The organism is Phaeobacter italicus (assembly GCF_019801785.1).
GTDB lineage: Bacteria > Pseudomonadota > Alphaproteobacteria > Rhodobacterales > Rhodobacteraceae > Phaeobacter > Phaeobacter italicus.
Map to the genome: position 1 here is coordinate 1 of NZ_JAHVIJ010000004.1, position 225,051 is coordinate 225,051.

General features: G+C 61.0%; 220 protein-coding genes, 4 tRNA genes, 1 other RNA gene and 1 riboswitch (1 of these 226 only partly in view). Of the genes, 98 read left to right on the plus strand and 127 right to left on the minus strand.

Translation table 11 applies throughout. The features are described from left to right. The first annotated feature begins 862 nt into the window (after positions 1-862). Positions 863-1,489, plus strand: a complete 627-nt coding sequence (locus KUV39_RS10175) for a heme oxygenase-like domain-containing protein (RefSeq protein WP_222459712.1) — start codon at positions 863-865, stop codon at positions 1,487-1,489. A 24-nt stretch (positions 1,490-1,513) separates the two neighbouring features. Then, the gene (locus KUV39_RS10180) at positions 1,514-4,090 is read left to right on the plus strand and encodes an HWE histidine kinase domain-containing protein (RefSeq protein WP_222459713.1); all 2,577 of its coding nucleotides are present in this window, start codon (positions 1,514-1,516) and stop codon (positions 4,088-4,090) included. A gap of 93 nt (positions 4,091-4,183) precedes the next feature. Here the strand turns inward: KUV39_RS10180 and KUV39_RS10185 are convergent, their stop codons facing one another. The 5 genes from KUV39_RS10185 to KUV39_RS10205 all read right to left on the minus strand — a co-directional run bounded on the left by KUV39_RS10185 (position 4,184) and on the right by KUV39_RS10205 (position 12,100). Continuing rightward, positions 4,184-7,399 (minus strand): 2Fe-2S iron-sulfur cluster-binding protein, encoded by a 3,216-nt coding sequence (locus tag KUV39_RS10185; RefSeq protein ID WP_222459714.1) that lies wholly within the window; start codon positions 7,397-7,399, stop codon positions 4,184-4,186. A 123-nt stretch (positions 7,400-7,522) separates the two neighbouring features. Continuing rightward, positions 7,523-8,302: a class II glutamine amidotransferase gene (locus tag KUV39_RS10190; RefSeq protein ID WP_222459715.1), complete on the minus strand. Its 780-nt coding sequence runs from the start codon at positions 8,300-8,302 to the stop codon at positions 7,523-7,525. Continuing rightward, the gene (locus tag KUV39_RS10195; RefSeq protein ID WP_222459716.1) at positions 8,302-9,771 is read right to left on the minus strand and encodes an aminotransferase class V-fold PLP-dependent enzyme; all 1,470 of its coding nucleotides are present in this window, start codon (positions 9,769-9,771) and stop codon (positions 8,302-8,304) included. Before KUV39_RS10195 ends, KUV39_RS10190 begins: the two co-directional genes overlap by 1 nt. Positions 9,772-9,965: 194 nt before the next feature. Continuing rightward, positions 9,966-11,297 (minus strand): aspartate aminotransferase family protein, encoded by a 1,332-nt coding sequence (locus KUV39_RS10200; RefSeq protein WP_222459717.1) that lies wholly within the window; start codon positions 11,295-11,297, stop codon positions 9,966-9,968. Further along, positions 11,294-12,100 carry a beta-keto acid cleavage family enzyme gene (locus tag KUV39_RS10205; RefSeq protein ID WP_222459718.1) on the minus strand — a complete coding sequence of 269 codons (807 nt, stop codon included), beginning with the start codon at positions 12,098-12,100 and terminating at the stop codon, positions 11,294-11,296. The genes KUV39_RS10200 and KUV39_RS10205 overlap by 4 nt, the downstream gene beginning before the upstream one ends. A 322-nt stretch (positions 12,101-12,422) precedes the next feature. Here KUV39_RS10205 and KUV39_RS10210 point away from each other — a divergent pair, with 322 nt between their 5' ends. Further along, positions 12,423-13,820: an aminotransferase family protein gene (locus tag KUV39_RS10210; protein ID WP_008562833.1), complete on the plus strand. Its 1,398-nt coding sequence runs from the start codon at positions 12,423-12,425 to the stop codon at positions 13,818-13,820. 141 nt (positions 13,821-13,961) lie between these two features. Beyond that, complete coding sequence (locus KUV39_RS10215; RefSeq protein ID WP_222459719.1) at positions 13,962-14,543, plus strand: GNAT family N-acetyltransferase; 582 nt, start codon at positions 13,962-13,964, stop codon at positions 14,541-14,543. Positions 14,544-14,663: 120 nt separating this feature from the next. Here the strand turns inward: KUV39_RS10215 and KUV39_RS10220 are convergent, their stop codons facing one another. Together KUV39_RS10220 and KUV39_RS10225 are read right to left on the minus strand one after the other, a co-directional pair. Then, complete coding sequence (locus KUV39_RS10220; protein ID WP_222459720.1) at positions 14,664-15,692, minus strand: permease; 1,029 nt, start codon at positions 15,690-15,692, stop codon at positions 14,664-14,666. Next, positions 15,685-16,002: an ArsR/SmtB family transcription factor gene (locus KUV39_RS10225; RefSeq protein ID WP_222459721.1), complete on the minus strand. Its 318-nt coding sequence runs from the start codon at positions 16,000-16,002 to the stop codon at positions 15,685-15,687. The genes KUV39_RS10220 and KUV39_RS10225 overlap by 8 nt, the downstream gene beginning before the upstream one ends. A gap of 135 nt (positions 16,003-16,137) precedes the next feature. Between KUV39_RS10225 and pdxR the strand changes: the two genes are divergently transcribed. From pdxR to KUV39_RS10245, 4 genes are all read left to right on the plus strand, one after another. Beyond that, positions 16,138-17,616 (plus strand): MocR-like pyridoxine biosynthesis transcription factor PdxR, encoded by a 1,479-nt coding sequence (gene pdxR, locus KUV39_RS10230; RefSeq protein ID WP_222459722.1) that lies wholly within the window; start codon positions 16,138-16,140, stop codon positions 17,614-17,616. 235 nt (positions 17,617-17,851) lie between these two features. Further along, positions 17,852-19,627 carry a sulfoacetaldehyde acetyltransferase gene (gene xsc / locus KUV39_RS10235; RefSeq protein WP_046211900.1) on the plus strand — a complete coding sequence of 592 codons (1,776 nt, stop codon included), beginning with the start codon at positions 17,852-17,854 and terminating at the stop codon, positions 19,625-19,627. A gap of 5 nt (positions 19,628-19,632) precedes the next feature. Next, entirely contained in the window at positions 19,633-20,379 is a 747-nt protein-coding gene (locus KUV39_RS10240) for a TSUP family transporter (protein ID WP_222459723.1), read from the plus strand. Continuing rightward, the gene (locus KUV39_RS10245) at positions 20,376-21,536 is read left to right on the plus strand and encodes an acetate/propionate family kinase (RefSeq protein WP_222459724.1); all 1,161 of its coding nucleotides are present in this window, start codon (positions 20,376-20,378) and stop codon (positions 21,534-21,536) included. Before KUV39_RS10240 ends, KUV39_RS10245 begins: the two co-directional genes overlap by 4 nt. Positions 21,537-21,573: 37 nt before the next feature. Here the strand turns inward: KUV39_RS10245 and KUV39_RS10250 are convergent, their stop codons facing one another. Continuing rightward, the gene (locus KUV39_RS10250) at positions 21,574-22,425 is read right to left on the minus strand and encodes a phosphate acyltransferase (RefSeq protein ID WP_222459725.1); all 852 of its coding nucleotides are present in this window, start codon (positions 22,423-22,425) and stop codon (positions 21,574-21,576) included. A 32-nt stretch (positions 22,426-22,457) separates the two neighbouring features. Between KUV39_RS10250 and KUV39_RS10255 the strand changes: the two genes are divergently transcribed. The 6 genes from KUV39_RS10255 to KUV39_RS10280 all read left to right on the plus strand — a co-directional run bounded on the left by KUV39_RS10255 (position 22,458) and on the right by KUV39_RS10280 (position 29,692). Next, complete coding sequence (locus tag KUV39_RS10255) at positions 22,458-23,591, plus strand: citrate synthase (protein ID WP_222459726.1); 1,134 nt, start codon at positions 22,458-22,460, stop codon at positions 23,589-23,591. Positions 23,592-23,682: 91 nt separating this feature from the next. After that, the gene (locus KUV39_RS10260; RefSeq protein WP_222459727.1) at positions 23,683-26,523 is read left to right on the plus strand and encodes a molybdopterin oxidoreductase family protein; all 2,841 of its coding nucleotides are present in this window, start codon (positions 23,683-23,685) and stop codon (positions 26,521-26,523) included. Continuing rightward, positions 26,520-27,296, plus strand: a complete 777-nt coding sequence (locus tag KUV39_RS10265) for a 4Fe-4S dicluster domain-containing protein (protein ID WP_037302680.1) — start codon at positions 26,520-26,522, stop codon at positions 27,294-27,296. Before KUV39_RS10260 ends, KUV39_RS10265 begins: the two co-directional genes overlap by 4 nt. Next, on the plus strand, positions 27,296-28,183 hold the full coding sequence (locus KUV39_RS10270) for a dimethyl sulfoxide reductase anchor subunit family protein (protein WP_222459728.1): 888 nt from the start codon (positions 27,296-27,298) through the stop codon (positions 28,181-28,183). The genes KUV39_RS10265 and KUV39_RS10270 overlap by 1 nt, the downstream gene beginning before the upstream one ends. A gap of 148 nt (positions 28,184-28,331) precedes the next feature. After that, positions 28,332-28,802, plus strand: coding sequence for a carboxymuconolactone decarboxylase family protein (locus tag KUV39_RS10275; protein WP_046211929.1), 471 nt, complete (start codon positions 28,332-28,334; stop codon positions 28,800-28,802). Next, positions 28,799-29,692: a sigma-70 family RNA polymerase sigma factor gene (locus tag KUV39_RS10280; protein WP_222459729.1), complete on the plus strand. Its 894-nt coding sequence runs from the start codon at positions 28,799-28,801 to the stop codon at positions 29,690-29,692. The genes KUV39_RS10275 and KUV39_RS10280 overlap by 4 nt, the downstream gene beginning before the upstream one ends. Positions 29,693-30,094: 402 nt before the next feature. On the opposite strand, the gene dapA is transcribed toward KUV39_RS10280, so the two are convergent. After that, positions 30,095-30,967: a 4-hydroxy-tetrahydrodipicolinate synthase gene (gene dapA, locus KUV39_RS10285; RefSeq protein ID WP_046211893.1), complete on the minus strand. Its 873-nt coding sequence runs from the start codon at positions 30,965-30,967 to the stop codon at positions 30,095-30,097. 140 nt (positions 30,968-31,107) lie between these two features. On the opposite strand from dapA, the gene KUV39_RS10290 reads away from it, so the two are divergent. Further along, a complete protein-coding gene (locus KUV39_RS10290) occupies positions 31,108-33,075 on the plus strand; it encodes a lytic transglycosylase domain-containing protein (RefSeq protein ID WP_222459730.1) in 1,968 nt (655 codons plus the stop codon). Here the strand turns inward: KUV39_RS10290 and KUV39_RS10295 are convergent. Both KUV39_RS10295 and mnmC2 read right to left on the minus strand, forming a co-directional pair. Continuing rightward, positions 33,040-33,957 (minus strand): DMT family transporter, encoded by a 918-nt coding sequence (locus KUV39_RS10295; RefSeq protein ID WP_050673284.1) that lies wholly within the window; start codon positions 33,955-33,957, stop codon positions 33,040-33,042. The genes KUV39_RS10290 and KUV39_RS10295 overlap by 36 nt on opposite strands. Continuing rightward, a complete protein-coding gene (gene mnmC2 / locus KUV39_RS10300) occupies positions 33,954-34,652 on the minus strand; it encodes a tRNA (5-methylaminomethyl-2-thiouridine)(34)-methyltransferase MnmC2 (protein WP_222459731.1) in 699 nt (232 codons plus the stop codon). The genes KUV39_RS10295 and mnmC2 overlap by 4 nt, the downstream gene beginning before the upstream one ends. Before the next feature lie 58 nt (positions 34,653-34,710). Between mnmC2 and KUV39_RS10305 the strand changes: the two genes are divergently transcribed. Next, entirely contained in the window at positions 34,711-35,778 is a 1,068-nt protein-coding gene (locus tag KUV39_RS10305; protein ID WP_222459732.1) for an NAD(P)/FAD-dependent oxidoreductase, read from the plus strand. 23 nt (positions 35,779-35,801) lie between these two features. Continuing rightward, the gene (locus KUV39_RS10310; protein ID WP_222459733.1) at positions 35,802-36,218 is read left to right on the plus strand and encodes a VOC family protein; all 417 of its coding nucleotides are present in this window, start codon (positions 35,802-35,804) and stop codon (positions 36,216-36,218) included. 72 nt (positions 36,219-36,290) lie between these two features. Here KUV39_RS10310 and KUV39_RS10315 read toward each other — a convergent pair whose 3' ends face one another. The 3 genes from KUV39_RS10315 to KUV39_RS10325 form a co-directional block, all read right to left on the minus strand. After that, positions 36,291-36,833 carry an NADPH-dependent FMN reductase gene (locus tag KUV39_RS10315; RefSeq protein ID WP_008562509.1) on the minus strand — a complete coding sequence of 181 codons (543 nt, stop codon included), beginning with the start codon at positions 36,831-36,833 and terminating at the stop codon, positions 36,291-36,293. A gap of 224 nt (positions 36,834-37,057) precedes the next feature. Next, a complete protein-coding gene (locus tag KUV39_RS10320; protein ID WP_037302678.1) occupies positions 37,058-37,714 on the minus strand; it encodes a YiaD family glycine zipper/OmpA-like lipoprotein in 657 nt (218 codons plus the stop codon). Positions 37,715-37,884: 170 nt separating this feature from the next. Next, positions 37,885-38,748 carry a methylated-DNA--[protein]-cysteine S-methyltransferase gene (locus tag KUV39_RS10325; protein ID WP_222459734.1) on the minus strand — a complete coding sequence of 288 codons (864 nt, stop codon included), beginning with the start codon at positions 38,746-38,748 and terminating at the stop codon, positions 37,885-37,887. Positions 38,749-38,955: 207 nt separating this feature from the next. On the opposite strand from KUV39_RS10325, the gene nth reads away from it, so the two are divergent. Further along, positions 38,956-39,600, plus strand: a complete 645-nt coding sequence (nth, locus tag KUV39_RS10330; RefSeq protein ID WP_008561607.1) for an endonuclease III — start codon at positions 38,956-38,958, stop codon at positions 39,598-39,600. After that, complete coding sequence (locus KUV39_RS10335; protein ID WP_008561943.1) at positions 39,597-40,586, plus strand: adenosine kinase; 990 nt, start codon at positions 39,597-39,599, stop codon at positions 40,584-40,586. Before nth ends, KUV39_RS10335 begins: the two co-directional genes overlap by 4 nt. Before the next feature lie 67 nt (positions 40,587-40,653). Here KUV39_RS10335 and KUV39_RS10340 read toward each other — a convergent pair whose 3' ends face one another. The 3 genes from KUV39_RS10340 to KUV39_RS10350 form a co-directional block, all read right to left on the minus strand. Then, a complete protein-coding gene (locus KUV39_RS10340; protein WP_222459735.1) occupies positions 40,654-41,991 on the minus strand; it encodes a serine hydrolase domain-containing protein in 1,338 nt (445 codons plus the stop codon). Further along, the gene (locus KUV39_RS10345; protein ID WP_244998332.1) at positions 41,972-43,354 is read right to left on the minus strand and encodes an alginate export family protein; all 1,383 of its coding nucleotides are present in this window, start codon (positions 43,352-43,354) and stop codon (positions 41,972-41,974) included. The genes KUV39_RS10340 and KUV39_RS10345 overlap by 20 nt, the downstream gene beginning before the upstream one ends. Before the next feature lie 190 nt (positions 43,355-43,544). Then, on the minus strand, positions 43,545-44,033 hold the full coding sequence (locus KUV39_RS10350; RefSeq protein ID WP_008561245.1) for a MarR family winged helix-turn-helix transcriptional regulator: 489 nt from the start codon (positions 44,031-44,033) through the stop codon (positions 43,545-43,547). 81 nt (positions 44,034-44,114) lie between these two features. On the opposite strand from KUV39_RS10350, the gene KUV39_RS10355 reads away from it, so the two are divergent. After that, the gene (locus tag KUV39_RS10355; protein ID WP_222459736.1) at positions 44,115-44,984 is read left to right on the plus strand and encodes an EamA family transporter; all 870 of its coding nucleotides are present in this window, start codon (positions 44,115-44,117) and stop codon (positions 44,982-44,984) included. Positions 44,985-45,077: 93 nt separating this feature from the next. On the opposite strand, the gene KUV39_RS10360 is transcribed toward KUV39_RS10355, so the two are convergent. Together KUV39_RS10360 and KUV39_RS10365 are read right to left on the minus strand one after the other, a co-directional pair. After that, the gene (locus KUV39_RS10360; RefSeq protein WP_008560195.1) at positions 45,078-45,593 is read right to left on the minus strand and encodes a hypothetical protein; all 516 of its coding nucleotides are present in this window, start codon (positions 45,591-45,593) and stop codon (positions 45,078-45,080) included. A gap of 39 nt (positions 45,594-45,632) precedes the next feature. After that, on the minus strand, positions 45,633-46,115 hold the full coding sequence (locus tag KUV39_RS10365) for an RNA pyrophosphohydrolase (RefSeq protein ID WP_008560404.1): 483 nt from the start codon (positions 46,113-46,115) through the stop codon (positions 45,633-45,635). Between the two features lie 132 nt (positions 46,116-46,247). Between KUV39_RS10365 and KUV39_RS10370 the strand changes: the two genes are divergently transcribed. From KUV39_RS10370 to KUV39_RS10380, 3 genes are all read left to right on the plus strand, one after another. Continuing rightward, complete coding sequence (locus KUV39_RS10370; protein WP_222459737.1) at positions 46,248-48,275, plus strand: NADPH-dependent 2,4-dienoyl-CoA reductase; 2,028 nt, start codon at positions 46,248-46,250, stop codon at positions 48,273-48,275. Positions 48,276-48,836: 561 nt separating this feature from the next. After that, positions 48,837-49,385: a hypothetical protein gene (locus KUV39_RS10375; RefSeq protein WP_222459738.1), complete on the plus strand. Its 549-nt coding sequence runs from the start codon at positions 48,837-48,839 to the stop codon at positions 49,383-49,385. 614 nt (positions 49,386-49,999) lie between these two features. Beyond that, entirely contained in the window at positions 50,000-51,289 is a 1,290-nt protein-coding gene (locus tag KUV39_RS10380; RefSeq protein WP_222459739.1) for an MFS transporter, read from the plus strand. 5 nt (positions 51,290-51,294) lie between these two features. Here the strand turns inward: KUV39_RS10380 and KUV39_RS10385 are convergent, their stop codons facing one another. From KUV39_RS10385 to KUV39_RS10400, 4 genes are all read right to left on the minus strand, one after another. Further along, positions 51,295-51,519, minus strand: a complete 225-nt coding sequence (locus KUV39_RS10385) for a hypothetical protein (RefSeq protein WP_050674443.1) — start codon at positions 51,517-51,519, stop codon at positions 51,295-51,297. Positions 51,520-51,746: 227 nt separating this feature from the next. Beyond that, positions 51,747-52,103, minus strand: coding sequence for an antibiotic biosynthesis monooxygenase family protein (locus KUV39_RS10390; RefSeq protein ID WP_209034908.1), 357 nt, complete (start codon positions 52,101-52,103; stop codon positions 51,747-51,749). A 73-nt stretch (positions 52,104-52,176) separates the two neighbouring features. After that, entirely contained in the window at positions 52,177-52,485 is a 309-nt protein-coding gene (locus KUV39_RS10395; protein WP_046211880.1) for an NIPSNAP family protein, read from the minus strand. Between the two features lie 95 nt (positions 52,486-52,580). Further along, on the minus strand, positions 52,581-53,057 hold the full coding sequence (locus KUV39_RS10400) for a DUF4399 domain-containing protein (protein ID WP_244998333.1): 477 nt from the start codon (positions 53,055-53,057) through the stop codon (positions 52,581-52,583). A 109-nt stretch (positions 53,058-53,166) separates the two neighbouring features. Here KUV39_RS10400 and KUV39_RS10405 point away from each other — a divergent pair, with 109 nt between their 5' ends. From KUV39_RS10405 to KUV39_RS10415, 3 genes are all read left to right on the plus strand, one after another. Next, positions 53,167-54,147 (plus strand): AEC family transporter, encoded by a 981-nt coding sequence (locus KUV39_RS10405; protein ID WP_336512816.1) that lies wholly within the window; start codon positions 53,167-53,169, stop codon positions 54,145-54,147. 156 nt (positions 54,148-54,303) lie between these two features. Beyond that, on the plus strand, positions 54,304-55,209 hold the full coding sequence (locus KUV39_RS10410; RefSeq protein ID WP_008560556.1) for a LysR family transcriptional regulator: 906 nt from the start codon (positions 54,304-54,306) through the stop codon (positions 55,207-55,209). Positions 55,210-55,438: 229 nt separating this feature from the next. After that, the gene (locus KUV39_RS10415; protein ID WP_046211879.1) at positions 55,439-56,566 is read left to right on the plus strand and encodes a Hint domain-containing protein; all 1,128 of its coding nucleotides are present in this window, start codon (positions 55,439-55,441) and stop codon (positions 56,564-56,566) included. On the opposite strand, the gene KUV39_RS10420 is transcribed toward KUV39_RS10415, so the two are convergent. Genes KUV39_RS10420 through KUV39_RS10435 form a run of 4 tightly spaced genes read right to left on the minus strand, consistent with a single transcriptional unit; the run spans position 56,563 to position 59,639 of the window. Next, entirely contained in the window at positions 56,563-57,558 is a 996-nt protein-coding gene (locus KUV39_RS10420; RefSeq protein ID WP_222459740.1) for an OmpA family protein, read from the minus strand. The two genes, KUV39_RS10415 and KUV39_RS10420, sit on opposite strands and share 4 nt — an antisense overlap. A 21-nt stretch (positions 57,559-57,579) precedes the next feature. Further along, positions 57,580-58,158: a peroxidase-related enzyme gene (locus KUV39_RS10425; RefSeq protein WP_222459741.1), complete on the minus strand. Its 579-nt coding sequence runs from the start codon at positions 58,156-58,158 to the stop codon at positions 57,580-57,582. 3 nt (positions 58,159-58,161) lie between these two features. Continuing rightward, on the minus strand, positions 58,162-58,920 hold the full coding sequence (locus KUV39_RS10430) for a GNAT family N-acetyltransferase (protein WP_336512817.1): 759 nt from the start codon (positions 58,918-58,920) through the stop codon (positions 58,162-58,164). Then, entirely contained in the window at positions 58,917-59,639 is a 723-nt protein-coding gene (locus KUV39_RS10435; protein WP_046211878.1) for a competence/damage-inducible protein A, read from the minus strand. The genes KUV39_RS10430 and KUV39_RS10435 overlap by 4 nt, the downstream gene beginning before the upstream one ends. A 51-nt stretch (positions 59,640-59,690) precedes the next feature. Here KUV39_RS10435 and sfsA point away from each other — a divergent pair, with 51 nt between their 5' ends. Then, entirely contained in the window at positions 59,691-60,392 is a 702-nt protein-coding gene (gene sfsA, locus KUV39_RS10440; RefSeq protein ID WP_222459742.1) for a DNA/RNA nuclease SfsA, read from the plus strand. 5 nt (positions 60,393-60,397) lie between these two features. On the opposite strand, the gene KUV39_RS10445 is transcribed toward sfsA, so the two are convergent. Continuing rightward, entirely contained in the window at positions 60,398-61,309 is a 912-nt protein-coding gene (locus tag KUV39_RS10445; protein WP_046211921.1) for a mechanosensitive ion channel family protein, read from the minus strand. A 156-nt stretch (positions 61,310-61,465) separates the two neighbouring features. Between KUV39_RS10445 and map the strand changes: the two genes are divergently transcribed. Then, positions 61,466-62,275, plus strand: coding sequence for a type I methionyl aminopeptidase (map, locus tag KUV39_RS10450; protein ID WP_008559721.1), 810 nt, complete (start codon positions 61,466-61,468; stop codon positions 62,273-62,275). 110 nt (positions 62,276-62,385) lie between these two features. Here map and KUV39_RS10455 read toward each other — a convergent pair whose 3' ends face one another. The 4 genes from KUV39_RS10455 to KUV39_RS10470 form a co-directional block, all read right to left on the minus strand. Beyond that, positions 62,386-62,709: a YgdI/YgdR family lipoprotein gene (locus KUV39_RS10455; protein WP_008562945.1), complete on the minus strand. Its 324-nt coding sequence runs from the start codon at positions 62,707-62,709 to the stop codon at positions 62,386-62,388. Between the two features lie 189 nt (positions 62,710-62,898). Beyond that, positions 62,899-63,561: an HAD family hydrolase gene (locus KUV39_RS10460; RefSeq protein WP_222459743.1), complete on the minus strand. Its 663-nt coding sequence runs from the start codon at positions 63,559-63,561 to the stop codon at positions 62,899-62,901. Between the two features lie 24 nt (positions 63,562-63,585). Further along, a complete protein-coding gene (rsmD, locus tag KUV39_RS10465) occupies positions 63,586-64,140 on the minus strand; it encodes a 16S rRNA (guanine(966)-N(2))-methyltransferase RsmD (protein WP_222459744.1) in 555 nt (184 codons plus the stop codon). Beyond that, positions 64,137-65,348 (minus strand): NAD(P)/FAD-dependent oxidoreductase, encoded by a 1,212-nt coding sequence (locus KUV39_RS10470; protein ID WP_222459745.1) that lies wholly within the window; start codon positions 65,346-65,348, stop codon positions 64,137-64,139. The genes rsmD and KUV39_RS10470 overlap by 4 nt, the downstream gene beginning before the upstream one ends. 125 nt (positions 65,349-65,473) lie before the next feature. On the opposite strand from KUV39_RS10470, the gene KUV39_RS10475 reads away from it, so the two are divergent. Then, positions 65,474-65,962, plus strand: coding sequence for a peroxiredoxin (locus tag KUV39_RS10475; RefSeq protein ID WP_046211920.1), 489 nt, complete (start codon positions 65,474-65,476; stop codon positions 65,960-65,962). Positions 65,963-66,071: 109 nt separating this feature from the next. Here the strand turns inward: KUV39_RS10475 and KUV39_RS10480 are convergent, their stop codons facing one another. From KUV39_RS10480 to KUV39_RS10505, 6 genes are all read right to left on the minus strand, one after another. Beyond that, positions 66,072-66,365: a 4a-hydroxytetrahydrobiopterin dehydratase gene (locus tag KUV39_RS10480; protein WP_008561695.1), complete on the minus strand. Its 294-nt coding sequence runs from the start codon at positions 66,363-66,365 to the stop codon at positions 66,072-66,074. Next, positions 66,362-67,549: a GNAT family N-acetyltransferase gene (locus KUV39_RS10485; RefSeq protein ID WP_222459746.1), complete on the minus strand. Its 1,188-nt coding sequence runs from the start codon at positions 67,547-67,549 to the stop codon at positions 66,362-66,364. The genes KUV39_RS10480 and KUV39_RS10485 overlap by 4 nt, the downstream gene beginning before the upstream one ends. 46 nt (positions 67,550-67,595) lie before the next feature. Beyond that, positions 67,596-68,369 (minus strand): glycerophosphodiester phosphodiesterase family protein, encoded by a 774-nt coding sequence (locus tag KUV39_RS10490; protein WP_046211873.1) that lies wholly within the window; start codon positions 68,367-68,369, stop codon positions 67,596-67,598. Next, complete coding sequence (locus KUV39_RS10495; RefSeq protein WP_008562435.1) at positions 68,366-68,824, minus strand: RidA family protein; 459 nt, start codon at positions 68,822-68,824, stop codon at positions 68,366-68,368. Before KUV39_RS10495 ends, KUV39_RS10490 begins: the two co-directional genes overlap by 4 nt. Positions 68,825-68,947: 123 nt before the next feature. Beyond that, entirely contained in the window at positions 68,948-70,252 is a 1,305-nt protein-coding gene (locus KUV39_RS10500; protein WP_222459747.1) for an HlyD family type I secretion periplasmic adaptor subunit, read from the minus strand. Beyond that, positions 70,249-71,982 carry a type I secretion system permease/ATPase gene (locus KUV39_RS10505; protein WP_168578462.1) on the minus strand — a complete coding sequence of 578 codons (1,734 nt, stop codon included), beginning with the start codon at positions 71,980-71,982 and terminating at the stop codon, positions 70,249-70,251. The genes KUV39_RS10500 and KUV39_RS10505 overlap by 4 nt, the downstream gene beginning before the upstream one ends. Positions 71,983-72,164: 182 nt before the next feature. On the opposite strand from KUV39_RS10505, the gene KUV39_RS10510 reads away from it, so the two are divergent. Together KUV39_RS10510 and KUV39_RS10515 are read left to right on the plus strand one after the other, a co-directional pair. Continuing rightward, a complete protein-coding gene (locus KUV39_RS10510) occupies positions 72,165-72,944 on the plus strand; it encodes an MlaA family lipoprotein (RefSeq protein ID WP_037302672.1) in 780 nt (259 codons plus the stop codon). After that, entirely contained in the window at positions 72,934-73,542 is a 609-nt protein-coding gene (locus KUV39_RS10515; protein WP_008558830.1) for an MlaC/ttg2D family ABC transporter substrate-binding protein, read from the plus strand. Before KUV39_RS10510 ends, KUV39_RS10515 begins: the two co-directional genes overlap by 11 nt. Before the next feature lie 102 nt (positions 73,543-73,644). Here the strand turns inward: KUV39_RS10515 and KUV39_RS10520 are convergent, their stop codons facing one another. Further along, positions 73,645-75,891 (minus strand): transglycosylase domain-containing protein, encoded by a 2,247-nt coding sequence (locus tag KUV39_RS10520; protein WP_222459748.1) that lies wholly within the window; start codon positions 75,889-75,891, stop codon positions 73,645-73,647. A gap of 258 nt (positions 75,892-76,149) precedes the next feature. Between KUV39_RS10520 and KUV39_RS10525 the strand changes: the two genes are divergently transcribed. Both KUV39_RS10525 and KUV39_RS10530 read left to right on the plus strand, forming a co-directional pair. Continuing rightward, on the plus strand, positions 76,150-76,488 hold the full coding sequence (locus KUV39_RS10525; RefSeq protein ID WP_008558947.1) for a P-II family nitrogen regulator: 339 nt from the start codon (positions 76,150-76,152) through the stop codon (positions 76,486-76,488). Positions 76,489-76,514: 26 nt separating this feature from the next. Further along, complete coding sequence (locus KUV39_RS10530; protein ID WP_222459749.1) at positions 76,515-77,846, plus strand: ammonium transporter; 1,332 nt, start codon at positions 76,515-76,517, stop codon at positions 77,844-77,846. A 168-nt stretch (positions 77,847-78,014) separates the two neighbouring features. Here KUV39_RS10530 and KUV39_RS10535 read toward each other — a convergent pair whose 3' ends face one another. The 6 genes from KUV39_RS10535 to KUV39_RS10560 form a co-directional block, all read right to left on the minus strand. Continuing rightward, entirely contained in the window at positions 78,015-79,199 is a 1,185-nt protein-coding gene (locus tag KUV39_RS10535) for an amino acid aminotransferase (protein ID WP_222459750.1), read from the minus strand. Next, complete coding sequence (gene sseA / locus KUV39_RS10540) at positions 79,199-80,050, minus strand: 3-mercaptopyruvate sulfurtransferase (protein WP_046211867.1); 852 nt, start codon at positions 80,048-80,050, stop codon at positions 79,199-79,201. Before sseA ends, KUV39_RS10535 begins: the two co-directional genes overlap by 1 nt. A 202-nt stretch (positions 80,051-80,252) precedes the next feature. Continuing rightward, entirely contained in the window at positions 80,253-80,780 is a 528-nt protein-coding gene (locus tag KUV39_RS10545; protein ID WP_222459751.1) for a hypothetical protein, read from the minus strand. 247 nt (positions 80,781-81,027) lie between these two features. Continuing rightward, positions 81,028-81,504, minus strand: a complete 477-nt coding sequence (gene smpB / locus KUV39_RS10550; RefSeq protein ID WP_008560278.1) for an SsrA-binding protein SmpB — start codon at positions 81,502-81,504, stop codon at positions 81,028-81,030. A 140-nt stretch (positions 81,505-81,644) separates the two neighbouring features. Beyond that, positions 81,645-82,511, minus strand: coding sequence for a DMT family transporter (locus KUV39_RS10555; RefSeq protein ID WP_050674429.1), 867 nt, complete (start codon positions 82,509-82,511; stop codon positions 81,645-81,647). Between the two features lie 217 nt (positions 82,512-82,728). After that, the gene (locus KUV39_RS10560; protein WP_008559755.1) at positions 82,729-83,289 is read right to left on the minus strand and encodes a helix-turn-helix domain-containing protein; all 561 of its coding nucleotides are present in this window, start codon (positions 83,287-83,289) and stop codon (positions 82,729-82,731) included. 149 nt (positions 83,290-83,438) lie between these two features. Here KUV39_RS10560 and KUV39_RS10565 point away from each other — a divergent pair, with 149 nt between their 5' ends. From KUV39_RS10565 to KUV39_RS10575, 3 genes are all read left to right on the plus strand, one after another. After that, positions 83,439-84,644 carry a benzoate/H(+) symporter BenE family transporter gene (locus KUV39_RS10565; protein WP_222459752.1) on the plus strand — a complete coding sequence of 402 codons (1,206 nt, stop codon included), beginning with the start codon at positions 83,439-83,441 and terminating at the stop codon, positions 84,642-84,644. A gap of 141 nt (positions 84,645-84,785) precedes the next feature. After that, positions 84,786-86,630 carry a dihydroxy-acid dehydratase gene (gene ilvD / locus KUV39_RS10570; RefSeq protein WP_008559887.1) on the plus strand — a complete coding sequence of 615 codons (1,845 nt, stop codon included), beginning with the start codon at positions 84,786-84,788 and terminating at the stop codon, positions 86,628-86,630. Positions 86,631-86,702: 72 nt separating this feature from the next. Then, positions 86,703-87,236: an AAA family ATPase gene (locus KUV39_RS10575; RefSeq protein ID WP_222459753.1), complete on the plus strand. Its 534-nt coding sequence runs from the start codon at positions 86,703-86,705 to the stop codon at positions 87,234-87,236. A 148-nt stretch (positions 87,237-87,384) separates the two neighbouring features. Here the strand turns inward: KUV39_RS10575 and KUV39_RS10580 are convergent, their stop codons facing one another. Then, entirely contained in the window at positions 87,385-88,203 is an 819-nt protein-coding gene (locus KUV39_RS10580; protein WP_050674453.1) for a sulfotransferase family protein, read from the minus strand. A gap of 133 nt (positions 88,204-88,336) precedes the next feature. On the opposite strand from KUV39_RS10580, the gene KUV39_RS10585 reads away from it, so the two are divergent. Further along, positions 88,337-89,914, plus strand: coding sequence for a DUF5928 domain-containing protein (locus KUV39_RS10585; RefSeq protein ID WP_222459754.1), 1,578 nt, complete (start codon positions 88,337-88,339; stop codon positions 89,912-89,914). Positions 89,915-90,016: 102 nt separating this feature from the next. On the opposite strand, the gene KUV39_RS10590 is transcribed toward KUV39_RS10585, so the two are convergent. The 6 genes from KUV39_RS10590 to KUV39_RS10615 form a co-directional block, all read right to left on the minus strand. Then, the gene (locus KUV39_RS10590; RefSeq protein ID WP_008561354.1) at positions 90,017-90,661 is read right to left on the minus strand and encodes a DUF1523 family protein; all 645 of its coding nucleotides are present in this window, start codon (positions 90,659-90,661) and stop codon (positions 90,017-90,019) included. Positions 90,662-90,670: 9 nt separating this feature from the next. Next, on the minus strand, positions 90,671-90,937 hold the full coding sequence (locus KUV39_RS10595) for a hypothetical protein (RefSeq protein WP_222459755.1): 267 nt from the start codon (positions 90,935-90,937) through the stop codon (positions 90,671-90,673). A 193-nt stretch (positions 90,938-91,130) separates the two neighbouring features. Beyond that, a complete protein-coding gene (locus tag KUV39_RS10600) occupies positions 91,131-91,757 on the minus strand; it encodes a class I SAM-dependent methyltransferase (RefSeq protein ID WP_008559890.1) in 627 nt (208 codons plus the stop codon). 16 nt (positions 91,758-91,773) lie between these two features. Next, positions 91,774-92,526: a CDP-alcohol phosphatidyltransferase family protein gene (locus KUV39_RS10605; RefSeq protein WP_037303066.1), complete on the minus strand. Its 753-nt coding sequence runs from the start codon at positions 92,524-92,526 to the stop codon at positions 91,774-91,776. Between the two features lie 262 nt (positions 92,527-92,788). After that, the gene (locus tag KUV39_RS10610) at positions 92,789-93,997 is read right to left on the minus strand and encodes an aminopeptidase P family protein (RefSeq protein ID WP_046211861.1); all 1,209 of its coding nucleotides are present in this window, start codon (positions 93,995-93,997) and stop codon (positions 92,789-92,791) included. Positions 93,998-94,231: 234 nt separating this feature from the next. Beyond that, positions 94,232-95,017: an alpha/beta hydrolase gene (locus tag KUV39_RS10615; protein ID WP_222459756.1), complete on the minus strand. Its 786-nt coding sequence runs from the start codon at positions 95,015-95,017 to the stop codon at positions 94,232-94,234. Positions 95,018-95,241: 224 nt separating this feature from the next. Here KUV39_RS10615 and KUV39_RS10620 point away from each other — a divergent pair, with 224 nt between their 5' ends. Then, entirely contained in the window at positions 95,242-96,717 is a 1,476-nt protein-coding gene (locus KUV39_RS10620; RefSeq protein ID WP_008562705.1) for an NAD-dependent succinate-semialdehyde dehydrogenase, read from the plus strand. 132 nt (positions 96,718-96,849) lie between these two features. Beyond that, entirely contained in the window at positions 96,850-99,039 is a 2,190-nt protein-coding gene (locus KUV39_RS10625; RefSeq protein ID WP_222459757.1) for an esterase-like activity of phytase family protein, read from the plus strand. Positions 99,040-99,151: 112 nt separating this feature from the next. Here KUV39_RS10625 and KUV39_RS10630 read toward each other — a convergent pair whose 3' ends face one another. From KUV39_RS10630 to KUV39_RS10650, 5 genes are all read right to left on the minus strand, one after another. Then, positions 99,152-99,610 (minus strand): Hsp20 family protein, encoded by a 459-nt coding sequence (locus KUV39_RS10630; protein WP_222459758.1) that lies wholly within the window; start codon positions 99,608-99,610, stop codon positions 99,152-99,154. 154 nt (positions 99,611-99,764) lie between these two features. Continuing rightward, positions 99,765-100,628, minus strand: a complete 864-nt coding sequence (locus tag KUV39_RS10635) for a trypsin-like serine peptidase (RefSeq protein WP_244998334.1) — start codon at positions 100,626-100,628, stop codon at positions 99,765-99,767. A gap of 159 nt (positions 100,629-100,787) precedes the next feature. After that, the gene (gene glcF / locus KUV39_RS10640) at positions 100,788-102,116 is read right to left on the minus strand and encodes a glycolate oxidase subunit GlcF (RefSeq protein ID WP_222459759.1); all 1,329 of its coding nucleotides are present in this window, start codon (positions 102,114-102,116) and stop codon (positions 100,788-100,790) included. Between the two features lie 4 nt (positions 102,117-102,120). Next, complete coding sequence (locus tag KUV39_RS10645; protein ID WP_222459760.1) at positions 102,121-103,221, minus strand: FAD-binding protein; 1,101 nt, start codon at positions 103,219-103,221, stop codon at positions 102,121-102,123. An 85-nt stretch (positions 103,222-103,306) separates the two neighbouring features. Further along, positions 103,307-104,755, minus strand: a complete 1,449-nt coding sequence (locus KUV39_RS10650; RefSeq protein ID WP_046211855.1) for an FAD-linked oxidase C-terminal domain-containing protein — start codon at positions 104,753-104,755, stop codon at positions 103,307-103,309. 79 nt (positions 104,756-104,834) lie between these two features. Between KUV39_RS10650 and KUV39_RS10655 the strand changes: the two genes are divergently transcribed. Together KUV39_RS10655 and KUV39_RS10660 are read left to right on the plus strand one after the other, a co-directional pair. Further along, positions 104,835-105,560 (plus strand): DUF599 domain-containing protein, encoded by a 726-nt coding sequence (locus tag KUV39_RS10655; RefSeq protein WP_046211854.1) that lies wholly within the window; start codon positions 104,835-104,837, stop codon positions 105,558-105,560. A gap of 59 nt (positions 105,561-105,619) precedes the next feature. Then, complete coding sequence (locus tag KUV39_RS10660) at positions 105,620-105,991, plus strand: hypothetical protein (RefSeq protein WP_222459761.1); 372 nt, start codon at positions 105,620-105,622, stop codon at positions 105,989-105,991. 21 nt (positions 105,992-106,012) lie between these two features. Here KUV39_RS10660 and rlmH read toward each other — a convergent pair whose 3' ends face one another. From rlmH to KUV39_RS10675, 3 genes are all read right to left on the minus strand, one after another. Beyond that, a complete protein-coding gene (gene rlmH / locus KUV39_RS10665; RefSeq protein WP_037302670.1) occupies positions 106,013-106,483 on the minus strand; it encodes a 23S rRNA (pseudouridine(1915)-N(3))-methyltransferase RlmH in 471 nt (156 codons plus the stop codon). A 122-nt stretch (positions 106,484-106,605) separates the two neighbouring features. After that, positions 106,606-106,974 carry a ribosome silencing factor gene (gene rsfS / locus KUV39_RS10670; RefSeq protein ID WP_008562485.1) on the minus strand — a complete coding sequence of 123 codons (369 nt, stop codon included), beginning with the start codon at positions 106,972-106,974 and terminating at the stop codon, positions 106,606-106,608. A 198-nt stretch (positions 106,975-107,172) separates the two neighbouring features. Continuing rightward, positions 107,173-108,564 carry a mechanosensitive ion channel family protein gene (locus KUV39_RS10675; RefSeq protein WP_209034884.1) on the minus strand — a complete coding sequence of 464 codons (1,392 nt, stop codon included), beginning with the start codon at positions 108,562-108,564 and terminating at the stop codon, positions 107,173-107,175. A gap of 138 nt (positions 108,565-108,702) precedes the next feature. Here KUV39_RS10675 and KUV39_RS10680 point away from each other — a divergent pair, with 138 nt between their 5' ends. The 8 genes from KUV39_RS10680 (at position 108,703) to KUV39_RS10715 (ending at position 115,715) form a co-directional block, all read left to right on the plus strand. Then, positions 108,703-108,816: a hypothetical protein gene (locus KUV39_RS10680; protein WP_008560989.1), complete on the plus strand. Its 114-nt coding sequence runs from the start codon at positions 108,703-108,705 to the stop codon at positions 108,814-108,816. Between the two features lie 55 nt (positions 108,817-108,871). Beyond that, complete coding sequence (gene leuC / locus KUV39_RS10685; RefSeq protein WP_008560856.1) at positions 108,872-110,275, plus strand: 3-isopropylmalate dehydratase large subunit; 1,404 nt, start codon at positions 108,872-108,874, stop codon at positions 110,273-110,275. Between the two features lie 12 nt (positions 110,276-110,287). After that, the gene (gene leuD / locus KUV39_RS10690; protein ID WP_222459762.1) at positions 110,288-110,893 is read left to right on the plus strand and encodes a 3-isopropylmalate dehydratase small subunit; all 606 of its coding nucleotides are present in this window, start codon (positions 110,288-110,290) and stop codon (positions 110,891-110,893) included. Between the two features lie 425 nt (positions 110,894-111,318). Then, positions 111,319-112,152, plus strand: coding sequence for a hypothetical protein (locus KUV39_RS10695; RefSeq protein WP_222459763.1), 834 nt, complete (start codon positions 111,319-111,321; stop codon positions 112,150-112,152). Further along, entirely contained in the window at positions 112,149-113,234 is a 1,086-nt protein-coding gene (locus KUV39_RS10700; protein ID WP_222459764.1) for an endonuclease/exonuclease/phosphatase family protein, read from the plus strand. The genes KUV39_RS10695 and KUV39_RS10700 overlap by 4 nt, the downstream gene beginning before the upstream one ends. Positions 113,235-113,364: 130 nt before the next feature. Further along, positions 113,365-114,468, plus strand: a complete 1,104-nt coding sequence (leuB, locus tag KUV39_RS10705; protein WP_008559825.1) for a 3-isopropylmalate dehydrogenase — start codon at positions 113,365-113,367, stop codon at positions 114,466-114,468. 170 nt (positions 114,469-114,638) lie between these two features. After that, complete coding sequence (locus tag KUV39_RS10710) at positions 114,639-115,595, plus strand: DMT family transporter (RefSeq protein WP_046211850.1); 957 nt, start codon at positions 114,639-114,641, stop codon at positions 115,593-115,595. 43 nt (positions 115,596-115,638) lie between these two features. Continuing rightward, positions 115,639-115,715 (plus strand) — tRNA-Pro (locus KUV39_RS10715). 125 nt (positions 115,716-115,840) lie between these two features. Here the strand turns inward: KUV39_RS10715 and hisG are convergent. From hisG to hisS, 3 genes are read right to left on the minus strand one after another with little or no spacing between them, the layout of a single operon-like run. Then, on the minus strand, positions 115,841-116,536 hold the full coding sequence (hisG, locus tag KUV39_RS10720) for an ATP phosphoribosyltransferase (protein WP_050674414.1): 696 nt from the start codon (positions 116,534-116,536) through the stop codon (positions 115,841-115,843). After that, positions 116,533-117,621, minus strand: a complete 1,089-nt coding sequence (locus tag KUV39_RS10725) for an ATP phosphoribosyltransferase regulatory subunit (RefSeq protein WP_046211848.1) — start codon at positions 117,619-117,621, stop codon at positions 116,533-116,535. The genes hisG and KUV39_RS10725 overlap by 4 nt, the downstream gene beginning before the upstream one ends. A 4-nt stretch (positions 117,622-117,625) precedes the next feature. After that, positions 117,626-119,113, minus strand: coding sequence for a histidine--tRNA ligase (gene hisS / locus KUV39_RS10730; RefSeq protein ID WP_008559928.1), 1,488 nt, complete (start codon positions 119,111-119,113; stop codon positions 117,626-117,628). A gap of 205 nt (positions 119,114-119,318) precedes the next feature. Between hisS and KUV39_RS10735 the strand changes: the two genes are divergently transcribed. Both KUV39_RS10735 and KUV39_RS10740 read left to right on the plus strand, forming a co-directional pair. After that, positions 119,319-119,513 carry a SlyX family protein gene (locus KUV39_RS10735; protein ID WP_008562355.1) on the plus strand — a complete coding sequence of 65 codons (195 nt, stop codon included), beginning with the start codon at positions 119,319-119,321 and terminating at the stop codon, positions 119,511-119,513. 107 nt (positions 119,514-119,620) lie between these two features. Continuing rightward, positions 119,621-120,727: a CaiB/BaiF CoA transferase family protein gene (locus KUV39_RS10740; protein ID WP_222459765.1), complete on the plus strand. Its 1,107-nt coding sequence runs from the start codon at positions 119,621-119,623 to the stop codon at positions 120,725-120,727. Here the strand turns inward: KUV39_RS10740 and KUV39_RS10745 are convergent. After that, a complete protein-coding gene (locus KUV39_RS10745; protein ID WP_037302667.1) occupies positions 120,717-120,890 on the minus strand; it encodes a hypothetical protein in 174 nt (57 codons plus the stop codon). The genes KUV39_RS10740 and KUV39_RS10745 overlap by 11 nt on opposite strands. A gap of 78 nt (positions 120,891-120,968) precedes the next feature. Beyond that, positions 120,969-122,003, minus strand: a complete 1,035-nt coding sequence (gene hemE, locus KUV39_RS10750; RefSeq protein WP_222459766.1) for a uroporphyrinogen decarboxylase — start codon at positions 122,001-122,003, stop codon at positions 120,969-120,971. A gap of 110 nt (positions 122,004-122,113) precedes the next feature. Here hemE and hemC point away from each other — a divergent pair, with 110 nt between their 5' ends. After that, positions 122,114-123,076: a hydroxymethylbilane synthase gene (gene hemC, locus KUV39_RS10755; protein WP_222459767.1), complete on the plus strand. Its 963-nt coding sequence runs from the start codon at positions 122,114-122,116 to the stop codon at positions 123,074-123,076. An 8-nt stretch (positions 123,077-123,084) separates the two neighbouring features. Here the strand turns inward: hemC and KUV39_RS10760 are convergent, their stop codons facing one another. The 5 genes from KUV39_RS10760 to clpS all read right to left on the minus strand — a co-directional run bounded on the left by KUV39_RS10760 (position 123,085) and on the right by clpS (position 127,239). Continuing rightward, complete coding sequence (locus KUV39_RS10760; RefSeq protein ID WP_222459768.1) at positions 123,085-123,933, minus strand: glycoside hydrolase family 25 protein; 849 nt, start codon at positions 123,931-123,933, stop codon at positions 123,085-123,087. 132 nt (positions 123,934-124,065) lie between these two features. Beyond that, positions 124,066-124,959 carry an oxygen-dependent coproporphyrinogen oxidase gene (hemF, locus tag KUV39_RS10765; protein WP_046211844.1) on the minus strand — a complete coding sequence of 298 codons (894 nt, stop codon included), beginning with the start codon at positions 124,957-124,959 and terminating at the stop codon, positions 124,066-124,068. A 28-nt stretch (positions 124,960-124,987) separates the two neighbouring features. Further along, the gene (locus KUV39_RS10770) at positions 124,988-125,791 is read right to left on the minus strand and encodes an SDR family NAD(P)-dependent oxidoreductase (protein WP_008560396.1); all 804 of its coding nucleotides are present in this window, start codon (positions 125,789-125,791) and stop codon (positions 124,988-124,990) included. Positions 125,792-125,890: 99 nt separating this feature from the next. Next, positions 125,891-126,883, minus strand: a complete 993-nt coding sequence (locus KUV39_RS10775; RefSeq protein ID WP_222459769.1) for a class I SAM-dependent methyltransferase — start codon at positions 126,881-126,883, stop codon at positions 125,891-125,893. A 14-nt stretch (positions 126,884-126,897) separates the two neighbouring features. Next, positions 126,898-127,239: an ATP-dependent Clp protease adapter ClpS gene (clpS, locus tag KUV39_RS10780; RefSeq protein ID WP_037302665.1), complete on the minus strand. Its 342-nt coding sequence runs from the start codon at positions 127,237-127,239 to the stop codon at positions 126,898-126,900. Between the two features lie 88 nt (positions 127,240-127,327). On the opposite strand from clpS, the gene KUV39_RS10785 reads away from it, so the two are divergent. The 3 genes from KUV39_RS10785 (at position 127,328) to KUV39_RS10795 (ending at position 130,351) form a co-directional block, all read left to right on the plus strand. Next, on the plus strand, positions 127,328-128,041 hold the full coding sequence (locus tag KUV39_RS10785; protein ID WP_222459770.1) for an HAD family hydrolase: 714 nt from the start codon (positions 127,328-127,330) through the stop codon (positions 128,039-128,041). Between the two features lie 70 nt (positions 128,042-128,111). Continuing rightward, positions 128,112-128,438, plus strand: a complete 327-nt coding sequence (locus tag KUV39_RS10790) for a hypothetical protein (protein ID WP_222459771.1) — start codon at positions 128,112-128,114, stop codon at positions 128,436-128,438. A 296-nt stretch (positions 128,439-128,734) separates the two neighbouring features. After that, positions 128,735-130,351, plus strand: a complete 1,617-nt coding sequence (locus KUV39_RS10795) for a D-alanyl-D-alanine carboxypeptidase family protein (RefSeq protein ID WP_222459772.1) — start codon at positions 128,735-128,737, stop codon at positions 130,349-130,351. A 77-nt stretch (positions 130,352-130,428) separates the two neighbouring features. Here KUV39_RS10795 and ccoS read toward each other — a convergent pair whose 3' ends face one another. The 8 genes from ccoS to ccoN form a co-directional block, all read right to left on the minus strand. Then, a complete protein-coding gene (gene ccoS / locus KUV39_RS10800) occupies positions 130,429-130,587 on the minus strand; it encodes a cbb3-type cytochrome oxidase assembly protein CcoS (RefSeq protein WP_008561556.1) in 159 nt (52 codons plus the stop codon). Positions 130,588-130,620: 33 nt separating this feature from the next. Then, entirely contained in the window at positions 130,621-132,801 is a 2,181-nt protein-coding gene (locus KUV39_RS10805) for a heavy metal translocating P-type ATPase (protein ID WP_222459773.1), read from the minus strand. Positions 132,802-132,807: 6 nt separating this feature from the next. Then, entirely contained in the window at positions 132,808-133,278 is a 471-nt protein-coding gene (locus KUV39_RS10810) for a FixH family protein (protein WP_046211839.1), read from the minus strand. Next, positions 133,275-134,714, minus strand: coding sequence for a cytochrome c oxidase accessory protein CcoG (ccoG, locus tag KUV39_RS10815; RefSeq protein ID WP_222459774.1), 1,440 nt, complete (start codon positions 134,712-134,714; stop codon positions 133,275-133,277). The genes KUV39_RS10810 and ccoG overlap by 4 nt, the downstream gene beginning before the upstream one ends. 630 nt (positions 134,715-135,344) lie before the next feature. After that, the gene (gene ccoP, locus KUV39_RS10820) at positions 135,345-136,214 is read right to left on the minus strand and encodes a cytochrome-c oxidase, cbb3-type subunit III (protein ID WP_008560667.1); all 870 of its coding nucleotides are present in this window, start codon (positions 136,212-136,214) and stop codon (positions 135,345-135,347) included. Beyond that, the gene (locus tag KUV39_RS10825; protein WP_008559541.1) at positions 136,211-136,408 is read right to left on the minus strand and encodes a CcoQ/FixQ family Cbb3-type cytochrome c oxidase assembly chaperone; all 198 of its coding nucleotides are present in this window, start codon (positions 136,406-136,408) and stop codon (positions 136,211-136,213) included. Before KUV39_RS10825 ends, ccoP begins: the two co-directional genes overlap by 4 nt. A 12-nt stretch (positions 136,409-136,420) precedes the next feature. Further along, complete coding sequence (gene ccoO / locus KUV39_RS10830) at positions 136,421-137,149, minus strand: cytochrome-c oxidase, cbb3-type subunit II (protein WP_008559251.1); 729 nt, start codon at positions 137,147-137,149, stop codon at positions 136,421-136,423. 13 nt (positions 137,150-137,162) lie between these two features. Continuing rightward, positions 137,163-138,773 carry a cytochrome-c oxidase, cbb3-type subunit I gene (gene ccoN / locus KUV39_RS10835; RefSeq protein WP_008560560.1) on the minus strand — a complete coding sequence of 537 codons (1,611 nt, stop codon included), beginning with the start codon at positions 138,771-138,773 and terminating at the stop codon, positions 137,163-137,165. A gap of 204 nt (positions 138,774-138,977) precedes the next feature. Here ccoN and KUV39_RS10840 point away from each other — a divergent pair, with 204 nt between their 5' ends. Continuing rightward, complete coding sequence (locus KUV39_RS10840; RefSeq protein ID WP_008562472.1) at positions 138,978-139,817, plus strand: universal stress protein; 840 nt, start codon at positions 138,978-138,980, stop codon at positions 139,815-139,817. A 61-nt stretch (positions 139,818-139,878) separates the two neighbouring features. Here KUV39_RS10840 and fnrL read toward each other — a convergent pair whose 3' ends face one another. Then, positions 139,879-140,619: a transcriptional regulator FnrL gene (gene fnrL, locus KUV39_RS10845; RefSeq protein WP_008559190.1), complete on the minus strand. Its 741-nt coding sequence runs from the start codon at positions 140,617-140,619 to the stop codon at positions 139,879-139,881. Positions 140,620-140,680: 61 nt separating this feature from the next. Between fnrL and hemN the strand changes: the two genes are divergently transcribed. Beyond that, positions 140,681-142,018 carry an oxygen-independent coproporphyrinogen III oxidase gene (gene hemN / locus KUV39_RS10850; RefSeq protein WP_222459775.1) on the plus strand — a complete coding sequence of 446 codons (1,338 nt, stop codon included), beginning with the start codon at positions 140,681-140,683 and terminating at the stop codon, positions 142,016-142,018. 2 nt (positions 142,019-142,020) lie between these two features. Here hemN and KUV39_RS10855 read toward each other — a convergent pair whose 3' ends face one another. The 5 genes from KUV39_RS10855 to KUV39_RS10875 all read right to left on the minus strand — a co-directional run bounded on the left by KUV39_RS10855 (position 142,021) and on the right by KUV39_RS10875 (position 148,457). Then, positions 142,021-143,613 carry an ABC transporter ATP-binding protein gene (locus tag KUV39_RS10855; RefSeq protein ID WP_222459776.1) on the minus strand — a complete coding sequence of 531 codons (1,593 nt, stop codon included), beginning with the start codon at positions 143,611-143,613 and terminating at the stop codon, positions 142,021-142,023. Further along, entirely contained in the window at positions 143,610-144,716 is a 1,107-nt protein-coding gene (locus tag KUV39_RS10860; RefSeq protein ID WP_008561744.1) for an ABC transporter permease, read from the minus strand. The genes KUV39_RS10855 and KUV39_RS10860 overlap by 4 nt, the downstream gene beginning before the upstream one ends. A gap of 3 nt (positions 144,717-144,719) precedes the next feature. Beyond that, a complete protein-coding gene (locus KUV39_RS10865; RefSeq protein WP_008560946.1) occupies positions 144,720-145,805 on the minus strand; it encodes a microcin C ABC transporter permease YejB in 1,086 nt (361 codons plus the stop codon). A 9-nt stretch (positions 145,806-145,814) separates the two neighbouring features. Beyond that, on the minus strand, positions 145,815-147,737 hold the full coding sequence (locus tag KUV39_RS10870) for an extracellular solute-binding protein (protein ID WP_222459777.1): 1,923 nt from the start codon (positions 147,735-147,737) through the stop codon (positions 145,815-145,817). Positions 147,738-147,953: 216 nt separating this feature from the next. Further along, the gene (locus KUV39_RS10875; protein WP_008562572.1) at positions 147,954-148,457 is read right to left on the minus strand and encodes a c-type cytochrome; all 504 of its coding nucleotides are present in this window, start codon (positions 148,455-148,457) and stop codon (positions 147,954-147,956) included. 119 nt (positions 148,458-148,576) lie between these two features. On the opposite strand from KUV39_RS10875, the gene KUV39_RS10880 reads away from it, so the two are divergent. Continuing rightward, complete coding sequence (locus tag KUV39_RS10880; protein ID WP_037302661.1) at positions 148,577-149,410, plus strand: prephenate dehydratase; 834 nt, start codon at positions 148,577-148,579, stop codon at positions 149,408-149,410. Positions 149,411-149,502: 92 nt separating this feature from the next. On the opposite strand, the gene KUV39_RS10885 is transcribed toward KUV39_RS10880, so the two are convergent. Beyond that, on the minus strand, positions 149,503-149,970 hold the full coding sequence (locus KUV39_RS10885; protein ID WP_008562905.1) for an SRPBCC family protein: 468 nt from the start codon (positions 149,968-149,970) through the stop codon (positions 149,503-149,505). Positions 149,971-150,027: 57 nt separating this feature from the next. After that, positions 150,028-151,005: an NAD(+) diphosphatase gene (nudC, locus tag KUV39_RS10890; RefSeq protein ID WP_222459778.1), complete on the minus strand. Its 978-nt coding sequence runs from the start codon at positions 151,003-151,005 to the stop codon at positions 150,028-150,030. A 326-nt stretch (positions 151,006-151,331) separates the two neighbouring features. On the opposite strand from nudC, the gene KUV39_RS10895 reads away from it, so the two are divergent. From KUV39_RS10895 to KUV39_RS10905, 3 genes are all read left to right on the plus strand, one after another. Then, complete coding sequence (locus tag KUV39_RS10895; protein WP_222459779.1) at positions 151,332-153,194, plus strand: 5'-nucleotidase C-terminal domain-containing protein; 1,863 nt, start codon at positions 151,332-151,334, stop codon at positions 153,192-153,194. 71 nt (positions 153,195-153,265) lie between these two features. Continuing rightward, positions 153,266-153,364: signal recognition particle sRNA small type (gene ffs, locus KUV39_RS10900), an RNA gene on the plus strand. 159 nt (positions 153,365-153,523) lie between these two features. After that, a riboswitch (cobalamin riboswitch) is annotated at positions 153,524-153,753 on the plus strand. An 89-nt stretch (positions 153,754-153,842) separates the two neighbouring features. Continuing rightward, positions 153,843-154,268 carry a hypothetical protein gene (locus KUV39_RS10905; protein ID WP_222459780.1) on the plus strand — a complete coding sequence of 142 codons (426 nt, stop codon included), beginning with the start codon at positions 153,843-153,845 and terminating at the stop codon, positions 154,266-154,268. 31 nt (positions 154,269-154,299) lie between these two features. On the opposite strand, the gene KUV39_RS10910 is transcribed toward KUV39_RS10905, so the two are convergent. Then, a complete protein-coding gene (locus KUV39_RS10910) occupies positions 154,300-154,860 on the minus strand; it encodes a protein-tyrosine phosphatase family protein (protein WP_222459781.1) in 561 nt (186 codons plus the stop codon). A 221-nt stretch (positions 154,861-155,081) separates the two neighbouring features. On the opposite strand from KUV39_RS10910, the gene KUV39_RS10915 reads away from it, so the two are divergent. The 4 genes from KUV39_RS10915 to recR all read left to right on the plus strand — a co-directional run bounded on the left by KUV39_RS10915 (position 155,082) and on the right by recR (position 158,392). Beyond that, positions 155,082-156,905, plus strand: a complete 1,824-nt coding sequence (locus KUV39_RS10915; RefSeq protein ID WP_050686990.1) for a DNA polymerase III subunit gamma/tau — start codon at positions 155,082-155,084, stop codon at positions 156,903-156,905. Further along, positions 156,881-157,279 carry a hypothetical protein gene (locus KUV39_RS10920; RefSeq protein WP_222459782.1) on the plus strand — a complete coding sequence of 133 codons (399 nt, stop codon included), beginning with the start codon at positions 156,881-156,883 and terminating at the stop codon, positions 157,277-157,279. The genes KUV39_RS10915 and KUV39_RS10920 overlap by 25 nt, the downstream gene beginning before the upstream one ends. A 10-nt stretch (positions 157,280-157,289) precedes the next feature. Continuing rightward, on the plus strand, positions 157,290-157,634 hold the full coding sequence (locus KUV39_RS10925) for a YbaB/EbfC family nucleoid-associated protein (protein WP_008560119.1): 345 nt from the start codon (positions 157,290-157,292) through the stop codon (positions 157,632-157,634). Positions 157,635-157,792: 158 nt separating this feature from the next. Further along, positions 157,793-158,392 (plus strand): recombination mediator RecR, encoded by a 600-nt coding sequence (gene recR, locus KUV39_RS10930; RefSeq protein WP_008561330.1) that lies wholly within the window; start codon positions 157,793-157,795, stop codon positions 158,390-158,392. Positions 158,393-158,481: 89 nt separating this feature from the next. Here recR and KUV39_RS10935 read toward each other — a convergent pair. After that, a tRNA-Met gene (locus KUV39_RS10935) sits at positions 158,482-158,558 on the minus strand. Positions 158,559-158,792: 234 nt separating this feature from the next. Continuing rightward, a complete protein-coding gene (locus KUV39_RS10940; RefSeq protein WP_008559735.1) occupies positions 158,793-159,563 on the minus strand; it encodes a DUF1013 domain-containing protein in 771 nt (256 codons plus the stop codon). A gap of 142 nt (positions 159,564-159,705) precedes the next feature. Here KUV39_RS10940 and KUV39_RS10945 point away from each other — a divergent pair, with 142 nt between their 5' ends. Together KUV39_RS10945 and KUV39_RS10950 are read left to right on the plus strand one after the other, a co-directional pair. Then, complete coding sequence (locus tag KUV39_RS10945; RefSeq protein ID WP_008561508.1) at positions 159,706-160,365, plus strand: ribonuclease T2 family protein; 660 nt, start codon at positions 159,706-159,708, stop codon at positions 160,363-160,365. A 165-nt stretch (positions 160,366-160,530) separates the two neighbouring features. Further along, positions 160,531-161,388 carry a DUF2189 domain-containing protein gene (locus KUV39_RS10950; RefSeq protein ID WP_046211829.1) on the plus strand — a complete coding sequence of 286 codons (858 nt, stop codon included), beginning with the start codon at positions 160,531-160,533 and terminating at the stop codon, positions 161,386-161,388. Between the two features lie 27 nt (positions 161,389-161,415). Here KUV39_RS10950 and KUV39_RS10955 read toward each other — a convergent pair whose 3' ends face one another. Next, positions 161,416-162,408, minus strand: coding sequence for an NAD(P)H-quinone oxidoreductase (locus KUV39_RS10955; protein WP_046211828.1), 993 nt, complete (start codon positions 162,406-162,408; stop codon positions 161,416-161,418). Between the two features lie 121 nt (positions 162,409-162,529). Continuing rightward, entirely contained in the window at positions 162,530-163,237 is a 708-nt protein-coding gene (locus tag KUV39_RS10960) for a COQ9 family protein (RefSeq protein WP_222459783.1), read from the minus strand. 162 nt (positions 163,238-163,399) lie between these two features. Here KUV39_RS10960 and rpsU point away from each other — a divergent pair, with 162 nt between their 5' ends. After that, entirely contained in the window at positions 163,400-163,606 is a 207-nt protein-coding gene (gene rpsU, locus KUV39_RS10965; protein WP_005614280.1) for a 30S ribosomal protein S21, read from the plus strand. 488 nt (positions 163,607-164,094) lie between these two features. Here the strand turns inward: rpsU and ppk2 are convergent, their stop codons facing one another. From ppk2 to KUV39_RS10980, 3 genes are all read right to left on the minus strand, one after another. Beyond that, positions 164,095-165,012 (minus strand): polyphosphate kinase 2, encoded by a 918-nt coding sequence (ppk2, locus tag KUV39_RS10970; protein WP_008560785.1) that lies wholly within the window; start codon positions 165,010-165,012, stop codon positions 164,095-164,097. Positions 165,013-165,288: 276 nt separating this feature from the next. Then, positions 165,289-166,884: a GMC family oxidoreductase gene (locus tag KUV39_RS10975; protein WP_222459784.1), complete on the minus strand. Its 1,596-nt coding sequence runs from the start codon at positions 166,882-166,884 to the stop codon at positions 165,289-165,291. A 118-nt stretch (positions 166,885-167,002) separates the two neighbouring features. Next, positions 167,003-167,461: an Lrp/AsnC family transcriptional regulator gene (locus KUV39_RS10980; protein ID WP_008563173.1), complete on the minus strand. Its 459-nt coding sequence runs from the start codon at positions 167,459-167,461 to the stop codon at positions 167,003-167,005. Between the two features lie 139 nt (positions 167,462-167,600). Between KUV39_RS10980 and ald the strand changes: the two genes are divergently transcribed. From ald to KUV39_RS11000, 4 genes are all read left to right on the plus strand, one after another. Then, positions 167,601-168,716, plus strand: a complete 1,116-nt coding sequence (gene ald, locus KUV39_RS10985) for an alanine dehydrogenase (RefSeq protein ID WP_008562844.1) — start codon at positions 167,601-167,603, stop codon at positions 168,714-168,716. Between the two features lie 146 nt (positions 168,717-168,862). Continuing rightward, positions 168,863-169,441: a TetR/AcrR family transcriptional regulator gene (locus tag KUV39_RS10990; protein WP_222459785.1), complete on the plus strand. Its 579-nt coding sequence runs from the start codon at positions 168,863-168,865 to the stop codon at positions 169,439-169,441. 104 nt (positions 169,442-169,545) lie between these two features. Then, on the plus strand, positions 169,546-170,577 hold the full coding sequence (locus KUV39_RS10995; protein ID WP_222459786.1) for an NADP-dependent oxidoreductase: 1,032 nt from the start codon (positions 169,546-169,548) through the stop codon (positions 170,575-170,577). Between the two features lie 25 nt (positions 170,578-170,602). Then, the gene (locus KUV39_RS11000) at positions 170,603-171,277 is read left to right on the plus strand and encodes a type 1 glutamine amidotransferase domain-containing protein (RefSeq protein ID WP_222459787.1); all 675 of its coding nucleotides are present in this window, start codon (positions 170,603-170,605) and stop codon (positions 171,275-171,277) included. 81 nt (positions 171,278-171,358) lie between these two features. Here the strand turns inward: KUV39_RS11000 and KUV39_RS11005 are convergent, their stop codons facing one another. The 4 genes from KUV39_RS11005 to KUV39_RS11020 form a co-directional block, all read right to left on the minus strand. Beyond that, on the minus strand, positions 171,359-172,219 hold the full coding sequence (locus KUV39_RS11005) for a D-amino-acid transaminase (RefSeq protein ID WP_008559628.1): 861 nt from the start codon (positions 172,217-172,219) through the stop codon (positions 171,359-171,361). 98 nt (positions 172,220-172,317) lie between these two features. Then, positions 172,318-173,283, minus strand: coding sequence for an N-acetyl-D-Glu racemase DgcA (dgcA, locus tag KUV39_RS11010; protein ID WP_222459788.1), 966 nt, complete (start codon positions 173,281-173,283; stop codon positions 172,318-172,320). 156 nt (positions 173,284-173,439) lie between these two features. Further along, positions 173,440-174,441: an N-acetyltransferase DgcN gene (dgcN, locus tag KUV39_RS11015; protein WP_046211821.1), complete on the minus strand. Its 1,002-nt coding sequence runs from the start codon at positions 174,439-174,441 to the stop codon at positions 173,440-173,442. Between the two features lie 113 nt (positions 174,442-174,554). After that, the gene (locus KUV39_RS11020; protein WP_008561876.1) at positions 174,555-175,823 is read right to left on the minus strand and encodes an MFS transporter; all 1,269 of its coding nucleotides are present in this window, start codon (positions 175,821-175,823) and stop codon (positions 174,555-174,557) included. 174 nt (positions 175,824-175,997) lie between these two features. Here KUV39_RS11020 and KUV39_RS11025 point away from each other — a divergent pair, with 174 nt between their 5' ends. Both KUV39_RS11025 and KUV39_RS11030 read left to right on the plus strand, forming a co-directional pair. Beyond that, complete coding sequence (locus KUV39_RS11025; protein WP_050674387.1) at positions 175,998-176,957, plus strand: L-malyl-CoA/beta-methylmalyl-CoA lyase; 960 nt, start codon at positions 175,998-176,000, stop codon at positions 176,955-176,957. 91 nt (positions 176,958-177,048) lie between these two features. Then, a complete protein-coding gene (locus KUV39_RS11030) occupies positions 177,049-177,687 on the plus strand; it encodes a hypothetical protein (RefSeq protein ID WP_222459789.1) in 639 nt (212 codons plus the stop codon). Positions 177,688-177,751: 64 nt separating this feature from the next. Here the strand turns inward: KUV39_RS11030 and KUV39_RS11035 are convergent, their stop codons facing one another. Then, positions 177,752-178,204, minus strand: coding sequence for an Lrp/AsnC family transcriptional regulator (locus KUV39_RS11035; RefSeq protein WP_037302660.1), 453 nt, complete (start codon positions 178,202-178,204; stop codon positions 177,752-177,754). Positions 178,205-178,277: 73 nt separating this feature from the next. On the opposite strand from KUV39_RS11035, the gene KUV39_RS11040 reads away from it, so the two are divergent. Further along, the gene (locus KUV39_RS11040) at positions 178,278-178,874 is read left to right on the plus strand and encodes a LysE family translocator (protein ID WP_222459790.1); all 597 of its coding nucleotides are present in this window, start codon (positions 178,278-178,280) and stop codon (positions 178,872-178,874) included. Here KUV39_RS11040 and KUV39_RS11045 read toward each other — a convergent pair whose 3' ends face one another. After that, positions 178,875-179,708: an AraC family transcriptional regulator gene (locus KUV39_RS11045; protein WP_046211816.1), complete on the minus strand. Its 834-nt coding sequence runs from the start codon at positions 179,706-179,708 to the stop codon at positions 178,875-178,877. A 120-nt stretch (positions 179,709-179,828) separates the two neighbouring features. On the opposite strand from KUV39_RS11045, the gene KUV39_RS11050 reads away from it, so the two are divergent. Beyond that, positions 179,829-180,791, plus strand: a complete 963-nt coding sequence (locus tag KUV39_RS11050) for an acetyl-CoA carboxylase carboxyltransferase subunit alpha (RefSeq protein WP_008560016.1) — start codon at positions 179,829-179,831, stop codon at positions 180,789-180,791. Positions 180,792-180,945: 154 nt separating this feature from the next. Then, positions 180,946-181,884 carry a DUF1206 domain-containing protein gene (locus KUV39_RS11055; protein ID WP_244998335.1) on the plus strand — a complete coding sequence of 313 codons (939 nt, stop codon included), beginning with the start codon at positions 180,946-180,948 and terminating at the stop codon, positions 181,882-181,884. Here the strand turns inward: KUV39_RS11055 and KUV39_RS11060 are convergent. Both KUV39_RS11060 and KUV39_RS11065 read right to left on the minus strand, forming a co-directional pair. After that, positions 181,881-182,537 (minus strand): GntR family transcriptional regulator, encoded by a 657-nt coding sequence (locus KUV39_RS11060; RefSeq protein WP_037303060.1) that lies wholly within the window; start codon positions 182,535-182,537, stop codon positions 181,881-181,883. The genes KUV39_RS11055 and KUV39_RS11060 overlap by 4 nt on opposite strands. 70 nt (positions 182,538-182,607) lie before the next feature. Then, complete coding sequence (locus KUV39_RS11065) at positions 182,608-183,300, minus strand: M48 family metallopeptidase (RefSeq protein WP_222459791.1); 693 nt, start codon at positions 183,298-183,300, stop codon at positions 182,608-182,610. A 100-nt stretch (positions 183,301-183,400) separates the two neighbouring features. Here KUV39_RS11065 and KUV39_RS11070 point away from each other — a divergent pair, with 100 nt between their 5' ends. Then, complete coding sequence (locus tag KUV39_RS11070) at positions 183,401-183,727, plus strand: TIGR02300 family protein (protein WP_046211815.1); 327 nt, start codon at positions 183,401-183,403, stop codon at positions 183,725-183,727. 196 nt (positions 183,728-183,923) lie between these two features. Further along, positions 183,924-183,999: transfer RNA gene (locus tag KUV39_RS11075), tRNA-Ala, on the plus strand. 131 nt (positions 184,000-184,130) lie between these two features. Here the strand turns inward: KUV39_RS11075 and KUV39_RS11080 are convergent. Further along, positions 184,131-184,673 (minus strand): winged helix-turn-helix transcriptional regulator, encoded by a 543-nt coding sequence (locus KUV39_RS11080; RefSeq protein ID WP_222459792.1) that lies wholly within the window; start codon positions 184,671-184,673, stop codon positions 184,131-184,133. Positions 184,674-184,712: 39 nt separating this feature from the next. On the opposite strand from KUV39_RS11080, the gene KUV39_RS11085 reads away from it, so the two are divergent. After that, positions 184,713-185,093 (plus strand): VOC family protein, encoded by a 381-nt coding sequence (locus KUV39_RS11085; RefSeq protein ID WP_222459793.1) that lies wholly within the window; start codon positions 184,713-184,715, stop codon positions 185,091-185,093. A gap of 203 nt (positions 185,094-185,296) precedes the next feature. Here KUV39_RS11085 and KUV39_RS11090 read toward each other — a convergent pair whose 3' ends face one another. The 7 genes from KUV39_RS11090 to KUV39_RS11120 form a co-directional block, all read right to left on the minus strand. After that, positions 185,297-186,085 carry an anti-sigma factor family protein gene (locus tag KUV39_RS11090; RefSeq protein ID WP_222459794.1) on the minus strand — a complete coding sequence of 263 codons (789 nt, stop codon included), beginning with the start codon at positions 186,083-186,085 and terminating at the stop codon, positions 185,297-185,299. After that, the gene (locus KUV39_RS11095; RefSeq protein ID WP_222459795.1) at positions 186,075-186,611 is read right to left on the minus strand and encodes an RNA polymerase sigma factor; all 537 of its coding nucleotides are present in this window, start codon (positions 186,609-186,611) and stop codon (positions 186,075-186,077) included. The genes KUV39_RS11090 and KUV39_RS11095 overlap by 11 nt, the downstream gene beginning before the upstream one ends. A 53-nt stretch (positions 186,612-186,664) precedes the next feature. After that, positions 186,665-187,249, minus strand: coding sequence for a YceI family protein (locus KUV39_RS11100; protein ID WP_008561705.1), 585 nt, complete (start codon positions 187,247-187,249; stop codon positions 186,665-186,667). 199 nt (positions 187,250-187,448) lie between these two features. Further along, entirely contained in the window at positions 187,449-188,582 is a 1,134-nt protein-coding gene (nagA, locus tag KUV39_RS11105) for an N-acetylglucosamine-6-phosphate deacetylase (protein WP_222459796.1), read from the minus strand. Beyond that, positions 188,579-189,607, minus strand: a complete 1,029-nt coding sequence (locus KUV39_RS11110; protein WP_222459797.1) for an SIS domain-containing protein — start codon at positions 189,605-189,607, stop codon at positions 188,579-188,581. The genes nagA and KUV39_RS11110 overlap by 4 nt, the downstream gene beginning before the upstream one ends. A 29-nt stretch (positions 189,608-189,636) precedes the next feature. Next, positions 189,637-190,392, minus strand: coding sequence for a GntR family transcriptional regulator (locus tag KUV39_RS11115; RefSeq protein WP_008560113.1), 756 nt, complete (start codon positions 190,390-190,392; stop codon positions 189,637-189,639). After that, positions 190,389-191,297: a glucosamine kinase nucleotide-binding domain-containing protein gene (locus KUV39_RS11120; protein ID WP_244998336.1), complete on the minus strand. Its 909-nt coding sequence runs from the start codon at positions 191,295-191,297 to the stop codon at positions 190,389-190,391. Before KUV39_RS11120 ends, KUV39_RS11115 begins: the two co-directional genes overlap by 4 nt. Before the next feature lie 150 nt (positions 191,298-191,447). On the opposite strand from KUV39_RS11120, the gene KUV39_RS11125 reads away from it, so the two are divergent. From KUV39_RS11125 to KUV39_RS11150, 6 genes are all read left to right on the plus strand, one after another. Then, complete coding sequence (locus KUV39_RS11125) at positions 191,448-192,356, plus strand: N-acetylmuramic acid 6-phosphate etherase (RefSeq protein WP_222459798.1); 909 nt, start codon at positions 191,448-191,450, stop codon at positions 192,354-192,356. 15 nt (positions 192,357-192,371) lie between these two features. After that, entirely contained in the window at positions 192,372-193,625 is a 1,254-nt protein-coding gene (locus tag KUV39_RS11130) for an ABC transporter substrate-binding protein (protein WP_222459799.1), read from the plus strand. Between the two features lie 62 nt (positions 193,626-193,687). Beyond that, complete coding sequence (locus tag KUV39_RS11135; RefSeq protein WP_008560149.1) at positions 193,688-194,602, plus strand: carbohydrate ABC transporter permease; 915 nt, start codon at positions 193,688-193,690, stop codon at positions 194,600-194,602. A 12-nt stretch (positions 194,603-194,614) separates the two neighbouring features. Next, entirely contained in the window at positions 194,615-195,454 is an 840-nt protein-coding gene (locus KUV39_RS11140) for a carbohydrate ABC transporter permease (protein ID WP_046212200.1), read from the plus strand. A gap of 112 nt (positions 195,455-195,566) precedes the next feature. After that, positions 195,567-196,601, plus strand: a complete 1,035-nt coding sequence (locus tag KUV39_RS11145; RefSeq protein WP_222459800.1) for a Gfo/Idh/MocA family protein — start codon at positions 195,567-195,569, stop codon at positions 196,599-196,601. After that, positions 196,598-197,593 carry an ABC transporter ATP-binding protein gene (locus tag KUV39_RS11150; RefSeq protein WP_050674376.1) on the plus strand — a complete coding sequence of 332 codons (996 nt, stop codon included), beginning with the start codon at positions 196,598-196,600 and terminating at the stop codon, positions 197,591-197,593. The genes KUV39_RS11145 and KUV39_RS11150 overlap by 4 nt, the downstream gene beginning before the upstream one ends. A 327-nt stretch (positions 197,594-197,920) precedes the next feature. On the opposite strand, the gene KUV39_RS11155 is transcribed toward KUV39_RS11150, so the two are convergent. From KUV39_RS11155 to KUV39_RS11175, 5 genes are all read right to left on the minus strand, one after another. After that, positions 197,921-198,415 carry a GNAT family N-acetyltransferase gene (locus tag KUV39_RS11155; RefSeq protein WP_222459801.1) on the minus strand — a complete coding sequence of 165 codons (495 nt, stop codon included), beginning with the start codon at positions 198,413-198,415 and terminating at the stop codon, positions 197,921-197,923. Between the two features lie 239 nt (positions 198,416-198,654). Next, positions 198,655-198,731 (minus strand) — tRNA-Arg (locus KUV39_RS11160). Positions 198,732-198,865: 134 nt separating this feature from the next. Further along, entirely contained in the window at positions 198,866-200,254 is a 1,389-nt protein-coding gene (locus KUV39_RS11165; protein WP_008559593.1) for a sensor histidine kinase, read from the minus strand. 16 nt (positions 200,255-200,270) lie between these two features. Then, positions 200,271-201,692, minus strand: a complete 1,422-nt coding sequence (locus KUV39_RS11170; protein WP_222459802.1) for a dihydrolipoyl dehydrogenase family protein — start codon at positions 201,690-201,692, stop codon at positions 200,271-200,273. 2 nt (positions 201,693-201,694) lie between these two features. Beyond that, positions 201,695-202,495: a TVP38/TMEM64 family protein gene (locus tag KUV39_RS11175; RefSeq protein ID WP_222459803.1), complete on the minus strand. Its 801-nt coding sequence runs from the start codon at positions 202,493-202,495 to the stop codon at positions 201,695-201,697. A 419-nt stretch (positions 202,496-202,914) separates the two neighbouring features. On the opposite strand from KUV39_RS11175, the gene rpmH reads away from it, so the two are divergent. From rpmH to yidD, 3 genes are all read left to right on the plus strand, one after another. Beyond that, positions 202,915-203,049, plus strand: a complete 135-nt coding sequence (gene rpmH / locus KUV39_RS11180; protein WP_008554144.1) for a 50S ribosomal protein L34 — start codon at positions 202,915-202,917, stop codon at positions 203,047-203,049. A 23-nt stretch (positions 203,050-203,072) separates the two neighbouring features. Then, a complete protein-coding gene (rnpA, locus tag KUV39_RS11185; protein ID WP_046212207.1) occupies positions 203,073-203,528 on the plus strand; it encodes a ribonuclease P protein component in 456 nt (151 codons plus the stop codon). Between the two features lie 92 nt (positions 203,529-203,620). Continuing rightward, positions 203,621-204,010 (plus strand): membrane protein insertion efficiency factor YidD, encoded by a 390-nt coding sequence (gene yidD / locus KUV39_RS11190; RefSeq protein ID WP_419555535.1) that lies wholly within the window; start codon positions 203,621-203,623, stop codon positions 204,008-204,010. On the opposite strand, the gene KUV39_RS11195 is transcribed toward yidD, so the two are convergent. Beyond that, positions 204,007-204,558 (minus strand): DUF3833 domain-containing protein, encoded by a 552-nt coding sequence (locus KUV39_RS11195; RefSeq protein WP_037303055.1) that lies wholly within the window; start codon positions 204,556-204,558, stop codon positions 204,007-204,009. The genes yidD and KUV39_RS11195 overlap by 4 nt on opposite strands. A gap of 204 nt (positions 204,559-204,762) precedes the next feature. On the opposite strand from KUV39_RS11195, the gene ttcA reads away from it, so the two are divergent. The 5 genes from ttcA (at position 204,763) to yihA (ending at position 210,831) form a co-directional block, all read left to right on the plus strand. Next, positions 204,763-205,650, plus strand: coding sequence for a tRNA 2-thiocytidine(32) synthetase TtcA (gene ttcA / locus KUV39_RS11200; RefSeq protein ID WP_008560305.1), 888 nt, complete (start codon positions 204,763-204,765; stop codon positions 205,648-205,650). Between the two features lie 66 nt (positions 205,651-205,716). After that, positions 205,717-207,261, plus strand: coding sequence for a putative bifunctional diguanylate cyclase/phosphodiesterase (locus KUV39_RS11205; protein ID WP_008559468.1), 1,545 nt, complete (start codon positions 205,717-205,719; stop codon positions 207,259-207,261). A 341-nt stretch (positions 207,262-207,602) separates the two neighbouring features. After that, entirely contained in the window at positions 207,603-209,417 is a 1,815-nt protein-coding gene (yidC, locus tag KUV39_RS11210) for a membrane protein insertase YidC (RefSeq protein WP_046212209.1), read from the plus strand. Beyond that, positions 209,417-210,181, plus strand: coding sequence for an MOSC domain-containing protein (locus tag KUV39_RS11215; protein WP_222459804.1), 765 nt, complete (start codon positions 209,417-209,419; stop codon positions 210,179-210,181). The genes yidC and KUV39_RS11215 overlap by 1 nt, the downstream gene beginning before the upstream one ends. Further along, positions 210,181-210,831: a ribosome biogenesis GTP-binding protein YihA/YsxC gene (gene yihA, locus KUV39_RS11220; RefSeq protein ID WP_008559961.1), complete on the plus strand. Its 651-nt coding sequence runs from the start codon at positions 210,181-210,183 to the stop codon at positions 210,829-210,831. Before KUV39_RS11215 ends, yihA begins: the two co-directional genes overlap by 1 nt. 126 nt (positions 210,832-210,957) lie before the next feature. On the opposite strand, the gene KUV39_RS11225 is transcribed toward yihA, so the two are convergent. Next, positions 210,958-211,686 carry an SDR family NAD(P)-dependent oxidoreductase gene (locus KUV39_RS11225; RefSeq protein ID WP_008562619.1) on the minus strand — a complete coding sequence of 243 codons (729 nt, stop codon included), beginning with the start codon at positions 211,684-211,686 and terminating at the stop codon, positions 210,958-210,960. A gap of 243 nt (positions 211,687-211,929) precedes the next feature. Between KUV39_RS11225 and argB the strand changes: the two genes are divergently transcribed. From argB to KUV39_RS11245, 4 genes are all read left to right on the plus strand, one after another. After that, positions 211,930-212,790, plus strand: a complete 861-nt coding sequence (gene argB / locus KUV39_RS11230) for an acetylglutamate kinase (RefSeq protein ID WP_037303054.1) — start codon at positions 211,930-211,932, stop codon at positions 212,788-212,790. Between the two features lie 239 nt (positions 212,791-213,029). Continuing rightward, positions 213,030-213,776, plus strand: coding sequence for a ferredoxin (locus tag KUV39_RS11235; RefSeq protein WP_222459805.1), 747 nt, complete (start codon positions 213,030-213,032; stop codon positions 213,774-213,776). Continuing rightward, entirely contained in the window at positions 213,773-214,270 is a 498-nt protein-coding gene (locus KUV39_RS11240) for a SixA phosphatase family protein (RefSeq protein WP_222459806.1), read from the plus strand. Before KUV39_RS11235 ends, KUV39_RS11240 begins: the two co-directional genes overlap by 4 nt. A gap of 113 nt (positions 214,271-214,383) precedes the next feature. Further along, positions 214,384-214,836: a DUF411 domain-containing protein gene (locus tag KUV39_RS11245; protein ID WP_209034832.1), complete on the plus strand. Its 453-nt coding sequence runs from the start codon at positions 214,384-214,386 to the stop codon at positions 214,834-214,836. A 146-nt stretch (positions 214,837-214,982) separates the two neighbouring features. Here the strand turns inward: KUV39_RS11245 and KUV39_RS11250 are convergent, their stop codons facing one another. The 10 genes from KUV39_RS11250 to KUV39_RS11295 all read right to left on the minus strand — a co-directional run. Next, on the minus strand, positions 214,983-215,774 hold the full coding sequence (locus KUV39_RS11250) for an amino acid ABC transporter ATP-binding protein (RefSeq protein WP_008562928.1): 792 nt from the start codon (positions 215,772-215,774) through the stop codon (positions 214,983-214,985). A gap of 12 nt (positions 215,775-215,786) precedes the next feature. Beyond that, positions 215,787-217,085, minus strand: coding sequence for an amino acid ABC transporter permease (locus KUV39_RS11255; RefSeq protein ID WP_222459807.1), 1,299 nt, complete (start codon positions 217,083-217,085; stop codon positions 215,787-215,789). A gap of 3 nt (positions 217,086-217,088) precedes the next feature. Then, entirely contained in the window at positions 217,089-218,321 is a 1,233-nt protein-coding gene (locus KUV39_RS11260) for an amino acid ABC transporter permease (protein ID WP_008560409.1), read from the minus strand. Positions 218,322-218,462: 141 nt separating this feature from the next. Further along, entirely contained in the window at positions 218,463-219,479 is a 1,017-nt protein-coding gene (locus KUV39_RS11265) for an amino acid ABC transporter substrate-binding protein (protein ID WP_008562771.1), read from the minus strand. A gap of 231 nt (positions 219,480-219,710) precedes the next feature. After that, the gene (locus tag KUV39_RS11270) at positions 219,711-220,418 is read right to left on the minus strand and encodes an ATP12 family chaperone protein (protein WP_046212214.1); all 708 of its coding nucleotides are present in this window, start codon (positions 220,416-220,418) and stop codon (positions 219,711-219,713) included. Positions 220,419-220,440: 22 nt separating this feature from the next. After that, complete coding sequence (locus KUV39_RS11275) at positions 220,441-221,103, minus strand: HAD-IA family hydrolase (protein WP_222459808.1); 663 nt, start codon at positions 221,101-221,103, stop codon at positions 220,441-220,443. An 11-nt stretch (positions 221,104-221,114) separates the two neighbouring features. Further along, entirely contained in the window at positions 221,115-222,161 is a 1,047-nt protein-coding gene (locus tag KUV39_RS11280) for an RluA family pseudouridine synthase (RefSeq protein ID WP_008562196.1), read from the minus strand. Beyond that, positions 222,158-222,538: a fluoride efflux transporter CrcB gene (gene crcB / locus KUV39_RS11285; protein ID WP_222459809.1), complete on the minus strand. Its 381-nt coding sequence runs from the start codon at positions 222,536-222,538 to the stop codon at positions 222,158-222,160. The genes KUV39_RS11280 and crcB overlap by 4 nt, the downstream gene beginning before the upstream one ends. A 135-nt stretch (positions 222,539-222,673) precedes the next feature. Next, positions 222,674-224,008, minus strand: a complete 1,335-nt coding sequence (locus KUV39_RS11290; RefSeq protein WP_222459810.1) for a replication-associated recombination protein A — start codon at positions 224,006-224,008, stop codon at positions 222,674-222,676. A gap of 1 nt (position 224,009) precedes the next feature. Continuing rightward, positions 224,010-225,051: the 3' portion of a trypsin-like peptidase domain-containing protein gene (locus tag KUV39_RS11295; RefSeq protein WP_222459811.1), read on the minus strand. 356 nt of this gene lie beyond the right edge of the window; 1,042 of the gene's 1,398 nt are visible here — the last part of the coding sequence; its start codon lies beyond the right edge, outside the window; it ends in the stop codon at positions 224,010-224,012.

The window sequence follows — 225,051 nt, forward strand, 5'->3', positions numbered from 1 at the left end:
AAAGACCCAGAGACAAAAACCAACCGGTGCACCCTAACTTCCCGGTGCAACCCGCCGATCATTCCCTCAAATATCAACCTCGCTTCACCGCAGTTCCGACCTCAAGGTCCGTCCCGCCGTTCCGTCCGGCACACCGTCAAGCGCCTCAGCGCCGCCGGTGAAGGGGGTTCTAAGTAAAACAACAAACACCCGCAACCCGAAAATGAACAGAAATCAGACTTTTTCCAAAAATTCTGAAAATAGACGCAAAAACAAAGAGTTATACACCCACTTAGATCGTCTCACCCAGGCCTTGATTGGTCTTTGCGAGTTACCCACAGGGCGTGGCTTCAGTCGGTGAGGCACCGCCCTACTATATATAGGGTATATGTGCAGCTTTTCCACTAATCGGCGCGACTCGGGGCGGGCGAGTCGGTCACTGCGTCCAGCATCGACTCGCCACCAAGGGACCGGGATCCCGGGCTGAGCGGCCACGAAGGCTTGGGGGATTTACGCAAAATCACCGCAAAACCGGGTTTGCGGTATAGGTATTGGAAACTATTGTCTTATGAAGTCTGTCATGGGACCGTCATTGCCGTGATGCAGGCTGTGACCCCGATAGACGAGGTTGCCAGATTGCACCTGACCGCGGCGCCACATCAGCTATGACTGACCGGCTTTGACCGAAGGGAGCGGTTTGCCCAAGGGAGGCCAGAGGCGGATCAGTGGGGGATCAGGCGGGCCGAATTTTGATCACGGCAAGGCCCATACACGGCCCTGCCACCAGGACCCGGCCCTGTTTTCTGTTCTGGGCCGGAGCCGTTACATTCATTCCCGCCAGGCAAAACCCGCAGGCGGGCCGCATTCAAGGACATTGGGCGCGATGATCACAAACGGGGAAATTGCCCCCCCTGCCCCCCCAAAGGCCACTGGCGCGCAGACAGCTGGCCTGCGTATGGAGCTGCGGCGGGCAACCCGCGGCGAGCATGATGCAGCAGAGGCCGCCTTTGCCCCGTTTCATGCCGCGCCTGCGCAGCATCTCAGCTGGTTTCTGGGATGTCAGCTGGTGGCGCTGCGCCCGCTTTATGCACTGGCGGGCCGTTCTGGCGCGCAGGCAGAGGCGTTGATTGGCGATCTGTTGAAGGCACTTGAACAGGACTGTGCCGACCGGGGGTGGCACCCGGCGCCGGTCGCGGGCCATGGCGCGCAGACGGGCCGCGACCTGGACGGGCTGGCGATCGACTATCTTGTGCTGGGCTCTCGCCTTGGCACCGAGGTGCTGCGCCGCAGGTTGATGGAAGAGGCAGATGACCCGCTGCCTGCCTATTTCGCCCCTCGCCCGCACAAGGACATGTGGCAGCAAAGCTGCCGTGAACTGGACGCAATCCCCGCAGACAGCCTGCGCGCTAAACGGTTGATTGACGATACGCGGACCGGATTTTCGTTTTTTTACGCCGCAGCGCGCGCCAATCCGATTATGATCGGCACAGATATTCAACCCATTCTTTGACGTGACCAATACGAAGGCCCTGAAATGGCAGCCCAGCACACCCTGACGCAAACAGATTTGACAAATTGCGACCGCGAGCCGATCCACCAGCTGGGTCGGGTGCAATCCTACGGGGCCCTCGTGGCTGTCTCTGATGACTGGCTGGTGCAGCATGCCTCGGACAATCTCAAGGACATCCTGGGGGTGGATGCTGCCAGCGCCATCGGGCGACCGATCAGCGAATTTATCGTGGCCGATGCCTTTACCCGGATCCGCCGCAGCCTGGGGGAACTGTCGGAGCCCGACAGCTCGTTGCGGTTCTTCAAGGTGGTGCTGAAGAACAGGGCACAGTCCTTTGATGTGAGCGTCCATCAAAGCGGCCGACACCTGATTCTGGAGTTTGAGCCCAAGACAAGCGGCAGCCAACGTGATGTCATCTCGGAGGTTTACCCCTATTTCAGCAAGCTGCAGCGCAATGGGGCACTGGCGACACTGGCGCGCGGGGCTGCGCAGGGGCTGCAGGCGATTTCTGGCTTTGACAGTGTGATGGTCTATCAATTTCAGCCAGATCATTCCGGGCAGGTGCTGGCCGAGGCACGGCTGGACGGGCAAAGCAAATATGACGGCATGTTTTTCCCTGCCTCTGATATTCCCGTGCAGGCGCGTGCTCTTTATAAACGCTCGCTGCTGCGACTGATCGCCGATGTCGACGATCCCGGCTCTGCCATCAACCCGCCGTTCAAGGTGGATGGTGCTCCGCTTGACCTGTCGCTGTCGGTCACCCGCTCTGTTTCGCCCATTCATCTGGAGTATCTGCGCAACATGGGGGTCAAGGCCTCTATGTCGGTGTCAATCATGAAGGATGGCGAACTCTGGGGGCTGTTTGCCTGCCACCACCACAGCCCACGCTATATCGACTACGAACGCCGCACCGCGGTAGAGATGTTTGCGCATATCTTCTCGTATGAGCTGTCGCAGTACGAAACCTCTCAGCGTGCGCGGGAGGAAAAGGACATCAACCGCCTGCAGACCCGCCTGATGGCGATGATGGCGGATGGCCAACCGTTTGAAGACAGCCTGTTTTCCGTCTCTCGCGACATTCAGGACGTGATCCCCCATGACGGGCTGGTTCTGTATTCCGACGGGGTATTTCACACCACCGGCACCACCCCCACGCTTGAGGAAACACGCGCCCTTGCGCGGATGCTGGATGGCAATATCGGCAGCACCGTGTTTTCCACCAATCAGCTGGAAACCATTCATCCGCCCGCACAGGATTATGTGGAACGCTGCGCAGGCATTCTCGCCATTCCGATTTCCAAACGACCACGGGACTATCTTGTCCTGTGTCGCCGCAATATCAGCCAGACGGTCAGTTGGGCGGGCGATCCGACCAAACCGATGTCGATCGGGCCCAATGGGGTCAGGCTCACCCCGAGAAAGAGCTTTGAGGTCTGGAAGGAAACTGTCGAATGGCGTTGCTCCCCCTGGAGTGATGTGAACCTCTATGCCGCCAACCTGCTGCGGACCGTTCTGCTTGAGATTTTTCTCAAGGTGACAGAGGCGGCCAATGCCGAAAGAAAACGGGCGCAGGAACAGCAGCAGCTGCTCATTGCCGAGCTCAATCACCGGGTGCGCAACATCCTGAACTTGATGCGGGGTCTCGTCAGCCAGACAAAAGGGTCGGCGCGCACATTGTCGGAATTCACCGACAACTTGGATGGGCGCATCCATTCACTGGCCCGCGCCCACGACCAGCTGACCAGCGAACGCTGGGTTCCTGCCTCTTTGCGCACGCTGATCGAATGCGAGCTGGAGGCCTATGCCGAACAGAGCGACACAAAAATGCACATCACCGGCCCTGATGTGCTGATCACCCCGACCGCCTACACCACGCTGGCGCTGGTTTTGCATGAATTGACCACAAACTCGGTCAAGCATGGCGCGCTCGGCACGGATGCGGGGCGCGTTGAAATCACGCTGAGCGAAGATGACAGCGGCGCGTTGCTCATTGACTGGATCGAACGCGGTGGGCCAGCCGTCATCCCCCCGGAACGGCGGGGCTTTGGCAGCCTGATTGTCGAAAACTCGATCCCACACGAACTGAAGGGCGATGCCGATATCAGCTACAAGACATCCGGGTTTGAGGGGCATTTCCGCATTCCGGCCAGCTATCTTGACTGCTTTGTCTACGCAGATGATGCCCCCGTCACCCCCCAGGAAGAGCCCAAGATCAGCGATGCACCGCGCCTGACCGGCAATGCCCTGATCGTAGAGGACAGCCTGATCATCGCGATGGATCTCTCTGCGATGATGGAAGACATGGGGTTCTTCGAGGTGAAGACTGCCAGCAACGTCAAGAAAGCAATGGCTGAACTCGAGACGGGAGAGTTCGATTTCGCCGTGCTCGACGTCAATCTGGGAAGCGAGCAATCGATCCCGGTCGCCGAGGCGCTGCAAAAACGCGGCGTCCCCTTTGTGCTGACCACCGGCTATGGGGATGCCAAGGATGTGGTCGGCGGCTACCCCCCCTGCCCGATCGTCCAAAAACCGATCTCGGAGGGCACATTGGTCAAGGCCTTGATGGACGCGCAGAACAGACTGGCAAGCAAAGACAGTTAAAGAAAAAAGGCGCGGGTGGAACATGCCCGCGCCTCTCCCGCCATCTTACCTGACACCCCTCAGGGGGCGACAGCCCCACAGCCAAAGCCGGACTTACAGGTCCACCTCGATCACCCCGTCCTTTTCGGCCGCGCGGGATTGGCACAGGATCACCGCCTCTTTGCGCTGCGCCTTGGACAGAACAAAATCGCGGTGCTCCACCTCACCTGACACCAGCCCGCATTTGCACACGCCGCAGATGCCGTCGGAACATTTCACATCAATATGAATGCCGTTCTCTGCCAACACGTCCGTCGCGGTTTTCTCGGCTGGCACATGCAGGCTGCGACCGGACCGCGCGAGCTTCAGGGTAAAGTCGTGGTTCTCATACTCCGGCACCTCCGGCACCGAGAAATACTCCAGATGGCGCGCCTCCTCCGGGAACCCCTGCCGCTCTGCCGCCTCCATCACACCGCTCATGTAGCGGTCCGACCCGCATGTATAGACGTGCCAGCCGTCCTGATAATCCGCCAGCACCTGGTCCAGATCCGCGCGGCTGCCCTCATCGGACACATGAACATGCACATGTTCGGCCCAGGGCATTGCCGCCAGATCATCCAGATACCCCGCATCCTTGCGGGAGGAGACGGAATAATGCAGCTCAAACGGCTGACCCAGAGCATGCAAGCGATGGGCCATGGCAATCATCGGCGTGACGCCAATGCCGCCCCCCATCAGGAAACTGCGGCGCGCGCCCTCCTCCAGCGGGAAATGGTTGATCGGCTTGGAGATAAAGACCCGCCGCCCCTTGGTGAAAATCCGGTGCAGCAGTTTGGAACCGCCTCGCCCCAGATCCTCGCGCAGTACACCGATCTGATATTTCGAGCGATCCGCCGGATCCCCGGACATGGAATACTGGCGCAGGAACTCCGGCGCGACCACAATGTCCAGATGCGCGCCCGCCGTCCATTCGGGCAAGGGGCTGCCATCAAGGCTCCGAAACTCATATTTGGTGACTCCGTCGCTCATCGCCTCGACATGTGACACCTCGACCCGCAAGACCGGGCTGTCGCCGTCATTGGTATAGATGTGATCCCAGTCACCGCTCTCCCCGCGGGCGCGACGGGCCTTGTATTCCTCGGCGGTGACCATTGCCTGATAGGCCTCGATGCCCGCCTCGCGATCCATCGGAAACGGATAGGGCCAGGGATGCGGCGCCAGATGGGCGGGATACACCGCAAGCGTCTGATCCTCATAGCGCAGATCCAGATCCTTTTGCAGCGCGCGCGCATTGACCGGGTGGCGCGTCGGGCGATAGCCGCCGTCGTCTTCCAGCTCCAGATCCCACCACCATTTCTTGGCCGGGTTCATCTCGCCATTGCCGACCATATCGTCCAGCTTGGCCAGTGCAGGCGCCGCCGCAGGCATGTTCATCGCCGCCCAACGGAATGGTTTTTCCTTGAATATCCCCTCCAGGTTCCAGGGGCAGGTCTTCATGCACCGCCCACACATCGCGCCCCCCGGCGTGGTAATGCGATAGGTGGTGCATTTCTGGCTGTCGGATTTCCAGATCTCATAGCCATTGAACATCAGCTTCGGCCCGGCCGTGATCGCCCCCGAAGGGCATTCGCGCGCGCACTTGTTGCAGGCCTCGCAAAACGCCTGCAGGCCAAAATCAATCGGCTTGTCATGGGCCATCGGCATGTCGGTGGTCACAACCCCAGACTTCAATCGCGGCCCAAGGAAGGGGTTCAGGATCACCTCGCCAATCCGGCTCACCTCCCCCAGCCCAGACAACAGCAACAAGGGCGGCTGCAACACCTCGCCGTCCATCACCGTATGGGCCTTGGCCTTGTAGCCAAGGTTGCGGATCTGCCGTGCGATGACACCGCCCAGCAGCGAAAACCGCAGATAGGCCCGCATCGACTGCGCCACCGCAATCCAGTCATCGCCAGAGGTGCCCTCGGTGGTGTCAAAACCCTGATCGACAATCATCGAAATCGCCTGATCATGCTCCGGGTGGATTTCGGCGCCGGTGGCGTCATGGCTGTACCAGGTCCACTCCGGGCAGCGGCTGATTCCGACCGCATCAATCCCCAGCCAATAGCTCGCCGCCTTGATGTTGGCAGCGTTGCGTTCCGCATCCGTCGGGCGTGGCGCCTGCGGGGCCGGCGCGCCATCCTGCAGCAGCACAAACGCCCCCAGCATCCGCCGTTGCGCCATAGAGGGCGCGGCCTTGCGCACATAAAACCCGCCGGTTGCGGCCTGCTGGTTGGTCTTGCCCATGTCACCGAACTGGCTGCGGGCAAACATATCGGCGCGTTTGGGCACCCGCGCCACCCGCGCCTCATCAATATAGGTGGTGGGGTCCGCAACCCGTTTCAGCGTCTCAAACGGGTGCGGCCCATCGCGGAAATCACGGTGAGCAAAGGGGTCGCCATTCAGCGCTGAGCGTTCCGACCCGATCCCCAGCCACCACTTCGGCCCCTTGACCTGCATAACCGGCTGCAAATCCTGCGGCAGCAGCGGCTTGTCCTGCGCCATTTCAAAATCGGTGGTCACAACCGCCACGCCAAACCGCGTCCCCAGATAGGGGTTCACCAGCTTGCCATCCTCAACCGTGGCAAGCCCCGCCGCAACGGTCAGCTGGTTGAGATCAACATCCGCCGACGTCCCGGTATGCGCCTTGGCGTCCCAGCCCAGCAGGCGAATGTAGTTTGCCAGCACCACCGCCGTTTCCGAGGCCCGCAGACAGGCGCGGTGCCGCTCTGCCCCGTCCAGCCAGTCACATCCCGCCTCATCCGGGCGCGGGTCGCGCGGCATCTCGTAGAGAAACACAATCGAATGGGTGTGATCGCCAATGGTGGTCGGCGGTGCCTCCATCGCGTCCCGCAGATCGGCCATGATCATATCGATGCCAGAGGCCAGCGTTTTGGTCTGGCGCGTTTTCAGATCATGGGCCAGCCGGTCGATATCTGGGTTGCGATAGGGCACATCCAGCCGGGCAGAGGCAGGCATCGGCCCGATCCCCACCATCGCCGCATCGCTGAAATAGCCAAAGGCCTTGATGTGATCGGCCCGTTCCTGCGGATCGCTTGGACACGCGGCCTGCGCCTTGTTGACCAGCCCGTCACGGATCGCATCCATCATCGCCTGATATTCACCCATCGCATTGACGATTGAGGCGGGCATATCCGGGCGGCGAAAGTTCAGTGGCTGGAACCGCGGCACCGCGGCAAGATCCGGCATCCCGCCCGGCTGCAATCGCTCCATCGGGAACGGCCCCAGATGCATCGGGCGCGTGCGGGTAGAGAACAGACGAAGAGACATGGCAGGATCCCATTGCAGGAGAAAGCTGCCACAGATGTACCCCAGAAATCGGAGGTTGGAATAGGCTCCAACATCCAATTTCTCAAAAAACAATCTAACTAATTGTTTTTAATACATACAATATTATGCCGCCAGTGCCGTCATAAAGGCAACTTCGCGCACGCACCCCCCCTCGACCACCAAGGCAGAGCCGGGCTGCACCTCGACCCACCGGCTGCTGTCACTGTCCAGAGGTTCGGATGTGACGATCACCCCTTCGTCATAGACCCGATAATACAGGCTCGGCGCGTGGCGATCAGAGGCATAGCGCGCGGCAAACAGGCGCTCTCCGTCGGACCAGCAGGCGCCAAACCGCATATGCGGCGTGGTGCCGTGGGCACGAGACATCGTTTCCACCTGCTGCACAGCCGCCGCCACGGCGCCAATCGGATCCGCATCCATCCCCAGACCCAGCGCAATAAGAAAAATCGCCTCGCTCTCGGTTCCACCCAGGCGACAGTCATAGACATGATCGGGGATCAGCATATCCAGCTGCTTGCGGAACTGCATGTGACCGCCAGCCTGCCCATTGTGCATAAAGCTCCATTTGCCACTGGCAAAGGGATGGCAATTGTTGCGCGACACCGCGGTTCCGGTCGAGGCGCGCACATGGGCCAGAAACAGCCCCGTCTTGGTGTGACGCGACAGCTGGGCCAGGTTCGGATCAGACCAGGCCGGGTGCGTGTCCTTGTACAGACAGGGCTCTGCCCGTTCCGAATACCAGGCCAGACCGAACCCATCGGCATTGATCGGTGTCTTGCAGATCAGCGCATGGCGGCACTGATGAACCAGCGAATGTTCAGGCACAAACACCAGATCCTCAAGATAACGGGGCGCCCCCTGCCAGGCGAGAAGACGGCACATTATGCCACCTTCGGCGCAAAGCGCGCGGTTGCTGTATCCACACTGTAACCTGCACTGTAGCGGCCCGGATCCAGCGCCAGCGCCCGGACGGCCTGGATGATCGCATCGGCCTTTTCATCACTCAGCAACGCGGAAAAATTGAGCCGCGTCCAACCCGGCTTCTCGATCTCCTGCCCCGCCAGAATGGCCGCCCGCATCTGGTCGGACTGCTGCTGGTCAATGCCCAGCAACCGATGGGCATAAGGCCCCGCACAGGCACAGCCACCGCGCGCCTGCACCCCGTAGATGTCCGACAGCATCCGGGTGAACAGCTGCTGATGCACCAGCTCTCCGGTTTGCGGATCACGCAGCTGGAAGGAAAAGATCGGCAAGCGGTCCTGGGCCTCCGGATTGCCAAGGATATGCAGATTGTCCAGATCGGCCCAACCGCGCAACGCCCGCTGGCGCAGCTCTTCCTGCCGGTCGCGCAGGAACGCAGCCCCCATCGCCTCCTTGACCAACAGACACAGCGCCGCGCGGATGTCACCCACCACATTCGGCGTACCGGCTTCTTCGCGCGCGGCCAGATTGTCGGCGTAGTCATGCTGCCAGGGGGACACGAATTTAACGGTGCCACCCCCCGGCAATGTCGGACGCGTGCAGGCAACTGCCGCCTTGCGCAGGATCATGACCCCCGACGCCCCAGGCCCGCCAAGAAATTTATGCGCGGAAAAAACAATGGCGTCCTTTTCCGCATCGGTGCCTGCCCCCATGTCCATCGGCAGATATGGGCCACCGCCGGCATAGTCCCACACCACCCGCGCGCCATACCGGCGCAGAAGGCGGCTGACCGCGTCGGTGTCGGTCACAATCCCGGTCACGTTCGAGGCTGCCGAAAACGCCCCCACAACCAGACGCGCCCCACCCGTCTGCGCCGCCAACAGCGCCTCAAGCGCGGCCATATCGGGGCCGCCATCCCGGGCTTCTGGCACTTCGACCACCTCTGCACCGCTTTCACGCCACGGCAGAATGTTGGAGTGATGCTCGTAAGGGCCAAGGATAACCAATGGGCGCGCGCCCTGTGCAGCGGCCTCGCTCACCCCAAGAAGATGCACCAACCGGTTGAGCCCAGCCGTCGCCCCCGATCCCGTGAACACGGTCGCAAATCGATCATCCGCACCACAGATCTGCGCGATCCGCTGCCGCGCGGCCGTGCGCAGGCGGGTCATGAAACTGCCGCAGTATGACGCTTCGGTATGGCTGTTGGCGTAATAGGGCAGCACCTCGGTCAGGACAAAGTCCTCCACCTGCCGCAGCGCCCGACCCGAGGCGACGTAATCGGCATAAATCATCGCCAAAGGCCCGTTCGGCCCCGGCAGCGGTGCGCCTTCACCGATGACACCAGCGCGCAGACGGTCAAGAAAGTCCGGCCCGGACAGCGACGCGCTGAAACGATCAAGGAGCTCAGAAGGAGAAGAGAAGGTGGTCATTTGATCGGCCCTTATTGCTATTGACCAATAACTACCCCCTCCGGGCCGAGGATTTGTTTTCAAAACCTGAGTGCAAACCACCTATTTTCGAGTGAATGACCACTGATTTCCTGAAAACAAGATCACACGACACAATACAGGCAAATCACCCTCTCATATGATCGGGTGACCTGCCGATTCATTGGGTCAGACCATCACGGGTGATCGGGCAGCACCTGCGCCAGTGCAATTGCCAGTTTGTCGGTGATTTCCCCGATCTGGTCCTCTGTCAGGATGAAGGGGGGCGCCAGCAGGATATGGTCGCCATTGCGCCCGTCGCGCGTTCCCGCCATCGGGTAGCAGATCAGCCCCGCTTCAAAGGCCGCTTTCTTCAGCCTGCCCGCAATGCCAAGCCCGGGATCAAAGGGCATCTTGCTGTCGCGATCCGCCACCAGCTCAATGCCGCGGAACAGACCACGCCCGCGCAGATCGCCCACATGCGGATGCTGACCAAACCGCGCAACCAGGGCCGCGTGCAGTTTGTCGCCCATCTCGGCGCTACGCTGCACCAACCCGCGATCCAGCAGGGCCCGCACCACCGCAAGCGCCGCCGCCGTCGCCACCGGGTGGCCGATATATGTGTGGCCGTGCTGGAAAAACCCGCTGCCACCTTCAATCGCGTCATAGATCTGACGGCTGCACAACATCGCACCAATCGGCTGATAACCAGCCCCAAGCCCCTTGGCGATGCACAGGATATCAGGCGCAACGCCATCCGCCTCGCAGGCAAACAGATGCCCTGTCCGCCCCATGCCGCACATCACCTCATCGAGAATGAGCAACACGCCATATTGGTCACAGATCTCGCGGATGCGTTTGAAATACCCCTCAACCGCCGGCACCGCGCCAGAGGTCGCCCCGACCACAGGCTCCGCCATGAAGGCCATGACCGTCTCAGGCCCAAGCCGCAGGATCTCTGCCTCCAGCTCATTGGCAACGCGCTGACCATAGTCATAGCTGCTCTCGCCGTCGCCCCGGTCAACATATTCATAGCAGGGCGCGATATGCGAAATATCAATCAGCAGCGGCGCAAACTGCTGGCGCCGCCATTCATTGCCGCCCGCTGCAAGGGCGCCAAGCGTGTTGCCATGATAGCTTTGCCGCCGGGCGATCACATGGCGGCGCGCGGTGTCGCCCCGCTCCAGATGGTATTGCCGCGCCAGCTTGATCGCCGCCTCAGTCGCCTCTGACCCGCCAGAGACGAAATAGACCCGATCCAGATCCCCCGGCGCCTGCGAAATCAACAGATCCGCCAGCGCCTCTGCCGGTTCTGACGTCATGAACCCGGTATGGGCAAAGGCCAGCGTGCCGACCTGTGCCTGCACGGCGGCAATCACCTCGGCGTCGGAATGCCCCAGACAGGACACCGCCGCCCCGCCCGAGCCGTCAAAATAGCGTTTGCCATCGGCATCGATCAGATAGCAGCCCTCACCTGCAACCGCAGTGGGCAGATTGGCCTTGGTGTGGCGCGGAAAAACATGGCTCATGACTGGGCTCCTCGATCACCAGAAACAGATATCACACGCGGGCTGTGCCCCGCAGCACGGGCCAATGCGACAAAGCCCGCAACAGAGGCCCCATTGTCAGGATACTCCGATCCGTCCGCAGCCTGGGTATTGTTTTCAAAACCGATCCGCGGCCGCCCCCCGGCCTCAAGCCCCGCCAACAGGCAGGCGTGCTCCTGTCGGCCAAAGGCGCACAGCCCCCAGTCCAGATCCAGATCAGCCGTTTGATCCAGCAACGGGCGCAGCTCTTCCGGCTCGGCCAGACGCGGCGGCGCATATTGACCCAGAACAAAAATTGCCGACCGCATCTGCGCCGGGATATCCCCGCGCCCATAGGCCTGACGCAACTGCGCAATACACTCCGGCCCATAAAGGATGTGCTGCACCTCTGTCCCTGCCTCCGCGCAGATTGCATAGGCCCGCGCGGCCAGTGTCCAGTCCCGCGCCATTTCGCGAACCGACACAGAGGCCGCTGCCGGGCGCAACGCCTCCAGGCACGCCAGTTGATCGCCAACACCAAAGATGCCTGCGCTTTCGGTGGTGATCTGGATCGCCATATCCGGTGCCGCCTCGCCAACCGCTGCCATTGCCTCGCGGTAGCGCCCCGCATCCAGCGAATGCCGCCCCTCTCCATCGCGCACATGCAGGTGGATCGCCTGCGCCCCGGCGGCAAAACACCGCGCCGCGGTTTCTGCCAGGTGTTCGGCCGTGATCGGCACACCTGCATGATCCGCCGGGCTGCGCCGCGCCCCGTTGGGGGCCACCATCAAATCAAACTCTGCCATTGCTCGGGTCCGTGATTGCCCCATGAAAACAGGGGTCCGCTATTCGTCGCCCCCACCCTGCGCCGCCTTTGGGCCCGTCTCAATCACCCAATCGCAGAACAAATGTTTTCTTGCCTCTCGCCGGATCTGTGCCCACCCACAGAAGGATGCCAGCGTTGCCGACCTGGCCCGCCCGCCTGTTCCACCCCGTCTGGCGCTAAACCGCGTATGCAACTGGACCTAGAGCAATCCCCGTATTTAGCGTTTCGTAACCACAGGGCGAGTCTGACCGGCCAAGCCGGCGCCAGATCGCATTTTCAAACATTGAGAGAAAGGACATGTCATGGACGGCACGTTCAACGAAAACGATCTGAGTCGCGTCATCGCCGCCGACAAGGCCAATGTCTGGCACCACCTGATCCAGCACAAACCCTTTGAGGAAAACGACCCCCGCATCATCGTCGAGGGCAAGGGCATGCGGGTCTGGGATCAAAACGGCAAGGAATGGCTTGATGCCGTGTCCGGCGGCGTCTGGACCGTCAACGTGGGTTATGGCCGCGAAGAAATCTGCAAAGCCGTCTACGACCAGCTGATGAAGCTCTGCTATTTCGCCCAGTCCGCAGGCTCCATCCCTGGTGCGCTGTTTGCAGAAAAGCTGATCTCGAAGATGCCGGGCATGAGCCGGGTCTATTACAACAACTCAGGCTCCGAGGCGAACGAGAAGGCCTTCAAGATGGTGCGCCAGATCGCGCACAAGAAATACGGCGGCAAGAAAACCAAGATCCTGTACCGCGACCGCGATTACCACGGCTCCACCCTTGCGGCGATGTCCGCAGGCGGTCAGGAAGAGCGCAACATGCAATACGGCCCCTTCGCGCCCGATTTCGTGAAGGTTCCTCACTGCATGGAATACCGCAAGCACGAACTGGGTCTGGAGCATCTCTCCGGCAAGGAATTCGGCATCGCCGCCGCCAACCTGATCGAAGAGGTCATCCTGCGCGAAGGCCCCGACACCGTTGGCGCGCTCTGCCTTGAGCCGGTGACAGCAGGCGGTGGTGTTATCGAGGCCCCCGAAGGCTATTGGCCGCGCGTGCAGGAGATCTGCAAACAGTACGACATCCTGTTGCACATCGACGAAGTGGTCTGTGGCGTCGGCCGCACCGGCACCTGGTTTGGCTACCAGCACTACGGCATCCAGCCCGATTTCGTGACCATGGCCAAGGGTGTTGCCTCCGGCTATGCAGCGATTGCCTGCCTCGTCACCACCGAGGAGGTCTTCAACATGTTCAAGGATGACGCCAGCGATCCGCTGAACTACTTCCGCGACATCTCCACCTTTGGTGGCTGCACCGCAGGCCCGGCGGCGGCGCTGGTCAACATGCAGATCATCGAGGACGAGAACCTCCTCGACAACTGCATCGCCATGGGAGAGCGGATGAAATCCAACCTCGAGGCGCTGATGGAGAAACATCAGGTCATCGGTGATGTGCGCGGCAAGGGTCTGTTCCTCGGCGCTGAACTGGTTGTCGACCGCGAAACCAAAGAGCCGGTAGACGAGAAACTGGCGCAGGCGGTCGTGGCTGAATGTGGCAACCAGAACGTCATCATCGGCGTGACCAACCGCTCTATTCCGGGCAAGAACAACACCCTGTGCTTCAGCCCCGCGCTGATCGTCACGCCGGAAGACGTGGACAAGATCACCGACGCGGTGGACGTGGCCCTGACCAAGGTGTTTGGCTGATATCTCCCCACCGGGTCTGACAGATCGGACCTGACAGAAAGGGCCATCTGGCCTGATGAAAAAGTCAAAAGGTGGCCCTTATGTACGGGCCACCTTTTTTGCATTTCTGGGTCGAACACCTCCGACCAAGGACACGCAATCATGTGGGCTTCTCCGCTCTCCCTGACCGGTAAAACCGTCTCCCTCGTCCCCCTTTCACAAGACCACGCCAGCGATCTGGCAGAGGCCGCCGCCGACGGCGACCTGCATCAACTGTGGTACACAACCGTCCCCGCCCCGCAGGATGTCAGTGCAGAGATCACCCGCCGCCTCACCCTGCAAGACAGCGGCAGCATGGCCCCCTTTGCCATCCTCGACCGCAGCGGGCGCGCGGTGGGCATGACCACCTACATGAATATCGACGCGCCCAATCGTCGATTGGAAATCGGCTCCACCTGGTATCGCAGATCGGTGCAGCGCAGCGGGATCAACACGGAATGCAAACGGCTGATGCTCACCCATGCGTTTGAGACGCTGGATGCCATCGCGGTAGAGTTCCGCACCCATCGTCTCAACCGCCAAAGCCGCGCCGCCATCGAACGGCTCGGGGCGCAGCTGGACGGGATCCTGCGGGCGCATATGATACTGGCCAACGGCACCCTGCGCGACACTGCGGTCTATTCGATCACCGCCGCGGAATGGCCCACAATCCGCGCCCATCTCCTGCATCTGTCAGACAGGTAACGCCCGCGCCCGTTGGGCCAGGCGCCGCGCATCTGCGCGGCGCCTGGCCCAACGGGCGCGGGGCAATCTCTGATTGCTCTGCTACGGGCGGGAGCCCTGCCCGCACGCGCCGTGCATGTGCTAGATCATCTGAAACAGAACCCCCGACAGGATCGCCCCCGTGACCCCCAGCGCCAGATAGGTGGCAAAGACCTGCGGCTTGACCAGGGACCAGACCGCCGCCATCGCCGGGATCGAACTGACCGCCCCCGCCACCATGAACGCCATTGCAGCGCCCGCGCTCATGCCCTGATCCATCAGCCCTGCCAGCAGCGGCGGCGCGACATAGGAATTGAGGTATGCAGGCATCCCCACCAATGCGGCGATCACGATGGGCAAAATGCCCTCTCCCCCCACAACAGTGGCAATCAGATCCGCCGGAACATAAGACACCAGGAGCGCCTCCAGCACATAGGCCAAGGTCAGCCATTTCACCAGAAACAGGCCGTTGCTGACAAACTCCTGGCGGAACTGACTGCGCCGTGCAGGGTCCTGCCAAAAGGCCCAGACCGGGGCTGTCGCCCTTGGCGTACCACAGCCACAGCAGCCCCTGCGCGGTGCCTGTTTCAGCGGACTGGCAAAGGCCCCGGCTCCGCGCAGCGCCTTGATGGCAAAGCCGCCAAACAGCCCAAGCGCCACTGCCGCCACCGCCTTGCCAATGGCAAAGGGCCAGCCAAGCGCACCAGCCGTAATCAGCAGCGTCGGCGGATCAATGAGTGGAGACGCCAGCCAGAACGCCATCACCGCAGACAAAGGCGCCCCCAGCGCCAAGAGCCCGGCAATAAACGGGATCACCTCGCAGGAACAAAACGGAGCAAGCCCGCCAAAAACCGCCGCCAGAAAGATCATCCGCACTTCGCGCCCCTCAAAGGCGCGCGCCACCATCACCTCGGCCCCCGTCGCCTTCAGATATGACAACAACAGCACCGCAAACAGAATGTAGCGCCCGGTATGCAGCAACGCCGCCCCGGCAAAGCGGATGACCTCCGCCAGATTGGCGGGATCCAGAACCGCCACCGCCAGCAGGATCGCCACGCACAACGCCCATGGTGTTTTGATCCCCCGCAGGACAAACCCAATGGGGCGGGGGGCTTGGGTCAGATCAACCATCGTTTGCCGCCTCCTGCTCTGGCGGCGCATCCGCGCAGCACTCACCCAGGATGAACGCCGCCAGCCGTTTCAATTGGGCGTAATCGGCGGTGTTGTAGGTGCTGCGCCCTTCCCTGCGCTGCACGATCAGCCCCGCGCTCGCCAGGAGTTTCAGGTGATGGGCCAATGTGGAGGGCGCAATCCCCGTGCGGGCCTGAATATCCTGCACCATCAAGCCGCCTTCACCTGCGCGCACCAGACAGCGCAAAACCGCCAGCCGTGCCTCCGACCCCATCGCCGCAAATCCACCCGCCGCATGTTCCCAGTCCATACCGTACCTCTTGGCCCCATCTTGGCCCTAATTGATTCGATAAAACTAGTTATATGGATTTAAATTCATCCCGCAAGAGGTCAAAAACAGGTAAGTCCAGATTGCACCCCATTTATGTCCAGCCTACAGTGGTTCATGGCTATCTCTGTCGACACCTTCTTTCTGAACCCCGATGCGCAAGGCACCCTGCAGGCGCAGATCCAGGAAATGATTGCCGAGGGTATTCTCTCCGGCCGCCTGCGGGTGGGAGAGAAACTGCCTTCCTCGCGCAAACTTGCCGCGCATCTGGGCATCAGCCGCATCACCGTGACGCTCGCCTACACAGAGCTTCTGGCCAATGACTACCTGATCTCCAAGGGCCGGTCTGGGTACTATGTATCTGAAAACGCACCCGTTCCGCCCACCTATGCGCCCTCACAGAAATCTGCCGATACAGTGGATTGGTCATCGGCCATCGTCGGCTGCTATTGCGGGGGCGACACGCCGCGCAAACCGCAGGACTGGCGCGACTACCGCTATCCCTTCATCTACGGTCAGGCCGATGCCTCGCTGTTTGACCACGCCAACTGGCGGCTCTGCGCCCTGCGCGCGCTGGGGCAAAAGGACTTTGCCGCGCTCACCAATGATTACTTCGATCAGGACGATCCGCTTCTGGTGGAATATATCGCCCGCCACACCCTGCCCCGCCGCGGCATCTCTGCCCGGCCAGAGGAGATCCTGATCACCCTTGGGGCGCAGAATGCGCTTTGGCTGGTGGCGCAGCTTCTGCTGGGACCGGGGCGCAAGGCCGCGCTTGAGGATCCGACCTATTACACCCTGCGCGATCAGCTGGTCTATCGCGGCTGCGAAATCGACTGCCTGCCAGTGGATCATGACGGGCTGCCACCCGACACCATCAGCGCGGACACCGATGTCATCTTTACCACCCCCAGCCACCAGAGCCCGACCACAGCCACCATGCCGATGGCACGGCGCAAACAGCTGCTGGACCGAGCCCGCGACATTGATGCGGTGATTGTCGAAGACGACTATGAATTTGAAATGTCCTTCCTCGGCGCGCCATCACCTGCGCTGAAATCGCTCGATGCGGATGGGCGGGTGGTCTATGTGGGCAGCTTTTCCAAATCGCTGTTTCCGGGCCTGCGCCTTGGCTATCTGGTGGGGTCCAAACCCTTCATCCGCCAGGCCCGCGCCCTGCGCGCCAATGTGCTGCGCCACCCCCCCGGCCACGTGCAGCGCACGGTGGCCTATTTCCTGTCTCTTGGGCACTACGACGCCCAGATCCGCCGCATGGCCAAGGTCTTGCACGATCGCCGCTGCGTGATCGAAGACGCGGTAAAGCAGCACGACCTCAGCGTCGCAGGGGTCGGCGTTTACGGCGGCTCCTCTCTGTGGATGCGCGCCGATGACGGCATCGATACCGCCGAGGTGGCTCAGCGGCTCAAGGAAAAGAGCGTCATCATCGAACCCGGCGCGCCTTTCTTTGCACCCGAGCACCGCAAGCAGAATTACTATCGGCTTGGCTACTCTTCGATTCCTGCCAACCGGATCGAACCGGGTCTCGCCCTGCTCGCAGACGCGCTGCGCCCCGCAAAAACCACGATCACCGCCTGAGCCAGCACCCCTTTCGCAGGCCGCCCCTTCGGCGATGGGTCGCCCAGTAGTCGCGCGTGACACCGGCACGAACGCCAGCCCGAACGGGCTGCAGTGCAGCAATTCTTCCCCCCTGAAATACTGGTATTAAGCCGGGCCGGGAACTGGCCCTAACCGCCTTTCGCCCGGCGGAATAAACCGGATGTATCCCGGCCCCCGTGCCGGCCCTTTTGGCGTCTCATCAGGAGAATACGCGATGAAAATGACCACCGAGGAAGCATTTGTAAAAACACTGCAAATGCACGGCATCCAACATGCGTTTGGCATTATCGGCTCGGCCATGATGCCGATTTCCGACATCTTCCCCGATGCGGGCATCACCTTCTGGGACTGCGCCCACGAAGGCTCTGGCGGGATGATGGCGGACGGCTACACCCGCGCCACCGGCAAGATGTCGATGATGATCGCCCAGAACGGCCCCGGCATCACCAACTTCGTGACCGCCGTCAAAACCGCCTACTGGAACCACACCCCGCTCCTGCTGGTCACTCCGCAGGCCGCAAACAAGACCATCGGTCAGGGCGGTTTCCAGGAAATGGAACAGATGCGCATGTTTGCTGACTGTGTGGCCTATCAGGAAGAGGTCCGCGATCCCTCCCGCGTGGCCGAAGTGCTGAACCGTGTGATCATGAACGCCAAACGCGCCTCGGCACCTGCACAGCTGAACATTCCGCGCGATATGTGGACCCAGGTCATCGACATCGAACTGCCCGCCATCGTCGAATTTGAACGTCCCTCCGGTGGCGAAACCGCCGTCAGCGACGCTGCCAAACTGCTGTCCGACGCCAAGAACCCCGTGATCCTGAACGGCGCTGGCGTGGTCCTGTCCAAAGGCGGCATTGCCGCGTCGCAGGAGCTGGCCGAACGTCTGGATGCCCCGGTCTGCGTGGGCTATCAGCACAACGACGCCTTCCCCGGCAACCACCCACTGTTTGCAGGTCCGCTCGGCTACAACGGCTCCAAGGCCGGGATGGAGCTGATCAAGGACGCCGACGTCGTTCTGTGCCTCGGCACCCGCCTGAACCCCTTCTCCACCCTGCCAGGCTATGGCATGGAATATTGGCCCACGGATGCCAAGATCATCCAGGTCGACATCAACCCCGACCGCATCGGCCTGACCAAAAAGGTCTCTGTCGGCATCGTCGGCGACGCGGCCAAGGTTGCGCAGGGCATTCTGGCACAGCTGAGCGACACCGCCGGTGACGCAGGCCGCGAAGAGCGCAAGAACCGCATCGCGGAAACCAAATCCCGCTGGGCCCAGCAGCTGACCGAAATGACCCACGAGGACGACGATCCGGGCACCACCTGGAACCAGCGCGCCCGTGCCGACAAACCCGAATGGATGAGCCCCCGCATGGCATGGCGCGCCATCCAGCAGGCCCTCCCGCGTGAGGCGATCATCTCGTCCGACATCGGCAACAACTGCGCCATCGGCAACGCCTATCCCTCCTTTGACGAGGGGCGCAAATACCTCGCGCCTGGTCTGTTCGGTCCCTGCGGTTATGGCCTGCCCGCCATCATCGGTGCCAAGATCGGCCAGCCCGACACGCCGGTTGTCGGCTTCTCCGGCGACGGCGCCTTTGGCATCGCCGTGACCGAGCTGACAGCCATTGGCCGCGAAGAATGGCCCGCCATCACCCACGTTGTCTTCCGCAACTACCAGTGGGGCGCGGAAAAGCGGAACTCCACCCTGTGGTTTGACGACAATTTCGTCGGCACCGAGCTGGACGAACAGGTGTCCTATGCAGGCATCGCCAAGGCCTGTGGCCTGAACGGCGTCATCGCCCGCACCATGGACGAGCTGACTTCGGCGCTGGCACAGGCCATCGAAGACCAGAAAAACGGCAAAACCACCCTGATCGAAGCAATGATCAACCAGGAGCTGGGCGAGCCGTTCCGCCGTGACGCCATGAAGAAGCCGGTCCGCGTGGCAGGCATCGACAAGGCCGACATGCGCGAGCAGCAGGTCTGACGCTTATGCCCCTGCCTTTTGATCTCTCAATGGGCGCGGGCGCCTTTCTGGCCGCCGCATTGTTTGCGGCGGCCTTTATCCGCGGATATTCGGGCTTTGGCTTTTCCGCGATTTTCATCATTCTCGCCGCTCTCGTCACCAATCCGCTGCCGCTGATCCCCGTGGTCTTTGCCTGCGAGATTGCGATGACCGCCTTTCAGGCGCGCGGCATCCGTCCCCATATCGACTGGCGCAGGTCCTGTGCCCTGCTGGCAGGTGCCGCTGTTGCGACGCTGCCTGCGGTGGCCGTGATGGCCCGCCTCGGCCCGGATCAGGCGCGACTGGTGATTTCCGTGCTGATCCTCGCGCTCAGCCTGCTTTTGCTCAGCGGCTGGAGCCTCACCCGCCCCATCGGCACCGCCGGTCATGTCGCTGTGGGCATTGCCTCCGGGATGGCCAATAGCGCAGGCGTCGGCGGTCTGCCTGCCGCCGCTTTCATGACCGCGCAGCCCATCCCACCTGCAGTGTTCCGCGCCACGATGATCGTGTTTCTGACCGGCATTGACCTGATGGCCCTGCCGGTGATGTCCGCCCATGGGCTGACCGGGCCGGACACGCTTTGGGGTGTGGTCCTTGCCTTTCCGATCCTCGGCGCGGGTGTCTGGGTCGGCTCTCGCGGTTTTGCGCTCGCCGCGCCGCATCTGTTTCGCCGCTATGTCGTCACGCTGATGGCAGGCCTTGCCGCTCTAAATATCGCAAAGGCCGCACTATGAGCCCGACCTCCGCCACCGATATTCTGGTCCTCAACGCAGGGTCCTCTTCGATCAAATTCGCGATCTTCGATGCGGATCTCACCCAGCGCATTGCTGGTCTGGCCGAGGGGATCGGCACGCCGCAATCGCGTTTGCGCATTGCAGACACCAGCAGCGACAGTCAGTTCCCCACCCACGCAGAGGCCCTCGCCGCGATTCTGGCGGCACTGCCTGCACACGGGCTTGATCCGACGCGGCTCGCTGCTGTGGGCCACCGGGTTGTGCACGGTGGGCGCAAACTGACCAAGCCGGTGCGCATCACCCCTGAAATCCGTGGTGAAATCGCCGACTGCACACCGCTTGCGCCGCTCCACAATCCGCACAGTCTCGCGGCGATTGACACGATGGCTGCCACCGCGCCCGACCTGCCGCAATTTGCCAGTTTTGACACGTCGTTTCACGCCACCAACCCCGAGGTCGCCACCCGCTACGCGATCCCCCGCGTCGAAGAAACCAAGGGCATCCGCCGCTACGGGTTTCACGGGCTTTCCTACGCCTCGCTGGTGCGGCGCCTGCCAGAGATTTCCGGCGCCGCCCTGCCCTCGCGCCTGCTGGCCTTCCACCTTGGCAACGGCGCCTCGCTTTGTGCGATCCGCAATGGGCAATCCGTTGCCACCACAATGGGCTATTCGCCCCTGGATGGGCTAACCATGGGCACGCGGTCGGGCGGGATTGACGCCAATGCGGTGCTGCGCCTGGTCGAAGACAACGGGCTGGACCGCACCAAGGCGATCCTGAACAACGAAAGCGGTCTTCTGGGCCTGTCGGGCGGCAAATCCGACATGCGCAACCTGATGCTGGACCCCAGCGCCGACAGCGCCTTTGCCATCGAACATTTCTGCTATTGGAGCCTGCGTCACGCAGGCAGCCTGATTGCCGCGATGGAGGGGCTGGATGCCATCGCCTTCACCGGCGGCATCGGAGAGAACGCCGTGGGTGTGCGCGCCCGTATCCTGCGCGGTCTGGAATGGATCGGCGCGCGGATGGATGTCGATGCCAACCACGCCCGCAAACCGCGCCTGCATGCGGGCAGCTCCAAGGTGGCGATCTGGGTGATTGAGGCCGAGGAAGAGCGCCAGATCGCGATGGACGCCCAGACGCTGATGGGGGCACCATGATCGCCGCCCCCGCCCTCCTGTCATATCACATGGCGGATCAGATCTGCGCCACTGTCAGCACGGTCGCCGCCACGATATCCTCAACCGAGGCGCCACGACTGAGATCGCAGACCGGCTTGGCAAAGCCCTGCAAGAACGGCCCCAGCGCCTGCGCGCCGCCCAATTCCTGGCACAGCTTGTATCCGATGTTGCCTGCATCCAGCGTCGGGAAGATCAGCACATTGGCCTCCACCGGCGCGATGCCTTTCTTCTCGGCAATCACCGGGTTCAGTGCCGCATCTGCCTGCACCGGGCCTGCAAATCCGCTGGCCTCTGCTGCCGCACGCACCAGCGCCACGCTGTCGCCATCGCCGGATGTGCCGGTGGAAAACGACAGCATCGCAACCCGCGCAGCCCCCAAGAGCGCCTCTGCCGACCGCGCAGAAGCCCGTGCAATATCAGCCAGTTGCGCCGCATCCGGCGCCACGTTGACCGCACAATCGGCAAACACCAATTCGCGCTCGTCCGGAAACACCATCAGGAAAAACGACGAAGCCGTGCTGACCCCGGCATCCAGCCCGATGCCGATGCTGGCCGCCTCGATCACCCGGCGCGTGGGCACATCTGCGCCAGCCACCATCGCATCCGCCTCGCCCGCAGACACCATCGCCGCCGCGCGGTACAGGGGTTTGGAGAGCATCCGCTTCGCAATGCCTTCCTTCATGCCGCGCGCCGCCACCAGCACCTCGACATGCGCGTCGGACACCGGCGCCAAAGGCACCGCCTCCACCAGCCTCTCACGGGTCAGCTGGTCCACCGCGGCCGCCACTCTGGGGTCATCCATCTCGGGAAACACCACCCGTGCCTTGCGATCCCGGGCCAGCGCATATGCGTTTTCAAGTACAGTCATTTTGATCTCCCTTGCGGGGAAAGGAGCCAGCAATGAGCGATAACGTCAAGATCAACCGCGGCCTCAAGGGGATCTACTTCGAACGCTCCGGGGTTTCCGACATTGACGGCGCCAAGGGCGAGCTGAGCTATCGGGGCTACTCCATCCATGATCTGGCCACCCATTCCACGTTTGAGGAGGTGTGCTATCTGCTGATCCACGGCGACCTGCCGACTGCGGAGCAGCTGGCAGCATTCGACACCGCCCTGAAAGCCGCGCGCGTATTGCCTGCCCCGGTGCTGGATATCATCCGCGCCACAAAGGATGGCCACCCGATGGACGTGCTGTGCACCGCCGTCTCTGCCCTCGCCGCGCTTGAACCGGACAGCCAGCAGGTGGGCGAAGAGGCCTTCGTCGCCAACGGCATCCGTCTGATCTCGCAGGTGCCGATCATCATCGCGGCCCATGACGCGATCCGAAATGGCCGCGAGGTCGTGGCCCCGGACATGGATCTCAGCCATGCGGGCAACTGGCTGTGGATGCTGAAGGGTGAAAAACCCACACCAGAGGCCACCCGGCTCGCGGATGTCGATTTCATCCTGCACGCGGAACATGGCGCCAATGCCTCCAGCTTTGCCGCGCGCGTCACCATCGGGACCGAAACCAATCTGCACGGCGGCATCGTCACCGCACTCTCCACCCTTGCCGGTCCAGCCCACGGCGGTGCTGCCGAGGACGTGATGAAAATGGTGCATGAGATCGGCACGCCCGACAAAGCCGCCGCCTATGTGAAGGCCAAGCGCGCCGCCAAGGAAGCCGTCACCGGATTTGGCCACCGCGTCTACCGCAAGGAAGACCCGCGCGCCCGCCACATGCGCGAAGGCGTGCGCCAGCTGGGCGAGGAAATGGGCGCACCGGAATGGTATGAAATCCTGCAAGCCGTGGTCGACACAATGCAGCCCTACGCCCGCCACGGCCTGAACGTGAATGTCGATTTCTATTCGGGCGTGATCTACCAATTGCACGGCATCGCGATGGATCTTTACGTACCGATCTTTGCCATCGGCCGGATGCCCGGCTGGATCATCCAATGCATCGAACAGCAGCGCGGCAACATCCTGATCCGCCCGCTGACCCTTTACAACGGGCCCGAACCCCGCGCCTATACTCCGCTAAACGCGCGCTGATCCACGCAATCCGCGCCCCCCACAAACAAACGCCGCCCGGCCCCATGCAGACCAGGCGCATCACCAGACAGGGATATCAGACAGGGACACCATGGCACATACACAGCCCCAGCTAGACACCTCGCCGCCCGTGTCGGAAGAGATCCGCCAGACCACCTGCTACATGTGCGCCTGCCGCTGCGGCATCAACGTCCACATGAAGACCGACGACACCGGCAAGAAACGCGTGGCCTACATCGAAGGGAACCGCGACCACCCGGTGAACAAGGGCGTGCTCTGCGCCAAAGGCTCTGCCGGTATCATGCAGCACAACGCCCCCTCTCGCCTGCGCGCGCCGATGAAACGCGTCGGCCCGCGCGGCTCTGGCAAGTTCGAGGAAATCTCCTGGGACGAGGCGCTGGACATCGCTGCGGGCTGGCTGGAACCGATCCGCAAGGACAACCCCGAGAAACTGGCCTTCTTTACCGGGCGCGACCAATCCCAGAGCTTCACCAGCTTCTGGGCGCAGAACTTTGGCACCTGCAACTATGCAGCCCACGGCGGGTTCTGCTCTGTCAACATGGCCACCGCAGGCATTTACACGATGGGCGGTGCGTTCTGGGAATTCGGCCAGCCCGACTGGGATCATACCAAGCTGTTCATGCTGTTTGGCGTCGCTGAAGACCACGACAGCAACCCCATCAAGATGGGCATCGGCAAGATCAAGGCCCGCGGTGCCCGCGTTATCGGGGTGAACCCGATCCGTTCTGGCTATAACGCCGTGGCTGACGATTGGGTCGGCATCACACCGGGCACCGATGGGCTGTTCATCCTGTCGCTGGTGCATGTGCTGATAAAGGCGGGCAAGATCGACCTTGAGTATCTCAGCCAGTTCACCAACGCGCCGGTGCTGGTCAATCAGGATCCCGACAGCCCCGACTACGGCCTGTTCCTGCGCGACGACCACGGCGCGCCTCTGGTCATCAACCGCAAGACCGGCCAGCTCGCCCCCTTTGACATGCATGGCGTGCGCCCTGACCTCGGCGGCTCTTTCACCATGGGCGACATCACCCATGTGTCGGTGTTCCAACTGATGGCCCAGCGCTATCTCAGCGACGACTACGCCCCCGAAGCCGTGGCCGAGCGCTGCGGCATCCCCGCCAAACGCATCCGCTCCATCGCCGCCGAACTGGCCCGCGTCGCTTTCGACGAAGCCTTTGAAATCGAACGCGAATGGACCGACTTCCGGGGCGAGACCCACAAAACCATGAAGGGCCGCCCGGTCGCCATGCACTCCATGCGTGGGGTCTCGGCCCATGCCAATGGCTTTCAGACCTGCCGCGCGCTGCATGTGTTGCAGATCCTTCTGGGCACGGTCGAGGCGCCGGGCGGCTTCCGCTTCAAACCGCCCTACCCCAAACCTGTCACCGCGCACCCCGCACCACATTGCCGCGTCACCCCGAACAAACCGCTGGACGGCCCGCATCTGGGGTTCGTGCACGGCCCCGAACATCTGGCGCTGAAGACAGACGGCAGCCCCGCCCGCATCGACAAGGCGTTCACCTGGGAAAACCCGATGTCCAGCCACGGGCTGATGCATATGGTGATCTCCAACGCCCATGCCGGTGATCCCTACAAGATCGACACGCTGTTCATGTATATGGCGAATATGTCGTGGAACTCCTCCATGAACACGCGCGGCGTGATGGAGATGCTGACCGATACCGACGAGAACGGCGATTATGTGATCCCCCGGATCATCTATTCCGATGCCTATTCTTCGGAAATGGTGGCCTATGCGGATCTGATCCTGCCCGACACCACCTATCTGGAGCGCCACGACTGTATCTCGCTGCTCGACCGTCCCATCTGTGAAGCCGATGGCGCAGCGGACGCAATCCGCTGGCCGGTTGTCGAACCCGACCGCGACGTGCGCGGGTTCCAGACCGTTCTGGTGCAGCTTGCCAACAAGATGAAACTGCCCGGTTTCACCAACGAAGACGGTACAGCCAAATGGCAGGACTATGCCGACTATATCGTGAACCACGAACGCAAACCCGGCATCGGCCCGCTCGCGGGGTTCCGGGGCGAGGACGGCAGCAAGGTTGGCCGGGGCGAGGTGAACCCCGAACAGCTGAACAAATACATCGAAAACGGCGGCTTCTTCATCGAACACATTCCAGAGGAAGCCCAGTATTTCAAACCCTGGAACATGGCCTATCAGGACTGGGCGGTGAACCTCGGTCTGTATGACAGCCCACAGCCCTATCTGTTCCAGCTTTATGTAGAGCCCTTGCGCAAATTCCAGCTCGCCGCCGAAGGCCACGGCGAACGCCAGCCCCCCGAACATCTGCGCGCCCGTATCAAGGAAACGATGGACCCGCTGCCGATCTGGTATGAAACCGACCAGCACGGCAACGACGGCTACACCGTCAATGCGCTCACCCAGCGGCCGATGGCGATGTATCACTCCTGGGGCACCCAGAACGCCTGGCTGCGCCAGATCCACGGCCGCAACCCGCTTTATGTGCCGACCAAACTGATGCGCGAAAACGGCCTCAGCGATGGCGACTGGGCCAGGGTCTCCTCTCCGCATGGCGAAATCACCGTCCCGGTGATGGAGATGGCCGCGCTCAATGAAAACACCGTCTGGACCTGGAACGCCATCGGCAAGCGCAAGGGCGCCTGGGCGCTCGAGGAAAACGCCCCCGAGGCCACCAAGGGCTTCCTGCTCAATCACCTCATCCACGAACTGCTGCCCCCCAAGGGCGACGGGATGCGATGGGCGAATTCCGACCCGATCACCGGTCAGGCGGCGTGGTTCGACCTCAAGGTCAAGATCGAGAAAGCCGCCGCGCCGGATGACATGCAGGAAAGCCAGCCAGCCGTCCCGGCGCAGGACTCCCCGGTCGGCACCGGCCCGAAAGAACTGAAGTGGAAAGTAGGCAAATGACCGAGCTCCCCAACTCCACCGACCGCAAGATGGGTCTGGTCATTGACCTGGACACCTGCGTGGGCTGCCATGCCTGTGTGATTTCCTGCAAGGGCTGGAACACCGAAAACTATGGCGCGCCGCTCAGCGATCAGAATGCCTATGGCGCCGATCCCTCCGGCACCTTCCTCAACCGCGTGCATTCCTATGAGGTCCAGCCCCCCGAAGGTCACGCCCAACTGGTGCATTTCCCCAAATCCTGCCTGCACTGCGAAGACGCGCCCTGCGTCACCGTCTGCCCCACCGGCGCCAGCTACAAGCGGGTGGAAGACGGCATCGTGCTGGTCAATGAATCCAACTGCATCGGCTGTGGCCTATGTGCCTGGTCCTGCCCCTATGGCGCGCGCGAGCTGGATCTGGCCGAAGGGGTGATGAAGAAATGCACTCTCTGTGTCGACCGGATCTACAACGAAAACCTGCCAGAGGTGGACCGCGTGCCATCCTGTGTGCGCACCTGCCCCGCAGGCGCCCGCCATTTCGGAGATCTGGGCGATCCTGACAGTGATGTCTCCAAACTGGTGGCAGAGCGCGGCGGCATGGACTTGATGCCGGAAATGGGCACCAAACCGGTGAACAAATACCTGCCCCCCCGCCCCAAGGACCAGATCGACGATCAGATCGACATTCTCGCCCCCCTCCTTGCCCCGGTCGCAGAAGAGCCCAAGGGCTTTCTCGGCTGGCTGGACAAGGCGCTCGACAAACTCCCGGGTCACTCTGAAGGGGGATCGAACTGATGCATCCCGCACCCTCTGTTATCATCTTCACCACCCTCTCTGGTCTCGGCTTTGGCCTCTTGACCTTTCTTGGCCTCGGTAAGCCCGAGGTGACGGGCTGGGTGGCCCTTGTGTTCTACGCCATCGCCTTTGGCTTTGCGGTGGGCGGGCTTCTGGCCTCGACCTTTCACCTGGGCCGCCCTGAACGGGCCTGGCGCGCCTTCAGCCAGTGGAAAACCAGCTGGCTCAGCCGCGAAGGCATCTGCGCGGTTGCCGCCCTCGTGGTGATGGGGCTCTTTGCCTTTGGTGCGGTGTTCCTGGACACCCATTGGTGGGCGCTTGGCTGGATCGGCGCGGCGCTGTCGCTGGCGACGGTCTTCACGACCTCGATGATCTACACCCAGCTCAAGACCATTCCGCGCTGGAACATGGCGCTGACGCCGGTGATGTTCCTGTCCTTCAGCCTTGCGGGCGGCTCGCTGCTGGCCGGGGCGGAGGCGTTGGCACCCTGGTTGCTGGCCATCGCTGGCGCCGTACAGCTGGCCTATTGGGCCAAGGGCGATCAGGCCTTTGCCACCTCGGGCACCGATATGGGCACCGCCACCGGCCTTGGCGATCGTGGCACCGTTCGCGCGTTTGAGCCGCCCCACACCGGCTCCAACTACCTGTTGCGCGAATTCGTGCATGTGGTCGGGCGCAAACATGCGCAGAAACTGCGGGTGATCGCCTTTGCCCTTGGGTTTGCTCTGCCCTTGATCTGCCTGATCCTGCCGGTTGAGGGGTTGATGCTCAAACACCTGCTCGCAGGCGTTGCCGTGCTGCTGCATATCGCCGGAGTTGCCACCTCGCGCTGGCTGTTCTTTGCGCAGGCCGAACATGTGGTCGGGTTGTACTACGGCAAACGTTGAGCCATCCCAAAACACCCAACATCAGGGCGCCCCAGTGGCGCCCTTTTTTCTTGCGGGCTGCATCTTTTTTCAAAAAATCCCACCGCCCATGTCACAAACCCATCCGCTGGCTCGTCCTGTTTCTGAACCCATCAGAAAGGACCAAATGATGTCGCAACGCCTTGATTATTTCTCTGTCGCCGGTGATCTGTTCAAACCCATGATGGCGCAGGAAAACCTGTTCAAAAACAGCACATTGGAATACAGCGTGGTGGAACTGGTGAAACTGCGTGCCTCCCAGATCAACGGCTGTGCCTTCTGCATCCACATGCACACCCACGAGATGCGCGCCCATGGCGAAAGCGAGGACCGGATGCATCTGCTGAACGCCTGGCGCGAATCCCCGCTCTACACGCCCCGCGAACGCGCGGCGCTCGCTTGGTGCGAGGCGCTGACACGGGTTGAAACCACCGGCGCACCCGATGCCGATTATGACGCCGTGGCAGAGCTGTTTGACCCGCGCGAGCAGGTTCTGCTCACCCTCTTGGTCAGCGCCATCAACAGCTGGAACCGCATTGCAATCGGCTTTCGTACCGCCCACCCTGTGAGCGAAACCACCACAGGGGCCAACGCCGCGTGACAGCACAGACCAAAGACACAGGAACCGATGCGTTCCTGACAGCGCGGCCGCGATTGTTTGCGGCCGCCTACCGGATGCTGGGCAGCGTAACAGATGCCGAGGACATCCTGCAGGACGCCTATCTGCGCTGGCAATCGGCCCCCAAGGGGGAGATTCTGGATACAACCGGCTATCTCATGCGGATCACCACGCGGCTGTGTCTTGATCAGCTGAAATCGGCCCGTGCCCGGCGCGAGACCTATCCGGGCGAATGGTTGCCGGAACCGGTGCTGACGGACGATGCCACCGACCAGCTGGACCACGATGTCTCGGTTGCGCTTTTGCTGGCGCTGGAAACCCTGTCGCCCCTCGAACGCGCCGCCTTCTTGCTGCACGACATCTTTGACAGCTCCTTTGGCGATGTGGCCTCTGCGCTCAATCGCTCGCCAGAGGCCTGCCGCCAGCTCGCCGCCCGCGCGCGGCGCAAGGTGCAGGCGCTGCGCCCTGACACCCCTGCGCCCCCGGCCCTGGACGACGATCAGGGCCGCACCCTGACAGAGGCGTTTTTCCGCGCCTCCAAAACCGGGGACACCGCCACGCTCACCCGGCTCCTTGCCGATGGGGTGCAGATGGTCTCGGATGGGGGCGGCAAGGCAACCGCCGCGCTCAACCCGATCTTTGGCCAGGCCAAGGTCTTGCGCCTGCTGGAGGGGCTCGCCCGCAAAGGCGGTGCGCAACTGCCGCAGCTCTGGCGGTTTTGCCATCTGAACGGCCTGCCTGCCGTGGTCAGCCGCGAAGAAGGGGGCATCGTTCAGGCGGCGGCTCTGGACATCACAGAGGGGCGGATCACCCGGATCTATGTGGTGCGCAACCCCGACAAAACCCGCCACCTTGCCCACCTTCTCGCTTGATTCCAGACAGTTAAGACAGCAGCGACACCAAAAGCCCTGGGGTGTTGCGCCCCCTGCGCACGCTGGGGTGACGATCTGTCAGGACCGCAATGCTAAGGTACTCGCGATCGCGATCTTTCGCCGGTTTGGCACCCGGCACCCCAAGGAGACGCGCCATAGGTCTGATGACCCGCGGCGCCGTTGCACGACGTTACGCACACAGGGCGCGCTCTTGCGCCCTGACCCTCCTGCCCTTCCCGGGATCACCACCGGGGCGGCGCCGCCTTTTTACGTTCATTAAGTCCGACCGCAGGCATGTGACCCTAAACCGCCGGTTAGAGACAGAAGACAGCCAAAACGAAACAGACCGGAACGCAGCAGCGTCCCGGCCTGACAAAGCATGTCTATGGTGCTGATCTGCGCTTACAGCAGGCCCGCATGTGCCATGGCGGCGTCAATTGCGGCCTTGGTGCTGTCTTCCAGACCCGTGAGCGGCAGGCGCACCTCTTCGCTGCACAGGCCCAGTTTCGACAGGCCGTATTTTGCACCCGCCAGACCCGGCTCGATAAAGATCGCCTCATGCAGCGGCATCAGCTTGTCCTGATACTCCAGCGCCAAGGCGTAATCGCCCGCCAGCGTCGCGGCCTGGAACTCTGCGCACAGCTTGGGCGCAACGTTTGCAGTGACCGAAATACAGCCAACACCACCGTGGGCGTTAAAGCCCAGCGCCGTGGCATCCTCGCCCGACAGCTGGATGAAATCCGCACCGCAAGAGGCGCGCTGCTGCGACACACGCGCGATATCGCCGGTGGCGTCCTTCACACCGATGATGCGCTCCAGCTTGGCCAGTTCCCCCATCGTCGCCGGGGTCATGTCGATGACCGAACGACCGGGGATGTTGTAGATCACGATCGGAATATCGGCACAGTCGTGCAGTTCGCGGAAATGCGCCAGCAGGCCCCGCTGGGTCGGCTTGTTGTAATAGGGCGTCACCACCAGCGCGGCATCGGCGCCAACTTCGGCGGCAAACTGCACAAACCGCTTGCCCTCAACCGTGTTGTTGGACCCCGCACCCGCAATGACCGGCACGCGACCAGCGGCGGTTTTCACCACCTCGGCAATCACGGTTTCATGCTCTTCGTGGGTCAGCGTCGGGCTTTCGCCGGTCGTGCCAACCGGCACCAGCGCGCTGGAGCCCTGATCGATGTGCCACTCGACCAACCGTTTGAGCGTATCCAGATCCAGCTCGCCGTTGGAAAACGGGGTGACGAGGGCTGGCATAGAGCCTTTGAACATGGGCACGCTCCCTTTTGCTGTTCGTGTGGGCGGGCAAGACGCCGCCAAGGTGATGGACATGCCGGGGAATTGAGTTGATACCGGCAGGCCACGGTTTATCGTAGATGGCTGTATGCCCGGAACGTTGGAAAATGCAAGAGATGACACGCATTCTGGCCCTTATTGTCCTCATTTCCGCCACTCTGGGCGGCACCGATGCCAAAGCGGTGGATCTGGGCCGCGCATTGGAGCTGATGCGCGAGGAAAAATGGCGCGAAGCAGGCCGCAGCGCAGGCCAGGAAACCACCATCGCCCGGGATGTGATCGAATGGCACCGCCTGCGCGCCGGCGAAGGATCGGCTGCGGATGTCATGGCCTTTCTGGCGCGTCGTCCCGACTGGCCTGGCCTGCCGCTCCTGAGGCGGCGCAGCGAAGAGGTGATCGCCACCGCAAGCCCCCGCACGATTCTTGCCTTTTACGAGGGCAACCGCCCGCAAACCGCGCTCGGGGCGCTCAGTTATGCACGCGCCCTCAAGGCGGCAAATCGCGACGGAGACGCCCGCGCAGAGCTGGTCATCGCCTGGCGCAGCCTGCCGATGGGCGCGGACACGCAGGCCGATTTTCTGAAAGGCAACGGCGACCTCCTCGCCCCGCATCACGCGGCGCGGCTGAACCGGATGCTGTGGGACGGGCACCACACCAGCACAGCGGGCGTCTTGCCGCTGGTCAGTGACGCACAACGCAAACTGGGAGAAGCGCGTCTGGCGCTGCAAAAGGACGAACAAGGCGTGGACAGCCGGATCGCCGCCGTCCCGGAGGCGCTGCGCGATGATCCGGGGCTGGCCTATGACCGGTTCACCTGGCGCGACCGCAAGCGGCGGCAGGATGATGCGATTGAACTGCTGATGGATCGCAGCACCTCGGCCGAGAAACTGGGCAAGCCGGAAAAATGGCTCCGCCGTCGCCGGGATTTCGCGCGCCAGCTGCTGCGCGACGACAAATACGAACGCGCCTATCAGCTGGCCGCACATCACTTTGCCACGCCGGACATGGGCTATGGCTATGCCGACAGCGAATGGATCGCAGGCTATATCGCCCTGCGCAAGCTGCGCGACCCCGAACTGGCGGTCTATCACTTTGACCGGTTTCTGGCGGCCGTCTCCTCCCCGATCTCCGTTGGGCGGGGCGGCTATTGGCTGGGTCGCGCCCATGCGGCACTTGGCGATGCGGACAAGGCGTATGCCGCCTATGCCCGTGCAGCGGAGTATCAGACCTCCTTTTACGGCCTGCTCGCAGCCGAGGCCCTGGGCCGCCCGTTCGACCCGGATCTGGCAAACCCGCCCGCAGTGCCGGACTGGCGCTCTGCGGCCTTCCTCAACACCTCGGTGGCGCAGGCGGGGCTGTTGGCGCTGCAGGCCGGCGATCTGGCCCTGGCTGAACGGTTCCTCACCCATCTGGTCGAAGGGCTGGACGCCGAGGCCGCCCGCCAGCTGGGGGAGATGGCCGTGGCGATGGATCAACCGCATCTGGCGGTGATGATTGCAAAACGCGCGGCCTCTGACGGGGAAGAGCTGGAAGCGGCCTATTTCCCGCTGCACCCGGTGGCCAAACGCGACCTGCCGATGGCAGAGGAAATGACACTGGCCATCGCCCGCAGGGAAAGCGAATTTGACCCAAGCGTCATCAGCCACGCAGGCGCGCGCGGGCTGATGCAGGTGATGCCGGCAACCGCCGATCTGGTGGCGCGCCGCATCGGCACCAGTGACGATCACTCCACCGGGCGGCTGATTTCCGACTGGCCCTACAACGCGCTTCTTGGCAGCAACTACTTGGCGGGCCTGGCCAAGGAATTCGACGGAAACGTGGTGATGATGGCAGCGGGCTACAACGCCGGCCCCCACCGCCCGATCGCCTGGATGGAACGCTATGGCGATCCCCGCGATGGCGAGCCTGACATCATCGACTGGATCGAACACATCCCCTTCAACGAGACACGCAACTACGTGATGCGCGTCACCGAGAGCCTGCCTGTCTATCGCGCCCGGCTGGGCAAACCCGCCCTGCCCCTGCCGTTTTCAAAAGAGCTCGCGGGCTCAACCCTTCTGGCGTTCGCGCCAAAGGGTGAATAGCCCCGCCGCCACGATAATCGCCGCACCGATGGCGACATTGGTGCGGATCACCTCGCCAAAAACCACCACCCCAAGCGCTGCCGCCCAGATCAGGTGGAAATAGGCAAAAGGCTGCACCGCGCTGGCCTCGGCCATCTCGTAGCATTTGATCAACAGCCAGTGCCCGGTCACGCCAGACACGCACAAAAGCCCCATCCAGCGCCAGTCGCCGGGGCTCATCGGCTCCCAGTACCACATGCCCACAAGGGTCATCGCCACCATGCCCGCGACCCCGGTCCAGAAGAAACTGGTGGCGGTGCTGTCGCGCCGCGCAGCGTAGCGCGTGATCAGACCATAAAGCGCAAACATCAGCGCCGAGATGAACGGGATGATCGCAAGCGGATCAAACACGCCAACACCCGGCTGCAGGATGATCAGCACGCCAATCAGGCCAACGGAAATTGCCGCCCACCGCCGCCAGCCAACCGTCTCGCCCAGAACCGGCCCGCTCAGGGCTGCAACCAAAAGCGGATAGCAGATAAAGACCGCAACGCTTTCGACCAGTCCAAGCACGGTAAAGGCATAGACGGCAACGCAGATTTCAGCGACCAGCAGCACGCCGCGAAAGATCTGCAAGCCCAGCTGATCGGTGCGCGCCGTTGCCCGGATCCCGCCCGGTGCACGGGCCGCAAGCGCGATCACGAACAGCGCAAAGAACCAATAGCGGATCATGATGACCATAAAGGTGTTGTACTGCCCCGCCAGATGCCGCGAGATCCCGTCCTGCAGGGCAAACACGATGGTTGCCGCAATCATCAAAAGCACACCGGCGGTGACGTTGTTCTTCTGGGTGATCCGGGGGGGATGGGGCTCCAGTATCTTGGCGTCGGGGCGCATGGTCATCGCAATCGTGCCTTTGTCATATGCCGCTTGCGCCCGAAACCGGGCGTGCGGGTCACTTCAAATCCGGCGGCCTCCAGCCCGCGGCGGACGAAACCCGCCGCCGTATAGGTTGCCGCACTGCCACCTGCCGCCGTGTGACGGGCGACCTCGCCCAGCAGGTCATCCTGCCACAGCTCCGGGTTCTTGGCCGGGGAAAACCCATCCAGAAACCAGGCATCTGCCTTGCCTGTCCACTCTGGCAGCGACACGCGGGCGTCGCCAGTGATGACATTGACCCGCAGATTGCCCAGGTCGCAAGAGCCCGTCCCGCCCCAGACCGCGAGGAACCGCTCGGCCCAGGGCGCCACCTCGGGAAAGGCCTGAAGCGCGCGGGCCATATCCTGCGTTGCCATCGGAAAGGCCTCGAAACTGGTGAAATACAGCACCGACGGTGCGGCGCAGCCTTCCTGCGCCTGCTCCCATGCGCGCCAGGCGGCCAGCAGGTTCAGTCCGGTGCCAAAGCCCAGCTCTGCAATGTGGAAATCCGCACCCGCCTGTGCCGCATCGGCAAAGCGCGCCGCCAGATCATTGCCGTCCAGAAACACATGCTCTGTCTCGGCTAGCCCGTTCTGGATCGAGAAATAGGGATCATCAAACTGATCGGAAACCGGAATGCTGTCATCCCGCCAGCTGAGCCGTGCCTGCTGGTCTGCCATGCTATAATCCCCTAAGTGATGCGGTGGAACGGCGCGACACTGGCGAAAGGGTGCGAAAATGGCAATGGCAGATATCACCGTCCGGGGCGCCGGGATCTTTGGGCTTTCGATTGCATGGAGCTGCGCACGCCGCGGCGCATCGGTGCAGGTGGTCGACCCCTTTGGGGCGGGCGCGGGCTCTAGCGGCGGGCTGGTCGGCGCGCTGGCGCCGCATGTGCCAGAGAACTGGAACCCCAAAAAACAATACCAGCTGGAAAGCCTGCTGATGGCCGAAGGTTTCTGGGCCGACGTGCAGGAAACCGGCGGCGTCTCTTCCGGGTATGGTCGCACCGGTCGGATCCAGCCCATCAACGACCAGCGTACTCTGGACCTTGCGCGCGCCCGCGAAGCCACGGCGCAGACCTATTGGAAGGGCGAGGCCGAATGGCGCGTCTGTCCGGTCTCTGACATGGGACCGTGGGTGCCGCCCAGCGCCACGGGTTATGTGGTCCACGACACGCTGAGCGCCCGGATGCACCCCCGCCGCGCCTGCGCCGCCCTGGTCGCGGCCCTTGCCGTCATGGGGGTAGAGGTTCAGGCAGAGGCACCTGATGAGGGTCTGGTGGTACACGCCAAGGGCTACGCCGGGCTGCTGGAGCTGAATGAAACACTGGCCGGTCCCGGTGGTCCGGCCGAGGGCAAGACACTGGGCAATGGGGTGAAAGGTCAGGCCGCGCTCCTGCGCTTTGCCGAAAACCCGGAGGTGCCACAGCTTTATGCCGATGGGCTGCACATCATTCCCCATGCCGACGGAACCCTTGCCATCGGCTCCACCAGCGAGCGCGACTTTGACGCGCCGGACACCACAGACAGCCAGCTGGACGAGGTGATCGAGCGCGCCTGCGCGGCGGTGCCGGTTCTGCACGGCGCTGAGGTGATGGAACGCTGGGCCGGTGTGCGCCCCCGCGCCCGCTCGCGCGCGCCGATTCTGGGGGCGTGGCCCGGTCGTGACGGGCATTTCATCGCCAACGGGGGCTTCAAGATCGGCTTTGGCATGGCCCCCAAGGTCGGCGCAACGATGGCGGATCTGCTGCTGGACGGGCAGGATGATATCCCCGAAGGTTTCCGGGTCGAAGATAACTTCTGACTGTCAGACCAGGGGGCTGAGAGATGATCGCCTATATCACCATCGGATCCAACGACCTGCCGCGCGCCAAGGCGTTCTATCAGGCGATCCTGCCCCCGCTTGGCTATGATTTCAGCGAAGGGCGCGAGGGGCTCAGTTTTGTGCTGCCCGTGCCGGAGGGAGAGCCGCCATGCGCGCCAGATGTCTATGTCAAACGCCCCTTTGACGGCGCACCTGCCACTGCGGGCAATGGCATGATGGTGGCATTTCAGGCCCGCACGCAGGCCGAGGTGCGTGACCTGCACGGCGCCGCACTGGCCGCAGGTGGGCAGGATGATGGCGCGCCGGGGTTTCGCGCGGCCTATAGCGCAGGGTTCTACGTGGGATATCTGCGCGATCCGGATGGCAACAAGATTGCTCTGTTTTCCAGCAACCCGGATGAGCCGAGCCGCGACGACTGAGGGCGCGGAGCGCAAAAAACCCGGAGCGCGGCTCAGACGCTCCGGGTTGGATTAACGGGACGGTGCGATGGTTCAGCGCGCGATTTCCGCCTTCAGCTTGTCCATCAGCGCCTGCAGCGTCTCGACATACAGCTCACCCTTCAGGTGGCCGTTGTCGTCAAACTCCTGGTAGGAGGCCGCAAGATGGACCTGCGGGCCTGCCAGCACGCGGGGCTGAAACGGCACCAGGAAACTGCGCAGCAGCATCTGGGCCTTTTCCCCACCAGACCGCCCCGCCGCAGCGGACATGATCGCAACCGGTTTGTCCTGCCAGGGGGCATCGCTGGTTCGGCTGATCCAGTCGAGCGCGTTTTTCAGAACGCCAGAGGGTGCGCCGTTGTATTCCGGGGTCGAAATCAGCACGGCATCGGCGCCTTTGATCAGATCCGCAAGGCGCTGCACGGCGGCGGGGATGCCCGTGGCCTCTTCATCGTCGCCATTATACAGCGGCAGGTTCAGATCGGCATCGATCACCTCTGCGTCGCCGAACAGGCGGGTGGCTTCTGCCAGGAGTTTGCGGTTGGTGGCCTCTGCGCGCAGCGAGCCGGAGATGGTCACAAGGGTCGGGGTCGACATTTTCGGGCCTCATCATTGGGGTGTTGTCTCTGCCCAAGAACCTATTCCAAAGCCCGCCTCAGAAAAGCCCGACCGCCGCGCAGTCACTGTGCAAAATAGAACATCAGGTCGCAATTATCGACATAACTTCGCGAAAATGCACAAAACAACAGTTCGCCAGACATGAAAATGGCCGCGCCCGGTGGGGCACGGCCAGATTGAAACGGTTACTGCAGCAAAGCCGATCAGCCCTGCGGGATCACCACGATTTCGACACGACGGTTGCGGGCCTTGCCTTCGGGTGTGAGGTTGGACGCCACCGGCTGGTCCTCGCCCCGGCCAATGATGGCCAGACGGTTGTAGGGCACGCCACCGGCCTGGATCTGATCCGCAACCGCGTTGGCGCGGCGTTCGGACAGGGCCTGGTTGTAGCTCGCGCTGCCGTCGCTGTCGGTGTGGCCGATGACCTGCACCAGGCTGTTGGGATAGCGCACGAGGCTCGCTGCAACCTTGTTCAGGTCAGAACGGACCGCAGGCGAAATGGCGGAGCTGTCGGTGGCGAATGTCAGGTCATTGGGCAGCGACACGATCAGCCGGTCCCCGGTGTTGACGATGGTGATACCGTCGTTGGAGATCGACTGGCGCAGCTCGCGTTCCTGCGCGTCCAGCTGGTTGCCGATCACGCTGCCTGCTGCGGCACCGACGATGGCCCCGGTTGCGGCACCAAGGCCACGGTCGGAATCATTGGTGAGCGCGCCAACCCCGGCCCCGATGATACCGCCAATGATGGCCCCCTGCTGGGTGTTGCTGCCGTTGGTGCCGATGGTGGCGGGATCAGTACAGGCGGTCAGGCCCAGTGCGGCCGCCAGAATACCGGCGGTGGTGAGTTTCATCTGCATCATCAAACAATCTGCCTTTGTTCTCTCGACCGGGCTTTGCCCGGCCAGTTATCCGACGGAATATTGGTGTGCCCGCAGGATATCACAAGACATGGCCCTGTCCCCTCGGCAATTTCCCGCCAGCGTCACGGCACGGACAGCCCATCACCGGACCACAAAGGATGCCCGACGGATCAGGCCGCGCCGCCCCGCTGCCCGTCATCGCGGGCGGCCTCATAGGCGAGCATGGCGCGCTTGACCGGCAGACCCCAGTGATACCCGCCCAGAGCACCCGATTTGCGCAGCGCCCGGTGGCAGGGGATGAGCCAGCTGACAGGGTTGCGGCCCACGGCCGTTCCCACGGCGCGCACCGCTTTCGGGCTGCCGATGGACTGAGCGATTTCGGAATAGGTACTGACATGGCCTGACGGAATCCGCAGGAGCGCCTCCCAGACCTTGATCTGCAAAGGCGCGCCGATCAGGTGCAGCGCGGTCTCTCCCCGCTGGGCAAAAGCCGCATCGACCATCGGGCGCAGGGCCGTCGGATCCTCGACGTAACCGGCATCGGGCCAGCGGCTGCGCATGTCAGCCATCGCAGGCTCTGCGCCGGTTTCGGCGGCAAAGGCCATACCGCAGATGCCCTTTTCCGTGCCCATCACCAGCGCCAGACCAAAGGGGCTGTCAAACCACCCCCAGGAGATACGCAACCCCGCCCCCTTGCGGGCAAAGTCGCCGGGGCTCATCGCCTCCCAGCGGACAAAGAGATCATGCAGGCGACCAGAGCCGGACAGACCCACCGCATGGGCGGCATCAAGGGTGGTGAAGCGATGCTGCAGGAGAGATTTGGCGTGGCCGAGGCGCAGATATTGTTGGTAGCGTTTGGGCGAAACCCCGACCCATGCAGAAAACAGTCGCTGAAAATGCGCCGCGCTCATCCCCATCGCGTCGGACAGATCCTCAAGGCTGAGATCCGCCCCATCCGCATCAATCAGTTCGATGGCCCGTTTGATGACGCCGTAGTGATAGCTCTGCTCTGTGGTGTCTGTGCTGTTGTGCATCGTGTCTGCCCCATCGGCGCATTCCTGTCCTGAGCCCACCCTACATCCATGACGCGTGACAGCGCGACCCGGATCTTGCGGGAAGTGATCTGCCCCGGTCAAACGCGCGTAGAGACTGTGGCACAAGGGTGTTCCGATTAGGATCAGGGCAACCAGTCCGGCTTTTCTGTTTGCGCCGCGCGCGGCTGCGCGGCATTAAGGAGCGCGATGGCCAAGCAACTCGATTATCATACGCTGCGCGAGATCTTCACGCGCTTTCAGGACGCCGATCCCGAGCCCAAGGGCGAGCTGGAGCACGTCAACGTCTATACCCTTGTGGTGGCGGTGGCGCTGTCTGCGCAGGCTACGGATGCCGGGGTGAACCGGGCCACGCGCGAGCTGTTCAAGATTGCCGACACCCCTCAGAAGATGCTGGACCTCGGCGAAGAGGGGCTGATCGAGCACATCAAGACGATCGGGCTTTATCGCAACAAGGCCAAGAACGTCATCAAGCTGTCGCGCATCCTGGTGGATCAATACGGCGGCGAGGTGCCCAATTCACGCGCGGCCCTGCAATCCCTGCCCGGGGTTGGCCGCAAGACTGCAAATGTGGTGCTGAACATGTGGTGGCGCCAGCCTGCGCAGGCTGTGGACACCCATATCTTTCGCGTGGGCAACCGGTCCGGCATTGCGCCGGGCAAGGATGTCGACGCGGTAGAACGCGCCATCGAAGACAATATTCCGGCGGATTTTCAGCTGCATGCCCACCATTGGCTGATCCTGCACGGACGCTATCATTGCAAAGCGCGCAAGCCGCAGTGCCCTACCTGCATCATCCGCGACCTTTGCCAGTTTGAGGACAAGACCCAATGAAAACCTATCAACTCGTCGGGATCGGCAATGCTGTTGTCGACGTGATCAGCCAGTGCGACGACAACTTTCTTGAGCATATGGGCATCGAGAAGGGCATCATGCAGCTGATCGAGCGTGAGCGCGGCGAGGTGCTTTATGCGGCCATGCAGGAGCGGGTGCAGACCCCCGGTGGCTCTGTCGCCAACACGATTGCCGGCGCAGGGGCGCTGGGGCTGGATGCGGCCTTTATCGGTCGGGTGCATGATGATGCGCTGGGGCGGTTCTATGCCGATGCGATGGCCGATGACGGCGTTGATTTCGTGAACCCGCCGGTTGCGGGAGGTGAGCTGCCGACCTCGCGGTCGATGATCTTTGTCTCGCCAGATGGGGACCGGTCGCTGAACACCTATCTGGGCATTTCCTCGGAACTGTCTTCGCAGGACGTTCCCGACGAGGTCGCAGGCCAAGCGCAGCTGATGTTCCTTGAGGGCTATCTGTTCGACAAGGACAAGGGCAAGACCGCCTTTATGGAGGCTGCGCGCGACTGCCGTCTGGGCGGCGGCAAGGCCGGTATTTCGCTGTCGGATCCGTTCTGCGTGGAACGTCACCGGGCCGATTTCCTCAAGCTGATCGAAAGCGAGCTGGAGTTTGTCTTTGGCAATGAGGACGAGGTGAAATCCCTGTTCGAGACCGACGATCTGGATGCGGCACTGGCCCAGCTGTCGGCGATCTGCCCGCTGGTGATCTGCACCCGTTCGGCGGATGGCGCCACTGTCATCACCAAAGAGGGCCGTGTGGATGTGCCGGTTGAAAAGGTCACACCGCTCGACACCACCGGGGCGGGCGACCAGTTTGCAGCGGGCTTTCTCTTTGGCCTGTCGCAGGGTCGCGATGTGGAGACCTGCGCCAAGATGGGCAACCTCTGCGCCGCAGAAGTCATCAGCCACATCGGCCCGCGTCCCGAGAAGGACATGAAAGAGCAGCTGCAGGCGGCGGGTCTGCTCTGACCCCGCTGCACCCAAGCGATGCGAAAGGCCATCCTTCGGGGTGGCCTTTTTCGTGTTCGCCGTGCGCTCAGTTGTAGGCCATCAGGAATTCGGCAACGGCCTGATAGGCTGGCAGAGATGTCGGGTCGATAAACCCGTTCTGCGCCCGCGGATATGATGCCAGGCGCACCAGAACCATGTCGGCGGTCGGGTCAACATAGATGGTCTGCCCGTGAACGCCGCGCGCGGCATAGGAGCCGTGATCGTTGTGAAACACCCACCATTGGCTGGTATAGCTGCCGTTCGCAATGCTGGGGGAGCCACTGAATTTTGACTGATCCCCTCCGCCTGCGATGGTTTGTGCCACCGCCGCAGGGAACACCCGTTTGCCATTCAGCGCCCCCTCGTTCAGCATCAGCTGCCCCAAGCGGGCGAGATCGCGAAGCCCGGCTGTCACCCCACCCCCGGCGAAGGGCACCCCTTTGCCGTCAACGGTTTGATAGGCGTCCATCTCTGCCCCCATCGGCCGCCACAGCCTCTCGGAGGCAAGCTCTGTCACCGCCTTGCCAGTCACCCTGCTGATCACCCAGCCCAACATATCCGAATTGATGGTCTTGTAGTGAAATGACTCGCCATGCGCCCCCTCCGGGCCGACCTGCTGGAGGTATTCCCAGTACCCGTCGGGACCATCATAATCTGCCGGTTTTGGCAGCGGGCTTGCGGCGCGGGAATAGACCCAGATGTCTGCCTCCGGGTCCGAATAATCCTCGGAATACTGCACCCCGGTTGTCATATCCATCACCTCGCGCACCGTTGCGGTGGCAAATGCGCTTTGGCCGATTTCGGGAATGATGTCCTTAACCGTCAGACTGTCATCCAGCACCCCCTCTGCCACCAGGATCTCAGCCAGCAGGCCCGTGATCGATTTGGTCATCGACATGATCGCATGTTTGCCATCCTCACGCAGACAGCCGAAGTAGCGTTCATAGACGACCTGCCCCTTGTGCATGATCAGCATGCCGTCGGTGTAATTGGCATAAAGCGACTGATCCCAGGTCATGTCTTCAGTCGCATTGGTTGGCCGGAAGGTCAGCGCATCGATCTGGCGGGCGAGATCGGCGAAACGGGCTGGGCTGGGATAGCTTAGCGGGATGGGGGCGCCGGTGCCGCGGCTGATTTCCTCGGTCGGTAGAAATTCCCGCAGGTGGCAGACCGACCAGCGCAGTTTTGGAAAGCTGAAGTAGTTGGCGTCCGGTTGGGTGATCAGCCGCTCATCAGGCGGGGGAAATCCCTGCATCCACCCCATCACGGTCGGATCAGAGTCCTGTGCCGAGAGGACCCCGGTCTCGGCAAGCGCCATCTGTGCGCCAGTTGCCAGCGCAACCACCGCTGCAGCGACGCCGGCCTTAGAAGTTGAAAACCACATTTACGAAACCTCCCGTCCATGTTGATGCGCCTGCGCCTACGACCTCATCAATGCCGTCACCGGGAAAGGAGACGGACAGGCCCGCAGTCAGAAACGTATTTCGATTGAGGATGCGGCTCCACTCCAGGAACAGATCGTCCGCAAGATGGGCGTCTTTCACCCCCGACACCAGATTGCCTGAGGCATCGACACGGGTGGCCTGGCCAAACTGGATCGGACTGTTGAGTTCATTCGCGCGAATATGCGCATAGCGCAGGGTCAGCGTATCCCTTGGGCTGGGCTTGGTGCGCAGCGCGAGGGTCAGCGCCTTGACGTTCGAATTCAGGAAGGTCGAGGCAGATTTGGATCCCGTGGCCCAGGCGCTGGGGCTGCCTTCGTAAAACAGCGGGTCAAAGCGTTCGAGGCGCGGCGTGGTCGGATCATCCCCTGAAAACGTCTGATACCCAATCGTCAGGGAGGGGGACCAGGGAAGGGTTTCGAATGTGTAGCCCGCCGTCACCCGTCCGGCCCAGGCCCTGAGATCAATGTCGGAATTGCGTTGATAGGCCAGATCCGTCGTAAAGGTCCAATTCGACAGCGCACCGCTGTAAGGGTTTGATTTTGCGTAAATGTTCATCGTGTTTGTGCCGTTTCGGGCGGCGGGCAGGATCGAAGGGGGCGCGCCTGCCTTGGGATAGGGCGCACCAGAGGAGAGAACATGCACAAAGGTCGCTCCCACATACCCGCCACCCGCGTAGTCGTGACGCAGATCAAAGCCTGCCAGCTCGTTGCCATTGTCCTTTGAGGGCAGTTCATTGGGATCGAGATAGAACAAGGTGGCGGTTGTGCGATCAGACGACAGCCGCGCAATGAGTGCACGTTCCCAGGCCTTGCGAGGACCGAGCTTCAGGGCCCCCCGTTCAAAGCCGCTGGTCGCACCATTGGAGATCAGCATGCCCGTGCCCAGCTTCAGCTCGCGCGCGCCAACAGAGACGTCATAGGTCAACCCGCCCGGGACATCGCCTCTGAGGCCCAGAAAATACTCTTCTGGTGTGGTTCTGCCGGTGTTGCCCGTGTCAAAGGCATCCCTGCCCCAACTGTAAGAGACCACCGCCGAAACCTTGCCATAGAGGGTCAGACCGGTGTCGAACTGGCGTTCGAAACTCAGCCCCGGTTTGAGGTAGAGTTCCAGCCATTCCGTATCCGCATCGAAGTTGGCGCTGGGGGCGGTCACTGTGGCCAGATCCCAGAACAAGTTCTGTTCGGCCACGGCGTTCAGACCATATTGCAGATGTGTTCGCACCGTGGTGCCGTTGGCGTCATAGAGCACCATCCGATCAGGTTGCTGTGCATGAGAGGGCGCGCCGTGGAGCGCGACGTTCATCAGACCGGCCGCAAGAACCACCCTGACCCCGCGCCAAGAGCTGCCATGCAATCTGCGAACTGTGCACGCGAACATCTGATCTGCCCCCGTTCGTCAGGGCCCGTTTGTTCAGGGCCGCCCGTTCCGGGAGAGGTAAATCACATTTCCGTTACGTCAAGACAGCCCGCATCCGCATCATGCGGGCGCGGGGTCAGTCGTCTGATGCCACCTGCAGCGCCTTGGACAGAAGCGCGTTCAGTGCTGCCTGCTCCTTTTGGGTCAGCCCGGTCAGAAGCTCTGCCTGTGTCTGGACATGGGCGGTGGCCACCTCGTCGATCAGGGCAAGGCCCTTGTCGGTCAGTCCGATCAGAAAGCTGCGGCTGTCGTCGGGGTTGACGCTGCGCGACACCAGCCCTGCTGCTTCGAGCCGGTCGATGCGGTTGGTCATCGTTCCCGAAGACACCATCGTGCTGCGCAAGAGATCACCCGGAGACAGGCGATAGGGCGCGCCCGAACGGCGCAGGGTTGCCAGCACGTCAAACTTGGCCCCGTTCAGGTCATAGCGCGCCCAGGTTTTCTGCATGCCCTGCTGATAGGCCTGCGCCAGTCGCCCCACCCGTCCGATCACCGCCATGGCGGAGACATCAAGGTCCGGGCGTTCCTTTTCCCATTGCTGGGTCACAAAATCTACGTGGTCCATGGGAACTGTTTAGCAGTTGGTATCTTGACGTCAAGAGAATCGCACATATCTTGACGCCAAGATAAATGAAAGGAGCCTGCCATGCAGAGCCGAGATCTGATCCTGACTGCGATCGCGCCAATCGTCTGGGGCAGCAGCTATATCGTCACAACCACGTTCCTGCCGGAACATTCGCCACTGACCGTGGCCCTGCTGCGGGCGCTGCCTGCGGGGCTGTTGTTGCTGGTGCTGGTGCAGCAGTTGCCCCCGCTCGCCTGGGTGCCACGGCTTCTTGTGTTGGGGGCGCTGAATTTCTCGATTTTCTGGGTGCTGTTGTTCACCACCGCCTATCGCCTGCCCGGCGGGGTTGGGGCCACTTTGGGCGCGGTGCAGCCGCTGGTCGTTGTGTTTCTTTCCGCGCTGGTGCTGAAAACGCCGGTGCGCGGCGTGCAGGTGATGGCAGCCGCGCTGAGCGTGGCGGGCGTTGCCCTTTTGGTGCTGACCCCTGCTGCCAAGCTGGACACGCTGGGGGTGGTTGCCGGATTGGCCGGGGCGGTGACCATGGCGGGCGGCGTTGTGCTGAGCCGGAAATGGCAGCCGCCTGTGTCGCTCCTGACCTATACCGCATGGCAGCTGACTGCCGGTGGGCTGCTGTTGCTGCCGGTCACCATCTGGGCCCTGCCGGAGATGCCGCAGTTCAGCGGGCAGAACATCCTGGGGCTGGCCTATATGAGCCTGATTGGCGGCGCCCTGACCTATGTTCTGTGGTTTCGCGGGATTGCCCGGCTGGAGCCTGCCTCGGTTTCGCTTCTTGGGGTGCTGAGCCCGCTGGCGGCCGTGATCCTTGGCTGGGCCTTCATGGGCGAGGTGCTGAGCGCGAAACAGGCTCTGGGGGCGGGACTGGCGTTGTTCAGCCTGTGGCTGGGTCAGGTCAGCTGGCGCTGGCGTCCGCGCAAACTGGCCTCGGCCTGACGGCGCCGCTGCTGCACAAACGACATCAGGCCCGGTGATGCCGGGCCTGATGGGGGAAGGAAACGGTTGCCTGTGCGGTCCGGGCGGCCCGTCTCAGCGGTCGCGCCAGGGGGTGCAGGCGCGGCCAGCGTGGCAGGCCAGAACGTCGCGTGCGGCCTGACCATCTTCGTTGGAAAAGCCAAAGCCGCCGCAGGGGTTTTCCTCCAGCACCAGCTCATCCCCGCGCTGTTCGAGAAAGGCCACGTAGCGCAGGCCATCCTCGGCAGAGGCACACCACGGACCAAGGCAGAGAATTTCCAGCGTCACGGGAAGCTCCACCTCGCGCTGGAAACCGCCCTCTGTCAGCAGTTTGCCACTCAGACTTGCCGGGATGGCGGTGCGCGGCGGCGTGTTGTTGGGGTCATCGCTCGGCGCTTTGGGCAGGGCCGAGGCGTCAAAGCGCAGAATGCCATCGACCACGACATAGCTCTTGTCCGACTTTGACGCCTCAAGATAGCCGTCGGCAGGCCCCCAGGGCACACAGCTGAGCGCAGAGGCGGGCCCCGCCAGTGAGGCTGCGGCAGCAAGAGCGGCGGCCATGAGGGTGGCGGTGCGGGGAAGTGAGAACATGATCCAATCCTTGTCACTGCAGGGCAGATAGATGTCGGATCATAGATGGTCCTGAAATTCCTGCACGACCCGTTCGTAAACCTCGCGCTTGAACGGCACGATCTTGCTGACCAGCTGATCCACGGGCAACCAGCACCAGGTCGAAAATTCCGGATGGTCAGTGTCGATATTGACCTGATCGTCCTGCCCCAGAAAGCGCATGAGATACCATTTCTGTTCCTGCCCGCGATATTTGCCGCCCCAGAAATGCGGCACCACATCCGCAGGCAGGTCATAGGGCAGCCAGCCGTCGCTTTCGGCGATGATTTCGATCAGGTCGGGGGTGACGCCGGTTTCCTCTTCCAGCTCTCGCAGTGCGGCCAGACGTGGGTCTTCGCCCTTGTCGATGCCCCCCTGTGGCATCTGCCAGGCGTCTTTGTGTTTGTCCATGCGCTGGCCGACCCAGACGTCGCCTGCCGCGTTGATCAGCATGACGCCCACATTCGGACGGTATGGCAGGGCGGCGATCTGTTCTGGGGTCATGGGGCTCTCCATCTGTTTGTCGCTCCCTGTGTAGCGCTGCCCCCGCGTCGCGCAAGAGGTTGACGCCGCGTCTGAAGTGACAATCCCATGGCAGACAGGCAATTTTTGCCGACGACGATCAGGGAGAGTGTGATGACTGCGTACCCGAAACTGCTGGCGCCGCTGGATCTTGGCTTTACCACGCTGAAGAACCGCGTGCTGATGGGCTCCATGCATACCGGTCTGGAAGAGACCAAGGACTGGAACAGGGTTGCGGAATTCTACGCAGACCGGGCGCGCGGCGGCGTGGCCTTGATGGTGACGGGCGGCATTGGTCCGAACCTGGAAGGTTCGGTTCTGCCGGGGGCCGCGATGATGACCAGCGACGAGGATGTCGCCAACCACAGCATCGTCACGGAACGCGTGCATGATGCGGGCGGCAAGATCGCCATGCAGATCCTGCATGCGGGGCGCTATGCCTATGGGCCGAAATGCGTGGGGCCAAGCCCGGTCAAATCACCGATCTCCCCCTTCCCGCCCAATGAGCTGGACGAAGAGGGCATCGAAAAGCAGATCGCCGATATCGTGAACGCCGCTGTTCTGGCGCAGAAGGCGGGTTATGACGGTGTCGAGATCATGGGCAGCGAGGGTTATTTCCTCAACCAGTTCCTGGTGAGCCATACCAACAAGCGCGAGGACCGCTGGGGCGGCTCCTATCAGAACCGGATGCGCCTGCCGATCGAGGTGGTGCGCCGCACCCGCGCGGCAGTGGGCACGGATTTCATCATCATCTACCGCCTGTCGATGATCGACCTTGTGCCCAATGGTTCCACCTATGACGAGGTGGTCGAGCTGGCGCAGGAGATCGAAAAGGCCGGTGCCACCATTCTCAACACCGGCATCGGCTGGCATGAGGCGCGCATTCCCACCATTGCCACATCTGTGCCCCGCGCGGCCTTTGCATGGGTGACGAAAAAGCTGATGGGCAAGGTGTCGATCCCGGTGATCACATCGAACCGGATCAACACGCCCGAGGTCGCCGAAGAGGTGCTGGCCGAGGGCTGCGCCGACATGGTGTCGATGGCGCGCCCGATGCTGGCGGATGCGGATTTTGTCGCCAAGGCCGAGGCGGGCAAGGCCGATCAGATCGCGCCGTGCATCGCCTGCAATCAGGCCTGTCTGGATCATACCTTTGGCGGCAAGCTGACATCCTGTCTGGTCAACCCCCGCGCCTGCCATGAGACCGAGCTGGTGCTGACCCCTGCCGAGAGCAGCAAGACCATTGCCATCGTTGGCGCGGGCCCTGCGGGCCTGTCCACGGCGCTGGCGGCGGCGGAGCGCGGCCATAAGGTGACGCTGTTTGATCGCGCAGGCGAGATCGGCGGCCAGCTGAACATGGCCAAACAGGTGCCCGGCAAGGAAGAGTTCTGGGGGCTGGTCGATTGGTATCGCACCATGCTGGCGCAAAGCGACGTGACGCTGGAATTGAACCGCGAGGTATCGGCGGGTGATCTGCAGGGCTTTGACGAGGTGGTGATTGCGACGGGCGTGGTGCCGCGTGATCCGCAGATCCCCGGCCAGGACCGCGCCAATGTGGTGGATTACATCGACGTGCTGCGCCACAAGGCCGAGGTCGGCAAACGGGTGGCGGTGATCGGTGCGGGCGGCATCGGCTTTGACGTGTCGGAGTTCCTGCTGCACGCAGGCGAGAGCGCGACCGAGAACCTGCCGCTGTGGATGAAGGAATGGGGCGTGGCCGACCCGGCAGAGCATCGCTCCGGTCTGGCCCCCGAAGGCCCGCAGCCCGAGGCGCCCGCCCGCGAGGTGACGTTGTTGCAGCGCAAGGCAGAGCGCCACGGCAAGCGGCTTGGCAAGACCACCGGCTGGATCCACCGCGCCACGCTCAAGATGAAGGACGTGAATTTCGTCGGCGGCGTGAACTACGAAAAGATCGACGACGAGGGCCTGCATGTGAGCTTTGGCGAGGCGCGCGAAAACCCGACGGTGATCGCGGCCGACACGGTTGTTCTGTGCGCAGGCCAGCTGTCTGAGCGGACGCTGGCGGACACGCTGGAGGCCCAAGGCACCCCCTGCCACGTGATCGGCGGCGCAGATGTCGCCGCAGAGCTGGACGCAAAACGCGCAATCAACCAGGGCACACGGCTCGCCGCCAGCCTCTGATCACCGCCCCCCTTTCGCAATTGCCCCGTCCCGCCCCCTGCGGGGCGGGGTTTCTTTTTGGCGGGCCACTGTGGGGGCCAATGCGCGGGCCACTGCCCAGATGGGACAACCAGACCGCCCCGAAAGGGGTGGCGTTGTCGAGGTGCGGGGTGTGAGTGGCCAACACGAACATCCGCCGCAGGCGCGGTCAGGGCGCTGATAGCGAAGTTTGGAAAGTCTGGCGGCTTCCAGGACAGCGGACCTTCGCCCCTCGCGCAGCGAAACCGGGCTTCGAGCCCAGTCTGACAGGTACCAATAGGTCTCCCTGTTCGCTATCACCCTTGCCGTTACCGTAGTCTATTGGCTATGTGTCCTGAGCTTAGGACCCAGAGGGTAGTCGACAGGGCCCCTCCGTCAGGCTGAGGAAACCCCCACAATTTCTTTCTTTATAGAACACATATTCGATCGGGGGGGGGGCTGGCCACAATTCGTAGCTTTAAGCAACATTGAAGTCTGGCTCATGAGGTGCGCAAACCAACCCTGAGACGTGAGACCCTGACGCTGACATAGGAGAATGTAGCGGTGCAATCAGTGATGAAATTAGTTTCTGGTAGGTTTTTGGCTTTATTGTCAGTCTCTTGTTTTGTTCTTGCAATAGCAGGCGCCAGGTCTTCCGATGCTATGTCCCCGACATTGATATCTGGAAGCGATAGTGAGCCACTAACTGTGACGATGTACCATCCACCTGTTAGTTTCAAAGACTATCTTAAGAAGCTGGATGAAGAAGGGGCTATCTTTAATTTCTCCGAGAGCTTTGATAACCCAAGACAGTCAGATGTATGGATTTTCTTTTTAAATTCCGCTGAAGATATTCATGACTTGCCTTCGGATGTCGTGGATATTTTTATTGCTGCGGGGGGTGGCGAGAAAAAATACAGATCTATTTTGTTTCAATTTGATACGACTTCGGGGGATGAAAAGTTTGTTTCCTTTAACTTCATTTCTGAGTTTGGTGAGATGGATGAATTTGAAATCTCCTGTCGGGTTGCTGTGCTCGTTTTTCTGCGTACTTCAAAGCAATTTACCGATGATAGGTACACCAAGTTGGTGGCTGATTGTGGGGTTCCGTAAGATCTGTCCGACGTCAGTTTTTTTGAGATCAATTGGCGTTGTTGCACAACTCTGCTTGTTGCTGATTCACAACGAGAATCAGTGCAGTTAAAGCAGCTGCACACCGAAGCCCACTGGAGCCCTTAGCTGCCATCACCGCCTGGCTTGGATGCTGCAGGTGCATTTGGCTGCTTACAGCCCAAAGCAGTCGTCGGGTATTGGCCAGATCGCAACCGCAGCGAACGCCCGCTTCGTCCGCACATCGGTCGCTTGACTGACCTTGCCCCCCGGCCCGAAAACGGCCGTTTGAACTTGTTTCAACCGAGTGGTGCAGGAACATCTGGCTGGTCAGCCCCCGACCTGACCGTCTCTCCGCCGGGCTTCTGGGGCTTGGCGACGGAGGCGTTGGTCACTGTGTGCGGGGTGGAATGCTTTGCTGTTTTGAGGTTTGCGCTGCCCCCTGTGACACCTGCCCCCTGTGACACCTGCCCCCTGTGACACCTGCCCCCTGTGACATCTGCCCGCCCTGCCCTCAGCTGATCTGACCTGCCCCAACCCGCGCCAATTTGCCAGAACCTGCGGTGGACTGTGGCCGGGGCATTGCGTCTTGGTGCGGGACGGGGGATGGTCTGGGCATGGCGCGCGAGACCGAGTTCACCTATGACACAATAACATCCGCGGCGCGGCGGCATATCCGGGTGTTTCAGCTGCACCAGTTTCTTGACCGTTTCGCCATGGGCCTGACCGTTGCGGTTGTTGCCCTGGCGTTGACGGATCGGGGGATGGACCTGTTTCAGATCTCGCTGCTGTTCGGGGTCTATTCGTTCACCACTATGGCGATGGAGCTCCCCTTTGGCGGGCTTGCTGACCGGATCGGGCGCAAGCCGGTTTTCCTTGCGGCGGTTGTGGCCAGCCTGATGTCGCTGGCGCTGTTTCTGTCATCCAGCAATTTTGCCGTTCTGGCGGCGTCGTTTGGCTGTATCGGGTTCGGGCGGGCCTTGCGGTCGGGGACGCTGGATGCGTGGTTTGTCGAAACCTTCCGTGCGGCGGCGCCGCGGGTGGATGTGCAACCGGCACTTGCGATGGCGCAATGGGCCAATGCGATGGGTCTTGCACTTGGTGCCGTTCTGGGCGGGCTGCTGCCCGATCTCATGCGCGCGACGGGGGTCGGGTTCGGGATCAGCATCTATGATGTGTCCTATGCGGCGAGCTTTGCCGTGATGCTGATCGTGCTGGTCTACACCATGCTGGCCATCCACGAAGCGCCACGACCGCTGAGCGTCCGCGCCCTTGGTCAGGGGATCGGATCGCTGCCCTCGGTGATGGCTGAGGCTGGCCTGCTGGCAGTAAGACACCCCAGCCTTTCCATGCTTCTGGCGGCTTTGGCGCTGTTTTTGATGGCGACCAACCCGGTCGAGGTGATCTGGCCCACATATGCCAAGCCGATGCTGGATGCAGGTTTTGCCAACAGCATGATCGGGGGGCTGACGGCGGTTTATTTTTTCTCTGTCGCGTTTGGTGCGTCAATGGCTGCGCGGATCAGCCGCCTGTTCAAACGCCGCCACGCGGTGACCCTTGCGGCGCTGTTCACGGCGCTTGCGGCCGTTCAGCTGGCCCTTGCCCTGCAGGGGGGCATCGTGGGGTTTGTGGTGGTCTTTGTCGTCTTTGCCATCCTGCTGGGCGCGAGCGAGACCCCGGCGAGCAGCATCCTGCACGGCTGTGTGGAAGACCGTCAGCGATCCACCCTGCTGTCGCTGCGATCCCTGATCCAGCAGCTGGGGGCCGCGGTCGGGCTGGTTCTGGCCGGGGCGATTGCCGAGGGGTCTTCCACCACGGTTGCCTGGAGCGTGGGTGCCGTCTGTCTGCTGGTGGCGGCTGTGCTGTGCGTGGTACTGGCAAGGCGTCTGGCTGCCGGGACACGTTGAGCGCGTTACCAGCCGTCCTGCGAACGTGGGGCTGCGGGATCGGCCGCGATGGATCCCCCACAGGTGAGGCAGCTGTCTGCACCGGCCTGCGCCGGTTCGACCAAAATGGTGATCTCGGCCACAGGGGTCACGTGACCCGCCGCTTGCAGGCCCAGCTGATGCAGACCTGTCGGCAGATCGAGGGTGCGGCTGGTGTGCCCGGCGGGCAGCGGTGTCCTGTCCAGCGGCATATGGTTCAGCGTCAGGTGATACGCCCCCGCCTGCGGGATCTGCAGAGTGAGCGTCGCGGGACTCGACAGGATGTCACCATCCTGGGGGCTCAGGATCCTGGGTGGCCCGGCCTGATCGGCAGAGCCTGCGCCCGCAGTCAGGACGAAGACAAGGGAGAGGACAAGAGCGCTGGCAGCTCCTATCCCCTTCCCTCTCCCCCTTGCTATCCCGGTGGGCCGCAAGTGTTTCACGTGGCAACAGGATCATGCACCGCACGGGCATCTGCCGGGGCCTGATCGCGCTGGGTCATGCCGTAGTCGCGCAGCACAGCGGCCACCCGTAGCCGGTAGTCGCTGAACACGCTTTCGCGGCCCTCTGTCTGGCCTGCGCGATGCGCGCTGAGGGAGCGCCAGTTGGCCACGGCCTCCTCGCTTTCCCAGAACGACAGCGACAGGAGTTTGCCCGGTGTTGTCAGGCTCTGAAACCGTTCGACAGAGATGAAACCCTCTACCTCTTCCAACAGCGGCTTCAGACCGGCGGCGATGTCGAGGTAGCGCTCGCGCGCGCCCTCCTTGATTTCGACCTCGAAGATCACGGCAATCATTGATGCCCCCCTTGGTAGCGGTGGATGTGTCGCTGCTGGCAGCAGACTGTGGAAACGCACATGGTCGGTTCTGTCAGCTGTCCGAGACCTTCTTAAGCCATGTGCGATCCTCGCGCAGGATGAATTTGCGCTCCTGCGCAAAGGCATAGTTTTCCTGCCCCAGCGGATCAGCCGCAAGGCGCGCGCGATAGGCTTCGTATGTGGCCAGATCCGCCACATCATAGATACCGTAGGCCAGCGTGGACGAGCCCTCATGCGGGGCGAAATAGCCGATCAGATTGGCGCCACAGCGCGGAATGGCCTGCCCCCAGTTGCGGGCATAGGTGGTGAAGTCGTCCCGCTTGGTCGGGTCGATCTGGTAGCGGATAACACAGGTCAGCATCGGGGGTTCCTTTGTTGATGACTGCCCCGATGACTAGCGGCTCGACCCGGCCAGACGGTTCGCCCTGTGTCGAACTGTGCCGTTATTCCGTGCCGTCACTCAACGCGGATGGTGATGACGTTGGACATGATGGGCCGCGCATGAGGCACATGACCGGCGTCCCCCAGAACCAGCTGGAGCGTGTGTTCGCCCGGTGCCAGTTCCAATGTGGTTTCCGTCTGGCCACCGCCGAAGTGCAGGTGGTTTTCATCCGACGGCAGACCATAGGCCAGCTCATCCGCGCCATCCTCTCCCTCTCCAAGGGGCGGGCGGTCGATCAGCAGGTGGTGGTGGCCGGTGTTTTCCTTTTCCGTGCCAGCCGGTGCCACCCCCATGCCCCGCAGGCCAAAGACCACGGTGACGGGTGAGGACACGATATCGCCGTCCTTGGGTGACACGAAATAGACGCTGGCGCCATCTGGGGACGGCGTTGTGCCGCCGGTGATCCCCGCGGACGGAGACAACGCAGCCGCCGCAATCGCAGCCGCGCGCATGGCCCGCCACATGGGCCGGGCAGAGACGATGGATGTCATAACAGATCCTCCCATTTACAAACAGACAGCCAAGTGTAGCACAGCTGCCCCCGGCCAAGGGCAAAGCATAACAGGTTCACAATTTCCCTTGTCCGCCCCGCAGGATCTGGTGAAGGTCCAAATGGGGCCTGCGGTTCAGCGCAGCCGCCACATAAGGTCGGTGCGGGACATGGTGTTTCTGGTCATTTTGATGGGGCTGACGCCCAGTTTTCTGATGGTGGGCCTTGGCGGGCTGTTGCGTCGGCGGTTGTCTCCCGAGGCCTGGCAGGGACTGGACCGGCTGAATTTTGAAGTGCTGTTTCCGGCGCTGTTGTTCTTTGCCGCCTGTGGCAGGCCGATCACCTTTGGCGATCTGGGCCGCATTGGCCCTGCGGTCTGGGCGGTTCTGTTGCTGGCGCTGGCTCTGGGTGTGGTGGCGCGTGGGTTCGGGCCTAAGAGGTTTATGGATTTTGCAGGCGCGTGGCAGACGGCCTGGCGGTTCAATTCTGCCATCGCCTTTGTTGCGGTGCAGACGGTGGGGCCGGATCTGACCGGGCAGATGGCGGTGGCGATCGGCATGGCGGTGCCTGTTGCCAATGTGCTGGCGGTCACGGCCCTGTCGCGGGGCGGTAGCCTGTCGCTGGGTCAGACCCTTTTGAAAATAGCGCTCAACCCCTTTTTGATTGCCTCTGTCGCAGGGGTCGCCGTGGGGCTGTCGGACTACAAACTGCCCGACCCGATCCTGGCACCTGCAGAGATGCTGGCGCAGGCGGCCATTCCGATTGCCTTGTTGTCGATCGGGGCCACGATGAACTGGGAGGCGCTGGCGCGGCTCAATGCCTTTCATGGCTATCTTTGCCTTGTGCGGTTGGTGCTGGTGCCGCTTGTGGTGTTTCTGGCCTGTGTCAGCCTGCCGGTCGCGGACGATCTGGCGGCGGTGTTGATCCTGTTTGCGGCCCTGCCGACCGCGTCGGCTGCGCATGTTCTGGCGTCTGCCTTCGGCGCGGACCGGGAGCTGGCGGCAACGTTGATTGCCCAGTCCACCCTGCTGAGCGCGCTGAGCCTGCCTGCATGGATCCTGCTGATCAAACTGGTGTTTCAGACAGGTTAACCGTCTGAAAACGGGCACATCCCCTGGCAGGCACCGGTGTTTCCGCTGCGCGAACGATCCCTGTAAAACCCTGCAATTATCCCACAGTTGCCCCCTTCTTGCCCGATTTGGCGATCATCACTGGTGTCCGACACGATAATTCGAGGACGCGAGAACATGGACCGACTGACCGAAATGGAGGCCTTCGCCAATGTGGTGGATCAGGGCGGCTTTACCGATGCGGCCAAGAAAATGGGCATCTCGAAATCCGCGGTGTCCAAACATGTTTCCAGCCTTGAGGCCCGATTGGGCGCGCGGCTGCTGAACCGGACAACCCGGCGCGTGTCACCCACCGAAATTGGACTGGCCTACTACGATCGCGCCCGCCGCGTGTTGAATGACGCGGGCGAAGCGGATGCGCTGGTTACCTCCATGCAGTCGGCGCCTTCGGGATTGCTGCGCATTTCGGTTGCGACGGATTTTGGCGTCAACCACCTGTCGCCTGTCCTGTCGGATTTCCTGCGGGACTACCCGGAAATCACCGTCAACATGGTGTTGAACAACCGCTATGTGGAACTGATCTCTGAAGGCTTTGACATGGCCCTGCGGATCGGTGAGCTGGAAGACAGCTCTCTGCGGGCGCGCAAGCTGACGGAGACCACCAAGCGGATGATCGCCTCTCCTGCCTATCTGGAGAAGTTTGGCCGCCCGCAGAAGATTGACGATCTGAACACCCACAAGCTGCTCCATTACTCGAACCAATCGAGCGGCAGCATGTGGAAGATCACTGCGCCGTCGGGCGAGAAGCGTCAGGTGCGCACCTCTGGCTGGCTGTCGGTGAATGACGGGCAGTCGCTGCTGAATGCCGCGATCTCCGGGCTCGGCATTGCCTATCTGCCCAGCTATCTTTATTCCGATGCGATGGCGGAGGGGCTGGTCGAAGATGTGATGCCATCGCTGCCGCGCGAAACCCAAGGCATCTATGCGGTCTATCCGCCCGGTCGATTTACCCAGCCCAAAGTGCGCGCCTTCATCGATTTCCTGGCCGAGGCCTTTGCCGAAAAGGAAGGCATCAATTGGTAAGGCGCTGACAGGCAGAGCTGTCACACCTGCAGAGATTTGAAACCCGCACGGCGCCCCCTGTGCGGGTTTTGTTTTGTCCGTGCGCGGCCCCCACGTCTGCAATGCCTCAATTCCGCTTTGATCGCGCCATGCTGATTTCGGAATCGCTGGCCACAAGGGACGCAGAGGATGACCAACACCCGCCATTTTACGGCCACCACGTGTTACGGTGCCGAGCCAAAGCATTGCCATGACCACGATCAACATTGCCCGTCAGGACGGCACCCCCAGAGAGACCGCCCATACCGTGCGCGAAGACACCTCGTCGCGCGGGGTGGATCTGGACGGCGCGCAGGTCACGGTTGTCTACACGGATGGCACCAGCGAAACCCTGACCTGGCAGGCGCTGGACCCTTACACCACGGGCGGGGCGACTGGCGAGAACATCGATATGTTCTTCGGTTTCAGCTGGCACGAGCTGAGCGCGACCAAACCGATTGCGTCGCTTGAGATCGATCTCGCCCCGGCAAATTCGGTCTTTGACACCACATTTGCGATGGATGACGATCCGGCCGGGGGATCGACGCCCACATCAAAGAACGGCTTTCCCTTCAAGCTGGCGCCGGAATACGAGGATCTGGCAGGCACGATTACTGCAACCTATTCCGACATCGTGAATTTCGAGGGCAGCGCGGCGGTCGGGGATCTTTACACCACCATGACCATCGACTTTACCGGCCTTGAAGGGGGCGGGTTTGTTGGGGATCTGCAGTGGAATTCCGACATTGATACCCTCACCGGGCCCTACAAGGACAGCACACCTCCGCCCTGTTTTGTGGCCGGGACGCTGATTGCAACGGATCTGGGGCTGTTGCCGGTCGAGACCTTGGAGATCGGCGCGCTTGTGGCGACCCGCGACCACGGGTTGCAGCCGCTGCGCTGGATCGGGCGCAGCCGACGCCGCGCGCTGGGGCGGGACGCGCCGGTTGTCTTTGCCGCAAATGCGTTGGGTCGGCATCAGCGGATTGCGCTGTCGCCCAACCACCGGGTGCTGATCGCCTCGGAGCGGGCAGAGCTGCTGTTTGGCCAATCCGAAGTGCTGGTCAAGGCCAAGGATCTGGTCAATGACGGCACGATCCGGGTGCAGGCGGACGGCGCAGAGATCACCTATGTGCACCTGCTGTTTGACCGCCACGAGATCCTGACCGGCAACGGTCTGGACAGCGAAAGCTATCATCCCGGCCTGCAGACGCGCGCCTCTTTTGATGCGGCAACCGAGGATGAGGTGCTGCGGCTGTTTGGCGATCAGGACGACTATGGCCCGACCGCGCGGATGGTTTTGAAATCACACGAGATTGGGCTTGTGCTGCCCGCCTAGCGCGGGATCAGCACCACTTCGACGCGGCGGTTTGCTTCGCGCCCTGCAGGGGTCTGATTGCTGGTCAGCGGGGCCATGTAGCCCGCACCGGCCACAGCAATCCTTGCGCGGTCGACTGTGCTGTCCTCGAGCAAGCGGCGGCGCACAGCATCGGCGCGGCGTTCCGAGATTGCGATATTCTGATCCAGCGAGCCCACGGTGTCGGTATGCCCCACCAGCAGAATGTCAAATTCCGTGTTGTCCTGCAGAAAGCTGCTGAGGGCCGCGAGGCTGTCGTAGGGTTTTGCGCCCAGTTCAACGGCGCCGGTTTCAAACTCCAGATCCGCCAGAACCGCATGGCCCGATTGGGTCAGGCGTGTGATCAGATCCGCCTCGCCAATCAGCGCAGGCTGTGGCGGCGGACCTTCCACCGTATCGTCGGGGGCGATCACCACCCCGGTGCCGGTTGCGGCGGTGGTTGGTGTTACCTCGATCACCTGCACATAGGTGGCATTTCCAGAGCGCGACACCAAAAGGGTCACGATGCGCCCATCGGGGTGTTCTGCCGACAGGAAACTGTAATTGCTGATATCCACGGCCATATCCGGCGCGGGGATCACTTCGATTGCGAAACGGAAGTCGAAACCGCCGCAGGTTTGGGCCGGGCATTGATAGAGCGGTTCAAACCCCGCCTCGACCAGCTGCGCGCGCAGCGGGGCCAGAACCTGCAGTACGGTGGCATCGCCGGACAGCCGCCAGCTGCGCCGCAGGATACGGCCTTCGACCTCGCGGGTGGGGACACCGATGCCCAGATGACCGCCGGTGCTGCCGTTGACCGGGCCAAGGGGAACCGCATAGGTGCCTAACGCAGTGGGCCGCTCTGCCAGTTGGCGTGCGCCGACCGGCAGCTCTACCCCTTGGGCATGGGCCGGGATGCCCGCAAGGCTGAAGGCTGCGAGCCAAGCCATGGTGCCAAACAGGCGCCATTGGCGAAAAGAGGAGAGCGGCGTCATGAAGTCAGCCCGGCCTTTGGATCAATCGCGGAATTGCGCGTGGTATTCGTCATTGGGAACCATGCCTGTGGCGCTGGCGACGCGGTTGGACATGTTGAAGAACCCCGTGACATTGGCGATGTCCCAGATATCGCGATCGCTAAAGCCGTGGTCGCGCAGGATCTGGCGGTCGGCCTCTTCGATTTCGGCGCTGGCCTTGGTTGCTTTGGCCGCAAAGTCCAGCATGGCCCGCTGGCGCGGTTCGATTGGCGCGACGCGGTAGTTCATCACCAGCATTTCGCCCAGCTTTGGGTCGCCAGACAGCTGGCGCACCGCCGCGCCATGGGCGACAAGGCAGTAAAAGCAGCCGTTGATGGAGGAGACCACCACCGCGATCATCTCGCGCTCCAGCTTGCTCAGCCCGCTGTCGGCCAGCATCAGGTCATTGTACATCGCGGTGAACGCATTGAGCTTGTCGATGTCAAAGGCATTGGCCCGCAGCACGTTGGGCACCATGCCCAGCTTGTCCTGACAGATGTCGAAATACTTCTGCGTTTCAGGCGGCAGCGGATCCACCATCGGCAGGTCAAGCGCGGTTGGGGCATCGGTGTTGCGGGTCATCGGTTACACTCCCTCTGGGTTGTGCCGATAGTGGTAACGCCCCGCCACGGTCATGCCAAGTGAGGCATAAAGACCATTGGCGCTCTCATTGGCCCTGGTGCAAAGAACCGCCAATTCCTGCGCGCCCTGTTCCGCCGCCCAACGCGCAGCACGGCGCATCAGCCAGGCGGCCATCCCCTTGCGCCGCTGATGCGGCAGGATTTCCAGCGCATGCACCATCGCCACCCCGTCGTGGATGGCAAGGAAACCGGTGCCTGCCGGGCTGTCATCCCAGCGCCCCAAGAGCGCCGTTTTGGGCCCCTTGGCCCGCTGCATCACGGCAAAGCGTTCCGGGCCGATGCCACCCTGCGCCCAGATTTCGTGCTGGATCGCCAGTGGCTCCCAGACGCAAAAGGCGGTGACGGGCGGGATGTCGATGTCACAGAGGTGATCGACCGGGCAGGTCCAGAGCACCACGGGATCCTTGACCACATAGCCACGTGCCGCCAGCTGTGCGTCCAGACTGTCTTCGCCGTCGCGGATCATGAAGAGCGGGTCCTGCCCCATCTCTCTCATGGCGGTCTCGGCTGTTGCGATTTCTGCCTCTGTCGCGATGCCGCCCTCGACTGTGGCGGCAGAGACCCGGCTGCCGCCCCCCTGCCCTTCGCGCAGGGTCACGGGGCCGAGGGAAAAACTGCGAAAGCAGGGCCAGGTGCCTTCGGTGACGGCGTAGTATTTCGGGTCGGTCTGCACGTCAGCGCCGTGCGATCCTGCGCCACTCACAGGCCAAGATCCCGCGCCAATTGGGTCATGGCGGCATCCACCCGTGCCCCGTCAGACCCCCGCACCACGACATTCGCGCCAAAGGCGCCATTGTGCTGGAACGGGTAACATCCGATCGACAGATCATCGAATGCCTCGGCAACCGCGGTGAGAATGGGGGCGATGTCGCCTTCGCCCCGCTCGACCCTCAGGGTTTGTGACAGAAGCGGCGCACCGCCTGTCAGCGTCGGCAGCACAGAGGCCACCATGGCCTGAAACACACTGGGCACACCGGCCATCACATGCACGTTGCGCAGCGTAAAGCCCGGCGCGGTCGAGACGGGATTGTCGATCAGCGTGGCCCCATCGGGGATACGCGCCATCCGCAGACGGGCGGCGTTCAGCTCCTGCCCGGATTTGTCGTAATGGGCCTGCAACAAAGCCCGCGCGTCATCACGCACATCCAGATGCACGTCAAAGGCCTTGCTGATGCAATCCGCCGTGATGTCATCATGGGTCGGCCCGATGCCACCGCTGGTAAACACATGGTCGTAACTGTCGGACAAGGATGTCACGGCAGCGATGATCGCGGCCTCATCGTCGCTGACGATGCGCACTTCCTTGAGATCGATACCGTGTTTGGTCAGCTCTCCCGCGAGGAAGTACATATTGGCATCACGGGTGCGCCCGGACAGGATTTCGTCTCCGATCACCAGCATGGCTGCGGTTGGGTTTGCCATTTGCCTTTCCTCCTCTTGATCCAAGTCTAGGGCAGGTATAGGCCCTGTGCCATGCGCTTTCCAACCCCTCTCCTCCGTGCCAGGCTGATCCGCCGCTACAAGCGGTTTCTTGCGGACTGTGAGCTGCCTGACGGGCGCGAAGTGACCGCCCATTGTGCAAACCCCGGCTCCATGATGGGGCTCGCGGAACCGGGCAGCATCGTTTGGCTGGAACCCAACGACGATCCGAAGAAAAAGCTGAAGTACGGCTGGCGTCTGGTCGAGGTTTGCGGCGGCACGCTGGTGGGCGTGGACACATCTGTTCCGAACCGGGCGCTGAAGACCGCGCTGGAGGCGCGTCAGATCGCGCCGCTCGCCGCCTATGAAACGGTGCGGGCAGAGGTGAAATATGCCGAAAAAAGCCGGATTGATTTTTTGCTGAGCCAGCCCGGCCTGCCCGATTGCTATGTGGAGGTCAAAAGCGTCACGCTGTCGCGCACAGCCGGTCTGGCGGAGTTTCCGGACAGTGTGACAGCGCGGGGGGCCAAGCATTTGGGCAATCTTGCGCAGATGTGCCGTGCCGGTCATCGCGCGGTGCTGCTGTATCTGGTGCAGCGGGGCGATTGTGACCGCTTTGCCATCGCGCGCGACATCGATCCGGCCTATGGCGCGGCCTGGGATGAGGCCGCGGCGGCAGGTGTGGAGCGGCTGGTGATTTCGACCTCGATCACATCCGAAGCGGTCGAAATCGCCCAGCCGATTGTCGCGCAGTAGCGGGATCAGGCGGCTGCGTCCGCCTCGCCCTTGGCGGTCTGCTCTGCCGCGTCCCCGTCGGTGGTTGCGTTTTCGTGGATCACGGTGCGGGTCGGGAACGGGATGTCCACGCCTGCCTCGTCCAGCGCCTCTTTGACCTTGCGCTTCATGTCGGCCTGATACTGGAAATACTCTGCCGCATCGACCCAGACACGCACCAGGAAATCAACCGAACTGCTGTTCAGAGTGTTGACCTGAATGAACGGTTCCGGCTCTGCGTGTGAGCGGCTGTCGGACATGATCGTGTCGCGGATCACCTGCTCTGCCGTGGCAAGGTTTGCCCCATAGCCAACCCCGAATGTCCACTCTGCGCGGCGGGTATCGTATTCGGAATAATTGGTGATCGTGTTGCCCCAGACCTCGGAGTTGGGAATGATCACCTTGAGGTTCGACAGGCTGGCAATCACGGTGTTGTTCAGGGTGATATCCTTGACCGTGCCCATTTCGCCGTTCACGTCGATGAAATCCCCCAGTTTGAAGGGGCGGAACAGGATGATCATCACGCCCGCCGCCACGTTGGACAGCGCGCCCTGCATCGCAAGGCCGATTGCCAGACCGGCGGCACCGATTGCGGCGATGATCGAGGTGGTTTGGACGCCGAATGTGTTCAGTACGAAAAGAACCGCAAAGGCGAGCACGACATAGCGCGCCACCGTGCCAAGGAAGTGAAACAGCGTCGTGTCGAGGCTGGCGTGGCTGTCGCCCAGCCGCACGATGCGCCGTTTGACCCAGCTTGCGACGATGAACCCGGCCACGAGGATCACGACAGCCGCGAGAACATTGCCCATCAGCTCTGCCAGAAACTCAAGCGTGATGAGGTCTGACAGCGTCTTGCCGTTGTAGATTTCGGTGTTCATCAGGCTCTGCAATGCTTCCATCCCATATGATCCTTTTCGCTGTTTGGTCCCCGGACGTTGCCAGAAAAACGCCATTCGCGCGCAAAAGTTCCCCCTGCGGTGCGGCGGTGGCTCTGGCCCTTTGGCTGTGAACCCCTTACATAGCTATCCCAAAGACACCCGATGGAGCCCCGCCAGATGAGATCAAAAGACGGCCGCACGACCAAAGACGGCATCCGTATTTATGAGCCCGGCGATTTTGCCGGCATGCACGCTGCCGGTGCGCTGGCTGCGCGGATCCTTGATGATATCGCAGAGCATGTGTTTCCCGGTCAGACCACCGGTGAAATCGATCGTCTCATCACCAAGATGGTGGAAGACGCCGGAGCCACCTCGGCGACGATCGGCTACAAGGGCTATCAGCACGCCAGCTGCATCAGCGTGAACCATGTGGTCTGCCACGGGATTCCGGGTGACAAGAAGCTGAAGGATGGCGATATCCTCAACATCGACGTCACCGTCATCGTTGATGGCTGGTTCGGGGATACCAGCCGGATGTATGTCGCAGGCAAGCTGTCGCGCAAATCCGAACGGCTGATTCAGGTGACGCATGATTCACTGATGAAGGGGATCGAGGCGGTCAAACCCGGCAACACCTTTGGCGACATCGGTCATGCGATCCAATCCTATGTCGAAGCACAGCGCATGAGCGTCGTGCGCGATTTCTGCGGTCATGGTCTGGGTCTGGTGTTCCACGCGCCGCCAAACGTGCTGCACTATGGTCGCCCCGGCACCGGCCCCGTTCTGGAAGAAGGCATGTTCTTTACCATTGAGCCGATGGTGAATCTGGGCCGTCCAGAGACCAAGATTCTGGCCGATGAATGGACTGCCGTGACGCGGGACAAATCCCTGTCGGCCCAGTTTGAACATTCGGTCGGCGTGACCGCGGACGGGGCCGAGATTTTCACCCTGTCACCGGGCGGCAAGTTTCATCCGACCTACGGGTAAGGGGCCATATCCCCACAAAGAAGGGGCGTGCCGATTGGCGCGCCCATTCTTATTTTATGACCTCTGCGGTCCAATCTGTCTGGTGCCGGACGCAGGCCCGGCCCAAGCGATCAGAATTTGCAGCGTTTCTTGTTGGCCAGTGCAACCAGCACTTCGTGGCGCTCGTTTGCGGCGGCCAGCGCTTCGGTGGCATTGGCGTGGTTGCCGATGATCGCAGGCCAGAACAGCAGGGCTGCCGCGACGTTTGCGCCGGAGACGGTTTTGCCTTTCTTGGCTTCTGCGCGGATCTCTTCCAGCTGGACCAGCTGGGTTTCAATCTCGCCGCAGGTCAGTTTGCTGTCACCCACCTGGGTCTTGGTGACCACGTCGGGGGAGACACAGCCGCTCAGGGTCAGCGCAGCGGCGGCTGCGACGATGGTAAGTTTGGTTTTCATGACTGTCCCTAGTCTTTGTTGGTTCGTCTTTTTGTTGTGTCGGACCCATGCGCAAGGGCCTGCGCGGGTCTTGTGCTTGGCATACTACACAATCTGTGATTGACAAATGTTGAATAAAGACGATTGGGATATTTTTCAGTGTTTTCCGCGAGATGAGCCTGCCTACCGTCGTTTCCAACGGCGTTTCCGTCACAATCCGATCAGATAGGGCACCTGCGTCATGGTGGTAATATGTTCGGCGTTGTGTCGCGTCAGGCGCAGACCTTTGCCGTGCGGGTCAAAACCAAGACAGCGCATACCGGCGCGGGCGGCCGCGATGGCGCCATTTTCGCTGTCCTCAATGACCAGACAATCGCGGGCCTGCACGTCGAAATGACAGGCCGCGGCAAGGAACAGATCCGGGTCGGGTTTGCCGGTCTTTAGCGTGTGGGCCGAGAACATCGCATGGGGGTGGAACAGCTCCCACAGGCCGTTCTGACCAAGGGTGATGCGCATCTTGTCCTCGCTGCCATTGGAGGCCACGCAAAAGGCAATGCCGCGCTCTTGCAGGAGGGCCAGAAGATCCGAAACCCCAGGCACCAGTGAGACGCCCTGGCGCAGGCGGGCATAGGTTTCCTCGTAGACCTCTGTCACCCAATCCGCAGGCAGGTCTGCGCCACGCGCGATCGCCTTTTGGCGGACCTCGGCCATGGTGCCCCCCACAAAGAGATCCATGCATTCCGCAAGGGACAGGTGCAGACCGTAGCGCGCAAGGTTATCGGCAAGAACCTGATTGCTGAGCGTTTCACTGTCGACCAGCACACCGTCACAATCAAAAATCACCAGTTTTGGCGTGGGGTATGTGGTCGGCATGGTCCTATCCTTTTTGCTGTCTGCTCAACTCTCGTGCCACAGCAACGTTACATGGGTGTCACCGTATTTGCGGCTGTCGTGCAGGCTAAAGCCATCCGGGGCCTGCATGGGGCTGTTTTCTTCCCAGACCACCAGCGAATCCTGTGCGAGCCAGCCGCCTCTGACGGCCGCCGCCAGGGCCTTTTGACCGAGAGCTTTGCCATAGGGCGGATCCAGAAAGACCACGTCAAACGGCGCGCCATCATTGACCGGCAGGCGGGTGGCATCGCGACGGATGAGCCGCGCGCGATCCTTGATGCGCAAGAGATCGATGTTCTTGGTGATGAGCCCCTGCGAGACGCGGCCATCGTCCACAAATACCGCCTCCGAAGCGCCGCGCGACAGCGCTTCAAGCCCCAACGCACCGGTGCCTGCAAAGAGATCCAGCACCCGCTGCCCGTCGAAATCGACCAGATGGCTCAGCACGTTGAACAGGCTTTCGCGCACGCGGTCGGTGGTGGGGCGCAGATGGGCGCCGGCATCCCCCTTGCCCACACTGGTCAGCGCGCGGCCACGGAACTCTCCCGCGATGATCCTCATGCGCGCAAAAGCGGCTTCAGATCCGCCTCTGGATCAGCAACCACGCCCTTGTCGGCGGTGCGCCCTGCCTCAATCAGACGTTTGGCAACCATATAGGCGCGGGGATCATTCATCGCGTCTACCGCCACCAGCTGATCGCCCGTGTAATACCAGAAGGACGTCGCACCATCGCTGCCCTGACGGGTGACAACATTGTCGTAGCCCGTGTTCAGCCCGGCGATCTGCAGTTTGACGTCGTATTGGTCGGACCAGAACCACGGTTTGGCCACATAGGTTTCTTCAGCGCCGAGCATATTCCGGGCCGCGACCTCTGCCTGATCGATGGCGTTGGGCACGCTTTCGAGCCGGATGCGGCTGCCGCGATACGGGAAGGATGCACAGTCGCCCGCAGCCCAAATCGCCGGGTCCGACGTGCGCCCGTGTTCATCCACCTTGATGCCGTTTTCAATCGTCAGGCCTGCGATCTCGGCCAGGGATGTGGCCGGGGTGATGCCGACGCCGACCACGACGAAATCCACCTCAACCGCGCTGCCATCGCTGAGCACGGCGCGTCTGACGGCGCCGTCTTCGCCCTCCAGCCGTTCAAGGCCGATGCCTTCGCGAATATCGACACCGTGGCCAATGTGCAGCGCGCGGAAATAGTCGGAGGTCTGGGGGGCCGCGACCCGCTGCAGGATGCGGTCGGCCATTTCCACCAGCGTGACAGAAACCCCGCGTTTGGCGCAGACGGCTGCGGCCTCAAGACCGATATAGCCGCCCCCCACGATCAGAGTGCGCGCGCCCTCCCTTACAACCGGGGCCATCGCGTCCACGTCCGCCAGATCGCGCAAGACATAAACGCCCTGCAGATCGCCACCGATCGCGGCGGGCAGGCGACGCGGGCTGGACCCGGTGGTGAGCGCCAGCTGGTCGTAATGCAGCACCTCATCCGCGAGGGTCACGGTCTTGGCCGCCGGGTCAATCGCCTGCACCTCATGACCCAGTTTCAGGGTGATATTGTTGTCCGCATAGAAGCTTTCGGGGCGCAGATAGAGCCGTTCCAGCCCCATTTCGCCCAGCAGATAGGCCTTGGACAGCGGCGGGCGCTGATAGGGAACGACCGGTTCGCTGCCGATGAGGGTGATCTCGCCCTCAAAACCCTGCTTGCGCAACTGCGCCACAAGAGACGCGCCTGCCTGCCCGGCTCCGATTACGACGAAATGGGTCATTGGCGGCCCTCTCTCTTTTTGCTGTCTTGCTTTGTGGTCTGTGGCTGCGCAACCCTCTGGCAAGGTTGCTGCCCGACCCTATATGTGAGGGAATATAAAACACAATCATGGGAGAGGAACAGATCATGATTTCCGTCGGAGAGACCCTGCCAGAGGCGACATTGACCCGCATGGGGGCCGAGGGCCCGGAGCAGGTGAACATGGCTGACCTGACCAAGGGGCGCACAGTTGCGATTTTCGCCGTGCCGGGGGCTTTTACGCCGACCTGTCACTCTGCCCATGTTCCCAGCTTTATCCGCAGCAAGGACGCGCTGGCGGCCAAGGGTGTGGACGAGATCATCTGCATTGCGGCTAACGATCCATTTGTGATGAAAGCCTGGGCCGAGGCAACCGGCGCAGATGCTGCGGGCATCACCATGTTGTCGGATGCGGAATGCGGCTTTACCGATGCGATTGGCATGCGGCTTGATGCGCCTGCCGTGGGTCTGGTCGGTCGATCGCTGCGCTATGCGATGCTGGTCAAGGACGGCGAGGTCGCCATCATGAATGCAGAAGAAAACCCCGGTCAGTGTGAACTGTCCGCTGGTGAGGGCCTGCTGGACGCAATGGGCTGAGCCCTGCTGTCCAGCCCCAGGAACACGAAAAAGGCGCGGCAGGATCCGCGCCTTTCTTATATTTTGGTCGGCCAGAATATCGGCTGGCCGGGGCAGTCTGCGACCGTGCCTAAAGCAGGCTTTCCATCTTGCGGGCGAGTTTGGCGTCCAACGCGCTGAGCCCGCCGACATCATGCGTTGTCAGCACCACCTTGACCTTGTTGTAGGTGTTGGACCATTCGGGATGGTGGTCCCATTTTTCGGCCCAGATCGCCGCGCGGGTCATCCAGCCGAAGGCGTCGACAAAGCTGTCGAATACAAAGGTTTTTTCGATGGCGTCGCGGCCGTCCACCTCTTTCCAGCCCGCGCTGAACAGCGGATCAAGCAAGGGGCCTCGGGTGGCGGCGGATAGGATTTCTGTCATTGTTGTTCCTCCACATGCGCTTTGCGGAACGGACCGTAGTCGGTCAGGATTTCGATCTCTTCCTCGATGGCACTGCGCTCGGCCTCGAGGTAGCGGGCGATGGCATCAGCAAAGCCCGGATCCCCAACCCAGTGCAGGCTGTGGGTCTGGGCAGGCAGATACCCGCGCGCCAGTTTGTGTTCCCCCTGCGCGCCAGCTTCGACCTTTGACAGGCCACGGCTGATCGCCTGATCGATGGCCTGATAGTAACACAATTCGAAGTGCAGGCAGGGGTGGTGTTCGCTACAGCCCCAATAGCGGCCATAAAGCGTGTCGCGGCCTAGGAAATTCAACGCGCCCGCGACGGGCACACCGTCACGTTCAGCCAGAATCAGCACCATGTCGTCAGCCATCGTCTGATGGGCAATGTCGAAAAAGGCCCGCGTCAGGTAGGGAGAGCCCCATTTGCGCGCGCCTGTGTCCTGATAGAAGGTCCAGAAGGCATCCCAGTGCTCGGCGCGCAGATCCGCCCCGTGATAGGCCCGAATTTCCCCGCCGAACCCCTGCGCCTGCGCGCGTTCCTTGCGGATGGTCTTGCGCTTGCGCGATGACAACGCGGCCAGAAAACCATCAAAGCTGTCATAGCCTTCGTTCAACCAGTGGAACTGCTGAGTGATGCGGGCCATCAATCCCATCTCCGCGCCCATTCTGGCCTCGTCCTCTGTGCAGAAGGTCACATGCAGCGAGGAGACATGGTTGTCTGCCGCCAGCTGCACCGCGCCCTGCACCAGTGCCGATTGGCCGATCCCGTCAAAGCCGGGTTTGACAAGAAACCGCCGACCCGTCGCTGGGGTAAACGGTGCGGCAATCTGCAGCTTTGGATAGTAGCGCCCCCCTGCCCGTTCATAGGCGTGGGCCCAGTTGTGGTCGAAGATATATTCGCCCTGGCTGTGGGATTTGGCGTACATCGGCGCGCAGGCAATCAGCTCTCCGTTTTGGCGAGCCGTCAGATATTGTGGCTGCCAGCCGGTTCCGGGCCCAACCGAACCGCTGTCTTCCAGCGCGCTCAGGAAACGATGCGTGGTAAAGGGATCGAGAGGCGCACCACCATCGGCGGCCTCCGGGCAGGCGCAGGCGTCCCAGTCGGCTGCCGCCACCTGCGACAGCGCACCGAGAACCGCGATTTCGATCTGCGCCTGTTCCATTCAATTCCTCCGCGACAGACAGTATCTGGGTCCGCCGCGGAAGGGATCAAGCCGAGATATCAGAAAGATACCGCTCGAAGGTGACATTATGCGCAATTTTGCGCGCCTCTTCTTCCATCGCGGCAGAGGTCACGGTCCAGCACAGGATCGGCACCCCCTTGGCGCGCAGCTCTGCAACGCGAGGGCTGGCGAGATCAGCGACCTCGTGGCTGATAAAGCACGACCCGGACCGGTCAAAATCAGGGATCTCGCGCAGATGGTCACAGACCTCCGGCGTCAGTTCGGGCCAGTGTTTGGCCTGATAGCTGCTGGTGGTGATGCCACGCGGCAGATCCGGGGCCAGACGTGCCAGTTCAACCACCGAATGGGGGTTGAAGGACATCAGCGCCACCTCTCCCGTGTAGCCCTGCAATTGGCGCACGGTATCTGCCTCAAGCGTGCCGATGTCGGGGCCCATGTTGCCGTCTTGGTCCTTGAGCTCGATCAGCAGCGGCACGCGCCCATCCACCAGCTCAAGGATTTCTGCAAAATCCGGGATGCACTCTCCATCGCCCCCTTTCAGGGGAATGGCACGCAGCTGGTCGCGGGTGTAATCCGCCACCAGCCCGGTGCCTTCTGCCAGACGTTTGAGCCCATAGTCGTGGAACACCATCGCGCGGCCATCCGACGACAGCTGCAGGTCCATTTCGATCCCATAGCCTGCCTCGATGGCGGCGCGCATGGCGGCGCGGCTGTTTTCGGGGCGACCGTCCGTCACATCATGCAGCGCGCGATGCGTGATCGGGGTGCGCACAAAGGCGTCTGGCAGTTTCATGGTCATGCGATCTGGAACACGCCGTCGATTTCGACCGCAACACCCAGCGGTAGCGAAGGCGAGCTGACCGCAGAGCGGGCATGACGGCCCGCGTCACCCAGCACTTCGACCATCAGGTCAGACGCGCCGTTCACAACCTGCGGCTGGTCGGTAAAGCTATCGGTGGAGTTCACGAAGGCCCCCAGTTTCACAACCCGCTTCAGCCGGTTCAGATCGCCACCGCATGCGGCCTTGAGCTGAGCCAGAAGCGCGATCGCACATTGGCGGGCAGCTTTCTGACCGGCGGCGACATCCATGTCTGCACCCAGTTTGCCGGTGATCAGCCCGCCTGCATCAGCAGAGATCTGGCCGGAGATGTAGACCATGTCACCTGCGACCACGTAGGGCACATAGTTTGCGGCCGGTGCGGGAGCTGCAGGCAGTTCGATCCCCAGCTCTTTGAGTTTGGCTTCGATATCCATTGTCTTGGTCCTTTGAAACGATTTGGACGAACGCTAACCGGGAAGTGCAAAGGCGGAAAGACGAAATTCGGCCCTTCCGCCTGTGATTTGCGACGATTGACCGCCGCCGGACGGTCCTGCGGCTCAGCTCTCGCGGAAGGCGCGGACGAAGTAGTCCGTCAGCGGCTTTACCAGGTAGGCCAGCGGAGAGCGATCGGCGGTGCGGATGTAGCCCTCGACCGGCATGCCCGGAATGAGGGCCGTGCCTTCCGGCAAGCGGTCGATCTGCCCCGGATCCAGCGCGATTTCCGTCCGATAATAAGAGATCCCCGTATTTGGATCCTCAAAGGCATCTGCAGAAACCTGCTGAACCGCCCCAAAGAGTTCGGGCGTGCTGCGTTGATCCAGCGCCGGAAAGCGCAGGGTGACAGGCTGGCCGACAAAGATCTGATCGACGTCCGTGGGCGCCACCTGCGCGGCAATGACCAGCGGGCGGTCCTGGGGGACGATGTACAACACCGGCTCGGCCGCCCGGATGACAGAGCGAGGGGTATGGACCTGCAGGCCATAGACGACGCCGGACACAGGTGCCGTGATGTCCAGGCGTTCCAGACGATCCAGCAGGGTGCGGCGCGTTTCTGCCAGCTCCAGCTCCTGATAGCGCAGATCGCGCAGACGGCTGATCGCCTCCTCTCTCTGGCGAGTGCCAAGTTTGAGGATTTCGATATCGATCTCCGTGATCCGGCCTTCGGCCTGTGCCTCGCTTGCGACCAGCTCTCCCAATGAGCCCTGCAGATCCGCCTCGCTGCGCTGAAGCGACAGCACGGTGCCCGCCTGAGCAAGCCCGCGATCCAGCAGGGACTGCTGGTTTTCCAGTTGCTCGCGGATCAGCTCCAGCTGGGTGCGGCGCGAGGCCTGTTGGGCCTGGATCCCGGTGATCTGGTTGCTGATCTGGGCGCGGCGCTTTTCCAGCTGTTCGATCTCGCGCGCCACTGAATCACGCCGGGCCAGAAACAACCGTGTCTGCCCCTGCATCAAGTCGCGCACATCGGCACTGGTCCTGGCTGCTGTTTCCAGCTCGGGGTCGAAGGTGATGGTTTCGGCGCGGTCGCGCTCTGCCTCCAGCCGGGCGCGGCGGGCAATCAGCTCAAACAGCTGCCCTTCCGTGATTGCCAATTGCGAGCGCAGCTCCCGCGCATCGAGTTGCAAAAGGATCTGCCCGCTCTCGACGGTGTCCCCCTCATCCACGCGGATGTCCTGCACGATGCCGCCATCAAGGTGCTGCACGACCTGCCTGTTTCGATCCACCTCGATCCGCCCCGAGGCAACGATGGCCCCCGCGATGGAGGTGGCAACAGACCAGGTGCCAAAACCACCGATCAGAACCAGCACGCCAATAAGGCCCACAATCACCGGACGACGTGCGGACCATGTTTGCTGGCTGTTCATCGCACACCTCCTGCGCCGGTGGACTGCTGGATGGTCTGATGGTTGGCGACCATTTCCCGCAACACTTTGTCTTTGGGGCCAAAGGCGGTCTGAACCCCCTGATCGACGACCAGCAGCAGATCGCATTCCTGGATCGCGGCAGGACGGTGCGCCATGATCAGAACAGAGCGTCCTTCGGCCTTCATCTGACGGATCGCGTTGTTGAGCGCCACCGATCCGTCGTTATCGAGATTTGAATTCGGTTCATCCAATATGACGATCACCGGGTCATCATAAAGGGCGCGCGCCAGTGCCACCCGCTGCATCTGTCCACCGGAAAGCCGCCCCCCACCGGCGGTGATGCGAGTGTCATAGCCCTCGGGCAGGCGCACGATCATATCATGTGCCGCGGCCTTTTTGGCGGCCTCCACCACCTTTTGGGCGTCCGGGGCTGTGGACAGGCGGGCGATGTTCTGGGCAATCGTGCCTTCAAACAGTTGGACCCGTTGCGGCAGGTAGCCGATGTTCTGACCCAGCACCTCTGGTGCGTATTGGTCGATGGAGGCCCCATCAAGCCGCACCGTTCCCGCCGCCGGGCGCCATGCCCCGGTCAGGGCGCGTGCCAGCGTGGACTTGCCGGACCCCGAAGGCCCGATGACACCGATCGCCTGCCCCGGCTCTACCCGGAAGCTGACGTTGCGCAGTTGCGGACGGTTGTCACCCGGAGGGATCACCGCCAGCGCCTGCACTTCCAGCTTGGCCTGCGGTTTTGGCAGCGCGGTGCGCTCTTTCTCTTCCGGTACGGTGGTCAGCAGCTCGGCGAGGTTGCGCCAGCCCTTCAGGGCGCGCTGCACCATCGCCCATTGCCCCAGCGCCAGCTCGATCGGCGCAAGGGCCCGCCCCATCAGGATGGAGCCCGCGATCATCGCCCCTGCCGTCACCTGATTTTGCAGCACGAGATATGCGCCAAGACCCAGCATCGCCGATTGCAGAAACAGGCGGAGTGTCTTGGTCAGCGTCGTAAAGCTGCCGCCAATGTCATTGGCGGCCACATTGTCGCCAAGGGCGGCATCGCGCCCCTGCTTCCAACGCTCAAATGCGGCCTGGCGCATGCCCATGGACTGGATCACCTCGGCTTCGGTGCGAATTTCCTCGGACATCAAGTTGGCCCGATGGCCTGAGCGAGCCGCCTCAAGGAGAGGACCGCGCGACAGAATCTGATTGATGATTGCGATGGCGATCAGAACCGCTCCGCCGCCAAGGGCCAACAGCCCCAGCCACGGATGAAACAGGGCAATGCCAAGCAGGAACAATGGCGTCCAAGGCAGATCAAAAGCCGCCCCCAGCACAGGCGAAGCAATCAGACGCTGAACCGACTCCAGATCGCTGAGGCCGGTTTGGGCGACCGGATCGGGTGCCACGGCGGAACGACGGATCATCGCATCAAACACCCGCTGATCCAGACCCGCCTGAAAGCGCGCGCCGATCCGGGCGAGAATACGACCCCGAGCATAGTCCAACACACCCATCAGCCCGTAGAGAAAGACCACCAGAAGTGACAGCGCCAGCAGCGTCTCGACGGAGCGGCTGCCAAGAACGCGATCATAGACCTGCATCATGTAGAGCGGACCGGTCAGCATCAGCATATTCACAAAGAAGCTGAATATGCCAACCGCCCAATAAAGCCCCCGACTGCGGCGGCGATGGGCGCGTAACTCGTCGCTCCCGGCCTTATGAAGTGATTTCATCATGACAGGCCTGCACTTCCTTCTAAAAATGCCCTATGTATCCGCTTAGCGCCAAGGTGTCAGCAGGATCTGTTCCATATCTGTCACAAGTCGGTAAACAAACCGAGTCCCCCACTAGGCAGGGCTCAGAAACTTTATAAGTGGGACCACATCGCACCCACAGTAAAATAATGGACTCCGAGCGAATGACTTTTCCGCTGCGACCCTTTTTGATGATGGCCATGGTAACGATGAGCGCGGCGCTTGCAGGCTGTGCGACGCAGGATTCTGTCTCGCGCGCCTCTGGCGAGGTGTTTGACCCTTACGAAAACAGCAACCGCTCTGTTCACAACTTCAACCGCAATGTTGACCGCTATGCCTTTCGCCCGGCGGCCAAAAGCTATGTTGCGGTTGTCCCCAAGGATATGGTGCGCGCGTTCAACAACTTTGCCGAGAACATTTCGATGCCCGGCCAGGCCGTGAATGCGCTGCTGCAGGGCAACCTCAAGGAAGCCGGGATCGCCATGTCCCGCTTTGCCGTCAACACGGTGTTCGGCATTGGTGGCCTGGGTGATCCGGCTTCTGATTTCAACATGCCGCGCGTGGACACCGATTTTGGTGAAACACTGCATGTCTGGGGCGTCGGCGAAGGTGCCTATGTGGAGTTGCCGTTCTTTGGCCCCTCCACTGCGCGCGATGGTGCGGGCATTCTGGTGGATTTCTTTACCAACCCGATCAGCTACGCTCGGCATAATCCGGCCGACAACATCGGCATCTATGCTGAGGTCGTGCGCCGGCTCGGGGATCGTGGCACATATTCCGACACAATTGACTCGATCCTTTACGAAAGCGCCGACAGCTATGCGCAGGCCCGCCTGATCTATCTGCAGAACCGCCGCTTCGAATTGGGTCAAGACCAGAGCGAACTTGAAGGGGTCTATGGTGATCCCTACTCCGATCCTTATGAGGACATCTATGCCGAGTAATTTTCTGACCCGTCGCACCTTCATCGCAACCGGTCTGGCCGGGCTGGCACTTGCGGCCCTGCCTGCCAAACTGCTCGCCCTGACTGAAGCTGGTGCGCGCACCCTTGTGGGCAGCGTTGTGGGCGACATCAACAAGGTCATCGCCTCCGGCAAGTCCGAAAGCGCGATGATCCGCGACTTTGAAAAGATCTTTGTGCGCTACGCGGATGTGAACATCATGGCCCGCTACGCGCTGGGGGTCGACAGCCGCCGGGCAAGCGCAAGCCAGATGAAGGCCTTTACCCAGGCGTTCCAGGGCTACATCGCGACCAAATACGGCCGCCGCTTCCGCGAATTCATCGGCGGTTCCGTCGAGGTGCAATCCGCGCGCAAGATCAAGGCCGGCTATGAAATCAAGTCGATTGCCAAACTGCAGGGGCAGGCCCCGTTTGAAGTCACCTTTCTGGTGTCCGACAAATCCGGCCGCGACAAGTTCTTCAACATGTTCATCGAAGGCGTGAACCTCTTGCTGACCGAACGCACCGAAATCGGTGCCATTCTGGACCGCAACAAAGGCGACATCGACAGCCTGATTTCAGAATTGAAGCGCCTGAGCTGACGCCCCCGAACCAGGCAGCGGACAACCACAACCAAAAAGGCCCCGGTGATTGCCGGGGCCTTTTTTTCATGCTTGGGTTTGGGATCGGGGCTGGGGCCTGGGTCAGTTCCCGAAGATATCGCGCAGGAGGCTGTCTACCGCGCGGCCCAGCTCTTGCCCGACATTCGGGCGCTGGCGACGCTGGGGTTCGGGTTGGGGCGGTGGTGCGATCGGCTTGGGAGCGGTCATCGGCAGGGGTTTGGGAGTCAGCCCATCATGCACCCGCACCATGACCTCGCGCCAGATATCAGCAGGCAGCCCGCCCCCCGTCACGCCGGACAAGGGCGTGTTGTCGTCATAGCCCATCCAGACACCGGCAACATAGTCGGCGGTGAACCCAACAAACCACGCATCGCGGGCGGCCTGGGTGGTGCCCGTCTTGCCCGCAGCCTGCCAGCCGGGGATCTGGGCTCGTTTGCCACTGCCTTCAGAGACCACTTTCTCCATCATCCAGATCAGTTCTTGGGCGGCCTTGGTCTGGATCACCCGCTCGCCTAGGCCACCGCTGGCCCCCATCAAAGGGGTGCTGTCACCGACCAGTGCCAACTCTGTCACCCCATAAGGTGTCACCGAAGAGCCACCGTTCAGAATACCGGCATAGGCGCCCGTCATGTTGATCAGCGTGCTTTCCGATGCGCCAAGCGCCAGAGCGGGGCCTGCGGCCAGTTCGCTTTTCAGGCCAAAGTCACCTGCCACCTGGCGCACCAGGTCGCGCCCGACTGCCTCTGAAATCTTGACAGCCGGCACATTGAGAGAGTCGCGCAGCGCCCGCGCGAGCGTGACCTCACCATAGAATTTACGGGTATAGTTTTGCGGGCACCATTGGCCGGAACCGGGAATGTCGAGGCAATACTGGGCGTCCAGCACACGATCCAGCGGTGAATAGCCCAGCTCCAGCGCGGTGGCATAGACAAAAGGCTTGAAGGCTGATCCTGTCTGACGCTGGGCCTGTGTGGCGCGATTGAAGACCCCCGACACCCGTGTCTTGCGCCCGCCGACCATGGCGCGCACCGCGCCATCTGCGCTCATCACGACAATCGCGGCCTGCGCTTTCGAGCCTTCGCGGACCTTTGTTTCAAAGACATGCGCCAGCGCCTCTTCGGCCGCGCGCTGCAGACGTTGATCCAACGTGGTGCGGATCACCACGTCTTCGGTGGTTTCCGAGCCAAAGAAATCAGGGATCGTGTCCATGACCCAATCGGCAAAATACCCGCCTGCCCGCGCGGCGGCGGCTTCGCTCAGGACGGCCGGATTGTCCTGAGCAGAGCGCATTTCCGCCGTGGTCAGATAGCCCTGCTCCTGCATCAGGCGCAAAACGGTGGCGGCGCGATCCTGCGAGCGCTGAAGGTCGTTTGTGGGCGCCAGCGTGGACGGCGCCGTCAACAGGCCTGCCATCATGGCCGCCTCAGCTGCGTTGACCTGATTGGCCGACTTGCCAAAATAGCGCTGCGCTGCCGCCTCTGCCCCGTAGGCACCGCCACCAAGATAGGCGCGGTTCATGTAGATCGAGAGGATCTCGTCCTTGGTGTATTTCGCCTCCATTGCCATCGCAAAGATGGCTTCCTTGGCCTTGCGCCAAAGAGAGCCCTGACGGCAGTCGCGTTCATAGGCGCGTTCGCTTTCCCATTCATCAGGGTCATAGACCACGCCCAGACACAGGAGCTTGGCCGTCTGCTGAGTGATGGTAGAGCCGCCATGCCCGGAGAGAGGGCCGCGGCCCTCGCGCAGGTTGATGCGCACAGCGCTCGCCACACCGCGGGGGGAGACCCCGAAATGGCGATAGAAACGTTTATCCTCGGTCGCGATGATCGCGTTCTTGAGGAAGGGGGAGACGGTATCAGCGGTCACGACACCGCCAAACTGATCGCCGCGCCAGGCAAAGACCTCGCCATTGCGGTCCGTCAGCGTCACGGAACCACGTGCCCGGCCATCCAGGAGCGCCGAAGCCTCAGGCAATTTGAGGTAGTGATACCCCACCGCGAGGCCGACCAAGGCAATCGAAATCATCCCGATCCGCCACGTAAAGCCCCAAGCAAGACGGAAGGCCCAGCGGAAAGGTGTCAGCAACAGCCACACCAGCCGACCAAGCGCCGACTTGGGTTTGCGCGGCCCACGCCCGCCACCGCCCGAACCACCCGCACGCGCCTTGCGCTGACCAAAGAGGCCGAAAAAGCCCCCCTTGCGGGCCTTGCCTGCCGCTTTGGCGCGGGGTTTGCGCGTGCGCGCGGCGGGCTTGGACTGTGCGCCCCGCCCTGAACTCGCATAGCGTTTGTCTGCGACCAGAGGCCGACGCCGCGTTCCTTGTGCCATCTTCCAGATCCTGCCCGGTTTGCCCGTTTTGCGCACAATACAGCGTCGCCGCCGTTTTGTTGAGGGGCAGATTTTGGGCAAATTCCCTCAACACGCCGGGTGTTTTTTAGGCGCACCGGCGAAAGGCCGCCTATTTTTTAGGCTCGCCCCTGCGGCATCGCCGTGAATCAGCCCCCCGAACATTCCACCGACTCGGATCTGCCGATTTGCTGCAGGTGCAAACAGTTCAGATGCAGACAACGCGACAGGGGTTCTGGGATGAAAATGATCATAGCAACCATCAAGCCTTTCAAGCTGGAGGAGGTCCGCGAAGCGCTGACCTCCATCGGCGTTTCCGGGCTGATGGTCACCGAAATCAAAGGGTTTGGCGCACAGGCAGGCCATACCGAAATCTACCGCGGCGCAGAGTACGAAGTGAACTTCGTGCCCAAGGTCCGGCTTGATCTCGTGGTGCCATCCAGTCTGGCCGATCAGGTGGTCGACACAATCACCCAAACCGCGCGTACCGGCAAAATCGGTGACGGCAAGATTTTTGTTCTGGATGTCGCACAGGCCGTTCGCGTGCGCACCGGTGAAACCAATCACGATGCGCTTTGAGCGCCCGTAAAGGAAGGAAACACATCATGAGAAAATCCACACTATCCCTTGCGGCGATCAGCGCGCTGGCCGCGCCGGGCGCTGCGCTCGCACAAGAGGCCGCAGCGCCGGCAGCGGTTCCGACCGATAGCGTTTTTATCCTCAACTCGCTCCTGTTCCTGATCGGCGGTTTCCTCGTCTTCTGGATGGCTGCCGGTTTTGCGATGCTCGAGGCGGGTCTTGTTCGGTCCAAGAACGTCACCATGCAGCTGACCAAAAACGTCGCGCTGTTTTCATTGGCGGCGATCTTTTACTATCTGATCGGCTACAATCTGATGTATCCGCTTGGCACCTGGTCCATTGACGGCGTGCTGTCTGGCGTCTGGGGTCCCGGTGTCCTGGAAGCCGTCGGCATCACCGCAGAACAGGCTGACGACTATTCCTATGCTTCTACCGGGTCCGACTTCTTCTTTCAGCTGATGTTCTGTGCGACCACCGCATCCATCGTGTCCGGCACCCTGGCGGAGCGCATCAAGCTGTGGCCCTTCCTGATCTTTACCATCGTGCTGACCGCTGTGATCTACCCGCTGCAGGCCAGCTGGAAGTGGGGTGGTGGTTTCCTCGACGAGATGGGCTTCCTCGACTTTGCGGGTTCTACCGTTGTGCATTCTGTCGGTGGTTGGGCCGCTCTGACCGGCGCGTTGATCCTTGGTCCGCGTCTGGGCAAGTACAAGGGCGACAAGACCATCCCGATGCCCGGCTCGAATCTGGCGCTGGCGACCCTCGGCACCTTTATCCTGTGGCTGGGTTGGTTCGGTTTCAACGGTGGATCCCAGCTTGCCATGGGCAGCGTGGGTGATGTTACCGACGTCAGCCGCATCTTTGCCAACACCAATGCCGCTGCAGCAGGTGGTGCCGTAGCCGCGCTTTTGCTGACCCAGCTGCTGTTCAAGAAGCCTGACCTGACGATGGTTCTGAACGGTGCGCTGGCCGGTCTGGTGTCGATCACCGCCGAGCCGCTGACCCCGAGCCTTGGCATGTCCACCCTGATCGGTGCTGTTGGCGGCGTGATCGTGGTGTTTGTTGTCCCGATGCTGGACAAGATGAAGATTGACGATGTCGTCGGCGCCATCCCGGTGCACCTGGTTGCCGGTATCTGGGGCACGCTGGCCGTGGTGCTGACCAACCCCGATGCCAGCCTGATCACTCAGCTCACCGGTATTGTTGTTGTCGCGCTCTTCGTGGTGATCGCCTCTGCCGTTGTCTGGCTAATCCTGCGCGCAGTCACCGGCATCCGCGTGGATGAGGAAGACGAGATCAACGGGCTGGATATGGCCGAGCTGGGCATGGAAGCCTACCCGGAGTTCTCTCCCAGCTGATCCCATCACATCCTAAACACAACGATGCGGCCCCCGGAAACGGGGGCCGTCTTTGTCTGTGCCGCTTGTCCCGCACTGGCATCAAAAGTCTGAACGCCCGATACGAAAAACGCCCCGACAATGCGGGGCGTTTTGATTGGGTCAGAGCGAATGCCCCGCTGAGCTGCGTCAGACGCCAGCGTCGACAATCGCCTGTGCCAGGATCGGCACGGTCTGTGTGTTCAGGCCCGCGATGTTCATCCGGCTGTCGCCCACCATGTAGATGCCACTGTCGGCCCGCATCTTTTCCACCATCTCTGGCGAGGTGCCCAGAAGCGAGAACATGCCGCGGTGCTGTGCGAGGAAGCCGAAACGATCAGAACCGGTCAGGCGCTGCAGTTCATCGGCCAGTTGCTGGCGCAGGGCCAGCATGCCCAGACGGGTCTCTTCCAGCTCTGCGGCCCAATCGGCCCGCAGCGCGTCGTCGTTCAGGATCATCGAAACCAGACGCGCGCCGTGATCCGGCGGGAAGGAATAGTTCTGACGGTTGAGGAAGGCCAAGGTGCCCTGGTTCAACGCCTGTGCGCCTGCGTCCTGAGACACCGCCATCAACAGGCCCGTGCGCTCACGGTAGATGCCGAAGTTCTTGGAACAGCTGGCCGCGATCAGACACTCGGGCGTATTGGCCGCAACATAGCGCACACCCTGGGCGTCTTCCTCCAGACCATCGCCAAAGCCCTGATAGGCAATATCGATCATCGGGATCAGACCGCGTTCATTCAGGATCGCGACAACTTCCTGCCACTGCACCATGTTGAGATTGGCACCCGTCGGGTTGTGGCAGCAGCCATGCAGCAGGACCACATCGCCTTTGTTGGCCGTCTTCAGGTCCGCGACCATACCGTCGAAATCGACGCCACAGGTTTCGCGGTCGAAGTAGCGATAGGCGACCGTTTCGATGTTGAGATAGTTCAGGATCGAAATATGGTTCGGCCAGGTCGGGTTCGACACAAAAACGCGGGCACCCGGGTTGGCCATCTTGATCAGTTCAAACGCCTGGCGCACGGCGCCGGTGCCCCCCGGTGTTGCCGCAGCAGCGATGTTGCTGCGCGCAACGCTGTCGGACAGGATCAGCTTGATCATCGCATCGGAATAGGCCGGATCACCTGCCAGGCCGACATAGGATTTGGAGGTCTGCTCTTCCCAGAGTTTGTGCTCTGCCGCCTTGATGGCGCGCATGACCGGCGTCACCCCTTCGGCGTTCTTGTAGACGCCCACGCCAAGATCAATCTTGGTCTCGCGCGGATCGTCGCGATACATCTGCATCAGCGCCAGGATCTTGTCCGCTGGCTGGGGTTTCAGGGTTTCGAACATCAGGCTTCTCCGGTTGCAACGGGCAGTGTCGGGAAGGCGCCCCACTCGGTCCAGGAGCCGTCATAGAGCGCATGATCGGTCTTGCCGAAACGCTCCATCGCGAGGCTGAGGACAGCAGCGGTGACACCTGACCCGCAGGTGGTAATGGCTGGTTTGCCGAGGTCGACGCCGGCGCGTTCGAAAACAGCGCGCAGCTCGTCCGGCGATTTCATGGTCTGATCGCTGTTCAGCAGGCTGGTAAAGGGCACATTGCGCGAGCCGGGAATATGGCCTGAACGCAGACCCTCTCGTGGCTCGGGAACCGCGCCCTGAAAGCGTTCTGCTGCACGTGCGTCGATAATCTCGTGGTCACCGAGCTTGGCAGCGGAGGACACTTGCGTCACATCGCGCACCAGATGGTTTTGCACTCGCACCGTCATGTGGCGGTCCCGGATCACTGGCGGCAGATCCTCAACCGGGTGGCCCTCGGCCTGCCATTTGGGCAAGCCGCCATCCAGCACGGCAACATTGGTCTGCCCCATGAGGCGGAACATCCACCACACCCGCGCGGCAGAACGCAGACCAGAGCCGTCGTAGACCACCACCTGATGGCCGTCTCCCACCCCCATAGCCCGCAGGCGGGACATGAATTTCTCGACCGGCGGCATCATATGCGGCAGATCCGAGCGGTTATCGGCGATATCGTCGATGTCAAAGAAACGGGCGCCGGGAATATGGGCGGCTTCATATTCGGCTTTGGCGTCGCGGCCTTCGTGCGGCATGTACCAGGACGCATCAAGAAGCCGTAGGTCCGGATCCTTGAGATGTGAAATCAGCCAGTCTGTCGACACAAGCGTTTTGGGATCGTCCACGATTACCGCCTCCTGTCATGTAAGCTGTCGAAGCAGTACAACCGACCGAACAGAGTCGCAAGGGAAGCCGGCAGGGTCACGCAATATTATGACCCGGCCACACTGTGGCAGATTGCCTGCCCCCTGCTGGCCGGACCTTTTGCAGCGGATCGGCTGCGCGTACGGCTCAATTGGTCGGTGTGCTGTGCACAGACCCGATGCGTTAGCGCACCACCCGCAAGACGGCACGGGACTGGGGGCGCTTAACAGGCGCGGCCTGCAGGTGTTCGGCCCGCTCCGCCGCGGGAAAGCGGTGCGAGAAACCAAGGGCGGCCCGGATCAGATCCGCATCCATTCGGCCCATCAGCAGGTCCGCCAGCGCATCGCGGGCCTGCGATGTCTGATCCCGCCGCATGTGGTGCAGAACCAGCAAAAGCGCCGCCTCGTCCGCGCTCAGCCGGTCCCGTTGATCAAGATCCAGCGGATCGTGCAGTTCCACCCCTTGGCCGCGCAGCGCGTGCAGTCGCGCCACCACCGGCACCAGGGCCTGCGCCACGCCCAGACCAAAACTCGCCCCCCAGCGCTCCGCCGCAATCTGAAACGCATGCTGCCAGGCCTGGCTCTCGGGCTCCTGCAAACTGGTCAGAAGATGGCGCAACACCGGGAGCATCCCCGCCTCGAACGGATCAAGGCACAGAGAGTCACACGAAATGGCGGTCTCATCGGTCGCGGAAAACAGGGCAACAGTCATGGTGCAAAGCTCCTTATGGGCCAGGGGCAGGTCGGGATCGGAAGAACAAAGACAGAGGTGCCGGGCCTGACGCGAGGGTGAGTCTGCTGGGTCGCGGATATCTGACTTATTTTGTCAGAATTAGCAACCCCACCCTTGTACGCAGGTTTTCAGGCACATTTTCAGGAGCAGTTTCAGGCAAAAAAACCGCCAGCCGGGGCAACGGCAGACGGTTTGGAATAAGCTTGATCCTGTGCGAAAGGTTGGCTCAGCCGTGGTCTTTCAGCAGGCGCTGTTTCTGCCGCGACCAATCGCGTTTTGCTTCGCTCTCGCGCTTGTCATGGTTCTTCTTACCTTTGGCGATGCCGATCTTCAGCTTCGCCAGCCCGCGGTGATTGAAGTACAAAACAAGCGGCACCAGGGTCATCCCCTTGCGCTGTGTCGCATTCCACAGGTTTGACAGTTCCTTGCGCGACACCAGAAGTTTGCGGCGGCGGCGTTCCTCGTGTTTGAACATCTTGGCCTGTTCGTAAGGCGCAATATAAGAGTTCACGAGCCACAGCTCTCCGTCATCCACGGTCGCGTAGCTCTCTGCGATGTTGGACCCACCCGCGCGCAGAGATTTGACCTCGGACCCTTCCAGAAGGATCCCGCACTCCAGATCATCCTCGATCGCATAATCAAACCGCGCGCGGCGGTTTTCAGCGATCACTTTGTAATTCGGGTCTGTCTTTTGCTTGGCCATGCAAACGGATGTAAGGCGCTGCAGGGAAAGGTGCAAGGTGGCGCAACGCCTGTCCGGGACGGAAATCCATGCATCAGACCTGCCCGTTCACAGTGCGGCACCCAAGGCAGCCCCTTTCAGCCGCCCATCCGGCCCCACCCCTAACTTGCCCTCGCCGTGCGATTGCTGCGCAAGAGCGTGAAGGCGCCACTGATTACGATGACCGCACTGCCAGCCAGGGTCCAGGCATCTGGGCTCTCATTGAAGACAACCACACCAAGGATCATCGCAAAGATCAGACGGGTGTAGCGGAAGGGCGCCACCACCGAGATTTCGCCAAGACGCATCGCACCGGTCAGCGCATGATAGGCGACCACACCAACAAGGGTCGCAGCCACAAGATCAACGCTGGTGGATAGATCGGGCAAAGCCACAGGCCCACCGAACGGCAAGGCAACGGCACCTGCAACAATCAGCATGGCAAACCCCGCCAGCCCAAGGTGGGCATTGGACAGCCCCTTGGGCGCGGCGCGGGTTGCCAGATCTCTGCCTGCAAAGCCCAAAGTACCCGCCACCGCAAACAGCGAGGCCAGCTCAAACCCGCTGGCACCGGGGCGCAAGATCATCAACACACCGACAAACCCTGCTGCGATCGCGATCCAACGGCGCAGGCCCACATGTTCCTTGAAAAACACCACAGCCCCGGCCGATACAACCAATGGGGTGGCCTGCAGAATGGCCGAAGCCGACGACAACGGGGTGAGCGCAATGGCAAGCGTGAAGCACAGGCGCCCGGCCACCTCGGCAACCGAGCGCAGCAGCAGCGCGCGCGTGCAGAACACCGGGTTCCACAGCGGCTCGCCCTGCGCACGCGCCATGAGCGCAAAGATGACCATGCCACCGGCCCCGAAGAGGATCAGGATCTGACCGACAGGCAGGCTCTGCGCTGCGGATTTGATGAACATGTCCTCCAGTGCAAAGGCCGCCATGGCCAACACCATCAAGAGACTGCCGCGCAGTGTATCCATGGGTCTGATCGCTTTCCTAAAATGGCCGACACGACAGTCTGCGGCAGTCTCTGAAATAGACGGGATGGCCAAACTTCGGGGTGCTCATCCCTCATCATCAATAAACCCAGCATTAGGCAGGCGCAGCGGGCGTCACAACCCGTGCCGCTGCGGCCAATTGATCCGGCAGCGCCGCCTGCCGGGTCGGCCGCGGCGTCGCCAGCCCCCTGCCGGGCAGTCAACCAGCCGGGTCCGCGCGGCGGTAGTGATGCATGTTGAGAAAGGCCGCACCGCTGTCTGAACAGCGATACCCATGGGGTTGATCGGCAGCAAACCGCAGCCCTTGGCCCGTCTCCAGGGCCACCCAATCCTCGCCCCGCAGCACTTCCATCGCTCCTTCCAGGACAAAAACCTCTTCGGTCACGCCACTGTCATGAGGTTGGGAGAGATGGCATTGGCCGGGATGCAGCGTCACATGAAAGGTCTCTGCCGCCAACGCGGGATCAAAGGGAAACACCATCTTGACCGCGATCGAACCGGGAAACTGGACAGAGCGAAAGACCCGTTCCCCACCAGCCGCGAGATCCGGTTGCGCCGCTTCGCCAATCAGCGCGCTCAGCGGGAGGTGAAACCCTTTTGCGATCTTCCACAAAGTGGCAATGGTGGGACTTGATTCGCCCCGTTCGATCTGGCCCAGCATGGCCTTGCTGACGCCCGTGATCTCTGCCGCCTTCGAAAGGCTGAGCCCCGCATCCTGTCGAATCTCCCGCAAATTCAAGGTGATGCCGTCTTCGCTCATTCGTGCTGCCTGTCGTATCTCTACCCGGCGCAGACTGTTTGCTGCTGCGCGTTAAAAACCCCTTGTGCGTTATAGCGCACAAACGCTACTGTGCGCTATAACGCACGCAACCCGATCTCTAGCGGATCTGCCACCAGAGGAAAACCCGGATGCTCGGTTCCTTGAAACTCTCACATGTCGTTGCGGGCGCGGTTGCCGTGCTGGTGGGCTATCCGGGATCGGTCGCGATCATCTTTCAGGCGATTGAGACCTCTGGCGCCAGCCAGGCGCAGGCCAACAGCTGGATGCTGGCGCTGGGGCTTGGCATGGGGCTGACCAGCCTTGCGCTGTCACTGATCTACCGGATGCCGATCCTGACCGCCTGGTCAACACCGGGTGCTGCGCTTTTGGCCGTCAGCCTGACCGATGTCGCGCTGAGCGATGCGATCGGCGCGTTTCTCTTCTGTGCTTCCCTCCTGATCCTCACCGGGGTGACGGGCTGGTTTGCTGCGCTATCTCGGCTGATCCCGGATGCCCTGGCAAATGCCATGCTGGCTGGATTGCTGTTTCCCTTTGGGCTCGCGGCTTTTTCCGCCTTTCAGAGCGAGACCGCATTGGTCGCGGCGATGGCTGTGACCTATGTTGCCGGTCGGCGGCTCTTTTCGCGTTATACCATTCCGGCTGTTCTGGCTGTGGGCATATTGTGGGGGCTTGGCGATGGCAGCTTTGCCGGTGCTGGACCGCTGGATCTGTCTGTGGCGCAGCCGGTCTTTGTGATGCCAAGCTTTTCCTTGCCCGTGCTGATCGGGATTGGCTTGCCACTATATATCGTGACCATGTCCTCGCAGAATATGCCCGGCGTGGTCACGCTCAAGGCGGCAGGTTACGCTCCGCCAGTGTCAGCCAGCCTTGTGGTGACCGGTCTGGCATCGCTCCTTCTGGCACCGTTTGGCGGGTTTGCCTTCAATCTCGCGGCGATCACCGCGGCCATTGGATGTGGCCCGGAAGCGGATGAAAACCCCAAAACCCGCTATTTGGCCGGTGTCATGACCGGCGTGTTTTATATCATCGTGGGTCTTGGCGGCGCCACTGTCATCAGCCTGTTCCTGATCGCTCCCAAGGCGCTGGTCGCCACGGTTGCGGGGCTTGCGCTCTTGTCGACAATCTCCAACAGCCTGTCCGCGGCGTTGCAGGAGCCGCAGGGACGTGACGCCGCCCTGATCACCTTCATGGTCACGGTTTCCGGGGTTGGTTTCTTCGGCATCGGAGCCGCCTTCTGGGCGCTGCTGGTCGGGATTGTCGTGAATCACCTGATTTCGGCCCCCGCAGCACAGGCGCCCCCACCACAAGAGACACCAACCCCTGCCCGACCCTGAGCGGGCCAGGACCTTTCAGACGCGACCAAACACCCCGAAAACCCACAGAAACCACCAGATAATTACCGAAGACCGCCCCGACATGTTGCCTTTATTGCGCAAATCGTGTCCCTGACGGGCAAAGACAAGGGAACCAGCCAGATGCCAATGTACCGATCCAGAACCTCCACCCACGGCCGCAACATGGCGGGCGCGCGCGGCCTGTGGCGCGCCACCGGCATGAAGGACGATGATTTCGGCAAACCGATCATCGCCATCGTCAACTCCTTCACCCAGTTCGTACCCGGCCACGTCCACCTGAAGGACCTGGGCCAGATGGTCGCCCGCGAGGTCGAGGCCGCTGGCGGGGTCGCCAAGGAGTTCAACACCATCGCGGTGGATGACGGCATCGCCATGGGCCATGACGGGATGCTCTATTCCCTGCCCTCGCGCGAGGTGATCGCGGACAGCGTCGAATATATGGTCAACGCCCATTGTGCAGACGCGATGGTCTGCATTTCCAACTGCGACAAGATCACCCCCGGCATGTTGATGGCCGCGATGCGCCTCAACATCCCTGCGATCTTTGTTTCCGGTGGCCCGATGGAAGCGGGCAAAATCGACATTGCCGACCTCGACGCCAAGAAGATCGACCTGGTTGACGCGATGGTCGCCGCCGCCAACGAAAACCTGACCGATGAGCAGGTCCAGCATATCGAAGAAAACGCCTGCCCGACCTGTGGCTCCTGCTCGGGCATGTTCACGGCAAACTCGATGAACTGTCTGGCCGAAGCGCTGGGTCTGGCGCTGCCGGGCAACGGCTCCACCCTCGCAACCCATGCCGACCGCAAACAGCTGTTCCTCGAGGCCGGCCGCAAGATCGTCGACATCACCAAGCGCCACTACGTGGGCGAGGAAAAAGGCCTGCTGCCGCGTGAAATCGCGACTTTTGATGCGTTTGAAAACGCCATGAGCCTTGATATCGCAATGGGCGGCTCCACCAACACGGTGCTGCACCTTCTGGCGATCGCAAACGAAGGCAAAGTCGATTTCACAATGACCGACATGGACCGGCTCTCGCGCAAGGTGCCATGCCTGTGCAAGGTCGCGCCCAACACCGAGAACGTCCATATGGAAGACGTTCACCGCGCGGGCGGTATTTTCTCGATCCTGGGCGAACTCAGCCGCGCGGGCCTGCTGCATAACCATTGCGCGACGGTTCACTCCAGCTCCATGGGCGAAGCCATCGCCAAATGGGACATCAAGGTCGCCAACAACCCCGAAGCCGAAGAACTGTTCAAAGCGGCCCCCGGCGGCGTGCGCACCACGCAGGCGTTTTCGCAGTCCAACCGCTACAAGGAACTGGACGACGACCGTGAAAACGGGGTGATCCGCTCCAAGGAACATGCCTTTAGCCAGGACGGTGGTCTGGCGGTGCTGTTTGGCAATATCGCCCGCGACGGCTGCATCGTGAAAACCGCCGGAGTGGACGAGAACATCCTCAAGTTCACCGGCTCGGCCTATGTCTGCGAAAGCCAGGATCAGGCGGTCAGCGATATCCTGACCGGCAAGGTCAAAGAAGGCGATGTGGTGGTGATCCGCTACGAGGGCCCGCGCGGCGGTCCGGGCATGCAGGAAATGCTCTATCCGACCTCATACCTGAAATCGAAAGGCCTCGGCAAAGCCTGCGCGCTGCTGACAGATGGCCGTTTCTCCGGTGGGACGTCAGGTCTTTCGATCGGCCACGTCTCTCCAGAGGCGGCTGAAGGCGGTGAAATCGGCCTGGTACAAAACGGCGATACCATTGAAATCGACATCCCCAACCGCACCATCAACCTCGCGGTATCGGATGACGAACTGGCCGCGCGCCGCGAAGCCCAGGACGCTGCGGGCTGGAAGCCGGTCAAACCACGTAAGCGCAAGGTCTCAACCGCGCTCAAAGCCTATGCCATGCTGACCACCTCAGCGGCCAAGGGTGCTGTGCGCGCACTGCCTGACGACGAGTGATCGGCGCTAAATGTGTTATGAATTACCCTCGCAGTGCTCCGGCCTGCGGGGGCTTTTAATATGGACCTCATGATGCACAAGTTTCTCCTCACAGGTTGTTCCGGCGGTGGGAAATCGACGTTGATTGAGGCGCTGGCAGGCAGAGGGATCACAACCGTGCCAGAACCCGGCCGCCGCGTAATCGCCGCTGCACAGGCGGCTGGCAGCGATGCCTTGCCTTGGCAAAAACTTTCGGCCTTTTTGGCAGATGCGCTTGAACTGGCACATGCGGATCTGGCCCGATTGAAGGAAACAGCTGCCCCGGTTGTTTTTGATCGCGGCGTTTTGGACGCTGCGGTCGCCTTGCGCCACCATTGTGGCACGCCGCTCGACCACAGTTTTCGGGGCGCGTTCCCGTATGCAAGCTGCGTGTTTGTCGCCCCGGATTGGCCGGATCTCTTTCAGGTCGATGCAGAGCGCAGACACAGGCTGCAAGATGCACAGGCAGAATACAACCGGCTTTTGACGGCCATTCGTGAACTGAGGCTGGAGCCCGTCTTCCTCCCCAGAACAACGGTTGCAGACAGGGTTTCATTCGTGATGAACACCATCCGTTCCCGATCGTAACGAATGCGTTTGGGCGCAGTCACCGCCTATTCCCTCACCTTTCCCGAAATACTCCCGCCGGAGGCGCGCCGCGCCAGCGGCGCCCGGCCCAACCGGGTCAGATCATGCAATGATCGCTACCCGGGCGGGAGCGTTGCGCAGCCGCAGGTCACTCGCCCAATTTGGCGTGGACTTCATCCAGATCTATTTCACCCACCGGCATCTTGTTGGCCGGATTGTCGACGTCATATTTGAACACCTCGAAATCCCGTTTGTAGATTTCATAGACCAGATGCATCGACAGATCATCGAAGTAGTCTTCCACCGGATGGGCGCGTTTGGGGCCGTGGCCCTCGCTTTCGTTGAACCGCGGAATTGTGGCCAGATCCACCTGATGCGGCGTCTCAATGGCGTTCAGCACATCCTGCATGCCCTCGTTGAACCGCTCGGTCCAGATCACCTTGTTGTAGCGACCACCATTGCAGATGAAGGTAGAGACATGCCCTGATGTCGCTGACCAATGGATGTCGGGATCCATGGGACGGCGAAAGCGGATGGTGTCGCGCACAAACAGCAAAAAGCGGCGAAAGCTCTTGATCTGGTCGAACTCCTGCTTGCCATCGTCGCCGCCGACATCAATGCCGTAATCGTAAATTAGCCGCGGCACCAGATTGCCGCGATAGCGTTTGCCGTTGCGCTGGATGCCGCAGATCTTGTCGAAAAACGAGCTCAACACTCGCGTGTATGGGTTGCGCACACAGGTAAAGGCATAAGTTTCCTGTCCCTGTACGGCGCGGACGATCTTGTCCTGACTGTCGGGCAGCGCCCATTTGTGCAGACCGCTGGTCGCATCGTGAATGTCGCCGTCAAAGAACTGCCCATGATCGGAATAGTAAAGAATCTGACCGATGGTGGAGCAGGCGCATTTGGGCACTACGCGATACACCACGCTTTCGCTCTCTGTCATCCAAGTGCCTGGAAATCCCATCATCTGTCTCCGCTTGCCCTATCCGGCAATAATGTCAAAGCTGTTATTAAAACGCGAATAATCCGGTTTATTCAGACAGAATTCGTCAGTATCAAGGAAACAATCAAACAAAATAAGGCATCGGGGCGTCTTCATGGCGAAAATTGCATATGTGCTGCTCTGCCACAAAGACCCGGACGCCATTATCGAGCAGGCAGAGCGTCTGACGGCGGTCGGGGACTATATCGCGATTCATTTTGATGCCCGCTCTCCGGAAGCGGACTTTGACCGTATCCGGCAGGCGTTGCAGGACAATCCCCATGTCTGCTTTGCGCACAAGCGCATCAAATGCGGCTGGGGTGAATGGTCGTTGGTTGAGGCGACGTTGAAGGCCCTGGAAAGCGCGGTTGCGGCCTTTCCGCAGGCGACCCATTTCTACATGGTCTCTGGCGATTGCATGGCAATCAAAACCGCCGAATACGCCCACAGGCTGCTGGATGCGCGCGATTGCGACTACATCGAGAGCTTTGATTTCTTTCAGAGCGACTGGATCAAGACCGGCATGAAGGAAGACCGGCTGATCTATCGTCACGTGTTCAACGAACGCACCCAGAAGCGTCTGTTTGAACTGAGCCACCGCCTGCAAAAGCGGTTCGGCCTGCGCCGCAGCCCGCCAGAGGATTTGCAGATCCAGATCGGTAGCCAATGGTGGTGCCTGCGCCGTCGCACCATCGAATGGCTGCTGGATTTCATCCGCAAACGGCGTGACGTCGTGCGGTTTTTCCGCACCACCTGGATCCCGGATGAGACGTTTTTCCAGACCCTCGTTCGTCACCTCGTGCCAAGCGCTGAAATTGAATGCCGCACGCTGACCTTTCTGATGTTTTCAGACTACGGGATGCCGGTTCAATTCTACAACGACCACTACGATCTGCTGCTTGGGCAGGATTTTCTGTTTGCCCGCAAGATCAGCCCCGAAGCGGAAAAGCTGAAAGCACGGCTCGGCGCGCTCTACGCCGCCGAGAATGTTGAGTTTCAGATCTCTGACGAAGGACGCAACCTCTACTCTTTTCTCACCCAGCGCGGGCGCGTAGGCCTGCGCTTTGCGCCGCGATTCTGGGAAACAGAGGGGACACTGGGGCGGGACCGAGAGTTGCTGATTATCACCTGCAAGAAATGGCACGTCGCCAAGCGGCTGATCGCCAAATTGCGCGAGATGAGCAACATTCCAGCGCTTGCCTATCTGTTCGACGAGGAAGGCACGGAGATGCCTGCGCTTGGCGGAATTGAAAAGACAATCTGGAAGCGGACGCGCCATCGCCGGGCCTTGGTGCGAATGTTGTTCGACTATTATGAAACCGACCGCATGGTGATCTGCCTGGATCCATCGGCCTTTGATCTGATGCAGGATTTCAGTTCAGATCGCTCGGTGACCCGCATTCTGCAGATCAATTGCACATTTGATGATGCCTATCTCATCGGTCACGCAGAGCGGATCGGCCTTGCCGGGCCGCAGACATCGCAGTCGGCACTGGACAGCATCTTGCCGACGATCCGCAATGACATTCAGTTTGAAACAGATCGCATTCGCGACGTGGGCTTTACACATTACGGGCTGATCCGCGATGGCGATACCGACGAACAGATTGCCGATCAGTTGATCCCGTTTCTGGGTGTGGACCGCGACACCGCCCTGGCGCTGGCGCGCACGGAACATCTGTTTGCGGATTGATCCCCGCTGCCCCTCCGCCTCTGGCCGAGACAGCGACCCGGCAACAAAAAACCGGGACGCATCTGCCCCGGTTTCATTTCTCGTCTCGTGGCGCGCGACGGCCTAGCTTGACTTCCAGCTGCTGAGCCAACGGCGCAGGCGCCCCTGACGTTCCGCGATTGCATCCCCCGCTGCATACAGGCTGTCTTCGACGTTTTCGACCATTGGATCAATCCGGGCCCGGCGGAACCTGCGCCAGCGAACATAGATCGCCCAGAAGACCGCGGCCAGCACGATGAGGAAGATGATGGTGAACCAGTTGGTCGGCTTATCGTCCGGCCCTGCGACCGTGCGGATCGTCACGGCATTGGGAAACGCAGACAGGAATTCATTGCGCCACCCATAGTGCATCACGGCCACCCACTCCGGGTTGGCCTTAGTGGAGATGCTGTCATTGGCGTCGGTGTAGAGATTGGCGGTGTCGAACTTGAAATACGGCGGCCAGTTCCAGCCAGTGTCTTCGTTCCGGTAGACGATGTTGCGCCCGTTCGGACGCACGGCCTGAATGAACTGCACGTCGCGATTGCTGATCTCGGCGGACTGGCTATCGGGCGTCGACCAGAAAATCCGGGTCCAGTCGTTCAGCTCCTGGCGTTCCTCGTAGGTGTTGACGATCCGAACCACGTCATATTGCGGCAGCGTGTAGTGCAGAAAGGCACCAAACAGCACCCAGATGGTGATCAGGAAAACCCATTTGATGGTACGCATCGCGCCACCTCACATGAAATTAATGACATAGACCAAGAGCATCAGAGCCCCCAGCGGAATGATATAGACCAGCAGGATCAGTTTGCGTCTGAACGAGCGGTCGTATTGCCTCAGCCCCCGCTGGATGAAGGCCGCGCGGTCGCCGGTCAACCCCTTCTGTTGCCAGCGACGGCGGAGTTTGGCGCGCCGCATCTCGCGCGAGTAGAGAGAGACCGCCAGATAGACGAGTGTGAGCCCCACAAACAGGATCAGAACGAGGCGGAAAGACCCAAACATCACTGGCCACCGATCTGCATGAGATTGGATCCTGTGTCGGTTATGTACACGTCCAGCTGCATCTGCCCTCTCGCCCCGCCTTGCAGAGATATGGGATAAGTAAACAGAGTTTACATCCCCCCTCCCAAAACGCAAAACAGCCCGGCCGTTGGGTTCGGGCCGGGCTGCAAGGGCATTCGCAATGGCGTGGTGGTCAGACGGGCTGAACCTTGCTCAGGATCAAGAAGGTCATCAAGCCGAAAGGCGGCAACGGCTGGTTTTCCTCAAGTGCAAGATCATCTTCGCTGAGGACCGTTTCGATCTGGAAATCGGAATGCCAGCCCAAAAGATTTGCAAATGGCGCCGAGGCCCGTTCGAGAAAGGCCAGAACCCCTTTGTCGCGCAGGAAATGGTTGGTGACGACCAGCTTGCCACCGGGTTTTAGCACGCGGGCGATTTCACCCATCACCTGTTCCGGGTCCGGAACGACAGACAGCACGTGCATGGCCGAAACCGTGTCAAAGGTGGCATCGGGAAAATCAAGCTGGCGGGCATCCATCTGACGCAGCGCCTCGATGTTATCGAGATTGTTGTCCTGCACCCGTTGGCGCGCCTTTTCCAGCATGTCCTCGCTGAAATCGATGCCGGTCACTTTGAGGTCTGGTTTGTAAAGTGGGAGGGACAGGCCCGTGCCGACACCCACCTCAAGCAGGCGACCGGTCCGGTTCGCGTTCACATAACCAACCGCGCGCTTGCGTCCGACGTTGGTGATTGCGCCAAAAGTTCTGTCATAAACCGGCGCCCAACGCGCGTATGACGATTCAACTGCCTTGATATCCAATTTCCCACCCTAACAACTACACGCCGTCCTCCGGCGTTTTTCTTCGTACCAACCCCCAGGCCACCATGGCGGCATACCCAAGGCACAGGATCACAAGTGTTATCCATGCGTAAATCAGGACAGCCGCTCCCGCAAAGGCAAAACCGACCAGGAAGTACTTCACATTTTCACGCGAAATCTTGACCGCCTTGAGAGACCAGGTTGGCACATGGCTGATCATAAGCAATCCGATGACAACCATGTGAATGCAGATCAGCACATCCGGGATCACCGGCGCATCTGCAAAGGCAAAGGAAATAAACATCGGCAGCATCGCCAAAAGAGCCCCGGCCGGTGAGGGAACACCAACAAAATAAATGCTTTTGGCGGCGACTTTTTCTTCTGATTTCGTGGAGACGTTAAATCGGGCCAGACGCACGACGCAGCAGACCGAGAAGACCAGAACCGCCAGCCAGCCAAGACCCCGCATGTCCTGCAGCGCCCAATAGTAGATCACCAATGGTGAGGCGACGCCGAAGTTCAGGAAATCCGCCAGCGAATCCAGCTCGGCTCCCATTTTGCTGTCGCTGCGCAGGATTCGCGCAAGCCGTCCGTCAAAGCCATCCAAAATGGCCGCTGCCAGGATCAGCTGAACCGCGAGCGTATAGTTGCCCTGCACCCCAAACCGGATGGCAGACAGACCCGCGCAGATCGCAGCAATGGTCATCATGTTGGGCAGTAACTGGATCAGCGCGTATTCGGAACGTCGTTTTTCTGGGCGGTCGGTCATTATGGTGATGTCCTTCTTCGCGGCATATTTGCCTGCGGTCGCGGCGCAAAGCGCCATCAGCGACATATGCCTGAACCAACGCCGCCGCGCAACGGCTGGTCCACCTGCGGGCAGCTTGGGCAGGGCTGGCTGGGCAGGCACGGGTTGGCACAAACGAAACGGCACCGTGCAATGCACGGTGCCTGGCCCAACGGTGAGCGCCCGTCAGGGCGCAGAGCAGGCGGGAGCCCCACCTGCCCCACAAGATACGGATCCCGCGCGATCAGCCGACCACGTTGAACTCCGGCCCGTAGGGGTATTTGGTGATGTTCTCGTTGCCGTCCTCGTGGATGATCAGGATGTCATGCTCACGGTAGCCCCCGGCGCCCGGCTGGCCATCAGCGATGGTCAGCATCGGCTCCATCGAAATCACCATGCCCGGCTCAAGCACGGTGTCGATGTCCTCGCGCAGCTCAAGGCCCGCCTCGCGGCCATAATAGTGCGACAAGACACCAAACGAATGGCCATAGCCGAAGGTGCGGTACTGCAGCAGATCCTGCTCTTCAAAGAAGGCGTTGATCTGATGGGTGATTTCCGCACAGCTCGCCCCCGGCTTCAAAAGCGAGATACCCAGTTCATGGGCCGCTACATTCGCCTCCCAGATGCGCAGGGACTCGGCGTCGACCTCTTTCACGAACATGGTGCGTTCCAGCGCGGTGTAATAGCCGGAAATCATCGGGAAGGTGTTCAGCGACAGGATGTCCCCGCGCTCCAGCCGACGACCCGTCACCGGGTTGTGGGCGCCGTCGGTGTTGATGCCCGACTGGAACCAGACCCAGGTGTCACGATACTCCGCATCCGGGAAGCGCTTGGCAATCTCCAGCTCCATCGCGTCACGGCCCGCCATCGCCACATCGATCTCACGCGCGCCTTCCTTGACTGCATCGCGGATCGCAAAGCCGCCAACGTCGGCCACCGCTGCACCCGCGCGGATCATCTCCAGCTCAGCCGCGGATTTGCCCATCCGCTGGCGCATGGTCGGCTCGTAGAGGTCAACCAGCTGCGATGGCTTCAGGAAATGTTCCAGCTTGGCCTTTTGCAGCAGGGTCAGGTGATCGCTCTCATAGCCGACGACAACACCCTCGCCGCTTACCGACAGGATGGCACGCCAGAAATTGTCGCGCTGCCAGTCGGTGTAGGTGATGTTGTCGCAGAACGACCGGCGCCAGGGCTGGCCCGCGTCGATGCCAGCCGAGATGGTCACGGCCTCAGAAGCGGTTACCACCAGGCCGTAGGGGCGACCAAAGGCGCAGTAGGTGAAGCCCGAGTAGTAGGAGATATTGTGCATCGATGTGAAAACAGCAGCGGACACACCGGTGTCTGCCATGATCTTGCGCAGGCCTGCGATCCGCGCCTCATATTCAGAGACAGCAAACTGCAGCGGCGCCTTTTCGCCGTTGTGAAAACGATACATTTCAGGACGTGAAGTCATAGTGACCCTTCCATCTTACAAGAAAGGTCCCGGCGTTCAGGACGTAATTTTGAGATTTGAAACGGGCAGCATGCCAAGCATGCGGCGACGCCATCGCCTTCCCGTCCCGACACAATGGGCGAAGCGGCGCGCCGCCGCTAGCCCGAAATCACCAACCGTCGCCGAAAAACGACATCTCTCAAACAGAAAGGACCGCGGATATCCACGGTCCTTTCGCCAAGTGGCCTGGCGGGTTTAGGTCACCAGCAACTTCACCAGATCGCTCTCCGGATCTGCGAGGGGTTCGATCACGTTGAAATGGTGCTTGCCAAAGGCAATGACGTGATCTGCCTCCCAGGCTTCGGTCAGCCAGACCGCCTGATCCAAAAACGCAGGGCGTTCCTCTCCGCCCACCCAGACAGTGACCTCGGCGGGATAGCGGTCTTGCATATCCACCGGGCTTTCGGCGGCGGCGCTGGCTGCGTCCATCTTGAACTTGTCGTTCATTGAAGTCCGCAAAAGTGGTCTCAAATCTGCCAGCGGCGAAATCGGCACCACCCTCTGGATGCGCTCTCCGACGTCTGCAGGCAGCAACGACCGGTCCAGCATCCGCGCGACGAGATGCCCACCAGCGGAATGTCCGGCCAGCGATATCGGCCCTGCCACCTCTGCCGCGATGGCTGTCACAGCCGCCGCTATCTGGCTGGTGATATCGGCAATGCGAACCTCGGGGCACAAATCATAGGAAGGCAGTGCCACCGCATACCCGTGGGCCAAAGCCCCGACCGCAAGATGCGACCAACTGGACTTATCGAAGGCCAGCCAATAGCCGCCATGGACAAAAATCATCAGGCCCTTGGGCTCTCCCTCCGGGAAAAACAGATCATATGCCTGACGCGGACTTTCACCGTAGGAAACATCAATCCGCGAGCGTTCCCGCATCGCATTGCGGAAATCCTCGGCCGAGGCTGCCCAGCGTGGCGGATAGCTTGCAGCATTCTCGATATAAACCCCGTTGGCATAGGCATCATCCAATTCCATGCCAGCCCTCCCCTTATGTGTTGTTTGCCCTACCTGACTATCTTGAGAAGAACATGTCAAACGCACAGGAGCTGGCATCTGGCGGGCTCATCAATGGTTGCCCCATGAGGTCAGCCCTCTATCTGCCGCTGGATTTGATCAAATTCTGGACTCATCACTCTTTCTGGACATATCAAGTGACAGCTGATTTCCATTTCCAGCAAACGACATCCGGGAGACAAGCCATGCTTGACGCGACTACAGATCTGAAATCCCTGCTCAAAGACACCAGCCTGCTGGAAAGCCGGGCCTACATCGGCGGCCAGTTCGTTGATGGAGAGGACGGCACCTTTGACGTGATCAACCCGGCCCGTGGCGACGTGATCGCGCAGGTGGCCGATGTCAGCCGCAGCCAGGTGGCGGGCGCCATCGCGCAAGCAGAGGCAGCGCAAAAGGATTGGGCCAAATGGACTGGCAAGGAACGCGCAGCCGTATTGCGCAAATGGTTTGACCTGATGATGGAGAACCAGGAAGACCTGGCCGTAATCCTGACCGCTGAAATGGGCAAACCCCTGGCAGAAGCGCGCGGCGAGATCGGCTATGGCGCCTCTTTCATTGAGTTCTTTGCCGAAGAAGCCAAACGCATCTATGGCGAGACCATTCCGGGCCACCAACGTGACAAACGCATCACTGTTTTGAAACAGCCCATCGGCGTTGCGGCTTCGATTACACCGTGGAATTTCCCCAATGCGATGATCACCCGCAAGGCGGGGCCCGCACTGGCAGCAGGCTGCGCCTTTGTCGCGCGCCCAGCCGAGTTGACGCCTCTTTCTGCGACCGCTCTGGCCGTATTGGCAGAGCGCGCAGGCATCCCCGCCGGTGTGTTCAACGTTGTCACCTCTTCCAATGCATCAGAGACCGGCAAGGAGTTCTGCGAGAACAACGCCGTGCGCAAGCTGACCTTTACAGGCTCTACCGAAGTGGGCCGCATCCTGATGCGGCAGGCGGCTGACACTGTTATGAAATGCTCGATGGAACTGGGCGGCAACGCGCCCTTTATCGTCTTTGACGATGCCGATCTCGACGCTGCTGTCGAAGGGGCCATCATGTGCAAGTTCCGCAACAACGGCCAAACCTGCGTTTGCGCCAACCGGATCTATGTGCAGGCTGGGGTATACGACGCCTTTGCCGCCAAGCTGAAGGACGCCGTGGCCAAGATGACGGTTGGCGACGGTCTGGCAGAGGGCACCCAATTTGGCCCGCTGATCAACCAGAAAGCCGTCGAAAAAGTTCAGGCCCATATTGCCGACGCAAAGGAGAAAGGCGCAGAGGTGATCCTGGGCGGCAATCCCTCTGAACTGGGCGGCACCTTTTTTGAGCCGACGATCCTTACCGGCGCGACCCAGGACATGGTTTTCTCTCAGGACGAGACCTTTGGGCCGATGGCACCCCTCTTCAAGTTCGAGACCGAAGATGACGTGATCGACATGGCCAATGACACCATCTTTGGTCTCGCCTCATACTTCTACGCCAAGGATCTGAGCCGGGTCTACAAGGTCGCCGAAGCGCTGGAATATGGGATCGTCGGCGTCAACACCGGCATCATCTCGACAGAGGTGGCCCCGTTTGGCGGGGTCAAGCAGTCAGGCCTGGGCCGCGAAGGCAGCCATCACGGCATCGAGGACTATCTGGAGATGAAATACATCTGCATGTCGGTCTGATCCGCCTCACAAGGCCCCGCCAAGCGGTTGTCGGGGCCTTGCATCATCAAAACTACATCAAACCGTCACAGTCCCGTTAGGCAGAAGCGGCAGGAGCAAGGGCAATCCATTGTCCAACTTTCGGAGTAGCCGATGATTCCGCGCCTCATGTGCCTGACCTCTGCGCTGGCCCTCACCACCGGTGCCGCCCAGGCAGAGAAATCCTTTAACCGCATTGCCGCCTTTCCCGTTGTCCAGAACATGACTGCCGGTGAGGATCAAACGCGCGAAACCTCGCCAGAGATCATCGACGCGACCGCAGATGGCATGACGCTGGTCTATACCGACAGCCCAATGCAGGCGCTGGGGCTGATTGATATCACCGACCCTGCCAAACCCGCACCCAAGGGCAATATCGCCCTGCCCGGCGAACCCACATCGGTCGCGGTTATTGGCAGCACGGCCTATGTTGGCGTGAATACCTCTGAAAGCTACACGCAACCCTCGGGTCTGCTGAAATCCATCGACGCTGAAACGGGCGCTGAAACGGGCTCCTGCGATCTGGGTGGTCAGCCAGATTCTGTCGCGAAATCCAAGGACGGCGGCTTTCTCGCTGTGGCGATCGAAAACGAACGGGACGAAGACCTGAACGATGGCATGCTGCCACAGATGCCTGCAGGCAACCTTGTCTTGGTGAATACCACCAAGACGGGCCTTGATTGCGCGTCGATGAAGGTCGTGAGCCTGACAGGCCTTGCCGATATCGCAGGCGAGGATCCAGAGCCTGAATATGTCTCGATCAACGGGCTTGGGGAAACCGTCGTCACATTGCAGGAAAACAACCACCTGGTGGTCGTCTCCAAGAACGGCGAGATCGTGACGCATTTCTCTGCCGGTTCGGTGGATCTTGACGGGATCGACGCGACTGACGAACGCGGCGCGCTGATCTTCAACGAAAGCCAGACCGCGCGACTGCGTGAACCCGATGCCGTTACCTGGATCGACGACACGCACTTTGCCACCGCAAACGAAGGGGATTATCAGGGCGGTTCGCGCGGTTGGACGATCTTCAACAAGGACGGCACTGTCGTCTACGACAGCGGCACCTCCTTTGAACATGCCATCGTGCAGATTGGCCACTACCCCGACAAACGCTCTGACGCAAAGGGCGTCGAACCCGAAAGCGTGACCTTCGCTGAATTTGACGGCACACCCTATGTGTTTGTCGGAGCGGAGCGCGCATCAGTTGTCGGCGTCTACGATGTCAGCGATCTGGCCAATCCGGTGCTCACACAGCTGTTGCCCTCGGGTGTTGGCCCGGAAGGTTACGCAGTCCTGCCGGAACGCAATCTGCTGGTCTCTGCCAACGAGAAAGACCTGATCGAGGACAAGGGTCCCCGCGCGCACGTGATGATGTACGAGTTGCAAGACGGCGCCCCCAACTATCCACATCTGACCTCTGCCGGGGCGGAGGAGCTGATCGGCTGGGGCGCACTCTCTGGCATGGTGGCGGATGCGGATGGCATGATCTACGCGGTCAACGACAGCTTCTACGGCTTCCAGCCTTCGATCTTCAAAATTGATCCCAGCCAGACACCTGCCCGGATCGTCGACGTGATCCGTATCCATCGGCAGGACGGCAACCCGGCCCAGAAACTGGATCTCGAAGGCATCACGCTGGACGGCAACGGCGGGTTTTTTGTCGCCTCGGAAGGGCGCACTGATCGGGTGACCCCACATGCCATCTATCACGTCTCCAAAGACGGGCTCATCAAAGCGAAGAAGGGCGAAATCGGGCTGCCTGCCGAGCTGATGGAAGTTGAACGACGCTTTGGCTTTGAAGGCATCACCAAGGTCGGTGACACGCTGTGGATGGCGGTCCAGCGGGAATGGAAAGATGACCCCAAGAACCACGTCAAACTGGTGGCCTATAATCTTGAGACCAAGGAATGGGGCGCGGTGCACTACCACAAGGCAGAGCCTGACACCGGTTGGGTTGGTCTCTCGGAGATCGTGGCCCACGGCGATCATGTCTACGTGATTGAGCGCGACAACCAGCATGATTTCCGCGCTGTCACCAAAAAGGTCTATCGCATCCCGCTGGCCGAAATGCAGCCCGCACCGCTGGGTGGCGAACTGCCGGTTGTCAGCAAGGAGCTGGTGCGCGATCTGCTGCCGGATCTGACCGCAACGGGCGGCTATGTGCTGGACAAGGTCGAAGGCCTCGCGATCACCGCCGAGGGAGAAGGCTATATCCTGACCGACAACGACGGTGTTGATGATGCCTCGGGCGAGACGATGTTCTTCTCGATTGGGCCTGTGGGTACGGCCACGACCAACTGATCCGACCCGTTCTTTTGACAAACGCAAAACAGCCCCCGGTGGATTGCCGGGGGCTGTTGTTGTTCATCGGGGGGGCAGCCATCCGTGCAGCACACCCCTGTCCGAGGTCAGATCAGTTGACCGGCTTGGCGTCCAATTTCGGCGTTTTGGTCGATGCGATTTCGATCCGGCGGGGTTTCAGCGCCTCGGGCACTTCGCGGTGCAGATCGATATGCAGCATACCGTCGGAATGGCTCGCGCCTGTGACCCGGACGTGATCGGCCAGCGTAAAGCGGCGCTCAAAGGCGCGGGTGGCGATACCGCGATGGAGATACGTGCGGTCGCTGTCGTCGTCGGATTTCTTGGCCGAGACAACAAGGGCGTTTTCCTTGACCTCGACGCTCAGATCCTCTTCGGAGAAACCGGCGACGGCAATCGAGATCCGATACGCATCTGCTGCGGTTTTTTCGATGTTGTAGGGCGGGTAGCTCGGCTGGGCCACGTCGGTGCTCAGAGCACGATCCATGAGATCTGCGATCTGGTCAAAACCGATGGTGGCACGGTGCAGCGGGGCAAAATCAAAACTACGCATTTTTCATCCTCATCTTGAGCGATTTTCTAGCGTGCCCTCCCCTCTGGGACGGGCATCAGGTTGCTCGGGCCCCGATCGACGGCGACCCGATGACATTGAGATAAGGACTGTTTTGAGGGGTTCAAGAGGTCGGGCAACTGCGGATGTCGCGCGCCTAGTTCTTGATGAATTTCGCCCCACCCGACCGGGCCCGTTCGCCGACACGCACACGACCCACACCGGGGGGCATCTGACCGGCGGATCGGCCATTTCCAAGCTGAGCCCGCAGCAAATCCAGCTCTTCTGCCAGCGCAGAGCCCAGCGCCACTTGCTGACCAGAGACTTCAGCCTTGGCCGACACCACAGACACGATGCGTGCTCGCCCCCCTTCGAACGAGAACACAGGCGCCCCCGAAGAGCCGTAGTCGACATCACAGGACATCACCAACACCCCTTCCTGGCGGGCCATTACGGCGCAAACGTCCTGCAAAGATGGCGCCTCAGAGCGATCATGGGCATACGAGACCACGCCGATCCGCGCCCCTTTCTGAGGGCGCAAACTGGTCTCAAATGGGGTGACGGTCGTGTTGCGGATCGGGCGCTGTAGCTGCAGCAAAGCAATGTCATTGCGCACCCGATCCGTCGACAGCTCTCCGTCGAATACATAGTTCGGGTGGATCACCGCCTGGCGCACACTGCGATAGGCCGAGGCACGCCCATTTCGCCACCCCGCCAGAAACTCGATCGTTTGCGGGGCAATCCGGGTGCGGCTCTCGCGATCAAACAGACAGTGCGCCGCAGTAAGGACCAGATCAGGGGCAATCAAGGCACCGGTGCAAAAGCCCTCTCCATTCACATCGAGCCGCCCAACGGCCTGCCAATCCCGGCCAGCCTCGGTTGTCTCCAACCGCTGCAGACGGCTGTCCTGCGCCTGCGAAACCTGCGGCGCCGCAATGGCAAGAAGCGGCACCAGAAGCACGGCACATGCACGCGCGAGCCGCCATTTCCCTGCTGCCATGGCTTTGGCCAGTGCTGCCATAAGTGATGTGCTCCGCGCTGAAATTGCCTGCTGTCTGGGATAACGCCCCCTTCAGGCGAAATTACGGCACAGACCGGGCAATTGCACCCGCGAAAACACAACACCCCGCCGATGGCAGGCGGGGCGTCGCTTACTGTGATTTGCGATCGCGCAGCGGCATCAGCGCAGGATCGGCACGTCTCCCGCACGGCTGACGGTGTTCCCTGCCTCCATTGCGCGGGGCTTGGGGCCACCCGTGGCCCAGTCCAGCAGCTCAACTGTGTGGACAATGGGCAGCCCGGTGGCCGAACCGATCTGCATCATGCAGCCGATATTCCCGGCTGCGATCAGATCAGGGTTCCTGGCCTCAAGCGTCTTGACCTTCCGCGCCTTCAGCTCGGCTGAAATCTCCGGCTGCATCAGGTTATAGGTTCCCGCAGAGCCGCAACACAGATGCGGATCAGCCGGCTCAACGATCTTGAACCCGGCCCGTTTCAACAGCGTCTTCGGATGGGTCTTGATCTGCTGACCATGTTGCAGAGAGCAAGCAGCATGATAGGCAACGGTCAGCTCTTTGTCTGTTCCCTCTGGCAGATCCAGCTGCATCAGCAGCTCTGATATATCCATCGCCAACGACGACACCCTTGCCGCATCCTCTGCCAGCGGATCGTTGCGGAACATATGCCCATAGTCCTTCACCGTCGTGCCGCATCCCGAGGTGTTGATGACAATCGCGTCCAGCCCCTGGCCGTCCATCTCTGCACACCAGGCCCGGATATTCTTGGCTGCGGTTGCATGGCTTTCGTCTTCGCGGCCCATGTGATGGGTCAGCGCCCCGCAACATCCCGCACCTTCGGCCACCACCACCTCGCAGCCAAAGCGGCGCAAAAGACGGATTGTCGCGTCATTGATATCGGTGTTGAGCGCCTTTTGCGCACAGCCCGTCATCAGGGCCACCCGTTTCCTGCGCGGGCCGGTTGGGTGAAAACTCTGCGGATCGTCGTTGCGGCTCACCGGTGGGATGTGCTTTGGCGCCATATCCAGCATCGCCCGCAGCCGCGCATCCGGAACAAGACCACGAAACGGGCGGGCCAGCTTTGCCCCGAACAAGGCGAGCCGGAAACGACCGGGATAGGGCAGGATCCGCGCCAGCAGCCAGCGCAACGCGCGGTCGCTCCAGGGGCGGTCATAGTGCTTTTCGATATAGGCACGGGCATGATCGACCAGATGCATGTAATGCACCCCAGACGGGCAGGTCGTCATACAGGCCAGGCAAGACAGGCAGCGATCGATATGTTTGACCGTCTTGGCATCCGGCGTGCGCTGGTTTTCCAGCATATCCTTGATCAGGTAGATCCGGCCACGGGGGCTGTCCAACTCGTCTCCTAGCACCTGATACGTCGGACAGGTCGCTGTGCAAAAACCGCAATGCACGCAGGTCCGCAATATCTCATTGGCGCGCTGGGTGCCGGGATCCTGGAGCTGCTCTTCGGTAAAGGTCGTTTGCATATCTTTATCCCATCAGTCCCGGATTGAGGATCGCGCGCGGATCGAACTGCGCCCTGAGCCCGGCAGAAATCGCGGCCAGCGGGGCGGGCTCTGGCTGAAAGCGCGCAATTGCGCCACGTGTCTGCGCGCTGGCCCGCACCAATGTGGCATGGCCCGGCACGTTCATTCGGGCCCGCAAATCGGTTCCCTCTTCCATCAAGGCCCAGATCAATCCGCCGCCCCAGTCGAACTGCAGCGCTGTCGCCCCCAGCGTCTGCGCCAAAACGATCGCATCAGACGGTTTGACCGAGATCCGCCAGACGTCTCCCGGTTTGTCATTAAAGGCCACAACGTCGCGGATTCCCTCCCACAAGGCAGCGCCTTCGCCCAGCGTCATACGCGCCTCGCCAAATTTCGCCAGCGCCTGCAAGAGCGCCTCGCCGCGATACGCAACCGAGGTCTCAAACCCCTCAACCCGGATGAAGACGGTGCCCGCAACAGGGTCATATGCCGCCCCGGTCACATCATAGGGCGACCCCAAAGCAACCGACATCGCCGCCACCGCTGTCGCCAGATCAGGCACGTCAACAGCAACCGTCCCGCAGGCCTCGGCCTTTGGCAGCACCTTCAGGGACAGCTCGCTCAGCACCCCCAGGGTGCCATATGCACCGGCCATCAGCTTGACCAGATCATAACCCGTCACGTTCTTCATCACCCGGCCACCGTTGCTCAGGACATCGCCCCGACCATCCACAAACCGCACCCCCAAAAGAAAGTCGCGCGCTGCTCCGGATTGGATGCGCCGGGGCCCAGAGGTGTTGGCGGCAAAGACCCCGCCCATGGTCGGCACCCCCTGCGTGCCAAGCAATCCACGGTGATCCATCGGCTCAAAGGCCAGGCGCTGGTTCTCGCCCGCAAGGATCTTTTTCACCTCTTCAACCGGCGTGCCCGCCTGCACCACCAGCGTAAGCGCGCCGGGCTCATACAGGGTCACACCGCTAAGACCGGCGACCGACAGCGGATCCCCCTCGCCCGAACTGCCACGGGTGCCACCGCCCCGGATGCTCATAGGTCCCTTGGCGGCCGCAATGATGTCGGCCAGTTCGGCCTCGCTCCGAGGTGTCATGGTTTCACCTTTTCAAAAATACTCTGGGGGTGTGGGGGCAAAGCCCCCGCAACTGGCCCGGATCAAGGGCCTGTCAGGCCAGTTCCTACTCTGCGGCCATTGCGGGCGCGCGGCGGCTCTGTGTTGTGGACAAGGGAAAGACCTTGGCCGGGTTGAGCAGCCATTTCGGATCAAAGACATCCTTTACCCGCAACTGGGCCTCGATATCGGCTGGCCGGTACTGATGCAGCATCAGGTCACGCTTTTCGATACCGACACCGTGTTCGCCGGTCAGACAGCCCCCCACCTCAACGCAGAGTTTGAGGATCTCGGCGCCAAAGGCCTCGCAGGTTTCCAGATCGCCGGGTTTGTTGGCATCAAACAGGATCAGCGGATGCATGTTGCCGTCACCGGCATGGAATACATTTGCAACGGCCAGTCCGAATTCCTTGCTCATCTCACCGATCCGGCGCAGCACATGCGGCAGCGAGGTCACAGGGATCGTTCCATCAAGGCACATATAGTCGTTGATTTGCCCCATGGCGCCAAAGGCGGATTTACGACCCAGCCAGATCCGGGCGGCTTCATCGCTGTCGGTGGCCTCGCGCAGTTCAACAGGGTTATGCGATCTCGCAATATCGGTGATCAGTCGAAGCTGGTGGTCAATCTCTGCTTCGCTGCCCTCGACCTCGATGATCAGCAGCGCCTCACACATCGGATAACCCGCCTTGGCAAAGGCTTCGCAGGCCTCGATACAGGGTCGATCCATGAACTCGATCGCAACTGGCAGAACACCGGCCTTGATGATATCGCTGACACAGGCGCCTGCCACCTCATTGCTGTCATATCCGATCAGAACGGGGCGGGCGCCTTCGGGTTTGCGCAAGATCCGAAGGGTGGCCTCTGTCACCACGCCAAGCTGTCCCTCGCTGCCACAGATCACCCCCAGAAGGTCGAGACCGCCAGCGTCCAGATGAGCCCCCCCGATTTCAACCACGGTGCCATCCATCATCACCATGGTCACTCCCATGAGATTGTTGGTCGTCACCCCGTATTTCAGGCAATGCGCTCCGCCGGAGTTCATGGCGATATTGCCTGCGATTGCACAGGCCAGCTGTGAAGACGGATCAGGCGCGTAAAAGAAGTCTTCCTCCTCGACCGCACCCGATACGCTGAGGTTGGTACGCCCTGTCTGTACGCGGATTGTGCGGTTCGCATAATCCGTTTCCAATACGTCGTTCATGCGAGCCACACCAAGGATCACACAATCCGCCGTCGGGAGCGCCCCGCCGGCCAGCGAGGTTCCGGCCCCGCGCGGCACCACTGGCACCCCCTCTTCGTGGCAGATCCGCAGGACGTCGGAAACCTCCTGTGTGCTGCGCGGCAGCACAGCCAGAAGCGGCGGGCATTTGTAGGCCGTCAGCGCATCACACTCATAAGCACGGGTCTCTGCCTCGTCCTCGATCACCGCGTCAGCGGGCAGGACCTTAGCCAGACGCTCAACCAGCCGCGACTTGCGGGCCAGAATGGCGGGGTTCGGGGATGGCATCTCCATGGGGCTCTCCTATTTGGTAAAATAATATGACCAATTTTCCGATCTGGCAAGCCAGTTGTTCGGCGGGTAAGTTGACCACATGACATTGATTGACCGACTGGCCCTGTTCTCTCCTCTCGATTTGATTGCCTGCGCCCTGCTTTTGCTGAGCTGGCTGGGCATTGGCTGGCGCATTGAAAACGCGCCCAAGGGCAAACCATCAGTTTCAGAACTGATGGCGCAATTCCGGCATGAGTGGATGATCCAGATGGTGTCACGCCAGCCGCGTATCTTTGATGCCCAATTGATCAGCAACCTGCGTCAGGGAACGGCGTTTTTCGCGTCAGCCTCGATGATTGCAATCGGCGGCGGCCTGGCCCTGATTGGCAACACAGACCAGCTGGTCGGTGTCGCGCGCAACCTCAGCCTCGACAGTGCGCCAGCCTTTGTCTGGGACGTGAAAATCCTGCTGGTCCTTCTGCTGCTGAGCAACGCGTTCCTGAAATACGTCTGGGCCCACCGGCTATTTGGCTATTGCTTTGTCCTGATGGGAGCAGTGCCAAACAGTGGAGACGCCCCCAATGCGTTCAAACGCGCAGAGCAGGCGGCGGACCTGTCGATCACTGCCGCCCGGAGCTTTAACCGTGCGATGCGATCAACCTATTTCTCGCTGGCCTCTGTCGCTTGGCTGGTGGGTCCACTTGCCCTGATCGCCACGACGTTGATCACCCTCGCGGTTCTTTATCGGCGCGAATTTGCCTCGCAATCCCGCCAGATCCTGCAACGTCTGCCAGCGGATACAAAGCCCCCGCAAACTTCTGCCTAACACCGGGCGCCTTGCGAAATGTCAAAGACAGCCGGGCGAATCCGACCTAGGCTGGATCCATGTTGAAAGCTCTGACCCTTGCCTGTGCCACCTGTCTGCCCATCGCTGCCTGGGCCGATGATCCGCGCATCCTTGAGGCAACCGCAACCAAAACCGGCAGCAGCTGGCGGATCAGCGTAACGCTGAGCCACCCGGACACCGGCTGGGATCATTATGCTGATGGCTGGCGGGTTCTGGACATGGACGGCAATCCGCTTGGCCTGCGCGAGCTGGTGCATCCCCATGTCAACGAACAGCCATTTACCCGGTCGCTGGCAGGAGTGGCGATCCCGGATGGCACTGAACAGGTCAAAATCCAAGCGCGTTGCAATGTCGATGGATGGGCAGAGGCGACCTATATCCTCGTGCTCAACTGCGACGCCAGCTGCTAGGCGAGTAGCGCCGGGCAACTGTCAGACCCGGTGATAGGGACTGCCTGCCAGGATCGTGGCGGCGCGATAGACCTGCTCTGCCAGCAGGACCCTGACCAGCATATGCGGCCAGACCATCTTGCCCAGAGAGATGGAAAAATCTGCCTCAGCACGCAGGCTGGGATCGATCCCATCTGCGCCACCGATGACAAAGGCGACATCCTGGCGCCCTGTATCGCGCCAATCAGCCAGCCGTTTCGAGAAATCCGGTGACGTCAAAAGCTTGCCACGTTCATCCAGCGTACAGATGACAGCCCCCTTGGGGATTGCCTTGCGCAGGAGATCAGCCTCGGCGGCCATCCCTGCATTTTTCTTGTCCTCGACTTCGATCACCTTGCAGGGGCCAAGACCCAAGGCCCGGCCCGTACGGTCGAACCGCTCAAGATAGTCATCAATGAGCTGTTTCTCCGGGCTGGCCCGTAGGCGCCCGACCACACAAAAATGAAGTCGCATGGAAGATCTTTCGATTCGGGCCTGCAGGGATCAGAGGCGCATTGCCGTGGCAACTGGCGCCAAGGATCGCACAGGCCGATCCAGTCAGAACCGGCCTACCCGGTTCTGCGGTCAGGCTGTCTTCAGTTCTCGCTCTGCGCTGGTGAGGTGCCAGCAGGAAGCCACATCTTTTCGAGTTGATAGAACTCGCGCACTTCCGGACGGAACAGATGGATGATGATATCGCCAGTGTCGATCAACACCCAATCGCCGGTATCCTTGCCCTCGACCTTGCACAGCAGGCCGTAGTCCTGCTTCAGCCGGTCGGCAAGTTTCTCGGCCATGGACGCGACCTGACGGGTCGAACGCCCCGAGGCAATAACCATGTGATCGCCAATGGCTGTCTTGCCGCGCAGATCAATCTGCACAACATCTTCGGCCTTGTCGTCATCAAGCGAGGAAAGAACACGCGCCAGCAGCTGATCGCTGGTCGGCTGTGATTTGGTGGCCATTACAGCCACACCGCGGCCTGCATCTTGGGCCGCCTGAGGTTCGGGTGACAGGACATTGTCCTCCTTGTAGCGCGCCGCCGGTCCCCCGGCGCTGGGGTAGTCTCAATTTAGCAAGGCAGACGTGCTTTTTCAATGAACCTTAAACGAGAGGCTGCATTGCGTGGCACGCAGGCCCACCACCTCCCCCACGGGAACGGATCAACCACTCTCTGCGCTCTCTCCACCGCGGGTTTCAGCGACTTCAACCGACAGCGCATCATTCATCACCCGCACCTCCCGCTGCGGGAACGGAATGGACACGCCCGCGTCTTTAAACGCATCCCACAAAGCCAGATAGACGTTGCCACGAATATTGGTGAGACCTCCGGTGGGGTCATCAATCCAGAACCGCAACACATAATCCACGCTGCTATCGCCAAATCCGATGATGTGACACACCGGCGCGCGCTTGCCGCCGCTGAGCACACGGCTGACCCCTTTTGCGGCATCAATTGCCACGCGTCGCACCTCGTGCGGGTCATCCCCATACGCGGTGCCGAACTTCAGATCCAGCCGGACGAATCGATCCGAGTGAGACCAGTTCACCACCTCATTGGTGATGAAATCCTCGTTCGGAATCAGGTATTCGCGCCCATCGCGTGTGACCACAGACACATAGCGCGCGCCAAGGGAGTTGATCCAGCCAAAGGTCTCGCCGAGCGAAATCACATCCCCCGGCTTGATGGATTTATCCAACAGGATGATGAGGCCTGAGACGAGATTGGACACCACCTTCTGCAGACCGAAACCAAGACCAACACCAATAGCGCCGGACAGAACCGCAAGGCCGGTGAGATCAATGCCTATCGCCTTCAGCCCGATGAAAAAGGCCCCGCCAAGCAGCAGGATCTGAGCGAGCTTTGCCCCGAGAACCTGCATCGAAGGCGAAATGTCGGGATTATTGCGGATCCTGTTTGCCGCCACGGAAGAAACCGCGCGCGCCAGCGTAAGCATAACCCCCAGGATCACGATGGCCTGCACAATAAGGAACAGGGAAATCCGCAGATCGCCAAAATCAATCGCTATACTGTCGAGAAAGGCCGTCGCTTCGGCCGTCAGACCCAGAATTCTAAGGGTGATCCACACCCACGCGCCGTATTTGACCATCTTGCGCAGCAGCGGATTGGCCACAAGACGGGTGGCAAAGGACACGATCAGCCAAGCCAGCGACAGGTTGGCGATCACCACAAGCACCCGCGAGCGACTGGGCCAGGTGACCTCTTGCATGATGAGGACCGTGGACCAGATCAAAAGCACAAAAAGGATCCCTCTGATCCGTTTATGCACCACAAGCCCTGCCCGGATCCGCCACTTTGGCCATCCTGCGCGGCCTCGCAGCCAGTCATGAAAGCTGGCCGCAATCGGACGCGCCAGCAGCGCCGCAATCAGAAATAGGCCCGCAGCGATGCCCAGTTGGTAGGCATTCCAAGGCCGCAGCAGAACCTCAGCCGTATCTGTCAGAAAAGCCCACAGCTGCTGGCCAAACTCGATCGCCTCTGCCGTGCTCTCAGCCAGCGCATCTTTTGTTTCGATCTGTTCTTCCGGATCCATGATGCTCCCTATCTCAGTCAGAAGTCTGCCGCCCCTTGCCGCGAGGATCAAGGCAGGACATTCCACAAACGGTTTGCATCTGGGCCAAGACCTTGTTCACCGCAGTCCAGAACGAATCTTGATTGCAGCGCCCAGCAGATGTATCTGACAGCCATGACCCACGTTTTGGCCCACCATATCGAGCTGCAAGACCGCGCACGCCTGCGCGAGCGGTTCTTTGGCGCCGCCCGCACGGTCCTGGCGCGGCTATAAGGCTGCCGCCAAGCCCTTTTGCCAGCTATATTCCAAAAACTACGGGAGAGGACTCATGTCCCCCAAAACGCTCTACGACAAAATCTGGGATGCGCATGTCGCGCATGAAGCAGAGGACGGCACCTGCCTGCTCTACATCGACCGCCATCTGGTTCACGAAGTGACCAGCCCGCAGGCGTTCGAAGGCCTGCGCATGGCCGGCCGCAAGGTGCACGCACCGGAAAAGACCATCGCCGTGCCGGACCACAACGTGCCGACCACGCTCGACCGTGCCAAGGGCATCGAGAACGAGGAAAGCCGCATCCAGGTTGAGGCCCTCGACAAGAACGCCCGCGAATTCGGCGTGCATTACTACCCGGTGGATGACGTCCGCCAGGGCATCGTGCACATCGTCGGCCCGGAACAGGGCTGGACCCTGCCCGGCATGACCGTGGTCTGCGGCGACAGCCACACCGCCACCCACGGCGCCTTTGGCGCGCTGGCGCATGGCATCGGCACCTCCGAGGTGGAGCACGTGCTGGCCACCCAGACGCTGATCCAGAAAAAGTCCAAGAACATGAAGGTGGAGATCACCGGCAAGCTGAAGCCGGGCGTGACCGCCAAGGACATCACCCTCGCGGTGATCGGCGAGACCGGCACTGCCGGCGGCACCGGCTATGTCATCGAATATTGCGGCGAAGCGATCCGCGATCTGTCGATGGAAGGCCGCATGACCGTCTGCAACATGGCCATCGAAGGCGGCGCGCGCGCCGGCCTGATCGCCCCGGACGAAACCACCTTTGAATACGTCAAAGGCCGCCCGCACGCCCCCAAAGGCGCCCAGTGGGAAGCGGCGCTGAACTGGTGGAAGACGCTCTACACCGACGAAGGCGCGCATTTCGACAAGGTCGTCACCCTGAAGGGCGAAGACATCGAGCCGGTCGTGACCTGGGGCACCTCGCCCGAGGACGTGCTGCCGATCACCGGTGTGGTTCCTTCGCCTGAAGACTTCACCGGCGGCAAGGTCGAGGCGGCACGCCGCTCGCTTGAGTACATGGGCCTGACCCCCGGCCAGAAGCTGACCGACATCGAGATCGATACCGTGTTCATCGGCTCCTGCACCAACGGCCGCATCGAAGACCTGCGCGCTGTGGCAGAGGTCGTGAAGGGCAAGAAGATCAAGGACGGCATGCGTGCCATGGTCGTTCCGGGCTCTGGTCTGGTCCGCGCTCAGGCCGAGGAAGAAGGCATCGCCGAGATCCTCCAGGACGCAGGCTTTGAGTGGCGCCTTGCGGGCTGCTCCATGTGTCTGGCGATGAACCCTGACCAGTTGTCCGAAGGCGAGCGTTGCGCCGCAACCTCCAACCGCAACTTCGAAGGTCGTCAGGGCTATAAGGGCCGCACCCATCTGGTGTCGCCTGCGATGGCTGCCGCCGCTGCCCTTACCGGCAAGCTGACCGACGTGCGCGAGCTGAACTAAGGAGCGAGCAAAATGGAAAAGTTCACAAAAATCCAAGGCATCGCTGCCCCCATGCCGCTGGTCAACATCGACACCGACATGATCATCCCGAAGGTGTTCCTCAAGTCGATCCAGCGTACCGGGTTCGGCAAGAACCTGTTCGACGAGATGCGCTATAACCGTGACGGCTCCGAGATCGAGGACTTCGTGCTGAACAAGCCGCAGTACCGCGACGCCGAGATCCTGATCGCGGGCGACAACTTTGGCTGCGGCTCCTCGCGCGAACATGCGCCTTGGGCCATTGCCGATTTCGGCATCAAGTGCATCGTGTCCACATCCTTTGCGGACATTTTCTTCAACAACAGCTTCAAGAACGGCATCCTTCCGATCGTCCTGCCGCAAGAGCAGGTCAACATCCTGATGAAGGACGCCGAGAAAGGCGCCAACGCGCGCATGACTGTCGATCTGGAAGCGCAGGAAATCACCACTTCCGATGGCGAGGTGATCACCTTCGAAGTTGATGCGTTCAAAAAGCACTGCCTGCTGAATGGTCTGGACGACATCGGCCTGACAATGGAAAAATCCGCATCCATCAAGTCGTTTGAGGACAAGGCCAGCCAGGAACGCCCCTGGGTCTGATTGCCCTGCACATGACATCATCAAAGCCGCCCGATCCGGGCGGCTTTTTTGTTTCGCGGCCCCGCCCCATGCGAGGGCGTCAAAACTTTGCCACATTGATTGCCAGGTGCCCATCCTGGAGCCGCGACCGATTGGTTTGAGGTTTGATTGGAACAGGGCGTATGGGGGCCTGTTGATAAGTCATTGATTATACACAGCCCTCTGGCTGTTACTGATGCAAACTGGCACCAGTCGGCCTGCGACTGTTGCAAAATGGACCTGCACCCCCTCACCCCTGCTTGAGCGGAATCGGGTTTGCAGGCACAAATAAGGCGGAATTGAGGCACGGTCCGGTAAAGACACCCCAGCAAGGGATGCGCCCGGATCACCAAGTTGGAACACGGCACGGCAATGTACCGGCTGGTCCGATTTGAGAGGATCGAGACGTGATAACACGCATTTCAGGCGCGGCCATCCGAGGCGTTTTCATCGCATTGCTCATCGCGATGCCGTCTCTGCTCTTGCCTGTTGCGGCCACCAAATCACCCGAAGTGATCGCCCTTCTTGCCATTCTGGCCGCAGGTCTGACATTTGCGGAATACTCTTCGAACTATCCCAGTTTCATGGAGTTCCGCGATGCGCCCCCACTCAACCGGATGCGGTTCGTCGCGCTCAGCCTCATGGTTCTTTCGCTCAGCCTGCTGGCACGCCACCCGCTCGAGGGCACGGCTCTGACCGGATTGCTCAGCGGCTTGGCCTATGGCTTGGCTGGGGTGCTGGATTTCCCGTTTTCCCCGGTTCAATTGACTGGACTGATGATGCCCGCCCATGCGCCGGCCCCTTTGTTGGCGCAGGTGATGGCAGCTGCCGCGCTGGCCTTTGTGATCGCGTTTCTTGCTGTGGCGAGCTTTTTCGTCGCGATCCGCTGGCAGAACTGGCCGCTTGGCAATGGGCCGTTCAACGTATGGACCAATCTGCCCCTGTTTGACCCGACAGCCGGAGGCGATGTGGTCCAGCGCCTGCAACGCGACGCCCGCATCAACATCATTGCAGGGGTGCTGTTGCCCTTTGGCTTGCCCGCCGCCGCCAAAATGCTGAGCGGGATTGCCGATCCGACGCTGCTATCCTCGCCTCAGACCCTTGTCTGGGTGATGTCGTTCTGGGCCTTTCTCCCCGCCTCCATGATCATGCGGGGGTTGGCGATGCAACGGATTGCCGAACTGATCACCTTCAAACGGCGTGCAGCCTATGCCGACGCCGAAGCCTTGCAGATCGCATGAGGTTTTGGGCCGCCCTCTGCACGGCCCTCCTGCTGCCGCTGGCTGCGCCAGCCGAAACAGCAACAATACCGCAAACAGATCGAGTTCGGATTGCGACGTTCAACACGGAACTGTCACGCAAGGGACCGGGCCTGCTGCTGCGCGACCTGCTCCGACAAAAGGATCCGCAGATCGCCGCAGTGGCAGAGACAATCACCGCGGCTGACCCTGATATCCTTCTATTGCAAGGGATGGACTGGGATTTGAACAGCGCGACCCTTAACGCCTTTGCCGACCTCCTGGCAGAGACCATCGCCCCTTATCCTCATCGTTTTGCCCCCCGCCCCAACAACGGTCTCGCAACGGGCCTTGATATGGATGGCAATGGCAGACTGGGAGAAGCACGCGACGCCCAGGGATATGGTCGTTTCACGGGCCAGGGGGGCATGGCCCTGTTGTCCCGTCACCCCATCCATTCAAGCCAAGTTCGTGATCTCTCTGCCCTGTTGTGGAAAGATCTGCCGGGGGCGGTGCTGCCTGTCCATCCTGATGGCTCTCCCTTTCCGTCGGCAGAGGCACAAGACGCGCAACGTCTATCGAGTACGGGCCATTGGGTTGTGCCGATCCAACTGCGAGATGACGTCACCCTGACGCTCATGGCGTTTCAGGCAACCACGCCGCTCTTTGACGGAGAGGAAGATCGCAACGGCCTGCGAAACCGCGATGAAATCCGGCTCTGGCAGGTGCTGCTGGATGGAGATCTCGGCCCGGTGCCAACGCCCCCATTTGTCATTGCAGGCGGCGCCAGTCTGGACCCCAGACGCGGCGCGGGCCACCGGGATACAATCTCCCGCCTGCTGCAAGACCCACGCCTGCAGGATCCCCACCCAATTGACGCAGACGGGCATGTTGCGACAGTGGATTGGGGCAGGTCAGGTCGCATGCGGGTGGATTATCTGGTGCCGTCCCGCGCCATGAACGTGCTGGACGCGGGGCTGATCTGGCCCGCAGAAATTCCTGCCCCGGATGGCGACCGCGACCGGCTGGCCAGCCGCCATGCCCTCGTCTGGATAGATCTGGAAATTCCCAGCAGCGCCGACTGAAACAACATGGCGCGAAAACCCCACTTTTAGCCATAAAAATAAAGCGACGCGGCGCTATATATGGCCCCGAACATTGACCCAAGAGCGATGTGCCGTTACCCCGGCGGCAACGGTTTCAAGGAGTACCCATATGTCCAACCCATCGATTCTGATTCTGCCCGGTGACGGCATCGGCCCCGAGGTCATGGCAGAGGTTCGCAAGATCATCACATGGTTCGGCGACAAGCGCGATCTGGCCTTTGATGTGAGCGAGGATCTGGTTGGCGGCGCGGCCTATGACGTGCACGGCAAACCGCTCGCGGATGAGACCATGGACAAGGCCCAGAATGTGGACGCAGTTCTGCTGGGTGCTGTGGGCGGTCCGAAATACGACGATCTTGATTTCTCGGTGAAGCCCGAGCGCGGCCTGTTGCGTCTGCGCAAGGAAATGGACCTCTACTCCAACCTGCGGCCTGCCCAGTGCTTTGATGCGCTGGCTGATTTCTCTTCGCTGAAAAAGGACATCGTGGCCGGTCTCGATATCATGATCGTGCGCGAACTGACCTCCGGCGTCTACTTCGGCGAGCCGCGCGGCATCTTTGAAGAGGGCAACGAGCGCGTTGGCATCAACACCCAGCGCTACACCGAGTCCGAGATCGAGCGCGCTGCACGTTCCGCGTTTGAGCTGGCGATGCGCCGCAACAAAAAACTCTGTTCGATGGAAAAAGCCAACGTGATGGAATCCGGCATCCTGTGGCGCGAGGTGGTGACCCGCGTTGCAGCGGATTATCCCGAGGTCGAGCTGTCCCACATGTACGCCGACAATGGCGCCATGCAGCTGGTGCGCGCGCCCAAGCAGTTCGACGTGATCCTGACCGACAACCTGTTCGGCGACATCCTGTCCGACTGCGCCGCAATGCTGACCGGTTCGCTGGGCATGCTGCCCTCCGCGTCTCTGGGTGCACCAATGGCAAACGGCCGCCCCAAGGCGCTCTATGAGCCGGTGCACGGCTCGGCCCCCGACATTGCGGGTCAGGGCAAGGCAAACCCGATTGCCTGTATCCTCAGCTTTGCGATGGCGCTGCGCTACAGCTTTGATCAGGGCGCCGAGGCTGACCGCCTGGAAGCGGCGGTTGAAAAGGTGCTGGCAGACGGCCACCGCACGGCGGATCTGCTGGGTGAAGAAGGCGTATCGCCGATCAGCACCTCAGAGATGGGCGATGTGATTGTCGCAGCGCTCGACGCGAGCCTCTGAGCCGATAGATTTGCACAGTTTCAGGAAAGGGCCGGGTCACCGGCCCTTTTCGCTTTCTCGGACCTCACGCACCATCTAGGCGCAAAAGCCGATTTCTGTTAAATCACCACCATCTGTTAGCGCTAGCCGCTCGCGGAACCTGTCAGCCCAGCATAAATCAGCGATTTCACATGAACGTCAAAGCCGCCCTGCTTGCCCTGCTTGCCTATGCGATTTTCTCCACCCACGATGTCGTGGTTAAGGTCTTGGGCGCAAATATCTCGCCGATTCAGCTGGTTTTTTTCAGCAGCCTTCTGTCCTTTCCGCTGATCATGCTGATGCTGATCAAGGACGTGACCCCCGGCCATCTGCGCCCGGCCCATCCGTGGTGGACCGCGCTGCGCTCTATCACGATGTCTCTGGTGCCCGCCTCTGCGTTTTACGCGTTTTCAGAGCTGCCGCTCGCGCAGGCCTACGCGCTGCTGTTTGTCACCCCGTTGCTGATTACACTGTTGTCGATCCCCATTCTGGGTGAACGCGTGGGACTGCCGCGATTGGGAGCCGTTCTGGTTGGGTTCATCGGCGTCATGGTTGTCCTGCGCCCCGGTGCAACGACACTTGGTCTGGGCCACGCTGCTGCCTTGTTTGCCGCGTTGTGTGCAGCGTTCCAGTCGGTTGTGCTGCGCAAGATCAGCGCCGATGAACGCCGGGTGGTTCTGATGATTTACCCAATGCTCACCACATTTGCCGTCATGGGGATTGCACTGCCTCTCGTCTACGTCCCGATGGAAGGCAGCATGTTCGCAGGAATCGCGGTTGTGGCGTTGTTTGGTTTCTGCGCCACCTTGTTGACGGTCAGCGCATACACCATCGGCGAAGCCGCCATCGTGGCGCCGATGCAGTATTCGCAGATCATCTGGGCCACTTTGTTTTCAGTGCTGATGTTTGGAGAAACGGTCGATGTGATGACCCTGACAGGTGCGGCAATTATCATCGCCAGCGGTATTTTTATCGTTTTGCGCGAAGCATTTGGCGGCCGGTCGGACAATACGCCAGTGCTGCGGACCCGCACCCGTGGCTACACCGCAGGCGGCACCAATGTGTCGCTGATCCTCAAACGCAAAGGCGTGCAAAAAGCCAGCGAATAGGGCTTGCATATCCCGGTCACCCCGTGTACTCCCGCGCCACGGTCGGAGCGTAGCTCAGCCTGGTAGAGCACTGTCTTCGGGAGGCAGGGGCCGGAGGTTCGAATCCTCTCGCTCCGACCAATAAAACAAGGCGCCTTTGGGCGCCTTTTGTTTTGTCTGCAGTCCGCAAAACAACCCGCAAAACAAAACGGGCCACGGCAGATCTCTACCGAGGCCCGATTGAATTACAGACATTGACGGGGCGATTACCCGTTGTGCAGTCGGTCCAAAAGCGCGCCCAGCACCTTTTTCTCGTCGGCCGAGCATTTTGCCGTGCGGCTGCGCCAAAGGGTCGCCTGAGACCGCAAGACCGGGCCATCTGACAAAAGCTTCAAGTGGTTTGCACGCAGGGTTTCTCCGGTGGAGGTGATATCTGCCACCATCTCGGCGGTTTCATTCTTCACCGTGCCTTCGGTCGCACCTTGGCTATCAACCAGCTGATAGTCCGCCACCCCGGCATCCATCAGGTATTCACGCACCAGGCGATGGTATTTCGTTGCGATCCGCAGGCGGTGTCCATGTTTGCGACGAAATGCGGCAGCAACCGCATCAAGATCATCCAGCGTGTCCACATCGACCCAAAGCTGAGGAACAGCCAAGATCAGATCGGCATGGCCGAACCCAAGCGGTGCAACTTCCTCGACCTGTTGCTCCCAGAGCGGCAGCTTTTCCTGCACAAGGTCTGTACCCGTCACCCCGAGGTGGATCCGTCCCGCCGCCAGTTCACGCGGAACTTCCCCAGCGGACAGCAGCACAAGGTCGACGCCATCGACGCCTTCAACAGCGCCCGCGTATTCGCGATCAGAGCCCGTGCGGCTCAGCGTGATGCCACGCTTGGCAAACCACTCAAAGGTCTTTTCCATCAGCCGCCCCTTGGACGGCACACCAAGTTTGAGGGTCATTGCTCTGCCCCTTCCAGTCGCAGCATCAGATCTGGGCGCAGTACGCCACCCACGGCGGGAATCTCGGCGCCCTGCCCCAGTTGGCGGGTCAGAGCATCATAGCGACCGCCGCTGGCGATCACCGGCAGATCCGGGCGCGCATCAGCGTAGAAGCCGAACACAAAGCCATCGTAGTATTCCATCGATGTCCGGCCATAAGACGCTTCGAAGTCGAGCGTCTCGATATCAATTCCGCGGGCTTTCATTGCTGCCGTGCGCGCATCAAGGCGATCAAGCGCAGGATTGATGGATGGCAGATCCACCGCGATGTCGCGCAGCTGCTCAGACGCGTATGGGATGGTTTCCCGCACCGCCATCAGCGCCTCAAGCGCGAGAATCTCATGCTCTGCGATCGGGGGTTCTGCCGCATCGGCGCGCAGCGCATCAACCCGTGCATCGATTTCAGCCGGGCGGCGTTTGCCGATTGCGGGAACCTGTCCAGTCAGCACGCCTTCAGTTGACAGAAGCTTGCGCCGGCTGTCCGCAAGCGGAGCGCGGCCCGCAAACCGGTCAAGAAGCGCACGGAACCGGCGCGGGCGCCAGATATGGCGCATCAACGCGGCCTTGCGCAGGTCTGTCGTGTTCAGCCCCTGAACCGCAGCCATCAAAATACCGATATCACCGGTTGCCGCACGAACGGGCATGTCACGCAGCTGCAGTGCGATCAGGGCAAAGACTTCTGCATCTGCGCTGGCGGGATCCTTGCGGTCGAAGACCTCATACCCCACCTGGAGATATTCGTTTGCACGGTCTTCGTCGTGCTCCTGGCGGCGAAACACCTCTCCTGCATAGGTATAGCGCGCCGGTTCAGCGCCGTGGCTCATATGCATCTGCACGACCGGTACGGTGAAATCGGGGCGCAGCATCTGCTCCCCGCGCAGCGCATCGGTAGTCACATAGGCACGGGCGCGAATGTCCTCGCCATAGAGATCAAGCAGGGTTTCAGCAGGTTGCAGATAAGGCGGTTCGACCACGCGGGCCCCTGCGGCTTCAAAATTCATCCGAAGCCGGGCGGCCAGCGCCAAGGCGTTCATACGATCGCTCATCGGTTCAGTCCTGACTTGCGAGGATTTCCCGCACCTTCGCCACCAGATCACCGCGTGGCACCTCAAACTGGCTGGGGCGTTCTTTCCACTCTTCCAGCGTCGCGCTCTCGGCGATCTTGGCCCCAAGGATAAGATCCTTGATCTGGATGACGCCGCGCTCTTTTTCCTCACCACCTTCGATGATGGCGATTGGAGAATTGCGTTTGTCTGCGTATTTCAGCTGGTTGCCAAAATTCTTGGGGTTGCCGAGATAGACCTCTGCCCGGATGCCTGCATTGCGCAGTTCAGCGACCATTGCCTGATAATCCGCCATGCGGGCCTTATCCATGACCGTGACCACAACAGGGCCAGTCGGTGTCGTGGACAGACGTCCCTTTTCACGCAGCGCAGCCAGCAGGCGATCGACACCAATCGACACACCAACCGCCGGGACTTCCTGACCGATGAAGCGTTTGACAAGCCCATCATAGCGGCCACCACCTGAGACAGAACCGAACTGACGCTTGCGGCCCTTTTCATCCAGGATTTCAAAGGTCAGCTCAGCCTCAAAGACCGGGCCGGTGTAATAGCCAAGCCCGCGCACGATAGAGGGGTCAATCAGCACCTGATCGGCACCATAACCACCGGCTGCGATCAATTCACCGATCTGTTCCAGTTCCGCGATGCCTTCGGCCCCGACTTTGCTGTCACCGACAGCTGCACGCAGGTTGGCCATGGTTCCAGCGACATCATCCGCACGGGAGGTCAGGAATGCAATCACAGGGTCGGCCTGCGCCTCGCCCAGACCGACACCGTCGATATAGGCACCAGATGCATCCAGACGCCCTTTGCCCAGCAGCTCGCGCACGCCTGCTTCGCCGACCTTGTCGAACTTGTCGATGGTGCGCAGAACGTCGTCGCGTTTGGGGTCGTCTTCTGCCAGGCCCATTGCCTCCAGAACGCCGTTCAGCACCTTGCGGTTGTTGACACGCACCAAATAGTCACCGCGCGGAATGCCGACGGTTTCCAGCGTGTCAGACAGCATCATGCAGATTTCGGCATCTGCCGCCATCGAAGCGGTGCCAACGGTATCAGCATCACACTGATAAAACTGGCGGTAGCGGCCAGGTCCGGGTTTCTCGTTGCGCCAGACCGGCCCCATCGCGTAGCGGCGATAGGGGTTGGGCAGATCATTGCGGTGCTGGGCATAGACGCGGGCCAGGGGCGCCGTCAGATCGTAACGCAGCGCCATCCAGTCGCCCTTGCCATCGTCATCCGCTTCTTGCCAGGCAAAGACGCCTTCATTGGGGCGGTCGACATCGGGCAGGAACTTACCCAGCGCTTCGACTGTCTCAACAGCCGAGGATTCAAGCGCATCAAAGCCGTAATGATGATAGACACCCGCGATGGCCTGCAACATCTCAGTGCGCTGGCTCACCTCTTCGCCGAAATAGTCACGGAATCCTTTGGGCGTGATCGCCTTTGGACGGGGCTGTTTCTTGACTTTGGCCATCTTGGCCTCCTCGGGGTGTCGAAATGGGACAATTACTCGCCCGGCGGTCTAGCCCAAGGCAGGCTCAACAGCAAGGCGGCAGAGCGGCATGCCCCCTCGCTCACCCCTGCGGCGCCTCATATGCGGGCAGAGTGTTTCAGATCCGTGACAGCATGGACCTACCCGCCCCAACCGCATATGAGAGCATCAGACCAAGGAGACAGCCATGCAACATCTCGAAGAGCAGATCGCCCACCTGACCCGAACTGTCGACGAGCTGAGCGATGTGATCAGCCGCCAGCAAGGCGAGATCGACCGGCTGACCCACCGTGTCGCCATGCTGATGGAGCGCGAACGCGCCCGTGATCAGGAAGGCAACGGTGGTGTTATTCTGGGTGACGAACGCCCCCCCCACTATTGATCCGGATCTGATTGGGCCAAGCCTGCTTTTGTGCCGCAACGGCGCACTTGGCTGACATCGCGAACCAGTTAGTCTCGCCCTGACAACAGATTTGGGGAGAGCGCATCATGCTGCAGGGCATTCGGATCATCGAAATCGAAGGGCTGGGGCCCGGTCCGTTTGCGGCGATGATGCTGGCGGACCTTGGGGCGGATGTCATCTGCGTTCATCGCAAGGGCAAAAAGCCAGATGGCCTTGCTCCGGCCCAGGCGATTTTGGATCGCGGCAAACGTTCCATCGAGCTGGATTTCAAAGACCCTCAGGACGTCGAGACCCTATTACAACTGCTGGAGACGGCCGATGGTCTGATCGAAGGGTTCCGCCCCGGTGTGATGGAACGGCTGGGGCTGGGCCCTGCCGAATGTCACGCGCGCAATCCGGGTTTGATTTTTGGCCGCATGACGGGCTGGGGTCAGGACAGTCCCCTGTCCCAATCCGCAGGCCATGACATGAACTATATCGCCATGTCCGGCGCGCTTTGGCACAGCTCTCTGCCCGGCACCCCACCGATGGCAACACCTACGTTGGTCGGCGACATCGGCGGAGGCGCGCTTTACCTTGTGGTCGGCATTCTGTCGGCCCTGCTTGCCCGCAAGGATCGTGCAAGCGATGGATGCGTGGTGGATGCCGCAATCTATGACGGCTCAGCCCATATGATGAACCTGTTGATGACGCTGCAGCAGGCAGGTCAGTTTGGTCATCCCCGTGGCGAAAATCTACTGGACGGCCCCCACTGGAGCCGGGCGTATGCCTGTGCTGACGGGGGCCATATCACCGTGCAGTGCCTTGAGCCGCAATTCTATCAGGTGTTTTTGAAATACATGGAGCTGACGGACGATCCCGACTTTGCCCGCCAATATGACAAGTCGATGTGGCCCGTTCTCAGCGCGCGGCTCGCCGGGATTTTTGTGACACGCCCGCGCGATTACTGGGCAGCGATGTTCGAGGGGAGCGATGCCTGCGTTGCGCCTGTTCTATCCCCCGAGGAAGCGCGGGATCATCAGATGAACACGCGCGGAACGTGGGTGCAGACAGGTGCGGGTCTTCAGGCCGCCCCGGCCCCCCGGTTTTCCAAAGGGATGGACGAGGGCACAAAATGGTCACCACCAGAAAGCCCCACCCGCGGACAGCACACTGCGGAAATCCTGCGAGACCTTGAAGACCTCAGGCGCTGAGGTCTTTCTTTCCCTTGGCAGCAGCGGCCTTCATGCGCTCCAGCAGCTCTGCTTTGTCAGATTTCTTGTCATAGGGGTTCTTTGCCGTCCCCTTGGCATTGTGCTCTGCGTGGCGGGGTTTGTTGCGGCCCGGCTTCACGCCGCCCATTCGGCTGTAGTCCATCGTAGCACCTCCGGAAGGTTATGAAGATGCCGCTGATGCCGCATCTTCGCTGCCTTGGCAAGATCTGCCGCCGCCGGCTCAGCCGTTGCGAACCGTGTCGATCATCAGTTGCACATTGTCCGGATCAGCATCCGGTGTGATCCCATGACCAAGGTTGAAGATATGCGGCCCGTTCTTGAAGGCCGCGACGATGCGCCGGGTCTCGTCGATCAGATCCTGTCCGCCGGTGACCATGTGGCGTGATGCAAGGTTGCCCTGAACGCAGCCATCGACCTGCACATTCGCGGCGGCCCATTCCGGGTCAACAGAGTTGTCGAGCGCAACGCAGTCGATGCCCGTCGCCTTGGCAAAGCCAACATATTTATCGCCCGCCTCACGGGGGAAGCCGATGACCGGAATATGCGGATACCGTTCCTTCAGCGCAGCGGTGATCTGGCGGCAGGGTTCCAGCGCGTATTTCGCGAACGCCTCTCCCTTGAGCGATCCGGCCCAGCTGTCAAAAATCTTGACCACTTCTGCGCCCGCGTCGATCTGCATAGAGAGATATTCGATGGTTGCCTCGGTAATGCGCGCCAGCAGGGCCTCGAACAGGGCCGTGTTTTCTTCGCGCAAGGCATGAGCTGGACCCTGATCCGGGGTGCCACGACCTGCGATCATATAGGTCGCTACCGTCCAGGGCGCACCGGCAAAGCCAATCAGAGTTGTCTCGGACGGCAGCTCGCGCGAGAGAATGCGAACAGTCTCGTAGATCGGGTTCAGGGTCTCGTGGATGTCACTGACGGGGCCCAGTTTGGCAAAGTCTGCTTCGCTTGTGATGGTGGACAAGCGCGGCCCTTCACCGGTCACAAACCAGAGGTCTGCACCCAATGCCTGCGGAATCAAAAGGATATCTGCAAACAGGATCGCCGCATCAAAGGCATAGCGGCGAATGGGCTGCAGCGTCACCTCTGCAGCGAGTTCGGGATTATAGCACAGCGACAGAAAATCACCGGCCTGCGCGCGGGTCGCGCGGTATTCAGGCAGATACCGGCCCGCCTGACGCATCATCCAGATCGGTGGGACATCCTGCGTCTCACCCGCCAATGCGCGCAGCAGCTTTTTCTGTTCGGCCATGTTCACCCTCATTTCTTTGCTGTCACTGAGGTCTAGCCTTGGCGGCAAATTGTCAAGGGCAGCAGGTGGGGTGCTTGTCATGGCATTATGTCGCGATTAAGGGTCAATACATGACACAGATTGACCTGCCCTCTCCCGCTTCGCCCCTGAAAATCGGCACCCGCGGATCGCCGCTGGCCCTGGCTCAGGCCTATGAAACACGCGCGCGACTGGCAGCCGCTTTTGACCTGCCCGACGATGCCTTCGAGATTGTGGTCATCAAGACCACAGGCGACAATCAGGCGCTGATTGCAGCTGACAAGCCACTGAAGGAGCTGGGTGGCAAAGGTCTGTTCACCAAGGAAATCGAGGAAGACCTGCTGTCAGGCGCCATCGACATTGCCGTGCATTCGATGAAGGACATGCCGGTCCAGCAACCCGACGGGCTGATGCTCGACACCTATCTTCCCCGCGAAGATGTGCGTGATGCCTTTATTTCGCCTTCGCTGACATCGATCCATGATCTGGCCAAAGGGGCAGTCGTGGGCACCTCCTCGCTGCGACGGCGGGCGCAGCTGCTGCATCGTCGGCCCGATCTGAACGTGGTGCAGTTCCGTGGCAATGTGCAAACCCGGCTGCGCAAGCTGTCGGAAGGCGTTGCGGAATGCACCTTTCTCGCCATGGCCGGTCTAAACCGGCTGGCGATGGCAGATGTCCCTGCCAATGCGATCGAAACAAATGACATGCTGCCGGCGGTTGCCCAGGGCGCCATCGGGATCGAGCGACGCACCAGTGACAGCCGCGCTGCCGACATGCTGGCCGCAATCCACGATCAGCAAACGGGACAGCGACTGGCCGCTGAACGCGCCTTTCTTGCGGCGCTGGATGGATCCTGCGAAACACCTATTGCCGGTCTAGCAGAGCTGGACGGCACAACCCTGCGCCTGCGCGGAGAAGTGCTGCGCCCCGACGGCTCCGAGGCAATCAGCGACGATCAGAGCTGCCCAATCGAAGATGGCGCAGAGTTGGGCCGCGCCATGGCAGCAAAGCTTCTTGATCAGGCGGGCGAGGGTTTCTTCGACTGGAAACGCTGAGTTTTTGCTCAGATCTGGCCGGACCAGCGCAGCCAACGCTCTGGTCCGCCACCAAAAACATTCAGGTCCACGTTGCCCTCGATACCCGGCACCCGCCCTGTCCCGGTATATTGCCAGAAGCGCCACAGCGCACCGGGATAGGTGATATGGGGATGGTCCGCCACAGAGCGCAGCCAGAATTCGGTTCCGGGCAAGCGCCCAATCCCGGTGTCGCGATAGAAATCAACTGTCGTGTAGAGCACCGGTCGACGGCCATAGTGGGCCTCAAGCAGATCCAGAAACCGTTTCGCTTCGGCCCGCACCTTGGCACCTGAGGGACGTTTGGTGCAGGTGCGTGAATGCGGCGTCCACTCCATATCCAGAACATGAGGCAAGGCCGCACGATCGCGTGGCACGTGGCGAATGAACCAGCGGGCTTGCTCGGCGGCTGGTCTGCAGAAATAGAAATAGTGATAGGCACCGCGCTTTACGCCCGCGCGCCGGGCCGCCTGCCAGTGATCGCGAAATTTGGGATCCAGAAGATCCCCACCTTCTGTCGCCTTGATATAGGCAAAACTAACGCCCGACCGGCGCGCCCGCTGCCAGTCTATGTCTCCCTGCCAGCGCGACACGTCGATACCGTGAATGGGATACGACCAAGGCGTGCGCCCCTCCCACGAATGGGGGTCGCTGTCGGCAAATTTGGGGTTCGTAATCAGCCGCGCCTTCGCGGCCTCTAGTGCTGCCTCTGTCGCGCCGGGTTGAACCGGAACACCAATCGGCGGCGTCGGAGGTGGAGCAGAAACACGCGGCGCACACGCCATTACCAGCAGCAAAGCAACCAGACCGATCCCCTGCACCGCTTTGCCAATCCGCATGCCCTGCCCTCCCAAACCCGGCGCGTTCAATCGCGCTTTGGTTTAGTAGAGCCTGTTTGCCACTACCGGGCAATCAGCAAGGACAAACAGCCGAAAGATCAGCGATAAACCGCGGGAGCGGTTACACGCCCATCAGATCCATTTCGCGAGCGGCGGCAGGCTCATCAGGACGGCGTTGGCGTCATGACCCGTTTCAAGGCCGAATTTGGTGCCCCGGTCATAGACGAGATTGTATTCCGCATAGAGCCCACGATGCACCAACTGGGCATCCTTTTCTGCCGCACCAAATGCAAGCGTGCGCCGCTGTTCCACCAAGGGCAGATAAGCCGGCAGAAACGCCCGTCCGATGTCCTGCGTCAGGGCGAAATCCGCCTCCCAATCGCCAGAGTTTCGATCGTCCATAAAGATGCCGCCGACCCCGCGGGCCCGCTTGCGGTGGGGGATGTAGAAATAGTCATCCGCCCATTCCTTCAGGCGGGGATACAGGTCTTCGCCATGAGGGTCGAGGTGACGCTTTTGCACATGATGGAAGTGAGCCGTGTCTTCGTCATATTCCAGACAAGGGTTGAGATCCGAACCACCGCCGAACCACCAGGCGTGGGGCGTCCAGAACATGCGGGTGTTCATGTGGACCGCCGGCACATGCGGGTTCTGCATATGCGCCACCAGCGAAATCCCAGAGGCCCAGAACCGGGGATCGTCCTTCATGCCCGGAATACCCTTGCGCGCGGCCATCGCGTGCTGCGCGCGCTCGCCCAGGGTGCCGTAGACTTCTGAAATGTTGACGCCCACCTTTTCAAATACACGGCCACCGCGCATGACGCTCATCAATCCGCCGCCCGCGTCGCTTCCATCCTCTGCTGTCCGTTTGGTTTCGCTGACATCGAAACGACCGGCAGGCTGGTCGCTGAACGGGCCCGTGTCATGGCTGTCTTCCAGCCCTTCAAACGCGGCAACGATGCTGTCTCGCAGGGATTTGAACCAGGCCGCGGCGCGTGCCTTTTCGTCGATCATGTCAGTGCTCATTGCGCAACCTCTGGCAACGGTGGGGGCGTTAGTGGACGGGGACTTCGACGGTATCGAGCAGCGTGCGCCCACCATCAAGCGTGACGATCTGACCGGTCATGAATGCAGCCGCGTCCGATGCAAGGAACTGTGCGGCCTCGGTGAGTTCGCTTGGCGAAGCAATCCGCCCCAAGGGGGTGTGTCGTTCGATATCCTGACGAAAGGCCCGGTTGTCTTTGAGCGTTGCCTGCATCGAGGCACTCATGACGGAACCAAACGCAATAGAGTTCACCCGGATCCGATGCGGCGCCAACGAGACCGACAGAGAGCGTGTCAGCTGATCCAACGCGGCGGAGGCAACGCAATAGGCCATCAGTTCGGGATGCGATCTGCGTGCCGCAATGGAGGACAAGTTGATGATTGCCCCGTTCGGGCCGCCGTTGTCCCGTTCTTCGCCCTGTTTGATCATTCGGCGCGCCACTTGCTGCGACAGCCGCATGGTCGGCAACAGGGTTTGATTGAGCAGTAATTCGAGCGACTGGTCTTCGGGATCGAGCGGATCGGTTTGAACCACCTGACGCGCGCCATTCACCAGAATGTCCACCTCGTCAAAGGCATCAATGGTTGCCGACAAAAGGTTTGCAATCGTCAGTCGTTCGCGCAGATCTCCGGCGAAATAGCGGATATTGCTTTCGTCTGCCTGTGTGCCCAGCTCTGCCAACAACGCGGCCTCATCCGTGTCGGCAAACATCACGTTTGCTCCGGCAGCGGCGAATTGCTTGCCTATTGCCAAACCGATCCCGCTAGATGAACCGGTTACGATGGCGGTTTTGCCCGAGATGGAAAAAGACATGAATGACCTCCGTCATGTTCCCTGCCGCGCGAGGCGCTGCACGCTAGTGGCAACCTAAACTGCAGGGCGCGGCAAGGAAACCATCGTATTGCGGCACCCTTAGCGGCGATGCCGACGCGGACGGCTGGCGTGAAGCACTTTGAACCGATTGTCACCCGCGACCTCTTCTACCGCGGCAAACTGCTCTGCCAGGGTGGTCTCATATGGCAGGTGCCGATTGGCCACCAACCAAAGAGAGCCCGCAGGCGCCAACATGCCCGAGGCCGCGGTGATAAAGGCCTGCCCAAGCGAGGGCTCTGCCGCGCGGCCCGTGTGGAAGGGTGGGTTGGACACGACGCAATCAACCCGGTCTGGTGCTTTCCATCCCCGCGCGTCAGCCCAGTGAAACTGGACCCGGTCATCAGAGATATTCTGCCGCGCACAAGACAGGGCAATATGATCAGCCTCGACCAGATGCAGCGACTGAACATTTTCCCGTTTGAGAATTTCAGCAGACAGATAGCCCCATCCGCCCCCCAGATCGACGACATTGCGCCCCAGCTTTTCAGGCAACGCCGCCGCCAGAAGGGCCGAGGCCGGGTCGATGTCATCTGCAGAAAAGACACCTGGTGCCGTGGTAAACCCACCTGTGATCTGCTGCGGACCAGCCCGCCAATCTGCCAGATCAGCAGACGCCGCCTCAAACCAGAACGCCTTGCCGTGGGCCTTTGAGATCGCGCTGGAGAGGGTTGCGCGGGGTTTCAGTGCCTTCAGGATCGAATCGATTCCGTCAGTCTTGTTGCCATCAATCAGGACAGGGCCATCACAGACCGCGGTTGCGTCGGCAATCAGACTACGGGCCAAAGCCTTGGCGCGGGGCAGGAAAACCACCGCAGCGGCGAAACGCTCATCCCCGGGCAGATCGGGCGAACAGGTATACCCTGCAGCGGCAAAGTTTTCATGATCGGGGGCGAATGGCTGGACAATCAGCACCCTTTCTTTGGGCAAATCTGACAGATCCAGACCCGAGGACGGATTGAAAACAGCGATGCGGCCAGTTTCGGGCACGGAAAATCCGCCCGTCTCGACGGCCAGGGACAGGCGAATAGACATGTTCTGGGGCCTCGTTATTCTTCTTTTTCCATCGTGCACTGCAGCGGATGCTGGTGACGATGCGCAAAATCCATGACCTGCCCAACCTTGGTTTCGGCAATTTCATGACTAAAGACACCCACAACAGCGACGCCTTTCTTGTGAACGGTCAGCATGACCTCGAACGCCTCGGCGTGGGTCATGTTGAAAAACCGCTCCAGAACCATGACGACAAATTCCATTGGCGTGTAGTCATCGTTCAACAGCAGCACCTTGTACCGCGGCGGACGCTGTGTCTTCGGTCGGGTCTTGGTCAGGACACCGAATTCGGTATCGTCATCTGAATGGTCCGACATCATTACTGGCGTAGGCAGCATGGGCACTGAATTCCGATCATGGATGGATTTTGGTGTCCCGCTTATATAGCGTTTCTGACGGATAGGAAAAGGGATTGAGCGTGTTCGATTGACCCGAAATTTGACAACAATCGGCTTCGATGCCGACGATACCCTTTGGCACAATGAACGGTTTTTCCGTGTTACGCAGGACCGCTTTGCCGAATTGCTGATGGATCATGTTCCTGACACGGTTGATTCCCAGTCGCTCTCCGAACGCCTGTTGGCAGCTGAAAAACGCAATCTGGGTCGCTATGGCTATGGGGTGAAGGGGTTCACGCTGTCGATGATCGAAACCGCCATCGACGTGACCGAGGCGCAGGTGCCTGCCAGCGTCATCCAGGAATTGATCACGGCAGGGCAGATGATGCTGTCCTATCCGATCGAACTGCTGCCTGCGGCACAGACCGCGGTGGAGGCACTCGCCGACAGTCACCGGGTGGTTCTGATCACCAAGGGGGATCTGTTGGATCAGGAGCGCAAGCTCGCCCAGTCTGGTCTGGGAGAGCTGTTTGACGGGGTAGAGATCGTGTCCGAGAAAACCCCCGCAGTTTACACGGACATCTTTGCGCGTCACGGCGACGGAGCCGAGAGATCAATGATGGTGGGGAATTCCATGCGTTCTGACGTGGTTCCTGTCATCGATGCAGGAGGTTGGGGCACCTATGTGCCGCATGGTCTGGTGTGGGAGGTGGAATATGCCCCCGCCCCCGAACACAGCGCACGCTACCGCGAAATTGCCGACCTCTCTGCCCTGCCCGACCTTGTGGCCGGTATCGGGTAGTCCGGCCGCAGCCTTCATCACATTAGACCACGTCATTTCATAACATTCGACAGTTCGGACGGCCTTCATCATGCCTCACGCAGAAATCAAATATACCCAAGACATCACCCTCGACGCGCCCGCCATTCTGGAACGCATTGAACAGGTCATCCTTGAACATGACGATGGCGCAGGAGCCTGTAAGGGCCGCGCCTTTCGCGTAGACGCGCATCACCACACACATGTCGACATCAAGGTGGCGCTGCTGGTGAAAGCCCATCGCGACGACGCCTTTTCGAACAGGCTGCTGGATTCGCTAAAAACTGCGGTCATGACGATGATTCCCCAAAGCTGCCATTTTTCGCTGGAACTCATCTATTCCGGCCCCTTCTACTTCACCGGCACCCACGAGGTTTAGCGCCATCTGCGCACCCCAGCGATGACAGGTAAGGCTTGGCTGTTGCGCGGTGGCATCAACTGCCGCCGCTCCGGGCAGGATGACAGCAGTTCTGCAAGGTTTTTTTGCTAACCTTTCATTAACCAACAGCGCATTTAGTGGAGGGTGCGACTTTCACCCACTAGATATCGAAACACCTCACCTGTTCACGAAATTATGTAAAAAACCTCAAGGTTTATTCGGAACTGCCCCTGTGTTAGGGTTTTGCTAATCAGGCAAAAAACGTCAGTCGGAAAACCGACGGCATAGAGGCATAGATGGCAGATAACGTGCAGGTCAGGCGGACTCCGCTGATCCTTGCGCAGCAGGTATCGCACCGGCTGTCGCGTTGGGTCTTGGGACTAGTTGTTTTTCTCACCATGATCATGGCTGCGCCTCCCAATGTTGGTGCGGCACCCTATGCTGCGATGGTGATTGACGCCCGCACCGGTGAGGTGCTGCACTCCCGCAACGCCGACACCCGTTTGCACCCGGCGTCTCTGACCAAGATGATGACGCTGTATATTGCGTTTGAGGCCGTCCGAAACGGCGAGATCACTCTCGACACCAAGGTGAAAATCAGCCGTAACGCGGCTGCGGAACCTCCATCAAAGCTGGGCCTCAAGGCAGGTCAACGCATTGCATTTCGCTATCTCATCCGCGCCGCAGCCATCAAATCCGCAAATGACGCAGCCACGGCAATTGGTGAAACACTCTCCGGATCCGAAGCTGCCTTTGCACGGCGCATGACCCGTACAGCCAAGGCGCTTGGCATGTCGCGCACCACATTTAAGAACGCGCATGGTCTGACCGAGAATGGCCATATGTCCACAGCGCGCGATATGACGACACTCGGACGTCACATCCTTTATGACTATCCCGAATACTATAATCTGTTCTCTCGCAAATCGGCCGATGCCGGGGTGCGCACGGTGCCAAACACAAACCGCCGACTGCTTGCGGCTTATCGTGGTGCTGACGGCATCAAAACCGGATACACCCGCGCTGCCGGTTTCAATCTCGTCGCGTCAGCCCAGCGAGGCAACGAACGGGTAATCGCGACGGTGTTTGGCGGCAAGTCCTCGACCTCGCGCAATGCAAAGGTTGCTGAACTTCTGGATCTGGGGTTCCGCCGGGCCCCCAGTCACGCAAAACTGCGCCGCCCGGCGCAACCGCCTTATCAGGGCAACCGGGGGCTTGGCACTCAGGTCGCAAATGCTGACGGCACCGCAGGAAAAACAGTGCGCGTGTCCGGCCTTGTCAAAACCAGCCTGCGACCGAAACAACGACCAGTGAGCGAGACACAAGAACCAACCACCCTGCTGGCGGAAGCAGACACTGAGGTCGATGCAGAGGCCATCGCGCAGCAAGTCGCAGAAGCGCAGGCCGCCGAAGTGCTGGCGACCGACGTTCTCGCAGCGGAGGCCGCGCCGCAGCTGGACCGCGACGTTCTGCGCGCCAGCATCACCGCCGCCATTGAAGAGGCAGAAATCGTCTCTGCAGTTGCCGCGCAACCGACAACACCCATTGCGCAGACCCTGGCACGTCCCCGTCCCTTTACCGGTCTGCGCCCACAGGCGCGCCCTGCCCGCCTCGCCGAAAGCCAGGATGCAGCAGATCCGGAACCTGTGATCGTGACCCGCCTTTCCACCTCTGGCGGTCGCTACTGGGGCATCAATGTCGGACGCTACGGCAGCCGTTATCAAGCAGAAAAGGTGCTCCTGCGCACGGCGCTGGCTGAAATGGCAACCTTGGACGGTTCCTTGCGCAAGGTGGTGAAAACGCCCCGAGGTTTCGATGCAAATTTCCTGGGCATGACCAAGGAAAGCGCAGCCCTCGCCTGCCGTCGCCTCACGGCGCGCAACATCAGCTGCGAGACGGTTGGCCCGTCCTGACGCCAGACACAGACATCACAATCCATCAAAAAAGGCGCCCAAGCGGCGCCTTTTTCGTGTCTGTTCTATCCACCGGGTCAGGGTTTGGGATGATCGTCCCATTCATCACTCAGGATGCGCCGTGCATCCCCCTCGGGATCGTCATATTGGTTTGATCGTACCGTGTAGAGAAACCCCACAAGGCCAACTCCTCCGAGAAGAAGTGAAATCGGGATGAGATAGGACAAAACACTCATGTCAGGGCTTTCCAGTCAGCGCGCCAGTCACATTCAGCGCAAGCGCAGGGCGTTCAGGGACACCGTAATCGACGAGGTGGACATCGCCAAGGCCGCAACAAAGGGAGTGGCGAGCCCGGCGACGGCCAGCGGCACGGCAATGACATTGTAAAGCGTCGCGATCCGGAAATTCTCGCTGATCCGGCGGGTCGCCTTTTGTGCAACGCTGCAGGCCTCTGCGATCGGCGACAGATCCTGCCCCAACAAAACGATGTCCGAGGCCACCCGCGCTGCATCAAGGGCGGACGCAGGGGAAATCGACACATGCGCAGCAGCCAATGCCGCTGTATCATTCAGCCCGTCGCCCACCATCAGAACATGCTGGCCAGCCTCTGACAGCCCCATGATCCGCGCAGATTTGTCCTGAGGAAGCGCAGAGGACACCCAGTTGGTGATCCCAAGGCGCTGCGCCAGATCGCGCACGGCACCGTCTGTATCGCCAGAGATCAGCCAGACCTCCTTGCCCGCCTCCAGCAGCGCCGATACGGCCTCTGCCGCGCCGGGACGCAGACTGTCGGAAAAGGTGATCGACTGCGCCGCCCCGTCTCCCCGGTCAAGGAAAGCCGCCGTCTTGCTGCCAGCCTCAGCCCCAACCCAAGCCGCGCGCCCCAGGCGCACGCGCGTTCCATCATGCATGGCTTCGGTGCCAAAACCGGGAATTTCGCGCAACTCGGTCACCGGTGCAGGTGCAACATTGGCGGCCTCGGCAGCATTGCAGATCGCAACAGACAGCGGGTGATCCGAACCGCGGGCGAGCGCATAGGCCAGCTGCTGATCTTGCGGCGAGAGGGCCGAAAAGTCGTCAGCCTGCGGGGTGCCGTTTGTCAGGGTGCCGGTCTTGTCAAAGACCACGGTGTCCACCTCTGCCAGCCGCTCAAGTGCGGTGGCATCCTTGATCAGCATTCCCCGTTTGAAGAGCCGACCGGACGCCGCCGTTGTCACCGCCGGAACCGCCAGCCCCAATGCACAGGGGCAGGTGATAATCAAAACCGCCGCCGCAATATTCAGCGCCACACGCATGTCAAAGGTGAAAAGATACCAACCAAGAAACGCCAGTGCCGACAGGATGTGCACCCCCGGCGCATAGAGTTTGGCAGCACGATCCGCGAGCGACGTGTAGCGCGAGCGACCAGATTCCGCGATGGCGACAAGATCCGCGAGCTGATGCAGAGAGCTCTCTTTGCCCACTGCCGTCGCCTTGATGACCAGCGGCCCGGTCAGATTGACCTCACCGGCAGAAACGACACTGCCCGCCTCGGCAAAGACTGGCAGGGTCTCACCAGTCAGCAAAGAACGGTCCAGTTCAGACTGGCCTTCCACGACCTGCCCGTCCACCGGCATACGGCCACCCGGACGCACCAGGATGTGGTCTCCGACCGCCAAGTCACCAACCGCCACCTCGATGGGCTCTCCCCCATCATCCAGACGAAGCGCCCGTGGCACCTCCAGTGCCGCCAGTTCCTCGGCCGCTGAGCGCGCCACGGCGCGGGTGCGGTGATCCAGATAGCGACCCGCGAGCAACAGAAACGTAAGTGTCAGCGCGGCATCGAAATAGGCGTGTTCGCCCGACAGAGATGTCTCCCACAAGGAGGTGACCAGCGTCAGGACCAAGGCCAGGACAATCGGCACGTCCATGTTCAGACGTTTGACCCGAAGCGCCTGCCAGGCATTGCGAAAGAACGGCTGGGCAGAGAACAGAATTGCGGGGAAGGTGATCGCGGCCGAAATCCAGTGAAACAGATCGCGGGTCGCGTCGCTGGCCCCGGACCAGACCGATACGGACAAGAGCATCACATTCATCGCAGCAAAGCCCGCGACGGCAAGCCGCATCAACAATTCGCGCCCGGCCTTGTCGGTTTCGGTTGCGCTCAGCGCCGCGATGTCCAGTTCGTGGGCCTCAAAACCAAGCCCTTCCAGAACCGGGATCAGGTCTGCCGCCTTCATGTCTGGGTCGGCTTCGATCAAAGCCCGTTTCAGGGTCAGGTTCACCCGCGCGCTACGCACGCCCGGTTGCGCATTAAGACCGCGCTCGACAGTTGAGATGCAGGCCTGGCAGTGAATGGTCGGCAATGACAGCGCCAGACGTGCCTCGGTTGGTGCGTCATCCACGGCCCCGTTGGGGGCCGCGACACAGCCGGGACATACGGCCATTTGCGGGCGCACTGCAGTCGTCATGTCAGATCACCGCGCCACATGCAGGATGACCCGCTGTTCAAACTCGGTCCCGTCATCGGCGCGCGCCTTCATGCGAATATTCCAATTGCCCGGGCTCAGCTCAGCCGGAGCAACATAGGCTTTGCCGTCGAACCGGAAATCAGGGGTCTGGTCATCTTTGACATGGGTCGCCCGCCCCAAGGTGGCAGACAGCGCAGCCACCTCGACCGGCGCGCCATCTGCATCGGTGATTTCCAGCTTGATCTGATCGCCTGCGGCAGAGGCATAGACAGACCAGCCCAACGCCTCTTGTGCATCGCGGCGCGCGTCAAAACTCTGGCTCGCCACATAGCTGTTCTTCACCTCAAGCCCCGGAAAGGTGCTGACTGCGCTCACCGCCAGTGCGATGTTGACCGCGATGATGATGCCGAAAGCACCGCCAAAGACCATCAGCGCGTGCCACCCCGTGAACTGTCGCGCGGGTTTTCCTTCGCTCATTGATCCGCTCCCTTTCCGTTGAAGCTGCTGTCCTTGAAGGCACGTTCACCATTTGCCACATCCGCGACCCAGATGCGAACCGGCGTGCTGCGGGCCTGCGCTGCGTCGGATCCTTTGGGCGCAACAATATAGACACGCTGCAAGAGGCTCGTATCGGCTGGGACGTCAACGATGGTACCATCGACCCCTTCCAGCGTCATTTGCAATTCACCTTCGCCCTTGAGCGACAGCTCGAACGGACGCGGCTCTCCGGTTTTGTTGCGCAGACGCACATCATAGGTGTTGCGGATCGACCCATCGGAAAGCGTGACAAAGGTCGGGTTGCGCACCGGTGCGACCGTCAATTCGATGTCCGAGCGAATAAACAAGGCAAACAGCAGCGCCAGGCCAACTGCCCCCCAAAGCGAGGTATACATGATGGTGCGCGGACGCAGGATGTGTTTCCACACACTCTTGGGAGGCTGGCCTGCCCGTTCGTTGGCCTCGTCGCTCAGCGCCATGTAATCGATCAGGCCACGCGGCTTGCCGATCTTGCCCATGATGTCGTCGCAGGCATCAATACACAGCGCACAGGTGATACACTCCATCTGCTGACCATCGCGGATGTCGATGCCCATGGGGCAGACGTTCACGCAGGCCATACAGTCGATGCAATCACCGTGCTGTGTGCCGGGCTCATCGGTTTTGCGGGCTTTGCCCCGTGGTTCGCCACGCCATTCCCGATAGCCTACGGTCAGCGTGTCCTCATCCATCATCGCGGCCTGAATGCGCGGCCAGGGGCACGCGTAGATACAGATCTGCTCGCGGGCAAAACCACCAAAGAAGAAGGTCGTCCCGGTCAGGATCGCCATCGTGGTATAGGCAACCGGATGGGCATTGCCGGTCACGAGATCCCGCAAGAGCGTCGGCGCATCGGCAAAATAGAACACCCAGGCACCGCCGGTTGCCAAGCCGATCAACAGCCAGACCACCCATTTGGTGACCCGCAGCCGTGCCTTGCGGAAGTCGAGTTTCTTTTGTCGGTGCAGACGCAGACGCGCGTTCCGGTCGCCTTCGATCCAGCGTTCCACCAGGATGAAGAGATCGGTCCAAACAGTCTGCGGGCAGGCGTAGCCACACCACACCCGACCCAGGGCCGAGGTGAACAGGAACAAGCCCAAGCCTGCCATGATCAAGAGACCGGCAACGAAATAGAATTCATGTGGCCAGATCTCGATCCAGAAGAAATAGAACCGGCGGTTGGCAAGATCGAGCAGCACCGCCTGATCCGGCAGAGCCGGTCCACGGTCCCAACGGATCCAGGGCGTGAGATAATAGATCCCCAGCGTCACGGCCATGATGTACCATTTCAGATTTCGAAACGCGCCCGAGACACGGCGTGGGAAAATCGGCTCTCTCGGGGCGTACAGGCTGGGGGCGGGATCGGAATCGCTCACGGACTCACTCCAAATCTTGCGTTATAGGTGCGGTTGTCCCAGATGCGTCAGGCGCTAACCTTGACGTGGATCAAACGCATATGCAGAACGCATCTTTCGCGTTGCGCGAGCGCGGTCAACGGGGCGTGGCATTGTGTCCACGACAGGAAATTTTGAAATTTCCCCTTTAAAACAATGGCATACAATTTCGCACCCCAATTGTCGCGCGGCGCCCTGCCGCAATGTGACACCAGAGCGCAGGCCCGACACTCGCGCATTTGTGACCACCTGCATGACCTGCAGCATAGGACAAAACCCCGTTTGCGCACAGGAGTCATGCAAAGCCATATCTTGATACGGAAAAACCGCCTGCGCGGGGTCAGCAGCGGCGGCGGAAAAATGAGCGTCGGCTTTCCAGGAAACGCGCGAACAGATCGAAAAGCCGACGCTGCCCCACCTGCCAAACACGCGGCGGCGGGATGGGAACACCCATGCCTTGGGGTCAGGCCCTCAGGCGGGTGCAACTCTCACCGTTATGTTTAAGACGGCGCTGCCACTCCCGCTTTGATGCAAATCAAGAGCTTGCAAATTGACCAAAGAAAAAGCCCCGCACGATTGGCGGGGCTTTCGATTGTTTCAGGCAACGGTGGGTTATTCACCACCACCCAGCTGGTGCACATAGGCAGAAACCGCTCGGATCTGAGCCTCGCTCAGGCGGGTGTTCCACGGGGGCATCACGCCATAGCGGGAATTGTAGATCGTCTCGGTCAGGGTGTCATAGTCACCACCATAGAGCCAAATCGCATCCGCAAGGTTTGGTGCCCCCTGGAAGCGGTCACCGGTGCCGTCTTCCATGTGACAGGATGCACAGTTGTCGGCAAAGATCACCGCGCCTGCGTCCACTTTGGATGCGTCCTGCGGTTCACCCGACAGGGACATGACAAAATTCACGACCTGATCGATTTCTTCCTTTTCCAACAGCTCGTCCCGGCCAAAGGCAGGCATCTCGGAGTAGCGCGCTTCGTCGCTCTCTTCGTTGCGGATACCGTGGGTGACGGTCACGTGGATGTCCTCCATCGTGCCACCCCAAAGCCAGTCGTCATCCAGAAGGTTCGGATAGCCCTTGGCACCCGCAGCGCCAGCACCGTGACACTGGGCGCACCAGGTCTTGAAAACCGCAGCACCGGAGGAGACGGCATAGCCGTTCAGATCCGCGTCAGCGGCGATCTCGGTCAGCTCGGTTTCCACCAGGCGGGCGTTGATCGGCGCGTTGGCCTCTTCGACGGCTGCGATTTCCTCAGCCACCAGCGCGCGGGAATTCCAGCCAAGCACGCCTGCAGTCGCTGCCTGGATGCCAGGCCAAGCGGGATAGGCGATGGTATAGCCGATGCCCCAGATGATGGTGGCGTAGAATGTCCACAACCACCAGCGCGGCATTGGATTGTCGAATTCTTCGATACCGTCCCAGCTGTGGCCGGTTGTGTTCGGATCGTCGTCGAACTTCTTCACTTTTTTGCTCATGACCGCGCCTCCTCGGCTTTACCCATTTCTGGGGCGGGTTTGTCTTCATGCCGGAACGGGATGTTGGCGGTGTCCTTGTAGACCTTGGTGGAACCTGGGCGGAACGCCCAGACCACGATGCCCATGAAGAACATAAACAGGAACAGCAGCATCCAGCTGTCCGCGAATTGTCTTAGCAGCGAATAGATATCCATCTCTGCCTCCAATCAGCGGTTGGCGACCGGGGTAAAGGTCGAGAAATCAACCAAAGTCCCCAGCATTTGCAGGTATGCGATCAGCGCGTCCGCCTCGGAAACACCGGGCTGGCCATCGAAGTTGCGCACGTTGATCCCGTCACCATAGCGTTCCAGCAGGCCGTCATAGTCTGCATCCGGATCCGCCTGAACACGGAAGTCCATCTGCGCGCTTTCGATCATCGCGTCGGTGTAAGGCACACCAACAAAGGCGTTGGCGGCCATGACATCACCGATGTATTTGCCGTCGATCATCTTGTCCTCAAGGAAGCCATATTTGGGCATCACCGATTCAGGGACAACCGACTGCGGATCGCGCAGGTGGTCGACGTGCCATTCATCCGAATAGCGGCCGCCCACGCGAGCCAGATCCGGCCCGGTCCGCTTGGAGCCCCACTGGAACGGATGGTCGTACATCGACTCCGCCGCCAGAGAATAGGGACCGTAGCGTTCGACTTCATCGCGCATCGGGCGGATCATCTGGCTGTGACAGACATAGCAGCCTTCACGGATGTAGATATCGCGACCTGCCAGCTCCAGCGGGGTGTAGGGACGCATGCCCTCCACCTCTTCGATGGTGTTTTCCAGCCAGAACAGCGGTGCGATCTGGACCAGACCACCGATGGTGACAACCAGGAAGCTGCACACCAACAGGAGGGTCGCGTTGGTCTCGAGGATTTTGTGTTTATCGAGAATTGCCATTGTCCGGCCCTCCTTATTCAGCCGGAACCGCGACGGTCAGGCTGGCCTCTTTGGCCGGTGCCCGTCGTACGGTCATCCAAAGGTTGTAGCACATGATCAGGGCACCAGCGAGGAACATGACCCCACCAAGAGCGCGAACCACATACATCGGGAACTTGGCTGCCACGGTGTCTGCAAAGGAGTTCACGAGGAACCCGTTGGCATCGACTTCACGCCACATCAGGCCTTCCATGATGCCGGTCACCCACATGGAGGCCGCGTAAAGAATGATACCGATAGTGGCGAGCCAGAAGTGCCAGGACACGAGGCTGAGGCTGTAGAGACGCTCACGTTTCCACAGAACCGGCACCAGGAAGTACAGCGCACCAAAGGTGATCATGCCGTTCCAGCCAAGCGCACCAGAGTGAACGTGACCGATGGTCCAGTCGGTGTAGTGCGACAGCGAGTTCACGGCGCGGATCGACATCATCGGGCCTTCAAAGGTGGACATGCCGTAAAAGCCGATCGAGATCACCATCATCCGGATGACCGGGTCAGTGCGCAGCTTGTCCCAGGCGCCAGACAGGGTCATCAGGCCGTTGATCATGCCACCCCAGCTGGGCATCCACAGAACAATCGAGAACACCATGCCAAGGGTCGAAGCCCAATCCGGCAGCGCGGTGTAGTGCAGGTGGTGCGGACCCGCCCAGATGTACAGGAAGATCAGCGCCCAGAAGTGGATGATCGACAGCTTGTACGAGAAAACCGGACGTTCGGCCTGCTTCGGCACGAAGTAGTACATCATGCCCAGGAAACCCGCGGTCAGGAAGAAGCCCACCGCATTGTGGCCGTACCACCACTGAACCATCGCATCCTGAACGCCAGCCCAGACGATCACGGATTTGGAACCCCAGATCGAAACCGGAATGGTCAGGTTGTTCACCACATGCAGCATGGCGACAGTGACGATAAACGCGAGGTAGAACCAGTTTGCCACGTAGATGTGCGGCTCCTTGCGTTTGATGACGGTGCCCAGGAACACGGCCAGATAGGCAACCCACACAACGGTCAGCCACAGGTCAACATACCACTCGGGTTCTGCATATTCCTTGGACTGGGTACCGCCCAGAAGATAACCGGTCGCCGCCAGAACGATGAACAGCTGATAGCCCCAGAACACAAACCACGCCAGATTGCCGCCCCAGAGGCGGGCTGCCGAAGTCCGCTGGACCACGTAAAATGAAGTTGCCAGCAGCGCGTTGCCACCAAACGCAAAAATCACTGCAGAAGTATGCAGCGGGCGCAGACGTCCAAAATTGGCAAAGCCTTGGGCCCAATCGAAATTCAGGACTGGAAAGGCCAGCTGAAAGGCGATGTAGACACCGACGAGAAAGCCGACAACGCCCCAGAAGGCGGTGGCGATCACACCGTAGCGGACCACACTGTCGAAATACTCCCCCTGCAGCGATCCGGTCGCAGCAACAGGTTCATCAGTATGGCGGAGAGTGTAGAGAAAGAGCCCACCAGCAACGAGCATTACGATAATCGCATGCACCTGGTAGGCCAAATCCCGCGCGTAATTGGTCGCGATCATCGCGAAAAGCGTGATCAGACCAAGCGCTATTAGCTTGATATAATTAGACATCTTGCGTCCCTTTCCTTGTCCACCACGATTCTCTGGGGCGTGCCGGACCAACTTTTTATGTGCTTTGAATGCAAAAATGCGCCCATGCATGCCTTGATCTGCATCAAGACGCGTAAAGGCGGAATGTGACATGCAGTTCCATGATGCAGCGAAAGCGCGAAAAAACCAAACTTCGCCGCCGCCCTTGAGACTTGCGAGGCTGACATGTCCTACAAAACCATACTCACCGTCCTGACCACCCCCGCCAATACGGCGACCCAGCTGGAACAGACCATCTCCCTTACCCGTCAGGTGGACGGCCATGCAGATGCGCTCTGCCTTGGCGTCGACCGCACCCAGACCGGATATTACTACGCCGGTGCAAACGCCATGGTGCTGCAAGAGACCCTTGCCCGGGCCAAGGAAGAAGTCGGAGAAATTGAAAAGACCGTGACCAAACGTCTTGGTCAATCTGGCGTCGCTTTCAACGTGGAAACCGGTGTTGCCCAGATCGCGGATCTCGGGCGCCATGTCGCCCGCCTGGCCCGGTTTTCCGATCTGGTGGTGCTAAGCCAACCCTATGGCAAGGACCGCCCGGCCGAGGCCGAGGCAATTGTCGAGAGCGCCCTGTTTGAAGGTCGCGCGCCGGTTCTTGTGGTGCCTGATGACGTCACCCTGCCAGAGCGCCCCAAAACCGTTCTGGTTGCCTGGAACGAAAGCATCGAGGCGATGACTGCCATCCGGAAGGCCCTGCCGATGTTGCAGGCCGCTGACCTTGTCCGTGTCGTGGTGATTGATCCGCCTCAGCACGGGCCGGAGCGCTCTGATCCTGGCGGGTTGCTTTGCCAGATGCTGTCGCGCCACGGGGTGAAATGCGAAATCGACGTGCTGAGCAAATCAATGACCCGCGTGTCCGATGTGCTGAACCGACATGCGGTGGATACTGCTGCAGACCTGATCGTGATGGGGGCTTATGGCCACTCTCGCTTCCGCGAGGCGATCCTTGGTGGCGCGACACGGAATATGCTCGAAAAGGCAAAGGTGCCGGTTCTGATGGCGCATTAAGCGCAGGCAAGCTGGCAGAAACAACAAAGGGGCCGATTGGCCCCTTTTCGTTTGAACGACCTCAGAGGAAGCCGCCCCCGTCGCTGTCATCACCGGCCTCTTCCATCAGGCGCCCCATGTCAGGGACGGTCACATGGCGTTTGCCTTCCAGTTCAATCACGCCATCCTTTCGCAGGGCGGAAACCTGGCGGCTCACGGTCTCCAGCGTCAGGCCGAGATAATCCGCCATCGCTTCGCGTGTCAGCGGCAGGTCAAAAACCCGGCGATTGCTGTCCTTTTCGGGTCGCAGCGATGCATCCCGTCGCGCCAGAATGGACAACAGGCTCGCGATTTTCTCCCGCGCAGTCTTGCGCCCCAGAACCAACATCCACTCGCGGGCGGCGTCCAGTTCATCCAGCGTCATCTCCAGCAGACGATGAGCGATATGGGGCGTGCGCGACATCAGATCTTCAAAAGGCTTGCGGCGGAAACAGCACATCACCACGGTTGAGGTCGCAACGACGTTGTAGGCCGCAGTGTCCCGCCCCGGCCGCCCCACAAAATCGCTGGGCAGCAAGAGACCCACCATCTGGGTGCGCCCGTCCTCCATCGTCTGGGTCAGGGTCGCAATCCCGGACACGACCGAGCCCACAAAATCCATCCGGTCGCCAGACCATGTAATCGACTGACCGGCATCATAGGTCCGGTAGTATTTGATCGCGTCCAGCGCCTCCAGCTCGTCGGAATCACACCGGGCACAGACAGCCCGGTGGCGGATGGGGCAATCACCGCAATCAAAGGTTTGGATGGTTGGAACGTTCATGTCTGGTCCGAATTGATCTGGGTCAAGGCTAGGAGCCGGGATCAGAAACTAGGTTAGCCGGATGGAGCAAAAATCACAATTGGCGACGCGCGCATTATTCGACGCAAAGACCCCGCGTTATTCAAGCTATCCGTCGGTGTCACACTTTAGCCCTGAGGTCAATTCTGGGCTTAAACGTCAATGGCTTAGCTCCATTCACGCGAATAGCTCCATCTCCATCTACCTGCATGTGCCATTCTGTCGCAAACTCTGCTGGTTCTGCGCTTACCGCACGCAAAGCAGCCAGAGCGATGGCCCGATCCGGTCGTATGTCGAGGCTTTGAAACGGGAAATTTCACTTGTATTACAATCCCTTCCGCCCGGCACAACTGTATCCCGGCTGCATTTTGGCGGCGGAACACCAACGATTCTCCCGGCGGATGTGTTTTCAGACCTCAGCGCAACCCTGACCTCTGCCATACCTTTGGCGTCTGACTACGAATTCGCGGTTGAAGTGGATCCGAACGATGTCGATCTTGACCGGGTCGCGGCCTTGCAGGCTGCCGGGGTCAACAGTGTCAGCATGGGCATTCAGGACTTTGATCCCGAAGTCCAGGCCGCGATCGGACGGACGCTCAGCTTTGACAGGGTGTCAGCTGTTGTCGAAGATCTGCGCGCGCACCACATCGGCCAGCTGACATTTGACGTGCTCTACGGCCTGCCACATCAGACCGGTCCGCGACTGACCGACACGTTGCAGATGTTGCTGTCTTTGTCGCCGGATCGATTTTCAGTCTGCAACTACTCCCACGTCCCGGCGCTCGCACGACGCCAGAGCATGATCCCCTCCGAAGCCTTGCCGCCGCCTCCGGACCGCCTGCGCCTGTTTGAAACGGCCGAGCGGCTGCTTCAGTGGGATGGCTACCAGCCTATCGGAATGGATCATTTCAGCCGCCCTGATGACAGATTGGCGATTGCAAACCGGCTTGGAAGGCTGCGCCGGGATTTCCGGGGCTACTCCGATGATCCCAACGATGTGCTGATCGGGCTTGGCGCCTCGGCTGTATCCCGGTTCCCGCAAGGCTACTGTCAGAACGAAATCAGCACCTCAGGGTACGAACAGGCCATTGCAGGTGGTCATCACGCCACAACCCGCGGTCACGTCTTCAAGAACGACGACAGGCTGCGAGGCGAGATGATAGAGCGGCTGCTGTGCGACCTGCATTTGTCGGCCACGTCGCTTGCGCGGGATCTGGACATGCCGGTTGCGGTGCTGGACCTGTACCTGGATCAGATCGCAACCGGGCTGTCGGAAATGCTGCAGCGAGACGAGCACGGCATCGCAATCAAACCCGAGGCCCGCCCCTTTGCCCGCATGATTGCAAGCCGGTTGGACCGCTACGCGCTACCGGCAATCTGACGTCAGCCGGCCGCTGCCAGCAGTTGCTGCGTATAGGGGTCGCTGGCGTTGGAGAACAGATGTTCTGCCGTACCGGCTTCGACCACATCCCCCTGTTTCATCACGATCATCTTGTGCGACATCGCCCGCACCACGTTCAGATCGTGCGAAATGAACAGATATGCCAGCCCATAGCGGGCCTGCAGGTCTCGCAAAAGGTCAACGATCTGCACCTGAACCGTCATGTCGAGGGCCGACGTCGGCTCGTCCAGCACAACCAGTTTGGGGCGCAGAACCATCGCACGCGCAATGGCGATCCGTTGACGCTGGCCGCCTGAAAACTCGTGCGGGTAACGGTCCATGAACGCCGGATCCAGCCCCACCTCGCTCATGACCTCCGCCACCAGTTCGCGGGGATCGCGGTCCTGGTCGACATTATGGATCGCCAGCCCCTCGGCAATGATCTGAGCACAGGTCATCCGCGGGCTGAGCGCCCCAAAGGGATCCTGAAACACGATCTGCATGTCCGCGCGCAGGCGGCGCAAATCACGGGTGGACCACTGCCGCAGATCCTGGCCCTGAAACTCGACACGCCCCTCAGAGGCAATCAATCGCATGATCGCCAGCGCCAGAGTGGTCTTGCCACTGCCGCTTTCGCCGACAATGCCCAATGTCTCGCCTGCGCGCACAGAGATAGAGGTCGGGTTGACCGCTTTGACATGGCCGACAGTGCGTTTCAGCAGGCCCCGTTGGATCGGGAACCAGACCTTTAGATCTTCGGTCCGGATCAGCTCCTCGGCACCGTCAGGCACGGGGGCGGGCTGGCCCGTTGGCTCTGCATCCAGAAGTTTCTGCGTATAGGGATGCTGTGGATTGGCAAACAGCTCCGCTGTTGGCCCCTCCTCGACAATCTCGCCCCCCTTCATCACACAGACCCGATCTGCGATCCGGCGCACGATGCTGAGGTCATGGGTGATGAACAACAGCCCCATGCCTTCGCTTTTCTTGAGATCTGCCAGCAATTCGAGGATTTGCTGCTGGATCGTCACATCCAAAGCTGTCGTTGGCTCATCCGCGATCAGGATATCGGGCTTGTTGGCCAGCGCCATTGCGATCATCACCCGCTGACGTTGCCCCCCCGAAAGCTGATGGGGATACGCCCCCAGCCGGTTTTCCGCATCGCGGATCCCTACCCGGTTCAGGAGATCAACGATCCGAACACGCGCCGCTTTGCCGTCGAGGCCCTGATGCAACGCCAGAGATTCCGCCAGCTGTTTTTCGATGGTGTGCAGCGGGTTGAGAGAGGTCATCGGCTCTTGAAAGATAAAGCTGATATCGTTGCCCCGCACCTGCCGCAGGTGACGTTCGGAGGCGCCGACCATTTCCTGCCCATCATACGTTACAGAGCCGCTGACCGACGCGCTGTCACCCAAAAGGGAAACCGTCGACAGGGCAGTGACCGACTTGCCCGAACCGCTTTCGCCGACAAGAGCCACGGTTTCACCGCGTCCAACAGAGAAGGACACACCGCGCACCGCCTCTGTCACCTTGCCGTCCTGACGGAAGGAAACCCGCAGATTGCGGACATTCAGGAGCTGAGAGGTGTCAGTGTTCATGAGAATGTCTTTCTCGGATCAAAGGCATCGCGCACACCTTCAAAGATGAAGACCAGCAGGGACAGCATGATGGCAAAGGTGAAAAACGCGGTGAAGGCGAGCCAGGGTGCCTCCAGGTTTTGTTTTGCCTGCAACGTCAGCTCTCCCAGAGAGGGCGCTGATGACGGCAGGCCAAAGCCGAGGAAGTCCAGCCCAGCCAAGGTGCCGATCGTTCCTGTGACGATGAACGGCAGAAAGGTCAGCGTCGCCACCATCGCATTGGGCAGCATATGGCGGAACATGATGGTCATGTTCCCAACCCCAAGCGCCTTGGCCGCGCGGACATATTCCAGATTGCGCGCCCGCAGGAACTCAGCCCGCACGACGCTCACCAAGGCGGTCCAGCTGAACAGGATCATAAGGATCACAAGCAGCCAGAAACTGCGCCCCAGTATCGCAAACATGATAATGATGACGTAAAGCTGCGGGATAGAGCCCCAGATTTCGATCACCCGCTGGAATACCAGATCCAGCCAGCCTCCGAAAAAGCCCTGAACCGCACCCGCAGCAATGCCAACCAGCGTTGCAGCACCTGTCACCATCAACGTGAACAGGATGGACAGGCGGAAACCGTGGATCACCCGTGCCAAGACATCCCGCTTGGTGTCATCCGTGCCCAACAGGTTCTGTCCGTTCGGTGGCAAAGGGGCCGCACCTGGCCGGTCGACGGTGGTGTTGTAGCTGTAGGGAATGACCGGCCATATCGCCCAGCCCTCGTCAAACCCGTCACCCGCGTATGTACCAGCCTCTATCTCTTCCAGGATGCCTTCAGGATCATCAAAACAGTCCTCCACCCCGCCAGAGGCGATGAGGCACTGAACCTCCGGGTCGCGGTAGGCGGCCTCGGTCTGGAAGTCTCCACCAAAGGTGGTTTCCGGGTAAAAGTTGAAAACCGGGGTGAAATACTCCCCGCGATAGTTCACAAGGATCGGCTTGTCGTTGGCGATGAACTCGGCAAACAGCGAGATCCCGAACAGCACGGAGAAGATCCACAACGACCAAAAGGCCCGTTTGTTGCGGCGGAAGTTATTCCAACGGCGCTGGTTGAGCGGAGACAAAGCCATCTGTCAGCCCTCTCTCTTTTCAAAATCGATCCGCGGATCGACGATCACATACATGATGTCGGAAATGATACCGACAACGAGGCTCATCAAACCAAAGATGAACAGCGTGCCAAAGATCACAGGATAATCCCGCGCCACTGCCGCTTCAAATCCAAGGCGCCCCAGACCGTCGAGCGAAAAGATCGTCTCGATGATCAAGCTGCCCGAAAAGAACACGCCGATAAAGACAGCCGGGAATCCTGCAATCACAATCAGCATGGCGTTGCGAAAAACATGGCCGTAAAGGACCCGCCGCTCGCTCAGCCCCTTGGCGCGGGCCGTCATGACATATTGCTTTTTGATCTCGTCCAGGAACGAGTTCTTCGTGAGAAGCGTCAACGTGGCAAAGGCCGAGATGGTCGAGGCCACAACGGGCAGTGTGATATGCCAGAAATAGTCTGCAATCTTGCCAAACAGGCTGAGGTTTTCCCAGTTATCAGAGGTCAGCCCCCGCAACGGGAAGATCTGCCAATACGAACCACCCGCAAACAGAACCAGCAGCAAGATGGCGAACAAAAATCCCGGAATAGCGTAGGCCGCAATGATGATGCCACTGGTCCAGGTGTCAAAGCGCGACCCATCGCGCAACGCCTTGCGGATGCCCAGCGGGATCGACACGAGATAGGCAATCAGCGTTGACCAAAGACCCAGAGAAATCGACACCGGCATCTTTTCCAGGACCAGATCAAGCACGTCGATCTTGCGGAAATAGCTCTCGCCAAAATCAAACTGCGCGTAGTTGCCAAGCATGATCAGAAAGCGTTCGACCGGAGGCTTATCCAGACCGAATTGCTCTTCCAGCTCAGCGATCAGTTCAGGTGGCAGACCTTGCCGACCCGCATAATTGTCGTTTGCCGCAATCGCCTCTCCTCCGGCGTCGCCTCCGCCGCCGGCAAAGCCTTCGAACACATCACCGCCGCCTTCCAGCTGGGCGATCATCTGTTCCACAGGCCCACCGGGCACGAACTGCACCAAAGCAAAATTGATCACCAGGATCCCGAACAGTGTCGGGATCACCAGCAAGAGACGTCGAAGGATATAAGCTGCCATGTCAGGCGCTTACCGCAATGCACCAGAGGATTTCAATGCCGCTTCCTTATCGGCATTGACCCACCAGATATCCCGAAGGCCCAGATCAAAGGGGGGCAGGTTTTCCGGATGCTCGTAGAAATCCCAATACGCTACCCAGCTCACGTCCAGATACCATGTCGGCACCATGAAACGCTTGGCCCGCAGCACGCGATCCAGCGCCCGAACATTGCTTTGCAGGGTCTCCTGATCAGTTGCTTCGACGATTGCCGCAATCAGTTTATCCACCGCGGGATCCGCAAGCCCCGCAGGATTGAAAACGGAATATTCATGCGCCTCTGACCCGAACTGCTGATAGAGCCCGGTCGAAGGTTCCAGATACTTCGGGTAAGCGAAGGTGATCATGTCAAAGTCTTTTTCACGCCGGCGGCTGGTGTACTGAGCATAGTCCACCCGGCTCGCAATGGCTTCGACCCCCATCTGGCGCAAGTTTGCCACATAGGGCTGAACGATCCGTTCGATGGTCGGGGAATCCAACAAGAACTCGACCTTCAGCAGCTCACCATCTGCGTTTCTGCGCAAACCATCGTCACCAACGCTCCAGCCCGCGTCATCCAGCAACTTCATTGCACGGCGCAAATTGCGGCGATCACCGGGGCGGTCAGCCTTTGAACTATGCGCCATCACCGGTTCGCTGCTAAGGAGCGCCGGATCAATCATGTCCCCAAGCCCGGTCAGCACCTCCAGCTCGGCCCCTTGCGGCACACCCTTGGCTTCCAGCGCGCTATCCTGCCAGAAGGAGTGGCGTTGACGGAACAGGCCGTACTGCAGGCTCTCGTTCGTCCAATCGAAATTATAGGCCAGCTGCATCGCTTCGCGCACGCGCGGATCCTGGAACTTCGGGCGCAACAGGTTCATCACAAAACCACTGGCTGCAGGGACATTACCGTCGGCAAATTCGCCCCTAACCACATGCCCATCGGCCACCGCATCGAATTCATACGCAGTTGCCCAGCTCTTGGAACTGTTCTCGGGGCGCATCGTGTAGACGCCTGCCTTGAACCCTTCCATCGCAGCGACCGCATCGCCGAAATACTCGATCCTGATCCGATCGTAGTTGTGGCGCCCTACGTTCACATTCACGTCTTTGCCCCAATAGTCCGGGTTGCGCTTGTATGTGATGCGCTGGTTCACATCGAGAGATTCCAGAACATAGGGACCAGATCCGATGCCCGGATCAAGCCGCGGCTCATCCAGACGCCGGTTTTCCGGGTCCGCCTCAAACCACGCTTTGGAAAAGACTGACGTGCCGCCAACCTGAGTGATCATGGCGCGACGGGGAAAATCAGGAGAGAAGTAGAATTTCACCCGATGCGGCCCCAGAACCTCGGCCTTGGGGATGCGTTTCTTGACCGCCTCGGCGTAAGATTTCAGGCCCTGTTCCAGCAGCAGATTGTGTGAAAACACCACATCTTCAGCCGTCAGTGGGCTCCCATCAGAGAACCGCGCTTCGGGACGGAGGTTGAAAATCACCCAATCCTGCGTTTCCGGGTACTCCAGGCTTTCTGCCAACAAGCCATAATAGCTGCCCGGCTCGTCATAGGATTCGACCAAGAGAGATTCGAAATGGTCCGCCGACATCGCGCCGCCGCGCCCCTTGCGGGTGTAGGGGTTCATGCTGTCGAACGTCCCGACCGCGGACAGAGACAATTCACCCCCCTTGGGCGCGTCCGGATTTACATAATCGAAATGCGCAAAACCTGCCGGATACTTCAGCTCGCCGAATTCAGCGAAGCCGTGGCTCTTGATGATCTCCCCCTCTGCCCGGGCAACCGTGGCCAGCAGACACATCACAATCAACGCCAGAAAGCTGGCTGCGATGCTGCGGAAAAACGGTTGCGGATCAATAACTCTGGCCGAAACGGCACGGCGAGCGGTGAGGGGCGTTTTCATCTGCAAGAACCTCCTTGGCACGGCGTTCACTGTCAGGAACACTTGGTGCAAAGCTAAGCGGCTGCACCGGGAACATTCAAGTTCAGATTGGCTGAATTTCCCGTGTGTCAAGGCGTGAACCCGCCGATCCGCTGCTCTGCACCCTGTCAGAGCACCGCAGACAAAAAAAGACCGCGCTCAAAGCGCGGCCTTTTGAAATTGTCGGAGCCTGTCGGATCAGTTGTCGAGGCTGTCCAGATAGGCGATCAGGTTCACACGATCGCTTTGTTTCTTCAGGCCGCTAAAGCTCATGGTGGTGCCAGGCACGTACGAAGACGGCTTGGTCAGGAAGGCGTCCAGTTCCTCTGCGGTCCAAGTGCCGGACATGCCGGACAGGGCGCCAGAGTAGCCAAAGCCATCTGCGGCGGCAAATTCACGACCCACAACACCATAAAGGTAAGGGCCGGTCGCATTCGCGCCTGCTTCAAGTTTGTGGCAAGCAGAGCATTTCTTGAAGACCTTGGCACCTTTGCCAACGTCTGCAGAGGCCATCAGTTCACCAAAGTCTACAACTTCGGCAACTTCTTCTGCACCTGCCTCTTCCACTTCAATCACATAGGAAGCTTCACCATGTGCTTCGGTGTGATACAGTTCCTCTGCGGCCCATTTGCCCAGAAGGAACACGAGGAACGCGCCGCAAAGACCTGCGGTCGCTTTGGTAAGGGTCATCGTGTCAAACATGATCGCGAGTCCATTTCAGCTGTCTGAGGGGTTGTCTAAGGCTTCCCCTCTCAAGTGGCAAGGTATAGACAGCGCGACGAAACGCCCGTTTTTTGAAGTTTTGCACGGATGCCGCAGTTATGACCCAGAGAATTGCCATTCAGGGGGAGCTTGGCTCCTACAGTCACGAGGCCTGTCGTAACGAACGGCCAGATATGGACGTGCTGCCGTGCCGCAACTTTGAGGACGCAATCAATGCGGTCCGCAGCGGTGAAGCAGAGCTTGCCATGTTGCCTGTCGAAAACTCCACCTACGGGCGGGTCGCCGACATTCACCGGCTTCTTCCCCATAGCGGGCTGCACATCATCGACGAGACATTCGTGAGGGTTCACATCAATGTCCTCGGCGTGCCCGGCGCCAAGCTGGAAGACATCACCGATGCGCATTCCCACCTTGTTCTGCTGCCGCAATGCGCCCGTTTTCTCAATGAAAACAACATCCGCGGCCGTGTCAGCCCAGACAATGCCCGCGCCGCACGCGACGTTGCAGAAGCCAAAGACAAGACCCATGCAGCCCTGGCAAGCGAGCTGGCGGGAGAGATCTATGGGCTGGATGTTCTGGCCCGCCACATCGAAGATCAGGGCGACAACACCACCCGGTTCCTCACTATGTCGCGCACGCCGGACCACAGTCGCCGGGGTGAGCATGGTATGATTACCAGCTTTGTTTTCGAGGTCCGCAACATCCCCGCTGCGCTTTACAAGGCGATGGGCGGATTTGCGACGAACGGCGTCAACATGACGAAACTCGAAAGTTACATGGTCGGCGGCTCATTCACCGCGACGCAGTTCTATGCAGACATCGATGGCCACCCGGATGACCCAAATGTGCGCCTCGCCATGGACGAGCTGGCCTATTTCACAACAAATATCGAGATTCTCGGCGTTTACCCCGCAAATCGCGACCGCCTCTGATTCTCTGTCACTGCCGACCAACAAAAAGCCGCGCCAGTATTCGCTGACGCGGCTTTCTTTTATCTTGGCACGTCAACGTACCGCAGAACACTTCAGACGGTGCCGCTCAACCTCGCCTCGGTCTGACGGGCAAATTCGCTCACACGGCGTTCAAATCCCCGCACAAGCCGGGTCTTGGCCAGTTTCAGCGACTGAACCATCAACCGGCCCGACAGCGTCTTGGGCGACAGCGCCAGTTTCACCACCATCCGGGTTCGTTGTGGCGAAAGAGCGAGAAGTTCCACCTCCAGATTGCCATCAACCCCACTGCCCGTTCCTGTCACAGCCATCATGGTAACCGGCTCGTAGGTGGTCAGCGCGACGTTCAGCTTGCGGTCCTTGCCACGGAACTGAAATGCCACGTCCCACGCCAATCCGTTCTCGGGATGCGCAGCATCGCCCATGCGCTGAACCTCGGCACCGCGACGCAGGGCCTGGCGCTCCATATTCTCAAAGTCACACAGCGCGTGAAACACCTCCGCAATTGGGGCATCAATGTCCTCTTTGCCGGAAAACTCCATACGGTCTCTGCCTTTACGCCATGTCTCGGAAGATAGATCTGAAATCTACTATTCGTCTCAATCCAACGTATCCGCAAGCCAGTTCTGCAATAGAAAATGTGCAATTGCGCCTTTGCGCGGCTGGCGGATCGTAGGGTGGTCTCCCGCGAAAACCGTCATCATGTCTTGCCGACTGACCCACAGGGCGTCTTCGATCTCGTTCGGATCAATCTTGATATCGCGTCCCAGCGCCTCGCCCGCGCAGCCAAACATCAGTGACATTGGAAACGGCCACGGTTGACTGGACAGATAGGAGACGGCGCCGACTTTCACTCCGGTTTCCTCCTCGACCTCTCGCCGGACCGCAGCTTCCAGCGTCTCGCCCGGTTCCACAAAGCCCGCAAGAAGCGAATACATTCCCTCCGGCCAACCGGGTGAACGCCCTACCAGAACCGATTCGCCATGTGTGATCAGCATGATCACAACCGGATCGGTGCGTGGGAAATGCGCGCCTCCACAGCTCGGGCAAATCCGCTGCCAGCCGGCCTGGGCCATATTGCTCTTCTCGCCACATCGCGCGCAGAAACGATGTGTCTCATGCCAGCCAAAGATCGCTCTTGCTGTGGCGGCAAACTCGGCTTCGGCACGGTTCAGATGGGCCATGATGCGGCGCAGCTCTGCAAATCCGCTGTCCTGCGGCAGCTCAGGATGCCGTTGCTCACTGAGATCAACGAACCCACCGACACTATCGGTGTCCTGCGCCTCTGGCTCCCATGTGCTGATATCTATCGCAAACCGCGCGACACCTTCGGCACACCGCCCAAGAAAGACCGCCTCTGTCTCTTGGCCCTTCACAACGGGATGCGTGGCAGGCAACCACGCCAGCGCGCCCGGCACATCGCCGGCCGCGGCCAGCTGGCACAAAGGCTTGCCGCGCCACATCACCAACACCTGCCCGGTCTGCCATTGCTCGGCCAAGGCCTGTGGGTCATCGCGCAACTGCGCTGCGCGATCGATGTTGCCACCCCCAAAGGTGACCTGCTCTGCATTCTTCATGGACCCGTCCTTAACCTGTCTCTGCCCCGCGCGGCGCTGTTGCACACGTGCTAGCTGCTTGAAATAACCGCACAAACTCCCCCATTGGTTGCAACGCTGTCTCTTCAGGGTCACAGTCAGGGAGAAAACCGTTTTCCCATATAAATCTTGAAAATCGCAAATCACACTTATCTCAAGGGGGAAGAAGCATTTTGTGTCTAATTCTCCGCAAAAAACAGCTTTCCAGTTCGGAGTTTGGTTGCTTCAAACTGCGCCGGTGAGTTGTTAATAAATTCGCAACCTTCGCCATTGCCTGGAAACACCGTGAGATTTGCAAGAAGCGCAACATGACAGGATCGGAGCAAACCGACGACCACGAAGTTGGATGTCTGCGCATTCTGGCGACGACGGACCTGCATGCCAACCTGTTGAGTTATGACTATTATTCGGATCGACCAGATCCGACCGTCGGTCTGTCGCGGGTTGCAAGCCTGATTGATCAGGCTCGTGCAGAGGCAGAAAAGACGCGTGCCAGCACTGTGCTGGTCGACAACGGCGATAGTCTGTTTGGCACGCCACTGGCCGAACTGCCCACCCGTATCGGCGATCCCACTCAGGCCGCTGTTCCGCTTGCCTTTGACCTGCTGGGATATGATGCCATCGGATTGGGCAATCATGATTTCGATTTTGGCATCGACGTGCTGAGCCAGACAGTGGCCCAGATGGACTGCAGCGTGATTTGCTCCAATGTCCGCGCACTCGACCCCGAGTTGTCTTTGCCGTTTTCCACGACCACGATCATTCACCGCGATTTGCATCTTGGAACCGGCACCTGTCCCATCAGGCTGGGCCTGCTGTCGGTGCTGCCGCCACATACGATGAAATGGGGCGCCTACCAGCTGCGCGACAAGGTCGAAATCGACCAGATGGTCACCAGCGCCCAGCGGACGGCTGCATCCTTGCGCGACGCAGGCTGCGATCTGGTGATTGCATTGGCCCACACCGGCCTTGACCCGCATGACGGCGAAGATGACGCCGAAAACGCGCTAAAGCCGCTCAGCACGTTGACGGAACTGGACGCAATCGTCGCGGGTCACACCCATCTGACCTTGCCGGACGGGCGCCACACATTTGCCAAACCGGTTGTGATGCCCGGCGCCCATGGTTCACACCTTGGTATCATCGACCTTTTCCTGACGCACAGCGCGCAGGATGGATGGCAGATCACGGATCATTCCGTGGATCTGAAGCCAATCATCAAACGCGGACCAGACGGCACGGTCCAACCCCAGTCGCCAGAGCAGCAGACCCTGACCGAGGCGCTGGCCCCGCAGCATGAACGCACCCGTAGGCGCATGGCGCAACCCGTCGGGGGGACCGCGCAGTCGCTGCACTCGTTCTTTTCCTTCGTGACAGAGGACCGCGCCCTTTCGCTTGCCGCCTGGGCCCAGGCCGCTGCGGTGCGTCCATTGCTGCAAAACACCGTTGCTGCGAATCTCCCCCTTTTGTCGGCCTGTGCACCGGGCAAGTTTGGCGCCCGTTCCGGGCCAAGCAACTACACCGACGTCCCCGAAGGACCGATGTACATGCGCCATGTGGTCGACATTCAGCCCTTCCCCAACGAGCTGCGCGCAGTGGTCGTCGACGGGGCGCAGCTGCGGGATTGGCTCGAGATGTCGGCGGGGCTTTTCAACATAATCCGCCCCGGTAAAGGCGACCAACCCCTCATTGATGAGGACCGCGCAGGCCATAACTTTGATGTGATTTTCGGCCTCGAATACGACATCGATGTCTCGGCACCACCGCGTTTCAGCAGCAACGGGACCCTCTGCGATCCGCAGTCCAGCCGTATCCGCAACCTGTGCTGGCAGGGTGCACCGGTGCGCGACAGCCAGCATTTTGCCATTGCGGTGAACAGTTTCCGGATCGGCGGTGGTGGCAATTTCGCCGTACCGCAAACCGCAACACGCCTGCCGCTGCCCTCTGTCAGGGTGCGCGATGCTATCTGTGACTACGTTGCAGGTCGACTTCCCCGCGACCCGCTGGAGGATGCGCCATACCCGTGGCGCCTGAGGCAGATGCCCCAAACCCAGGTGGATATCTTCACTGGTCCCGATGCCAGGGCCCACCTGCATGAACTGGACCCCGCAACCCACCGTGTCGCCGGTTTGACCCCCGATGGGTTTTTGAAAGTGGTTGTCTCTCTCTGAGTTTTGCATCGGCCATTAGTTTGCTTGCAGACAGGCTTGCCATTCCTGGTCACCCCCCCTATATCGGGCCTTGAGAGGTTGGCGCGGGCGAGCGCCTCGCCAACCTGGTCAGGTCCGGAAGGAAGCAGCCACAACGAGCCCCGCTTGGGTCGATGTCCAACCTCTCACCTTATCCCCCAATCAACCGGTCTCTGCCCCTTTGGGGACGCATGTGGGATCGCATGACCCTAAATCCGGGCCGATGAGGTTGATTGCGCACAACATCTGCCGCCGTCCAGAGTCTTTTCCACAATTTATGGATCCAATGCTTGACGACTCGTCGCGCATCCCGCTAGCCATTGGGTGATGGTTCCCGCGCTGCATTGTGGCCGGGATGAAAAGGGAACACGGTGCGATCGGCTCATTTCAAGCAGATCAATGCCGCGACTGCCCCCGCAACTGTAAGCGGCGAGCGACCCCGGACAAAGCCACTGATGCAGGCACCAAGCCAAGGCATCGGGAAGGCCCGGATCAGCTGCGACCCGCAAGTCAGGAGACCTGCCATCTCGTAAGAAACCACAACCGGGCGGGGTGTCCTGGCAGGGTCTGCATGTCCTTCTCAGGCTTGCCAGCTCTGTCCGAATGCGCCGCCAACGCGCGGAGGGCGCAATGAACTGGACCGACACAACACACAGCTACTCTGTCAGCAGCTGCCGTCATTTGGGGCGCCCCTGCCCCGCTGTTGAACGCATGATTGCGCGCCTTGGAATGGCGCTGGATCAGGCCCGACCATCGACAACGGATGATTTTGAAATCACCGGCACCTGCCTGCTTGAACGCTGCGACGCGCGCTGTGCCAGCCGCTGTTCTGCACGATTTGTCGCCAGCCACACCCGCATCCGTATTTTCACGGGCGTTGGCGAAGACGCCTCGCTCAGCGGTCTGGATCAATTCGCCGATGCCATCTTTGATCCGGCGGCATCGCCCTTTGTGCCGAAACGCAATCAAACCTATCCCAGCGGCCTTGCCCAGGCACTGCCGCGCCGCTCACTGCCGTCACCGCCAAAGGCGCAGGCTGCTTTGGCATCGGCCTGAGCGCCGACAGGACTTTTGCACTGCAGACCAGTCAGCCGTCACTGCCCGCGCTGGGGATCCGGCGCGGGCCATAGGCCCAGGCCATCTGGGCGTCGGTCTCAATGGCACAAGGGCGCACCTGCCTCAGCCGGGCCAGGGCAAGCTCTGGCTTTTCGCCGCATTCCGTCATCAGGCGCAAAACCACCATTCCCGACCGGCCACATCCCCCCCGGCAGTGCACCAACACCCGCCCACCGCCGACAAGCGCCTTGCGCGCCAGATGGCTGACCTCGGGCCACCGTGCCAAAATATCCGGCGGTGGAGGGCTGAAATCAGGCACCGGCAAATGGATCCAGCGACAGCCCATGCCTTGCAAATCCGCACCAAGCGTTCTTGCGCCAAGCGTTTCGTGCTCTTCTGTGGTGGTCATGGAGATCACCAGCCCCGGTTGCCACTCACGAATATGGGCCATATCCGCCTCATAGTCCCCACCAACGCCGGGCAAGGGACAAAGGGCCAGGATACCGTCAGCGACAGAGAGCGCATGCAGGGTCAGACCGTCCCCCGGCCCACCCTTCTGTGTCTCATCGCAGTGTTGCGATCCGTCCTCCACGTCACGCCCCCCATCCCACGTTTCCGCGCATTTCCATATGACAGCCCGGCATAGAACCAGGCGTCAGATCCACGACAGCAGCCAGTCTATCCCCAGCCCGGCGCCGGACCTAATGGAATCTCTCGACCGTTTCACGGACCGCAACAGCGGTGGACGAAATGCGCCCGCTTGCCTAGGTTACAGTCTCAACCAAGGCGACAGCGAATCTGGTACGGGGCATCATGAACGAGACAGCAGGCGACACCGGTCAGGCCACCGGCCAATATCAGGTTCTGGCCCGGAAATACCGCCCCGAGACCTTTGCCGATCTGGTCGGTCAGGACGCGATGGTGCGCACGCTGAAGAACGCCTTTGCTGCCGACCGCATCGCCCAGGCTTTCATCATGACCGGTATCCGCGGCACCGGTAAAACCACGACCGCCCGGATCATCGCCAAAGGCATGAACTGCATCGGAGAAGACGGCCAGGGTGGCCCCACCACCGATCCCTGCGGCAAATGCGAACACTGCACCGCGATCATGGAAGGTCGGCATGTCGATGTGATGGAGATGGACGCCGCCTCTCGCACAGGTGTGGGTGACATCCGCGAGATCATCGATTCGGTTCAGTACCGCGCCGCCTCCGCCCGCTATAAGATTTACATCATCGACGAGGTGCACATGCTGTCGACCTCCGCCTTCAACGCCCTGTTGAAGACGCTGGAGGAACCGCCTGCACATGTGAAATTCATCTTTGCCACCACCGAAATTCGCAAGGTGCCGGTGACGGTGCTGTCGCGCTGCCAGCGCTTCGATTTGCGGCGGATCGAGCCAGAGGTGATGATCGACCTTCTTCGCAGGATCGCCACCGCCGAAGGCGCAGACATTGCCGAAGACGCTCTCGCCCTTATCACCCGCGCCGCCGAAGGCTCTGCCCGAGACGCCACTTCGCTGCTGGATCAGGCCATTTCCCACGGCGCTGGAGAGACCACCGCCGATCAGGTCCGTGCCATGCTGGGCCTCGCGGATCGCGGGCGGGTGCTGGACCTGATGGACATGATCCTGCGCGGCGATGCTGCCGCCGCCCTGACGGAACTCAGCGCACAATACGCCGAGGGCGCAGACCCGCTGGCGGTGCTGCGTGACCTGGCCGAAATCACCCATTGGGTGTCGGTCGTAAAGATCACCCCCGACGCAGCCGAAGACCCCACCGTCAGCCCCGACGAACGCGCCCGTGGCAGCCAGATGGCCGAAGCACTGCCGATGCGGGTGCTGACGCGGATGTGGCAGATGCTGCTGAAAGCACTGGAAGAAGTTGCCGCCGCGCCGAACGCAATGATGGCGGCAGAAATGGCTGTGATCCGCCTGACCCATGTCGCCGACCTGCCGACGCCCGAACAACTGATGCGCACGCTGCAAGACACGCCGCCGCCCCCGCATCCCGGTGGCGGGCAGATGAACGCCCCTCACATGAACGCCCCTATGGGGGGCGCTGGCGGCCCGTCCAGCGGTGGCCCCGGCGGCTATGTCCCACAGCAGGGCGCCCCCTCCGGAGGGCCTCAGGGTGGGCCGACGATGTCGGCTGGCAACGGACAGGCCACAGCCCTCGCACCGCAGGCCGACCTTGCGCTGGCGCGCTATCCCAGCTTTGAACATGTGCTGGAACTGATCCGGGTCAAACGGGACGGCCTGCTGCTGGAGTATGTGAAAACCTACCTGCGGCTGGTGTCCTACCAGCCCGGTCGTATCACCATCCAACCGACAGACGACGCGCCCAAGGATCTTGCCGCTCGTCTGGGTCAGCAGCTGCAGAACTGGACCCATGCCCGCTGGGTGATCTCACTCGCCAACGAGGGCGGTGGCGAAACCATCACCGAACGCGAAAACGCGGCAGAGAACGCCTTGCGCGCCGAAGCCAGCAAACACCCGATCGTTCAGGCCGTCTTGGAGAACTTCCCGAAAGCCAAGATCACCAAAATCCGCACCGCCGAGGATCTCGCAGCTGAAGTGCAGGCCGAAGCCCTGCCGGAAGTCGAGGATGAATGGGATCCCTTCGAGGAAGAGTAACGCTCACCCTCGCAGCCTGCGCCTATGCCTCGTCGGCAATCGCAGGCGCATTGCACTGCCTTGAGGGGGACAGTCGCGATCAGAGGGGCTGGGTTTTCCTCCTTGATCTGTCGACCAAGCCTGCGGTTGTCGCCCTCTACCTCCTCATTGCCATCGCGCTCTACAGCCGTCGGCGCGCCGTCTATGCCGCTGCGGGCCTCCTGTGGGGGCTATTGGCCCTTGTCATCACGGTGGACAGCCACGAGCAGCTCTTTGATGACAAGAGAGCCCTGGGCATTATCCAGGACTGCGTGGCCTCCCCCCACTTGTTCATCGGGCTCGCAATTGCGATATGTGCAGGGATGACTTACGGCGCCCTGCGCCCCCGCACTTAGGAGAAATACCATGCTCAAAGGCCTCGGTGGTCTTGGCGATATGGCCAAGATGATGAAATCGGCACAGGAACTGCAAACCAAAATGGCGCAGATGCAGGAAGACCTGCACAACGTCATGGTCACCGGCGAAGCAGGCGCAGGCCTGGTGAAGGCGACCGCCTCGGCCAAGGGCGACCTGAAGGCGCTGGATATTGATCCGTCGATCTTCAATGGTGACGACAAGGAAGTGGTCGAAGACCTGATCCTCGCCGCGATCAAGGATGCACAGGCCAAAGCGGCTGAAAAGGCGCAGGACGAAATGGGCAAGCTGACCGAAAGCATGGGCCTGCCCAAGGACATCAAGCTGCCCTTCTAAGGGCAGCCCGATCCGGCAGACAAAGGCAGCTTCGGCTGCCTTTTTTGTTGTCCGGCGGAAGAAGAGCCATAAAACAAAACCTGAACATTTCACCGCGCCGCCCTTGCACTTTACGGCGGCGGCTGGCCTATATGGCATAGATAAAAAGGGCCACAGAGATGCGCGACACCTCGACCAGCGAAATCGAAAACCTGATCGCATTGATGGCCAAGCTGCCAGGGCTTGGCCCCCGGTCCGCGCGACGGGCTGTCCTGCATCTGATCCGAAAACGCGCGCTGCTGCTTACGCCGCTTGCCGACTCGATCACCGAAGTGGCCGCAACCGCCCGTGAGTGTCTCAACTGTGGCAACATCGGCACCAACGACATCTGCCCGATCTGTGAAGACAACGAACGCGCCAATGGCGAGCTTTGCGTGGTCGAAGACGTCTCTGACCTTTGGGCAATGGAACGTGCAGGCGTCTTCAAGGGCCGCTACCATGTATTGGGCGGGACCCTCTCTGCACTGGATGCAGTCGGACCAGACGATCTGCGCATTCCGCGCCTGCTGGACCGGGTGCCTGCCGAAGCCGTGACCGAGGTTATTCTGGCATTGAACGCCACCATCGATGGGCAGACCACGGCCCATTACATCGCGGATCAACTCTCGGGTCAGGTGCGCCTGACATCGCTGGCGCAGGGTGTCCCCATCGGGGGAGAGCTGGACTATCTCGACGAAGGCACCATCAGCGCCGCCCTGCGCGCCCGCAAGGAAATCTGATCCGCGGCTCGCAAGAACAACAGACTGAAAACAAAGCGATAAACCGGCAATTTCAGCCAGTCAGTCGAGTCATTTTTGTAAGAGAGAAGTGGTGGCGTGGGGGAGACTCGAACTCCCGACCTAACGATTATGAGTCGTTCGCTCTAACCAACTGAGCTACCGCGCCGTTGGGGGCGAATTACGCCAGCCACAGTCCAGCGTCAAGGCAGAAATGTCATAAAAATGCAGAGATCCACAGGATAATGCAGATTTTTTCGACCACCCACCAATTGCCCCAAAGTCAGCGCCCCATGTGATGAACTGCAACGCGCTTTCAATGGCGCCTGGCAACAAAAAACCCCGATACGCAACACGTATCGGGGTCCTTGCAATTGCGACTGCTGCTCAGGCGCAGCAGAAATCAGAAGCGCGGATCTGCGTCGTCGTCCTCATCATCGTCGCCACCACCTGCAGGCAGGTTGAAGAAGCTGTCCGCATCGCGAACGGTGTCTTCCTCATCGGTGCTCGACTTGTCGCCACCACCAAGAGTGAAGGTCTCCAGCCCCTCGATCGCGGTCGGAATGCGCGGCTCTGCGTCCATCTCCAGCGACTGTTCGGTGGACACCAGCTTGCGGCGTTCATCATCGCTCATGACACCGCCTTCAGCGGCTTTCTTGGCAGCGGCCTTTTGCACGGCAGCATCCAGTTCGGACTGTTTGCACAGACCCAGAGCAACCGGATCAATCGGCTGGATGTTTGCGATGTTCCAGTGGGTCCGCTCGCGGATCGCCTGAATGGTCGGCTTGGTGGTGCCCACCAGTTTGGAGATCTGGCCGTCCGACAGTTCTGGGTGGAATTTGACCAGCCAGTAGATCGACGCAGGACGGTCCTGACGCTTGGACAGCGGGGTGTAACGCGGGCCACGGCGTTTTTCCTCGCCTGCGGCAGCAGGGTTGAACTTCAGCTTCAGTTTGTGAAGCGGGTTGGCCTCTGCCTTGTCGATCTCTTCCTGGGTCAGCTGGTTGTTTGCAACCGGGTCAAAGCCCTTCACACCAACAGCCACTTCACCATCAGCAATGCCTTGGATTTCCAGCTCGTGCATGCCCACAAAATCGGCGATCTGTTTGAAGCTGATCGTGGTATTGTCCACCAGCCACACGGCGGTAGCCTTGGCCATCAACGGTTTTGCCATGTGCTCATCTCCTTAAAACACTCAAACCCCCGGATACATCTTTCCCGTCGCCTGAAAGAGGCTTCCCCGGTGTGGGGCGGTTTCCGTTGTCGGGGAACTTCAGTCCTATATAGTCGCGTTGTTTCTATAAGGAAAGAGGCGAATGCGCAGGATGATCCGGGCCCTCATGGCCGCCTTTCTCACGGCTGTCACCGCCACCCATGCCACAACGGCCCAAGCCGAAGGCGAGCGGGCGGGGGTTTTCGACTACTACGTTCTCGCCCTCAGCTGGTCACCAAACTGGTGCGCTGTTGAAGGGGATGCAAAGGGCTCTGATCAATGTGACCCCCGCCACGATCATGGCTGGATCCTGCACGGTCTCTGGCCGCAGTTCCACCGAGGCTGGCCCAGCTACTGCCGCACGCCAGAAGCCCCGCCAAGCCGCCGCCAAACTGCGGAAATGGCTGATATCATGGGCACATCCGGGCTCGCCTGGCATCAATGGAAGAAACATGGCACCTGTTCAGGCCTGTCAGCCAATGACTATTTCGCGCTGTCACGACAAGCCTATGATCAGATCAACAGACCGCAGATCTTTCGCAAACTGACGCAGGAGATCACCCTGCCCGCCAGCTTGGTCGAACAGGCGTTCCTGAAGGAAAACGAAACCCTCGCGCCTGATACGCTGACGATCACCTGCCGGGATGGCCACATACAGGAAGCCCGCATTTGCCTGTCGCGCGATCTTAGGCCGGTGCCCTGTGGCCGTGATGTCATCAAGGACTGCCAGATGAAGAACGCGGTCTTTGCTCCCATCCGCTGAGGTCGGGCCAACCCTGGTCTCACCAACGTGTCACGCCTGTGTGACACGCAAGTGACCGCAGTTGCGATGGTTTTGTGGTAGACTGATCTCACGCACCGATCTCGGTCGCCACAGATCTGGCCTCTCCAGGCGGTGTGAAACCGCTGTTGTCGGGAGGATAGGATCATGGAACGTACAATCGGAAATCCCATCAGCTGGCTTGCCAAACACCTCGGGCAAACCGGCGCACATATGTCAAACTCGGTAGATCATCTGGGCAGTGATCGGGCGACCGAAACACCAAAAGTTCAGCAGTTGGACATGTCAGATCTCAGCGCGGCACTGCGCGCAGGCTGGCAGGATTTCAGCGCGTGCCGCTCTGATGCGATGGCGCTGGTGTTTCTCTATCCGCTTATCGGATTGGCGATGGTCGTGCTCAGCCTGTCGATGGATCTTCTGCCGCTGATCTTTCCCTTGGTGATGGGCTTTGCCCTGATCGGTCCGGTAGCCGCGGTTGCGTTTTATGAGATGTCAGCGCGCCGCGAAGCCGGATTCAAACCGCGCTGGATGGATGCGTTCTCGGTCCTGCGCTCTCCTGCATTTCTTTCAATTGTCATGCTGGGTCTTTACCTGGCGGCTCTGTTCATTCTCTGGCTGATGTTTGCAGCGGCCATCTACAACCGCACCCTGGGGCCAGAACCGCCAAGCTCCCTGATGGCCTTTGCCCGCGATGCTCTGATGACAGGACCGGGCTGGGCCATGATCCTGATCGGCTCTACTGTGGGTGCGCTTTTTGCATTTGCTGCGCTGGCGGTCAGTCTCGTGTCGTTTCCATTGCTTTTGGATCGGCACACCGGTTTGCCCGTCGCTGTTGCGACCTCCCTTCGGGTAGTCCGCAGGAACCCGATGGTAACGCTTGCCTGGGGGGTGATTGTGGGGGCTCTGCTGCTGATTGGCGCCCTGCCCATGTTTGCCGGTATGATCGTGGTCATACCGCTGCTCGGCCACGCGACCTGGCACCTTTACAGGCGTGCAGTCGCGTAACCCACAATTCGCTGCTGTTGGCGGGGCTCAGGCCTCGCCACCAACCTCCAGAACGATCTTGCCGATGTGGGTCGAGCCTTCCATCCGCGCATGGGCTGCCGCCGCATCGGCCAGCGCAAAGGTCTGATCCATCACCGGGGCAACCGTGCCTGCCTCAATCAGGGGCCAAACCACCTCTCGCAGATCCTGCGCAATCCGTGCCTTGGCCAGATCGCTCTGCGGACGCAGGGTGGATCCGGTCACGGTCAACCGCCGCGCCATGATCTGAGCAAAGTTCAACTCGGCCTTGGGGCCGGACAGAAACGCGATGTGAACCATCCGCCCATCGTCTGCCAAGGCGCGGATATTGCGGGGAATGTACTCCCCGCCCACCATATCGAGAATCAGATCCGCACCGCCCTCGCCTTTCATCACCTCGACGAAATCTTCGGTGCGGTAGTTGATTGCCCTCTCTGCCCCAAGCGACAGACAGGCGGCGCATTTCTCGTCAGAGCCTGCCGTCGTGAAAACACGCGCCCCAAGGGTCGACGCAAGCTGAATTGCGGTCGTGCCGATCCCGGACGACCCACCATGCACGAGAAAGCGCTCTCCGGCCTTCAGCCCACCGCGGGTAAAAACGTTGGACCACACGGTAAAGAAAGTCTCGGGAAGGCAGGCCGCTTGTTTCATCGACAGGCCCGCAGGAACAGGCAGACAATGTGCAGCCGGGGTGGCGACGTATTCCGCATAGCCCCCACCGGGCAAAAGGGCACAAACCGCATCCCCCAGCGCAAGGCCGCTCACACCGGGCCCGATTGCAACCACCACGCCAGACGCTTCCAGTCCGGGCAGGTCACTGGCGGTGGGAGGCGGCGCGTATTTGCCTGCACGCTGCAACGCGTCAGGTCGGTTCACACCGGCATAAGCCACCTTGAGGACAACCTGACCATGCGCTGGTGCCGGGATTGGTCGGTCACATTCCCGCAGGACATCCGGCCCACCGGGCTCGCTGATTTCGATCGCCCGCATCATGTCACTCATAGGTCCGTCCTCCTCGTCCTGCTGTGCGTCGTGCCTAACATCCACCCCCGCCTGCGCAAACAGCAAAGGCGCCCCCAGCGGGACGCCCTTTCGTCACATCAGCGTAAATTCGTACCCGGACTCAGGTGCGCGGTCCGACAGATCCGGGCAGGTCATCCCGCGCTTCGGGGGCGCGAATTTGCTGTGCCAACCAGTTCGGCCCAACCATCAGGGGTTTCAGCAGCGGATTGGACTGCACCTTGGCCTTCAGCTTTTCGAACTGCATCACATTGTCGATGCGCCGGTCCAGGAACTCCCAGGTGGCCTGATGGTAAAGGCTGTCATCCCCCAGCCAATACAGAACAGTCGCCGAATACACCCCCGAAAGCGTGCCTCGCTTGGTGTACCAGTTTATGTCCTCAGATGAATCGCCAAGCGCCGTCCAGATGGCGTCGACTGTTCCCCAGACCAGCTTCACGCCATCGCCAGCATATTGTGGCAGGGAAAACAGCGTCGTGCCCCGTCGCACCGCTTCCTTGTCGTCGATGACTTCCAGCCGCAGCTGAACGGCGCGGGCGATCTTGTCGCGAAAGCGCAAGCCGGTCATGTCCTCGGCGGCCAGCTGCTCCAACATCAACGCATCGCCGCGTTTGTGATAGGCCACGGCGAGATCAACCGCGCCCCGGGGGCAGATGGCATCAGCCACAATCCGGTCAACGCCTGCATCCGACACCGCAGCTGCAAACGTCGCATCACTCCATCCATCAAACGGAACATGCATGAGAGCGGCATCCAAAAGCTGGTTCACCACGTTATCAGCGGCGGGGGCGGTATCATGCTTTAGGGTCATCTCAATGCCTTCCGGTTTTTAGGATCTCATAACGCAAATTTCCGGCCGGAACAGCAGGCCAAACGCCTCAGGACCGGACACTGGACAAACTAGTGCAGGCTTGCTATATGGCCACCTCCTGCAAATCCTTGCAACTCAACTTAGAAAGGTGGTGAAAACCACATGCAGGTTAGTGTTCGCGACAACAACGTCGATCAGGCGCTTCGTGCCCTGAAGAAAAAGCTGCAGCGCGAAGGCGTCTTCCGCGAAATGAAGCTGAAGCAACATTTCGAGAAGCCGTCCGAGAAAAAAGCGCGTGAGAAAGCTGAAGCGATTCGCCGTGCCCGTAAACTGGCACGTAAGAAAGCACAGCGCGAAGGCCTCCTCTGAGCCCTTCGATCCGCTTTTTCGGATACATTTGACGACCCCCGAGGCCCAGCCGCGGGGGTTTGTCGTTTTTGGGCTAGCCAGATATGGGGAGGCCCCTTCGATTTCCACGACGGAAGCCGGAATTTTATCGAAAATAATAGCCTTGCCTCATGTTCATCCGGTCGAATTACGCTAAACTCTTAGTCGAGCGGGCAGGCTGACGCGTTTCCCCAGCACTGCCCGTCCCGTCGGACCTGGAACACCCGGCGGTGTAACCCGGAGTTGGCAGCGTCTCCCCCCCATCAGGCGCTTGTCTTACCCCCTAATGACCAAGACATTTTGCCGCTCCGGGTTTTTTACCCTCCCGTTTTTTCCGACAGTTCCCTGACACTCCGCCCAGCACCCACACATGACAAAGCGACCCGCAAGGCGGATCGCTTCTCTTTCGCATCCCGCGCCTGACACCATCGCTGCGATGCGTCAGGCCTGGCGCGCCATGTCAGCCCAGCTCAGTAGATCTTGGGCACATACAGATCATCAGGCAGAACCCGCCGCTCGTAGTCGGGATTGTAATTCCGGTCAGGCAGGGACACGCGCTCGCTGGGGACGTCTTCGTATGGGATCTTGGTCAGAAGATGCTCGATGCAGTTCAGCCGTTCGCGCTTTTTGTCGTTGCCTTCGACAATATACCACGGCGCCTCCGGAATATTGGTGCGCTCGAACATGTCTTCCTTGGCTTTGGTGTACTGCTCCCAGCGGATCCGGCTCTCCAGATCCATGGGGGAGAGCTTCCACTGCTTCATGGGATCATGGATCCGCATCATGAACCGCAGCTGCTGTTCTTCATCAGTGATCGAGAACCAGTATTTCAACAAGATGATGCCCGACCGCACCAGCATGCGTTCAAATTCCGGAACGTCCTGAAAGAACTGTTCGACCTGATCGTCACTGGCAAACCCCATGACCCGCTCGACCCCCGCGCGGTTGTACCAGGACCGGTCAAAGAGAACGATTTCACCAGCCGCTGGCAGATGCGGCACATAGCGCTGAAAATACCACTGGCTTTGTTCCCGCCGACTGGGGGCAGGCAGGGCCACGACACGGGCAACCCGCGGATTGAGCCGCTGCGTGATCCGCTTGATCACGCCCCCCTTGCCTGCGCTGTCACGCCCCTCAAACAGGATACAAACCTTCGCACCTGTGTGCTGCACCCAGTCCTGCACCTTGATCAGTTCCGCCTGCAGCCTCAGGAGGTTGCGGAAATAGACCTTGCGGTCCAGCATCTCCGGATGCTGCGATCGATAGATCTTGCGCAGCTCCATCGAGAGCATCGGCTCGGCAAACTCGATTTCAAAATCTTCATCAAGCGTGTCCTGAAGCTCTGCATCCAACCAATCAAAGGCATCAAGGTCATTGTCGCTGGTCACGCTGGGGCTCCTTCAAAGTCATCTCTTGGAACGCCGCCCTAACAGTCGGATGTGATCGTTTCATGTCACGACACGCAAAAGGCAGACGAAGCACGAAACTCTCCGAAATCGCCTGGGCTCGACCTGGGATAGCGTTGGCCGACTGACATCAGTCGGGTCCACTTCAGGGAATCGGATATCCGGGACAGACGCAAGGGGACAAAACGCGCCGGACCATCAAATGGCGCTGATCTGCCTGCAATTTATCCTCGCCCCAGCCCTTTGGCACTCTCTGCGCTAGCCGGCCGCAGCCTCCGCAAGGATCAAGTCAGCGGCTTTTTCCGCGATCATGATGGTGGGGGCGTTGGTGTTGCCGCTGGGAATGGTCGGCATCACGCTGGCATCCGCCACCCGCAGCCCCGCCACCCCTCGCAACCGCAGCGCGCCATCCAACGGCGCATCGTCATCCACGCCCATACGAACCGTACAGGTGGGATGAAAAATCGTCGTCCCCACATCACCCGCGGCCTGAACCAGATCCTCGACGCTATCACCAACCCCAAGGCCGGGCTTGATCTCCTGCGGGGCATATCGCTGCATCGCACCTTTGGACATGATCGCACGCGCCTGCCGGATCGCTGCGACAGCCACCTGCCGGTCGCCCTCGGTAGAGAGATAGTTTGGCGCGATACGCGGCGCCCGCATCGGGTCGGCACTGGTGATTGCAACCTCACCCCTGCTTTCGGGGCGCAGATTGCAGACGCTGGCGGTTAGACCCGGAAAATCGTGCAAAGGCTGGCCAAAGGCCTCCAGTGTCAGGGGCTGAACGTGATATTCCAGATCCGGGGTCGCCAGATCCGGACGGGAGCGGGAAAACGCCCCCAGCTGACTGGGGGCCATGGACATCGGGCCCGACCGTCGCAGCGCATATTCAGCCGCGATCTTGGCCTTTCCGATGATCGAGTTTGCCAGGGTGTTCAACGTCTGCGCCCCCTCCAGACGCCAGGCGCACCGTAGCTGCAGATGGTCCTGCAGGTTCTGCCCGATCTGGGGCATATCCCGCAGCACCTCAATTCCGAGGCCGCGCAACAGGTCAGCCGGACCAAACCCAGACAATTGCAGGATCTGAGGGCTGTTGATGGCCCCGGCCGAAAGAATGACCTCGCCCCGGCTCCGGGCGGTCTTGATCTCTCCACCTTGCATGTATTCGACACCGACGGCCCGGCCGTTCTCTACCAGAATGCGCCGGGTATGTGCGCCGGTCTCGACTTTCAGGTTCTCCCCCGTTGCCGTGCGCAAAAACGCCTTTGCGGTATTCATCCGCCAGCCCGCACGCTGGTTGACCCGGAAATAGCCAACCCCCTCGTTGTTGCCGGTGTTAAAGTCCGTAACCTTGGGCAGCCCCCATTCTGCGGCGGCCTCCATCCAGTGGTCCAGCACGTCCCAATGCAGGCGCTGGTTCTCAACCCGCCACTCGCCGCCCGCCCCATGCATGTCGGACGGGCCATCAACATAATCTTCGGATTTCTTGAAATAGGGCAGCACATCATCCCAGCCCCAGCCGACAAGCCCACGCTGCCGCCAGCCATCGTAGTCGGCCGCCTGTCCGCGCAAATAAAGCATACCGTTGATCGAAGAACATCCACCCAGCACCTTGCCACGGGGATAGATCAATGCTCTGCCGTTCAGGCCTGCCTCCACTTCGGTTCGGTACATCCAGTCTGTGCGGGGATTGTTGATGCAGTAAAGATACCCCATCGGGATATGCACCCAATGGTAATTGTCCTTCCCACCTGCCTCAAGGATGAGCACCCGCTGCCCGGCCGCGCTCAGCCGGTTTGCCAGAACACAGCCCGCGCTGCCTGCACCAACGATGATATAATCCCAGTCCATCTGCCCCCCGACCGCAGCTGTATCAGCCGCCCTCTTCCCTTTTGCGGCAGTCTTTCCCAGATCAACGGGTCAGGCAAGCACGACAGAGGTCGCAGAAGGTCGCAGTGCGCTCGACCCGTCAGACCGGCAGGGCTGTCGTCTTGAACACGGTGCGCAGCGCAAAGCTCGACTGCATCTGTGCGACCCCCGGCAGTCGGGCCAGATGCTGGCGGTGGATACGGGCGAAATCTTCGGTGTTCTCTGCCACCACCTTCAGGATGTAATCCGCCGTCCCCGCCATCAGATGACATTCCAGAACATCCGGGATTCGCGCCACAGCCTTTTCAAAGGCATCCAGAACTTCATCCGCTTGACCAGAGAGGGTGATTTCAACAAAAACCGTGGTTGGCACTGCCATTTTTCGGGCATCCAGCAACGCCACGTAGTCGCGAATATAGCCGTCGGTCTCCAGCCGCTGCACCCGCCGGTGACAGGCCGATGCCGACAGGTTCACCCGTTCGGACAGATCCGCATTCGAAATGCGCCCTTGCTTTTGCAACACCGACAGTATGCGACGATCCGTTTCATCAAGAGACATTTTCGCGAAGATCCTTGCTAGATATAACCTATATACGCGAAGATTCTTCGAAAGACATGTTTTAATTCTGCTCAAAAAAGCAGCACATTTTGTCGCACCTCACTCAGGCTATAGGCAAAGAGTTTGGAGGACTTTTGCAATGAAAATCGGATGCCCCACCGAGATCAAACCCCAGGAATTCCGCGTCGGCATGACGCCTGACGCGGCGCGTGAGGCCGTCAACCACGGTCACTCCGTGCTGATCCAGAAAGGCGCCGGCATGGGCGCTGGCTTCACGGACGAAGACTATGTCGCAGCTGGCGCAGCCATCATCGACACCGCAGAGGAAATTTTTGCCACCGCCGACATGATCGTGAAGGTGAAAGAACCCCAGGCCGTTGAGCGCAAGATGCTGCGCGAAGGTCAGCTGCTGTTTACCTACCTGCACCTGGCCCCCGATCCCGAGCAGACCCACGACCTGCTGGAATCGGGCTGCACCGCCATCGCGTATGAGACCGTAACCGATGACCGTGGCGGCCTGCCCCTGCTGGCCCCGATGTCCGAGGTTGCAGGCCGTCTGGCCCCTCAGGTCGGGGCCTACACTCTGCAAAAGGCCAATGGTGGTCGGGGTGTTCTGATGGGCGGCGTTCCGGGCGTTTCCCCGGCCAAGGTTGTCGTGATCGGTGGCGGTGTTGTCGGCACCCACGCGGCCAAGATTGCAGCTGGCATGGGCGCGGATGTCACCATTCTCGATCGATCCCTGCCCCGTCTGAAGTATCTTGATGATGTCTTTGGCCGCGAGTTCAAGAACCAGTATTCCACCGCCGGTGCCACCGCTGATCTGGTGCGCGAAGCCGATATGGTGATCGGCGCGGTTCTGATCCCCGGCGCAGCCGCACCGAAACTGGTGTCCCGCGCGCAGCTGTCCGAAATGAAACCCGGCGCCGTGCTGGTGGACGTTGCCATCGACCAGGGCGGCTGTTTTGAAACCTCCCGCGCGACCACCCACGCTGATCCGATCTACGACGTTGACGGCATCATGCACTACTGCGTAGCCAACATGCCGGGCGCCGTGGCGCGCACATCGACCCAGGCCCTGGGCAATGCCACCCTGCCCTTCATGCTGGCACTGGCCGACAAGGGCTGGAAGCAGGCCTGCGCAGATGATCCGCACCTGCTGAACGGTCTGAACGTCCACGCGGGCAAGCTGACCTACTTCGCGGTCGGCAAGGCGCTTGGCCTCGACGTTGTTTCTCCTCAGCTGATGATCAAGTAACTCCCTCCCCAAACTTGGCATCAGCCCCGACAAGGCCTCGCATTACGCGGGGCCTTGTTGCATTTGGCCCCCTCAAACAGCCCAGAAAAATACCCTAAAAAATCCCTACCCCTAGACAATCGGTCTAGTGCTCCTATCTTCTCCGCATGAGCAACACGCGTACGCATATCCTCGACACCGGTCGCAAGCTGACAGCACAGCGTGGCTATACTTCTGTTGGCCTGTCCGAACTGCTAGCCACGGCGCAGGTGCCGAAGGGGTCGTTTTACCATTACTTCTCCTCGAAGGAGGATTATGGATGCGCGCTGCTCAGCCACTATGTTGATCAATATCGCAGCGAACTGCGCCAGACGCTGGACAATCCGGCCCTCAGCGGTCGCGATCAGCTGTTGGCCTATTTCACCGCCTGGCAAGACCGGCAACTCTCCGGCCAGGCCGATCAGAAATGCCTGATCGTCAAACTGGGCGCTGAAATCTCCGACCTCTCCGCAGACATGCGCGCCATCCTGCAAACCGGGGTAGAGGCGATCGTCGCCAAGCTCGCAAGCTGCGTCCGCGCGGCACAGTCTGACGGCTCTCTGAACGCAACGGTCGATCCCCAGGCCACCGCCACCACAGTTTACCAAATCTGGCTGGGCGCCAGCCTCATGGCCCATCTGTCACAGGATGACCGCCCCTTCAAAACCGCCATGGCGCAGACCCGCGCCCTGTTGCCCACCAGCTGACCGAAACCGCAGCCTGCCCTCACATTGAGTGCGCACTGCTAAAAAATTTGCCGATCACTAGACGATCGGTCTAACGCCCAAATGCCCCAGGAAAGGAGCACATCATGCCACAATCCGAGACACAGAACCGCCAGTTCGTCCTTGCGGAACGTCCCAAAGGCGAGCCGACAGACAACACCCTGCGCCTTGAAACCACCGAGGTTCCAACCCCCGGCAAGGGCCAGATGCTCCTGCGGAATGAATATCTGTCGCTGGATCCTTACATGCGCGGCCGCATGAGCAGCGCCCCCTCCTATGCGCCGCCCGTCGAGATCGGCGAGGTCATGGTCGGCGGCACCGTCGCACAGGTGGTCTCCTCCGATGTTCAGGGCTATGAAGCGGGCGATTGGGTCGTCGCCTTTGGCGGTTGGCAGGACTACACGCTGTCGGATGGCACCGGTGTGATCAACATGGGCAAGTCGCCGCAAAACCCGTCCTGGGCGCTTGGTGTTCTGGGGATGCCAGGGCTGACAGCCTGGGCAGGTCTCACCCAGATCGGCCAGCCCAAAGAAGGCGAAACACTGGTCTTGGCCGGTGCCAGCGGCCCGGTCGGGGCAACGGTCGGCCAGATCGGCAAGATCCTCGGCCTGAAGGTCGTCGGCATCGCCGGCGGATCCGAGAAATGCCAGCATGTGGTCGACACCTTGGGATTTGACGCCTGCATCGACTACAAGGCGGACAGCTTCGCAGATGATCTCGCCAAGGCGGTTCCGGATGGCATCGACATCTACTTTGAAAACGTCGGCGGGGCTGTCTTCGACGCCGTGATGCCGCTCTTGAACCCCTCTGCCCGCATCCCCCTCTGTGGCCTGATTTCACAGTACAACGCCACTGCCCTGCCCGAAGGCCCCGACCGGATGAACTATCTGATGGGCCAGCTCTTGCGCAAACGCATCACCATGCGCGGCTTTATCGTGTTTGACGATTTCGGCCATCTCTACCCGGAGTTCGCCAAGCAGATGACCGGCTGGGTGCAGGAGGGCAAAGTCAAATACCGCGAAGAAATGATCGAAGGTCTGGAACAAGCCCCCGCCGCATTCGTTGGTCTGCTGAGAGGCGAAGCGTTTGGCAAACGCGTCATCCACCTCGCCGACTAACTGACACAGAACAAGGAGACCAAAGATGAAAATCCTGATGGTTCTCACCTCGCACGACAAACTGGGTGATACCGGCGAAAAAACCGGCTTCTGGCTGGAAGAGTTCGCAGCCCCCTACTACGTGCTGAAAGATGCCGGCGCCGACATCACATTGGCATCCCCCAAAGGGGGGCAGCCGCCGCTCGATCCCAAGAGTGATGATGAAAGCGCGCAAACCGATGCGACCCGCCGTTTCAAGGACGACGCAGCCGCACAGGGTGCGCTGGCCAACACCAAGGTGCTGGCAGAGGTCAAGGACGATGGCTATGACGCGGTATTCTACCCCGGCGGCCACGGCCCGCTGTGGGACCTGGCAGAGGACGCCGACAGCCGCCGCCTGATCGAGGCCTTCGCACATAGCGACCGCCCCGTCGGTGCTGTGTGTCATGCCCCAGCCGTGTTCCGCCACACCAAGGACGCAGATGGCGCGCCATTGGTGCAGGGCAAACGCGTGACCGGTTTCTCCAACAGCGAAGAAGATGGCGTCGGCCTGACCGATGTGGTCCCCTTCCTGGTTGAGGACATGCTGGCCCAGAACGGCGCGACCTACGAAAAAGGGGATGACTGGGCCTCATTTGTCGTCACCGACGGCAAGCTGGTCACCGGCCAGAACCCCGCCTCATCAGAAGAAGCCGCCAAACAGCTGCTCGCCCTGCTCTGAGGCACCCAGCTGAATTCGAAATAAGAAAGGCCGCCCAGCAGGAATGCGGGCGGCCTTTTGCATCGGCATATGACGTCGCGATCAGATCGCTTCCTTCATGCTTTCTTCCAGATAGATCTCGCGCAGGCGCTTGGCGATCGGGCCCGGTGTCCCATCCCCCAGTGCCACGCCATCAATCTCCACCACCGGCATGACAAAGGCACTGGCCGAGGTGGTGAACGCCTCATCTGCGGCCTTGGCTTCCTCGATGGTGAACAGGCGCTCTTCCACTTTCAGCTGGGCTTCCTCGGCCATGCGCAGAACCGCCTTGCGGGTGATGCCATGCAGAATGTCATTGGACAGCGGGCGGGTAACAATCACACCGTCTTTCACGAAATAGGCGTTGTTCGATGTGCCTTCGGTCACGTGACCATCTTCGATCATCCAGGCATCATCGGCCCCGGCCTTCTTGGCCATCATCTTGCCCATCGACGGATAGAGGAGCTGCACTGTCTTGATGTCACGACGGCCCCAGCGGATGTCCTCGATAGAGATGATCTTGGCGCCTTTCTTGGCCGCCGGGCTGTCGGCCAGACCGGGTTTGTTCTGGGTAAACAGAACCAGTGTCGGCTTGGTGTCCTCCGACGGAAACACAAAATCCCGATCCCCGTCAGAGCCACGGCTGACCTGCAGATACACCAGGCCCTCGTCGATACCGTTCAGCTCAACCAGCTTGCGGTGGATCTCCAGCAGCTCTTCCTTGCTGCAGGGCTCCGCCATCTCCAGCTCGTCCAGCGACCGCTTCAGGCGCACGGCATGACCTTCGAAATCAATCAGCTTGCCGCCCAGCACCGACGTCACCTCATAAACCGCATCCGCCATCAAGAAGCCGCGATCAAAGATAGAGACCTTGGCTTCGGTCTCGGGCAGGTATTCGCCATTTACGTAAACGGTACGGGTCATCTGTGGTTCCTTATCCATCCGGGCTCAGCCGGGGTTGGTCTCTGGCAGGGCCAGAAAAATCTATGCGCATCCCATCAGCCGGACGCCAACCGCCTGCCTTATCCCCAGAGCGCAGCCTGAGGCGGGTGCACGCCCTTGTCATCGAATTCAAGCGGCGTATCGCGGTCTTCGGCCAACAGAAGCGGTCCGTCAAGGTCTGTGACAACGGCGCCCTGTGCCACCAGTGTCGCAGGCGCCATCGCAAGCGAGGATCCAACCATACAGCCAACCATCACCTCAAAGCCGCGCGCCAGCGCCGCCTCGCGCAGCTTCAGCGCCTCGGTCAGGCCACCGGTCTTGTCCAGTTTGATGTTGATGACGTCATATTTCCCATCCAGCGACGAAAGGCTCTCGCGGTCATGACAGCTTTCATCCGCACAGACGGGCACCGGGCGGTCCATCCCGATCAGGGCATCATCTTCGCCAGCAGGCAGCGGCTGCTCGACCAGAGCCACCCCCAACCGCACCAGATGCGGCGCCAGATCAGCGTAAACCTCGGCGCTCCAGCCTTCGTTGGCATCCACAATGATCCGCGCATCGGGTGCACCGGCCCGCACCGCTTCAAGCCGCGCCATGTCATCTGCCGTGCCCAGCTTGATCTTCAACAACGGGCGATGGGCATTCTTCGCCGCCTGCGCCTGCATGTTCTCGGGGCTGTCCAGCGACAGCGTATAGGCGGTGATTTCCGGCTCCGGCTCGGGCAGACCCGCCAGCTCCCAGACACGCTTGCCTGCCTGCTTGGCCTCCAGATCCCACATCGCACAATCCACTGCATTGCGCGCAGCACCCGCAGGCAAAAGCGACTGCAGCTCTTCGCGGCTAAAGCTCTCTGGCAGACCTTCGATCTCGGCGGTGACGCTCTCCAGCGTCTCACCATAGCGCGCATAGGGCACGCATTCGCCCCAGCCCGTGACACCATCCCGCTCGATGCGGACGGTCAGCACCTTGGCTTCGGTGCGCGAGCCGCGGGAAATGGTGAAAACCTGCGCCAGCTTGAATGTATCGGGGGTCACGCTGATCTGCATAGGTCTCTCCAGTGCTGTGGGTCTGTTGTTTTCTGTGGCCGTGAATGACCTTGGCCAAGACGCCCACCGATGCGCGCGCCTGCTTGTCATCTTTCCAAAAATACTCCCGCCGGAGGCACCCGCATGGGCAAGCCCCCCGACGGCAGCTGGGTTAGATCACACCGCGTCCAGCGCGTCCACCAGACGGCCTGCGCCGTGGCGATAGGGGTCAACAGCCGGCAGGCCCATCCGCGCCTCGACCTCGGCCAGATACTTGACCGCGTCTTCCTCGCCCAGGTGCTGGGTGTTGACAGAGATACCGACCACTTTGCAGTCGGGGTTTGCAACCTGCGCCAGACCAAGCGCCGTGTCGCGCAGTTGTTCAAGGCTCGGCAGCTTATAGCCCGGCAGGCCGCGCATGTGCTCGCGGGTCGGTTCATGGCACAGGATCAGCGCATCGGGCTGACCACCGTGAACCAGCGCCATGGTCACACCGGAATAGGACACATGGAACAAGGAGCCCTGACCTTCGATCAGGTCCCAGTGATCGTCATCATTGTCCGGGGTCAGATACTCGATCGAGCCCGCCATGAAATCGGCGATCACAGCATCCAGCGGCACGCCATGGCCGGTGATCAGGATGCCGGTCTGGCCAGTCGCACGGAAAGTCGACTTCATGCCACGCTTCTGCATCTCGGCGTCCATCGCCAATGCCGTGTACATCTTGCCCACCGAACAATCGGTGCCAACCGCCAGACACCGCTTGCCGCTGCGCTTTACGCCATTGGCGATGGGATAGCCGACGGTGGGAACACGCACATCATGCAGGGTGCCGCCGTGGGTCTGGGCAGCCGCCACCAGATCGCCTTCGTCGCGCAGAAGGTTGTGCAGCCCCGACGCCAGATCATAGCCCATCTCAAGCGCCTTGATCAGCACCTCTTTCCACGCGGCGGAAATGACACCGCCCCGGTTCGCCACGCCAATCACCAGCGTCTTGGCACCGGCTTCCTTGGCCTCGGCAAGGCTCATCTCGGTCAGGCCAAGATCCGCACCGCAGCCCGGCAGGCTCAGCTGGCCAACCGCGTGGTCCGGGCGCCAGTCGCGGATGCCGATGGCCACTTTGGCAGCCAGCATGTCGGGCGCATCGCCCAGGAACAGCAGATATGGGGTCTCGATCATGGCGGGTTTCCTTTTCTAACTCACGGGTGAGTTTGTGAGGAATTCATCGCAAGTTCATACCGATTTTGCAGACACGCAGCAGCGACACGCAAGATCTTCCCGTAATTTGCACTTCAAGTCGAAGATTTCTGCGTTAGGTCAGCAGAGGTTCCATTATTATCCTCTTCCAACCACGATTCCGCCTGCAACACCCCCGCCTGTGGCGCACCAAGCACCGCAATAGCCTGCAAGTTGCCGGTTTCTTCCGGTGCATCCTCTTGCCGGCGGCGCACAACAGCAACCGCTGCAACCAGGAAACACAGGGCCGCGAGCGCAATCAGGAACCCCTTTCCGTCAGCAATGCTGACCGTATTTGGCCCAACCAACGTGCCGACAAACTGTCCGACGTTCAAAAGAAACAGCATCGTGCCGCTTGCAGGTACAATCTGCGCCCGGCTCAGCTGGTCGTTGGCATGGGCCGTACAGACCGCATACATCGGCAAACTCGCCCCCGCGAGAACACCAAACCCAACAATAAGCGAGGTCTGCCCTGGCTGCAGCAGCATCCACAGGCTCGCTGCGGCTCCGGCAACCGCCAACCCCAGCAGCACAAGCCGCCGGTCGGTCTTGTCGCTGATCCAGCCCACCGGATATTGCACCAGCGCCCCCACGATCATGGCGACAACCAGCACCCCAGACGCCTGCGCTGCGCTCATCCCCAGGGACAGCGCATAAAGCGGCAGCGAGATGAACCAGACGGCAACCGCAACGGCGCTCAGGAGGTTGCCGACAACGGCCATCGGCGACACCCGGTACAGTTTGCGCACAGGCATCTTGTCCGGCACCTCGTAATCCGGCGCCTTGTTTCCGGACAACAGCAGCGGCACGATTGACAGCGAAATCAGGATCGACACCACGCCAAACAGCAGATTGCCCCCCGGATCCGGAACAGCCACCAACGCCGTGCCGATCGCAGGCCCCGCCATCCAAATCATGAAATAGATCGACAGAATCTGCGCGCGATTGTGGTTTTCCGCCTTCGCCTGCAGCCAGCTCTCGGTGATGACATAAAGACCGGGATAGCAGAACCCCGCCAGGAACCGCATCGCAGACCACGACAGCGGGTCAGATGTCAACAAATGCAGGATCGCTGCAATCGACACCAGCGAGGCCAGCGCCGAAAATGCCCGGATATGGCCCACATTCTCCACCATGCGCGGCGCCGCGGCGGTGCCCACCAGCGCCCCCAACGGATAGGCCGCCTGCATCAACGAGATGGTGAACTCCGAAAACCCCAGCCCAGCGCCCCGGATCGTCAACAATGTCACCAACAGCCCATTGGCGATCATCAGCAGCAACATGCCCAGAAACAGGGCCCAATTTTCAAGAAATGCATGTCTCATACCGGCGTCCTGACAGCGTGGCTGCGCAGGGTCTTGTCTGTTTGCGGCATGCAATGCGGCGCCGCATTGCAGCGCGAGCTTTCTGCGCGCGCAAAATTCTCTTGCGAATGACAGCGCAACTTCATAACAATCAAGCCGATCAATACGACATTTCATTACCCAGAGGTCGCCGACATGAGCTTTCGCATCCAACCCGCCGCCCCGGCCCGCCCCAATCGCTGCCAGCTGTTTGGCCCCGGCTCCAACACCAAGCTGTTCCCCAAAATGGCGGCGTCGGCGGCAGATGTGATCAACCTGGACCTCGAAGACTCCGTGGCCCCTTCGGACAAGGATATTGCCCGCGCCAATGTGATCGAGGCGCTCAATACCGTTGATTGGGGCAACAAATACATGTCGGTGCGCATCAACGGGCTGGATACGCCCTATTGGTACCGCGATGTCGTGGATCTGCTGGAGCAGGCAGGCGACCGCATCGACCAAATCATGATCCCCAAAGTGGGCTGCGCCGAGGATGTCTATGCCGTGGACGCGCTGGTCACCGCGATTGAACGCGCCAAGGGCCGCAGCAAACCCGTGTCATTCGAGGTCATCATCGAATCTGCAGCAGGCATCGCCCATGTCGAAGCCATCGCCGCCTCCAGCCCCCGCCTTCAGGCGATGTCACTGGGCGCGGCGGATTTCGCGGCCTCAATGGGTATGCAGACCACCGGGATCGGCGGCACGCAGGAAGACTACTACATGCTGCGCGCGGGCGAAAAACACTGGTCCGATCCCTGGCACTGGGCGCAGGCCGCCATTGTCGCCGCCTGCCGCACGCATGGCATCCTGCCGGTGGACGGGCCGTTCGGCGATTTCTCCGATGACGAGGGCTACATCGCGCAGGCCAAACGCTCTGCCACCCTTGGCATGGTGGGCAAATGGGCCATCCACCCCAAACAGATCGCGCTGGCCAATCAGGTCTTCACCCCGTCGGATGAAGCGGTCTCCGAGGCCCGCGAGATCCTGGCCGCGATGGAAACGGCCAAGGCCAATGGCGAAGGTGCCACGGTCTACAAGGGCCGGCTGGTCGATATCGCCTCCATCAAACAGGCAGAGGTCATTGTCGCGCAGTCAGAGCTGATCGCCCAAAGCTGAGCCAACCCGGCACCTGCGGGCCTCCCCAACGTGGGTGCCGACCCAACAGAGGCTGTTTGCCAAGACAGGCAGACGCAAAAGGCAGAGCCGAATGACTGATCTGACCCTTCTGCACACAGCCGAGGTGCATGTCGCCACCTTTGATGCCCTCGCATCAGGGGCGGCGCTCAGCCATCTGGTCCGTTCCGACTGGCTGGCCCGCGCCCAGAACGACCCAAGCGGACTGGACGCAGGGTTGCGGGCAGAAATCACCGCAGCCATCACCAGTGCCCAGCACACAACCGGGCAGCCAGTCCTGTGCACCTGCACCACTTTGGGCGAAATCGCCGAAGCGGCAGGCGCGATCCGGCTCGACTGGCCCATGATGCAGATGGCTGCACAGATGGGCGGGCCCGTCCTGCTGACCTATTGCCTGGACAGCACTGCCATCCCGTCAACATCGCTCTTGCAGCGGGCGATGACCGACGCAGGCAACCCCCATCCGATCCTCTCGCTGGCTCTGCCCCATCTTTGGCCACTGTTCGAACAAGGTGACAGCGTGGCGTTCGCCACCGCCATCGCGCAGGCCATCACGGATTTTCTTGCCACCAGCCCCATCCCAGCAGATCATCCCACCGCTGTTGTGCTGGCGCAGGCCTCCATGGCCGGGGCTGCGGATCTCGTAGACACCGACACGCCGGTTCTCGCCTCACCCGCCATTGCCATGCAGCAGCTGCTCACCAAACGCTAGGGCCCGAGACTAGGCCTGAGCCGTCATCTTTCCCCAAATACTCATAATTCTCCGGCAGCGGCACTCAGCTGCGCAGATCCTTGGGGGATCCCATCACCACATAGGTCGTGATCGCTGTCACATAGGGCGATGTTCCCAGAATATCGGTATGAAACCGTTTGTAGCTCGGCAGATCCGCACATTCGACACGCAGAAAATACTCGATCGTGCCAGTGATGTTGTGGCACTCTACGACTTCTGGCGCCTCGGCCATCGCCCGCTCAAACGCCTGCTGCGCCTCTTTGGTATGCTCGCCCAGACCGACGCCGATATAGGTGACAAAGCCCAGCCCCATAGCCTGACGGTCCAGCACCGCGCGATAGCCGGTGATAACACCGCTGCGTTCCAGCTCCTGCACCCGGCGCAGGCAGGCCGAGGGCGACAGCCCCACCCGGTCTGCCAGGTCAAGGTTGCTGATCCGGCCATCGCGGGTCAGCTCTTGCAATATCTGCTGATTTATTCGGTCCATTTTCGCCATTAATTGCAGAGATAGCAGGCTTGCGCACAAAAACGCAATTTCATTCCCGGCTGCGCGCGTCATTCTCCGCGCCATGACTTATGAACTCTTCCTCGCCCTTGCGGGCTTTGTCTTTGGCACGGTGTTCACTCCCGGCCCGAACAATCTGATGCTGATGGCATCGGGTGCCAATTTCGGCTTTCGCCGCTCCATTCCGCATCTGACAGGTGTGGCCGTGGGCTTTCCGCTGATGATCCTGCCCGTTGGCCTTGGCGTGATGCAGCTGTTTGATGCCTTCCCGCCGCTCACATGGATCATGACAGCCCTCTCTGTGGTCTACATGCTCTGGCTGGCGTGGAAGATCGCCAATGCCGCCCCCCCGCGCGAGGGAGAGGCCCAGGGCACGCCGCTCAGCTTTGTGCAGGCCTGCGCCTTTCAGTGGGTGAACCCAAAGGCCTGGGCGATGGCACTGGGAGCCATCACCCTCTATGCGGCCAGCCGCGACCTGACGGCCATTCTCTGGGTCGCGGGCACCTATCTTCTGGTCGGCACCTTCTCTGCCTCGACCTGGACACTGCTTGGCCAGCAACTCCGCCGGCTGCTGACCAAACCAGCGCAGTTGCGGGTGTTCAACTGGACGATGGCCGCCGTCCTCCTGGCCTCACTTGCCGCGATTTTGCTGCAGCAATAGTCACTTCAACGGCAGACAGATCTCGGTCAACAGATCCTCGGGCGCCACCGTCTGGGGATCGTTCAGATAGATCTCATAGCAGGGCAGGTCTGCGGGCTCCTCGCCTGATTTGGGCAACCAGGCCCCGAACAGATCGCCATAGGCACCGTGAATGCCAGAGTATGGCCCCTTGTAGGTCATCACCGCTGTCCTGCCACCGCGCAGCGTCAGCTGCTCCATCCCGTCCGGCGCATCTTCCAGATCGCTCGACGCCCCCGCATAGCTGCGCAGATCGCTCTCTGCTACGGTGTCCGGCGCATCAAGATAGACCCCGATCATCTCTCGCATCCGCGGCCACAGCCCGCGCGAGGAACAGATGGCGGCAAAACTCTCGAAACTGCGACCAATTTCGCCATATGCCCCCTTGTGGGCCACGGCGGTCAGGGTGCGGGCAGGTTCGTTGCGAATGTCGACGGGATACATGGGCGGTCCTTTCTGCAAAAGCGTCTGATCAAAGGGCAGAAGACGGCCCGCCTTGCGAAAGGCCGCAGGCGTCATGCCATAGGCCTCGGCAAAGACCCGCGCAAAGGATCGGCTGTTGGGATACCCCACCTGATAGGCCACCCGGTCGATGGACTCATCTCCCTGCACCAGCGCCATTGCAGCCAGATGCAGCCTGATCCGGCGCACCATCTGCGCGCAGGTCTCCCCGGTCAGAGCCCGAAACACCCGATGCCAGTGAAACCGAGACATCGCAGCCACATCCGCCAGAGCATCCAGCGACAAATCCCCGGCTGGGTTGTCATAGATATGTTCCAGCACACGCAAAATGCGGTCTTCGTAGGAATGTGCCATCGCAAATTGGTCCTCTTCTGCTGGTCTTTGGGTGCCATAGCAACTGTTCACAAATCTTGCTGAGTTGCATCTACCGCCGCGTAAGGCCATATATCGGTCAAACCGCCCGAGTGAGACGACATGACCCAGTACCTGGACTTTGAAAAACCGCTGGCCGAGATCGAAGGCAAAGCAGAAGAGCTGCGCGCGCTGGCCCGTGCCAATGAAGAGATGGATGTAGCCGAAGAAGCTGCCGCTCTGGACGCCAAGGCGGCTCAGCTGCTGGTGGACCTCTACAAGGATCTGACCCCCTGGCGCAAATGCCAGGTTGCCCGTCACCCAGAGCGGCCCCATTGCCGCGACTACATTGACGCGCTGTTCACCGAATACACCCCTCTGGCTGGGGACCGCAACTTTGCGGATGACCTCGCCGTGATGGGTGGCCTGGCCCGTTTCAACGACCAGCCGGTTGTGGTGATCGGCCATGAAAAGGGCTCTGACACCAAGGCCCGCATTGCCCACAACTTTGGCATGGCCCGCCCCGAAGGCTACCGCAAGGCGATCCGCCTGATGGAAATGGCCGGCCGGTTCGGTCTGCCAGTTGTGACCCTCGTGGATACCGCTGGCGCCTATCCCGGCAAGGGAGCAGAAGAGCGCGGCCAATCCGAGGCCATCGCGCGCTCGACCGAGATGTGCCTCAAGATCGGCGTGCCGCTGATCTCCATCATCATCGGCGAGGGTGGCTCTGGTGGCGCCGTTGCCTTCGCAACCGCCAACCGCGTTGCCATGCTGGAACACTCCATCTACTCGGTGATTTCGCCCGAAGGCTGCGCCTCCATTCTGTGGAAAGATGCCGAAAAGATGCGCGAAGCTGCCGAGGCGCTTCGCTTGACGGCGCAGAACCTCCGCGAACTCGCCGTGGTTGACCGGGTGATCCCTGAACCGCTCGGCGGGGCGCACCGCGATGCGGATGCCGCTTTCTCTGCGGTTCGCGCAGCGCTGGCTGAAATGCTCAAGGAGCTGAGCGGCAAGGACGCCGCAGAACTGGTCAAGGATCGTCGTCAGAAGTTCCTGGCGATTGGCTCCAAGGGCCTGGCCGCCTGAAGCCAACCAACCCTATGATCTGATTACGAAACCCCGGCCCCAGCGCCGGGGTTTTTGCTGTTGCGCGCTTGGACGGGCACGCAGGAAAGGGAACATTTGGACAGGCCTGCGCATTGATCTCACACCTGCCCCCTACCGCGTCAGGAGCGTACCAATGCCGGATCATCAGACCCGAGATCACCAAAACACCGCAACATCTGCCAACACGTCGACCGCGAAGGGCCTCGCCGCACGCGCCCTGCCCTCGCAGTCGACACGCGACGAGATCCTCGACCAGATCAATCCGGATGATTTTTCCTGGGCCGTGCCAATCATGCGCGCAGGCTACGCAGGCCGTGCGCTGGTGTATCTGACGGTCGCGGGCACTTCGCTCTGGTCGATCTGGCAGGGCGGTGAGGCCAACAGCACCACGGATGCGCTACGCTGGCTGGACGACGGGATTGGCCTCGCGGTGCTGCTGCTGATCATCCTCGGCCTCTCGGCCTATGCGCTATGGCGGGTCGTGGACAGCGTCTGGGATCTCGAGGCCTATGGATCTGGCCTCAAGGGCATGATCGCCCGCGCAGGCATGATTGTGACGGGTCTGGTGCACCTGGCGATGGCTGGCCTTGCTCTGACCGTTCTGGTCGGCAGCCGCTCGGGTTCTGGCAGCGGCATCACCGACGCCGCCGCGTCTTCGGCCGGGACAGCAATCCTGGCAGTGGTCGGCCTGCTGACACTTGGAGCGGGGGGATACTACCTGCACAAGGCCTGGAGCGAGGGCTACCGCAACCACCTGCGCGGCAATCCGATCACGCTGCGGCTCAATACGCTGCTCAAGATCGGCGTGGCCGCAAATGGTGCGGTGATCGGCATCATCGGGCTGCTGATCCTGCAGGCTGCGCTGTCGGCCTCGGCAGAAAATCCCGAAGGGATCGGCAGTGTCTTTGACTGGCTGCGCGAACAGATGTTCGGCCAGATCCTTGTCACCAGCCTTTGCCTGGGCCTGCTCGGGTTTTCGCTCTTTTGTGCCGTCAACGCGCTTTACCGCATCGTGCCCAAGGCCAGCGATCGCGGCACGCAAACGCTGCGCGACGCATTGAGCAGCGGTTAACCCGCCAAAAGACGCAGCCCCTGCGTCACGTCAGAACGAACCGCCAGCCGCAGGCCGGGCTCATCCCCGGCCTTCAGCGCTGCAATGATCAACTTGTGATTCTGCGGTGGTTCCGTCCGACGCAGCCGACCATAAAGCGCGCGCATGGTCGGCCCCAGCTGCAGCCAGACAGTTTCCGCCATCGCCAGCATGGCAGGCGCCTGCGCCCGCAGATACAGGGTGCGGTGAAATTCCAGATTGGTGCGAAGATAGCCCACCGCATCCCGCTTCGAGATCATCTCGGCCACATTCGAGTTGATGCTCTGGAGACGGTCAATCAACGCCATATGCGCCCGAGGCAGCGCACGGCTGGCCAGCTCCACCTCAAGAAGCGCGCGCAGGGCGGCCAGCTCCTCGATCCGCTCGTTGGTCAGCTCAGGCGTGGACACGCGCCCCGACGTCGACAGAAACAGCGCCCCTTCCGCGACCAGTCGGCGGACCGATTCGCGCGCGGGCGTCATCGAGACATCAAACTCCTTGCCGATCCCCCGCAACGTCAGCGCAGCGCCGGGCGCCAATTCGCCATGCATGATCCGCGTCCGCAACGCGCGATACACCCGATCATGGGCAGATCCGGTGGACAGTTCAGCAGCAGGGCGAGCAGGCATAGACATGACAGCGGTTGTGATCACAAAACAGCGGCCCGTCAATCAAAAGGGCGACACCCCGGCGACAATCTGCGCCTCAGAACCGAAAGCGGTGCAGATGATTGCCCTCACTGCGCAGCCAGCCCCGGGCCCCGTCATAGTTGCCATATAGCCCCTGCACGAGATCCCAGAACGCCTGCGAGTGATTCATCTCCTGCAGATGGGCGACCTCATGCGCGGCCACGTAACGCAGCACTTCAGGCGGCGCGAGGATGAGCCGCCAGGAATACATCAACGCCCCTTCCGACGAACAGGACCCCCAGCGCGACCGCGTATCGCGGAGCGTGATCCGGCTGTAAGACCGCCCCAAAGCGGCAGAATAGCGGTCTGATGCCTCTGCCAGCCGATCGCGGGCCAGTTCCTGCAAGTACCGCTGAATGCGACGGCCAGGACCGGCATCGCTGCGCAGATCGGGCACCATCAACGCGCCATCCTGCAACAGAATGCGGCGACCAGATCCCGCGACGATCCGACGGGGCTGGCCATCAATGGGCAGCACCGCACCAAAGGTCACGGCAACAGCCTCGGGCCGTCCTGCCAGATGGCTGCGGATCCAGCTTTCCTTTTCCCGGGCAAAGGCCAGCGCCTCACGGTCCGGCACCCGCGTCGGCAGGGTCAGCGTCACCCGTCCATCCAGCCCTGAGATGCGCAGGCTGATCCGGCGCGCCCGCGCAGAGCGGCGCAGCGTCAGCGGAACCGGCGGATCTCCCGGCAGGTGATGATCAGCCATGAAGGCCTCCCCTTTTGGCAAAGGCTTTGACAGCACCCGGCGCATATGGCAAGGCACCTGAATCGTCGAACCGACTCAGCAGAAAATCAAGGGGATCCACATGCCCAAGGAAGAATGGGGTGTAAAGCGCGTTTGCCCGACGACCGGCAAACGTTTTTACGACCTGAACAAGAACCCGATCGTCAGCCCCTACACCGGTGAGGTTGTCGAACTGGACAGCGGCAAAAGCCGCATGATCGAAGCCGACGCAGAGGACGCCGCAAGCCGCAAGGCAAAAGACACCGTCGACGCCGATGACGTGGTACTGGACGATGCAGATGACGTCGATATGGACCTCGGTGACGACGTCCTGGACGATGATGATGACGAGGATAACGTCTCCCTCGACGAGATCGCAGACGTCGCGTCCGAAGACGACGATTCCTAAGGTCTTCAGACCCTTGGGGGAGGTTTAACCACCTCCCCCGGACCTCCCTTTTGCCTCTCGATCGCGGTGTTCCGCTCGCTCTGGATGGGAAGTCAAAAAAATTGTGACAGGGATGCATTTTCCGCTTGCGGCCCGCCGCCCTGTCCCGTAAATCACCGTCACACACCGCGACGCAGCATCGCAGAGCGGTTGGTTTGGGGCCTTAGCTCAGCTGGGAGAGCGCCTGCATGGCATGCAGGAGGTCAGCGGTTCGATCCCGCTAGGCTCCACCAAACATCCTTCTCTGAAAACTCAATCCAGCCTCCCTCTCGGGATCAGCTTGCCTTTTGTTTGCGCGCCAAACAGGTCCGGCCGCTATATCCGCGCGCGGCATGTCAGATCACCCCGCCAACCGCAGGAGCGCTTAGGCAAAAACGATCTCAGGCGCGATGATCCGACTGATCTGCCCGCCCGTGTTCACGGCCTCATAAGTCGATCTTGGCGGCCGGGCAGCACCATCAACGCTGCGCAGAACCCAACTCTTCGCCTCCATCGCCTTCAGCGACTGCGACAATGCCCGGTCGGTAATGTTTGGCAGCTGCTGCTTGATGTCGGTGAAATGTCGCGCCTCATGCAGAGAGCCGAGAACCGGCAAAGTCCAGGATCGGCGCAACAGGGGCCAATCGGCCTCTGCCGCAACATCGCGCACCCGGTCAGCCATCGCTGCAACGGTCCTGCCCAGCGGCGTCAGCCGGAACTCTGGCCGCAACGGATGCCCGTAGCCCGGATTGCGCTCGAGAAGGCCCAGCTCAATCAGATGATCGAGACTTTGCGCAAAGGCCGTCCGCCCTGCCCCCGTGGCCGCCAAGAGCGGCGCCTGCCGCCCCGCGACACCCGAATGCAGGCTCGACAAGATGGGCATCGCCCAGGCCCTTGAGGTGATGTTGACAAACAATCCAATGTCCATAAAGTATAGTTAGTATATTTTTAAAAGATAGGAAACCCCATGTCCCTTATTTCCGTTGATCAGACCATCACCATCGCCATGTCCGTTGCAGATCGCCACGCAAGCGCGAAATGGTACGAAACCATGCTCGGGTTTGAGCTGTTGTATCACGCAGATGACGCGGGCTGGTCCGAGGTTCAGACAAACACCCCGGGCGTTGTCATCGGGTTCGGTGAACACACCAAGCCAGCGCCGGGAAACTGCGTGCCTGTCTTTGGGATTGCCGATCTGGACACCGCCCGACACAAGCTGGAGCAGGCTGAGGTGAAATTTGACGGCGACACTGACGTCATCGAGGGCATGGTCAAAACCGCGACCTTCTATGACCCCGATGGCAATGCGCTGATGCTCGCGCAGGATCTGACAGGCGGGAACGAATAAGACGCAGCTCCAGATCAGCACGCCACCCATAAAGGCCAGTGGTCGCTCCGGTCTTTCCGGTCGCAGGCTGCGCTTATCAGGCTCTAACAGGGGCAAATACTGAAAAAGAAGAGAGGTCTGCGCCCCCCAGCGCAGACCTCTCCGGCCCGGCGGGCCCTGATCCGGGGGAGGGATGACATCCCCGGATCAAACCAAATCAGCATTCAGACATTCATTGCCGCAAGGCTGGCAGACATTCGACCAATCAGCGCGTCATCCTCGCCGCCGATCAGGATGTAGCGATACCCGCCTTGCTGCCACAACGCCGCGCTCAACCCCTCCATTCGGCGCAATTCTGGCGCGCGTTCTGCCCCCTCTTCGGCCCGCATGATGCACAGCGCCAGCGGGTCCCCCGTGCTGGTCAGAAAAGCAAGCTGGATCAGGGGCTGCCCCTCAAAGCTCAGGATCTGCGAGCGGGCAAAGCGCACGTCCGGAAAGATCTGCAAATGTTCGACCGACATGCTCTTGCCGATAGAGGCCGCGACCCGGTCCAGCTCTGCCTGCTGCAACGGGGTCGGCACGTCGATATGGGCAAGCGTGCTATTGGAATAAAGCGCCTGATAGGCGGCAACATATTCTGCCCAACCATCGCGCGACGGGCTTAATGCGGCCCCCAGAAACACCCCCACCACCAAGGCGGCGGCAACCGCCCCACCCCAGAAACCCGACCTCAGGCCCGCTCTGCCGTGGGGGGCTGGGTCTGCAATCTGACCCGACCAGCCGCCGTGCCGCGCACCCGGGGAAAGGACTGCAACAGACCGCAGGCCCGCCTCAGGTTGCAGGTCCGCAAACCCCTCGGCCAGCGCCGCCCTGTCAATTTCCAACGCCGCCAACCGCGCCTGCAACGCGGGATCCTGCGCCAGGGCGGCGGTGATCTCTGCCACGGGCGCGAAATCCGCTTCCCCATCCAGATAGGCGACCAGTTCCTCGTCCGTGAAATATCTATCGTGCATTCCGCCCCCCTTTCTCAGTGCGGAACTTCTGCGCCAGAACGGCCCGCGCAGCCGCCAACCGGCTCATCAGGGTGCCGACAGGAACATCCAGGATCATGGCAGCATCCCGATAGGAATAGCCTTCGACATAGACCAGAACCACCGCCTGGCGCTGCACCTCCGGCAGATGCAGGACGGCCTGCAACAGTTCGCGCCGTTCTTGCAGCACGTCACTGTCCTGCGTGGGGTCAACGATCTCTGCCGTCTCGATCCCGACCAGTCCATTGCCGCTGCGCACCTGCCTGTGTCTCACCTCTGTCACCCATAGATTATGGGCAATGCGAAACACCCATCTGTCCAGATGCGAGTCCGGCTGAAACTGGTCGGCCCGCTCCATCGCCCGCAAACAGGCCGCTTGCGCCAGATCGTCGGCCTCTGGCCGTGATCCCGTAAGGCTGAGCGCATATCGCCAGACCCGCGGGAACACTTGGCTCAGCCCCTCGCGTACAGCCGCATCAGAAGGTTTACGCCTGAAAAACGACACCATCGCCCGACCTCACCCTCTGCCAGTATCTGTCAGATCAGGGGTCGGGCGCAGGCTCATTTCTGAAACACCATGCGGACCGTGACGGGAACAGCGCGGGTGATACTGTCCAGACTTGCGAGCTCCTTCAGCGTGTCGATACCCGCATCAATGCCCAGATCATCCGTGGACAGAACGATGAAATCGGCCGTCGTCACCAGCACCTTGTCCTCGCCCAGCCGTGCGACCAGCATCTCGGCTTCGACATCCGCCTCCACCCCGGCGAAACTCAGCACCCCCTCAAAATCGGTCAACGCGGTATCGCCCACCGCCAGACCTTCGAAATCATCCAGCTCGACCGAACCGCTCAGCACCGCAGTCGGGGCAGCCGCGCGAAAAACATGTTCGATCATGCGTTCGTTTCGGATGTCGATGTTCGTCTCGACAGAGCCGAGATCAATGCTGATGGTGACAGCGCCATCTTCGCCAACCGTTCCGGCGACAGAGGTGAAATGATGCACCTCGCCATAGTCATTGCCCTTGATAGAGCCGAATGCCACCCGCGATTGATCCTCAACCGCAGACCAGACGCTGTGCCCGCCCGCAAAGGCGGCGCTGGCTGACACCACACAGGCCGCTACGCATGCCAACAATTTCTTCATGTGCCTTCTCCCAAGAGACCAGAACAAAAACGTTCCTATGAGACACAACGCGCCAGCGCCGGAATCCATCTGAACTTTTTTGCCCGCCCCTGCATTTTTGCGAACACTTGCACCATGCCCGATCCAGCCGGGCATGTGGCTGCACGTTCGCTCACATCTGGGAGAGGGAGAGCGCAGGCGACAAACGCCACCCTGCGGCTCAGGACAGGACGTCGACGCCAGAGAGGTCAGCCGAAATCCGGATCAGCGGGCCGGTCACACCGGGACAGAGCCGCCCCAGCCCCGCCAGCCCCATCAGTTCGGCCGGGACACGCGTCGCTGCCGCCAGCGCCTGTTCCAACGGCACGCCGACCTTGTGGTGCAGCACCCGCAGCGCCGTGATCAGATCCAGATCCGCCCCGGCCAATGTGCCATCGGCCAGCGTCAGTCGGCCGTCCACACGGCAGATCTGTCGGCCTTCCAGCTCAAACGCGGTCTGATCTGTTCCCGCAGGCGCCATCGCGTCACTCACAAGAAAGATCTGCCCCGGTCCCCGCTTTGCAGCCCAGGCCGCGCGCATGGCTTCGGGGTGGACATGGATCGCATCGGCAATCAGACCCGCGCTCAGATCACCACTGGCCAGAACAGCCCCCACGAGACCCGGCTCGCGATTGCCAAGCTGGCTCATGGCATTGAACAGATGGGTGGCGCAACGCGCGCCCGCCTCGGCATATCTGAGGCAGGTCGCAAACCCGGCGTCCGTATGCCCCAATGACACCACAGCCCCGGCTGCAACCAATGCCCTGACCTGATCCGTGGTGGCGTTCTCCGGCGCAAGCGTCAGCATCAGCGCAGGCAAGTCCTGCGCAGCCGCAATCAATGCCGCAAGATCGGCCTCTTCCATCGGGCGGATAAGCGCGGCGTCATGCGCGCCCTTCCGAGCCACCGACAGATGCGGCCCCTCCAGATGCAGCCCGGCAATCCCCGGCACTCCCGCAGCAATCGCGGCCTTGGCGGCCGCAATCGCAGCAACGGTCTTCTCCCGCGTGTCCGTGATCAGGGTTGGCAGAATTGCCGTCGCGCCAAGCCCGCGATGGGCCAGAGCAATCCGACGCAGCGTATCAACCGATGGATCATCATTGAACATGACCCCGCCGCCGCCATTCACCTGCAGATCCACAAAGCCCGGCGCCACAATGTCACCGCCCAGATCCACCCTTTCTCCCGCGCCAAGGCTGGCCACAGGTCCGATCGCGGCCACGCCCCCATGTTCGACGCGCAGGCCAAGCCCCTCTTGCAAGGCCACACCGTCAAAGACGGATCCACCGTGATAGATGGTTGCCGGGCCGCTCATACCGTTTCCGTCACTTTGCGCAGATGGCGGGGCGCATCCGGGTTGATCCCGCGCTGCACCGCGACCTGCTCAACCATCGCATAGAACGAGACGATGGCCGCCACCGGGTCAGTCAGCCAGTGATCGGTCCTGACATGGGGCAGCTCTTGCGCGGTCTTGACCAACGGGCTGGTCGCAAACACCTGCGCGCCCTTGGCCGCCAGCGTATCAGCCACCTCCGCCAACAGCGGCTCTGCCGCATCCTTGGCAGCAAAGGCAATCACCGGAAAGCCACCCGCCACAATCGACACCGGCCCATGCAGCACCTCGGCCGAGGAATAGCTCTCTGCATGGATCTGGCAGGTTTCCTTGAACTTCAGCGCCGCCTCATTGGAAATCGCCATGCTCGGCCCCCGCCCCAGCGTGAACAGCGAACTTTGCGTGACCGCCTGGGCAGCGGCGCTCCAATCACACCGCGTGGCCTTGTCGAGATGCTCGGGCAAGCTGCGCAAAGCCGCCAACAAATCGCCATCGCCTTTCAGTTCTGCCAGCAGCCACAGACCAGCCACCAGCGAGGTGACAAAGGTCTTGGTCGCCGCCACACTGCGTTCTGGTCCCGCATGCAGCGGCAGCGCCGCCTCAGCTGCCAGGGCAAGCGGCGAACTCGGATCATTGGTAATCGCCACCGTACTGGCGCCAGAGGCGCGCGCGCTCTTGGTCAGCTGCACGATGTCCGGGCTCTGGCCGGACTGGGACACCGACAGGCACAACGCGCCCGCAGCCTTCAACTCAGCCCCATAGACAGAGGCGACAGACGGGCCAACCGAGGCCATAGGCAGGCCAAGCAGCAGCTCGCTTGCGTATTTCAGATAGGTGCAGGCATGGTCGGACGAACCGCGCGCCGCAGAGATCACGAACCGCGGCCCCTCCCGCTCGGCAACAGCCACAGCCGCAGCCAGCGCATCGGTGCCCTTGGTCAACAGACGCTCAACGGCGACAGGGATTTCTTCGATTTCCTGACGCATCAGGGTGGGGTTCGGGGTCATCGTGGCAGCCTTTCCATCAGGTGTCCGGATCACGGTGTCAGCCGCAGCTCTGCCACGAAATCGTAGGCATCACCGCGATAATTGGATCTGGTGAACTCAGCCACGCGGCCGCTCTCAAGATATGAGATCCGCTGAATGCTGAGCCCGGCCACACCCTCGGCAACCCCCAAGAGGGTCGCATCTTCTTCCGCCAGGTTGACGGCTGAAATCTTTTGAATTGCGCGCACTGGCCTACTGCCGCTTTCGCCAAGCAGATCGTAAAGAGAATCGCGCACCGCCAGCGGGTTGGGCAGGATATCCAGCGGCAGCGAGGCCCGCTCAACCGCCATCGGCCTCCCCCCCGCCTCGCGCAGGCGACAGATCCGCGCCACCTGCCCATCCGCAGGCAGGCCCAGCACCTCTATTTCCTCGGCAGACGGCAGAAAGACGCCCCGCTCCAACCACTTGGAGCTGGTCTCCATCCCGCGATGGCGCATGTCCTCGGTAAAGGACGTCAGATGCGACAGCGACTGCTCAAGCCGCGGCGCCGCATCCCGCACGAAAGAGCCGGACCCCTGCCGCTGCACAATCGCCCCCTGCTTGACCAGCTCCTGAATGGCTTTGCGCACGGTGGCGCGGGACAGACCGGTGATATCGGCGATCTCGCGCTCTGGCGGCAGCGAAGAGTTGGGCGGCAGAACGCCATCCTCAATTCCCTGCTCCAGCCTCTGCCGCAGACGCACGTATCGCGGCCCACCGCTGGTTTCGAGCCACTCATCTGGGGAAAGAAACGCCGCCGCATTCATTGTGCCTGCTCCTTCTGAAGCGCGTAAGCCAGCGCAATCGCACCCTCGATCGGCGCTCCCTTGGGCGCAACAATCGCGGCCTGCGCCTCTGGTGGGAGATAGGGCGCATAAAGCGGACCAATCCCGCCCGTCAGGCACAACGCCATCTGCGGTGTCCATCCCATCGCGCCCAGCGCCTGCCACAGATAGGCTGCGCCTTCCCGCATCAACCCTTGGCCAGCCACATCCCCGGCCTGCGCAGCCGCAGTCACCCGCCGCGCGATCTGACCCAGCTCATGTGGCGGGGCCTCAGCGGCAAAGGCAACGATGCCGCCCGTGCCGTCATAATCCGCAAGCAAGCGTCGGGTCAGATCGCTTTGCTCCGCAAGGCCATCATGGGCGTTCAGCGCCACCGCAAGAGCCCGGCGACCAATCCACTGCGCCGACGCCTCGTCGCCCAGAACAGGCCCCCACCCTCCGGCAAAGCGACGCGCCCCACCCGCTTGCAAGGCCAGAAACGATCCGGTGCCACAATGGGCAATCGCCCCGTCTGCGTCGCCATGCGCACCCGCCAGGGCAGGATGGCGATCATCTTCCACCCGCACGACCTGAAACGGCAGATCCGCCGCAACGCGGGCGGCGATTCGCGGGCTCGCAACACCGGCCAGACCAAGATACGCAGGCGCCCCGTACAGCGCCTCTGCGCCGCCGGTCACATGGCTCGCCAGCTCGGCAATTCCGTCACGAAGACGGCCAAGGGCGCCATCGTAGTCACTGCTTACATTGGCAGGGCCAACCTCAACGACACATCGCCCCTGCGCACTAACGCAGGCGATCCGACAGGTTGTTCCGCCACCGTCAACGGCGACCACAGGGGAAAGGATTGGATGAGGATATGGCAGGTTCATGACCATACCTATACGCATCCACCACCCTCGTGTAAATACCAAAACCAGTCCAATATACTCCAAAACCAGACCTAACAGACTGTTTTCACCAACCAATTACGCTTCAAAAAATATTTGTAGACAAATGGTACTGTATAGGTATGCTTTTGGCCAACGAGGAGAGAAACCGTGCTGCCACACACCACAGAGCAAGTGCACCCGGATGCGCACAAGCTGAGCGATGCCACGCTGAAAGACGCCGCCCGCGCCCTTGCCAAGGGGCAGAGAGAGGCCGCAGAAGCGCCCCAGCAGGCCATCTCCGCCATCTGCAGCGGCGCCAGCGCAATGGCGCGCAGCCTCACCTCTGACGGATCGCTCTATTATGTCGCGGCGGGCTCCTCCGGCCTGATGGCGGCAGCAGATGCAATGGAACTGGGCGGCACCTTCAGCATTGATGAAAGCCGCATCCATATCCTGATGGCCGGCGGCCTTCCCCAATCCGCTCATATGCCCGGCGACACAGAGGATGACATCCACGGCCTCTCGGAACAGCTCGCACAGCTGGGCCCGCAGGACACGGTGATCGCCGTATCCGCCAGCGGCACAACCCCCTTCACACTGGAAGCCGCGCGTCTGGCGGGGGCCGCGGGGGCCGCATTGATCGGCATCGCAAACAATCCCGGCAGCCCCCTTCTGGAGCAGGCAGACCATGCCATCGCGCTTGCAACCCCGGCAGAGCTGATTTCCGGCTCGACGCGAATGGGCGCCGGCACGGCCCAGAAAATCGCTCTCAACATGCTGTCCAGCCTGATGGCGGTTGAGCTGGGCCATGTGCATGACGGCATGATGGTGAACCTGCGCGCAGACAACAGCAAACTGCGCGCCCGCGCCGTCGGCATTGTCAGCCGGATCACCGGCGCAAGCGCGACCGACGCGCAAATCGCCCTCGATCAGACCGGTGGCGCGGTAAAGCCCGCAGTGCTGATCTGCGCGGGCGCCACCTCTGTCGGACATGCGCTCACTCTGTTGCAAGACAGCGCCGGGCGGCTGCGCCCCGCGCTTTTGGAACTACCGAAAAGACAAAACAAAACAGACTAACCTTGGGAGGAAATAATGCTACGAAAGTCTCTTACCATTGCGCTGACAACAACGGCGCTGACGGCAACCGCGGCCTGGGCCGAGGATGTGACGCTCACCATCGAAAGCTGGCGCAACGACGACCTGACCCTGTGGCAGGACAAGATCATCCCCGCCTTCGAAGCCAAACACCCCGGCATCAAGGTGAAATTCACCCCCTCCGCCCCTGCGGAATATAACGCGGTGCTCAACTCCAAACTTGATGCAGGCTCTGCGGGCGATCTGATCACTTGCCGCCCCTTTGACGCCTCTCTCGCCCTGTTCGAAGCAGGCCACCTGGCCGATCTCGACGAGATGGAGGCGATGAACAACTTCTCCGACGTGGCCAAATCCGCCTGGCAGACCGATGATGGCTCCGCCAGCTTCTGCGTGCCGATGGCTTCGGTGATCCACGGGTTCATCTACAACGCCGATGCCTTTGCCGAACTCGGCATCGACGCCCCCGAGACCGAAGCAGAGTTTTTTGCCGCGCTGGAAAAGATCCGCGAAGACGGCACGTATATCCCGATGGCGATGGGCACCAACGACCAGTGGGAAGCCGCCACGATGGGCTACAACAACATCGGCCCGAACTACTGGAAAGGCGAAGAAGGCCGCCGGGCTCTGATCGCAGGCGAGCAGAAACTGACCGACGAGGCCTGGACCGCCCCCTACGCGACCCTTGCCAAATGGGCGCCCTATCTCGGCGATGGCTATGAGGCACAGACCTATCCGGACAGCCAGAACCTGTTCACCCTTGGTCGCGCCGCCATCTACCCCGCAGGCTCGTGGGAGATTTCGGGCTTCAACACCCAGGCCGATTTCCAGATGGGCGCCTTCAAACCGCCGGTCCAGAATGCAGGCGACACCTGCTATATCTCTGACCACACCGATATCGGAATCGGCATGAATGCGGCCACCGACCACCCAGAGGCCGCAAAGACCTTCCTTGCATGGGTCGGCTCGCCGGAGTTTGCGTCGATCTTCGGGAACGCCCTGCCCGGCTTCTTCCCGCTGTCCAAGGAACCTGTCGAACTGGCCGATCCGCTGGCCAAGGAATTCGTCAGCTGGCGTGGCGAGTGTGAAAGCACCATCCGCTCCACCTATCAGATCCTGTCCCGCGGCACGCCGAACCTCGAAAACGAGACCTGGGGCGCATCGGTCGCTGCCATCAAGGGCACGGCCTCGCCTGAAGAGCTGGGCGCCAAGCTGCAGGATGGCCTGGCCAGCTGGTACGCACCGCAGCAGTAACCCCTGCGCTGCAATTGTCTCCGGGCGGTGCACTGCCGCCCGGACACCTCAGGAGACTCCCCATGACCAAGCCCCGCGTCCGCTGGCATATCGCCGTCTTTCTGGCGCCTGCCGTGCTGATCTACTCTGCCGTGATGATCTTTCCGCTGTTCAATACCCTGCGGCTCGCGCTCTACAGCCGCGTCGATCAGGAGCGGATCTTCACCGGATTGGACAATTTTCGCACCCTGTTTTTTGACCCCATCTGGGCCGAGCAGTTCTGGAACGCTCTGGGCAACAACTTCTGGTTCTTCCTGGTTCATATGCTGGTACAGAACCCGATCGGCATCGCGCTCGCCGCGATCCTCAGCCATCCACGGCTTCGCTTTGCCGCGCTTTACCGCTCTGCGATTTTCATTCCCACCATCCTCAGCTTTGTCATCATCGGCTTTGCCTGGAAACTGATCCTCTCGCCGATCTGGGGCATTGCCCCCTCAATGCTGGACGCGGTTGGTCTCAAATCCCTGTTTGCCCCGTGGCTGGGCAAGGAAGAATACGCCCTCACCACATTGGCGCTCATCTCTGTATGGCAGTTCGTCGGCATTCCGATGATGCTGATCTACGCCGCCCTTCTGTCGATCCCCGAAGAAATCCTGGAAGCCGGTGAAATCGACGGCATCACTGGTCTGGCCGCCTTCTGGAAGATCAAGCTGCCGCTGATCCTGCCGTCAATCGGGATCATCTCGATCCTGACATTCGTTGGCAATTTCAACGCCTTCGACCTGATCTACGCATCCCAAGGCGCGCTGGCTGGGCCCGACTATTCAACCGATATCCTGGGCACCTTCATGTATCGCACGTTCTTTGGCTTCCAACTCCAGCTGGGCGATCCGCATATGGGGTCGGCCATCGCCGGGGCGATGTTTGCGATCATCCTCGTCGGCGTCTGTATCTATCTCTTTGGCATCCAGACCCGGATGCGCCGCTACCAGCTGTAAGGAGGTCGGACCATGAACAAGGCCCGCACAAACCCCCTAAACGCGTTCGCCATGCACGGCGCGCTGATCCTTTACACGCTGATTGCGCTGTTTCCGGTCTTTGTGATCCTCATCAACAGCTTCAAGACGCGCAAGGCGATCTTCCGCGAGCCACTGGCGCTGCCGGATGCCGACAGTTTCTCGATGATCGGCTACCAGACAGTTCTCAAACAGGGCGATTTCTTCCTCTATTTCCAGAACTCGCTGATCGTCACGGTCGCCTCACTGGCGCTTGTGCTGCTGTTTGGCGCCATGGCGGCCTATGCGCTGAGTGAATACCGCTTCAAGGGCAACACGTTGATGGGGCTGTATCTGGCCCTTGGCATCATGATCCCGATCCGCATCGGCACCGTTGCGATCCTTGAGATGATGGTGGCGACAGGACTGGTGAACACCCTCTGGGCGCTGATCCTTGTCTACACGGCCCAAGGCCTGCCGCTGGCGGTGTTCATCCTCAGCGAATTCATGAAACAGGTGAGCGACGATCTGAAAAACGCAGGCCGCATCGATGGGCTCAGCGAATACACCATCTTCTTCCGACTGGTGCTGCCCCTGGTGCGCCCGGCGATGGCCACCGTCGCCGTGTTCAACATGATCCCGATCTGGAACGATCTGTGGTTTCCGCTGATCCTGGCCCCGGCCGAAGAGACCAAGACGCTGACCCTGGGCAGCCAGGTCTTTATCGGGCAGTTCGTCACCGACTGGAACGCGGTTCTGTCGGCGCTGTCGATGGCAATCCTGCCGGTGCTGATCCTCTATGTGATCTTCTCCCGCCAGCTGATCCGCGGCATCACATCGGGGGCGGTGAAATGATCTGTTCAGCCCTTGCATCAACAGGCCTGCTCCCGTCCGCTTGGGGGCGTGAAGCGCCCCGGCTTAGGCCGCGCAAGACCGCTTGCCCTGATCTTCTTGCAGGAGTCTGCTCATGACCCGCGTCCTGATCGCAGGCCTTGGCAATATGGGCCTGTCCCACGCGCTGGCCCATCACGGCCACACCGATGCCGAAATCATCGGTCTGGTGAACCGCTCCGGCACCGTCGACCACCCCGACCTGCAGGGCTACCCTGTCTTTACCGACTTTCACGCCGCCCTGCACAAGACCAAACCGGACCTCGTGGTCGTGGCCACCTATTCCGACAGCCATGCCGACTACGCCGTGGCCGCGATGGAGGCAGGCGCGCATGTCTTTGTCGAAAAACCGCTCGCCACAACCGTCGCCGACGCCCGCCGCGTGGTGGCAAAAGCACAAGAAACCAACCGCAAGCTGGTGGTCGGCTACATTCTGCGCCACCACCCCAGCTGGGTCCGCCTGATCGCTGAAGCCCGCGGGCTTGGAGGGCCATATGTCTTTCGCCTGAACCTCAACCAGCAATCCAGCGGCGCCGAATGGGAAACCCACAAGGCGCTGATGCAGACCACCTCTCCCATCGTGGACTGCGGGGTGCACTACGTCGATGTGATGTGCCAGATCACCGACGCCGCACCGGTCCGCGTCCACGGTATGGGGCTGCGTCTGTCGGATGAAATCGCTGCCGACATGTATAACTACGGCCAGTTCCAGGTGGTGTTCGCTGATGGCTCCGTCGGCTGGTACGAGGCAGGCTGGGGGCCGATGATGTCGGAAACCGCCTTTTTTGTGAAAGACATCATTTCCCCCAACGGATCCGTCTCCATCACCGACGGCAACAAAGGCGCCTCTGCCGATGTGGACGGCCATACGCGCGTCGGCAGCATTCTGGTGCACCGCCCCGGCGGCGACCACAGCATCGACCTACCGGATGAGCCGGGCCACCAGGCCCTGTGCGATGCGGAACAGGCCTACATGCTGCGCGCCATCGCCGAAGACATTGATCTCACACGCCATATGACCGACGCCGTGCAATCCCTCGCCATCTGCCTGGCCGCGGATGAAAGCATCCGCACCGGCCAACCCGTTTCTCTTGAGGAGCCCCGCCCATGACCGCCCTGTCGCTGAAGAACGTCAACAAATCCTTTGGCCCTGTCCACGTCCTGAAAGACATCAACCTTGAGGTCGAAGACGGCGAGTTCGTGGTCTTTGTCGGCCCCTCCGGCTGTGGCAAGTCCACCCTGTTGCGGGTGATTGCAGGGCTGGAAGACGCAACATCGGGCGAAATCCATATCGCAGGCGAGCAGGTCAATCTGACCCCGCCCTCCAAACGCGGGATCGCGATGGTGTTCCAGAGCTATGCGCTCTACCCCCACCTGAACGTACGCGGCAACCTGACCCTTGCGCTGAAACAGGAACGCCAGTCCAAAGCCGTGATCGAAGAGCGCGTGGAAACCGCCAGCCGCATGCTGGGGCTGGAACCGTATCTCGACCGCTACCCGTCAGAGCTGTCCGGGGGCCAGCGACAGCGCGTTGCCATTGGCCGTGCCATCGTACGCCAGCCCAAACTGTTCCTGTTTGACGAACCGCTCTCGAACCTTGACGCGGCCCTGCGCATGAACACCCGCATCGAAATCGCCAATCTGCACCGCCAGCTGTCGGCCTCGATGATCTACGTCACCCACGACCAGACAGAGGCAATGACCCTTGCGGACAAGATCGTGGTTCTGCGCGACGGTCGGGTAGAGCAGATCGGCAGCCCGATGGATCTCTACAATGATCCGGCAAACCGCTTTGTCGCGGGCTTCCTTGGGGCGCCGTCGATGAACTTCCTGCCCGCCAGCACCCTGACGCCGGATGACCCGCGCGAAATGGGTCTGCGCCCCGAAGACATCCGCCTCGAAGGGGGTGGCCCGATTGCAGGGACGGTCTCTCACGTGGAACATCTGGGCGGCGACACCAATGTGATTTTGCAAACCCAGACCACGCCGCTCACCATCCGGCTGTTCGGCCAGCACGCCATCGCACCGGGAGAGAACGCCCAATTCGGCTACGACCCCGCCCGCGCCTATTACTTTGCACAGGACGGCCAACGCCTGCGCTGATCACCACAAGACCCCACCGCTGCAGATCCGCCTGGGCGGGTCTGCCTCCTCGTGCAGCAACCACACACCGCAGCCAACAACACACCGCAACCAACAAGTGCGTCAGCCAGTTGGCTGGCCCTGACGCGTCACAATCGCGCCAGACACCACGTCAACCGTGCCAAGCTATCCCGACCAGCTGCCAAGCATTTTCGCCCCAAACCGGGCCATCACGGTGATCCGGATGGAGGTCAGTAGCGCGGAACGATGCGGGCGTTCGCACCGATAATTCCGACGTCAGTTTTCCTGCTTAGTCAGTCCTGCAAAGCAAGTCAGCGGGCAAGAAAACTAGCCTCCAAAAGCTGATGTGTACCGCACTTCGCCTCTGGCCGGTTCTGGACCGAACGCAAGTGCCTGGACGTACTCGGTCGGCACTTCACCGAATGTAAGATCACCGGGAGATAAGAAGCCAAACCGGCTATAATAGCCAGGATCGCCCAAAAGAACACAGCCCGCGGCATTGAGTGATCGCAACCGCTCAAGACCGGTTGCGATCAATTGCCGCCCTATACCTGCGCGTTGATGTTCCGGGTGAACTGAGACTGGCCCAAGGCCGTACCATTGCCCACTGGCTTCAGAGATTTCCACCGGAGAAAAAGCGATGTGACCAACAATCTGGTCATCGCTCAAAGCAACAAGTGAGAGCGTGAGGTCGCCGTTCTTACGCAGGCCATCCACAATTCGTGGCTCACTGCCATCGCTCATTTCGACAGCAGCGAAGGCGATTTTGGTCAGTTCGTGTATCGTTGCTTCATCGCCAGGAATTTCATCACGTATTTTCATGACATTTTCGGTAGCATCTTGGGTCTTAGTTGCAAACACTCGCTTGAACCACCTGCTCCATGTCAGCGGATCTTACGAAAGTCACCATTCGTTCACCCTACAGCATCCGTCACTCTGGGCTCTGACTGGGCATTCTCTGCACTATCCGCGAAAGTCCGCCATCGTGTGCAGCTCGCAACCTGGGTCAGCGACACGACACGGGTGTCAGCTTTGACTGATCTTCAACAATGAGGGGGTAGTGGCGGACCGAGGAGGATTCGAACCCCCGACCCCTTGATTCGTAGTCAAGTACTCTATCCAGCTGAGCTATCGGTCCACTGCGGCGGGGTTTACTGGGGCTGGGCGCAGGGCGCAACCCCAAAATGTCATAAACCTGCAGCTTTTCTCGAATTATCTGCCGAACCCCGGAAAAACATCAGAAAACCAAAGGCTTCTGTGGATAAATCCCGCTCAGATCGTGCCGTCCCCCTTGGGAAGGCAGATGTCGAACACGGTGCCCTCAGGCCCTGTTTCACGTAAAACCACCATGCCGCCGTGACCGCGGGCCAGCTCATTGGCGATGGTCAGCCCAAGGCCGGTGCCCCCCTTGCGATAGCTGCCCTGAAAGGCGGTGAACAGGTTCTCTGCCGCCTTTGCAGGCAGGCCCGGCCCGGTGTCCGCAACAGAGATCCACCAGCTTTCCCCGTCCTCGCGGGCCGATATGGTGATGCGCCCCGCCTTGCCCGTGGCCTCGATGGCCTGACGGGCATTGCGCACGAGGTTCATGACGATGCGGAACAGCTGCTCAGGGTCCGCCCGCAGGCTGAGATCACTGGGCACCGCATTTTCAAATGTGACCAGTTCCTTGTCCCGGTTCGCAAGCCCCTCGGCCTCAAGGATATCCTCGACCTGCCCATGCAGCGTGACGCGGGCAAAGGTCGGCGCCGGTTCCTCTGCCTTGCCAAAGGCCAGCGTGCCTTCGCACAGCGACACCGCGCGCGTGATCGAATTCACCAGCTTGGGCGCCAACCGCCGCACAAGGGGGTCTTCGCTCATCTCGATCCGGTCGGTGAACAGCTGTGCCGAGGTCAGGATATTGCGCAGATCGTGGCTCACCTTGGCCACCGCCCCTCCCAGCTGGGCCAGACGCTCGCGCTGCTTGAGAGCCTGCGTCAGCTCGGTCTGCAGCTTCATCAGCGCCTCTTCGGCCTCGCGCAGCTCGGTCACACCGGCACTGGGGTGGATGATCCCGCGGGCATCCTCCGGCGCCGCCGCATAGCGCTGCATATAGCCGATAACGCCCTTGATCGGCTTCACCATGAACCGGCGCACCGCCGCAAACAGCAAAACCGCCGTAAAGATAGAGATCACCGCCGACAGCAGCAGAATGCGCACGCCATAGTCGATCATGGCGGCGCGCAGCCCCTTGGTTTCGATGGTGATCTCGATCAAAAGGCCCGCCTCGCGCACGGGCGAGCCGATGACACGGATGATTTCATTTTCAGGGGTCAGCAACCGTTGCATGGCCTGCCCGATCAACGAAAACGGGCTGCTGTTGCGCAGATCATAGGTGCCTGCAATGGGCGAGGGGATGGGCGAGGACAACACCAGCTGGCGCACCTCGTCGCGGCGCAGCACCACGTTGAAGACGCCCGCGTTTTCCAGCAGCTCCGCCTCCAGCTCTGTCTCCAGCATATCATCCGCCAGCAACGCCAGCGACGCGATCTGCGCCCGCTCCAGCCGGTCCGACAGGTAATCCAGCCGGAACCGCGCGATGGACGGGACAAAAATCAGAACCTCGGCCAACATCACGAAGACCGTGGTCAGGATCAGGAATCGGCCTGATAGCGTGTTGAGCATTCCGCCCCTTCCGGCGTTACGGGAGCCAGCGCTGCACAAAGCGCACCACTTGTTTCACTCTTGGACTATCAAAAAGCCGTGGCGAGAAATAGGCCCCTGCAACACGTTTATTCATTTCGGAAATTGTCGGATAGGGCGCAACCATCGCGGCGACCTGGCTCATCTTCATATTGTTGGCGATGGCCATCGACCACAGCGCGACCAGTTCCCCCGCCTGATGGCCGACAACAGAAACACCAACCGGGCGCCCCTTGACCACCATCACCTTGATCAGGCCCTTGCTCTTGCGCTCTGCCAGGGCGCGGTCGTTGTGGTGGTAATCAAATCGCGCCACCTCCAGCCGGTCGCCATGTGCCTTGCGCGCCTCTGCTTCGCTCAGACCGACCTGCGCCAGTTCAGGGGCCGTATAGGTCGACCACGGAATGTGGCTGGTCTTGGCCTTGGACGGCAGGCCGAACAAGATCGACTTGATGATGACGCTGGCATGATAGCCGGCCACATGGGTGAACTGCAGCCCCCCAGCCACGTCCCCGATGGCATAGACACGGCGGTTCTTGCTGCGCAGGCTCTCATCGACAACCACCCCGGCGCGGTTGGTTTCCACGCCCGCAGCCTCAAGATTGAGCCGGTCGATATTGGCTTTGCGCCCGACCGCCATCAAAAGGTGGCTGCCCTCAAAGACGCGACCGTCCTTGGCGGTGACCCGCACGCCCCCTGTTGGCGTTGCGCCGACATGGGCGGCCTGCGCCTCTTCTGCGATTTCGACGCCCTCGCTGCGCAGCTGATCCAGCACGATCTCGGCCAGCTCCGGGTCGTCCTTGCCAAGCGCCTTGGCCCCCTCGATCACCGTGACCTTGCTGCCCAGGCGAATATGGGCCTGCGCCATTTCCATGCCGATGGGGCCACCGCCGATAATCAGCAGGTGATCGGGCCGCTCGCGCAGGTCGAACAGGGTTTCATTGGTGTAATACGGCACATCTTCCAGCCCCTCGATCGCAGGGACAAAGGGGGATGAGCCGGTGGCAATCACAATGCGCCGCGCCGTGATGCGAAACGCACCGGCCTCGACCACGCGATCATCGACGAACCGGCCATATTCACGAACGACCCGCACGCCAAAGCCCTCGAATCGCTCCTGGCTGTCTACTGGGGCGATGGTGGCGATCACGTCATGCACGTGATCCTTGGCTGCCGAATAATCCACCACCGGGGCCTGATCCGCCACGCCATAGGCGCTGGCGTGGGACTGGGTATAGGCGGTTTTCGCCGCCGCCAGCAGCGCCTTGGAGGGCACACACCCATAGTTCAGGCAGTCGCCCCCCATCTTGTGACCCTCCAAAAGGATCACGTCCGCCCCCATCTGGCTTGCCCCCGCCGCAACCGACAGACCGCCGGATCCGGCCCCAATCACCAGAAGATCACAGGTCAACTCTTGCATGGTCACTGCTCCGATTCTTGGGTGGCTGCCGCCGCAGGCGCATTGCCCGCACGTGGTTTGCGTTTCTTCAGAAGGATGGGCAGCGCTGCCAGCACACACAGGCCGATGATCGGGCCAATCACATGTGGCTCCCACAACAGGGACAGGTCCGGCGTCTCACCACGGTCAAAGACAGAACCAAGCCCAACACCGATCCAGGTAAAGACGATGGCACCGGGAATGATGCCGACGGCCGTGGTCCACAGGAAATTGACCAGTTTGACCCCCACCAGCGCAGGCAGCAGATTCGCCACAAAGAACGGCACCGCAGGGACCAACCGCAGCAGCAAGAGGACTTCGATCTCGTTTTCCCGCAACGCCTGCTTCAGCATCTTGACCCGACCCTCAGCCGTCTCCAGCCGCTGCGTCAGCATCGCGCCAAGGCCCCAGCGCGCAGCCAGAAAGATGCCCATCGCACCGGTTGTGGCGGCCAGCACATTGAACGTCGTGCCCAGCGCAAGACCAAACAGGAAACCGCCCGTGACCGACGCCACCGCCGCACCGGGCAGCGAAAATACCACGATGACCACATAGGTCAGCATGAACAGCCCGACGAGCCCGGCATAATTGTTGTCGCGAAACGCCATCAGCGCCTCGCGGTTGTCGCGCAGGGTTTCAAACGTCAGATAGTCCCCCAACGTCATGGCACCGATCGCGGCCACCACCAAAACAGCGGCAAGGGGCAGAAACCGCCCCAGACCCGGCTTCTTTGCCGATTCTCTGGCCTCACTCTGAGAGGGCTGCGATGGGGTCTGATCCTGCATGGGGCGATGCTCCTGCTCTTCTGGCCGTCTGCCTGTCTGATGTCTGCTCTGGCCTCGTGCCAGAACAGGCGCGTCTGCGACCATCCCCGTTGACAGGGCGGGGTCGCGGTGTTGGTGGTACCTGCAAAATAGCCCCGGCACGAGCGCTGCAGCGCTTATCTCACAGCGGCTTGATCGTGCCCGCGAAAAAAGTGAGCCAATTGTCTCATTCCGTGCTGTTTCAGGGCTATCTGTTACAAAACCCTTCTGTTAAAAGGCCGCGAGCGCCCGATTTTCGGGGAAATGTTGCATTTCGCGCAGAAAACACCCCGCTGGGGGTTTGACTCGCACGGCATTCCCTTCTAGAGACCGGGCTTCGAGATAGACCCCGGGTGGCCGATTCCGCGCCGTCCCGATGTAAACAGTTGGAGACCGGAGCGATGAAACGCACCTATCAGCCTTCGAACCTGGTTCGCAAACGCCGCCACGGCTTCCGTGCGCGCATGGCCACCAAGGCAGGCCGTAAGATTCTGAACGCACGCCGCGCACGCGGTCGTAAAGAACTGAGCGCATAAGCTCAGTTCACGTTCTGACGGACATGACACCGCCGGAGACCCCCAAGGATGGCAACGCTGCCCGCGGGGATCAGTCTCCGGCGGTGTCCGTTTGTGCATCTGATGCAACCGCCGCCCGCGCGTTGCCGCAGCCACAACCCGTGGTGATCGCCAAGCGTCGCGATTTCCTTGCCGCTGCCCGCGCCCGTCGTCAGGGCACCAAGGGCATGATGGTCCAGGGCCGCAACCGCCGGAGCGATGAACCCGGTGGCGATGGCATTCGCATGGGCTTTACCTGTTCCAAAAAAGTCGGCAACGCAGTGGCCCGCAACCGCGCCAAACGGCGCCTGCGCGAAGTCGCGCGGATGATTCTGCCTCTGCATGGCCGTGCAGGATGGGACTATGTGCTGATCGGACGGGCCGGTCAGACGGCAGATCGCCCCTTTGAAGAGCTGAAGCGGGATCTGATCTACGCCCTGAAAAAGATCCACGGCCAGTAAGGTTGCACCAGCAAGGCTGCAACGGGCTCCCTCCCGGCGGTCCGAACGCGCCACTCCCGGCCCTTTCCCCCAATTTCCCCCCGGTAGGTCGCTTGCGCCCCTTCCCCGGCTGGGGCGCTGTCCTGATTGCCATATCGCGCAACTCTGCCTATCTATCCGCCATGACCCCGCTGGCCCATCTCTTTGCGCTGCCTGTGCGCGCCTATCGGCTGATCTTCAGCCCCTGGGTTGGATTTAACTGCCGCTATCAACCCACCTGCTCTGCCTATGCGCTGGAGGCGCTGGAAAAACACGGCGCCATCCGTGGCACATGGCTGACACTGCGCCGGATCGGCCGCTGCCACCCGTTTGGCGGCGACGGCTACGACCCGGTGCCCGGATGCGGCTGTGCCGATCACGGCCCTGACCAGCAGCAAGACACATCAAGTACCACAGACCGCCAGGGCCCTGCCCCGCACCACCGCGATCAGAACCCGCGCTAATCGTCCTTCTTCTCAAAGAAGATCGTGACCTCGCCCAGTGTCACGCCAAAGCGGCTCATATAGGCCTTGTTCAAGAGCCGCCCGTCCTCCAGCAGCCACATCCAGTCGTCAAAGGACACCCGCATCGTGTCTCCGCCCGGCACCGGCAGGTCGATTGTATAGGCCCAGTTAAAGGTATCGCCCCGCTCTTCGCCGCGCGCCTTGCCCTGCACCCCGTCCGCCGTGCCTTCCCAGCTGTCCGGCCCGGTTTTGGTCAGGGTCCAGATCCGCTGTTCCGTGCTGCCATCGGCATAGCGGAAATCCTCGGTCAGGGTCAGATCCCTGCCATCCCACTCTCCCGTGATGTCGACAACAAACCGCCGCCGCACCGTGCCAAAACGGTCGGTGAATTGGCCGTAGGCCACTGTCTGCCCCACGAAATACTCTTCCAGATTAAGCGCCTTGTCGCTCAGTTTCTCATCCGACAGGCTTGGCCGCCCGCAAGAGGCAAGCGCCGCAACCCCGGCAACCGCGCCTCCGATCAGCGCCAGCCGCCCCAGACGGCGCATCGCGCTGCGCTTGGGACGGTGGCGGGTGGTATCTTGGCTGGCAGGGGTCATGTCTTTCACCTCATGTTGGGGGCGCTGCATCGTCTGATGTCTACGCATCACGCCCGCCTTCGGATGACTTTGCAGGCCCGGCCACCCGCGCCCGGATCGCCCAGATCACCTTTTTTCCTTGGCAAAACGCCGATCCTCGGCTAGGGCGCGGCCATGCTTGATGATGATCTCGACGATATCCACCCGCTGTTTGCCGGCGCCCCCTCGACAACGGAGTTCAAGAAACTCCGCAAACGGATCGTGCGCTACGCGCGCGAGGCGATCGAACAATACGGCATGGTGGAACGCCGCGCCGATGGCAGCACGCCGAAATGGCTGGTGTGCCTGTCTGGCGGCAAGGACAGCTATACCCTCCTCGCGGTTCTCTATGAACTGAAATGGCGCGGGCTGCTGCCCGTGGATCTGCTGGCCTGCAATCTTGATCAGGGCCAGCCCGGATTCCCGGCCACCGTCCTGCCCGAATTCCTGGAAAAGATGGGTGTGCCGCACCGCATCGAATATCAGGACACCTACAGCATCGTGATGGACAAAGTGCCCCAGGGCCGCACATATTGTGCGCTCTGCTCGCGTCTGCGCCGGGGCAACCTCTATCGCATCGCCCGCGAAGAAGGCTGCTCTGCGGTGGTTCTTGGCCATCACCGCGACGACATTCTGGAAACCTTCTTCATGAACCTGTTCCACGGCGGTCGCCTGGCGACCATGCCGCCCAAACTGGTGAACGAAGAAGGCGATCTGTTTGTCTTCCGCCCCCTCGCCCATGTGGCCGAGGCCGATTGCGAGAAATTCGCCCGCGCGATGGACTATCCGATCATCCCTTGTGATCTCTGCGGCAGCCAGGACGGGTTGCAGCGCCAGCAGGTGAAACAGATCCTGGATCAGTGGGAATCAAACAGCCCCGGTCGCCGTCAGGTGATGTTCCGCGCGCTGATGAATGCCCGCCCCTCGCATCTTTTGGATCCAAAACTGTTCGATTTTTCTGCTCTTAGCCTGAAAAATCCCGAATTAACTGCTGATTCAGACGAGATTCCCGACCTGCGTTAACTAGACGGTGAGACGCCGATTCTAATCTGTAGCCACTGCCCCTCGTCGTAGGTGAAAGGTCTACAGATGACAAAAACGCTGTCGCAGACACTTGCGCACGTCAGAAAACGGATTGTTCCGGTGCTTCTTGGCCCGCCTCTTCTGGCGTTTCTGCCTGCCCTGACGCTTGCGACCTTCTGGATGGGGGGAGAGGCCGCCCTTTTGATCGTGGCCCTTGGTCTGCCGCTGGTCTTTGCCGCGATGGGTGGCTTTGCCCATCTGCGCCGCCCCGGCCAGCCGCGCGACCGCCTCACCGGGATGTTGCTGCGCGACGGGTTCGAGGAAGTCACCTGCGAAATCTATGACAGTGCCGCCGAAAGCGGCCTGCGCTCTGCCGTGTTCATGGTCGAACTGGACGATTTCAAGGATCTCGCCCAGCGCCACGGCCAGGAGACCGCCGATATGCTGGTCAACCGATGCGGCGACCGGATCCTGTCGATCCTGCGCCCGCAGGACAGCGTTGCCCGCATCAGCGACAGCCGCTTTGGCGTCTGCCTGACCCCGGTTCTGCAAATGGATCTGGAACTGGCCATTCAACTGGCAGGCCGCCTGCAGACCGCGATTGAGGAACCGATTTCCGTGGATGGCGTCTCTGTCTACGTGTCCTGCTCCATCGGGTTCTGCCTTCACGGGCGGGCGCCGAAACCGGCGGGCTCTGACTGGATCAATGCCGCCACCACCGCCCTGATGGAGGCACAGACCAACGGCCCCTCCGGCATTCGCGCCTATACCGAAGACATGGACAAACGCGGCAAGGCCCGCGGCGACGTCAAGGAAGAACTGGTCAACGCCTTGGAAAGCGGCCAGATCCAAGCCTGGTTCCAACCCCAGATCTGCACCGACACGGGCCGCGTTTCCGGGTTCGAGGCGCTGGCGCGCTGGAACCATCCCGTGCGCGGCATGATCCCGCCCATGTCCTTCCTTCCCGCGCTGGAAGACGCAGGACTGATGGAACGGCTCAGTGAAATCATGCTGTACAACGCCCTCACCGCGCTCAAGGCGTGGGATGCGGCCGGGCTGAATGTCCCCTCTGTCGGCGTGAATTTCGCAACGGACGAGCTGCGCAACGTCAATCTCGTTGAGCGCATCCAATGGGAACTGGAACGCTTTGGCCTCACCCCGGACCGGCTTTGCGTCGAAATCCTCGAAACCGTGATGACCGATCAGCCCGACGACATGATCGTGCGCAACATTGCCGCGCTTGGTGAATTGGGCTGCAATATCGATCTGGATGACTTTGGCACCGGCCATGCCTCTATTGCTGCGGTCCAGCGGTTCCGTGTCTCCCGGATCAAGATCGACCGCTCCTTTGTGATGAAGGCCGACCGTGACCCCGAACAGCAGAAACTGATCGCCGCCATCCTGACCATGGCCGAGCGGCTGGATCTTGCCACCCTGGCCGAAGGCGTGGAAACCGTGGGCGAACACGCGCTGCTGGCGCAGCTGGGCTGCGATCATGTGCAGGGTTTTGGCATCGGCCGCCCGATGCCCTTTGACCAGACGCTGGACTGGATTGCCGCCCATGAGGCAAAGCTGCAGGATGCCCCGGTGATTGGCCGTCAGGGAAAATAACCGAAAGACACTGAACCAGCGGCACGCCACCGGGATCCGCGCGCCGGGTTTTTGCCTGCGCCCCTATGGCCAAGTCTGACCCATCGGGCCAGCCACCCGTCGGCTTCAGCCGACCGTCATCGCCCCGGATCATCCGGCCTGCCTGCACGCTTTCGCCCCTCCCCGAACAGCCGACTCGCGTTTGGCGCAAATGACCAATGGCTGCGAATCCGGCGGGAATGCCCGGAAATCCCGGCTCATCGCGACTGCGACACCGCCGCGGGGGCGATTCCACTTGACCTTTGGGGTCCACCTCTGTTGAACCACACCCTGTCATTCCATGCACGAGGTGGCGGTCCCCAATGGACGATCAGAACAAGAACCTTCTTCTCGCAACCGCGCTCAGTTTCCTGGTGATTCTGGGCTGGTATATCTTTTTCCCGCCCCCGGAGCCTGCCCCGCAGCCCGACGCCGAGATCGCGCAGACCGCGCCTGCCGGCGATGGCGTCTCTGCCCCTTCGGCGGCTCAGGCCATCGCAGGTGACGCGGCAGCCGCTGGCGCAGCCGAGGCCGAAACCGCAGCCGATGCACCGCGCGTGGCGATCGACACCGCGCGTGTCACCGGCACCATTTCGCTGCAGGGCGGCCGTCTGGATGATCTGGCGCTGAAAGATTACCGCGTTTCGCTGGAGCCCGACTCTCCCATCGTCAAGATGCTGTCCCCCGCAGGCAGCCCGAATGCCTATTACGCGCTGTACGGCTGGGCACCGGGTGCCGGTCTGGGGATCGATGATGTCCCCGGCGCAAACACGCTCTGGTCGCTTCATGAAGGTGAGACCCTGACGCCCGAGACCCCCGTGACCCTCTCCTGGCGCAACGGTAAGGGCCTGACCTTCTTCCGCACCATCTCCATCGACGAGAACTACATGTTCCGGGTCGTACAAAGTGTGATGAACGAAGGCGCAGGCACCGTTTCGCTCGCACCTTACGGCACCATCGCCCGCCATGGCATGCCCCAGGATCTGAAGAACTTCTTCATCCTGCACGAAGGCGTCGTTGGCATGGCAGACGGCACGCTGGCGGAAATCGACTATGACGACATGGCGGATTTCGATCTGGACGCCCGCAGCGGCGCCCGCAGCGAAATCACCCAGGTTGAAGGCAACGGCTGGATCGGTTTCACCGATCACTACTGGATGTCCACCCTGGTGCCCGAGCCCGGCCAATCCTTCCGCTCGATTGCGAAATTCGACGAACGCCGCGAGATCTATCAGACCGACGTGGTGCTGCCGACCGTGACTCTTGCCAATGGCGAAGGCACCGAGGTCACCACCGAGCTGTTCGCCGGTGCCAAGGAATGGGCCACCATCCGCGGCTACCAGAAAGACGGCATCGAAGGCTTCCTCGATTCCATCGACTGGGGCTGGTTCTTCTTCCTCACCAAACCGATCTTTGCGGTTCTGCACTGGCTGAACGCGCTGATCGGCAACATGGGCTGGGCGATCATCGGCCTGACCGTGCTGATCAAGATCCTCGTCTTCCCGCTGGCCTATAAATCTTATGCCTCGATGGCAAAGATGAAGGAACTGCAGCCGGAAATGGAGAAGATCAAGGAAAAGGCCGGCGATGACCGCCAGAAGCTCCAGCAGGAGATGATGGCGCTCTACAAAAAGGAAAAGGTGAACCCCGCCGCAGGCTGTTTGCCGATCCTGATCCAGATCCCGATCTTCTTCTCGCTCTACAAGGTGATCTTTGTCACGCTGGAGCTGCGCCACGCGCCCTTCTTTGGTCCCTTTCAGGATCTCAGCGCGCCTGACCCGACCTCCATCATGAACCTGTTCGGCCTGCTGCCGTTCACAGGTCCGGAGCCGGGCAGCATTCTGGCAACCGTGCTGATCGGTATCCTGCCGCTCCTCCTGGGTATCTCTATGTGGCTGCAGCAAAAGCTGAACCCGGCACCGACCGATCCGACCCAACAGATGATCTTTGCATGGATGCCCTGGGTCTTCATGTTCATGCTGGGTGGATTTGCATCGGGTCTGGTGGTGTACTGGATTGCGAACAACACCATCACCTTCACGCAGCAGTACCTGATCATGCGCAGCCACGGCTACAAGCCGGATGTGTTTGGAAACATCAAGTCGAGCTTCAAGAAGTCGCCCAAGGCGGAGAAGTAATGACAGCAACTGTCAAGGAAATGTGGCGGCACCCGATCAAAGGTATCGGGGCCGAACCACTCTCAGAGGTCCGTCTGGAAACAGGCGGGCCTATGCCGTTTGACCGGGCCTGGGCGGTGCTGACCGGCACTTCTCAGGACACCGGCGCATGGCAGCACTGCCGCAACTTTGCCCGCGGCTGTTTTGGCCCGGAACTGATGGCGATCACCGCACGCACCGACCTTGCCCAGGACGGAGCGGCGCAGATCACCCTCAGCCATCCCCGCCAACCCGATCTCAGCCTCACTCTCGGCGCAGATATCGCCGCCGAAAGCGACCGGCTGATCGCGTGGCTAAGCCCGCTTTACCCCAGCGAACGCCCCCAGCCCCACAGCCTGATCAAGGCCCCAGAGGGCGGGATGGCAGACGCCAGTTTCTCGGCCGTGGCCATCCTGTCGCTCAGCTCTCTGCGCGCGCTTGGGGATGTGCTGGGGCAGGATCTGGATCCACGCCGGTTTCGCGGCAACATCTGGATCGATGACACTGCCGCCTTTGGCGAATTCGACTGGGTCGGCCAGCAGCTGCAGATCGGCGAAACCTGTCTTGAGGTGGTGGATCGCATCACCCGCTGCCGCGCCACGGAAACCAACCCCGACACCGGGGTCCGCGATGCTGAAACATTAAAAGCCCTGCGTGACACATGGGGCCACACCGACTTTGGCATTCGCGCCAAGGTTCTGGATGCTGGCCAGATCCGCATCGGCGACAAACTGGAGCTGTTGTGATGCAGATGTCCTTTCCCCTGGCCGAACAGCCGGATGAAATCATGACCGAAAAGGGTCGCAAGCTGTTTGCGGGCGAATCCACCTTTGTCAAAGGCGTGGTCGCCATGTCCGGTCTGCCGGATGCCGACCGGATGGAGGTCTGCTTTGCCGGGCGCTCCAATGTCGGCAAATCCAGCCTGATCAATGCCCTGACCGGGACCAAGGGTCTGGCGCGCGCGTCTAACACGCCGGGGCGCACGCAGGAGATCAACTACTTCACACAGGGGCCAGAGCTGTATCTCGTCGACCTGCCCGGCTATGGCTACGCCAATGCGCCGCTGCCCGTGGTCGAGAAATGGCAGCGCCTGCTCAAGCAGTATCTCTCTGGTCGCCAGACCCTGCGCCGCGCCTTTGTGCTGATCGACAGCCGCCACGGCATCAAAAAGGTCGACGCCGAGATCATGAAGCTGCTCGACAGCTCTGCGGTGACCTTTCAGGTGGTGATGACCAAGGCCGACAAGGTCAAGGAAAAGGACCGTGCTGCCGTGCTGTCACAGGTGCGCGAGGCGCTCTCCAAACACCCTGCCGCCTACCCCGAGATCGTGTTGACCTCTTCGGAAAAAGGCGACGGCATCCCCACGCTGCGCGCCATCATCGCAGGGCTTGAATAACCCTCAGATCGCGCAAAAACAGCCGAACAAAAATGCCCCCGTGATCTGCTGATCCGGGGGCGTTTTCGTCTCTAACCCGCAGGTCAGAGCCACATGGACAGGCGGGGCGCCGGCCGTCTGGCTGGCTCAGACGTGCTGGGCGCCGTTCACCTCGATCTCTGCCCCAGAAATATACGAGCTCTCTTGCGAGCACAGGAAATAGATCGCGGCCGCGACCTCCTCTGGCTGCCCCAGACGCTGCATCGGCAGTTTCTTGACAATCTTGTCGGTGCCGGGGCTCAGGATCGCGGTCTCCACTTCGCCCGGCGCGATGGCATTCACCCGCACCCCCAGGGGGCCAAAGTCATGCGCCATCTCCCGCGTGAGCGCAGCCAGCGCCGCCTTGGATGTGGCGTAGGCCGCACCAGCAAAAGGATGCACCCGACTGCCCGCAATAGAGGTCACGTTGACAACCGATCCTTTGGCAGCGGCCAGCTCATCCTTAAGGCCCCGCGCCAGAACAACAGAGGCAAAGAAGTTCACATGGAACACCTTGCCCCAGGTCATCAGATCGGTATCCAGCGTATTGAGCCGCGCCCCATCCGCCCCCTTGGGGGACACCCCCGCATTATTGACAAGCGCATCCAGCCGACCGTCCAGCCGCTCCTGGATTTCGCCCACCTTGTTGATGGTGTCGGTTGGGTCGGACAGATCCACCTGAACATGGTTTTCCTCGCCGCCACCCCAGGGGCATTCCGCCGGAAACGGCTGGCGCGAACAGGTGATGACCCGCCAGCCCTCGGCATTGAAACGACGGACGGTGGCATGGCCGATTCCACGGCTCGCCCCGGTCAGCAAAAGGGTCTTTTGGCGCATCTTATCATCCTTGGGATGGGGCCAGCGGGGAGAGTGGCCCGAACATGAAACAGATCGCACCAGCGGGTATCAGCAAGGGCCCGGCGGATTGCGATCAGGTCAAACTTAGGCGCGCCCCGCAGTGGCCGCAATGGGGCGAATGCAGCCTCTTACCTTGGCAGGGGGGGCAGAACCGCGTAACACGGTGCCCATGGTCTGACTGCCTCGCGTTTGGGGCAGCCGCCATGTCCAGGGATTGCAATGATGAAGAAACAAGACATGAACCGCGATTGGATTGCCACTGCCGAGACCCTGTCAAGCGCCCTGCCCTATCTGCAGCGCTATGACGGTGCCATCGTTGTCGTGAAACTTGGCGGCCACGCCATGGGCAGCGATGACGCAATGGAAACATTTGCCCGTGATATCGTGTTGTTGCGACAAGTCGGCGTGAACCCCGTGATCGTGCATGGCGGTGGGCCGATGATCAATGCAATGCTGGACAAGCTGGCGATCCAGTCCGAATTCGTGAACGGCAAGCGGGTCACCGATGCAGCCACGATGGAAGTGGTGGAAATGGTGCTGTCCGGCGTGGTGAACAAACGCATCGTGCAGGCAATCAACCGTCAGGGCGGCGCTGGCGTCGGTCTGTCGGGCAAGGACGCCAATCTCATCACCTGCACCCAGGCCAATCCCGATCTCGGCTTTGTGGGCACACCGGATCAGATGGATCCGTCGGTGCTGCATCACCTGTTTGAACAGGACATGATCCCGGTCATCGCCCCGATCGGCGCAGGCCCCAATGGCGAAACCTTCAACATCAACGGTGACACAGCCGCAGGGGCCATCGCCTCGGCGCTCAAGGCCGACCGCCTTCTGCTGCTGACCGATGTGTCCGGCGTCAAGAACGGCGCAGGCGATGTGGTCACCGAACTGAAGGCCGCCGATGTCGAAGAGATGACCGCAACCGGTGTCATCGCCGGCGGCATGATCCCCAAGACCGAAACCGCATTGTCCGCCGTCCGCAATGGCGTGCGCGCCTGCACCATCGTTGATGGCCGCGTGCCCAATGCCGTGCTGCTGGAGCTGTTCACCGATCACGGTGCAGGCTCCATGATTCGTCCCTGATCCGGGGCTGATCGACATCAGACAGCGGCCATCAGGTCTCAAGCCCGGTCGCCATGATAACGGATGGCAAAAGGGGGCAGGCAGCTCTGCCCCCAACCGGCCACGGGCGCAGGGCCCTGTATCCTTGCCTGTTTTCAACCCGATGTCTTTGCGCTGTCGCGTCATGATCTGGCGCGCTTTGCGGCGTCAGTTGCCGTTTTTATGCGCCGATCCGCTGCCATCTGCGCTAGTCTGGGGGCATGAGCCCCGCCACGCCCCCAACCTACACTGACATCGCCCATAGCGCCGCCGAGGCCGGGCTGGAGATCTACGGCGCCTTTCACGCTGCGGCCGATGATCTTGGCAGTGATCTCGGCAAGGATGTCGCCACCAGGGGGCCGGATCTGCCCCCAAACAGCGCAAAGCCTGACAGTCCGCAACCTGACGGAACAATGGTGCTTTTCGGGACGGGACCGGGGTTCTGGGCGCAGTTTGAAACCACGCCCGAGTTCCGCGATGGCACAGCCGATCCGGTTGACCGCTGGTCCCGACGCACCATCGATGCCCTCGCCGCCGCCTGGGGCGCGCAGGCGCGCTACCCGTTCACCGGCCCGCCCTATCAGCCCTTTGTCGCCTGGGCGCGTGCCTCTGGCCGCTGTTTCACATCCCCGTCGCAAATGCTGGTGCATGATCGCCTCGGCATGATGATTTCCTTCCGCGGCGCTCTATATTTTGCGCATTACATTGATCTACCGCCCCCACCCCGCAGCACCTCCCCCTGCGAGAGCTGCACAGGGCGGCCCTGCCTGACGGCCTGCCCCGTTGATGCGCTTGTCGCCGGTGGTCCCTACGGCGTTGCCGCCTGCCATGACCACCTGAACACGGCTGCCGGGGCCAGCTGCCTGTCTGGCGGATGCCTTGCGCGCCGCGCCTGCCCGCTGTCGGCCAGAGCCGCGCGCCCCTTGTCGCAATCCGCCCACCACATGAGGTATTTTCACAACCAATGACTTGCACGCTGATCCTCACCCGCCACGCCAAATCCGCCTGGGACACCTCAGCCCCCAGCGACCATGCCCGCCCGCTCAACCAACGCGGCCAGCGCTCGGCCCCTGCCATCGGTGACTGGCTGCGCGATATCGACATGATCCCGCATCAGGTGATCTCTTCCTCTGCGCAGCGCACCCGTGAAACCTATGACCTGATGGGGCTGGATGTCCCCGCCATCTTTATCGAACGGCTCTATCACGCCACCGCTGATGTGCTGTTTCAGGTCCTGCGCGAGGCAGAGCACCGGCGCGTGCAGATCCTGGGCCATAATCCCGGCATTGCCGATTTCGCCCATCAACTGCTGCGCAACCCGCCCGACCACTCGCGATTTGAGGATTACCCGACAGGGGCCACATTGGTCGCAACCTTCCCGATCGACACCTGGTCCGATCTCAGCTGGGGCAGCGGAAAAGTGGTGGATTTCACCGTCCCAAGAGAGCTGCTGGGCGCCTGACAGCCTGCCCTGCGGCCTGCGACAAAGCCGCACATCCAGCGCAGGACACCCGTGGCAGGCCGGGCTGCAGCGGCGCTATTGTCTGCCCAGACACCAATGACAGGAGCTCTCTCATGCGTCGCCGTTCCTTTCTTCTGGCAGCCCTCGCCCTGCCCGCTCTGCGCCTGCCAGCCCACGCAGCCCAAGGCCCCGAAATCCGGGTGCTGAAATCGCCAAGCTGCGGCTGCTGCACCGCCTGGGCCGACCATCTCAGCGCCGCCGGTTTTTCGGTGGATCTGCGCGATGTTCCCGATGAACAGCTGTGGACGATGAAGGACCGGCTCGGCATCCGCGATGAAACCGCCTCCTGCCACACCGCCATGATCGAGGGCTACGTGATCGAAGGCCATGTTCCGGCCGAGGATATCACCCGCCTCATCAACGAACGGCCCGATGCCCTGGGCCTTGCCGTGCCCGGCATGCCCATTGGATCGCCCGGTATGGAAATGGGTGACAGCACAGAGCCCTTTACCACGCTTCTGCTGCTGGCAGATGGCGAGACCCGCGCGTTTGCCCGCCACGGCTGAGCGCGCGCCTGCTGTCATCTTTCCCCAAATACTCCGGGGGTCAGGGGGCAGCGCCCCCTGCCTAGAACAGCCGGGGACCAACAGAAAAGGCCGGGCAGATGCCCGGCCTTTCCAATTCAACAGGTCACAGACCCTATAGGCAGATCTCAGTGGCCGAGGATCTGGCTCAGGAACTGCTGGGTGCGCTCGGACTTGGGGTTGTTGAAGAACTCTTCCGGTTCGTTCTGCTCAACAATCTGGCCATCCGCCATAAAGATCACGCGGTTCGCCACCTGACGGGCAAAGCCCATTTCGTGGGTCACGCAGAGCATGGTCATGCCTTCTTCCGCGAGCTCGATCATGGTGTCGAGCACCTCTTTGATCATCTCCGGGTCGAGCGCCGATGTCGGTTCATCGAACAACATGATGCGGGGCATCATGCACAGCGAGCGGGCAATCGCCACACGCTGCTGCTGACCACCGGACAGCATGCCCGGGTACTTATGCGCCTGGTCGGGGATCTTCACCTTTTCCAGGAAGTGCATTGCGCGCTCTTCGGCCTCTTTCTTGGGCGTCTTGCGCACCCAGATCGGGGCCAATGTGCAGTTCTCAAGGATCGTCAGATGGGGGAACAGGTTGAAGTGCTGGAACACCATGCCAACCTCGGACCGGATCTTGTCGATGTTCTTGAGGTCGTTCGAGAGCTCGGTGCCATCCACCACGATCTTGCCCTGCTGGTGTTCTTCCAGCGCGTTAAGGCAGCGGATCAGGGTGGATTTACCCGACCCCGACGGGCCCGCGATAACGATCCGTTCGCCGCGATTGACGGTCAGATTGATGTCGCGCAGCACGTGGAAAGAGCCGTACCACTTGTTCATGTTGTTGATTTCGATGGCAACCTCGTCGCTCACCTGCATTTTGGAGCGGTCGATTGCGCGGTCAGACATAAGTTCAGACATAAGTTGAACTCCTTAACGGTGATCGGTGGCGAGACGACGCTCGAGCCACTGTGAGTATTGAGAGATGCCGTAGCAGACGACGAAGAACAGGAAGGCGGCAAAGCCGAGGAGTTCCCAATAAACGCCGTTCCACTCGGTGGAGGCGAGGATCGGGCCACGGATCATGCCCACCAAGTCGAACATCGAGATGACCGACACCAGCGTGGTATCCTTGAACAGGCCAACAGCCACGTTCACGATACCGGGGATAGAGATCTTCAGAGCCTGCGGCAGGATGATCAGACGCATCGCCTGCGGGTAGTCGAGACCCAGACTGTCTGCTGCTTCGTACTGCCCCTTGGGCAGAGCGGCCAGACCGCCCCGGATCACTTCGGCGATATAGGCCGAGGAGAACAGGGTGATCATGATGACCACGCGCAGGAACAGGTCCACGGTGGCATCTGGCGGGAAGAAGTAGGACAGCATCACCGATGCCACGAACAACAGGGTGATCAGCGGAACGCCACGAACGAATTCGATGAAGACGACGCAGATCCACTTGATCAGCGGCATGGTCGACTGACGGCCCAGTGCCAGCGCGATACCCAGAGGCACCGACAGCGACACACAGGTAACACCCAGCATCATGTTCAGCATGAAGCCACCCAGATCCCGCGAGGGCACAGCCGCCAGCATCGCGTTCTCAGAGGCCCCTTCCGGGATCAGGAAACCACCGACATTCCAGACAACAATCGCCGCAAGGATCCCACCAAAGAACCCGACAGCAAAACTGCCCTTGCCGTATTTCTGAAACACCACCCCGGCCGCAACAAAGCCAAGCAGGGCAACGATCGGCACCAGAATGGACCCACCCCAGATCAGCCAGAAGGCGATGAAGGGATAGACCGCCGTAAAGGCCAACAGCTTGCGCGGCAGGTCAAAGAACAGAACCGGCGCCAGCGCGATCAAGAGCAGAAGCAGGGCCAGATTGGGGCGCCAGTACTCTTCAACCGGATATTTGAAGCCATAAAGCAGCTGATTCCAGCGCTCGGTCAGGACCGAGAAACAGGCGCCAACCTGGCCATCCAGAACCTCACGGCATTCCTGCAGCGAGCTGGTGTTCCAGACCCCGTTCAGCAACCACGGCAGGGTGCCGCTCAGCAGGGAATAGATCAGGGCCAGTGCAACAATGGTCAGGATCGAGTTCGGTATGCTGGAGAACAGGTTCTCGCGCATCCACTTGTAGACCCCCGTCTCGCGGCCGGGCGGCGGCGCGGGCGGGATTTCGGTTTCGCGGACAAAGGCGACAGTTTGTGCGTGTGTATCGCTCATGTCTCAGCGCTCCTTCAGTTTCACAGAGGCGTTGTAGACGTTCATCACCATAGAGATGGTCAACGACGCGGTGAGATAGAACAGCATCAGCAGAAGCACGCATTCAATCGCACGGCCCGTCTGGTTCAGCGTGATGCCGCCCAGGGTCGCGGTGATGTCGGCATAGCCCACGGCAATCGCCAGCGAGGAGTTCTTGGTGATGTTGAGGAAGTTGGAGATCAGCGGCGGAATGATCACGCGCAGTGCCTGCGGCAGTACGACGAGGTTCATGATCCGGCCCGGACGCAGACCCAGTGCCGCGGCGGCTTCGGTCTGGCCTTTGTTGATCGCCTGAATACCCGCACGGACGTTTTCCGCGATGAAGGCACCGGTGTAGATCGACAGGGCGAACCACAGGGCGATCAGCGGACCACCGATTTTGATACCACCGGAGAAGTTGAAGCCCTTGAGCGCCGGAACTTCCCAGGACAGACCCATCAGGAACAACAGCAGCACCAGCGGCACCAGCCAGACGCCCAGAGCGATCCATTTGGTGTTGGGGCGGATACCGGTTTCTTCCTGCGTTTTGGTCGCGTTGTTCTCGACCTTGCGCATCACGAAGAATGACCCAACGAGGGTCGCGATGACCAGCAGCCAGTTCATCGTGGCAGAGGCAAACAGACCCGTCTCAAACCAGGGCATCGGGATGTAGACGCCGCGGTTGGTAAAGGCAAAGAGGTCAAGCACCATGCTCGACGTGGCATTGTCACCACGGAATTCCCGCGGGCCAGGCATCACGGCGGTCATGATGGTAAAGATGATGATGATCCAGATCAGGACCGGGATATTGCGGAAGATTTCCACGTAAACCGCCATCAACTTGGATACGAGCCAGTTGTTGGACAGACGCAGAACACCCGCAATCACACCAAAGATGGTTGCAGTGATACAGGCCAGAACAGACACCAGCAGGGTGTTGAGAACCCCGACAAGCGCGGCACGTGCGTGGCTCGACTGGCTGTCGTATTCCACAAGGCGCTGGTTGATGTCGTAGCCGGACGGATCCCCAAGGAAGTTATAAGAGATATTCAGACCGGCAGCGCGAAGGTTCTGGATCAGGTTGTTGCCGAGATACCAGATGGCCAAGGCCAGGACGAGCGCAGCAATCGCCTGGAAGGTCAACGAACGATAGCGGGTATCGTTGACCAACATGGACAGCTGAAACTGCTCCTTTGGTGGGTCAGTGAGAGTTGACATGAATGAGTGATCCCCGTGGCTTACAGGTCATCTGTTCGGCAGAGTTGGTTCCCTGCTCGCGAAAAACCTGAAGCGTTTTTGTTAGGATAGGTAGGGAGGAAAAAGGGCGCAGGATGACCTGCGCCCTTTTCCTAATGGGTCTTAGCGGAACGGCGGTGCGTACAGCAGACCACCTTCGGTCCACTGAGCGTTCAGACCGCGTGCCAGACCGATCGGAGTGTCTTCACCGATGTTTTTCGCGAAGACTTCGCCATAGTTACCACCAGCGGCAACAGCGTTTTTCGCCCAGTCAGCAGACAGGCCCAGCATCTCGCCCAGGGTACCTTCGGTGCCCAGCAGACGGTTGATTTCCGGGTTCTCGGTGCCAGCTGCCATCTCGTTGATGTTGGCGGAGGTCACGCCCAGCTCTTCAGCTGCGATCAGCGCGTTCAGGCTCCAGCGAACAACGTCACCCCACTCGTGGTCGCCGTGACGGACCAGCGGGCCCAGCGGCTCTTTGGAGATGATTTCGGGCAGCAGGACGTGGCCAGCCGGATCGTCAAAGGTCGCGCGGGTTGCCGCCAGACCGGATGCGTCGGTGGTGTAAACGTCACAGGCGCCAGCCAGATACTGCTGCTGTGCTTCTGCGTTGGTTTCGATCGGAACCGGCTCGTAGCTGATGTTGTTGGAGCGGAAGAAGTCCGCCAGGTTCAGCTCGGTGGTGGTGCCGGTCTGGATACAAACGGTCGCGCCGTCCAGTTCCTTCGCGGAGGATACGCCGAGGTCTTTGGGGACCATGAAGCCCTGACCGTCGTAGTAGTTGATGCCGACGAATTCGAACTTCAGGTCGACGTCGCGGGAGAAGGTCCAGGTGGTGTTACGGGCCAGCATGTCGATCTCGCCGGATGCCAGCGCGGTAAAGCGTGTCTTACCGGTGGTCGGAACGAATTCAACAGCGGTGGAGTCACCCAGAACAGCAGCAGCAACCGCGCGGCAGACCGCAACGTCAAAGCCTTCCCATTCGCCATTGGCATTGGGCGCAGCAAAGCCAACCAGACCGGTGGTCACACCGCAGTTCAGCTTGCCACGCGCCTTGACGTCATCAAGGGTGCCCGCCGCAGCTGCACCAGCGGCCAGACCAGCAACAGTCAGCGCGCCCAGAAATACCTTATTCTTCATGTTTACCTCTTCCTGATAGTCCGCCTATTTGGCGGCTCTTTTTGACCGGCACCAGCCATGCCGGATAACGGTTGCGAAACGGGGATTTGCCCCCCTTTCAAATGCGAGTGTGGTCGCATTCATCAACAAACGTCAAGTCTGTGATCAGGAATTTCGATGGCCGTATAGAGAACATTTTTGTGCGCGCGCACGATTTTTGCGGCACGCGCGCATTTTCGGTAATTTATTGCATCAGCTGGAAAAATCGTAGAATCGCTTGGCGTGCATAAAGGCGAGCCGTTTCAATTCAGCTGTTGCGCTCGCCTCGTCGTCTTTGCCCCATTGTTCCTCCTGCCACAGCTCATCCAGCCGCGAAATCTGCCAGATTTCCTCGGCCGGACGCCAGTCGCGCGCGGCGGCAAATCCCAGCACAAGAGAGCCCGACATGGACACGAGATCGTGAAAGGCGGCCAGCTGAAATGCTGACATTTCATGCACTAAGCCGCGCAAACGGGCGACAGCGGCTGGATCCTGGGCCACATGCAGGATGCCGCTGCGCGGTGCCAGCTTTGCACCCAGAACCTCTTCTGCCCAGGCCAGTGCCGGATCCCAGCTTTCGGCCTGACGGGCCACCAGTTCCGCCGGACTGTCCGCGCGATAGCACAAAAGATCGGAATCACCGTAGTCCGCCAGCATATCCGACACTTCGCCATGCTGATGCGACACCTTGTCGATTGCAGCATTCGCAGAACGAGTCGTAGGCATCGTCGAGGGGTCGACTGATTCGGTCTGTGCGTCCCATTCCGCAGCAATCGCATCCGCCATCGCCCGGCTTGGAACCACCAGCGCCGCCTTGGCTGGCGTCTTGATCCGACGCCCATCCAGCTCAACCGCAAAGCCACCCTCGGTGTCGGCCACGGTGACCTCTTTCCAGAATCGTTTCTGTTTCCACTCGCTCATGTTGTCAGATCTCTCCGGTGTCTTACCAAGTGTTGCGCAACAGGGGCGCCAGTTCGCCAAAGCTCTTGATGATGTGATCCGCACCCAGCCGCTCTGCCGGGTGAAACCCCCAGTCGACCGCAATCGTGCGCACACCTGCCGCACGGCCCATATCGATGTCGAAACTGGTGTCGCCAATCATCACGGTATCTTCGGGCCGCACCCCGGTTTCCGCCATTGCGCGCAGAACCATCGACGGATGCGGTTTGGACGGGTGGTGATCGGCGCATTGGCGGGTCACGAAACACCGCAGCTCATGGGCTTCGATCAGCGCATCCAACCCGCGCTGCGATTTGCCGGTGGCCACCCCCAGCAGGTATTCGGGAACAGCGTTCAGCTCTGCCAGAACCTCTGCCGCGCCGGGATAAAGCGGCGAATGCCCGGCGCCTGCAGCCAGACGGGCGGATTTATAGGCCGACTTGTAGCCCTCGACCAGAACCGCCTGCACATCCGCAGGCTGCTCCCCCGCCAATTCGGCCATCGCCAGCGGCAATGACAGGCCCACAATCGACAGGATCTCCGCCCGGCTGGGCGTCGGCAGACCAGCGCCGGCAAACGCCGCCGCCATCGCCGAGGTGATCGCCCCCTGGCTGTCGGCCAGCGTGCCATCCACATCAAACAGGATCAGGCGCAACGCATCGCTCATCGGCGCAGGCCTTATCGCAGGCTCTCGAAGGGATCGTCCTCAGCCAGATCCTCGCTCCAGCCAAAGGTGTCCCAGCTCTCTTTCATATGCTCCGGCAGCGGCGCAGTGATCGACAGCGGTTTCTTGGTGGTCGGATGTTCAAACGCCATGCGACGGCAGTGCAGATGCAGCTTTTTGGAGATGATCCCCCCCAGCTGCGCCCCCCAGCCATCGCCCAGGTTTTCCTGACCCGACCCACCATATTTGCCATCGCCGGCAATCGGGTGGCCGATCTCGGCCATATGCGCGCGCAGCTGATGGGTGCGGCCGGTGATCGGCTCCATCGCAACCCAGGCCGCACGGCTCGCCACGCGGTAGAGCGTGGCATATTGCGTATGCGAACGTTTGGCGCCCGGCGTGCTGTCCACTTCGTTGGAGTGGATGGCGATCATTTTCTCGCCCTCACCGGATTTGCCGTGCCCCGGCGCCTTGACCAGACCACATTTGATTTCGCCCAGATAGGGTGTCGGCACGCCGGCCACCAGCGCCCAATAGATCTTGCGGGTGGCATGATGACGGAAGGCCGCGGTCAGGGCCTGCGCGGCCTGACGGGTGCGGGCCAGAACCAGAACACCCGACGTGTCCTTGTCCAGCCGGTGCACCAGACGGGGCTTTTCCTCGGCATCAAACTTCAGCGCCTCGGACAGCCCATCCACATGTTTGGTGGTGCCGCTGCCCCCCTGCACGGCAAGACCCGCTGGTTTGTTCAGCACGATCACCGCGTCATCCTTGTAGATCACGCAGCCCCGGATCATCTTGGCATCCGCATCGGAAATCCGGCGGCTCGGTGCCTCGGCCGGCTTCAGATCCGACGCAGGCAGCGGCGGCACGCGCACGGTCTGCCCCGCCTCAACCCGAGAGCTGGCCTTGACCCGCCCGCCATCCAACCGCAGCTCGCCCTTGCGGCACATCTTTTCGATGCGCCCCTGGCTCACATGCGGAAACAGACGCCGCAACCAGCGGTCAATGCGCTGGCCTGCGTCATCTTCTGTGACGGTAATCATCTGTACGCCGCTCATGCGAACACTCCTCTGGCCGCCATCAGGCCCAAAAACAGCCCGCCGACCGACAGGCCCACGGACAAAAGCACATATAGCGCAGCCTGCCCGAAGGCGCCGCGCTCGATCAGGTTGGCCGTCTCAAGCGAGAAGGCCGAAAACGTCGTGAAGCCGCCCAGAAGGCCGGACATCACAAGGGGGCTCAGGTGGCTCAACCCCTTATGGGCCGCCGTGACAACAAAAGCCCCCATCAGGAAAGAGCCGATCACATTCACCGTCAGGATCGCCACGGGGAATTCCCCCACTCCAACCAGACGGGTGATCCCCAAACCGGCCAGATAGCGGCAGCAGGCGCCGATCGCGCCGCCCAGGGCCACATATAGAACCGAAAAAACCATCAACGGTCTGTCGCCGGCTGGCGCGTGGATGTCAAGTTTTGCTGGCGCATGGCTGCTTTGCTTGCAGCTGGCGTCGCTGTCATCTTTCCCCAAATACTCCCGCCGAAGGCCCCGGTCTGGCGCAGCCAGGCCGGATCAGCTGTTCCGCTTGGTCCTGAGGTTGGCGAAATACTCGCTGCGCCGTTTCAGCTCGCGTTCAAACCCGCGTTCAACCGGCTGGTAGAGCACCGGGCGTTTCACCCCGTCGGGGAAGTAGTTCTGACCGGAAAACCCGTCTTCGGCGTCGTGGTCGTAGGCATAGCCATCACCATAGCCCTGCTCCGACATCAGCTTGGTTGGCGCGTTCAGGATATGCTTGGGTGGCGGGGCGCTACCGGTTTTCTTGGCCAGACGCCGTGCTGCCTTGATGCCGACATAGACCGCGTTGGATTTCGGGGCCAGGGCCAGATACACCGCCGCATTTGCAAGCGCCAGCTCACCCTCCGGGCTGCCAAGCCGCTCATAGGTCTGCCAGGCATTCAGACACACCGTATTGGCCTGCGGGTCGGCAAGGCCGATGTCCTCTGTCGACATCATCGTCAGGCGGCGGGCCAGATAGCGGGGATCTTCACCGCCCTCCAGCATCCGGCCAAGCCAATAGAGCGCCGCATCCGGATCAGAGCCACGGATCGATTTGTGCAGGGCCGAAATCAGGTTGTAATGCTCGTCCCCTGACTTGTCGTATTTCGCAGCGCGCCGCATCAGCCGCGCCGCCAGTGCCTCTGCGCCAAGGGGGGCAGGCACCTTCCAGGCGGCGACCTGTTCGATCAGATTGAGCAACATCCGCCCGTCGCCATCGGCCATTTCATGCAGCGCATCGCGCGCATCGGGCAGCAGGGGAAGAGCGCGGCCCAGCTCCTGCTCGGCGCGCTGGGTCAGCCGCTCAAGATCTGCCAGCGACAGCCGTTCCAGCACCAGCACCTGACTGCGTGACAGCACAGCGGCGTTCAACTCAAACGACGGGTTTTCGGTGGTGGCCCCCACCAGCAGGATGGTGCCATCCTCCATATGCGGCAGAAACCCGTCCTGCTGGGCCTTGTTGAAGCGGTGGATCTCATCCACGAAGAGCAGCGTGCCCTGACCGTTCTGGCGACGGATCTTGGCGGCTTCAAACACTTTCTTGAGATCAGGCACACCGGAAAAAATCGCCGAGATCTGGACAAAATGCAGATCGGTTTCCCGTGCCAGAAGCCGGGCGATGGTGGTCTTGCCTACCCCCGGCGGCCCCCACAGGATCAGCGAAGACAGGGACCCGGAGGCCAGCATCACGCCAAGCGGCGCCTCTGGACCCAGAACATGGGTCTGGCCTATCACCTCTGCCAGGGACTGCGGGCGCAGCCGGTCGGCAAGGGGGCGGTTCACATCCCGCCCGCCAGCTGCCGCTGCGGCCTTGCCGTCTGTGCCTTCTCCGCTGTCGAACAGATCCCCCATGTCAGAGCCTGTAGCGCAGCGAGACGCGCTGGCCCTGACGGTTGAGATCCACCTTCATCCAGCGCCCCGCAGCGGCCAGCACATTCGGCACGTCCTGCGGTGTTTCGATCGCGGTGTCGTTGATCGCGAGAATGATATCACCGGGGCGCAGCCCCACGCGGCCGCCATAGGCGCCGGGGTCGGTGATCACCACGCCCTTGGCCGACATCGGCAGTTGCAGACGGACGATCGATTGCGGGTTGATGCGCGCCACCGTCAGACCGGGCAGCGGGCTGCGCTCATTCAGGGTCAGCGGATCGGCCGGCGGATCATCGGGGGCCAGCATCATCTCGACCTGGAGCGCGCTGCGTTCACCGCCGCGCAGTCGCGTGACCTCTGCGGTATCGCCCAGACCTGCAACAGACATGCGAAACACCATTTCAGAGGGCGAATTTACCGGCTGACCGGCGACATCCAGAACCACGTCCCCCACCTGGAAACCGGCCTTGGCAAAGGGGCTCGCGGGGTGGAGATCGGAGATCACCATCCCTTCTGGCAGGTCCATGCCAAGCGAGGCGGCAAGATCGGCATCAACCGGCTGGCCCATCATGCCCGCCCAGGGGCGCTGGAACTCCTCCGCGCCCTGATCGGCCTGCCGCATGAAGGCGCGCACCAGATTGGCGGGGATGGCAAAGCCGATACCGTTGGAGCCGCCAGAGCGGGTCACGATGCGGGTGTTGATCCCGATCAGATCGCCATTCACGTCAATCAGCGCCCCGCCAGAGTTGCCGGGGTTGATCGGGGCGTCGGTCTGAATGAAATAGCCCAGCCCCTCTCCGGTGGCGGCACCGCTGCGCGCCAGCCCCGACACGATGCCGCTGCTGACGGTCTGCCCCACGCCAAAGGGGTTGCCGATGGCCAGCGCCAGTTCACCCACTTCGACCTGATCGCTGTCGCGCAGCTCCAGATAGGGCAGGCCTTCGGCGTCTTGCAGCTGCAGGATCGCCAGATCGCTGGCCTCATCTGCCAATACCACCTGCGCGGCGTATTCGCGCCGGTTGGTT

Excerpts from the sequence above, each read along its gene's own strand:
- KUV39_RS10545 (WP_222459751.1), bottom strand. The coding sequence starts at position 80,780 with ATGACTGTTGCCCTGTTTTCCGCGACCGATGAGACCGCCATTTCGTGT.
- KUV39_RS10740 (WP_222459765.1), top strand. The coding sequence starts at position 119,621 with ATGCTGCAGGGCATTCGGATCATCGAAATCGAAGGGCTGGGGCCCGGT.
- KUV39_RS11240 (WP_222459806.1), top strand. The coding sequence starts at position 213,773 with ATGACTTGCACGCTGATCCTCACCCGCCACGCCAAATCCGCCTGGGAC.
- smpB (WP_008560278.1), bottom strand. The coding sequence starts at position 81,504 with ATGGCCAAGCAAAAGACAGACCCGAATTACAAAGTGATCGCTGAAAAC.
- KUV39_RS11050 (WP_008560016.1), top strand. The coding sequence starts at position 179,829 with ATGACCCAGTACCTGGACTTTGAAAAACCGCTGGCCGAGATCGAAGGC.
- KUV39_RS10385 (WP_050674443.1), bottom strand. The coding sequence starts at position 51,519 with ATGCCGCTGGACAGGACACCGCTGCCCGCCGGGCACACCAGCCGCACC.
- KUV39_RS11000 (WP_222459787.1), top strand. The coding sequence starts at position 170,603 with ATGAAAATCCTGATGGTTCTCACCTCGCACGACAAACTGGGTGATACC.
- KUV39_RS10185 (WP_222459714.1), bottom strand. The coding sequence starts at position 7,399 with ATGTCTCTTCGTCTGTTCTCTACCCGCACGCGCCCGATGCATCTGGGG.
- KUV39_RS10610 (WP_046211861.1), bottom strand. The coding sequence starts at position 93,997 with ATGACTTCACGTCCTGAAATGTATCGTTTTCACAACGGCGAAAAGGCG.
- KUV39_RS10245 (WP_222459724.1), top strand. The coding sequence starts at position 20,376 with ATGAGCCCGACCTCCGCCACCGATATTCTGGTCCTCAACGCAGGGTCC.
- KUV39_RS10655 (WP_046211854.1), top strand. The coding sequence starts at position 104,835 with ATGACATTGATTGACCGACTGGCCCTGTTCTCTCCTCTCGATTTGATT.
- recR (WP_008561330.1), top strand. The coding sequence starts at position 157,793 with ATGCGCGACACCTCGACCAGCGAAATCGAAAACCTGATCGCATTGATG.
- KUV39_RS11070 (WP_046211815.1), top strand. The coding sequence starts at position 183,401 with ATGCCCAAGGAAGAATGGGGTGTAAAGCGCGTTTGCCCGACGACCGGC.
- argB (WP_037303054.1), top strand. The coding sequence starts at position 211,930 with ATGAAGAAACAAGACATGAACCGCGATTGGATTGCCACTGCCGAGACC.
- KUV39_RS11280 (WP_008562196.1), bottom strand. The coding sequence starts at position 222,161 with ATGAGCGGCGTACAGATGATTACCGTCACAGAAGATGACGCAGGCCAG.
- KUV39_RS11035 (WP_037302660.1), bottom strand. The coding sequence starts at position 178,204 with ATGGCGAAAATGGACCGAATAAATCAGCAGATATTGCAAGAGCTGACC.
- KUV39_RS10680 (WP_008560989.1), top strand. The coding sequence starts at position 108,703 with ATGTATCTGACAGCCATGACCCACGTTTTGGCCCACCATATCGAGCTG.
- rnpA (WP_046212207.1), top strand. The coding sequence starts at position 203,073 with ATGACACCGCCGGAGACCCCCAAGGATGGCAACGCTGCCCGCGGGGAT.
- KUV39_RS11090 (WP_222459794.1), bottom strand. The coding sequence starts at position 186,085 with ATGCACGATAGATATTTCACGGACGAGGAACTGGTCGCCTATCTGGAT.
- leuC (WP_008560856.1), top strand. The coding sequence starts at position 108,872 with ATGTCCCCCAAAACGCTCTACGACAAAATCTGGGATGCGCATGTCGCG.
- KUV39_RS10175 (WP_222459712.1), top strand. The coding sequence starts at position 863 with ATGATCACAAACGGGGAAATTGCCCCCCCTGCCCCCCCAAAGGCCACT.
- KUV39_RS10470 (WP_222459745.1), bottom strand. The coding sequence starts at position 65,348 with ATGACCCATTTCGTCGTAATCGGAGCCGGGCAGGCAGGCGCGTCTCTT.
- KUV39_RS10770 (WP_008560396.1), bottom strand. The coding sequence starts at position 125,791 with ATGTCTTTTTCCATCTCGGGCAAAACCGCCATCGTAACCGGTTCATCT.
- KUV39_RS10360 (WP_008560195.1), bottom strand. The coding sequence starts at position 45,593 with ATGTTCTCACTTCCCCGCACCGCCACCCTCATGGCCGCCGCTCTTGCT.
- KUV39_RS10310 (WP_222459733.1), top strand. The coding sequence starts at position 35,802 with ATGATCGCCTATATCACCATCGGATCCAACGACCTGCCGCGCGCCAAG.
- KUV39_RS10380 (WP_222459739.1), top strand. The coding sequence starts at position 50,000 with ATGGCGCGCGAGACCGAGTTCACCTATGACACAATAACATCCGCGGCG.
- KUV39_RS11150 (WP_050674376.1), top strand. The coding sequence starts at position 196,598 with ATGACCGCCCTGTCGCTGAAGAACGTCAACAAATCCTTTGGCCCTGTC.
- KUV39_RS10630 (WP_222459758.1), bottom strand. The coding sequence starts at position 99,610 with ATGCGTAGTTTTGATTTTGCCCCGCTGCACCGTGCCACCATCGGTTTT.
- KUV39_RS10980 (WP_008563173.1), bottom strand. The coding sequence starts at position 167,461 with ATGTCTCTTGATGAAACGGATCGTCGCATACTGTCGGTGTTGCAAAAG.
- KUV39_RS11205 (WP_008559468.1), top strand. The coding sequence starts at position 205,717 with ATGACAAAAACGCTGTCGCAGACACTTGCGCACGTCAGAAAACGGATT.
- KUV39_RS10270 (WP_222459728.1), top strand. The coding sequence starts at position 27,296 with ATGCATCCCGCACCCTCTGTTATCATCTTCACCACCCTCTCTGGTCTC.
- KUV39_RS10370 (WP_222459737.1), top strand. The coding sequence starts at position 46,248 with ATGACTGCGTACCCGAAACTGCTGGCGCCGCTGGATCTTGGCTTTACC.
- ttcA (WP_008560305.1), top strand. The coding sequence starts at position 204,763 with ATGCTTGATGATGATCTCGACGATATCCACCCGCTGTTTGCCGGCGCC.
- KUV39_RS10420 (WP_222459740.1), bottom strand. The coding sequence starts at position 57,558 with ATGACGCCGCTCTCCTCTTTTCGCCAATGGCGCCTGTTTGGCACCATG.
- KUV39_RS11080 (WP_222459792.1), bottom strand. The coding sequence starts at position 184,673 with ATGGACATTGGATTGTTTGTCAACATCACCTCAAGGGCCTGGGCGATG.
- KUV39_RS11085 (WP_222459793.1), top strand. The coding sequence starts at position 184,713 with ATGTCCCTTATTTCCGTTGATCAGACCATCACCATCGCCATGTCCGTT.
- KUV39_RS10225 (WP_222459721.1), bottom strand. The coding sequence starts at position 16,002 with ATGGACTGGGAACATGCGGCGGGTGGATTTGCGGCGATGGGGTCGGAG.
- nudC (WP_222459778.1), bottom strand. The coding sequence starts at position 151,005 with ATGAAGAATGCAGAGCAGGTCACCTTTGGGGGTGGCAACATCGATCGC.
- KUV39_RS10425 (WP_222459741.1), bottom strand. The coding sequence starts at position 58,158 with ATGACCCGCAACACCGATGCCCCAACCGCGCTTGACCTGCCGATGGTG.
- KUV39_RS11270 (WP_046212214.1), bottom strand. The coding sequence starts at position 220,418 with ATGAGCGAGTGGAAACAGAAACGATTCTGGAAAGAGGTCACCGTGGCC.
- KUV39_RS10485 (WP_222459746.1), bottom strand. The coding sequence starts at position 67,549 with ATGGAACAGGCGCAGATCGAAATCGCGGTTCTCGGTGCGCTGTCGCAG.
- KUV39_RS10455 (WP_008562945.1), bottom strand. The coding sequence starts at position 62,709 with ATGAAAACCAAACTTACCATCGTCGCAGCCGCCGCTGCGCTGACCCTG.
- KUV39_RS10325 (WP_222459734.1), bottom strand. The coding sequence starts at position 38,748 with ATGCACAACAGCACAGACACCACAGAGCAGAGCTATCACTACGGCGTC.
- KUV39_RS10195 (WP_222459716.1), bottom strand. The coding sequence starts at position 9,771 with ATGACCACCTTCTCTTCTCCTTCTGAGCTCCTTGATCGTTTCAGCGCG.
- KUV39_RS10240 (WP_222459723.1), top strand. The coding sequence starts at position 19,633 with ATGCCCCTGCCTTTTGATCTCTCAATGGGCGCGGGCGCCTTTCTGGCC.
- KUV39_RS10650 (WP_046211855.1), bottom strand. The coding sequence starts at position 104,755 with ATGGAGATGCCATCCCCGAACCCCGCCATTCTGGCCCGCAAGTCGCGG.
- KUV39_RS10535 (WP_222459750.1), bottom strand. The coding sequence starts at position 79,199 with ATGTTCGAAACCCTGAAACCCCAGCCAGCGGACAAGATCCTGGCGCTG.
- KUV39_RS10480 (WP_008561695.1), bottom strand. The coding sequence starts at position 66,365 with ATGACAGAAATCCTATCCGCCGCCACCCGAGGCCCCTTGCTTGATCCG.
- KUV39_RS10995 (WP_222459786.1), top strand. The coding sequence starts at position 169,546 with ATGCCACAATCCGAGACACAGAACCGCCAGTTCGTCCTTGCGGAACGT.
- KUV39_RS10410 (WP_008560556.1), top strand. The coding sequence starts at position 54,304 with ATGGACCGACTGACCGAAATGGAGGCCTTCGCCAATGTGGTGGATCAG.
- KUV39_RS10565 (WP_222459752.1), top strand. The coding sequence starts at position 83,439 with ATGCTCGGTTCCTTGAAACTCTCACATGTCGTTGCGGGCGCGGTTGCC.
- hisG (WP_050674414.1), bottom strand. The coding sequence starts at position 116,536 with ATGACCCTCAAACTTGGTGTGCCGTCCAAGGGGCGGCTGATGGAAAAG.
- KUV39_RS10190 (WP_222459715.1), bottom strand. The coding sequence starts at position 8,302 with ATGTGCCGTCTTCTCGCCTGGCAGGGGGCGCCCCGTTATCTTGAGGAT.
- KUV39_RS11235 (WP_222459805.1), top strand. The coding sequence starts at position 213,030 with ATGAGCCCCGCCACGCCCCCAACCTACACTGACATCGCCCATAGCGCC.
- KUV39_RS10875 (WP_008562572.1), bottom strand. The coding sequence starts at position 148,457 with ATGTTTGACACGATGACCCTTACCAAAGCGACCGCAGGTCTTTGCGGC.
- rsmD (WP_222459744.1), bottom strand. The coding sequence starts at position 64,140 with ATGAGGATCATCGCGGGAGAGTTCCGTGGCCGCGCGCTGACCAGTGTG.
- KUV39_RS10595 (WP_222459755.1), bottom strand. The coding sequence starts at position 90,937 with ATGTTTGGGTCTTTCCGCCTCGTTCTGATCCTGTTTGTGGGGCTCACA.
- KUV39_RS10955 (WP_046211828.1), bottom strand. The coding sequence starts at position 162,408 with ATGAGTGACATGATGCGGGCGATCGAAATCAGCGAGCCCGGTGGGCCG.
- KUV39_RS10340 (WP_222459735.1), bottom strand. The coding sequence starts at position 41,991 with ATGTGGTTTTCAACTTCTAAGGCCGGCGTCGCTGCAGCGGTGGTTGCG.
- KUV39_RS10505 (WP_168578462.1), bottom strand. The coding sequence starts at position 71,982 with ATGATGAAATCACTTCATAAGGCCGGGAGCGACGAGTTACGCGCCCAT.
- rsfS (WP_008562485.1), bottom strand. The coding sequence starts at position 106,974 with ATGGCCACCAAATCACAGCCGACCAGCGATCAGCTGCTGGCGCGTGTT.
- KUV39_RS11245 (WP_209034832.1), top strand. The coding sequence starts at position 214,384 with ATGCGTCGCCGTTCCTTTCTTCTGGCAGCCCTCGCCCTGCCCGCTCTG.
- rlmH (WP_037302670.1), bottom strand. The coding sequence starts at position 106,483 with ATGCGACTTCATTTTTGTGTGGTCGGGCGCCTACGGGCCAGCCCGGAG.
- KUV39_RS10345 (WP_244998332.1), bottom strand. The coding sequence starts at position 43,354 with ATGAACGTCGCGCTCCACGGCGCGCCCTCTCATGCACAGCAACCTGAT.
- KUV39_RS10895 (WP_222459779.1), top strand. The coding sequence starts at position 151,332 with ATGACAGGATCGGAGCAAACCGACGACCACGAAGTTGGATGTCTGCGC.
- KUV39_RS11095 (WP_222459795.1), bottom strand. The coding sequence starts at position 186,611 with ATGGTGTCGTTTTTCAGGCGTAAACCTTCTGATGCGGCTGTACGCGAG.
- KUV39_RS11170 (WP_222459802.1), bottom strand. The coding sequence starts at position 201,692 with ATGCAAGAGTTGACCTGTGATCTTCTGGTGATTGGGGCCGGATCCGGC.
- KUV39_RS10865 (WP_008560946.1), bottom strand. The coding sequence starts at position 145,805 with ATGGCAGCTTATATCCTTCGACGTCTCTTGCTGGTGATCCCGACACTG.
- KUV39_RS10885 (WP_008562905.1), bottom strand. The coding sequence starts at position 149,970 with ATGGAGTTTTCCGGCAAAGAGGACATTGATGCCCCAATTGCGGAGGTG.
- KUV39_RS10435 (WP_046211878.1), bottom strand. The coding sequence starts at position 59,639 with ATGGCAAACCCAACCGCAGCCATGCTGGTGATCGGAGACGAAATCCTG.
- KUV39_RS10320 (WP_037302678.1), bottom strand. The coding sequence starts at position 37,714 with ATGATGCAGATGAAACTCACCACCGCCGGTATTCTGGCGGCCGCACTG.
- KUV39_RS10840 (WP_008562472.1), top strand. The coding sequence starts at position 138,978 with ATGTCCTACAAAACCATACTCACCGTCCTGACCACCCCCGCCAATACG.
- leuD (WP_222459762.1), top strand. The coding sequence starts at position 110,288 with ATGGAAAAGTTCACAAAAATCCAAGGCATCGCTGCCCCCATGCCGCTG.
- KUV39_RS11175 (WP_222459803.1), bottom strand. The coding sequence starts at position 202,495 with ATGCAGGATCAGACCCCATCGCAGCCCTCTCAGAGTGAGGCCAGAGAA.
- KUV39_RS10615 (WP_222459756.1), bottom strand. The coding sequence starts at position 95,017 with ATGGAATTGGATGATGCCTATGCCAACGGGGTTTATATCGAGAATGCT.
- KUV39_RS10660 (WP_222459761.1), top strand. The coding sequence starts at position 105,620 with ATGTTGAAAGCTCTGACCCTTGCCTGTGCCACCTGTCTGCCCATCGCT.
- KUV39_RS10520 (WP_222459748.1), bottom strand. The coding sequence starts at position 75,891 with ATGGCACAAGGAACGCGGCGTCGGCCTCTGGTCGCAGACAAACGCTAT.
- KUV39_RS10250 (WP_222459725.1), bottom strand. The coding sequence starts at position 22,425 with ATGACTGTACTTGAAAACGCATATGCGCTGGCCCGGGATCGCAAGGCA.
- KUV39_RS10710 (WP_046211850.1), top strand. The coding sequence starts at position 114,639 with ATGAACGTCAAAGCCGCCCTGCTTGCCCTGCTTGCCTATGCGATTTTC.
- KUV39_RS10790 (WP_222459771.1), top strand. The coding sequence starts at position 128,112 with ATGCCTCACGCAGAAATCAAATATACCCAAGACATCACCCTCGACGCG.
- KUV39_RS11290 (WP_222459810.1), bottom strand. The coding sequence starts at position 224,008 with ATGGGGGATCTGTTCGACAGCGGAGAAGGCACAGACGGCAAGGCCGCA.
- KUV39_RS10745 (WP_037302667.1), bottom strand. The coding sequence starts at position 120,890 with ATGGACTACAGCCGAATGGGCGGCGTGAAGCCGGGCCGCAACAAACCC.
- KUV39_RS10990 (WP_222459785.1), top strand. The coding sequence starts at position 168,863 with ATGAGCAACACGCGTACGCATATCCTCGACACCGGTCGCAAGCTGACA.
- KUV39_RS10810 (WP_046211839.1), bottom strand. The coding sequence starts at position 133,278 with ATGAGCGAAGGAAAACCCGCGCGACAGTTCACGGGGTGGCACGCGCTG.
- KUV39_RS10920 (WP_222459782.1), top strand. The coding sequence starts at position 156,881 with ATGGGATCCCTTCGAGGAAGAGTAACGCTCACCCTCGCAGCCTGCGCC.
- KUV39_RS10795 (WP_222459772.1), top strand. The coding sequence starts at position 128,735 with ATGGCAGATAACGTGCAGGTCAGGCGGACTCCGCTGATCCTTGCGCAG.
- KUV39_RS10585 (WP_222459754.1), top strand. The coding sequence starts at position 88,337 with ATGGCGAAAATTGCATATGTGCTGCTCTGCCACAAAGACCCGGACGCC.
- KUV39_RS10945 (WP_008561508.1), top strand. The coding sequence starts at position 159,706 with ATGCGCAGGATGATCCGGGCCCTCATGGCCGCCTTTCTCACGGCTGTC.
- KUV39_RS10275 (WP_046211929.1), top strand. The coding sequence starts at position 28,332 with ATGTCGCAACGCCTTGATTATTTCTCTGTCGCCGGTGATCTGTTCAAA.
- clpS (WP_037302665.1), bottom strand. The coding sequence starts at position 127,239 with ATGCTGCCTACGCCAGTAATGATGTCGGACCATTCAGATGACGATACC.
- KUV39_RS10290 (WP_222459730.1), top strand. The coding sequence starts at position 31,108 with ATGACACGCATTCTGGCCCTTATTGTCCTCATTTCCGCCACTCTGGGC.
- KUV39_RS11135 (WP_008560149.1), top strand. The coding sequence starts at position 193,688 with ATGACCAAGCCCCGCGTCCGCTGGCATATCGCCGTCTTTCTGGCGCCT.
- map (WP_008559721.1), top strand. The coding sequence starts at position 61,466 with ATGAGATCAAAAGACGGCCGCACGACCAAAGACGGCATCCGTATTTAT.
- KUV39_RS10905 (WP_222459780.1), top strand. The coding sequence starts at position 153,843 with ATGAACTGGACCGACACAACACACAGCTACTCTGTCAGCAGCTGCCGT.
- KUV39_RS10395 (WP_046211880.1), bottom strand. The coding sequence starts at position 52,485 with ATGCTGACCTGTGTTATCCGCTACCAGATCGACCCGACCAAGCGGGAC.
- dgcA (WP_222459788.1), bottom strand. The coding sequence starts at position 173,283 with ATGCAGATCAGCGTGACCCCCGATACATTCAAGCTGGCGCAGGTTTTC.
- KUV39_RS10475 (WP_046211920.1), top strand. The coding sequence starts at position 65,474 with ATGATTTCCGTCGGAGAGACCCTGCCAGAGGCGACATTGACCCGCATG.
- KUV39_RS10915 (WP_050686990.1), top strand. The coding sequence starts at position 155,082 with ATGAACGAGACAGCAGGCGACACCGGTCAGGCCACCGGCCAATATCAG.
- KUV39_RS10515 (WP_008558830.1), top strand. The coding sequence starts at position 72,934 with ATGCCGAGTAATTTTCTGACCCGTCGCACCTTCATCGCAACCGGTCTG.
- yidC (WP_046212209.1), top strand. The coding sequence starts at position 207,603 with ATGGACGATCAGAACAAGAACCTTCTTCTCGCAACCGCGCTCAGTTTC.
- KUV39_RS11060 (WP_037303060.1), bottom strand. The coding sequence starts at position 182,537 with ATGTCTATGCCTGCTCGCCCTGCTGCTGAACTGTCCACCGGATCTGCC.
- KUV39_RS10220 (WP_222459720.1), bottom strand. The coding sequence starts at position 15,692 with ATGGTTGATCTGACCCAAGCCCCCCGCCCCATTGGGTTTGTCCTGCGG.
- KUV39_RS10390 (WP_209034908.1), bottom strand. The coding sequence starts at position 52,103 with ATGATTGCCGTGATCTTCGAGGTCGAAATCAAGGAGGGCGCGCGCGAG.
- KUV39_RS10590 (WP_008561354.1), bottom strand. The coding sequence starts at position 90,661 with ATGCGTACCATCAAATGGGTTTTCCTGATCACCATCTGGGTGCTGTTT.
- pdxR (WP_222459722.1), top strand. The coding sequence starts at position 16,138 with ATGGCTATCTCTGTCGACACCTTCTTTCTGAACCCCGATGCGCAAGGC.
- KUV39_RS10265 (WP_037302680.1), top strand. The coding sequence starts at position 26,520 with ATGACCGAGCTCCCCAACTCCACCGACCGCAAGATGGGTCTGGTCATT.
- KUV39_RS11155 (WP_222459801.1), bottom strand. The coding sequence starts at position 198,415 with ATGAAAATACGTGATGAAATTCCTGGCGATGAAGCAACGATACACGAA.
- KUV39_RS10940 (WP_008559735.1), bottom strand. The coding sequence starts at position 159,563 with ATGGCAAAACCGTTGATGGCCAAGGCTACCGCCGTGTGGCTGGTGGAC.
- KUV39_RS10700 (WP_222459764.1), top strand. The coding sequence starts at position 112,149 with ATGAGGTTTTGGGCCGCCCTCTGCACGGCCCTCCTGCTGCCGCTGGCT.
- KUV39_RS10925 (WP_008560119.1), top strand. The coding sequence starts at position 157,290 with ATGCTCAAAGGCCTCGGTGGTCTTGGCGATATGGCCAAGATGATGAAA.
- KUV39_RS10460 (WP_222459743.1), bottom strand. The coding sequence starts at position 63,561 with ATGCCGACCACATACCCCACGCCAAAACTGGTGATTTTTGATTGTGAC.
- KUV39_RS10260 (WP_222459727.1), top strand. The coding sequence starts at position 23,683 with ATGGCACATACACAGCCCCAGCTAGACACCTCGCCGCCCGTGTCGGAA.
- nth (WP_008561607.1), top strand. The coding sequence starts at position 38,956 with ATGGCCAAGCAACTCGATTATCATACGCTGCGCGAGATCTTCACGCGC.
- KUV39_RS10180 (WP_222459713.1), top strand. The coding sequence starts at position 1,514 with ATGGCAGCCCAGCACACCCTGACGCAAACAGATTTGACAAATTGCGAC.
- ccoS (WP_008561556.1), bottom strand. The coding sequence starts at position 130,587 with ATGAGTGTTTTGTCCTATCTCATCCCGATTTCACTTCTTCTCGGAGGA.
- KUV39_RS10775 (WP_222459769.1), bottom strand. The coding sequence starts at position 126,883 with ATGTCTATTCGCCTGTCCCTGGCCGTCGAGACGGGCGGATTTTCCGTG.
- KUV39_RS10580 (WP_050674453.1), bottom strand. The coding sequence starts at position 88,203 with ATGGGATTTCCAGGCACTTGGATGACAGAGAGCGAAAGCGTGGTGTAT.
- KUV39_RS11120 (WP_244998336.1), bottom strand. The coding sequence starts at position 191,297 with ATGCGTATAGGTATGGTCATGAACCTGCCATATCCTCATCCAATCCTT.
- KUV39_RS10335 (WP_008561943.1), top strand. The coding sequence starts at position 39,597 with ATGAAAACCTATCAACTCGTCGGGATCGGCAATGCTGTTGTCGACGTG.
- KUV39_RS10575 (WP_222459753.1), top strand. The coding sequence starts at position 86,703 with ATGCACAAGTTTCTCCTCACAGGTTGTTCCGGCGGTGGGAAATCGACG.
- KUV39_RS11140 (WP_046212200.1), top strand. The coding sequence starts at position 194,615 with ATGAACAAGGCCCGCACAAACCCCCTAAACGCGTTCGCCATGCACGGC.
- KUV39_RS10620 (WP_008562705.1), top strand. The coding sequence starts at position 95,242 with ATGCTTGACGCGACTACAGATCTGAAATCCCTGCTCAAAGACACCAGC.
- ccoO (WP_008559251.1), bottom strand. The coding sequence starts at position 137,149 with ATGGCAATTCTCGATAAACACAAAATCCTCGAGACCAACGCGACCCTC.
- yihA (WP_008559961.1), top strand. The coding sequence starts at position 210,181 with ATGCAGATGTCCTTTCCCCTGGCCGAACAGCCGGATGAAATCATGACC.
- KUV39_RS10510 (WP_037302672.1), top strand. The coding sequence starts at position 72,165 with ATGACTTTTCCGCTGCGACCCTTTTTGATGATGGCCATGGTAACGATG.
- KUV39_RS10490 (WP_046211873.1), bottom strand. The coding sequence starts at position 68,369 with ATGACCATGAAACTGCCAGACGCCTTTGTGCGCACCCCGATCACGCAT.
- KUV39_RS11195 (WP_037303055.1), bottom strand. The coding sequence starts at position 204,558 with ATGCGCCGTCTGGGGCGGCTGGCGCTGATCGGAGGCGCGGTTGCCGGG.
- KUV39_RS10255 (WP_222459726.1), top strand. The coding sequence starts at position 22,458 with ATGAGCGATAACGTCAAGATCAACCGCGGCCTCAAGGGGATCTACTTC.
- KUV39_RS10960 (WP_222459783.1), bottom strand. The coding sequence starts at position 163,237 with ATGACCCTAAAGCATGATACCGCCCCCGCCGCTGATAACGTGGTGAAC.
- nagA (WP_222459796.1), bottom strand. The coding sequence starts at position 188,582 with ATGAGCGGCCCGGCAACCATCTATCACGGTGGATCCGTCTTTGACGGT.
- KUV39_RS10635 (WP_244998334.1), bottom strand. The coding sequence starts at position 100,628 with ATGGCAGCACTGGCCAAAGCCATGGCAGCAGGGAAATGGCGGCTCGCG.
- hemE (WP_222459766.1), bottom strand. The coding sequence starts at position 122,003 with ATGGCCGAACAGAAAAAGCTGCTGCGCGCATTGGCGGGTGAGACGCAG.
- KUV39_RS11255 (WP_222459807.1), bottom strand. The coding sequence starts at position 217,085 with ATGAGCGATACACACGCACAAACTGTCGCCTTTGTCCGCGAAACCGAA.
- rpmH (WP_008554144.1), top strand. The coding sequence starts at position 202,915 with ATGAAACGCACCTATCAGCCTTCGAACCTGGTTCGCAAACGCCGCCAC.
- hemF (WP_046211844.1), bottom strand. The coding sequence starts at position 124,959 with ATGAGCACTGACATGATCGACGAAAAGGCACGCGCCGCGGCCTGGTTC.
- dapA (WP_046211893.1), bottom strand. The coding sequence starts at position 30,967 with ATGTTCAAAGGCTCTATGCCAGCCCTCGTCACCCCGTTTTCCAACGGC.
- KUV39_RS11030 (WP_222459789.1), top strand. The coding sequence starts at position 177,049 with ATGACTGATCTGACCCTTCTGCACACAGCCGAGGTGCATGTCGCCACC.
- dgcN (WP_046211821.1), bottom strand. The coding sequence starts at position 174,441 with ATGATCGAGACCCCATATCTGCTGTTCCTGGGCGATGCGCCCGACATG.
- xsc (WP_046211900.1), top strand. The coding sequence starts at position 17,852 with ATGAAAATGACCACCGAGGAAGCATTTGTAAAAACACTGCAAATGCAC.
- KUV39_RS11055 (WP_244998335.1), top strand. The coding sequence starts at position 180,946 with ATGCCGGATCATCAGACCCGAGATCACCAAAACACCGCAACATCTGCC.
- KUV39_RS11100 (WP_008561705.1), bottom strand. The coding sequence starts at position 187,249 with ATGAAGAAATTGTTGGCATGCGTAGCGGCCTGTGTGGTGTCAGCCAGC.
- KUV39_RS11045 (WP_046211816.1), bottom strand. The coding sequence starts at position 179,708 with ATGGCACATTCCTACGAAGACCGCATTTTGCGTGTGCTGGAACATATC.
- KUV39_RS10725 (WP_046211848.1), bottom strand. The coding sequence starts at position 117,621 with ATGAGCGATCGTATGAACGCCTTGGCGCTGGCCGCCCGGCTTCGGATG.
- KUV39_RS11250 (WP_008562928.1), bottom strand. The coding sequence starts at position 215,774 with ATGTCTGAACTTATGTCTGACCGCGCAATCGACCGCTCCAAAATGCAG.
- rpsU (WP_005614280.1), top strand. The coding sequence starts at position 163,400 with ATGCAGGTTAGTGTTCGCGACAACAACGTCGATCAGGCGCTTCGTGCC.
- KUV39_RS10735 (WP_008562355.1), top strand. The coding sequence starts at position 119,319 with ATGCAACATCTCGAAGAGCAGATCGCCCACCTGACCCGAACTGTCGAC.
- KUV39_RS10415 (WP_046211879.1), top strand. The coding sequence starts at position 55,439 with ATGACCACGATCAACATTGCCCGTCAGGACGGCACCCCCAGAGAGACC.
- KUV39_RS10760 (WP_222459768.1), bottom strand. The coding sequence starts at position 123,933 with ATGCGGATTGGCAAAGCGGTGCAGGGGATCGGTCTGGTTGCTTTGCTG.
- KUV39_RS10355 (WP_222459736.1), top strand. The coding sequence starts at position 44,115 with ATGCAGAGCCGAGATCTGATCCTGACTGCGATCGCGCCAATCGTCTGG.
- sfsA (WP_222459742.1), top strand. The coding sequence starts at position 59,691 with ATGCGCTTTCCAACCCCTCTCCTCCGTGCCAGGCTGATCCGCCGCTAC.
- KUV39_RS10860 (WP_008561744.1), bottom strand. The coding sequence starts at position 144,716 with ATGGCTTTGTCTCCGCTCAACCAGCGCCGTTGGAATAACTTCCGCCGC.
- KUV39_RS10560 (WP_008559755.1), bottom strand. The coding sequence starts at position 83,289 with ATGAGCGAAGACGGCATCACCTTGAATTTGCGGGAGATTCGACAGGAT.
- KUV39_RS11145 (WP_222459800.1), top strand. The coding sequence starts at position 195,567 with ATGACCCGCGTCCTGATCGCAGGCCTTGGCAATATGGGCCTGTCCCAC.
- KUV39_RS10400 (WP_244998333.1), bottom strand. The coding sequence starts at position 53,057 with ATGACATCCATCGTCTCTGCCCGGCCCATGTGGCGGGCCATGCGCGCG.
- fnrL (WP_008559190.1), bottom strand. The coding sequence starts at position 140,619 with ATGAACGTTCCAACCATCCAAACCTTTGATTGCGGTGATTGCCCCATC.
- hemC (WP_222459767.1), top strand. The coding sequence starts at position 122,114 with ATGACACAGATTGACCTGCCCTCTCCCGCTTCGCCCCTGAAAATCGGC.
- KUV39_RS10605 (WP_037303066.1), bottom strand. The coding sequence starts at position 92,526 with ATGACCGACCGCCCAGAAAAACGACGTTCCGAATACGCGCTGATCCAG.
- mnmC2 (WP_222459731.1), bottom strand. The coding sequence starts at position 34,652 with ATGGCAGACCAGCAGGCACGGCTCAGCTGGCGGGATGACAGCATTCCG.
- KUV39_RS10495 (WP_008562435.1), bottom strand. The coding sequence starts at position 68,824 with ATGGATATCGAAGCCAAACTCAAAGAGCTGGGGATCGAACTGCCTGCA.
- KUV39_RS10645 (WP_222459760.1), bottom strand. The coding sequence starts at position 103,221 with ATGACACCTCGGAGCGAGGCCGAACTGGCCGACATCATTGCGGCCGCC.
- KUV39_RS11005 (WP_008559628.1), bottom strand. The coding sequence starts at position 172,219 with ATGACCCGTACCGTTTACGTAAATGGCGAATACCTGCCCGAGACCGAA.
- crcB (WP_222459809.1), bottom strand. The coding sequence starts at position 222,538 with ATGGTTTTTTCGGTTCTATATGTGGCCCTGGGCGGCGCGATCGGCGCC.
- glcF (WP_222459759.1), bottom strand. The coding sequence starts at position 102,116 with ATGCAAACGACCTTTACCGAAGAGCAGCTCCAGGATCCCGGCACCCAG.
- KUV39_RS10870 (WP_222459777.1), bottom strand. The coding sequence starts at position 147,737 with ATGAAAACGCCCCTCACCGCTCGCCGTGCCGTTTCGGCCAGAGTTATT.
- KUV39_RS11025 (WP_050674387.1), top strand. The coding sequence starts at position 175,998 with ATGAGCTTTCGCATCCAACCCGCCGCCCCGGCCCGCCCCAATCGCTGC.
- KUV39_RS10445 (WP_046211921.1), bottom strand. The coding sequence starts at position 61,309 with ATGGAAGCATTGCAGAGCCTGATGAACACCGAAATCTACAACGGCAAG.
- KUV39_RS11110 (WP_222459797.1), bottom strand. The coding sequence starts at position 189,607 with ATGACCCCGAACCCCACCCTGATGCGTCAGGAAATCGAAGAAATCCCT.
- KUV39_RS10210 (WP_008562833.1), top strand. The coding sequence starts at position 12,423 with ATGGACGGCACGTTCAACGAAAACGATCTGAGTCGCGTCATCGCCGCC.
- KUV39_RS10975 (WP_222459784.1), bottom strand. The coding sequence starts at position 166,884 with ATGGACTGGGATTATATCATCGTTGGTGCAGGCAGCGCGGGCTGTGTT.
- KUV39_RS10315 (WP_008562509.1), bottom strand. The coding sequence starts at position 36,833 with ATGTCGACCCCGACCCTTGTGACCATCTCCGGCTCGCTGCGCGCAGAG.
- ccoP (WP_008560667.1), bottom strand. The coding sequence starts at position 136,214 with ATGAGCAAAAAAGTGAAGAAGTTCGACGACGATCCGAACACAACCGGC.
- KUV39_RS10365 (WP_008560404.1), bottom strand. The coding sequence starts at position 46,115 with ATGACCCCAGAACAGATCGCCGCCCTGCCATACCGTCCGAATGTGGGC.
- KUV39_RS11020 (WP_008561876.1), bottom strand. The coding sequence starts at position 175,823 with ATGAGACATGCATTTCTTGAAAATTGGGCCCTGTTTCTGGGCATGTTG.
- ccoN (WP_008560560.1), bottom strand. The coding sequence starts at position 138,773 with ATGTCTAATTATATCAAGCTAATAGCGCTTGGTCTGATCACGCTTTTC.
- KUV39_RS10625 (WP_222459757.1), top strand. The coding sequence starts at position 96,850 with ATGATTCCGCGCCTCATGTGCCTGACCTCTGCGCTGGCCCTCACCACC.
- ald (WP_008562844.1), top strand. The coding sequence starts at position 167,601 with ATGAAAATCGGATGCCCCACCGAGATCAAACCCCAGGAATTCCGCGTC.
- KUV39_RS10205 (WP_222459718.1), bottom strand. The coding sequence starts at position 12,100 with ATGGCAGAGTTTGATTTGATGGTGGCCCCCAACGGGGCGCGGCGCAGC.
- KUV39_RS10305 (WP_222459732.1), top strand. The coding sequence starts at position 34,711 with ATGGCAATGGCAGATATCACCGTCCGGGGCGCCGGGATCTTTGGGCTT.
- KUV39_RS10805 (WP_222459773.1), bottom strand. The coding sequence starts at position 132,801 with ATGACGACTGCAGTGCGCCCGCAAATGGCCGTATGTCCCGGCTGTGTC.
- hemN (WP_222459775.1), top strand. The coding sequence starts at position 140,681 with ATGGAGCAAAAATCACAATTGGCGACGCGCGCATTATTCGACGCAAAG.
- KUV39_RS11130 (WP_222459799.1), top strand. The coding sequence starts at position 192,372 with ATGCTACGAAAGTCTCTTACCATTGCGCTGACAACAACGGCGCTGACG.
- KUV39_RS11040 (WP_222459790.1), top strand. The coding sequence starts at position 178,278 with ATGACTTATGAACTCTTCCTCGCCCTTGCGGGCTTTGTCTTTGGCACG.
- KUV39_RS10950 (WP_046211829.1), top strand. The coding sequence starts at position 160,531 with ATGGAACGTACAATCGGAAATCCCATCAGCTGGCTTGCCAAACACCTC.
- KUV39_RS10855 (WP_222459776.1), bottom strand. The coding sequence starts at position 143,613 with ATGAACACTGACACCTCTCAGCTCCTGAATGTCCGCAATCTGCGGGTT.
- KUV39_RS10215 (WP_222459719.1), top strand. The coding sequence starts at position 13,962 with ATGTGGGCTTCTCCGCTCTCCCTGACCGGTAAAACCGTCTCCCTCGTC.
- KUV39_RS10295 (WP_050673284.1), bottom strand. The coding sequence starts at position 33,957 with ATGACCATGCGCCCCGACGCCAAGATACTGGAGCCCCATCCCCCCCGG.
- KUV39_RS10825 (WP_008559541.1), bottom strand. The coding sequence starts at position 136,408 with ATGGATATCTATTCGCTGCTAAGACAATTCGCGGACAGCTGGATGCTG.
- ilvD (WP_008559887.1), top strand. The coding sequence starts at position 84,786 with ATGCCAATGTACCGATCCAGAACCTCCACCCACGGCCGCAACATGGCG.
- KUV39_RS11275 (WP_222459808.1), bottom strand. The coding sequence starts at position 221,103 with ATGAGCGATGCGTTGCGCCTGATCCTGTTTGATGTGGATGGCACGCTG.
- KUV39_RS11225 (WP_008562619.1), bottom strand. The coding sequence starts at position 211,686 with ATGCGCCAAAAGACCCTTTTGCTGACCGGGGCGAGCCGTGGAATCGGC.
- KUV39_RS11115 (WP_008560113.1), bottom strand. The coding sequence starts at position 190,392 with ATGAATGCGGCGGCGTTTCTTTCCCCAGATGAGTGGCTCGAAACCAGC.
- KUV39_RS11065 (WP_222459791.1), bottom strand. The coding sequence starts at position 183,300 with ATGGCTGATCATCACCTGCCGGGAGATCCGCCGGTTCCGCTGACGCTG.
- KUV39_RS11265 (WP_008562771.1), bottom strand. The coding sequence starts at position 219,479 with ATGAAGAATAAGGTATTTCTGGGCGCGCTGACTGTTGCTGGTCTGGCC.
- KUV39_RS10525 (WP_008558947.1), top strand. The coding sequence starts at position 76,150 with ATGAAAATGATCATAGCAACCATCAAGCCTTTCAAGCTGGAGGAGGTC.
- KUV39_RS10675 (WP_209034884.1), bottom strand. The coding sequence starts at position 108,564 with ATGGATCCGGAAGAACAGATCGAAACAAAAGATGCGCTGGCTGAGAGC.
- hisS (WP_008559928.1), bottom strand. The coding sequence starts at position 119,113 with ATGGCCAAAGTCAAGAAACAGCCCCGTCCAAAGGCGATCACGCCCAAA.
- KUV39_RS10555 (WP_050674429.1), bottom strand. The coding sequence starts at position 82,511 with ATGGATACACTGCGCGGCAGTCTCTTGATGGTGTTGGCCATGGCGGCC.
- KUV39_RS10200 (WP_222459717.1), bottom strand. The coding sequence starts at position 11,297 with ATGAGCCATGTTTTTCCGCGCCACACCAAGGCCAATCTGCCCACTGCG.
- KUV39_RS10880 (WP_037302661.1), top strand. The coding sequence starts at position 148,577 with ATGACCCAGAGAATTGCCATTCAGGGGGAGCTTGGCTCCTACAGTCAC.
- KUV39_RS10350 (WP_008561245.1), bottom strand. The coding sequence starts at position 44,033 with ATGGACCACGTAGATTTTGTGACCCAGCAATGGGAAAAGGAACGCCCG.
- KUV39_RS10530 (WP_222459749.1), top strand. The coding sequence starts at position 76,515 with ATGAGAAAATCCACACTATCCCTTGCGGCGATCAGCGCGCTGGCCGCG.
- KUV39_RS11165 (WP_008559593.1), bottom strand. The coding sequence starts at position 200,254 with ATGCTCAACACGCTATCAGGCCGATTCCTGATCCTGACCACGGTCTTC.
- KUV39_RS10500 (WP_222459747.1), bottom strand. The coding sequence starts at position 70,252 with ATGAACAGCCAGCAAACATGGTCCGCACGTCGTCCGGTGATTGTGGGC.
- KUV39_RS11260 (WP_008560409.1), bottom strand. The coding sequence starts at position 218,321 with ATGTCAACTCTCACTGACCCACCAAAGGAGCAGTTTCAGCTGTCCATG.
- leuB (WP_008559825.1), top strand. The coding sequence starts at position 113,365 with ATGTCCAACCCATCGATTCTGATTCTGCCCGGTGACGGCATCGGCCCC.
- KUV39_RS11215 (WP_222459804.1), top strand. The coding sequence starts at position 209,417 with ATGACAGCAACTGTCAAGGAAATGTGGCGGCACCCGATCAAAGGTATC.